Below are 194,843 nucleotides of genomic sequence, written 5' to 3'. Positions count from 1 at the left end.
CCATCGATACAGCATTTTGACGTCTATCCCATGCCGTCTGGCTACCTGGCTCGCGTTTCCTACTTCTTGGGCTTCTTGGATCAGCTGCTGTTTAAACTCGATTGAATAGCGTTTCCGTTGCATAAAAAATCCCCCTCTGTTCTTCTGATACCAGCTTAACAGGATAAGGGGGTATGACTCAAATCCAATTTTGGGGCTTAAGAGATTTTTCCCTTCCCTTTCTCCCTGTGGTATAATGAATAAAAAACAATGGGGTGTATTATTGAAGAGACAGTTTTTGATGATTGTAAGAGATATAACCAAACCACAAATGGATCTGGCCGCCGATGTAGTAAAAGATTTTAACGAATTCATTAACTTGATCCCAATTGAGTCTAAATCTGATGCAGGCTATAGCTTATACCTCGATATCCAACAAGGAGATGTTGCTATAACCGTCTTAGAAACACGTACGTTCCTAAAAAACTGGTTTAAGCCTTTCAAAATCGAATGTGATTCGAATCCAAGAGACTTTTATTAAGAGTCTTTTTTTATTACACATGTTGTTGCAACGCCGTATTCCTTGATCAGCGTTCCGTACGTATCAAAATACTTAGTACGCCACCAAGGATGCACATTCTCGGATTGCTTTTTTCCCATAAAAACAAAAAACCCTCCCTTCCGACCAAGGGAAGAAAAGGGAGGCTGGGTGGACTGGGCTCAAATCTCTAGTTCACCAAGTCGAACGAGTTCGACTACTGCTTGAGATCGACCTTTGACCCCTAATTTTTGCATGACATTACTTATGTGATTGCGCACAGTCTTTTCGCTTATGAAGAGTTGTCCGGCAATCTCCTTGGTTGTCTTATCCTGGACCAAGAGTTCAAACACTTCTCTTTCGCGATTCGTTAACAACGGCTTGGTTTGGTCGCTACCCTTCAATCGTGCCACCCCTCCTTGTGGGCTCTACAGGAACAAGGTTGAGGGATTACAGAGTCACCTTATCCTATGTTGGGGGGGGGTGATGGTGCCGGAATTTCAAGCATTTTAGGCTTTTGCCATACATCCTATTCCAAAAATGGGCAATGGGTTCCGCACGTTACTCCGCGAAACTCTCCTTTTTATAGACGATTTGTCCATTCACCATCGTCAAGCAGACCTGTGTCTCCAAAATTTCCTCGACAGGCACCGCAAAGAGGTTGCGATCCAGGACGCACCGCTCCCGTTCTCTGCAAGGTTTGAAGTGCAAATACGTAATGGTCGCGCTCCTTCCCGATCCGCGAGGTGTACACTCCCCTCTCCGACTGAGCGAGATGCTCCGGCTGCATGGACGCAATGACCCCCAGCTTGGCAAAGCGATGCACGTCATAGGGATGCAGAACCTCGATATGCTCGACGCAATGGCGTGAATCCCGCTTCCCATTGACCCGCTGCGCCTCCTCAAATGCATCCAGAGCAAGCCGAATCGCTCCGTCTCCGATGGCGTGAAAGCGAATCTGAAACCCTTCCCGATCTGCTTCCACGACCCATTCCTTGATCACCTCAGGAGGGTATGTCGTGCTGCCTTGTGTTGCCGGGTTATCTGAATAGGGCTCGAGCAGGTAAGCCGTATACCCGGTGATGACCCCGTCGATGAACTGTTTCAGACCCGTAAATTGTAAAAATGGCGACTGGTACTGTGCCCGCAGCTGTTTGGCCCGATCCAAATCTCCATCCAAAACTGGGAGCAGATGAATGCGAACCGACAGCTCTCCGCTCTCCTCGCACTCGCGAAACAGCTCGTAGTTGACGAGCTTTCGGTTCAACTCCAGCCCATACAAATCATTGACAGAGGTTACTCCCAGCTGCCCTGCCTGCTTCAAAAACGAGTGAAGCAGCTCCTTCTGCTTGTCGATGGAAAAATCGAACGCGAGCTCTCCGCAAGGCATGATGGCGCCCTCGTACAAGATGCCCGTCGGCTCCCCGTCTTCATCCTTTTCAATCATTCCGTATTCCGGATTCTCCGTATTGCGATCGATCTGCACCAGCTCCAGCGCCTTGCTGTTTACCCATGCGTAGTGGCCCTCTGCATGAAATAGCAGCACAGGCCGATCCGAAACTACTTCATCCAGGTCCCGTCGATTTGGCAAACGCTGCTCTGTCCAATAGCCAGAATCCCAGGCAAAGCCAAGTATCCATGGATCTTCCGGCCGCTCTTGCGCGAACGCTCTGACCTGTTCGACCGCATCCGCGCAAGAACGAGCTGCGACCAGATTGATGCTGTTCATGGCTACGCTACCCATCATGAGGTGAAGGTGAAAGTCGTGAAAGCCCGCCATCACCAGCTGATCCTGCACATCGATGATTTGTGTCGCATCGTTTTTCCAGACCTCGACCTCTTCCTTTGTCCCGACTGCTGCAATCCTGTTTTCACAAATGGCGATGGCTGCTTGCACGGGATGATCCTCCAAGCCTGTAAACACCGCATTACTGAAGATGATCGTATCTGCGAATCGTCTCGCTGAACACATCGTAACATCCACTCCTTAGCCCTTTAGTTGAATGATTCAGCTTCCTCAAAATGAAGGGAAGGCGGAGGCTGCCGGAACAGCTTCGTCAGGTAGAGCAAATACCCCAGCCCCACCAAAAACCAGCAGCCGCCGAGAATCAGGGCTGTAGCCCCGAGGTTCATCCAAAAAACACCTGTGAAGAGGGCACCTACTAACGGCAAAAGCAGGTACAGGATAATCCCTTTTCCCGAACGTTGTTGATGCCGAATATAAAAGTGGAAGATGACGGCGATATTGACAAAGACGAACGCCAGCAACGCGCCAAAGTTGATCAGAGCCGTCGCGGTCAGCATATCCAAAAAATTGGCCATCATGGCGACCACCGCGATCACGATGATATTCCATACTGGCGTGCGAAAACGTGGCGACAAGTATCCAAAAAAGCCTTTTGGCAGCACGCCTTCCCGTCCCATCGCATACAAGATACGCGCTCCACTAGCACCCGAAGCAACAGCAGAAGCCACCGCCGCCAAGACGACGACTGCGAGGAAGAACGCGGACAACAGATTTCCACCGATTTGCATGAATAGCTCCATCCCGGCAGAATCAGGACTGCTAAAAGCCTGGAAATTTGGCTGTACCAGCTGGGCGAAGTAGGTAACGATGACAAACAGCGTCCCCCCAAGTAGTGTGATCAGCATGACGGCTTTTGGCATGGTTTTCTCCGGCTCGATCGTCTCTTCCGCCAAAGTCGTCACTGCGTCAAAGCCAAGAAATGAAAAACAGAGAAGTGGCAAAATAGCTAGGAGTGATGGAAAGGAAACCTGTGGATCAAAAAACGGCTGCGAGGATAGAAGCGTCCCTGCTCCCTCACCATTCAACAGATCTCGCATGCTGATGGCAACGAAAAGCACGCAGACGAGTACTTGCAGTAACACGAGTACCATATTCAGATTTGCCGCTAAAGGAATAAGCACCACCAGCAGCCGGGTACACTTTTACCAGCTGCCCGTAGCTGTAGGCAGTGACCAACATAATGCACAGGGCAAATACATAGCCGGTAGGCACCATCCCATTGGTTTCAGAAAGCGCGATTCCATAGGTGGCAAAAACCGTGATCGGTGCCATGAAGGCCATTCCAAACAAAACCGTATGGCGAAGAGAGAGGCTTCGCTTTAAAGAAGGCAGTTGTGGTTGTCCCACATGAATCGTTCCCCTTTCCAACTAACGAATGTTCGTTAGGCAAATTATAAGCAAGCTCTCTCTTATGTGTCAAAGAAAATTTGGAATATTCTACTTTTTCATATTCCTTCACATCGCTCCGCCTGCAGTCCTCGCCAAAAATGCTCCCAAATGCTTGTGATTCTCGCTTCCATTTGCTTTGGTTCGTAGACGTGAATTTGCATCAGAATGCCATCCATCATGCAGTAATAGGCAGCAATCAGCTGCTCCACCGGTCTCTTGCAGACAACCCCTTCCTCGATTCCCTGTTCCAATACTTCCGTTAGCACAGCAGACAACGCATCCTCCGAATGAAAAAATCCGTCCATGATCGATTCCTGCAAAAAAGGCGGAGGAAGAATCAAGGTCTGCTTTAAAAACAAGGTTCTTGCCTCATTCTCCAAGTAGAACTGACAGCTTCTCAGAAAGATCTTGTGCAGCGTTTCCTTTACGGATGTCCCCCTTCGCTCTGCAGCCAAGCGTTTTACATGCTCGACGATCTGCCAGTTTACCTCATGAAAAATGGTCACAAACAGCTCTTCCTTGCCTTTAAAGTGGGAAAACAGTGATGGTGTCTTAATTCCGACCTGCTCGGCAATCTGAGCCAACGTTGTTCCCGAGTAGCCATGCTTGCTAAACAGCTCCAATGCGGCTTGCTTGATCTTCTCTTTTGTCATAGATTCACCGTATGTATCCCTTCCTGTTCTTCAATAGCTGTTTCTACAAGTAAGCGTAAACTCCTTCGTTCATGCGGTGAGTGATAGAAAAACCCTCCTCCGTCACCGAAGGAGGGGGCGCTTATCTTAGCTATTCCTTGAATTGGAAAGAGCTTTTGATGCTCTCAACATCTATAAACATCTCCAGATACTCCTGCTTGCTGGCTTCGTCATCCGGTATGTATTGCACATCTGTTGGTGTAGCCCACGAGAAGATAGTGTCATTCTTTTCACCAAGCTTGGTGAGATGTATGATTTGGCTTAACGCTTCGCCCCGGTCTATTCGCTCATGATCCTGGTTGCTGGTACATGCTGTTATGAACACCAGTGCCAAAATCATCAGCAAACCATAGCGGAGAACAGAATTCATGCAGATTTGCTCCTCTCTATTGCTAACCTGCATGATTGGACGGTAGAAATCAGGTAGTCGTTTCCAATTCCAGTGCACGGCTTTAGATGAATGGCGTACGGTTGTAGCTTTGCTCGAATTTATCACGCAGTCCCTTTGCGAGGAGCGTAAACGAACCAATTGCCAGAATAAAGGCAATGAGTGGTGACAGGAATATCCAGATGGAATTGCCGTAGACAAAGGATCGATAGGAACCAAGCAGTCCCGCCCACTCATTGGTAATGGACTTGTAAATTACCGGATCCAGCGTCATGTAAGTACCGCCAACAAAAAGATCAAACATGCCGAGCAGGCCCATCAGTGTCATGATCGCGATCATCTCCGTCACCAGTATGATGACCAGCTGCTCCTTTAGATGCGGAAGGATGTGACGAAAAATGATTTGTTCACGGCCAGCCCCAAGAGACACTGCTGCAAGCACATACTGCGTTTCCTTGATCTGCTCGGTTTTCTGGCGAATGGATGCTGCCACACTCGGTACACCCAGGATCGCGACGGTGAAGATAAACATCGTTACCAGACCAGACGTAGAGAGTTCAGAGTTGATATTCACCCCTACCAGCAGGAAATAGACGGGAATGAAGATCGGCATGTAGCTCCATGCGTTTTCAATGGACAGCCACCACGCTTGCGGCTTGTCTTGTATCCCGATATACAGACCCAGAATGGTACCGAGAACTAGACGAATGAAGGAAATCGCAATCGTTACGAACACCGTATAGGGTGCCCCGTACAACAACAAGGTGAGTAAGTCAGCGCCCCATTTGTCCGTCCCTAGCCAATGCGCTTCGGATGGCGGCAGTGGAGGATACGTGATGACCGTTTTTCCGTCGACGACCGTACTGCTCAGTCTTTCCTGAAAATCCACTTCATAAGGAGCGATATGTGGACCTACCAGACCCAGGATGATGAGCAGGGCTACCAGAATACTTCCTATCCACAATGACCAACTGAATCGTTTTTGCATACATGCCCCTCACTCTTGCCTATTTATAGACCACTACTCGTTCAAACAGGTACAGAATCACCCGAATTAACAGATATACCAGCAAGGAAAGAAAGATAATACCCATGAGACCCATGACTGCTGAATTGAACTGATAAGCGGAGCTTTTGCTGAAAATAAAGCGGGTTAGCCCGACCACATTCAGCAAATACTCGACAATAAACAGATTGGCTACGGTGATCGCGATGGTCTTTTTCAAATCTGCGAGCAAAAACGGCATGATATTTTTATACACGTGATGAATCAAGACATGCCAAATGCTCATTCCTTTGGCCAAAGCCGTTTTAATGTAATCCTCGCCGCCAATCTGGACGTACTTGAGACTGATCACCTTGAGCAGAAAGATCGTCGGTCCGATGGAGAGAAGCAAGATCGGAAACCACGAATTGGCTGCATCGCTGGTTGGTGACAGTGTAATAATTCGTATGTTGGTCAACTTGTAAAAACTGACGGCCGCTAAGATTGATAGAAAAATCAGAATAAAGTCAGGAATCGTAGAAACGAGGTCTAGCAGCCTTTGAAACTTGCGTACGAACCCAAAACGCTGCAAAAACAAGCCGAACATTAAACCAGCCAAAACGGCAATCAATACGCTTGTAAACAGCAATTCAAATGTGCTGATCGCGAAAGGCAGGATATCTGCTGCAATGCTTCGCTCGTAATCTCCTAAATAATAGGTGCCTAGTGATCCGCCTGCAATCTGTTGAATCAGATAGACGCTGTGAGACACTACTTTTTCCGGGGCAAAGACGACCTCTTCCTTGACCGTGGTCAACATGATCGGACCGCCACAAATGACGATGACGAGGAAGAATACCCCTAAAATCTGCTTCACATATGCCAACCCTTCATACCCCCTTGCTCATTCCAACAATACACTATATAAAAAAAATCATCCAGACAACAAAAAATATTTTATCTTTTTTTATTATTCTATTAAATGCTTACTGCCAGCTTCATGTACTCGGCTTTTTCCTTCCCTATTGAAAGAAAAAAGGGTGTCGCCGAAAGCAGTCTAGCTACCTTCAGGAACACCCTCCGCTTTATTCCACCACAACCAGTTGAATCTCCATTCTTCCCATGTCCTGCAAATCCAGAGGAGCAGTCAGGGCCGTTCCCGTCATTTGCTGCAGATCAGCCTGAAGCAGTAAATGAGGAGGCGTGATATCAATGACAATTCCTTGATTGGACAATATCGTACTGGCATTGCCCGAGATCATGTTTCCCAACTCCGAAATCGCACTTTTCCCCATATCGTCCATTTCCTGAATCGGATAACCCCCCATCATGGCAGAAACGATACGGAGCGCCAGATCATCCTGTATGCCAAAAAACACTTCGCCCTGCACATGTCCGGTCATCCCGATCCGAAGCCAGGTATGTCCTTCCCGAAACGTCCATTCCTGCATCTCCAGTTCTCCTCGGGCTATGCTCACTTGGCATACCTGCTGGATCACGAAGGAAGCAGATTCCAAAAAAGGATGTAAGTACTGCACTTTCATTAGGTCCTCTTCCTTTCCCGGGCAATTATGCCTTTGTACCTAATCATAAAGTCGATTTTTGCCTGAATCAATAGCTTCGCGAAAAATGGCAGGGACAGAAGTCCGTATGCACGGAATGCCCGGAAACCATTCCTCCACTTTCGACCCAGTTCGAAAGGTATAAATACACTTGCTCGTTCTCAAGTCCAAAACCTCTACCCCGATTTCGTGACGGCTGAGCTGCCACATGGGAGGTGTCAACGTTTCGAAGGCAAACACAGTATCCCCGAAAGCGTAGCATTCCTCCAAGCAACGCCGAGAGGAATACTCATCGTCGGCTTCGAGCAAGTGAATCGGTTCAATCCCAAACTGTTGAATCAAGTGAATGCGATCCAGCCTCTGCTCCTGCTTTTTTTTGCTGACTGTACGCCGCGGCGACAGGACCGGATATTCCCTCTTCACATATTCCCAATTAATGCCGTGAAAAAACATGTTTTTTCCTCCAATCGTCAAAAACTTGGCAACTACCGGGTATTCCTCGATGAGAAAGGACGCTTTTCACAGAAAAAAGCCCAGCCTTTGCGTCTTACCGCCGCTACACTGGGCATGAAATCAATTTTCACTTCTTTTTGCCAACGACGATCATCTCAGCGTGTGCTTCCCGTCCCAGCGCATCCGTTGCGATCACCGACAATTTCTGCTTGCCTTCCTCGACGTGATCCAGCAGTAAGCGGAATTCTCCACGATCGTTAATATCAGCCTGCATGCGGCGATCGTTGTACACCATTTGCAGTTGAATCGCTCCTGACCCTACGACTTTCCCTTCGATCGGAAGCGTCTCTCCTTCTACACCCTCGACCTGTTTTTGCGGCAGGCTTAGTGTGGGGGCTGGAATAGAGCGTGCCTGGTAAGTAAAGCGCTGTTCACCGTGATTGAGAACAACAGAACCCGTAGTGGCGTCCACATAGCCGTAAACGACCAGTTCACTCCGATTGCCAGCTCCATCCTTGCCTTCGATGAGGATTCTGTTTTCCCCCTGCTTCAAGGATAGGGTATGCGTCATGTATTTTTGTACCGGCTTTTCCAACTGATCCTCTTCGAAGCTGGAAATGATCTGTCCATTGACGCTCACCTGTCCCTTGTAGCTTTGATCGCGATACATGAACCGGATTGGAACCATCATGCGTTTGGTTCCGGGGTCAAAGGTCATATCCTCAGCACCATCATTTTGGAAATGCAAGAGGGGTGGCGTCATATCGACGACCACACGCTGCGTAAACTGCCGCTTGTTTCCGTACATATCCTGCGCCTGAAAAGCCACGTAGTGAATCCCTTCCGTCAGTCGCAGCACGGTCTGAAACGAACCGTCTACCTCGACTTTGACCGGATTCTTGTTGATCGACAGCCGTACTCTGTCCATCATGTCTTCACCCGTGACCTTGCCGCTGATGGCCAGATCAGGCTGGTTCGTGATCTTCAGGTAACTGAACAGGTCATCAGGAAATTCCACGAATGGCGGAGTCGTATCGCTTTGTCCATTTACATGCACGACGCTGATGTTTCCTGCGTAATCAGAGGCGACGACACTCATCTTTTTATCCGGTTGATTGACACTCGTGCTCGTCACCTCCGGAGAGTAAGGTCCCCCTACCTTTTTCCCGTTCACGTAAAGCAAATAGCTCTGGACATCCTTGTCCTTACTGCTCCACTGCACGCGATTACCCGTTACCGAGGCGGAGATAACAGGAGCTTTCGTATCGACACGGACAGGCATCGTCAACGTTTGCCAGTTGGCATTTCGCCCATCGATCTTTGCTTTGATCACAAACTGGTACATCCCGTCCGGAACCTTTTCGTAGACGCCCTTTTCCGGTGAAAAGCTCTTGCCGTCCCAGCTCCATTCTTCCCGTTCCGTAAAGTAATACGGCGTACCCAGCTTGGATTGATCGTACTTGCTTACTTTTTCGTCCCGTATCAGCGAACGGATGAGCTTTCCCTGTTGATCGGTGACTTCCACAGTAACCTGGCGAGCATTTCGCAAAAAAGTGATCGACGGCGCTGCTACATCGTAATGGCCGTCACCATTTGGTGAAAAGGCGATTTTATCCGGATCGATCTTTGGCAATCCGTCTTCTGATACACCCGATACCCCCAGATAATCCCGGTATTTCCACTTGTCATTTCCCTTGTCATGATGCCAAGTTGTCTTTACGCCGGTCCGTTTCTCCTGGCTACCTGCCTTCCACATCGGCTCATCCATGATACGAGGTGCGTCCCAATTGCCATAGAAGCCCATGTAAGGCACGCGCAAATCAGGCAGCTCCTTGTCTACGGATTCGAACAGGACAAACCCTTCGGCAAACTGATTGGCATCCGTTCCCTTTGGAATTTGCAGGGTCAGCTTTACCTCAGCACGTTGTCCAGGAACTACAGTTACTTGTTGCGCGGAAATCTGCAGCTTGGCCCCTGCAAGTGGTGCTGCCGTCAGCATATTGATCCCGTCTTTTTTCAGATCCGTTAATACGCCGAACTCATCCTTGAGCTGGTAGGAAACCGGTTTTTGACCAAATTTATTGTCCACAAACAAGGAAAAAGTCGTCGATTCCCCGATTTCTCCCAAGGAAACGCCAGCCTTCCCTTTCTGATCAACTACGATGACAGGGGTTTTAATCGCTTTAGCCACCTGCATCATCCCTGCTCCCTGTACGCGAGGCGTGTAAGGTTTCTTCTCTGCCTTTCCTCGATCAGAGGCGGGGGTGGCTTCCTGCGGTTCGAGAATCGGCATGGCTGTATTCATCGCCGCCGCCTTCAATGTTTCCACGAGTGGCCTTCCTTGCAGCTTGCGGCCCTGCTTTTGATAGGCCTGCTTCATCAATGCCATGCCTCCTGCGACGTGTGGAGTTGCCATCGACGTGCCGCTTTTAACCGCATAGTCCGCGTCCCGTACCGTGGATAGAATGCCACCGCCTGGCGCTGAAATCTCCGGTTTAAATTGTAGATCCGGCGTTGGCCCCCAGGATGAAAAAGCCGACAGGGTGCCACCGTCAGGATAAGGCATCGGGTTTTGCGCATACTCCCCGTCGAAGGTAAGGGTTACTTTCTTGCCCTTTTTCAAAGCCTGAGCCATCTGTTCACCCATCTGCTTGAGAATGGCGACCGCAGGAATGACCTTGAGATGGTCAGCGCTGATAATGATCGGGCCGGGCTCATTGTTGTAAATCACTGCCCCGACTGCACCTGCCTCTTTGGCAAGACGCAGCTTTTCATCAAAGGAGATGTCTCCTCGCTCTAGCAGTACGAGTTTCCCTTTCACCGAGACGTTGTAGTCTTCTTTCTTACCTTTGCCCATGTAGACCATCTGATAGGGCGTAGGTAAAGTCGTCACCGGGTTCAATGCGGCACCGTTCCCAGCCTGCCCGTGGAGATAGACGACTCTCTCAATCCCGGATACCCCTTGAATCCGAAAGCTGTGCCCCGCAAGTGTAGTCGCATTGACCGAGGCAACCGATAAAGCATCAGGAGCCAGCCCAGGTGAGCCAATCATGGCCACGTCAGGATTTTGTGCGCGTACCTTGTCACTCCCGAAATACGCGTCATTGCCTGCAGCGGCTACCACGATCACCCCGTTGTCCACCGCTTTTTTGATCGCATATTGCTCTGTATTCGTCTCGTCGACGTAGCCCGCAGACGACCCTAGACTTAGATTGATAACATCTGCTTTTTTGGCAATGGAATCGCTGATTGCAAATAAAATGGACTCGCTTAGACCAGGCACTTCACCCTGGTAGTTGGAAAAGACCTTCTGACTCATCAGTTGCGCTTCAGGTGCTACGCCTGTCACTTTGCCGTTGGCGGCGATGATGCCCGCTACATGTACGCCGTGCTGGGACTCCCCTACGTCTTCCGTAATTTGATTGCGATCCGCCCAGTTGTAGCCAGCTAATACTTTTTTTGTCGATCCAGACTTTTGCTGCGCCAAACGCTTGTCTTTGGGTGGAGGAAAATCCGGATGCTTCGGATTAATTCCAGTATCGATGACCGAAACCAGCATACCTTCCCCTTTTACACCCGCTTCCTCCCATGCTTTTGTCGCTTCGATCATATCCAGGGTCGTATTGGATGCTTGAGGCATCTGCTCCCCCAAGATGCGATTCTCCGTATGAATCCACTCGTCCGCCCGAAACGTGTGATGACCTTTTGTTGTTGCAGACGAGCTCGGAGCTGTATGTAAGGTGCTTTTTGCACCGTACAGATCTTGAATCACCTGCTCATATAAAGGGAACGATTCCCCTGATGTTTCTGCTACCGCCTGCCATGAGTCCACCGCTGATGTCGGAAGCAAAACGAACGCCAACCCGATGCTGATAATCTGTTTTTTCATTGTTTGCCCCCTTTAGGAAAAGGATTCCTCTCTTTCAGTTTTCACTGGGAGGCACTGTCGTATTCTCCTTTCCGCTATTTCGTGCGATTCTTGGACACCCTGCAAAAGCGCCTGAGCCGGCCACTGCTGGCGATCTCCGCGGGGAAAGAGTCATTTTTCAAAAAAAAGAACGGCTGAATTCTGGATTCAGCCGCAGATCTATATTTATCGGAGCAAAAAACCTTTCGCTAACGGATCGACAGGGTCCACGACAAATTGGTGCAGACCGGTTATGAAGGCCTTGCCCTCGATCACGGGAATCACGGCCTCGAAGTCTCCCACCTGCAGCGTCTCCTTTACGTGGCCGATGAATTGACTGCCCACAATTCCTTCATGGACAAATCTTTCTCCTTGCCCTAGCTGGCCTCTTGCAAACAAGACAGCAAGCCTCGCTGCCGTCCCTGTCCCGCATGGAGAGCGGTCCACCTGTTTGTCGGCGAAGATGGTCACATTGCGAAGATGGGAGCCGGGCATTCTCGGTTCGTCAGAAATGATCACGCCGTAAATGCCAGTCAGCTCGGCCTCCAACGGATGAACCACATGCATCTTCTCCTCGATCTGATGCTTGATCCTGCTCCCCCACGCTTGGAGCTTCGACAGCTGTTCGATTTCCACCCGTACCCCTAGATCCTTGGCTTGCACGACCGCGTAAAAGGCACCGCCATAGGCAATATCGACATCAAAAGTACGCCCCTCGCAGGTAATCGGCACATCCTGGGCAAAGACAAAGGATGGAACATTTTCAAAGGAGACGGACTTCACCTGCTCCCCTTCCACATTCGCGCGCACCATGATTCTACCCGCTGGACTGTCAATGACGATGCTTTGCTCCGCATTCTCCAGCTGTAGGATTCCTGTTTCGACAGCTGCCGTGACAACGGCGATGATCCCGTGACCGCACATGGTGCTGTAGCCCTCATTGTGCATGAACAAGACACCAAAGGCAGCATCCGGGCTTACGGGTGGGGTCATGACGCAGCCGTACATGCCGTGATGTCCTCTCGGCTCAAACATCAAAATGCGCCGGATGTCATCGAGATGCTCGCGAAAGTAGCTTCTTCTCTCCAGGATGGTCTCGCCCTGAAGCGGAGGTAACCCTCCCGTAATGATCCTAAGTGGCTCTCCCCCGGCATGGGCGTCGATCGTTGTGAACAAGCGGTTGATATTCATGGCTTCCTCCCTCCAGACCGTATCTTTACCATGCGTATTTGATCGCGCAGGTCTTGATCTCGCTATAGAACTGAAGGGCAGCCTGGCCCTGTTCCCGTGTATGCGAGCTGGACTGTTTCATTCCTCCAAATGGCGCCTGGTATTCGACTCCCGCCGTTTCCTGATTGACCCGGACCATGCCTGCTTGGGCCAGATCGAGGAAACGGTGTGCGCTGGAAAGATTTCGGGTGAACAAAGAGGCACTTAGTCCGTAGACGGTTTGATTGCACAAGGATATCGCCTCGTCAAAATCTTCTGCCTGAAGCAAGACGGTCAACGGACCGAACACCTCCTCTTGGACGAGGGGATGACTGGCTGCTACACCCTCCACGATCAATGGACGAATGTAATACCCTTGACTGGACAGCGGCGTGTCAGGACTACTGGCTATGATTTTCGCCTGCTCCTGTGCCAAGGAAACGTACCGATTGACCTTCTCGTACTGGTCAAATGACGCGACCGGTCCCAAATAGACATCCGGATCACTCGCTTCTCCTACCCGGCAATCCTCGATGGCGATTTGCAAACGCTCCACCAGCTCCTGGTAAATCGATTTTTCGACGATGATTCGGCTGGTAGCCGTGCATTTCTGACCCGCTGACCGAAACGCCCCGCTAAGCAAGATGGGAACGGTCCTGTCCAAGTCTGCATCTGCGAGGACCACCGCTGCATTTTTCCCGCCCATCTCCGTCTGGTATTTGCTATTGCGTCCCGCGCAGGCGATTGCAATCTGTCTGCCTGTGGCAGATGATCCCGTAAAGCTCACCGCGTCAACAGCAGCCTCTTCTACCAGGGCAGTGCCGATCTCTTTTCCTTTTCCAATCACGACGTTCAGGACTCCTGCAGGCAGCCTGGTCTCGGCAAACATCTGGGCCAGCCTTGTCGCTGTCAGCGAACTATTCTCTGCTGGCTTCCAGATGACCGCGTTGCCACAAATCAGCGCAGGAGCTATTTTCCAGATCGGAATAGCTACCGGGAAATTCCAGGGAGTGATCACGGCGACGACACCGAGCGGCACGCGCTTGCTGTATTGCAGAACATGTGAATCAGAAGCTGGAATCAGACTGCCATCGGATCGCATGCCTTCTCCTGCATAGTAGCGAAGCAAATTAACCCCCCGAGCCACTTCCCCCCGCATTTCTCCGATTTGCTTGCCCATCTCCTGACTCGCCAATCGGGCCAGCTCATCTGTACGAGCTTCGAGCACAGATGCCATCTGGAACAAAATCTCACCACGAGCAGCTCCGGTCTGCATCGCCCAAAACGGCTGCGCCAAACGGGCTGCCTGCTCAGCGGCAAAGATGTGGGAGGGATCGGAATATCGTACAACCCCCACCTCCTCCGAGAGACGCGACGGATTTTTGACTGCCACTTCTAATCCAGATGGAGTTATCCACTCGCCGCCTATCCAGTTTATGCTCTGCATGCTAGCCATTCCTCCTTATCGCCCACTCACGGTACCCATGCAATAGTCGAAAGCCTTTTTGATTCCCGCGTACTGTTCTTCTGGCAATGGCAGGCGTGGTGGGCGAGTCGGTCCAACAGGAAAGCCTGCCAGCTCCATCATGTACTTGATGGATTGTACGAGCTGCGGGTTGGCATCGTAATGGAACAAAGGTAGCTGCCGGCGGTAGAGGGCTTGAGCCTCCTGCAATTTCCCTTGGCGTGCCAGACGGAACAGCTCGACGCCTTCCTTGGGCAGCGCATTCGGGACACCCGCGATCCACCCTGTGGCTCCGATCAGCCCCCCTTCCATCACGAGATTGTCCACTCCTACCATCACTTCCAGATCGGTCGTCGCCAGTATTTCCTGTATGCGGCGAATGTCTCCGGAAAATTCCTTCACACCAACGATGTTGTCCAGCTTGGAAAGACGAGCCAAAATATCAGGCTTCAGATCAATTTTATAATCATGCGGGTTATTGTACGCGATGATGGGCAGACCCACCGTGTTCAGCGCTTCGTAATGGGCAAACACCTCATGCAACAGCGGCGTGTAATTGATCGGAGGCAACGCCATCACACCTGCCGCACCCGCATCCTTGGAAAACTGTACCCATTCGACAGCCTGACGGGTCGACGGGGCTGCTGAGCCGACGACTACGGGCACTCGGCCATTTGATGCAGCGATGACGTTCTGGATGACCTTTGCCCGCTCCTCTGCGGTCATAGTCGCATATTCTCCGAGCGAGCCTGAAGGGACGAGGCCGTCTACGCCTTCTTGAATCAGCCAGTCGCACAATTCTGCCAATCGCTTGTAATCCACCTCGTAATCGCTGGTAAACGGGGTGACAAGTGCTACATAGACGCCTTCAAAACGTGCCATGCTTTCATTCTCCTCTCAAATTGTTCTCGTTTTAATGATCCGTAGCAGGCGGAATAAGCAAAAAGCCTGTCGCCAGCTCGTCATCCGGATTGTAAAAGATCGTATGCTTGCCCATCAGCCATGCAGATCCGGTTATCTGGGTCACGACGGCAGGCAATCCACCCTCTTCTGTCACCGAAATCACCTTCCCCGTAAAAAGAGAGCCCACTATGCTTTCATGGACGAAGGACTCCCCAATGCCAATCTCCCCTTTGGCAAAAAGGGTAGCCAGCTTTGCCGATGTGCCGGTGCCGCACGGTGAGCGGTCAATGCCGCCAGGAGGGACGACGACCGTGTTCTTCACGTGTGCCTGTGGATGGGTGGGCGCGGAATAAAACTCCACATGTGTCAGTCCTCGGATAAATGGCTTTTCAGGATGAACGACCTCGATGGCTTGGTTGATAGCCTTGCGGATTTTGACAGCGGTTTCGACAATCGCGGATGCATGGGCTGGAATCAGCTCAAGCCCCAGCTTTTGCGCATCGGTAATCGCATAAAAGTTTCCTCCGTACGCAATATCACAGCTGACAGCACCCAGCCCCTCTACGAGTACAGTCACATCGGATCGGTATAAAAATGCGGGGATGTTCCGGAATGAAACCGACTTGGCACTGCCTCCTTCAACCTGGATCTCAACCTCGACCAACCCGGCTGGCGTATCGAGCTTGACGTACGTAATCGGCTCGTTCACAGGAATCATTCCTGTCTCTACCAGCGTGGTGCACAGACCGATCGTATCGTGGCCGCACATGGGCAAGTACCCGCCTGTCTCGATGTAGATGACTCCCACGTCCGCGTCCGGATGGCAGGGCTCTACCAGTAAAGCACCTGACATGACATCATGCCCCCGCGGCTCATACATGAGAAGCTGCCGAATCCAGTCATACTCTTTTTTCATGTGCAGCATCTTTTCTGCCATCGTCTGCCCTGTCAGCTTGGGCAGGCCGCTGATGACCGTGCGCGTAGGATTTCCGCCAGTATGTGTATCGACCGTCGAAAACACCCTTCTGGCCTTCATGGATGCAACACCCCTTTCTTCGCAAATCGATCGTGCCGCAACGGTTCTGTCGGAATGATCGTCTCGCTTTTACCCAGCAGCATTTCCGACACCAGCTTCCCTGTTACAGCCGCCAAGCTGATGCCGTCCCCTTCATGTCCAGCTGCGATAAAATAACCCGGCACCTCCTCAACATGCGAGATAATGGGCAGATGATCTTCTGTCCAAGGACGCAAACCGCAATATGTGCGGATGATGCCATAATCCGCAATTTTGGGGTAAAAACGCAATGCTCTTCGCGCCATGCACCGTACCACGTCCATATCTACTCGCGTATCAAAGCCTACGAACTGGCGGCTAGAGCCGATCAGGAAATTTTGACTTTCCGTCGGCTCAAACACCAGCGCTACCCCGTATTTCTCCGTCTCCTCATCCACCTGACGCTGTCCACCGAACTTGGAAATCAGGTAGCCGAATTCCATGACCTTGCGCAAACCTACAGGCATTTGACGAGAGGCGACGATCAAGTGACCTTTGCGAGGGAGAATAGGGATCGTCACGCCTACCATTTGACCGATGACAGGTGCCCACACACCTGCGGCATTGACGACTTGCTTCGCGGTCCATTGACCTTGGGTTGTCGTGATGTGGAACGCTCCCGAAGCCTGATCGCGCCGCAATGCTTTCACCTCAGTCCGGTGCAGTATCCGTGCACCATGCTTTTTCGCCCCATCAAACAACGCGAACGTGAGCATGTAGGGATTTACCGTCGAGTCCGTAGCGCACTCCAATCCACCTAGCAAATCGTCGGCAAAGTACGGAGATTCCTGGCGAATATCGGATCTGTCCAGCATGCGAAACGGCAGCCCTGCTTCCTTTTGTCGTCTCACCCACTCCTCAGCCGCTGCCATCTCCACATCCGATTCGCAGACAAGAATGCTTCCCGGCGCCCGGTACTCGAAGGGTTGCTCCAGTTCTCGACTCAGCTCAACCACGAGCATCTGGCTTTTCAAAGACATCTGGCTGTCGAATCCAGGGTCTTTGTCAATCGCCAAGATGTTGCCATCACAGCGGGATGAAGTCCCTGAAGCCAGCTCTCCTTTTTCTAGCACTACGACATCGAGTCCAGCGCGAGTGGCGTAATAGGCAATTGCAGCCCCGATGATTCCCCCTCCGATCACAGCGATCTCGGCATGGGTTTCTGTTTGTTTTGACATGTCTGCCTCTCCTCAAATCGCTTTGTATGAACCTCGCTCTACTACCGTTTGCAATCGCTATGCCAAATGAAAAACACGGATCTTGCAAACTGAGTTGTCTAAATTATTTTACAATTACACCAACATGTGTATAATATCTAAGAATCTGGTACCTTTTCTCGACACTCCTGATGAAAGGAATGGTTCGGTTGAGACACAAACTCCCCTCATTGACAGAGCTGATGAAGTCCAACCTTCGCTGCTGTCTTCACGATGATCCCTTCATCGAGCCCGAAGCCGATCTACTCGTCGCGATACGAGATGAGTCCGGCTGGTATTCCGCCCATTCGGCACAGCTTCCCGCAAATGCTCCCTGCGACTGTTCCTACCGCCGTGGGAGCCAACTCCGGTTTTAACACCTGAAGCTCCTCTGACTCAGGCTATCCCTCTTATGGACAAGCATGCTTACATCTTGATAGCGGGTGAAGGCAATAAACCTGTTGGCTTTCTCGATCGTGGTACACTTTTGCAAACCGTTTTTCAAACCTATGAAATCTTGGAAGCGTATTTTGATACGATGATTAAAACGATGGATGCCTCTATCTCCGTTATCGATGAACAGGCACGGGTCATGGTCTGGACAGAAGGGGCAGAACGCATTTTTTCCCTGAAAAACAAAGACATCGTCGGGCGTCCGATTACGGATTTTTTTCCTGTCGACATGCTGGAAACACTGAAATCTCTCAAGACTGGGCAGACTGTGTATCGCCATCAACATCAGCCTCGGGAGGATCGGGTCGTTCTGATCAATACCAATCCGATCTACCTGCACGATACCATCATCGGGGCCGTTGCTGCCGAGACGGACATCACCAGTCAGGTACGACTCAATCAGGAGCTGCTCAATGCCAACAAAAAAGTGAATCATCTCCAGCAGGAAATGGCCAAGTGGAGCCAGAGCCCCGATCCCTTTGCCCAGATCAAGGGAACGAGTACGGCGATTGACAAGATCAAGACGATGATCCAAAAGCTGAAAGAAACGCAGGTGACTGTTCTCATTCTGGGGGAGAGCGGTGTGGGAAAAGAGTTGTTCGCCAAAGCCGTGCATGATGTTCGGGAAGGCGTCCATTCCCCCTTCATCGCGATCAACTGTGGTGCGATCTCCCCAACCCTGTTTGAAAGCGAACTGTTCGGCTACGAAAAAGGGGCCTTTTCTGGTGCAGATCAAAAAGGGAAAAAAGGGATGATCGAGCTGGCCAGAGGAGGGACCTTGTTCCTCGATGAGATCGGAGAAATGCCGCTCGACATGCAGGTTAAGCTCCTTCGCGTGCTACAAGAGAAAAAGTACTATCCGGTGGGTGGCACCAAGCAGATCGAAGCCGACTTTCGCGTGGTTGCAGCGACCAATAAGAACCTCGAAGAACTAGTGAGGCAAGGAAAATTTCGCGAGGATTTGTACTACCGTCTCCATGTCGTGACACTGAAAATCCCTCCTCTGCGTGAACGGATTGAGGATACGATCGAGTTGGCCCACTTCTTTCTCTACGAATTTTCCTTGCGATACAACCGTCCTGTCCACGCTATCTCACAAAATGTCATGCAATGCCTGCTGCAATACAACTGGCCAGGCAACATCATCCGGGAGCTGCGAAACGCGATGGAGAGACTGATCGTGTTTGCAACAGACGGGAGCATCAAGGAAGAGGATCTTCCCTACTCCCTGCAAGGGCATGCGAGAAGTTCGCAGACCGAATTGCCTGCCGATCTGATCTCGCTGCAGCAGGAGCTGGAGGCCCATGAGCGACGAGTGATTCTACGAGCCATCGAGCTGGAAAACGGCAATAAGCAAGCTGCCGCCAAAAGACTTGGCATTTCCCGCGCGACGCTTTACAACAAGCTGAACAGATAGCAGCATTCCGATATGGAAAAAAAGCAACCTTTTCGATCAAGGTTGCTTTTTTCTTGGTTTGCGACAGAAAAACAAACGAAGGCGCCTGCAGGACCTCCTGCAAAGATGCTTGGATCTCGGGGGCAGAATCTCGGACAAAATGCGAATCATCTCCAGCGTCGATTCCTCCTTTATCCTTGATAGGACAGCTACCCTCCACTCTCTACAGCTACTTCGCTACTCGATGTAGGTCCATTTCCAATCGATCGCCCCCAAACCATCTTGAAAAACACCTTTCACCTTTTCATTTTTCACCCACGTATGTGTATAAAAGTAGATCGGCATGATCGGCATTTCATCCATCATGATCTGCTCGGCTTCCCGTAGTATTGCTTTTCGTTTTTCCGGATCACCTTCTGTCGCCGATTGATTCAACAGCTCCTTGAACTTTGGATTCTCCCAGCGTGTATCGTTGTTTCCGCCATTCTTCTCCTTGAACAGCTCCAGGAAGTTGATCGGGTCGTTGAAATCACCGGACCAGCCGAGTCGACCGACCTGATAATTCCCTTCGTGCATGGTTTCGAGGTAGACCTTCCACTCCTGATTTTCGAGCTTTACCTCGACACCGAGATTTTTTCGCCACTGGTCTTGAATGGCCTCGGCGATTTTTTTATGGCTCTCCGATGTATTGTAGGAAAGCGTGATCGGAGGGAGTGTCGTCAGACCGAGCTCTGTCATTCCTTCACTCATCAGCTTTTTCGCCGTTTCCAAATCATTGTCCTTGAAGTAACCATCTGGGTTTAGCGCCATCGTCGGAGGGACTGCTGACATGGCAGGCTGCTGGTTGGCTTGCAGGACGTTGTCAATCAAAGACTGGCGGTTGATGGCGTACGCAAACGCTTTACGGATTTTCACATGATTGAATGGCGGCTTTTCTGTATTGAATTTATACCAATAGGTTGCACCTACCGGCTTTACTTGCAGGGTTCCGCTCTCTTTCAAAGCAGGCATCGCATCTGTAGGCAAGGAGCTGAGCGGTGATCCCGCCCAATCAATTTCGCCGTTTTCAAACATGGAAAGCTCGGTGTTTTCGTCCTCCACCATGGAAAAGTTGATTTTATCCAGCTTGACGTTGTCGAGATCCCAATAATGCTCGTTTTTGATGAGCACCAGCTTATTCTTATGCTCCCATTCCTCCATTTTAAAAGGGCCGTTCCCGAGATGGGTATTCGCTTCTGCTGCCCAGTTGGGATTGGCTTCCACGACCTTTTTATTGACCGGGAAGTACGTCTGAAACGCTGTCAGCTCCAGAAAGAATGGGGTTGGGTTTTCCAGCTCGACCTGCAGAGTTTTGTCATCCAAGGCTTTCACACCGACATCCTCCAGCTTGCCTTCACCCTTGTTGGCCTTCTCCGCACCCTTGATGTAATAGAGCTGATACGCATAGTTGGATGCTGTCTTGGGATCGAGTGCGCGCTTCCAGGCGTATTCAAAGTCATGCGCGGTTACCAGCTCGCCATTGCTCCATTTCGATTCACGGAGTATAAAGGTGTATGTCTTCAAATCACTGGACACATCGATTTTCTCAGCGACAGCTTCTACCGGCTTGCCTTCCGGTCCGATCCTCGTCAGTCCGTCAAATAGCGCCTTGGCCACAGCCGCTGAGGTCGTATCCTCTGCAATTCCCGGATCGCCGGTCGGTGGTTCAGAGTGCAGATTAAAGCGCAGAACCTGTTCTACCACCGGCTTACTCGCCTCTGCCGGTTGGGAGCTGTTGCTCTGAGGCTGGGTTTGCCCTTGTGTTTGATCTGCCGGCTTCGATGCTTCCTGACCACCTGCACAGCCACCCAAAGCTGATCCCATAATGGTGAGACTGCTTAATAAAACAAAAGTGCTTTTTCTCATCCAATCAACCCCTCACTTTCACATGGAAATTATTCGTATTTTCTGAAAATGCAAGCTGTATGCCAGTGGCAATTCGAGGGGGAGACGGGCTGTACAGTAAGTTATGTACATCGTTTTATACACTCTACCCCATACAGTGTCTGATGAATTAGACAATCAATTTCTTCCTATCTGAAAAAGAAAAACCCTCAGCTGATCCATTCAGCCAAGAGTTTCAACTACTCTATAAAATGATCAATTCCCGGGGCGCATGGGTGAGAACCTGGTTGCCCTCCTGTGTGACCACGATATCATCCTCAATGCGAACACCGCCCAAATCCGGTATGTAGATACCAGGCTCTACGGTCAGAACCATGCCGGGCTGAATCGTGATTGCGCATTGTCTGGACATGAACGGCTCCTCGTGAATATCCAATCCGATACCATGCCCCATTCCGTGCCCAAAATTCTCTCCATAGCCTCTTTGCGTGATAGTATCGCGGGCAAACGCATCCGCTTCCTTTCCGGTGATGCCTGGACGAATACCCGCGACAGCGAGATTTCTCGCCTCAAGTACGATATCATAGATCGCTTTCAGCTTCTCGTCTGGCTCTCCGACAGCGACGGTTCGTGTGATATCGGATCGATATCCTTGGTACAGGGCGCCAAAATCCAGCGTCACCATGTCTCCCTGCGTGATCGTTTTCGTACCCGCCACGCCATGCGGCAATGCCGAGCGATGACCAGACGCTACAATGGTGTCGAACGCCGATCCGTTTGCCCCCTCTTTTCGCATGAACATTTCCAATTCATTAGACACATCCAGCTCCCGAATACCCGGACGCAATATCGTTGTAATATAGGCGAATGCTGCGTCAGCAATTTGGGCGGCTGTTTGGATTTTCGCAAGCTCATCTTTGCTTTTGATCATGCGCAGATGCTCTACCAATCCCGAAGTAGCAACCAAATCCGCGCTCGCCACCTCCACGTATTTGCGGTGCAGCGAATAGGTCACATTCTCCGCCTCAAAACCTAAAGCCGTAATCCCCATTGCCTTGGCATGGCGAGCTACCTCACTGAACACTGCATCCTTTTTCGGCAAATGAACGATCTCGAAGCCATCCGCTTGTTCTGTGGCTTGTACGGTATAACGAAAATCAGTCAACAGCTTCGCCTGATTTTTGGAGATCAATACGACTCCATACGTACCGGTAAACTGGGTCAAATAACGCCGATTTTGCCCGTTCGTGACGAGCAAACCGTCTATCCCGCTTGTATCGAACTTTTGCCGCAGTCTATCCAATTTCTCCATCTCAGTCATCCCTTCTATATGTGCCATTCCTCTTTCTAATTAGCTAATTAGCAATCCATATGCCAAACTCCTTTTCCCGATGCACGCCTCTACTGGCATGACATTTGCAAATTTCCAATTTCATCGAAGAAAAGGAGGACATCGTGATGGAATCGCATCGTGTCATCGTTTGCCGCTGTGAGGAAGTATCACTCGCCGACCTGATCGAGACGGCTTCCAGCTATTCTTGCACAGCCCGGGAACTGAAATTGCGGACGCGGGCAGGCATGGGCTGCTGCGGAGGTCGCACCTGCCGGAATATGCTCGACCAGGTCATCGAAGCCGTGACTGGTCAAAAGCCTGACCATGCCGTATCCCTAGGCTACCAGCCACCGGTCCGCCCTATGTCGTTTCAATTGCTCGGAGGTAGAAAATAAATGAATGCACGCATCATGAAGCATCCAATCCTTGGGGAACGCGATCCTGGTAAAACCATGCAATTTACGTTCAATGGATGTGCTTATTCAGCTCTGGAAGGCGAAACGGTCGCCGCCGCCCTATTGGCTTCCGGTATTCGGACACTGCGTGTGCACGAGGAAAAAGGAACTCCACGCGGTATGTATTGCAACATTGGCCACTGCTATGAATGTCGTGTGACGATCAACGGCATTCCTACCGTACGCGCATGCATGACGCTAGTGGAGGAATCCATGATCGTGGAAGCTGGTACTGTTTTGCCTACTCCCCTCCAGAAAGGAGGGCATCACGGATGCTTGATTCCTTGATCATCGGCGCAGGACCAGCCGGGTTGGCCGCAGCTGTCGCAAGTGCCCGACAAGGTCTTAGAGTCCGCGTAGTGGATGAATTTTATCAACCGGGCGGCAGGTTGCTCGGACAGCTGCATCAGGAACCAGATGGCACATGGTGGAATGGTTTGGCTGAAGCTGCTCGTTTACAGCAGGAAGCAGTTGAAGCTGGCGCTGAAATTCGCTGTGGCGTTTCCGTCTTTCATGTCACCCGCCAGGATACCAGCTGGATCGTCTCAACCTCTGAAGGAGTCATGGAGGCCTCGATGCTTTTAATCGCTACGGGTGCCTCTGAAACACCTGTCCCCATCCCTGGGTGGACACTGCCTGGCGTCATGTCGATCGGAGCAGCCCAGGTCATGACCAACGTGCAGCGAGTTCGCGTCGGAACGCGGGGAGTGATCATCGGCATCAACATTCTCTCTGTGGCCATTGCCAGAGAATTGCTGCTGGCAGAGGTCAAGGTCGATCGAATGATTCTCCCTGCCCACTCGGTCATTTCGGGTGATGCTAGTCATCCTGTAGCTGTGATGCAATCCATGCTGCGCATCGCTCATTTGGCCCCATCCCCTCTTATTCGCATGGGAAGCAAATGGATGAAAAGCACATGGATGCAGCGGCTTGGAACCGCTCTATATCCTTCCCGTGGGTTTTCGATGTGGGGTATCCCGATCCAGCTGCGAACGGCGGCACTTGCGATCATAGGGGTAAATCAAGTAGAGGGAGTCCGTATCGCCCACATCACACCCGACGGTCAGCCTGTTTCCGGGACGGAGCAGATCATCCCTGCTGATTTCGTCTGCATCGCTGGTGAACTGAGCCCGCTTGCTGAATTGGCTGCAGTCGCCGGATGTCCATTTGCCTATGTGCCTTCTTTGGGAGGGCACATCCCCATCCACAATGAACGGATGCAGACTCCTCTCGACGGACTCTACGTAGCGGGGAACATTACTGGAATCGAAAGTGCGAAAGTAGCGCTGGCACAAGGGACGGCTGCTGGAATGTCTATGGCATTTTCACATGGCTCCTTGCGAGATCCTCACGTGTTGTCGGATTCCATCAAGCAGATCGAAATCGTTCGGAATAACGCCACCCTTCAATTTCACCCTGGTATACGTGCTGGACGGATGCAGGTCGGGCTAATGGCTGCTGAACGATCACTATAAGCTTCTCTCTTTCAGGGAAAGCAAAAAGCGTGCATCTGCTTGAACAGATGCACGCTTTCTTCATGCCTACAGATCTTACGAGAAGAAGAACTTCTTCAGACCGTACTTGGTTGTTTCTTTATTCATGTGAGCGATAGAAGTCGTGAGTGGAATTCCTTTAGGACAAGCTTGTACGCAGTTTTGGGAGTTACCGCAATCTGCGATACCGCCATCATCCATCAGTGCTTCCAGACGCTCATGCTTGTTCATAGCACCAGTAGGATGCTGGTTGAACAGGCGAACCTGGGAGATTGCGAATGGACCGATGAACTCGGATTTGCTGTTCACATTCGGACAAGCTTCCAGGCAGACACCGCAAGTCATGCACTTGGAAAGTTCGTACGCCCATTGACGCTCAACTTCCGGCATGCGAGGTCCAGGACCCAGGTCATGCGTACCATCGATTGGCACCCACGCTTTTACGCGTTTCAGTGCATCGAACATACGGCTGCGGTCAATAGACAGGTCACGCTGTACAGGGAAAGTACTCATTGGTTCCAGACGAACTGGTTGTTCCAGCTTGTCGATCAAAGCAGAACACGCTTGACGTGGTTTTCCGTTAATCACCATCGAGCACGCACCGCAAACTTCTTCCAAGCAGTTGGATTCCCAGTTTACTGGTGCTGTTTTTTGTCCTTGGGCATTCACAGGATTGCGTTGAATCTCCATCAGCGCCCCGATCACGTTCATGTTCGGACGGTAAGGAATTTTGAATTCTTCCTTGTACGGAGTGCTGTCAGGGCTGTCCTGGCGAGTAATAATCAGGTGAATCAACTTTTCGGCCATGATCAGTTTCCTCCTCTCTTACTTCTTCTTGTCAGACGTATAGTCACGCTTACGTGGTTCAATCAGCGAAACGTCGATGTCTTCGTAGTAGATCTCTGGTGCGGTTGTCGCAGGGTCGTATTTCGCCATTGTCGTTTTCATGAAACGCTCGTCATCGCGTTCAGGGAAATCTGGTTTGTAGTGCGCACCACGGCTCTCGTCACGCTTCAGAGCACCAATGGTGATGGCACGTGCCAGAACCAGCATGTTCCACAGATGGCGTGTGAAGGAAGCACCGGAGTTGCTCCATTTGTTTGTATCGTTGATGTTGATGTTTTTGTAACGCTCCATCAATTCTACGATCTTGTCGTCTGTTTTTTGCAGACGATCGTTGTAACGAACAACGGTCACGTTATCCGTCATCCACTCACCCAGCTCCTTGTGGATCAGGTAAGCATTCTCGGTACCGTTCATTTTCAGGATGTTGTCGTACTTCTCTTGCTCTTTCTTGGTAAAGCCATCGTAGAGCGCAGAGGAGAGATCATCCGAAGATTGTTCCAGACCGTTCATGTACTCGATTGCTTTTGGACCTGCTACCATACCGCCGTAGATAGCGGAGAGCAAGGAGTTCGCCCCCAGACGGTTGGCACCGTGCTGCGAGTAATCGCACTCACCGGCAGCAAACAAGCCAGGGATATTGGTCATTTGGTTGTAGTCTACCCACATGCCGCCCATTGAGTAGTGAACAGCCGGGAAGATTTTCATTGGAACTTTACGTGGGTCATCCCCAACGAATTTTTCGTAAATCTCGATAATACCGCCCAATTTAACATCCAGCTCTTTTGGATCTTTGTGGGACAGGTCGAGATAGACCATGTTTTCCCCGTTGATACCCAGCTTCATGTCTACGCAGACGTGGAAAATCTCACGCGTTGCGATGTCGCGAGGTACGAGGTTTCCGTATGCCGGATATTTTTCTTCGAGGAAGTACCAAGGCTTACCATCTTTATAGGTCCAAATACGTCCACCTTCACCACGCGCAGACTCGGACATCAGACGAAGCTTGTCGTCACCCGGGATTGCAGTAGGGTGAATTTGGATCATTTCACCATTTGCATAAATAACACCTTGCTGGTAAGCGATCGAAGCAGCTGTACCGGTGTTGATAATGGAGTTGGTCGATTTACCGAAGATGATACCAGGGCCACCTGTTGCCAGGATGACTGCATCCGCACGGAAGGATTCAATTTCACCGGAACGCAGGTTTTGAGCAGTAATACCGCGACAGGTTCCAGAATCATCGAGTACCGCACCGAGGAAATCCCAATATTCATACTTGGTTACAAGACCTTCCGCTTCATAGCGGCGTACTTGTTCGTCCAAAGCGTAGAGCAATTGTTGTCCGGTCGTTGCACCAGCAAACGCCGTGCGGTGATGCTTGGTTCCCCCAAAACGACGGAAGTCCAAAAGACCTTCAGGTGTACGGTTGAACATAACGCCCATACGGTCCAGCATGTAGATGATTCCAGGTGCTGCGTCTGCCATTGCTTTTACAGGCGGTTGGTTAGCCAAGAAGTCGCCACCGTACACAGTATCATCAAAGTGTTCCCAGGTGGAGTCGCCTTCTCCTTTTGTATTAACCGCACCGTTGATACCGCCCTGTGCGCAAACGGAGTGAGAGCGCTTTACTGGAACCAGAGAGAACAGTTGGACGGGAACGCCTTTTTCTGCTGCTTTGATGGTAGCCATCAAGCCGGCCAGACCACCACCGACAATGATCAGTTTACCTTTTGCCATGACTTTGTCCTCCTATCCCTATGAAATAAACGCCGACATCGCGCGCAAGCCGATGAACGTTACGATTACGAATACTGCCATTGTAAAGTATGTTGCAATCCGTTGGGAACGAGGTCCAACGGTGATTCCCCAGTGTACGAGGAACGACCAGATTCCGTTCGAGAAGTGGAAGGTCGTGCTTACAATCCCGATCGCGTAGAACACGATCATAGCAGGATTGCTAAGTATGTCAGCCATCATGTCAAAATTCACTTCTGCTCCCAGCGCTTTTTGGATGCGCGTTTCCCACACGTGCCAAACGATGAAGATAAGCGTAATGATACCTGTCAACCGTTGCCACAGGAACAATTGGTTCCGGAGGTAGCCGAAGTTCCCTACATTTTGTTTCGCTTGGAAAGCAATGTAAAGACCGTAGACCGCATGGAACAGGATCGGGATGTAAATGAGAACAAATTCAAGAACCAGAAGAAACGGAACGTTTTCAATGAGGCCTACAGCCGTATTGAATTCTTCTGGTCCACGGGTTGCTTGATAGTTTGCCGTCAGGTGGAACAGCAAGAACAGCCCGATGGGAAACAAACCTAAGAGAGAGTGAAGCTTGTGACTGAGAAAGCTATGGCCTTTCGCCATACAATGGTCCCCCTTTCAATGTATCTAACGCTCTTTTACTAGATCCTTCTCTCATATCCTAACCCATTGCCTTATCCGTTAGACATGACGGGACGCCCGTCACACTCTTTGTCCTGAATTGACAAAATGTGTCGGAATACGAAAAAAAGAATGGCAAAACATTGACCAAAACAATTGTACTCCTGTCTGTTGGGAGCGTCAAGACAATGAATAGACTAAATCCATTGATAGAACAAACGATTTGAAATCCTGTCCTTTTTCTCTATGAATGTGTCATGAACCACGCATGACCCTCATAATCTAGTACAGACAGGAGGGAAGTAGAGTGAAAGAAACCGATCAACTGGCAGCCTTGTTTCCTGCTCCGTCCATCGCCCACGCGGAAAGGATGAACATGCCCTATCTTGGCTATCTTTTGCTGCGCGAAACTTTGACCCAAACCCTTCTTGGAGAAAGCGAAAGTCCGATTCTCTACTGGATGGGAAAGAACATGGGACGAAAGATTCCGATCCAATCGGCCAATGGAATCATCCTGCCCTTCATTAGACTGGGACTGGGGCAGCTCGACCTGCTGGAGGAATCTCCGCAATATATCAGCTACAGCCTCACCCACACGATCTACCCTCATCTGTCCACAGAACGTCTCAGCCGCTCCCTCTCATTGGAATGCGGAGTGATCGCCGGAGCAATCGAGCAATGGCTGGGCAAGGAGACAGTGGTACAAATGGAAGTCGAGGAGCAGGGGAGCAAAAGCTTGGTCATTCGCGCGTGCTTCTAGCTGCTTATGACTTGAAAAAACCCCCTCTTCCACAATAAAGAGGGGGGAGGTTTCTACAAGCCGTGTACGACAGCCGTTTGTTCGACATCCAGTCCGTATGCCGTATGTAAGCTGCGCACGGCCAGGTCAGTCAAATCTGCAGGTATGACACAAGATACCTTGATATCGGAAGTAGATACCATCTTGATCGTAATTTGCTGTTCGGCAAGCACGCGGAACATTTCTGCAGCAACGCCGGGATTGTTCACCATTCCAGCGCCTACGATCGATACTTTGGTCAAGCCTTCCTCGTGATCTATCTTATCAAAGCCAAGCATTTCCCGATTCTTAGCCAGCGTATCCAGCGCATGCTTCAAATCGCCGGACGCCACCGTAAAGGATATATTGGTCACATCCGCATCATAGGAGCTTTGGATAATGATGTCTACGTTAACCTGATGATCAGCCAGCGTATTGAAGAGGCGAGAGAGCGTTCCAACCTTCGCCGGCATGCCAACTACCGTGATCTTCGCCACCTCTTCATCATGCGCTACACCACTAACTACTCTTCCTGTTTCCATTTGGGGAGCCTCCTCTACGAACGTTCCTTCTTCCGATGTAAAGCTGGAGCGGACGACCAGTTTTACCTTGTACTTTTTGGCTGCCTCGACCGAACGAGGGTGGAGGACACCAGCCCCCAGATTCGCCAGCTCAAGCATCTCGTCATAGGAGATGCGATCCAGCTTGCGTGCAGCGGGAACTACACGCGGATCAGCCGTGTAGACCCCCGATACATCTGTAAAGATCTCGCATCTGTCAGCCTTTAGGCTTGCCGCCAAAGTCACGGCAGAGGTATCCGATCCGCCACGTCCCAGGGTGGTAATTTCGCCTTCGTCGCTGATACCTTGAAAACCTGCTACGATGACGACGCGACCACGGCTCAATTCCGCACGAATGCGCGTCGGGTCAATTTCCTTGATCCTAGCACGGCTGTGAATGGCTTCCGTCGTGATCCCGGCTTGCCAGCCAGTCAACGAAATAGCGTCGTAGCCTTTTTGGTGCAAGGCCATAGAGAGCAGGGCAATCGATACCTGTTCCCCTGTGCTCAGGAGCATATCCATTTCTCTTTCTGAGGGATAGGGCGTAATCTCCTTGGCCATATCGACCAGCACGTCCGTCGATTTGCCCATCGCGGACAATATGATCACCATGTCGTGACCTTCTTCTTTATTTGCGATAATCCGATCAGCAACTCGCAAAATTCGCTCAATGGTACCTACAGAAGTACCACCATATTTCTGTACGATCAATCCCACGGCACTTCTCTCCTTTTTCTCGTATCCATATCCATATCCATATCGTTCTCTATTTTTTATCTGTGTTTTCTATATAAAATGTACAAAAAAGACACCAACAAGGAATCTCACCTGTCGCTGTCTATGATTTCGACATACCGGCTCCTCCTTCCCAATACACGCGGACAGTAAAGGATGACCATCGGAATATATCCCGTCATCACTCACACTGACACACCGTGAGATAGCTCTCCATCCAGCAACCGGACATTGCCTGGATGACAGTCCTGCGTTTATTCAACACAAGCCCAGCATGAAAAGCAGCGGGTCGCTCTTCACACTTCGGCGAATTCCCCTTTCCCATACCCTTCACAGACACCCGATCTCAGGGAGGTACTCTTGGTTTTCGCGCCTCTACCTCACTCCTTTGGGGAAGTGAGGCCAACTATTCTGTTTGAATGGGATTATATCATGGAGCTTGTAGCAGTTCAATTCCTTTTTATTCTGGATTATGTTTCCAGCTTTCTCAGATGAGCAATGATCTCTCGTGCCAGCTTATCTCCGAACCCTAATTGGCGGAAGTCTTCGACGCTAGCCTCGCGCATTTTTTTTAACGAGCCAAAATGCGTAAATAACTGTTTGCGTCTCTTTTCGCCAATGCCCGGAATCTCGTCCAGCTGGGAGGACAGCATCGTCTTCGAACGCGATTGCCGGTGAAAGGTAATGGCAAACCGGTGCACCTCATCCTGGATTCGCTGCAGCAAGTAAAATTCATAGCTGTCCCGTCTAAGCTCCACCGTTTCAGGCGGATCACCATACATCAGCTCGGCTGTTCGGTGCTTGTCATCCTTCGCCAAGCCACAAACAGGAATGTACAGACCCAATTCGTTTTCCAGCACATCCATCGCTGCGCTAATTTGACCTTTTCCCCCATCGATCACGATCAGATCAGGCATTTCCTGGTTTTCCTTGAGCAGGCGCGTGTATCGGCGGCGGATCACTTCACGCATGGATCCGTAATCATCGGGGCCTTCGACGGTCTTGATCTTGAACTTGCGATATTCCTTCTTGTCCGGGCGGCCATTCGTAAACACAACCATCGCGGAAACAGGCTCTGTCCCTTGAATATTCGAGTTGTCAAACGCTTCGATCCGAAGTGGTGTGCCGATACCGAGAATATGCCCCAGATTGTGAACAGCTTGGACAGTGCGGGCATCGTCTTTGGACATCAACGCAAATTTTTCCTGTAGGGCTATACGTGCGTTTTCACTTGCCATCTGCACCAGCTCGCGTTTTTTACCGCGCTTGGGAGCATGGACTTTCACACCTAGCCACTCTGCCAGAAGATCGGGATCGCTGCTCTCGGGTAATAATATCTCCTTGGGCAGTACATTTTGCTTGTCATAGTAAAATTGGCTCACATAGGACATGAAATCTTCAGCCTCATCGCCATAGTAGGGGAACGAGGTCGTCTGACGCTCAATCATTTTCCCTTGCCTCATATAGAAGATCTGAATGCACATCCAGCCTTTATCCACTGCATAGCCGATAATATCGCGATCGACCGTATCAGCCATCGTAATCTTCTGTTTTTCCATCACGGCTTCGATGCTCTTGATCTGGTCGCGGTATTCCTTCGCCCGCTCAAAATCCATGTTCTCCGATGCGTGCAGCATTTTTTCCGTCAGCTGCTTTTTCATCTCTTCATGACCGCCGTCAAGAAAACGGCTGATCTCGTCGACCAGACGCTGATTTTCCTCTTGAGAAACGTCATTCACACAGGGCGCTAGACACTGCCCCAGATGATAATAGAGACATACCTGCTTCGGCATCGTTTTGCACTTGCGTAAAGGATACAGGCGATCCAGCAATTTTTTGACTTCCCCTGCATCCCCAGCGTTGGGATAGGGTCCAAAGTAACGCGCCTTGTCCTTTAATACCTTGCGCGTAATCTCCAAACGAGGTTGCTTTTCATTCGTGATCTTGATGTATGGGTACGTTTTATCGTCCTTAAGCATCACATTGTAACGAGGATTGTGCTGTTTGATCAGATTGCACTCCAGAATCAAGGCCTCAATCGCGGAGGAGACGACAATATATTCAAAATCTGTAATTTCACTCACTAAAAGCTGCGTCTTGCCATCATGGCTTCCTGTAAAATAGGAACGAACGCGGTTCTTCAGCACTTTGGCCTTCCCCACGTAGATGATTTCTCCCACAGCGTTTTTCATCAGGTAGCAGCCTGGCTTTTCAGGCAAGACCCCTAACTTGTCTTTCAAGGAGCTGTTCAAAGCTGCTCCCTCCTTCCAGATACGTTCCATGCATCATCGTATCATGTTTGCCAACTGATGAAAATCATTAGGCGTTCGGAATCACCCGGAAAAGAAAAGCAGCACTTGCACATCCATGCAAATGCTGCTTCTGCCTTCCGTTATTGCCCATTGGTCACCTTACAGGTGCTTGCCTACTGTCGCCATCAGTGCTTCTTTTGGTTGGAAGCCGATTACTTTATCGACAGGTTGACCATCCTTGAACACGATCAGTGTAGGAATAGACATAACGCCAAAACGACCTGCAGATTCTGGGTTGTCATCGACGTTTACCTTTACGATTTTGAGCTTGGAGCCCACTTCGCTGTCGATTTGCTCCAGCACCGGTGCAATCATTTTGCAAGGGCCGCACCAAGGTGCCCAAAAGTCAACAAGGACAGTTCCTTGCTCGATTTCTTGGGAAAAGTTTTGATCAGATGCATTTACGATAGCCATGAAAGTTACCTCCTTGATCTCTTCCTACGGAAAAAAGTACCTCACACATTTAGTATATCATCCCTGCATCAATATGACTACGGCGCCAGACACTTTCCGCACTCTTCCGTTAGTGTGTCCTGCCAAGCGTTATTCTAACGGTCCATCACCGATTCTTTCGTTCTTTACTGCCCCGTTTGCTTTAAACGATGGATGTCCCTCTCGTGATCATATGATTACCGTCACGACGTTCAATGCGATCAAAGCGGCGGTAGGAATCCGCGGACAAAAAAACGCCCCGAGCTTCGGGACGTTATGTTCCTTCTCTATTTGTTTAAACAAGAACCTTTTTGAACTCTGCTGTAAGCAATGGCACGACTTCAAACAGGTCGCCGACGATTCCATAATCTGCAATCTGGAAAATCGGCGCTTCCGGATCCTTGTTGATCGCCACAATAATTTTCGAGCTGGACATACCAGCCAAGTGTTGAATGGCGCCAGAAATACCGCAAGCGATGTACAAATCAGGTGTTACTACCTTTCCGGTCTGACCGATTTGCATGGAGTAATCGCAGTAATCCGCGTCGCATGCACCGCGAGACGCGCCGACTGCAGCACCCAGCACTTCAGCCAGTTCATACAACGGCTGGAAGCCTTCTGCGCTTTTCACTCCGCGACCGCCGGAGATGATAACCTTCGCTTCAGACAAATCGACTTTGCCGCTTGTTTTGCTCACAACTTCTTTTACAATCGTACGCAAATCCTTGATTTCCAAATCAACCGGAACAACCGAAGCCGTTTTCGAAGCGTCTGCCTCTCCCACTGCGATATTGTTCGGACGGATGGTGATGAACACCTTTCCATCATTGAACTTGCGTTTTTGGAAGGCTTTCCCTGCGTAAATCGGGCGAACAAAAACAGGTCCTGCCTCCACCCCTGTTACGTCAGAAACCAGTCCGAACCCGAGACGAGCTGCAACACGAGGAGCAACGTCACGTCCGATTGCTGTATGACCCAAGACAACAGCATCTGGAGACACGAATTCGATCAATTGTGTAACTGCTTGCGCATATGCATCAGGTGTGTACTGCGCCAATGCCTCGTGCTCAGCCGTGTAGACTGAAGCTGCTCCATGCTGGCCGAGAATCGCCGCGTGAGCTGCTGCACCTGCCCCAAAAACGCCTGCGACCACTTCGCCACCTTCTGCAATGATCTGTGCTGCAGCAAGGGCTTCCAGCGATACATTACGCAGCTGTCCGTCGCGAACCTCTGCCAATACAAGTACTTTTTTCATGGAAATCCTCTCCCTCTCTCTTAGATCACTTTCGCTTCGTTGCGCAACAGTTGCACCAATTCAGACGCCTGTGCAGCCAGATCACCGGACAAGATGCGCCCAGCCTGTTTTGTTGGCGGCAAAATTTGATCTACAATCTCAGTCTTCGCTTTTACCTCATCGGCAGACAGACCGAGATCATCAGCAGAGAGACGGTCCAGAGGCTTTTTCTTTGCTTTCATGATCCCTGGCAGGGAAGGGTAACGCGGCTCGTTCAAGCCTTGTTGAGCTGTGATCAATACAGGAAGGCTGGTTTCCACAACCTCCAGATCACCTTCCACATCCCGCTCGACACGTACGGAAGTGCCATCAATCTCCAGTTTTACTGCAGTTGAAACGTGGTTGATGCCCAGCTCCTCAGCAAGACGAGGTCCACCTTGTCCGGCACCTGTATCTACAGCCATTTGGCCGCCAAGAATGATGTCAAAGCCTTCTTTTTTTGCAACCGCTGCAAGAACCTTCGCTGTTGTGAACTCGTCACCAAACAGGGACTCGTCATCCACCAGAACTGCCTTGTCAGCTCCCATGGCCAGCGCGGTACGCAGTGCGCTTTCAGCACGATCCGGCCCGATGCTTACCACTGTCACCTCGCCACCATGCTCTTCCTTCAGCTTGATCGCTTCTTCAACAGCATACTCATCGTATGGATTAATGATAAATTCAACACCGTCTTCAGAAATGTTTCCACCTTGAATCACAATTTTCTCTTCTGTGTCAAATGTCTGTTTCAACACAACTAAAATGTTCATTCAAATAACCCCTCCTTAGTCGAGATGCTACCTTGAAATGGTTAATGAGGCAAGCCATTTCTCTTCTTCATATATATCGTTAACGATGGGATTTAACGATCGGAAAATTGCGGTTTCCGCTTTTCCAGAAAAGCGCCTACGCCTTCTTTGACGTCTTCTGTTGCAAAAGCCTTACCGAAGAGCTCCGCTTCCTTGTCCATCCCTTCTGTATGGGAGAGTGTGCTGGATGAGTGGATCGCCTCCAAGGCAAATCTCACTGTCACTGCACTTTTTTGCGAGATGGCTGCAGCAAGCTTTTTCGCTTCGGAAAGCAATTGCTCAGCTGGATAAACGCCTTCGACCAAGCCGATGCGTAGCGCTTCCTCGCCGCCGATCATCTCCGAGGTCAGAATCAGCTGCGTCGCCTTTCCACGGCCTACAAGGCGAGGGAGACGCTGTGTACCTCCGTAGCCTGGAATCAAGCCCAGATTTAGCTCAGGCAAGCCAAGCTTCGCCTCCACTGCAGCCAATCGGATGTGGCAAGCCATCGCCAATTCCAGTCCCCCTCCGAGACATGCGCCATTAATAGCGGCAATGATCGGTTTTGGGAACGTTTCCAGACGGCTGAACAATCCTTGTCCCAATTTGGCTGCTTGCTTAGCATCTGCCACATCCATCTGGGTAAATTCCTTGATATCAGCTCCAGCAATGAAAAACCGCCCTTCTCCTGTCAGCACAATTGCCTTGATAGAAGAATCAGCTTCCCATTGCCCCAGAAGCTCCTGCAGCTCTTCCAGGACAGACTTGCTTAGCGCATTGGCCGGCGGATTGCTGATGGTAACAACCGCAACACGATCCTCCAGCTGCACATTCCAATGTGCACTCATCTCTCACCCTCCACTCTATCAAAAATGAAGGAACAACCATCCTTTCCGAACGGTCGCTCAGTTTCGCACTTTCATTTTAACAAAGGAACGATTGTAACAAAAGCTTTTCTTTCACTACTTTCCCTTCAAACCATTTAGGAAGAGGTTATGAATGGGATCGACATGGGAGACAAGATCGTATTTGCACTGTTTCATGACCCATGATGTCGTCACTGCATCGAGCGTTCCAAAAATCATTTTTCTCGCCAGGCGCACTTCGATGTCGGGCCGGAAAATACCAGCATCCATTCCTTCCCGAATCACCTCGTCAATCAGGTCAAAATACTGCTTCATGACGTTGCCTATTCCTTCGCTGATCTCAGGATTGGACTGGCGTAGCTCGATCTGTGTCACCATCGCCAAATCCTGATCCCGAGAAAGCTGACTGAAATGCGTGTGAACGAGAGCATACAGCTTTTGTTCCGCCGACTTCGCTTCCAAGATGCGTTCCCTGCACGTTTCAATAAAATGACCCATCTTTTCGTTAAACAAGGAGATAAGAATATCATCTTTGTTTTCAAAGTAGAGATAGATCGTGCCGTCCGCTACTTTCGCCTCTTTGGCAATCTTGGATACCTGAGCATTGTGATAGCCCTGCCGAGCGATGACGCGAACTGCAGCATCAATAATGGCTTGATACTTTTCCCCCGTTTTCTTTGCCATATGTACCTCCACGTTTACTCACACAGATGAAAAATGAATGACTATTCATTCACAATCAGTGTATTATATCCCATCGTCTGCTGTCAATCCCGTACATCGTAGATACCCCTGCTTATTGGGAAAAGCCCGTCTCTACGAAGAGAAACGGGCTACCTTCAAACTTAGCTTGTTTTGATCTGCTCCTGTTCTTCCCTGCGCTTTTTATCTTCCTCCTGCAGCTGGCGTCTCAGCACCTTGCCTACCATGGTCTTGGGCAGTTCAGTACGGAACTCGTACTGTCGGGGAATTTTGTACGCAGCCAGCCTTTCACGGCAATGCTTCTCTAGCTCTTGCTCGTCGGCCTGCATGTTTTGTTTGAAAACCACGAATGCCTTGACCGTCTCGCCGCGATACGGGTCGGGAACACCAATGACGGCTGCTTCCTGCACCGCCGGATGCTCGAACAGTACCTCTTCAACTTCACGCGGATAGATGTTGAAGCCTCCTGCGATGATCATATCCTTTTTGCGATCTACGATATAGAAATACCCGTGTTCGTCCATATATCCCATATCGCCGGTCAGCAGCCAGCCGTCCTTGAGCACAGCGGCAGTATCCTCCGGGCGATTCCAGTAGCCAACCATCACTTGCGGCCCTTTTACGGCCAGTTCGCCAATCTCGCCAACAGGAACTTCCTCTCCTGTGCTGAGGTCCATGATACGACTATCCGTATCCGGCCAAGGCAAACCGATGCTGCCTGAGATGCGCTTGCCCCAGATCGGATTGGAATGGGTAACCGGTGAAGCTTCGGTCAAACCATACCCCTCGACCAGTTTGCCGCCTGTCAGCTCCTCGAACTTGTTCTGAACCTCGACTGGCAATGGTGCAGAGCCGCTCACGCAAGCCTCGATGGAGGAAAGATCGTATTTCTGCAAATCTGGATGATTGATCAGCCCGATATACATCGTTGGCGCACCTGGAAACAGGGTGGGCTTGGTCTTGTTGATCACATCCAAAATCAGCTTCACGTCGAATTTGGGTACCAAAATGATTTCGCCTGCAATGGAAATTCCTTTGTTCATAACCGTCGTCATTCCGTATACGTGAAAGAGCGGAAGTACACCGAGAATGCGCTCGCTTCCCATCTTCAGCTTATACATGACAGCCCGGCATTGGACGGCATTGGCGATCAAATTGGCATGTGTCAGCATGACGCCTTTCGCTACGCCTGTGGTGCCACCTGTATATTGCAGCAGGGCGATGTCGTGCTCGGGATCAATCTCAGCTTTCACCGGAATGATAGCGCTTTCTTTCACTACAGAAAGAAAAGGCTCAACATCGCTGCCATATGTGACTTGCGGATTGTGCCCGTCTTTTTTTTGTACCAGCGGATACAGCATTTTTTTGATAAAGGGCAGGTAGTCGCCGATACTGGTAATAATGAGTCTTTTCAATGGTGTGGATGATCGTACAGAAGTGACGCGTTTGTAAAGCAGGTCCAGTGTAATGATCGTCTCTGTCCCTGAGTCATTGAGCTGATGGATGATTTCCCGCTCTGTATAGAGGGGATTGGTCATGACGACAGTAGCGCCGGCAAAAAGAGCTCCGTAGTAGCTGATCACAGCTTGCGGAATATTCGGCAGCATGATCGCTACACGATCCCCTTTTTTCACGCCTCGCTTGATGAGTCCATTGGCAAACTGATAAGAAAAATGCAAAAGCTCCCGATACGTCATTCGCTTTCCCATAAAATAAATCGCGTAATGGTCTGGATACGTAGCTGCTGATTGTTCCAGAAAATGCGTCAGTGGAACACGGGGGTATTCCAATGAAGCTGCAGTTTCGGGTGGGTAATTGGCAATCCAAGGCTTGGCATTTGACATGGGTATTCCCTCCATCGCTTAATGGCCTTGCCGTCCCGTATGATCAGCATTCATAACCTCTTCCCTACTCTTATTCTATTCTAAAAATAGTTAATTTTCCAACAAAATGTTACAACATGAAGTTTTCTTTCCAAAAACAAAAGAAGACGCCATTCGAAGCGTCTTCTTTTTTACGATGACGAAGACAAAACCGCTTGAATCTGCTGGCGGATTCTTTGCCGCTCTGTACTAGGCACCAAATGATACCAGCCCAGCACGCCATCCTGCCAGATCCGCTCATCTCTTCCTGTCAAGGTATCCGTCTGGAACAGGTTGTGGTTGTCACCCGGATTGCCATACGCGAGCAGCAAAGCGGCAATCTCTCCTTCTGTCAGGTCCATCTTGACGTGTTGACCCATAATTTGCATCAAGGCATGTATTTTCGACAAAGTTTCGGGAGAGGCTGCTTTGACCGCAATGGCTTGCATGATTTCCTGCTGTCTTGCGATGCGCTGGTAGTCGCTATCTTCTTTGCCCAGATCGCTTTTGCGGTAGCGTGCGTAGTCGAGAGCTTGCTCTCCATTTAGGGTCTGCATACCCGGCTGCAGATCGATATAAGTATCGTCGCTCGGATCGCTGTACTTCATTCTTTTCTTTACATCAATCGGAATTCCGCCGAGTTCATCCACGATCTTCCGAAAGCCATCGAAATCAACGGAAACGTAGCGATCAATCTCGATGCCAAGAAACGATTCGAGAGATTGCTTCACGAGCTTGGGACCGCCAAATGCCATGGCATGATTGACCTTGTCATGTCCTTTGCCGGGAATGTCCAGGTAGCTGTCACGAGGAATGGAGATGAGATAGGCGGACTGCTTGCCAGGGTTGATCGCTGCCAGCATGATCGTGTCGGAACGTGCTCGCTCGCCGTCTCTGCTGTCTATTCCCAGGATCAAAGCGACAAAAGGCTTCATGGGCGGAGATACGGAGGTCAGATCAATCACAGGCTCAGGCTCAGAGGGCGCTTTGGCAGTCTGCTGGACTTGACCATCTATCGGTACGTACCACTGTCGAACGAGCTGTCTGTACTCAATCGCAGCATAGCCTACCACTACCAGCATTGAGATGATGCAAATAGATACGAGATGAAAGGCAATGCGTTTTCCATACCGCTTGGCAAAAGACAGGAACTTCATACTTAGACCTCCCCCGTATAAAGAAACCTCTATCGCGCAGACTGTTGAACACGCATTAGAGGCAGGCTATTCTTGCTATATCGGGATGCGTTTGTCTGTAAGCTCTTTCTTTTCCGATACAGGAAATGAAAGTCCCCGTCAGTCTGTGGACAATGACAGGGACTTGTTTCCATTTTTAACAGGAGAGGCCTTGTTTAAACCTGAGCGCCAAGCGATTTTGTATGCGTTATGTGCGTTCTACGATCAGTGCCATGCCCATGCCGCCGCCCACGCACAGCGTAGCCAGGCCACGCTTTAGCTGGCGTCGCTTCATCTCATGCAGCAAGGTTACGACAATCCGGCAGCCCGTCGATCCCACCGGATGTCCGAGAGCGATCCCACTGCCGTTCACATTTGTGATTTCACGTGGCAAACCAAGCAGCTTTTCCACCGCCAAATACTGCGCAGCAAATGCTTCATTTACTTCGATCAGATCGATGTCGGCAAGCGTAAGACCTGCTTTTGACAACGCCTTATGAACTGCCGGAACCGGACCGTAGCCCATCAGATCAGGCTCGACACCCGCCACTGCCCACGAGACAATCCTGCCCAAAGGCGCAATGCCCAGCTCCCGTGCTTTGCTTTCCTTCATCAACAATGCGGCAGAAGCGCCGTCATTCAAGCCAGAGGAATTTCCCGGTGTCACAGTGCCATTTTCCCGGAAGCCTGGTCTGAGCTTGGCGAGGCCCTCCAGAGTCACGGCGCGGCGCGGGTGCTCATCAGTGTTGACCCATGAGATCTCCCCTCTTTTTTTCACAGGAACAGGAATGATCTCTTCAGCAAAAGTGCCAGAGTCGATGGCCTTGATTGCGTTTTGCTGGCTGCGCAAGGCGATCTCGTCCTGCTCTTCGCGTGATATGCCATAGCGATCAACCAGACGCTCTGCTGTCTCACCCATAAGAATCTGGTGGTGTGGGTCCGTGAGCAACTCCCACATCGCATCTGTCATTTCCCCATGCGTGAGTCTTTTTCCCCAGCGCGCGTTTTTCAGGACATACGGGGCATTGCTCATGCTCTCCACGCCGCCAGCCATGACGATTTCGTTGTCACCCAGCAAGATTTGTGAAGCTGCACTCACGATCGCCTGCATGCCTGATGCGCATTGGCGCTGGACTGTATAACCCGTAACCTCTTGTCCCAGACCTGCATCGATCGCAACCACCCGTGCGATGTTGGGTTCATCTGTACGCTGAATACAATTGCCAAGGACGATTTCTTCAACCAACTTAGGTTCTACCCCAGCCTTATCCAACACGCCGTTGACAGCCGTCTGCGCCAGCTTGCGAGCGCTTACATCTTTTAGAACACCGCCGAACGTACCAATCGGTGTCCGTCCGGCAGCAGCAATGACCACATGCTCCATTCCGCTTCCCCTCCAAAATTGTTTTTTTCTATCGTACCATTCGCCAGTTACAACGATGATTACCTGCTCTATTTTTTGGTGACTCCACTTTCTTTCATCAGGAGTGTCACCCATTCCTCGCTCTGACGCTCCCCCAGTGTTTGGAAGCCTGCCTGCTCGTACGTCGAACGGACCATCTCCCGGTTCCATTCCACCATCCCGGATAGCAGGAGGTAGCCGTCCGGAGCGATTCGTTCTTTGACTATCGGCAGCATCGCCACGTCTTCGTCCCCACCGATGTTCAGCAAAATCAAATCTGCCTGTTGCGGTAATTCTCGACGAACCGTATCCTCCAATGCATCTCCGACGATGATTTTCAGCGCGTGAGCTGGAAGTTGGTTGTTGGCGGCGTTTACTTCCATCTGATATTCGCTCTGCGGATTGATATCGACTGCATAGACGGGCTGACTCGCTCCATTGATTGCGCAGTACAAGGAAAGAATGCCCGATCCAGCTCCAATGTCGAGGACAACCTTGTCTTTCACAGTGATTTCCTGCAAGAAAAGTAAAATATCCTGGGTTGTACCATGATAGCCAGTCCCAAAAGCTGCACCAGGATCCATCCAAAGGATGTGCTTGGCTTCCTTCAGTGCTTCCGGCTCCGTCCAGGTCGGAGCGATCCACCAATCACCTACTTGCACTTCGCGAAACTCGTCCTTCCAGGATTCATTCTCTTCTGCCACTTGCGCCACTTCCAGAATGGAAATCGCCCCTGGCCAGCGCTGTATGTACACTCGTAAAAGCTGCTGATGCTCTTCCTCCTGCTGCACCATCGGTTCGAACACATAGACCGTGACCGCATCTTCTGTATTTTGTGCGAAATCGTAGCCGTTATCAGTAGTCAGCACCTCAAAGGGGGGCTCTACCCAGCCCAATGTGTACGGACTATCCAGCAGCTCGGCAACAAAAATGTCCTCCGTGTCCTGTCTTACTTTCAGTGTGTATTTCAACCATTTTTGTTCCACTTCACTCTTCTCCTTTTTACCTTGTCTATATGGAATGACACATAACCCGCTTCCTCGTTCACAACTGCCAATAGCTAGATAGTAGGCTGCATGGTATGATACTAGAATGGATTATTTACCTGCAAGGAGGTTTATCATGTTTGACGAATTTTTTTATCGGCGTCGCAAAAACAAAGGAATGTACATCCTGATGATCATCTTCGCGATCTTGGGTATCGGGATGTTTGCGATGGGCGTTTTCTTTTTCCTGTAGGGTTGCTTTACTTCCCATTGTTTACTCGATTATACTTGAGAATGTGTTTTTCCTGTACGTTTGATATAGAAAGAAGGTTCACTCCATGTCGCGAATTCTCATCTCCGGGTACTATGGCTTCAACAATGCCGGAGACGATGTGGTCCTTTACGGCATCATCAGCTCGCTCAAGCGGGAACAACCGAATATTTCCCTAGCTGTTCTCTCCAATCAGCCTGAGCGCACCGCTGAGCTATTCGGCATTGAAGCCTATGACCGTTGGAGCCTGGGTACCATCGTCCGCGAGCTGAAGCGAAGCGACATGCTGGTGATGGGCGGGGGAACACTGATGCAGGACGTAACCAGTCCACGAAGTGTCCTCTACTATCTGGGTATTGTCCTGATAGCAAAGCTCCTGGGCAAGCCTGTCGTCTTCTACGCACAAGGGTTTGGACCGATCCTGAAGTCGCTTAGCCGCTCCATGATCAAACGCGTCGTCAATCGGGTGGATGTGATTACTGTGCGCGATCACGAATCAGGAGAAGACTTCAAGGCCTGCGGTGTAAAACGTGCACCGATCCACATCACGGCAGATCCCGCTTTGACCATTTCCGCTGATGATATAACGGACAAGCGTGGAAAAGAGTTGTTACAAGGCTTGTTTGCCGACTCGACCAAACCATTGGTCGCCATCTCTGTACGGGACTGGAAGCAGGAGCAGCAGTTTAAACAAAGCATGGCGCTGGCAGCTGACTGGTTTATCGACCAGGGCTGGAATGTCTTGTTTCTGCCGATGCACGTCCCCAGTGATCTGGCTCCGTCCAAGCAGATCATGGAGCAGATGAAACAGCAGGGAGCTCGTCTTCTCGATACTCCCGTTACGTTCCATGATATCATGTCCGTGCTGAAACAATGTGACTACGTCGTCGGTATGCGATTGCACTCGCTCATTCTTGCATGCATGCTGCGCATCCCATTTACCGGAATATCCTACGATCCTAAAATCGATCGTTTTGTCGAACGCGCCGGAATGCCCAATGCCGGCCATATAACCCAACTGGACTCAGCCTCGCTACTAACCCTTCTTTCCGAACGGCTAAACATGCTGGATCAGGAGAAAGAAGTGATTGCGCGTCAGGCACAGCTTCTCGAAAAAGAGGCTGCGAAAAGCAGTGAGCTGGTCCTGCAGGCCCTGAGCAAAAAAGGTTGAGGGTATCTGATGAAAATCTAGAAGAAAGGTGGGCCGGATCATGTCTCTTTCCTCTCAGATGTTAATTGGCTTGAATCGTTTGTTTCCTCTCCCCGTTCACCCATTTAACCTGGCGAACGACGGGCAGATGAGCTATACCGAGTGGCAGTTCCAGAAAGGGGACCAGACGATTCAATTTTTCCTCCCCTTTCATTCCCAGGAACAGATGTTCACGGGTAAAACCGTCCTCGACATTGGTTGTGGAGGCGGCGGCAAGACCTGCTACTACGCAACCTTCCGTCCTGAAAAAATGATCGGGATCGATATCGTCCCCCACTATGCTGAGGAAGGAAATGCGTTTGCCAAGGAAAAAGGACTTGCTGACGTCGTTTCCTTCATGACGGGGGATGCGGCAAACATGACCTTTGCCGACAACACCTTCGACACGATCATCATGAATGACGCGATGGAGCACGTCGGAGAGCCGGAAAAAACGCTCGAAGAATGCTTCCGTGTACTAAAGCCAGGTGGACATCTCTACATCAATTTTCCACCTTACTATCACCCGTACGGTGCGCATCTATCTGATGCCATCGGGATTCCTTGGGTGCATGCCCTCTTTTCAGACCAGGCCTTGATCCGTGCATACAAAGAATTGGTTCGGGATCTGCCGGATGGCGCTGACCGCATTTCGTTTCGCTTCAGCACACAGCCTGATGGACGAGAGACGATCTCTTACATCAATCAGATGACCATCAAGCGCTTCCGTAGGATCCAACAAGGCGTTACTCAGCCTGCCGTCTACCAGCAGGAAATTCCGTTGCGCAATCAGCTGAAGGTATTGGCCGAGATGCCCGGATTGCGGGAATTTTTCGTCAAGATGGTAGTCTGTGTGTACCGGAAGGATAAATAGACTTTCAAGTGCATGAAAAAGGATGCCCTAACAGCCATTCAGCTGTTTATGGGGCATCCTTTTTATTTGTCGTGATCCAGCATGTCTAGCTGTCGACAAGATTTAATTGCCAGGAAACGCCGTACCGATCCTGCACCCAAGCAAACTTTGAGCTGAAAGGATAGGCACCTAGAGGCATTAAGACGATGGATTTGCGTATTGGTATACACCCATTCATTTGACGGATGAAGAATTTCAGGAGCTCGTCCAATCTGTTAATCAGATTATTGAAAAAGCGATCCATAATGAGCCGACAACGGATCGTACCTCTCGAATCTTTGCAGGTATGTTTATTCCGCAAAAATCTTAATTGCATTTCAACAGCCTCATGAACCAGTTTCACGGATTTTAAACGAAGATATCCTTTCATTCACCTTTACTACACCGTTTTCGAATAGAGTGATTTACAAATAGGAGGCGATTATAGATGAGTGTTCAAGTTGTGCTGGGTGATCAAGATTTATTCTTGCATATTTCAGGCTGGACCGCAGTTGCCACTTTGAGAAGGAAGATAGCCATTCCCTACAGTACGGTCGAAGAAGTTCAAGTGGGAAATTTTCAGTTTCCCTGGACTGCTATAAAAAGAACGGGCATCACTTCGCTCGGCTATAAAGCTGGCCATTTCCTTATTGATGAAAAGAAATATTTCTTATCCTTTCATGATGACAATCGAGCAGTAATCCTGAGTTTGAAAGATAATGAATTTGACCATATTGTAATGGAAAGTGAAAATTCAGGAACCGGTATGCAATACTCTTGGGTGTTCATACTATCTGTTCCTGTTAATAAAGCCCAACTTCTCATTTGACTTACTGAGAAGTTGGGCTTCTGTTTTTTGCGTATTGGATATCCTTCTTTACTGTGACTTGGAGGACGCCTGTTTTTTCCGAATCATATTCATAAACGTTCGCAGCTTGTTGCCGCCGGGCAACCAATCCAGCTCCTTGTCATCGATAAGTGGTATCAACAACAGCAGTCCAAGATAGACAATCATTCCGACTGCAACGCCAGCTACGGTTTCCGCTGCCCCCAGCAGGCGCAGCTTGTCATTCCAGCCTAGCAAATATCCGACTCCTTCCGTCGTACCCCACGCCAATACCAGCATCAGATTGGCGACAAGGAGCGGGTAGAGCGTGTCAAAGCGCCAGTGAATGGGTACGTAGACAAGACGACTGATCGTGCGCATATTCAGGATGCAGACGAATGCCGTCGCACACAGCCAGGAGAGCGAAAGACCTTCCATCCCAAACCACGATGTGAACAGCAGCGTCGCAGCAATTTTGACGAGTACCCCGTACATCAGGTGGCGTGCCGGAATTTTTTCTTTGCCCACTCCTTGCAGGATTCCATTGGTCGCAAGCAATAGCGACAGCGGGATTGCAGTGACACCCAGAATCGCCATCGCTCGCGTGCCTTCTGCATCCCCATACAACGCCAGATTGGCACCCTCTGCTACCGCTGTCAGACCGAGGCCAGCTGGCAAGCCGATCAGCCAGGCAAAGCGGAGGGACAGCTTTGTCAGAGTCGTGACCCGCTCTTCATCCCCTTGCCTCTTTGCTTCTGCAATGGCTGGCACGATGGAAAGAGCAATCGAGGACCCGAAGAGGCTTGCCATCTGTAGTAAAGGGCCACCACGGCTGTAAATGCCAAACCAGGTATCCGCCGTCAGACCATCTACATGCCAGATGTAACGGAAGATGTTAATTGCTAGGAAAGAATCCGTCAAGCTGAAGATCGGAATCACCAGCGCGCTCAGGCATATCGGCCAAGCGATTCGCCACATCGTCGAAAAGAAGGCTCGATCATACCACCAGTCCAGACGATTCCACTGTCCGCCGGCAAAAACGGAGTTTTTCCGGTTGTGCAGCCACATGAGAAAAGCCAGGAAACCCAGACTTAAAAACGTGCTGATCATTGTACCGAAGTTGACGCCGGTAATCACCGTGTCCGTATCTTCTCCCAAACGGACCAGGTAAAGAGAGGCTATGAGGATAAAAGCTACCCGCAAAGTCTGTTCGACAATCTGGGACAGCCCGACATACATCATTTTCTGATGTCCGTAAAAGAAGCCTCGAATCACCGCAATGAGCGGCACAAACAATAAGGATAGGGATATAGCACGGATCGGTTCGATCAGATGCGGGTTTCCCATCAGCTTGGCAATCAGGGGTGAGCTGGCGTATAAAATCGCGAACAGGACAATCCCGATCCCGCCCATCATGACCATGCTTCGTGCCAGAATTTGTCCGACAGCGCCTTTCTTGCCCTCTGCCAAAGCTTCAGCAATCACTCTGGACAGCGCTACAGGCACTCCTGCCGTTGCCAGCACGAGGAAGGTCAGGTAGAGCGGATAGACTTCCTGATAGAGTCCAAGACCACTGTCACCGACTATCTCCTGCAGAGGAATCCGATAAAACATCCCGATAATTTTAGATAAAACTCCTGCTATAGCGAGTATCAACGCACCAGCGAGGAAATGGCTTTTTTTCAACATGGGTAACTCCTTTGTTCACGTCCCGGACTTGGGGGTCTCCCAACTGGCATGAATCCACTCTCTATCCTACTATCATTTTCCCGTTCCAGCAAACAGGTATAACGATGCAATTCGGCAGGAATACTGGTGAAAAACAGATTCCAACGACTTCTTTGAATCGTCTGCCTGACAAGGTGGAATGGTCGTGCCTGCAACCGGTTTTTGGATTCGCCGTATACAGTGGCCACTGATGGAAACATTCAAGGAGAACCGTACACGTCAATACATGTCTGAAATGCTGCTAGCACAAAGCTTGGAGAAGGAAGCGTTGCTTGAAAGTCAAAGAAAGAAGCTAGCGAGTTTGCTCGATCACGCCGTCCGCCACGTTCCGGCTTACACGGAATTCGCAGCGGAATGGGAAACGAATCGCGACCTGCCCGAGCGTTTTTTGCAGCGTCTCCCCATCCTGGACAAGACGCGCTTTCGGATGAATCCCGATCCTTACCTCTCTCGACATGCAAACCCGGCCAAGCTCATTGGCAACAGGACGGGCGGTTCTACCGGTGAGCCCACACGCTTTTATCTGGATCGCCCTGCTGTCGAGCGGTATGAAGCAGCTCGTTGGCTAGGGCTCTCTTGGCATGGAATCAACATCGGAGATCCATGCGTCATGATCTGGGGCTCACCTCTGGAATTGAATCAGCAGCAACAAAGCCGTCACCGCTGGAAGGAACGCTGGCTGAAGAATCGGCTGATTTTGTCTGCCTACGACATGGATGAGAAACAGCTGGACACATATAGGAAGCTGATACAACGCTTTCGGCCAACCTACTTGTACGGATACGCCTCGGCACTGTACACGCTTGCCAGTATGCTGAAACAGCGCGGTCTTGTTCTCGGTATCCCTTTAAAAGCCGTCGTCTCCACAGCCGAAAGCTTGTACGAACATCAACGCAAAACGATGGAGGAAGCGTTTTTAGCTCCTGTCATCAACGAATACGGTGCTCGTGACGGCGGGATGATCGCCTACCAGTGCCGCAAGGGTCATATGCATATCTTTAGCGAGAATTGCTATTTGGAGGTTGTAGATCCGACTACAGGACTGCCGCTCTATCCTGGTGAGGCAGGGGCAGTCCTCGTAACGGACCTGCACAACACGGTCATGCCTCGCCTGCGCTACCAGCTGGGAGATGTTGTAGCCCTTTCCACCCAAACCTGCGATTGCGGCATCAACTACCCCTTGCTGAAGCAGATAGACGGCAGAGAAGACGACATGTTCATTTCCCAACAGGGAGGGCTCGTGCACGGCCACTACTTTAACCACATCGTGCGAAACATGGACAGCTTTCGGACGTTTCAGATCGTGCAGCATGAGCCCAATCATCTGAGCCTGAAGCTGGTCAAGGAGCCCAGCTCCTATCAGCCTGCTGATGAGACTCGGCTTTTAGCCGGCATTCACGACGCTTTAGGTGATGTCAGCATACAGGTCGCTTACGTCGATCATATTCCGCCGAGTGCTTCAGGAAAAACGCGATACGCCATTCGGGAGTGCCCGCTTACGACTGCCCACGGGATGGAGTGACACGCTTCAAAACCTTTTGCAGCAATTCCGCTACGAGCGGTTCACGCATCAGGACCAGAGATGCACTGTATAGCAGCATTCCGATGCCGATGCCAAGGATCAGGTACAGCCAGAGTGCAAGCTGAGAAAGCATGGGATCTAGCAGCAGTATCCCTGCCGCCATAATCCCGCACGACAGAATGGTCCTTGCCATCGTCCATAAAAAACTGGACTTCACAGGGGTTCCAACAGCCCGCCAAAGCAATAGAAATAGCAGAAGCGCCTGACTGAAGGCGGATACGGCTTGTGCCAGTGCGATGCCTCCATGTTCAAGGGACGGGATCAACAGCCAGTTTGCAGCCACGTACACCCCGATCCCGACCACCCCGATGGTGACGGGTGTACGCGTGTTTTCCAGCGCATAGAAGGCACGGGTCAGCAAGTCTCTCGCAGCCAGCGCATAGAGTCCCAGTGCATAGAAGGGCAAGGCCCAAGCGGTCAAAGCTACGGATTGTTCGTCGAATGCTCCTCGCTCAAACGCAAGGCGAATGATGGGTTCTGCGTACAACGAAAGTCCGACTGTAACCGGAATTAATAGGATAAACAGATAGGCGAGGCCTTTTTGCAGAATGTGCTTCATCTCCCCCATCTCTCCCCTCTTCACGTGGGTAGCGAGCAAAGGAAAGAGCGGCAGGGTAAACGCACCTACAAAAATCGCCATCGGCATTTGAACGATCTGATTGGCGTTGGCTAATGCTGAGATCACCCCGGTACCGACGGATTCTGCGAAGCCGCGCTCCAAAAAGGTGGTTGCCTGTGCCACGACAGCACCGATCAAGATCGGTATCACTCTCTCCCCCATTCCAGCAAGTGCTTCATCTTTTTTATAGGAAAAAGAGAGGCGATGCTGATAGCCAAAACGGCGCAGTGTCGGGAGCATGGTGGTCATGGCTGCCAGATAGCCGAGCGATGTCGCAATCGCCAGACCCGTTGGACCGTAGAGCGGGACCAAAACATACATGCTGCCAATCACGATAGCGCCGTTGGCAACGGTTCCCAATGTCGGGGTAAAGAAATGCTGATGGGCATTGCACATACTGGACCACAAACCGGTCAAACCGATGAAGACTGCAGACGGCCACATCCACTGCAGCATCTCTGCGGTCAGGTCGAGCTTGGCCCCCGTCAAGCCGAACATCCCAGCTATTTCATGGGCAAACACTACCCCAAGTAGAGCGACCGTACCAAAAACACCCAAAATGATGCCCAGCATTTTGTGATATAGCACATCCGTGCGTTGTTCCTTTTCCATCAAACCGCGCATCGTCGGGATCAGGACCGCATTAATCGCTCCGGGAATGACGAGAAAGAGCGTCAAGGGAATGGTCGCCGCGATGTTGAAGGCGTCTGCCTCCATCCCTGTCCCATACAAATTGGACACGTATACGCTTCGAAAAAAACCTAGGAGTCTTCCAACCAGCGTCAGTACGACGATCATGGAAGCGGTTTTGAGCAAACTCATTTCACTAATCCCCTTAATTCGGTCTAGCTCTTTTTTCTTGAAAATACCTTGCTATCATATCTCATTTCTACGGGTCCTACCAAGCACTTTCCCTTCCAGCTTGCTTGGAGGTTGTAAAATTCATTATAATGGGTTGGTTAATCCCTGCGTAGGAGGACTACAAATCAAATGAGAGATACCGTGTTGAAGTGGGGAGGACAATCAAACACTTGGTTGTACTTGCTATTGGCCTACCCCCTTATCGATTACCTGTTGCGGAACATTCTACCAATTCCAGTCGTTTCGTCTTTTTGGGATGAGGTTTTACTGATTGTCTTGTCGTTGTTTACCTTCTTCGCCTATCTGGAAGGAAAGCGTGCCATGCCAGGGATCAAGCATGTACTGGCTGCGTTATTCGTACTCGGGGTGGCGCTGATGGTGACGGATATGGCCAACTGGAAAGCCAGTGTGGAAGGCTTCCGGTCTATCTATCAGTATCTCATTGCCTTCTTTATTGGATTTTATCTGCTCAAATCCATTGAGCAACTGGAAAATCTCTTAAAAGGACTCGTCATCGTCGGCTTTTTGACCGGCTTGTACGGGGTGATGCAGGTCGTGCTTGGCGTAGAAACACCTGGTTCTTGGGTACAGGAAGGCGAAGCCATTACCACACGCGCTTTCTCCTTCGTCACAAGTCCCAACGTGCTCGGCAGCTACATGGCATTGATTGCACCGATCGCTACCGGACTGTTCCTCAAAACCACGAGCCGTAAGGAAAAGCTGATCTGGGCTGTCGTTACGCTGGTTACTTTGCTCGCGTTGCTGCTGACTGCATCCCGCGGTGCCTGGTTCGCTCTCGCGTTTTCGCTGTTCATCTGTTTCTACCTATGGAAAAGGCGGATCGCTCTGTATCTCGTACTCGCAGGAATTATTGCTGTCATTGGACTCTACAATGTACCTGATTCCGTTCCCATGCTAGGATCACTGAAAAATCGTGTATTTGGAATTTTTACGCCGGAGTACCTGGCGTCGAGTATGCAAGCAGGACGCCTGGACCGTTGGGGCGATGCTTATGACAAAATGCGCATCGAGCCGCTTTTTGGTGTGGGACTGGGCCATCATGGCGGTGCGGTAGGATATCGCCATTTCGGAACCATCTACTCCGACAGTTATTTCTTTAAAAGCTTGGCCGAATTTGGTCTGATCGGAATTACCCTGCTGCTTATTTTTGTCACGATGATGCTGAGAAACGGAGTCAGAGCTGTAAAAGTGTGGCGCAACTCCCCCCACTTTTTCTTACTCTTAGGCTTGTTCGGAGGGCTATTCGCTGTCGCTTTGCACAATTTCGTAGAAAACATTTTCGAGGTGCCGTTCATGGCTCTCTACTTCTGGCTGTTTGGTGGTATTTTCAGTGCACTGCTTGCCGATCAAACACAATCAAAAAGGGGGTGAATCCATGCGCAGCAATCCAATCGTACAGAGCCTGGGGTGGGCCGTATACGCCATCGCCCTGTTTCTGATCTACCATCTGCTCGTCAAGCCGGCATTCCTTGATCTGACCTGGATCGCCTTGCTTGTCTTTCTACCATTGCTGGCTGGATTCTACTTCTTGATCCATCCTAGCGAACGTCGCCAGGTTCTGGTTTTCACCATCGGCTTTCTGCTGCTAGACCGTGCGCTAACACGCGTAGATGTCAAAACAACAGCTGCTATCCTGATCGGCGGAGCGATCGCCGTGATCGTGATTGGCCTGCTTGTCAAATGGTACGGACGCCTCAACTGGAAAGCAGTAGGTGCCTTGGTCATCATCGCCCTGCTTGCCAATGTCACGTTCAACCGCTATACCTTAACGGCCTTAAGCCACTTCACTGTGACAGAAGAGACGGATCGCCTTTACAACGGTGACTGGGTAGACTACTTCCCGATCACACTCTACGATGTCGATGGAGATGGCAAACAGGAGATTGTCACCTACGGCAATGCAATGGAACTGCCTTTACCGGAGACCGTGGAAAAACCGGAGACAGAAGAAGAAAAGAAAGCCTTGGCTGAAAAGCTGCTTCACCTTCAGCCTGAGCCTGTGTCCCTGTACGTCATGCGCTGGCAGGATGGCCAACTGGTTCGGATGGACAACAAGGAACTTTCGCCAGAAACCCTGGCACTCATCCGTGAGCAGATGCCGACGGACTATCCGGGCTTTCCTTACTATACGATGAAGGATGATCAGCTCGTTCCCAACGTCCAGCGTCAGAACTACGCAGAAGCCATGCTGCAAGTCGGTACAGCTCCATACCGCGCTTTCCTTTTGGATATGGAGAACATTGCCAACAAGCTGGCAGAGAACAAGGGTAGCATGGACTTGCGCCAGGAGCTAGGGCGCAACTACAAGGATTTGCACATCATCGATGGAGTCCTTACTGGAACCTATGATGGCAAGCCTTTTAGCGGCCCTACTGACGCTACCAAGCTACTGACGACCATGATGCTGCCCGACGGACGAGAAGGCCTGATGATCATGGGCCAACACATTAGCGTCATGACCGTGGAAGCGGACGGTTCACTTAAGGAAGCCTACGTCCTCACCCGTAAGGAAGCGGAGCTGGCCACTGCCGAATTTATCCCGGCCGATATCGATCATGACCAAGTGGATGAGCTGCTTTTGGCAGGCAAGCCTTCCTACATTTTAAAACCGACTCCTGAAGGAACGTGGGATATCCTCTGGAAAAGCGCGGACGGCGATGATAGCTTCCGTTTCTCCAATTACGCTGCTGTGGGAAATGGCAAGGCTGAAATTATCGCCAAAGCGAAAAGCTGGGTCAGTACGACAGACAGCCGTTATTTAAGTGGATTTGACTATACGCCGGCAGGCTTGAAGGAAAACTGGCGCATTTACCTGCCACTCATCAACGTGCAAATCGGCGACATCGATGGCGACCAGCAAAACGAGATTATCGGAACCATTTACAACACACACCGCATCCTGGTGTTCAAACAGCACGATATTCCTGTCATTCCAATCACGATTGCCATTTTTATCGGGTTGGTGGCCTATGGAATCGTAAGGAGGGTTCGCCATGCGTAAGCAATCAAAAATCTTTTCCTTGCTTGCTTCCGTCTGCATCGCTGCCCTGCTTGGCGGTTGCACCTACGAATCAGGTACGAAGACATTCGCGACCACCAATTTCAACAATACTCCCTCTCAAAATACAGAGGGGCTGAATGAATCAGGAGCAGAATGGCTGCAGTACGCGCTGGAAAAGGCGAAAACCGACCCCGACGCACAAAAGTACTGGTACAAGGGACATGTCAAAAACATGATTCTCTCCCGATCTGTCACCAGCATGTTTAACGGAGCGGTCGTCAATGACAAGGGCTACAACGTCGATGCGCGCATCGCGGCTCAGCCCTATCAATACTACCGGATCGATGACAAGCACTTCATTCGCGCCAAGGACTACTGGGTGACGGCGAGAGACGAGCCGCTCGCTTTTGATGTACTGGCAGGATTTGATGACTGGCTGCCATTTATGGACAAAGCGGTTCAACTTCCCGATGACAAGGTTTACGGGACATTGAGCGCTGTATTTCAATTGAAAATGACCGGTGCGGAATGGCTGGCGAAGAGTCAGAGTCCCTTGTTTGAACCTCTGAAAAAGCAGCTGGGAGACCGCCCTGATCTGAAGTACATCCTGAATGAATCCACGATCAAGACAACCTTCTGGATCGGCAAGGAAGATCGCTTGATCCACCAGTACCAGACTTGGATCATTCTCCCTCTGCCAGAAGCAGGCACAATGGACCAGGAAGTCTTCTTCCAGCTCTACAAGTACGATGATCCTGGCATTCACATCAAGGACCCTGCAGAAGTAGAAAAATACCTGCTGCACTAAAAAATATGCTTGCCTGCTACACATAAGCAGGCAAGCACGTTATTACGACCTGACACTCACAGTCAGGTCTTTTTTCTCTCTTCTTTGCAGCGTACTTGCCACACCCAGGAGTACCGTGAGAGCACCGGCAAGACCGAATACCCAGCCCAGACCGAGCCATTCCCCCAAGACAGCCCCGATAGAGGGCGCCGTCAGAATGGCGATGCCCTGCACCGCCATCGCTACAGCAGATACACGTCCGATCAGCTCGGGTGGCGTCTGCGTCTGAATGAGGTAAGCGTAAGGAACCGTCATGCCCACTCCTACAGCACCCGCAAAGGCAAAGTTGATCACCCAGAAAATGGTATTCCCATACCCAACACCATAGATCGCACCACCTGCTACGATAAGCAGTTGCAGACCAGACACGATTCTGCCAAAAGCCATAAACAGAATGGGATTCCTGCGCCACGCGGTGAATTGACCCACCAGCAAAGCTCCACACACAGAGCCGCAGCCAAGAGCAGCCGTAACCAATCCATAATCCATAACATCCAAACCCAGCAATTTGATTAAAGGGGGGAAAAAGCCGTCGTAGAGAAAGATGATGAACATCGACAGCCCTACGATCATCACTGCCGAACGCATCAGGCGGTTGCCAAATAAAAAACGGATGCCTTCGGTGACTTCCCTCGTAAAGCTTGGCTTGCCGTCCAGTTCACGATTGACTGCCGCAGCTGGGATAAAAGGCAAACGCAGCATGATCAAAAGTGCGATAACAAAAAGCACTCCTTCCACTGCGAAGACCGCTGTGGTGGAGGAATACGTCAGTAAAAGCCCCCCTAGAGCTGGACCGATCATTTTCATGCCATTGTTCACCATTTGCCCCAAAGAGCTTGCTTCTGCCATCTCCTCTTGGTCTACCAAATGGCGAAGCATGGACTGTCGGGCAGGTTCGATCACGGAGGCCAATGATGACTTCAAAAAGATTAAGGGAAGCAGCACATAGAGATTGGGGGCGAGCAGAAACCCTGCGATCACCAAAATACGCAATCCCGTACTAAGCAGTAAGACCGTTCGACAGGACAGCCGATCGACCCAGACTGAAGCCAAGGGTCCAACGAACAAAAATGGGGCTCCCATCGCAATCACCGCAGCGGAATTTGCTGCAAGTCCGAGGTTCCAGGTAAATGTAATCAGTGCCCCAATAGCCAGCAAGTCCAGCCAATTTCCCAGATCGGCAAATATTTGAGAGAGAAAAAAAGTGCGATACGAGCGATTCCTCAAAGGAGTAAATACGTTTCTTTTCATCATCCTGTCATCCTTCCTTGTTACTCCTCTTACCTTAACAAGGGAATGTCAGAGATGTATCAAATACTCCGCTTCTCCAGAAAGAGACTGTACAAAAAGGCGGCGAATGAAAAGAAGGCCATTGCCCAGTACAGATAGGAGCCTCCAAGCATCTGAAAAACCCAGCCGCCAGCTATCGACCCAACTATTCCGGAGAGGCCAAAAAACAAGACGGCCAGAACGGTCTGCCCCGTCGCCTTCCACTCTTCGGGAATAATGCGGTACAGATATTGAATGGATGCTGTATAGAAGATGACAAAGGTGATCCCCTGCGTGATTTGCAGGTAGACGACCCAATCCGCAGAAGGTGCGAGGGCACACAGGACGTAGCGTATCGTATACAATACTGCGGCTGTGGTAATCAGCCTGATCTCACTCCATCTCTGCAAAAGCCGCGCACTGATCGCAAAAAACACCACTTCACTGATCGCAGCCAAAAACCAAGCCTGCCCCACATCCCCCGTACTGCCGCCCAAGCTCTGTACGTACACTCCGAGGAAGCTGTCGTTGGTTCGATGCGGAGTAGAAGCCAGCAGGACAAGCAAGAAAAAGCGCAGGGTGCGTGGATAGAAAAAAAATTGCTTCAGCTCCTGAAAAGAGAGCTTATTCTTGCTGGCAGGAGCATCCGGCACAAACAGGCAAATGGCAAACGTCAGTGTACCAAAAGTCAGATAGAGCCACGCCAGGGAGTCCATCCCCCACACATCGACCATCCAGCCAATGACGAGCGAGGAGGAAGCAAAGCCAATTGCTCCGTAAGTACGAATCGAACCAAAGCTGATCTTGTTATCTTCGGCAATCCGGTAATTCAGACTCTCTGTCAGCGGATCTGTTGGCATCAGAAAAAAATACATAGCTGCAACCAGCAGGAACAAGATAGAAAACTGAGAGCTAGTAAACAACAAGAAACCGATCGCTACAGAAAAGCCGACGGTCAATAAAATAATCCGTTTGATCGTCTTAGCTCTGTCGCTCAGCATTCCCCAAAACGGCTGCGACAAAATTCCGATGAACGATCCCACTCCTACTAGAAGACCAAGCTCTGCTGGAGAAATGCCACGATGGGTGAGATAAATCGGCAAAAAAGAAATAAACATAGAAAGAATCGAAAAGTAAAAAAAATTGTAAGCTCGCAATCGTTGAACCGCCATGTTCACTTTCGTACCACACTCGTTTCTCATTCTCGTTTAAAATACCCCGCAACCAATCGTCGCAGGGTAATCGAAAAGCACGTACTATAATCGTTGGATACCGATGACGTCATTCATCAGCTGGGCCAGCTGTCTAGCCTGCTCACGCCGTTCGTACGGCTTCACACGTTCGGCGAAGTCAGCTCCACGCCCATCAGCGTCTGTAGTGGCTGCAGCTGCCTTCCACTCGCGATACAGCCGTAGATAGGCCTCCTTGATCGCAGCCTTGTCCTCGGGGTCTGCCACCTGACCGAGTTGGAACTGCTCGATGATGTCTGTAGCCTCTCCCGCTTTGTTGAGCGCGAGAATCGGCTTGCCTATTCCCATGTACTCATACAGCTTGCCAGGAATGTAGGCGCCAGCATCTGCTGATACATCTCCGATCAACAGCAGGGCGTCAGCACCCTTCATCAGGCCGAGTGCTTCTTTGTGGGGAAGATTGCCCATCAGACGGACGTTGTCCTGCAGTTTCAAGCGTTCTACGCAATCACGGTTCTCACTATAACCGGGGTAGTCGAATACGCCTGCAAAGCTAAGCAGCAGATCATGTGGATCGATTTCTCCAGCGTCGATCAGTTCTCTGATGGCTTCAAGGAGCAAGCGTGGATTGCGTTTTTGATACAGAATACCAGCGTAGACGGCGTGAAATTTCCCAGGAACGCCATGCAAAGGCTGTAATCCTTCAAAATCGGCTTGGTCAAATCCATTGTAGATCAGCTCCAGCCGCTTGATCCAGGCGCCGTGCTTCTTACGGAAATTATCCGCAAACGTGGCTGTTACCGTCGTGATCGCATCCGCTTCTGACATCACGCCTGTCTCCATTCTCTCCTCCAAACGTTCCCGCCAGGCGATGCCCGAGGTATGCATATTTTGCGTCCAGGGATCGCGAAAGTCAGCAATCCATCGACAGCCTGTTTCACGCGCCAGCTTTCGTGCTACCAGATGATTGGTGACGGGTCCCGAGGTAGAGAAAATCACATCTATCTTTTCCCGCCGCATGATCTCCCTGCCCAGCTTGACAGCATTCGGCATCCAGAGAATCTGGTCATCGGGGATCAGCAGATACGGTTTCATTTTCTTCAAAAATTGAATCACTTGTTTTTTCAAAACGGATTTTATGGAAGGTTGTGGCGGTGTTACGGCTGTTCCATCGCTAGAGGTCACCGCAGCACTGGCTGCCCCTCGATTGGGGATGAGCTGCATTTCCTTCGCCCGGTGAATCTTTACTTCTTTTGGCAATTGCGCCAGAAGACTGGGATCCAAAGTAGCATGATAGGCGGGTTCAACAGTCAGCACGTGGACATTCCAGCCATACTCTCCCAGATATTTCGCCATTTTTAACGGGCGCGGCACTCCACCGCCGCCGATGGGCGGAAATCCATAACATATGATTAACACATTGTGGCCATTCATTCTGGTAACCTTCCTTGTCCTTTTCGTCTCATCTTGCTTGCTATTTCACTCACTTACGATACCATAAGTGGCGTCTTATTGCGAATCTACCGGGCATCTGCTATAGTGAAAATGGCTTTGTCATTAAGATTCGGGTGAATTTACATGAGTAAACTACGAGTCCTCCACGTAATTGGCGGAGGAGAATTTGGCGGCGCGGAACAGCATATTCTCAATCTTGTCTCCACTTTTCCAGCTGAGGAAGTGGAGGTGGCAGTCGTGTGTTTTTACGACGCCCTTTTTGCAAGCGAGCTAAGAAAGGCAGGGATCCAGGTGCTGACACTGGATCAATTTGGTCGTTTTGACCTGCGCCTTTTACGAGCTTTGAGAAAGACGTTCCAAGACTTCCAACCAACCATTATCCATACACACGGCATCAAGGCCAATTTTTTTTCCAGACTGGCTTCCAGAGCCTTAGGCATACCGCTGGTCACTACCGTACACAGCTCCCTTCGCTACGATTACGCCGGTGCTCTTGCCTATGCCATCGTCAGCTTGATGGAACGGGGAACACGCCTATGGAATCGACACTACATCGCGATCAGTGAGGCGATAGCGGAGATTTTGCGAAGTCAGGGAGTTCCTGCCAAGCAAATCAGTGTCATTTACAACGGGACGGATTTGACGCCCTATCGTCAGACCCAGCTTCGGGAGTCGGATCGGGATCGGTTGCGCAAGGAATGGAACATCCCGGATGACGCTTTCCTGTTCGGGACAGTGGCTCGCTTTGTTCCGGTAAAAGGCTTGCCGTATTTGATTGATGCCTTTGCCCAGTTGCTCGCAGAGTCAGACGCGGATCTTTCGCATGCTCCTTACCTCGTCATGGTCGGAGACGGCTCCGATCGCCCCCTGCTGGAAGACAAGGTTCGGGAGCTGGGCTTGGAATCCCGTGTACGTTTTGCAGGCTTTAGGCAGGATATTCCCGCTTGCTTGCACGCCTGTGACGGCTTCGTCCACTCTTCTATTTACGAAGGCCTGGGCTATACCATCATTGAAGCGATGGCCTCTGAGGTTCCTGTCGTAGCCAGTCATGTAGGAGGCGTAAAAGAATTCGTCTTCCACGACCAGACCGGACTGATTGTCCAGCCAGGCGATGTACAGGGACTTACTCGCGAAATGAAGCGGCTCCTAGAATCGTCAGAGCTGCGAAACAAGCTGGCTGACAACGCTTTGGAGAATGTAGAGCGCACATTTACGATTGAGCAGATGACCAAACAAATTATTGCGCTATACAAGAAGCTGCTTACCTAAAAATCGCAAGCACGACCTGTCTTTTCCAATTACTAGACAGAGGTCGTGCTTTTCTCGTTGACGTATTTTGGGTTGCCTAAATATCCACAATTTGGTTTGATAGAGTGGAAATGATCATTTTATGAAGCGCCAAGAAAGGTTGGAGATCAGCATGAAACTTTTTCTTTCTGTCGACATGGAAGGAATCTCCGGGATTGTGGATGCGTCGTACATCAACCCTGATACTGGTGGGGTCAATTATCAACGCGGTCGTCAGTTCATGACACAGGATGCCAATGCCGTCATTGAAGCAGCCCTCGACTGGGGCGTAACTGAAATCCTGGTAGCCGACAGTCATAACACCATGAACAACATCCTCTGGGAATCGCTGCATCCTAAAGCTCGCCTGATTGCGGGTACACCGCGTGATTACTCGATGGTTCAAGGCCTGGACGAGAGCTTCGATGCCGCCATGTTTATCGGGTACCATACACGCCAGGGTGTACCGGGTGTACTCAGCCATACCATGTCCGGTGTCATTCGCAATCTGTACGTCAACGGTCGTGTCGTCGGCGAATTTGGCTTTAATGCGATTTATGCCGGACTGTACCAAGTGCCTGTCTGTATGGTATCAGGGGACAACCTGATTGCGCAGGAAGCGAGCGAGCTGATCCCTGGCATCAGCACAGCAGTCGTGAAGCATGCTGTCTCACGTACCGCTGCCTTGTGCCTCTCACGTGAGGAAGCTACTGCAGAATTGAAGCAAAAGACAAAAGCAGCTCTCTCCAACCTGAAGGATATCGCTCCATTCCAAACGGCTACGCCTTTAGAGGTAGCCATTGAATTCGCGCATGCCGGCCAAGCGGAATTGGCTTCTATCGTGCCCGGTGCACATTACGAGACTGAAAGCGACACCGTCTACTTCAAGGCAGCCGATCAGCAAGAAATGTACAAAACCATGCGGGCGTTGCTCAACCTCGCTGGTGGTGCCGAATTCTTCTAAGCTGCACATGCAAAAACCTCGCCCAACGCGGTTCTTAAGCCCGTTTGGCGAGGTTTTTTATTGGTTAGATGCGGACCACGGTAACGGTCTGATCCAGTTCACGCGGAATCCGATTTTTCGTATCGAACAAGACAGGGGATCCAGCCATATTCGAAACCAGGCTCGTCCAATCGATATCAGCAAATTCCTTTTGCACAGCAGTCAGCAGCAAAGCATCTGCTCCTTGAACAGCCTCCTGCAGTGTATTGGCCTTGTGCTCATAGCGAGTGGGCACGGCAGGATCATAGGAGACGACCTCTACCCCTCTCGACTGCAGATTGTTCACCAGATCATGCACAGGACTTACGCGATCATCGTTGGAGAAGTCTTTCATGGCAAGTCCCAAAACCGCTACTCGGCTTCCTGACAGCCTTTTCCCTTTATCCTTGAGCGCATTTTCCAGCATATCAATCAGCACATCCGGCACTCCGTCGTTGATGTGTCTGGCCTGCTGTAGAAGTGGCAGCGACACGCCCAGCTCACGTGCTTTTGGCTGGAGGTAGTACAGGGCATTCGGCAGACAGAAACCGCCAACACCCGGTCCAGGCGTCAACAGATTTACCCGTTTATGCGTGTTGGCTACCTTGATCAGTTCGAAGGTATCAATGCCAAAAGACTCCGCAAAGCGGGCAAACTCTTGAACCATCGCAATATTTACATCGCGTTGAATGTTTTCAATTACTTTCGCCGTCTCGACCACGCGGATATCCGAGATGGTGACATCCGTTTCACTGATCACGGAAAGCAATTCTTTTCCTTTGATCGCACTCTGCTCGTTGATTCCTCCGAGTACAAGCGGCATGTGAATGAACTCTTCGAATGCCCGTCCCTCAGCAATACGCTCCGAGCAATAGGTCAAATAAAAATCGGTACCCGCTACCAGGCCACTGACTTCTTCCAGAATGGGTGCGAGCACTTCTTCCGTTGTACCCGGTACTACTGTACTGCGGATCATGATGGTATCGCCTTTTTTCAGGACACTTCCCAACGTCTGGGCACAGCTCTTCAGAGGGCCCAGATCTGGGTCTCCATTGTGGACAGGGATGCCAGCTGTCACGATATAGTGGTTTACCTCTTTCGCTGCCTCTTCGTAAGAGGTTGTAGCACGGAATCTGCCGGCTGCAATCTGCTCTTTCAGAATCTCAGGCAGTGTTTTACCCTGATAGGACTCCATATGGTGGGAATGGCCCGCATTAATCTCATCGACGACGCGAGGCACAACATCAATCCCGACGACGTTTGCTCCTTTCATGGCGTAGGTTAGCGCCAACGGCAAACCGACAAATCCCAATCCGACAACAGCTACGCGCACAGGCTGAGTCATTGCGTATCTCCTCTTTCACGTTCTCTAGTATTGCGTGAGCATCGTACAATCGCTACGCTGAATTCTTTCGGCTTTCGCTTAGTTTACAACAGGTAGTAGACACCTGCCAGGACAAACAGTGCACATAATACAATGAGCACCTTGTACAAGGTTTCCAAGGACGCTCCTCCCCATAATTGACAGAATCAGAAAGGGTAAACGTACAAAGCCAAGCTTGCTTCCTGATCCTGCAAGAATAACCAACCTCTAATACGAAGTCGCCCATCCTTGAATTGGCTCGATAGAGGTTTTCGTAAAACATGTCTTCGCCAATGGCTAATTATACTCCCGATTTTGCTCGGGTTCAACCTGATGCCAGACTTACAGCCTATCGGATGAGACTGGCCCCGATGATGTAGGAAAATCCGATGGAAATCATCATGGCTATAAAGCCGATCGCCAGATTTCCTTTGGCAATTTCGTCGTCGATCTTATAGCCTGGCGTCATGAATTCGAACACGAAATAACTGATGAGCAGCAGCAGGAAACCGAATGTTCCCCAGATTAAGCCCTGCCCAATCGAGACGTGCTCGGAGATAGAGTACCGGAAAATATTGGCGGTGCCAAAAATCTTTCCACCGGTCGCCATAGCCACCGCCAAATTCCCTTTCTTTAACTCCTCCCAAACCTGGTACTTTGTCACCAGTTCAAACAAGGACAAGAACACGATCATCGCCAGTCCCGTTACAGCAAAATGTGCTCCCGTAGCAAAATACGGGTTGTGCAGAAGGCCCCCCATACATTCTCCTCCACGATTATTTCAATTCCGCAATCGTAGCACCTACGCCGCCTTCTCCCTGGCCGCCTAGACGGAATGACTTGACGTTGCGGTGTTGTCTCAGGTATTCATGTACGCCTTTACGCAAGACACCAGTACCATGACCGTGAATGATCGAAACAGAATGAAGTCCTGCCAAAAGGGCATCGTCCAAAAACTGATCGATCTCCCGGATACTGTCTTCCACATTGTAGCCGCGCAGATCCAGATCCATCTTGATGTTGTCGCTTCTGCGTTTTACCGATGTGTACGGTTGCGCCTGTTGCTGGGTATTCGCTGCTTTCAGGACGTTCATGTCTTCGCGCTTGACTTTCATTTTCATGATGCCGATCTGAACCAGGAACTCGTCATTGTTTATTTTTTCGAGCACGGAGCCTTTTTGTCCAAAGCTGGTGACCATGACCTCGTCCCCTACCTTGATCTGTGTAGCGCGTACAGCTTTTGCCGGCTTCTTCACTTTTTCCTTTTCCAGCTCCAAGACTGCATTGCCCAGACGTTTTTTGGCTTCGATCAGACGGTGTTCCTTGATATCCACACCGAGGTCACGCATATCGCGCAGCTCGCGAATGATCGTCTCTGCCTCTTCCTTGGCCAGCTGCACGGCGATTCTCGCCTCATCCTCGGCTTGCTCCATGCGTTTGTTCTTCTCTTCTGCGAATCTGGCTCTTTCTTCCTCCAGCTCACGACGCAAAGCTTCTGCTTCCCGGCGCAGCTTTTCTGCTTCCTGACGCTCTGCTTCGGCTGTCTTGCGATTTCTCTCCAGGGAAGCAATCATGCTCTCCACCTGGTTGTCTTCCTCGCTGATGGAGCCCCGTGCCACCTCAATGATGTGTTCGGGCAGGCCGAGACGACGCGCGATGGCAAAAGCATTGGATCGTCCTGGCACCCCGATCAGCAGTCGATAAGTAGGGCGCAGCGTTTCTACATCGAACTCTACGCTGGCGTTGATCACTTCCGGTCTGTCATAGGCGTATGCCTTCAGTTCACTGTAGTGCGTAGTCGCAATCAGCCTTGCCCCGGACGAAATCACATGGTCGATGATGGACATGGCCAGCGCGGCCCCTTCTGTCGGGTCTGTACCGGCCCCCAGCTCATCGAAGAGCACCAGACTTTTCTCATCCATCGTAGCCAGTATGTGAATGATATTGGTCATATGACTGGAAAATGTGGACAAGCTCTGCTCGATGGATTGCTCATCCCCGATGTCTGCAAATACGGAGGAAAAGACGGTCATTTCACTCTCTTCCTCAGCCGGGATATGCAAGCCCGACATCGCCATCAGAGAGAGCAAACCAATGGTCTTGAGGGAAACAGTCTTCCCTCCCGTATTGGGTCCTGTCACGACGATGGCCTGATACTCTCCCCCCAGCTCCACATCTACCGGAACCACAACCTCACGAGGGATCAGCGGATGGCGAGCCTTTTTCAAACGCAGATATCCCCGATCGTTCAGACGTGGACAGATCGCCTTCATGCTCCAGGCAAGCTGTGCTTTGGCAAACATGAAGTCAAGCTCTGTCAAGGCATCTACGTTCTCCAGCAGGGCTTCTACCGCAAAGGAAACCTGTTCCGTCAACAAATATAAGATCCGCTCTACTTCGCGTTCTTCGCGCAGACGAAGCTCCCTCAGCTTGTTGTTCATCTCGACGATGACTTCCGGCTCGATAAACAGCGTCGCCCCAGAAGCCGACTGGTCGTGTACGATTCCGCCAAAGACATGCCGGTACTCCTGTTTGACCGGGATGACGAAGCGATCCCCACGGATGGTGACGATGCTCTCCATGAGCATTTTTTGGTACGAAGAGGAACGCGTCATCTGATCCAGCTTTTCACGAATCCGTGACTCAAGCTGTCTGATTTCCTGGCCGACCTGGCGAAGCTCTGCGCTGGCGCTATCGAGCACCTCGCCATTTTCATCGATACAGCGGCGAATCTCCGTCTCCAGCTCGCGCAGTCCTTCGATCCGCTCTGACTGAAATTGCAGCAGGGGAAGCTCTACATTTTCACTCATGTCCAATAAGAAATTCTTCAAGCGGCGTCCTGATCCGATCGTACTGGCAATGTCCAAAAGCTCGCCTGGCGCCAGCATTGCATTGAGTCGGGCGCGCTGTACAGGTCCACGAATGTCCCTGATTCCACCGAGGGGGGCGCTTCCTTTTAAGCGTAAAACCGTTGCGGCTTCCGCTGTTCCTCTCTGGGCGACACTGACTTCTTCAAGCGTCAGGTGCGGAACGAGCGCTGCTGCTTTTTCTTTTCCATATGTGCATGATGCCTTGTCTACCAACATGGCGATCATTTTGTCGTATTCCAAGGTTTTTAACACCCGTTGTTCCACTGTGATCCTCCTTATATTCTCCATCAGCGGTGCTGCATTTCCATTGCCGATGGGAGTCAAGGTCTTCATCGGCGATTACCCACCATTATAACATGCCATGCTCGCCAAGGATAATTTTACACACCATGTTTATGGATAAGCTGACCTCAATAAAGCCAGAATGAAAATGATACAATACCCAAAGGAGGAGTCGATTTGACGTTCATGCGCCATGTCATTCGGTTCATTGTCGCCGCGGTTGTACTGATGTTTGTCGGTTTTCTCGTCCCCGGCTTTTCTGTAAGCAGCTTCTGGACTGCACTGTTAGCGGCTGTCGTTATCGCCGTCATCGGCTGGATTGTAGAATCCTTGTTCGGTGAACGAATCTCGCCCTACAACCGAGGTATTGTCGGATTTCTCGTCAGTGCCGTCGTCATCTATGTAACGCAGTTCATCGTCTCCGGCTTCCGTGTCACCATTTTGGGAGCACTGCTGGCTTCCCTGGTCATCGGGATCATTGACCTGTTCATTCCGATCAAGACCAACTTCAAAGACGGGGATCGCAACAGACAGGAAACGTAAGCTCATCATAACCAAATGAAAACGAGAAAAAGAGAGGCATATGCCTCTCTTTTTTCCTTATCTATGACTTTTCTTTTGCGTCTTCCTGAAGGATCTTGAGCAGTTCTTCGTACTCTTGGCGAAGGCGGTAGTACTCATCCGCAATATTGACTGCTGTAAGTACGGCAATTTTGGCCGTGTCCAAACGATGATTGCCGTTTGCGATTTCGTTCATCTTGTCGTCAACGAAACCGGCCACCGTACGTATGTGATTCACACTTGCCTTGCCACTTAGCCGGTATTGTTGGCCATAGATATCCACCGTCAAACGATTTTTTCCATCACCTTGCACGAGGGGTTCCTCCCTACTGCGACCTTTGCTCTATTGTATCCTTCTTAGGTTACTGAAAATGTCATATTTCGTCAAGCCGTCCTTTTTTTCAACAAATTACATTCGAAGCTCTGCACCAGCTGTATTCTTAAGCGCCTCCACAATCGCCGCTGTCACCTGCTGGACTTCTTCATCCTGCAAGGTGTGCTCGCTGTGGCGGAAGACGAGGGAGAAGGCCATGCTCTTCTTGTCCTGTGCGATGCGCTCGCCCATGTAAACGTCAAAGAGAGTAAGGGATTCAAGCAGATCGCCAGCCGCTTCGCGAATCGTGGCTTCCAGCGTTCCAGCGTGGACATCGCGGTTTACCACCAGCGCCAAGTCTCTGGTTACAGCCGGGAACTTTGGAAGCTGACTGTAATGCCCAACTTCTTTGGCTGCTTCACCCAATGCCGCAATATCCAGCTGGAATACATAGGTTTCCGACAGATCGTAAGCTTTTTCTGTACCTGGATGCACCTGACCCAGATACCCTAGGCGCTGATCCTTGACCCACACTTCCGCTGTACGTCCCGGATGCATGCCAGCCAGCTCCGATACTTGCTTGTACTGGACATCCTGGATTCCCAAGCCAGCCAACAGGGATTCGACCACACCTTTGACCTGATAGAAATCAACAGGCTGTTTTGCCCCCATCCAGTTTTGTGGCATCCACTGTCCAGTCAGAGCACCACCTACATACAATCTTTCTTCTGGAAGCTCTGTCAGTACCTCCTGACGACTGAGGAATACACGGCCCAATTCAAAGATCGCTACGTCGTGTTGTTGACGATTTTTGTTGTAAGCGACAGTCTCCAAGAGGCTGGGCAACAGGCTGGTACGCAGCACGCTGTGATCTTCACTCATCGGCATGAGCAAAGCAACAGGCTTGGTTTCGCCCTGATGCAGCCCCGCTACATCCTCAACACGATCAGGATGTACGAGTGCGTATGAAATGGCTTCGTTCAAACCAGCTCCGATCAAATGATGACGAATGGCACGGCGCAGCTTTTGTTCCGCTGTCAGTTGGCCCTGGGTCGTCTCGCCTGTTGGCAGGCTGGTCGGGATTTTGTCGTAGCCATACAGTCTCGCCACTTCCTCCACAAGATCCTCTGGCAGCGTAATGTCGCCACGTCTGGTAGGCACTGTAACCGTCCATTTTTCATTTGTTCCTTCATAAGGGAATTGCAGACGGTCAAAGATCGGAGAGACTTCATCCGCTGTCAGGGAGGTTCCCAAGTGCTGATTGATTTTTTCCAGCGTCACGCTGACCACAGCAGGTGTTCCTTCCTTGACAACTGCGCTCGCCACACCTTTCGAGACGGACGCTCCGGATAATTGCTGAATCAGGGCGGCAGCACGCTCACCTGCTTCTTTTACTCGAAGCTGATCCACGCCTTTTTCCCAACGAACGCAGCCCTCTGTGCGCATGCCGAGCTTGCGAGCTGTACTGCGAACTGTCTGCGGTGTAAACCAGGCAGCCTCGAGAATAATTTCCTTCGTCTCATCGGTAATCTCCGAGTTGGCTCCACCCATTACCCCCGCAATCGCCAAGCCCTTCTCAGGATCGGTGATGAGCAGCGTCTGTGTGTCCAGCTTGCGAGTCTGGTCATCCAGTGTAACCAGCTCTTCCCCTTCATGAGCCATTCGCACCACGATCTTGCGCTCTGCAACCTTGCCTGCATCGAATGCGTGCAGTGGCTGACCGTATTCCAGCAGGACGTAGTTGGTCACGTCCACGACGTTGTTGATCGGGCGCATGCCTGCTGCCATCAGACGGTTTTTCATCCATTGCGGAGAGCTGGTGATTTGGGCGTTGGTAAAATGACGGCCATGATACTGATAGCTTTCTTCCTGCGCGTCGATGCTTACCTGGATCGGATTTTGCTCGCCGTTTTCCACAACATCTGCTGCAGGCAGTATAACTTCCTTGCCAAAAATCGCGGCTACTTCATAAGCAACCCCCAGCATGGAAAGGCAATCAGAGCGGTTTGGTGTCAATCCCAGCTCCAGGACATAATCGTCCATTCCAAGGTAGGAGACCGCATCCATTCCCACTTCTGCATCCTCAGGCAATACCATGATGCCTTCCTGCTGGTCCTTCGCCAAAAGCTTGTCGTTGAGCCCCAATTCCTTAGCCGAGCAGATCATCCCTTGGGATTCCACGCCGCGCAGCTTGGAGCGCTTGATTTTGAGATCGCCTGGCAAGTGGGCACCTACCATCGCAACAACAACTTTTTGTCCCTGTGCAACGTTGGGAGCTCCACAGACAATCTGCAGATCTTCTTCCTGTCCGACATCTACGATACACACGTTCAAGCGATCCGCATCCGGGTGCTTGGAGCGTTCTTTCACATAGCCGATCACACAATTGGAAACTCCTGCATTACGCGATTCTACTGCGTCCACTTCGATCCCGCTGCGGGTCAGCTTTTCAGCCAGCTCATGCGGTGTGATGCCGCTCAGATCGACGTATTCCGCTAACCATTGATACGATACCTTCATCTTCGCTTCTCCTCTCTATCCTCGGTTGAATTGACGCAGGAAACGAACGTCATTGGTATAAAAATGGCGAATATCCTCTACGCCGTATTTCAACATCGCAATCCGTTCCACACCCATACCAAAAGCAAAGCCGCTTACTTCCTCTGGGTCGTAGCCGGCCATTTCCAGCACGCGCGGATGCACCATACCGGAGCCCAGGATCTCGATCCAGCCAGTCTGCTTGCAGACGCGGCAGCCCTCTCCACCACAGTTGAAGCATTGCAGATCTACCTCAGCACTCGGCTCTGTGAACGGGAAGAAGCTCGGACGCAGACGTACCTGTTGAGTAGGACCAAACATCTGCTTCGCGAAAGTCAACAGCGTTCCCTTCAGATCGCTCATGCCGATTCCTTTTGCCACAACCAGACCCTCGATCTGGGTGAACTGATGAGAGTGCGTCGCATCGTCGTCATCGCGACGGTATACTTTTCCCGGACAAATGATTTTTACGGGTGTTTTTCCTTCCTTCTTCAGCATAGTCCGCGCCTGTACGGGAGAGGTGTGGGTACGCAGCAAGATCTCATCTGTCATGTAGAACGAATCCTGCATGTCACGTGCCGGGTGATCCTTCGGCAGGTTTAGCATTTCGAAGTTGAAGTGATCCATCTCCACTTCCGGTCCTTCTGCGATCTCAAAGCCCAGACCGATAAAAATATCCTCGATCTCCTCGATAATTCGGGAGAGCGGGTGCATGGTCCCTGTCGGAACTGGTCTTCCAGGCAATGTCACGTCGATCGTTTGCGACGCCAGCTTGGCGTTGAGCACAGCCTCTTCCAAAGCGGTTTGCTTGGCGGAAAATGCAGCGTCCAGAGCCTCTCGCACTTCATTGACCAGCTGTCCCACCACTGGGCGCTCTTCAGGAGACAAGCTCCCCATTCCACGCAGAAGTTCTGTCAGCTCACCTTTCTTGCCCAGGTACTTGACGCGCAAATCCTGGAGTTGGGCAGATTCCGTCACCTGGCTGATTTGGCCAAGTGCGGATTCCTTCATCTCTTGCAACCGAGTTTGCACTGTGAATCGCTCCTTTTTTGAATTCATTTTTTCAGCTGGAAAAAAAGAAAAACCCGCCCCCAAAAAGGGACGAGTTACTTTTTTCTCGCGGTACCACCCTTGTTAGACAAAATGGCTGGATGCCTGGCTTTGTCTCACTTAGATCATTGCTAACGGGAATGACCCGGCTGCTCCTACTTGCGTCCATCGACGGTTCAGAGTGCGGCTATGGAGTGAATTCGGCAGCTATCGTGCTAAAGATGCTCGCAGTCTATGGCATCTTCTCCCTGGTAACGCGTAGTTCTCTGCGTACTAGTCTCCATCATGGCTTTCGGTTATAATGATTCCGTATCGAAATTATAGCGTAATCCACATTTACTTTCAATTGTTCATACCCTGCAAGTAGGAAGGGGACGTTAAAAATGATCGAAAAAATCTCTGCACTTTACGACAAATCCATCATCTGCCGACATTGTGAAACCCCCTTTTCCACCAAACGAATCCGTGGCGGTTCGCTTACGATGGAACACAGAGACGCTGATTTTTGCACGCGTTTCAAAGAAAAATCCATGAACCCGATCTTGTACTCTGTCAATGTGTGTCCACAATGCGGCTTTGCTTTTTCCGATCAGTTCAACGCAAAGCTGACTCCTGCACAGGCAAAGATCGTCCAGCAAAAAATCAGCTCGAAATGGACTCAGAAGGATTTCGGTTCGATTCGAAAAAATGAAGAAGCGATTGCCTGCTACAAGCTAGCCATCTACGCTGCTGAGCTAACCGACCAGCCCCATTCTGTCAAAGCTGGGCTGTACCTGCGTTTAGGCTGGTTGTACCGCTTTCTCGACAACACAGCGGAGGAGCTTCGCTTTATTGGCATGGCTGTTGATGAATACGAGCATTCGTACATACACTCTGACTACATGCGCGGCGATAAGGAAATGTCTGAGATTCGCCTGCTTTACCTCATCGGCGAGCTGCACCGGCGCCTTGGTGAATTCGACAGCGCGATCCGTTACTTTGGCAAGGCGCTGGAGTTTCGTAACAGCACAATCGAAAGCGGTATCATCCGCATGGCGCAGGATCAATGGCAATTGGCTCGCGAGGAGTACAAAGAAAAGCAGAAGTTTAAAGGAAACGAACACGAGATCGGCTAACTCTGCCGATCTCTTTTTCTACGCGCTTCGTACATAAACAAACCTGCCGCTACCGCCGCATTCAACGATTCGGCCTGACCATAAATCGGGATGTGAACCTGAAGATCAGCCAGTGCGACCATCTCCGGCGAAACACCACGCCCTTCGTTTCCGATCACGATGGCCGTTTTCCCGCTATAATCCACTTGGTCATACGAGCGGCTCCGCTCACTAAGGGAAGAGATCAGCACACGCCCTCCATAACTACGCCATTCCTCGGCAGTCTGCGGCAAGGAGCGGGTGAAGACCGGCAGACGAAACAAAGCTCCCATCGTCGCACGCACGACTTTTCCGTTGTAAAGGTCCACGCTTCCTTTTCCAAGAACAACTCCATTCACCCCAGCAGCTTCTGCTGTCCGTAAGATGGTGCCGAGGTTGCCTGGATCCTGAATCTCGTCCAAATACAAAAGCAGCAAGTCCTCGCAGCTCTGAATCTGTTGATCTAACCATTCTTCCCATTTAAGCCTGCTTTTTTTCACTACAGCCACAATCCCTTGCGGCGACTTCGTTTCCGACAGCTTGGCCAAGACCGCTCCTGTTGCTGCAATTACCTGCACGCTATGCGCACTGTTTTCCAACGCGCGGCGACAGGCTGCGTCCATTTCCCTCTCGCTATCGTAAAGAATGGTTGTGATTTCGGCACCGCTATGGAGCGCCTCCTCCACCAGATGAGCGCCTTCAATCAGAAAACTGCCCGACCCTTCTCTCCCTTTGCGGTCCAATAAAGCGTGCAGCCGTTTTACCAACGGATTTTGCACCGAAGTAATACGTTCGTGTACCATCTCTATGCCTGCTCCTCAAATGTTTGTAGGTCTTTGTTATTGCCTATCACAACCAGGACGTCGCCCACTCGAATCAGGTCGTCAGGATTGGGAGTGATGTTGAATTTATCACCGCTCTTGATCGCGATGACGTTCACTTCATACAGTGCGCGTAAGTCCAGCTGGCGCAGGCTTTTCCCGACCATCCGTGTTGATACGATCACCTCAGCCACGCTGTAATCCTCCGCCAATTCGATAAAGTCCAGTACATTGGCAGAAATCAGGTTGTGTGCCACTCGTACACCCATATCCCGCTCTGGGAAGACGACACGGTCTGCTCCAACCTTGTACAGAACCTGGCCATGACGCTCATTTTGTGCTTTTGCCACAATTTTTTTGACGCCTAGCTCCTTCAAGGTCAGCACTGTCAGGATACTGGCTTGAATATCGACGCCAATAGCAACGACCACAACATCAAAATTGCGTATCCCCAGCTCCTTCAGCGCCCGTTCATCCGTCGTGTCAGCCACTACTGCATGAGTAACATACTGGATGTTTTCATTGATCCGTTCCTCGTTTTCATCGATGCCCATCACTTCAAAATCCATTTCGTACAAGGTACGCGCCACGCTGGATCCAAACCGCCCCATGCCGATAATGGCAAACTGCTTCGTCGACATTCCTGCTCACCTTCTCCTTTTCCTAACCAGTCAATCCGATTCCCCGAGGGCTCTTTTTGATACCAAGCATTATATCACACCGCCCTCACTCGCTACAAAAGAGTATGAGGGTACTCTGTCGGACAAATACTATGCTTGAAGCCAATTCCTGAAGAGAGGGGGTTAGACCTCGCATGAACATCGCCTCCTTGAATTTGCGCCAAGCCATCATGTATAAAATGCAGGGCTCAGACGCGAATGCTGTAGAAGAAACGATCAGTGATGCCATTTCAAGTGGCCAGGAAAAAACGCTGCCCGGATTAGGTGTCCTGTTCGAAGTATTGTGGCAGAACAGCAATGAATCTTCACGTCAAAACATGGTGCAAACCATTGCCCAGCACATTCCTGAACAAACGGAAAAGCCGATGTAACCCATTTTTTGCAGAGTAAAAGGGAGGACAAGCCGCTTGTCCCCCCTTTTTTCATTTATTGCATTTCCATACCCAGACGGCGCAATTTGATCGTGTATTCCACACGAATTGGGAAGTTCCTGAAATCCTGAATCCAGTCATGCTTGATCCAGTAATCGCGATAATGATGCCCTCGCAGTTTCAGTCCCAGCTTGAAAATGTCGCTGTTGTACTGTTTCTGTACTTTCACAATCATTTGTTCAGCTCTTTCCTCCATTTCCTTCTTGATCAATGCCTCCATTTCTTTGATAAACTTCTCCGGCGCCCCTTTTCTATATCCTTGTTTGGTAAGCTCCACGATATCCCCTTGAATCTCGCAGTGGTAAATCGCTTCAAGTCCTTCTTCACGCCTAAGCAGAGGCTTCAATTCCAGGTTAGAATCGACAAAACGAGGACGAAATGTTACATAATCATCTTCGGTTTCAGGAAGCTTAACGACGACATCTCCTCCCCTTTTTTTATCCCTGATTTGTAAGAGAGACCAGGTATGATTGGGGTTCAAGGAGCCCACCATACGATGATTGCGAAAGATCGCGATCCCCTTCCACTTTACTTCGTTTCTGCTCGCTTCCACGTAGTTCAGTAAAGGCTGCATGGCTTTGTTGGAGGTTGCGTTAAAGAAATCTCCCAATGTCTTGTTCGGAATGATCCCCATCTTTTGTCCGTTTTCGATGAGATCCATGATGAAGACGACAGGAATTTGAGCCAATTCCGGCTTGATTTCCAGCAAAGAGGCCGCTTTTCCTTTCACGATGATCGGCCAGAGGAGGCGTCGGATTTGCGGTTCTCTGCGAAATCCGTCCATGATGTGTTCGATTCCCTCGCGCGCGATCTCTTCGCTTACAGCCAAGACACGCGTATGCCCCAGGAATAGGCGCTGATTTAGACGCAGCTGCAAATTGCTCGTAGCATCGGAAATCGTCCTTCCAGTGACACTCATGATCTTGACTGCGTCAGTATTGCTTCCTCCCCCCTGACCGCTACTCCCCGCGATTTTGAGGGGAATGGGGATTTGCACAGTCATTCGATAATTTTTTTCGTTTTCTTCGTCCACATCGACCGCAATTGCCAGAACGGAAGCTCGCTCCTCCAATTCTCTACGATCCCAGCATCCTGTCAGCATGCAAGATACGATCAGCATCATGCAAACAAGTAACCACCTTTTAGCCATCTGCCTTCCTCTCCTTTGACTCATCCCACCCTTTACCTCTCAGAAAAAGGACAAGCCAGTAAATGAGCGGGATGCCGATATTGAGGCACAGGCCACCCAGACCAATCAACGAACTCACTTTAAAAATCTCGACGATATTTTGTGGCCATAACGCGATGAAGAACAAGGGAATGAGCAAGAACAAGGCAGCAATCCGTTGAAACACGATCCCTTTCCCAAAAAATTGGCGCAACCCGTATATAAAGGTGTAATAGCTATTTGCAATCGTCGTAAATACAGCTGCAACCCAAACAGCTAGAAAAGCTGATTCCAGCCTTTCCAAAATCAGACCTGGCACCTGGGTGGTTTTCACCAGCTCCAGTGTCGGCCAGGTAACCCGCTGCAGCTCTTCATAACCAAAAACCGTAATCCCCGCCACCACGATTAGCGTATATACGACCGTGGTAATCAAAATCCCGAAAAAGCCTGCTTTTTCCTTGTTACTTGTCCGTTGAGCAAAAGCAAAGTAGATCATCATAATCTCGTAGCCAGAAAAAGAATACGTAGCTTCAAGCGCCCCTTCCAGCATCGATTTTCCAGGCACGCGAACCAACGGAAATAGGTGGTTCCACTCAGCTTTTTGAAAAGAGGCGAAAGCGATGAATAATACAGGGAACAGGTTTAAAGGAAACAGAATTTCGTTCACACGTGCTACGACTTCCACCTCGTGCAGACACAAAAAATAGGCGAGTAAAAACATCGTAATGATAATGACTTCCAGCGGCGTATTGAGCAAAACCGAAGTGACAACCACTTCCCCAAAAATACGAGAGCTGATTGCCGAGATCACATATAAAAACATCAGATAAATGAAAATCCAAGGCAGGCTTAAAATTTTGCCAAGCCGAGGATTCTCAGGCGAAGCCCACACAAGCGGACTGTATTCAATGATGGTCATGCCTGGGAAGCGTCGACTCAGCTTGGTTATCATCCAGAGGGCAAAATAAGCTCCGATGGATCCAAGTATCGGTACGATCCATCCAGCCTCCAGCAATCGGGAAGTGGCAGTTCGTGGCAAAGTCAACACCCCAACACCAATCAGCGTACTGGTGATCAGGCAGGTTTGCTGCCAGGAGGTGAAGGAAAAATGAGCATTGCCGCCGTTCTGTTTCTTCACGACTGGTCATCCTCCTCTTTCAAACGAATTTTGTCATGCACCCGAAACATGGTTGGCCTTTTGGTCATCAAATGATATGGCACCCGCAGGAAAAGATCCTTCATTCCTTGCAGATTGAGCGGACTTAGTGGCGACATATACGGCACACCAAAAGATTTGAGTGAAGACAGGTGGACCAGAATAAGGATGATGAACAACATGATCCCGTACAGCCCGAACATTCCTGCCAACAGCATGACAGGAAATCGCAGCATCCGGATGGCAATCGCGGCACTATAGCTGGGGGATGCAAACGAGCCAATCGTCGTAACAGCGACAATGATGACCATGATCGGACTGACCAGTCCAGCGGAAACAGCCGCCTCCCCTACCACCAGCGCTCCCACGATTCCAATGGTTGGCCCGATTGGACCTGGCAAGCGAACGCTGGCTTCACGTAGGATTTCAATGGCCATTTCCATGATTAGCGCTTCCACTAAAGAAGGAAATGGCACGGTAGATCGACCAGCTGCCATTGCGATAACAAGCCTCGAGGGAATCATTTCCGGATGAAAGGAACTGAAGGCGATATAAAGGGATGGAAGCAATAGCGCGATCGAGATGCTGATGATCCGGATGAAGCGAATGAGAGAAGCAATATAAAAGCGCTCGTAATAATCCTCTGGACTTTGATAAAACTGTGAAAAGACGGATGGCGCGATCAGTGCGAACGGAGTGCCATCTACGAGTATGCCTACCTTTCCTTCCAACAGATTCGCGACTACCTTGTCAGGACGCTCGGTGTTTTGAATTTGTGGGAAGGGCGAGTAGCGGTTGTCCTGGATCATTTGTTCGATATAACCGCTCTCCAGCACAGCATCCAGATTCAACTTTTCCAGTCGGCTGATAATCTCTTCCACGATGGGAGGATGGGCCAAGCCCTCGATATAGAGCACAAAAATGTCTGTCTGTGTACGTTGGCCAACAATCATGTGACGGACGCGCAGATTGGGATCCTTCAGTCGAAACCGAACCAAGGAGGCATTCACCATCAACGTCTCACAAAAGCCGTCACGAGGTCCGCGTACGACTGATTCCGTCTGAGGTTCTTCCACACCTCTTCTGGCCCAGCCGCGAGTATTGTTCAGATATGCTTCCGTTTCTCCTTCGATCATCAGAACCGTGTTGCCAGACAAGATGTTTCGAATGATCTGCCTCAAACCTGTTGTCGTTTCCAATTCATTTGTAGCCGATTTATCGTAAGTGATGCTGGAGGACGTCAAGTTTTGTATGATGTATTGACTGATCACATCGCAGTCCACCATGCCATCCAGAAAAACAAGTGCTGCATCTTGACCGGTCTTGACCTGAAATCTTCGTACAACCAAATCATCGCTTTTCCCCAGCTGATGCTCAATCAAGGCAATATTTTCATCCAGGTCGGTCGTAATGGTCACGTCATCGACACTTTCCATACTTTTACTGGCATGCTGCTGAAGCGACTGATCCCGGAGGCTTTCCTTCCTTTTTTTCCACGCATTCCAAAACTGGCTCAAGTAACCTCCCCCTCTCAAGTACGCGAAGAGTTCATTGGGATGTACGTTAGTGTACCCAACAATGGAAAAGAAATCCCTTTTCCTGCACGAATAACCCATGACACGGAAGATTTGGCATTAGAAAAATTCCGTATCTATGCGATACGGAACCTTGCCAATCCTATGAATATCATTTAAGCCAGGAAACAAGTGCGAAAAGTTGGACTGCTAGAAAAAAAGGAATCAGAACGGTAAAGCGAAGATGCTTCGTCTTGTGGCGGTGAAGCAGCATGCCGAGAAGAGCTCCTGCTGCCCCGCCCAATGCGGCGACAAGCAGCAGACTGGCCTCTGGAATCCGAAAGCTGTTTGCTTTTGCTCGATCCTTGTCACTTGCCATGAGAAACCATGCATACGCGTTTACCAGCACCACCCCGACCACCAGCAGCCATGGCGTTGAAAAAGAGAATAGGCCTGCGAGGTTCAGGAGCCACGCCACGATGAGCAGCAAATTCCGATTTCTGCGATGAAGCTTCAGCTGCTGTTTCATTCCCTACTCCCCCCTTTTGGCCTGTGAAGTGCCCCCACGCATTTTCCGCACGAGCAGCACTACGCCAAGGACGACCAGGAGAGCCATCAGCGTGTAGGCTCCATACGACCGAATCATTCCGATAATCGTCTCCACGTTGCGCCCAAATACGTAGCCGATCAAATAAAAGGCAACGGTCCAGACCAAGCCGATCGGATAGGACAGTAAGGCATAACGCCGATACGTCATCCCGCCCATCGCCACCAGATAGGGCACCAGATGCCTTACAACCGGAAACAGATAGCTGATGCATAGCGCTGTGGTTCCGTATTTCTCCAGCAACGCGGTAGAACGCTCGACCTTTGCCCTCATCTTTTCCTTTTTGGACAACCAGCCTAATATCGGCTTTCCAAAATATTTACCTAGCAAAAACCCGATTGTCAATCCAGATGCCACTCCGAGATAAGCGGTCAATAAAGAGTAGAACGGGTCTAAAATCCCGATTGAGACCAAAAAACCCCCAGTAGCCACTACCAGCTCATCAGGAATGGGCAAACCTACGATACCTAGCCACAGCAGAAAAAAAATGGCTACATAACCGTATTGCTCTATGATCGACATCAGAAGGTTAACTTCCATCCGGCAAAATCCCCTATCTTCGCCGCTTGTCTGCATCGGAATTGAATGTTATCAGCGGCTTGTATACGCAGCACATGCTTATTTTGCCATGCTCAGATCCTGCTCTACCACGACAAACGCATTTGTCTGCTCATCCTTGTACGGATAGTACACTACGAGAATAAACGAACCACAGATCAGCTCACCCGTTTGAATCCAGGTCTCGATATCAAAAGAAATCTTCGCAGTCAACGTATGCTTGAAGTACTCTTTCTCGGAAGCAGCATGCTCGCCAAAATCAGCACGCAATCGATCGCGTTGCTCATAAACAGTCGCAAAGATCTGCTGCATCTCCAGTTTTTCTAGTACATCATCCCACCAGAGTCTGCGCGGGCGGTGCTTCTGATTGCGCATATAGTCAAACTTCATGAGGCTGACCACGTGATCCATCCTCTCGATCCCTTTATACGCCAGGAATTCTTGAAGTCGCGTAAACAAATCCTCCAGCTGGTGTCCGATACGGCTCCAGCCTTTATTTTCCCAATAGTCACCAAAGCTCTGAAAGAACTCGAATGGCGATTCGAACACATGGGCAAGCAGCCATTCCAGCGTATAATCCATTCGATGGTCATTCCAGTATTTTTCCAGCACATCCTCAACACGCTTGATCTTTTGCATATCCGCAAACGAAAGGACGTTGTTTCCAAGAATTTCGTAAGGCGCTTCGTCCATGAAAATATAGCCGTGATCGGTGGCACGTGCACGTACACCCGTTCCGCGCAGCATTTTCAGGAATCCAAGCTGCAGCTCTTCCGGTCGCAGGGCAAAGACGTCATTGAACGTTTTGCTGAAGGATTGATAATCCTCTTCCGGTAGACCCGCGATCAAATCGAGATGCTGATCGATTTTTCCGGATTCCTTAATCTGCGTGACAGTGCGCGACAGTCTATCAAAGCGCTGAATCCGTTGGACGAGGCGGTTGGTTTCATCGTTGGTGGACTGGACGCCGATCTCGAAGCGGAAAATGCCGGGAGGAGCATTCTCTGTCAAAAAGTCAAGAACGTCCGCTCTCAGGATGTCCGCAGTAATTTCGAATTGAAAAACCGTACCATTATGGTTATCGATCAAAAACTGAAAGATTTCCAGTGCGTATTTTTTATTGATGTTAAAGGTCCTGTCTACAAACTTGATCGTCTTGACACCGTGGTTGATCAGGCGAAGCAGGTCGGACTTCACCCGCTCCAGACTGAAATAACGCACGCCATCCTCGATCGAGGACAAGCAGTACTGGCATTTGAACGGACAACCGCGTGACGCTTCGAAATAGACGACACGGTTGTTCAGCTCGTCCAGATGGTCCTCAAACGGGGATGGAATCGTATCGAGATCCTCAATCTGCGCTCGCGGCATGGAAAAACGGACGATCCCCTCCTCATCACGATAGGCGATCCCGTTGACTTCACGCAGAAGCGCGGGCTGTTGGGTTTCTTTTGCTTTCTGGTAGGTTTGCAGCAGCTCCAGGATGGTCTGCTCTCCTTCACCGATCACAATCACGTCGATCTCCGGATGCTTCTTCAACCAGTGATCTGCGTCATAGGTCACTTCCGGCCCACCCAGGATGACAGGCAAATCGGGACGCACTTTTTTCAGATTGCGAACGACATCGAGCGTCTCCCTGATGTTCCAGATGTAGCAGGAAAAAGCGACGACGTCGGGCTCACGCTTGTAGAGGTCTGCCACGATATTCATGGTCACGTCGTTAATCGTATATTCAACCAGATCAATCTGTGGAAAGGTTGGCTTGGCGTAGCTGCGCAAATAGCGTAAAGCAAGTGATGAATGAATAAACTTCGCGTTTAAGGTTGTCAGTACAATCTTCATGTTTTCGGTCTTCTCTCCTTGCACCTTCCGGCATTTCAGGAAGAAAGGGCTGTGCCGGTCAATTCCCTGTCGTTACAGTACCACAACGGGCTAGCAGGAGCAATTCCAGCTTGCCAGCTGCCCTTCTCTATCGGTTCAGTTCGCGGACTACATGGCCCAATTCCGGCACGATCAGCTTGGTCATCGCCAATCGTACGGCACCTGTGGAGCCCGGTGTTGAAAAGATCATCTTTCCTTGTCGGGTGCCTGCCACAGCACGGCTCAGCATCGCTGCAGACCCGATATCCTCTGTATAGCTGAGCATTCGAAACAACTCGCCAAATCCAGGCACTTCCTTGTCCAGCATACCGGATACGGCTTCAAAGGTATTGTCGCGTGGGGATATTCCCGTCCCGCCATTCAACAGGATCACCTGCACCTGCGAATCGGCGATACCCGCTTCGATAGCAGCAATCACCTCTGACGGCTCATCCTTGACGATTTGATACAGTTGGGTCATATGACCCGCCTCATCCAGCAGCTGTTTCATCAATTGACCGCTCTTGTCCGTCTCTTCCGTCCTCGTATCGGACACGGTTATGACCATACAGGCGACCTGTTTGGGCGCTGCGGCTTTATGTTCTCGTGTACTCATCAGCTTCATCTCCTCATCCCATATCGACTTCAACTATCATACCATTTTCCACAAACCGGTGCTTCTGTCGGGCCGCTCGAAGAATTTCGCCTTCTCCCCTATCCCTTCCCTCTCGCTTTCCGCTATAATGCTGATGACTGCTATTTTTCGACAGCGAAGGAGGCGTAGCCCTATGGCAGACCGCCCTTTTTTCTCGTTTCATTTCCATAAACAATCTCATACGCCTATATACGTACAACTCGCCGAACAGTTACAGACCGCAATCTTGCGAGGAGCCTTTCTGGTAGACGGGCAGCAGCTGATTTCCTTGCGAGAGATGAAGACGGCTAGCGGATGCTCCCTGGAGACCGTCAAAAAAGCATACGATTACCTGGCAGCAGAAGGCTGGTTGGAAGCCGTACACGGAAAAGGATACTATCTCACCGTGCATGCAAAGGAAGCACGCATGGATAATCGCCTGCCATTGACAGATATCCCGATCGCCTCCTTGTCAGACTCCTCCCCGCGTCCTGGCGAGGAGCTGGTCAAGCGCCTGCGCAGCGCATTTTACGAAAGCCTGACCGTGCTGGATGAACCTTCTGCGCAGAAGAAAATTCGCCGTGCAAAAGCAGACAAGGTATTTGCCGATCATTTGACCAGGCGGGGTCTTCCACACGCCCCTGAACGCGTCATGCTGTTCAATCGCAGCACGAGTGGATTTGCTTTTCTGGCCCAGAGGGTAATGACCCCTCGTGATGTGGTCTATGTAGAAGAATATTCTTATCCGGTGTTCCTGCGGCTGCTCAGTCAATGCGGTGTGACCGTGCGCCCGATCCGAGTGGATGAGGAAGGCATCTCGATAGAAGCCTTGGAGGCAGAGCAGGAGAACTATCCTGCGAACTGGATTTTGGCTAATCCGCACTACCACTTTCCAACAGGGATCAGCTACTCACGCAAACGAAAAGAAGAGCTGCTCGACTGGGCAGTTCGTCACAACGTACGGATTGTAGAAAATGATCATTACGGCGATCTGTGGTTCCAGCGTCCAAGCCTCACCCTCTATCAATTGGCCTTGCAGGAAAACCGCCCCGTGCAAATCTACTACCTGCATTCCTTGTCCAAAACGCTTGCCCGCGACCTGCAGCTCGGCGTGTTGATGCTTCCATCCGATCTGGGTGCGGATGAGCTGGAGCGCAATCGTCAGCTTGTTGCCATGACTGGGGCTGAACCCTCGCTTTTGGTCGTCGATGCAGCCGTCCGGCTATTGGACGATTCCTGGTTCTCCGATGTCTACCTGGCAGACAGACGAACCTTGTTCCAGTCCCGCTTCCAGCTTCTCTGGAATGAAAAGCATCACGCCTTGCCCGCTCATGCTCGGATGTATCCGATCATCGGGGGATTGAATACGTGGATCGAATGGGGAAATCCTACCGCCAATGCGAATGCACAGGAAGACCGCATCCTAGCCATCCTGCGCGAAGAAGGTCTGGAGCTGACACCGGGCCAAGCCTTCCGTGTTCCTGACGAACCAGCCCATACGGAACGCCGCCCTGCTGTCCGCTTCCCTTTGGCACCGATGGACGAGCGCGAGCTGAAGCACTGGCTGTATCGCCTTGGAGCCGCCTTGATCAGATAGATTCCACCTCCCTACATGGACAAAACTCGGCAGATCGCCTGTCAACCTGATTTCGAGGCTGGCAGGCTCTCGCCGAGTTTTTTGATGGAATTCGTAATCTTGATTGTACGATCCCATTAATCCGATGCGTGGGGCTGTTCCACGTAGATTCTGAATAAGTACACATATAGCGCAATACTAATGAAGGCAAACACCAGGATGATACTGAAAATTCCCATCGGCATTACCCAGCTGGACAAGAAAACCGTCACAGGCGCCAGAAATTTTCCAATCGTGGGCTGCAAGCTGTCGGCACCCAAATACTGTCCTCTCGCATGTTCAGGCGCATAACGGCTGATAAAGCTCTGGGTCACCGGAGAACGTACTATCTCGCCAAAAGTGAAGATGATCGTAATAAAAAACAAATACCAGATGTTGCTGTTCAGTCCAAGCGCGAACGTACCTACCCCAGCCAAGAGCGAAGACAGAATGAAGACATCGCGCTCCTTCCAGCTGTTGAACCATTTCGTAACAGGGAGGATAAACAAGACAAACAGCAATCCGTTAAAGCCTAGCAGCCATCCATAAATCTCCGTACTGGACAGCATCAGAGAGTCTCCATTCCAGGTGAAAAGCGCTTGGGCAGGGACATGATTGATCACGTATACCGGTAGATAGAGATCCAACTGCATAATTGGAACCAGAGCAAAGATGCCAGCAAGTGTGTAAATGAGAAATACTTTATCTCGAAAAATGATGCCATATCCTTTGCACTGCTCTTTGAATACACGGGTAAGGGAAGTCGTACCCCCCTGACTTTTCACCGTAGTCGGCAATGTTTCATGGACCACGTAATAGATGGCGATCAAATACAACAGTGTGACCAGTGCACAGGTCCACAACAGCTCTTCCCGATAGTGGAAAAAGAAGATGGCACCAAGTGCAGGACCCAGCACTGCACCAAGGTTGTTCGCCGTTGTGAAGGTAGCAAATATTTGTCTACGATTCTCTGGGGGAACCAGATCCGCAACCATCGCTGTACTTGCCGGCCGATAAATGGCTCCTCCCAACCCGATGCCAATAAATGCGATGTAATCTACCCAATGGGATGATGACATGGCGAATAGGGCAAACATAGCCATTTGAAGTGATGCACCTAAGAGCATCACCGGCCGCCTTCCTATTCGGTCTGCCAAAGCTCCTCCAAGCAGGCTCCCTACAAGGCCGAAGATCGGCGGGACGGTCATCAAAATTCCCGCGATATGATTGCCCAATGCTGCACCAAAATAAACGGTTATGAATGGAAAATACATCCAAAACAGCATGTTAAATAGTGCTTCTCCGACTAATCGGACTTTCAAGTTGTTATCCCATAACCGTATCTGCATTCCTATCCTCCTCACAAGCTTTGCAAAACATGATTTTTTCCGGCCGGTATACAAACTTTAGAGCATCTTTGATCAAAAATATAGACTTAACATTGCGAATGATTTATACTCATAATATGAAGGTCGAAAATACACTCATTTTATTGAAATGTTTCAAAAAACGAACATATGTTCCGGAAATGTAAAGACGCTCCCATGGGAAGCGTCTTTTTTGGTGCAAGATTATGTGTCACCAGTCGGTCGAGCACTCTTTACCTGGATTCTTCATGCTGATTCTGTGAGCTTTTTTTCATGACCCACCAGCCCAGCACTAGAGCAAGCAAGCTCCATGCGCTGCTCACTACCAACGGGTCGATACCCGTCAGTGGCAGAAGCACCCAAGTCCAGACCAGCGCGAAAAGTGGCGCACCCCACACGGCAAGAATAGACCACCTCTCGCTAATTGGTTTTACATGGAAGAGATAGAACAGGATTGGGAAAAAGATCGTGACACCCCGCAGCGTCATCGCCAGAAATGCCCAATGCAAAATGAGTGCCTGATCGTCCCAGCAGACCATCACGTAAGCAATTCCAATCACGACAAGAATCAAGGCACGTGAAACCAGCAGGCTTTGTTGTTCACCGCGAAAACGCTGCGTATATCGTTGGATCACATCCCGATTCAAGATCGTCGAAATACTCAAGGTGAGAGCAGCTCCGGTCATCACAATCGACAACAGAATTACAGCACAGGCAGCACCCGCAACCCAGCCAGGCGCTTCCATCAAAAAGAACTGCGGTATGGCTTCTCGCGGAGATGACAGATTTGGATACGCATCACTCATGTACATGCCGATCCATGCGCTCACCAAACCGATCAGAATAATCAATACTCCGGCCGTTATCGCTCCCGTACGCGCATCGCGAACGCTCCTGCTGGCAAAGATCGGCTGAAGATAAGCCTGTGTAGAGACAATTCCGACCAGCATCGCAATCCCCTGCGTCCAGCCAAGGCCTGCCTCATGATTGACGAGCGTGATCTTTCCTGCTTGCCACCAGTGTACATACGTACCCCAATCACTCCCCCACCACAGCCATGCCCCTGTCCCAAACAAGAGTACAGTCAGCATCATCGTCTTCATCGTCCCGACCACACTGGCCCCCATGAATCCTCCTGCCCATACATAAGCGATGATCAAGAAAGCCGGAACGAGTGCCAGCGACGAAAGCTGACCCTGCCAAAAAACAGAGACAAATGGCAGCGCTGCAAGGATTTGAGCAGCAAGACCCCCAAACACAGTTATGATTAGAATAGATGCAAAACTCAGCATAAATGGGAATGCGTGCACTTGTCTTCTCCCTCCACGTGATGACAGAAAAGAGTTAAACCCTGCCATTTCATCCCATCATGGGAGGTGGCAGGGTTTATCTTCTTGCGATTCGTTAGTTCAAGATTTTGTTCAACTCGTCGCGAACGAGCTGACCCATTTCGAGTGTGCCGATGGCTTTGCTGCGGTCTGCAGCGATATCGCCTGTGCGGTGACCCGCTTCCAGTACAGCCCAGACTGCTTTTTCCACTGCATCTGCTGCTTCATCCATTTCCAGTGAGAGACGGAGCATCATCGCAACGGAAAGGATCGTCGCCAATGGGTTGGCAATGCCTTTGCCAGCAATGTCAGGAGCAGAGCCATGTACCGGCTCGAACAGGCCAAAGCTGCCTGCCGCGAGACTAGCCGAGGAAAGCATTCCGATCGATCCAGTCAGCATCGCTGCTTGGTCGCTCAGGATGTCTCCGAACATGTTCTCTGTCACGATGACGTCAAACTGCTTCGGATCACGTACTAGCTGCATCGCGCAGGAGTCAACCAGTTGATGGGTCAATTCCACATCCGGATAGTCAGCTGCCACACGCTCTGCCACTTTGCGCCAGAGGCGGGAGCTTTCCAGTACGTTTGCTTTATCGACGGAAACGACACGTTTTTGACGCTTGCGAGCAATGTCAAAGGAAACCCGGATAATGCGCTCGATTTCCTGTTCATTGTAGATGCACTGATCTTCCGCTACTTCTCCATTTGGACCATCGTAGCGCTTTTTCTCACCGAAGTAGATCCCTCCGGTCAGTTCACGCACAACGATCAAATCTACGCCGGAAACGACTTCTGGCTTGAGCGTAGACGCGTCTACCAGCGAGCTGTGCATGTTTGCAGGTCGGATGTTCGCAAACAGACCGAGCCCTTTGCGGATTCCCAAAAGTCCTGTTTCAGGGCGCAGATGTCCAGGATTTTGATCCCATTTTGGACCTCCGACGGCTCCCAGCAGAACGGCATCTGATTCCTTTGCCAGCTTCAAGGTTTCTTCCGGCAGTGGCGTTCCATCGGTATCAATCGCGATACCGCCGATACGCGCTTCTTCACATGTAAAGGTAACGCCTGTCTTTTCACCTACAAGAGTGAGGACCTTTACGGCTTCTTGCATAATCTCCGGTCCAATACCGTCCCCAGGAAGAACGGCGATGCGATAGTTTTTCTTCATCTTTATCCCGCTTTTCTTCAGTAATGGTTTTTTCGTTCTCTGGTGGTTTCTTTATTTCCTATCCGGCTTCAGATGTGTCTGCTCTAGTTGACAGCTACCGGCATCGACTCACTGCGCCGTTCCAAAATCTTGTTGACGGCACGAATATATGCAATCGCACTCGCTTCCAGCACGTCGGTGCTAACACCGCGGCCAGTCACGCTCAGTTCACCTTGTTGCAAACGAACGTACACTTCACCCAGCGCATCCTTGCCGTGTGTGACCGAAAGGATTTTGTAATCGGTCAGGGTCACTTCTTCGCCAGTCGCGCGATCAATCGCCTTGTAGATGGAATCGACAGAGCCGTTTCCACATGCCGCTTCTTCACAGATCGAACCATCGGCACGCAGCAAGCGCACACTAGCAGTAGGCACGGAAATGTTTCCGTAGGCCAGTTGCACAGATTCCAGTTGGAACGCTTCTGGTCCGCGCTCCATCTTGGCGTCGACAAGGGCGAGAATGTCGTCGTCCGAAATCTCTTTTTTCTTGTCGCACAGGACTTTGAATGCGGCAAATGCGGCATTCACTTCTTCTTGCTCCAGGTGGTAGCCCAGTTCGATCAGCTTTTCCTTGAACGCATGGCGTCCGGAGTGCTTGCCAAGAACCAGCTTGTTGGATTTGAAGCCCACAGATTCAGGGCGAATGATCTCGTAAGTGGTTACGTTTTTCAGCACGCCATCCTGATGAATACCTGATTCATGGGCAAAGGCATTCGCCCCTACAATCGCTTTGTTGCCCGGCACAATCATACCGGTCAAACGGCTGACCAGCTGGCTGGTACGCGCGATTTCCTTCAGGTTCATTTTGGTCGTAGCTTGATAGTAATCCTTGCGAGTCTCCAGCGCCAATGCAACTTCCTCCAAAGCTGCGTTACCTGCACGCTCGCCGATACCGTTGATGGTACCTTCGACTTGTGTTGCTCCGCCTTCGATCGCCGCCAAGCTGTTCGCTACAGCCATGCCCAAATCATCGTGACAATGGCAGCTCAGACGAATCATGTCGGCACCAGGTACTTGTTTCAGCTCCCGGAAGATATTTCCGTACTCAATCGGAGTCATGTAGCCGACGGTATCTGGAATATTCACGGTCGTCGCTCCCGCCTTGATGACTGCCTCTACTACCTGTTTCAAGAAGTCGATCTCTGTGCGAGCCGCATCTTCAGCCGAGAATTGCACTTCTTTGAAGTACTTTTTCGCATAAGTGACAGCTTCCACGGCACGCTGGAGCACTTGCTCCTTGCTCATGTTCAGCTTGAATTCGCGGTGAATCGGAGACGTTGCAAGAAAGACGTGGAGGGATGCGTTTTCCGCGTTGCGCAGCGCTTCATATGCCTTATCCATGTCGTCTTTTACGGCACGAGCCAGACTGACAATGGTCGCATTTTTCACGCGCTTCGCTACTTCGGCCACAGACTTTTGGTCACCGGGAGAGGCAGCAGCAAAGCCAGCCTCGATTCTCGTAACGCCCAGTTTCTCCAGTTGAAGGGCGATCTCCACCTTTTCGTTCGTGCTGATGTTGACGCCCGGAGACTGTTCCCCGTCACGCAATGTTGTATCAAAAATCTCAATGGTCCGCATGAACTATTCACCTCCACATTTTTCCCAACGCTTATTTCGTCGATAGGAATGTATATGTCTACCCGATCGACTACGTACAATGTAGGCCCCGCCAACGCTTGGCGGAGCCAAGTTTTTGATCTTTTATCGAGAAAGCTTATTACTTACCTGCTTTTACTTCTTCTTTTTTCTCGGATTTATCGATCCAGGACATCATGCCGCGCAGTTGCTCACCCACAACTTCGATGCCATGTTCTGCTTCCAGACGACGACGGGAAGTGAAACCTGGGCGGTTTGCTTGGTTTTCCAAGATCCAATTGCGAGCAAACGTACCATCTTGGATTTCGGACAGAACTTTTTTCATTTCTTTGCGAGTTTCGTCTGTGATGATGCGGCGACCTACGCTGTAGTCTCCGTATTCAGCTGTGTCACTGATGGAATAGCGCATACGAGCCAATCCGCCTTCGTACATCAGGTCAACGATCAGTTTCAGCTCATGCAAGCACTCGAAGTACGCGATCTCTGGAGCGTAGCCTGCTTCTACCAGCGTATCGAAACCTGCTTTTACCAGCTCGCTTGCGCCACCGCAAAGTACGGCTTGCTCACCAAACAGGTCGGTTTCAGTCTCTTCACGGAATGTTGTTTCGATAACGCCAGCTTTGGTGCAACCGATACCGCTGGAGTATGCCAGCGCGATGTCTTTTGCGTTGCCAGTCGCGTCTTGATAGATCGCGATCAGACCAGGTACGCCAAAGCCTTCTTGGTATACGCGGCGAACCAGGTGACCAGGGCTTTTTGGAGCAGACATGATCACGTCTACGTCAGCTGGCGGCACGATTTGTGCGTAGTGAATGTTGAAACCGTGAGAGAAGCAAAGTGCAGCACCGGATTTCAGGTTTGGAGCTACTTCATCGCGGTATACTTGTGCTTGACGCTCATCCGGCATCAGGATTTGTACGACGTCTGCACGTTTGGTTGCTTCTGCTACTGTCAGTACTTCAAAGCCGTCTTTTACTGCTACGTCCCAAGATTTTCCTGGACGAAGACCTACCACTACTTTAAAGCCGCTGTCACGCAGGTTTTGTGCTTGTGCATGCCCTTGGCTACCATAACCGATAATTGCGATTGTTTTGCCACGCAGTACCTCTTTGTTCACGTCTGCTTCGTAGTACATTTTAACCATTTGTATAGCCTCCTTGAAATGTTGTTTAGTTTGAATTTTAATTCAGAATTTTTTGTACTATACAGTTGCTGCTGCTTCTGCTGGTACAATACTGCGTGCCATCGCCACTGACCCGGTACGAGTCAATTCGAGTACACCATAGCTTTGCAAAAGAATGAGCAAAGCATCGATTTTCTCCGTATCCCCTGTTACCTGAACGATCAATGATTCTGGGCCTACATCGACAATCGCTGCGCGGAAGGGTTCAACAATTCCGTTTAGCTCTGCCAATTGGCTTGGAGTGGCACTTACCTTTATCAGAGCAAGCTCCCGCGAAACAAAGGGATTGGCGCTCAGATTTGTGACAGAAATCACATCGATGAGTTTGTACAGCTGCTTCATCAACTGATTGATCTGCTGATCATCCCCGCCTGTGCTGATCACCATGCGGGACAAGCCTGCTTCCTCTGACCCACCAACCGTAATGCTGTCGATGTTAAAGCCTCTCTGACCGAACAGGGTCGCGACACGGGTCAATACGCCGGGTTGATCATTTACAAGTACGGCAATCGTATGTCGCTGCATCTACTCTTCCCCCAATTCCATCTGATCTAAGGTGTTGCCTGACGCAACCATCGGATAGACGTTTTCTCCCGGTGCTACACGGAAGTCGATGACTACTGGCCCGTTGTGCTCAAGGGCTTCTGCCCATACACGCTCTGCTTCTTCTTGCGTGCTTGCGCGCAAACCTTTTACACCGTAGGCTTCAGCCAGTTTGACGAAATCTGGACTGCAGGTCAAATCGATCTGGCTGTAACGGTTGTCGTAAAAGAGCTCTTGCCACTGACGAACCATCCCTAAGCATTGGTTGTTCAGAATGACTACCTTGACCGGAATGTTGTACTGGGAGACAATCGCCAGCTCCTGATTCGTCATCTGGAAGCCGCCATCCCCAACTACTGCAATGACTGTCCGGTCTGGATGCGCGATTTGGGCTCCGACCGCAGACGGGAATCCAAAGCCCATCGTACCGAGACCGCCGGAAGAAATGAAGGAACGGGAGTGCTTGAATTTGTAGTACTGCGCGGTCCACATCTGATGCTGTCCCACGTCAGTCGTGACGATCGCATTTCCCTCTGTCGTGTTGTACAGAAGTTCAATCACCGCTTGCGGTTTCAAGACGCCGTCTTCCTTCTTATACTTGTACGGCTGTTGCTGCTGCCACTCTTTCAACTGGTTGATCCAAGCCTGCGAGTCACATGCCGATACCAGCGGCAAGGCCTTTTGCAGCGTGCTTTTCACATCTCCAGCTACGGTGACTGCTGTCGCTACGTTTTTCCCCAGCTCAGCCGGGTCAATATCCACGTGAACGATGCGTGCATTCGGAGCGAATTCTTTGGTGCGTCCCATCGTAATGCGGTCATCAAATCGAGCGCCAAGTCCAATTACACAGTCAGCTTGAAGTAATGCTTGGTTGGCTGTGTAGCTTCCATGCATGCCTGGCATTCCAAGCGACAGTTCATGCACGCCGGGGAAGCCGCCCAATCCCATAAATGTGTTGATCACAGGGATGCGGGTCTTTTCGGCAAATGCCAGCAGTTCTTTGTCGGCACCGGCTGCAATGATACCGCCGCCAGCGAGAATCACCGGTTTTTTTGCGGAACGGATCGCCTCGACAAATGTGTTTACCTCTTCATCACTCGGTACCAGCGAAGCACGGTAAGCGCGGATGTTCACGTCTTCCGGATAGTAGAAAGGCGCCTTCGCATTGGCTACGTCTTTAGGAATGTCGATCAACACGGGGCCGGGACGGCCAGTCGTGGCGATATGGAACGCTTCCTTGATGATTCTCGGCAGATCGCGTACGTCTCGCACGAAGTAGCTGTGCTTGGTAATCGGGATCGTGATGCCGGTAATATTCGCCTCCTGGAAAGCGTCCGTTCCGATCAGGTTCTGTGCAACGTTCCCGGTAATGCAGACCAGCGGCACAGAGTCCATCTGTGCAGTGGCGATCCCTGTCACCAGGTTGGTAGCACCCGGACCGGAAGTAGCGATGCAAACACCAGGCTTTCCTGTTGCGCGAGCGTATCCGTCAGCTGCGTGGATCGCGCCTTGCTCGTGGCGGGTCAAAATGTGCTTAAAGTAGCTCCCGTACAACGAGTCGTAAATGGGCAATACAGCACCGCCTGGATAACCAAAAATGTGCTCTACTTGCTCGAGGATCAGACAGCGCAGCAGCGTTTCAGCCCCTGACACTTCTTCACCGAACTGAATTGGCGGCATGCTTTTTTTACTGTTCAATTCAGCGATTTCAACACTCATTTTCTCTCCCCCTCCCACTTCTCAACAGGTATTGTTTTTAACTATAACCACATAGAAAAACCCTTTCGCCCCGACACGGTTCTTTTTCCATGTCTTTTGGGGCGAAAGGGTTCGCGGTACCACCCAACTTTATCGGCGCCTCACGGTCGGCCGATCTCAGCCAGTCACTTGTTATTGGACTGTAACACACTAACGGGTGTTAATCGGTTCTACCTACTGTCTGGCTGCTTGTGCACAGATTTCAGTAAAACAGCTCGGAGGTGAGCAATGCGTCGTACTCTTTACCCGGCTTTCAGCACCCCGGGCTCTCTGGAAAAGAAGTGTCGCGCACCATCCTCGTCATAGCTTGCTATTATAATAATTTTTTTAATTTTGTAGTTGTCAGAAAATAAAGTGTTACGTCTGATTATAGCTAGGCACCTAGGGGGTGTCAACGAAATACTCAAGAATTTAGTGGACTTTCGTCCGAACGAATGCTCAGCAGTCATGCGCTATTTCGTGCCACATATGCGTGAAAGCGCATACAAATTTAGCTCGTCCTCATCAAAAAAAGGCGCAAGGGACGGGTAAGCCTTCCCCTAAACTACGCTCGCTTATCGCATTAAGGAATTTCCCTCTTCCTGCTGCTGCATGCCTTCGATCAATATTTTCGCTACTTCCGGCCGGCTGTATTCAGGAGGCGGCGTCTGTCCATTCCTCAGCATTGCTCGCACCTTCGTCCCAGACAAGGCCATGTGATGACTTGCATCATGCGGACACGTCTTGGTAGTAGCCATCCCCTGGCAGGATCTGCAGTAAAAGCTGTGTTCAAAAAACAGCAGCTGAATGCCCAGCTCATCTGGCTCAAATTCTGAAAAAATGTACTGGGCGTCATAGGTGCCATAGTAATCACCGACTCCAGCATGATCGCGCCCGACAATAAAATGCGTGCAGCCGTAGTTTTTTCGGACGATTGCATGAAAGACCGCTTCACGCGGCCCGGCATAGCGCATCGCTGCTGGAAATGCAGCAAGGAGGACACGATTTGGCGGATAGTAGTTTTCCAAGAGGGCGAGATAGCTCTTCATCCTCACCGTCGCCGGCACGTCATCTGACTTCGTTTCGCCCATCAATGGATTGAGAAACAAGCCGTCCACAATCTCCATTGCAGCCTTCTGAATGTACTCATGTGCGCGATGAACGGGATTGCGAGTCTGGAAACCGACAACGCTCTTCCAGCCCTTTGACGCAAAGATAGACCGCGTCTGCGCTGGGGTCAGATAGTAGTCGCCAAACTGCTCCGCTTTGGGACGCTGCCAGACCTCCACTGGACCTCCCAGATAGAGGTCGGGCTTCTCATACAGTTTTTTCACTCCTGGATGCGCTTCGTCTGTCGTCCGAAACACCTGGAGCGCTTCAATGCGTTTATCCGGTATATACCGGCTTTCCACATGTAGAATCCCGTAATCCTCCCCGTCCTCACCGCGCAGCAACAGGCGATCTCCTGGCTGAACCTCGCCATACTTGGAGGAGTCGACTGCCAGCGTGACGGGTAAAGGCCATACGGTTCCGTCTGACAATCTCATGGATGAGACTACGGCACGATAATCTGCTTCGCCCATAAAACCGGTAAGGGGAGAAAAGGCGCCAATGGCCAAACAATCCAGATCAGACAGCGTCCATTTGTCTACCATAACGACCTTTTCAGGTAGATCGTGCAGGCTATCTCCGGACCTTGGCTGTAACCTTTCGATCAATACTCCCCCATGCGGTACATTCTTAGACATGACGTGATCCCCTTTCCTTGCGTTCATTTGTGCAAGCCACATTCCGTCTTGGTAAAACCAGCCCAGCGACCCGCTCGCGGATCTTCACCCGGCATTACCTGACGGGTGCAAACACTGCAGCCGATACTCGGATAGTGGTTGTCGTGCAACGGATTGTAAGGGACATCATGATCATGTATATATTCCCAGACCTGTGACTGTGTCCAGTCTGCCAGTGGATTAAATTTGACCAGGTTGAATTTTTCATCCCATTCGACTTTTTTGGCATGGGCACGCGTAGGAGATTGTTCTCTGCGAATCCCTGTTACCCAAGCCTGGTAGTTGGCGAGAATGCGCTTCAATGGCTCGACCTTGCGAATCTGACAGCACAGATTGGGGTCACGCTGCCATAGCTCGTCGCCGTGTCGGGATGCCTGCTCTTCCAGAGTCAATTTCGGCAGCACCTGGATAAAAGCAGCTCCATACCGCTCCTGCAAACGGTCGCGTGTCTCGTAAGTCTCGGTGAAATGCTTGTTCGTGTCTAGATAAAAAACAGGCACTGTTGGCGCCAGCCTTTGCAGCATATCAATGAGCACCACATCCTCGGCCCCGAAGCTGGAGGCGAGAACCAGACTGGAACCGTAGTGCTCCATCGCCCAGACCAGCACATCTTGCGCGGGCTTTGCTTCCAGCCTGTAGGCCGCGATCTGCAATTCTTCGTCTTTCATCGAGTGGCGAATACTCATCTGCGAATCTCCTCTCTTGCTAGGTTTTCCCCCCATCATCATATGTGGGCGACCTGCAAGTGGCGCGTCGTCCGCCGAAAAGAAAAACCCCGCCCTGCTTGGGACGAGGTGAAGAATCCTATCGTTCGATGATCAGCGCGATTCCTTGACCTCCGCCAATACATGCCGTCACCAGACCTCTTTTGGCACCGCGGCGCTTTAGCTCATAGGCGAGCTTGGTCACCAGCATGGAACCGGTAGCCGCGATAGGATGCCCGTGTGCGATCGCTCCGCCTGTGACATTGAGTCGTTCCGGATCCAAGTGAAGCTCTCGATCGCAGGCGATGACCTGCGCAGCAAACGCTTCATTCACTTCGACCAGATCGATGTCTGACAGCTTGAGGTCCAGCTTTTTCAAGAGCTTCTGGGTCGCAGGCACCGGGCCGATGCCCATGATGTTGGGGTCCACACCCGCTACAGCCCAACCGATTACTCTTGCCAAAGGCTCCAATCCCCGCTTTTCCGCTTCTCTTCCCTCCATCAGCACCAATGCCGCCGCACCATCATTGACGCCAGAGGAGTTCCCGGCAGTAACAGTGCCGCCTTCTTTGAATACAGGAGGCAATGCTGCCAACCCCGCCAGGTTCGTCTCCGGTCTCGGATGCTCATCCAGTGCAAACAGCGTCGTCGTACCCTTTTTCCCTGGGATCGTAATTGGAAGGATTTGCTCGCCAAAGATGCCTGCTTCCATCGCAGCCTTCATTTTCTGCTGGCTATAAAAGGCGAACTCATCCTGCTCCTCTCGGCTGATGCTGTATCGCTCCACGAGATTTTCTGCTGTGATGCCCATTGGCGGATTGCCAATATGCTTGGGTGCCAGCTCCCTGCGGACGAATTTCGGTGGTGAACGGTCGTATGCCTGACTGGATGGCTCCATCAAAAACGGCATCCGCGTCATGCTCTCTGCGCCACCAGCAAGCATGATGCTGGCACCCCCGGCGAGTATCGCCTCTGCCGCTAGTACTACACTGTTGATCCCAGATCCACACTGGCGATCGATGGTCAAGCCGGGCGTCGTGACAGGCATTCCTGCTTTCAATGCCGCCAATCTGGCAATGTTCCCGCCACCAGATAGACAGTTGCCAAAGATCACATCGTCCACTTCTTCTCCCTCTACCCTGGCCCTTTTCAAAGCCTCTTGAATGACCATCGCGCCATAATCAGAGGGCTCCATATCCTTCAAAGCACCTTTTGCCCTCGCGATCGGTGTCCGCACAGCAGATACCAAGACTGCTTCTCTCATCCTGCTTCCCCTCCCTGAGCCAGCCTGCGCTGCTGATCTTCCTCCATCAAGGTGCGGCGCAGAATTTTACCCACAGTCGTCTTGGGCAGCTCTGTCCGAAACTCGATGATTTTCGGAACCTTGTAGCGAGCCAACCTCTCCGAGCACCAGGCGATGATTTCCTCTTCCGTCACCGATTCATGGAGCCTCGGCACGATAGCGGCCTTTACTGTCTCACCGCGATAGGAATCCGGTACGCCATAGACGACAGCCTCTGCGACAGCCGGATGCTGGTAGATCACCTCTTCCACTTCAATCGGGTAAACGTTGAAGCCGCTGGAAATGATCAGTTCTTTTATACGACCCACGATGTAAAAGTACCCCTCTTCATCCATCGTCGCCATGTCTCCTGTGTAAAACCAGCCGTCTCTCATAACGGCAGCCGTTTCCTCCGGTTTTTTCCAATAGCCCTTCATCACCTGCGGTCCCTTGATGATCAGCTCACCCGGCTCCCCTGGCGGCAGCTCTCGAAGTCCCGTCTCCATGTCGACGATCTTGCTGTCTGTATTGGGCAAAGGAATACCGATGCTGCCCGGCTTTCGCCTAGCCGATGGATTGACGTGGGTGGCAGGAGAGGTTTCAGACAAGCCATACCCCTCGATGATCGGAACGCCTGTCTTCTTCTCGAAGGATTGCATCACTTCTGCGGGAAGCGGCGCCGATCCGCTGCCACAAGCAACGATGCAATCCAGATCGCCCGGTTTCAGATCAGGATGGTTCAACAACGAGATATAGACAGTCGGGACAGCAGGAAAACCGGTCGGACGGTGCTTGCGAATCAGCTGCAGGATTGTATTCACGTCATAGCGCGGCAGGCAGATATAAGCCTGTGCATTGAACATGGTGCCGTTCATCCGGCTCATCCCGTAGACATGGTAGAGAGGCGGCATCCCCAAGATTCGCTCCTCCACCTTGCGAACCCCGCCTCCGAATGTAAAGCCCTGATAGACAGTTCCGACCAGATTGGCATGTGTCAGCATGACTCCCTTGGCGCGGCCCGTCGTTCCCCCCGTGTATTGCAGGACTGCCAGATCCTCCTGCGGCTGAATCTCCAATGGCGGCAATTGCAGCCTTTTCTCCTTGATCATTCCGTACAGACTATTTTCACTTTCGTCGCCCGGGTCTGCCCAGATGATGCCGAGATCCTGTTTCAAATCGATTTTCTCCAGCTTTTGCGCCTGCTCTCGATTCCCCACAAACCACGAGGCTTCCGAATCCTTCAAAAGATAGTCCAATTCATGCGTCTGATACATCGGATTCACCTGAACCACAATCCCGCCCAAACGATGGACGGCGTAATAGGTCAGGATATACTCTGCGCTGTTCGGAAAGGCAATCGCTACCCGCTCTCCTTTTCGTATGCCACGGCTGTACATGGCTGCTGCCAGAAAATCCACGTCTGCACGGAGCTCCGCGTAACTCCATTCTCGATCACCATCGATGACTGCCGGGCGATTGGGATAATCCTGTGCCGAGCGTTCGAGTAGCTGGTACAGCGAAATAGACGGAATCTCTACTTCTGCTAAGACGCCTTCCAAATACCATTGGTGCCAAGGTCTTTTCATTTCCTCTCCCCCTTGCTCGGTCGATTCAACTCACCTACTCCAGATGGTGTCGCAGCAGAAGGTGTATGCACGTAATCCACAAATTCTCCATGCATCCCATGTGCAGTCAAATAGGACTCGTAGTAATCCTGAATCGGTTCGCCGTGCTTGATCAGTCTCCTCAAGTGTTTGGCAATGCCCATTTTTTCAAAAACCAATAGTCTGGGCGTCTGCTGCACATTTTTTTGCAGGTAAAAGACTTCCTGATGGATGAGCTGTTCGGGTGGCATTCCTTGTCGCACCGCCCGGTTTACCTTCTCCTCCCGCCTGTCAATGATCCCCATGTACGTCTCCAACAGCCGCTGGTAATCCGCACGGGACACAACGCCTTTTTGATGGGAGGTGACGTAGAGCTCCGCATCCACCAGCAGCGTTTGCTTGGCAGACAGCACCATGTCGTCAATATCGCTGTCCGCATTGTTGTACCAGGGACCAAAGGCAGTCAAATCAAAATCGCCCACGTGCAGGATGCCGTAATCCGGAAAATACGGACAGCAGAATCCTTCACAATGACCCGGGGCATGAAGCATGACGACTCTGGTACCCGCCAATTCGATTTCCCGATCATAAGGATAGATAGCTTTCCTTGCCCCTATGACGCTGGACCAGGAGTAGTGACCCCGTTTCCGAGCGCCAGCCTCCTCTCGCAAGCCTCGAACCCACTCTTTCCCTTCCTCTTCCCCGTAAATGGCGAAGTATCCGTTTGCTTTGGCAATTTCGTCAAGATCCGAAAACTTTGGCAGATCTCGCTCATTGATCCAGACAAGACTTTCGGGAAATTCGGCCAGCCCCCAGATGTGATCCAGATGGTAGTGCGTGACATAGATGTCTTGGACATTGTGTTCTCGTTTTACATAGTCAAATACAGCCTCCCCAGCTCCACAATCAATGAACGCGTCACTCTCCTTGCCTTTGATCAGCAGAGAGGTGGAAAAAGGGGTACGGCTCTGATTTTCTCCGATCAGTATTTCGATTGGACCGATGTGCAAATCGCTCATATCTTTTTGGTTTCTCCCTTCTCAAGCAATCATTGCACCACTGCCTCACTCGGTTTCTTGGAAAACCATTTTCCTTTGGTCATGAACAGCAGCGGAACATAGACGACCACACCTACCAAGGAAGCGATCGCAACCCATGTTTCCCACCCGTAGCCGGTTACGACCGATGGCAGGACCAGGTTCATGATTACGGGCACGATCCGAATAATGGCGCCGTGCAAGCCCCACGCAGTAGACTGAAGCGAAGGGTTCACATCTTCTGCATTTTCCGAAAACAAGGCATTCCAAGGTGCATACGTGATGGCCATAAATGTACCCAGCATCGAAACGCTTACGATCATCGCGCCTTCTGATACCTTCGTTCCGAACAAGCTCACAAAATAGATCATGTAAAGTCCAAAACTTACGGCTCCGATCAGCGAAATGATTTTTCTCAACTGGAGACGATCTGAGATCCAGCCGACGACGAGGAGTACCCCCAGGTTGAACATCCAGAAGTACTTGGCAATGCTAGCAGCCTGATGGGCTTCAAAACCGAAGGAATCGACCAGAATCTTGGGACCGAATCCCGCCATCGTAAAATAGATGAGCAGGTAGACGGAGATCCCAATACTAGACAGCCACAAATGTGGAACCCGCAAAATCTGCTTCATTCTCGATTCATTTTCATGATGTGGTTGGACAGGGGCAGCTTTTTCATTCGCTTCTGGCAATTGATCGGTGCTGTGGACAATTTGGTCACGCAAGCGGGGAGAAAGATCACGGATCGCAAATAAAATGACCACCGAGGATAGGAGAGCGATGGTTCCAGCGATGTAGAACTGGGATTGCCAGGAGCCGTAAATGGGAAGGGTCCACCCTGCCATAGCGCTGGCGAAGAAGTTGGAGCCGACCGGACCAAACGTCCAGAAGCTGTAGGCAAGAGCACGCCCCATTCGGGGTGAAAAATCCCGCACGAGCCCTGCCGTCATCCCGAATGCCACTCCGTCGACAAACGAGAGCAGCACACGCAGGACAAAGAGCTGCGAGATTGTCTCTACAAAAGCCATTCCGAACACACAAATCGTCGTCAAAAACAGGCTCGGGACGAGAAATATGACACGGCCATACTTGTCAGCGAGTGGACCGAATAGGAGTGAGGACAAGGCCGCAGCGAGGATGGAAACAGCAGACAAAATGCCGTACAGCTGCAGATCCATGTTGAGGTCATTCAGCAACAGCGGAAGCACGGGAGCTATCTGTGATTCATAGGAGGCAATAAAGTTGGCCAAAATGGCGATAGACAACAGCCAAACGCGGTATCCGCCCGCGGGATAGGTATCCAGCTCGCGGGACAGAAATGTGGCTTTTAACATGTTCCTTCCTCCTTCACATTTCCGTTACTCTCCTTAGTCCTCACTCCATCGATCTCTTTCTCCATCCTGCTTACATAGATCAAGGCTACCGTCATCAGCAGCATCAGCAATCCAGCTACAAAGTACGGGAGCCGTTCCTGATAGGCAAACAACCAGCCTGCAATCAAAGGACCGATCGCCCTCCCCAGACTGTTGCAGGTCAGCTGCGCTCCAAAGCTGCTCCCCTGCGCGTCCATACTCGTCCGCAGCGAGATCGCAGAGGTCATCGCTGGAAAAGCAAAGCCTCGGCAAAATGCCAGTAACGTCATCGCGACGAACACCCAGACGACCTGTGTGGCAAATCCCAAAGCCAGAAAACCAATTAATCCGAAGGTAAAGCCCGTCACCATCGTCCCCATCTCTCCCCACCTCCGGTACCAAAACGAGAAGAGAGACATTTGAATCAAGGCCCCCACTCCGCCATTCACCATAAAAGCCCAGCCTGCCATACCCTGTGTCGAGTGCAGGACATCAGTCAAAAAATAGGCGAGCGTCGACGTAATAGCCGCATCGCTAAACGTAAACGAGAAGGTCCCCCCGAAGAAGGGAGCAAGCTTGCGGTCAAACAGCGCCATAACGGACTCTTTCAATCGAATGAGAAGACTTACTCGCTCCCCGTTGTAGACTTGCTCCTGCTTCATCCGCGGTTCGACGGGCAGTAGCCAAAAAGCGAGAATTCCGCTTCCGACGGATAGCAAACCCACCGAGAAAAAGGGAATCTGCAAACCAAATCCGCTCAAAAATGCCCCCAGAGGTGGACCGACAATAAATCCGATTCCATTCATCGAGCCCATGTACGCCATCACTCGCGGCCGATCATCCGGTGTAGTGGAGGTGGTCGCCAGGCTGAGTGCTGCAGGAAAAACAGCGGCTGCCAAGGCCCCTGAGACAAATCGCAGCAGGAGCAGAATCGTGACGTTCGGTGCAAGTCCAACCAGTGAAGAAGTAATTCCATAGCCGACAATACCCAGGATGAGGATCGGGCGCTTGCCTGCCCGATCGGACATCCTGCCCCAAAACGAACTGAACAGCAATTGCGAGATGGCAAATGCGGAGAGTGCCATCCCCATCTCAAATGTCGTGGCACCAACAGACCTGGCCATGAATGGCAAGGTAGGCAAAATGACACCGAACCCGATATTGGCGATGAACATCGTGGACATGAGAAACCATATCGTCGACGACATTTTTGTTTCCTCCTACTCTTGCTGCGCATCTGATGCAGAAATTAGGGTCGCAAGGTCAAGGTCGCCTCACCACTTGTCAATGCCTTGCCAGGCTCTCTCTCCACAAACAGCTCCAAATCGATCTGATTGCTCTCTTTTTTGGTCACTTTTGCACGACACGTCAAGACATCCCCCGGGAAAACCATGCCGGCAAAACGAACCTGAAGTCTGCTGACAAAGCCTTGCGTTCCTGCCAGCTGACTGGCGTATTGCCCCAGGAATCCCATGCTGAGCATGCCGTGAGCAATCGTCCCCGGCAGCCCTACCTGACGCGCTGTCTCGACATCGGTGTGGATCAGGTTGAAGTCGCCTGATGCACCTGCGTACTTGAGCAGCTGCACTTTGGTGATGGCTGGCTTGACGAGGGGCTCAAGCTCGCACCCAACCTCGACCTCCGACCAATCTATGGTTTGTTGCATGATGCTCCCTCCTTTCAGCGCAGAATGATGGTGCTGGTGCTCGTAAAAACAAGCTGACCGTCCAAATCCTCGCCCTTCACCCGGGTCACGAGGAAAGTCATTTTCCCACCCTGTTTGCCTTCGCGTTCATAAACATCGAGAACCTGATTCACACATCGCAGCACATCCCCGGCGACGATCGGCCGGGTGTAGCTGTACTCCTGTCCTCCATGCAGGACCCGACTCAGCTCAAATTTCACCTGTGGAATCGGTACCCGAAACGTCGTGGGAAATGTAGGCGGAGCGACCAGGCTGCTGTATCCGTGCTCGCGAGCGTATGCTTCATCTGTAAAAAGCGGATTCTCGTCGCCAATGGCATGGGCAAATGCACGTATCGCCCCTTTCTCAACCTCCATGAGTACCGCTTCACTAGTACTGCCTATTACAGCAGGATCGATCTGCATGCTTCTCCCTCCCTCTTAAAAGGTACAAATCGTCAAGCCAGCAGCTCTCCCACTTTTACATTTCCTTTCAGCAGGTTGCGGGAGATGATGTAACGCTGGATTTCATCGGTTCCCTCAAAAATGCGCCACAGGCGGATTTCGCGATACCAGCGCTCAATCGGCAGCTCCTTGGTGTAGCCCATTCCTCCGTGAATTTGCAGGACGCGGTCCACGACACGGTCTGCCATATTGGAGCCGTACAGTTTAGCCATCGAGGACTGATGGCGCGCATCCTGGCCATTTTCCGCCATCCAGGCAGCGCGCAAGACAATCCAACGGGTGGCTTCGATCTCGACTGCGGAATCTGCAATCATCCACTGGATCGCCTGCCGCTCCGCTATCGGTTTGCCAAAGGTATGACGGGTGTTCGCGTAATCGATGCCCATTTGCAGCAGACGCTCCGCTGTACCTACTGCACGAGCCGGAATAACCCATCTACCTTGCCCGATCCACTGCATGCCTAGCTCGAATCCACGGCCCAGCTCTCCCAGGATGTTTTCTTCCGGAACACGCACATTTTCGAAAATCAAGGATGCGGGTCCCCACTCGCCCATCGTATGGATCGGCTCCGAGCGCCAGCCCATATCGCGGTCGACGAGGAAGCAGGTAACACCACCGCGAGCACCTTTTTCCTTGTCTGTCACCGCGAATACCATCGCGAAATCTGCCTCATTCCCGTTGGTGATGAATACCTTTTCTCCATTCAGCACCCACTCGTCGCCGTCCTTGACCGCAGACATTTTGATATTGGCAGCATCCGAGCCGGCCCCTGGCTCTGTCAGCGCGAAGCAGGAACGGCGCTCCCCTTCGATGGTCGGGATCAAATACCGTTTTTTCTGCTCTTCATTGCAGTAGTACAAGATGTTGTCGGCCGAACCGCCAAAGCTGAACGGCACGTAGGTACGTCCCAGCTCCATCATGATCAACGCCGTCATGACGGGCCCAAGGTTGGCTCCACCGTACTCTTCCGGCGTATTGATGCCCCAGAAGCCTGCCTGCTTTGCTTTCATCCGAATCTTCTGAATTTCTTCCTTGGACACGCCATCGCGCCCTTCCCGCTCATTGCGCAGTACCTGCTGCTCCAAAGGCATCAGTTCCTTCTGCACAAATTCCCGCACCGTCTTCTGAATCATTTTTTGCTCGTCGGTCAAAGTAAAATCCATTTCGCATCCCCCTTATATGGTCCTTACATAGTGGCTGCCTTGCGATGTTTGGCCTGACTAGCGGTTGCCTCCGTTGACGTAGATGACTTGCCCGGACACGTAGCTGGCCTCGTCACTGACAAGAAAAGCGATCACGTTGGCGACATCCTCGGGCTGTCCAACCCGGCGAAGCGGTATACGCTCTGATGCCAAGCGCTTGTTTTCCTCAAAATCGATGCCGACCCTCTCTGCTGTTGCTTTGGTCATATCGGTTGCAATAAAGCCCGGGGCTACCGCATTGACATTGATATTAAAGGGACCGAGCTCGATAGCCAGCGTCTTGGTAAAGCCCTGAAGACCTGCCTTTGCAGCCGAGTAGTTGGCTTGACCGCGATTGCCCAGCGCCGATGTGGAGCTCGTGTTGACTATCTTTCCGTACTTTTGGTTGACCATGTGCTTTTGAGCTGCCCGACTCGCTAAAAAGCTGCCCTTCAGGTGGACGTTCATCACCGTGTCCCAATCGTCCTCGGACATTTTGAACAGTAGATTATCCCGTAGCACCCCAGCGTTGTTCACCAAAATATCGAGTCTTCCAAACTGGCTGACAACCGTGTTGATGGCCTCTTCAACCTGCTGGCCATCCGCCACATTGCAGCCTACGGCAACCGCTTCGCCTCCAGACTCACGAATTCGCTGAACCACCTCCTGGCAAGCTTCTTCATTCAAATCTAACACGCCCACTTTTGCCCCATCCTGAGCCAAGCGCATCGCCGTTGCTGCCCCAATCCCTCTGGCAGCACCGGTCACAACCGCCACCCTGTCCTGTAGTCGACTCATCACGATTCTCCTCTCTACCTTTCTTGAACTGCCTGATACCAGGCGACCGAATCACGGCGCTCCACCTGTACCCGACTGCGCTCCAAAAGCAAATCGAGATGCCCCTGCACTTCGGAAAGTCCTAAAAACATGCCATTCTCCTGCAGCCAGGGAAACAGCTCACGCGTCAGCTCATAGACCGTGCGGGGACCTTGTGCCAGCAGTAATACAATTTTGTCGCAGCGATCCTCCTGCTCTTGAAGACGCTGATCGATGAGAGCACGAAAATCGGTGAATGGGTCACCATGACCGGGATAAATCGTGCTCAAGGGAAGCTCGTAGACGTGGCGAAACGATTCTCTCATCTGCATCAGCGGTCTGGGACGACGTTCTTCTCGCTTATCAGGCGGGGTGATGAAGGCATTCGAGGAAATCTCCTGCAAAAGAAAATCGCCTACAATCGTATCTCCCGAATCCACATCCCAAAGGCAAATATCTGACTGACTGTGCCCGGGTGTGTAGAGCACCTTCCACTCTCGTCCTCCTGCCGTCAGCACGTCTCCTTCTTCCAAATAGCGAACCTCTTTCCAGTGCAGCGGGTAGAACTTGCGCTGCCGCTTGAGCAGCTCAGCGGCTCCGCATTCCTCGATAAACCTCCGCATGAATTCCTCGTCCCGCTCAAATCCTTCTTTTCCATGCTCCAGCATCCCCATCGCCTGTCTGTGCACATAGACGACTGCATCGGTTTCCTGCAAGATGGCCGAAACCCCTCCATAATGGTCCGTATGCATGTGTGTGACGACGATTTGCTCCACATCCTGAAAGGTAAAGCCCACCTCAGCCATTCCCTCCCGAAGCTGCTGAATCGACCCAGGCAAATGCGTCCCGGCATCTACCAGCGTTACAGGGGAACCGGGCAAAATGAAGGCGTTTACATTTCCTTTCGCAAACGTGGTAGACATTTTGATTGGAAGAATATGCGTATCGCTCACCTCCATGTGCAAGTCGATTCCTTTCTACACCTTTTAGCTATTTGCAATGGCCGTGCCATACGATCAGACTGCGAAACAATAAAGACTATCGCATGAATATCGCATACCGAGTCACAATGGACTCGCTTCACGCCAAAAACCCGAGTCATTTTGGGTTCGACGAGTCAAACTTGGGTCGGTCTTGCTCCCTTTTTGCCCTGACAGTAGCCTAAACCGATTCGGCATGATCAAGGAAATGGTCAGTGGACAATTTGTATTTTTTCAGCTTTCGTACGATCGTCGTCTGACTGGTCCCCAGCTCTTCTGCCAGCTTGTACGTGCTGTGAAATTGTTGAACAGCCAGCGCCAGCATCTCCCTCTCCGCCATTTCCGCTGCTTCCTTCAACGGCATGAGTCTGGCACAAGTGATGACACGATCATCCTGCTCCTGGTATTCAGGCGGCAGATCCTTCACCGTGATTTCCTTGGCCGGAACCGTAAGAATCAACCGCTCCACCAGATTAGCCAGCTCGCGCACGTTTCCCGACCAGTGATGGCGATAGAAAAACTCTCGCATGCAGGAGCTAAACGTCTTGGAGAGCTTGTATTTTCCGTTTAAATGGCTGAGGAAGTATTGGACCATTGGCAAAATATCCTCTTTGCGCTCGCGCAGTGCCGGAATCAGAATCGGGATGACATTCAAGCGATAGTACAAATCCTCGCGAAATGTGCCCAGTCTGACCATCTGCTTCAGGTCGCGGTTGGTCGCAGCGATCAGTCGGACATCCACCTGCTTCGACTTTGTTGCGCCGATTCGTTGTATCTGCTTTTCCTGCAGGACACGCAAGAGCTTTACCTGCAAGGACATCGGAAGCTCTCCCACCTCATCGAGAAACAGCACACCCTGGTCTGCCTGCTCAAAGATCCCCTGCTTTCCCGATCTGCTGGCACCGGTAAACGAACCCGGCTCATAGCCGAACAGCTCCGACTCCAGCAAGTCATGTGGGATTGCCCCACAGTTGATCTTCACGAATTCCCCCTTGTCCTTACGCTGGCTCGCCTGATAGATGCTGCGAGCCAATACGTCTTTGCCCACACCTGTCTCGCCCAGTATGAGGACTGTGGCATCTACATCGGCGATCCGCTCCGCCATTTCGTAAATATCCGCCATTTTTTTGCTTTCCACGATCACGCCGTAGTCCGGCCTCGCTTTTGTTTTCAGCTCTTTCAGCTCTTTTTTGTACACGTCGTTCTCCTCCAGGGCGCGAATCAATTCCTGGTACAGCTGATTCTGCTTGGACAAGTCCCTGACATAGGTCACGACTTTTTCGATTTGCCCTGCATCATTAAACACCGGGATCGCGGTTTTCAACGTATTTTGTTTGGCATCCATGCTTTGCGGAGCAGTACGGACGGCCTTGCCTTCCGCCAACACGCGAAATGTCAGCGTTTCTTGCAGAATGCCCTGCTCCATCAGTTCCTTCACGTTTTTTCCGATAAAAGCCTCCTCGGGCATCCCCGTGAACCGTCTGATTGCGCGATTGGTCCGTAGGGTCATGCCATCCGGGTTGGTGATGTAAATAATATCCTCAGAGCTGTCCATGATCGCGTCCAGCTCGCGCTCCAATTCCTTTTCCCGCTGCAGAAGCGAATAAATATGCCCTCCGTCCGTGCAAACCCAGACGGTCATGCCATTTTGGACATCCGTGCTGCTTCGCGTTAGCAAAAACGACCGATCCTTGTACCTGCCATATCGCTGAGTCTCGTTCCACGCTTCCCAGCCCTCGAACAACTCTCCCAATCGAAGTCCGTTGATCCGTTCTCTTTCTTTCACTGGCAATAGCTCCTGAAAAGGCAGATTGCCATTCAAAATCTCCTCATCTGGCCCTGTGACTACGACTGGAAACGGGATAACCTCCATCCAACCATGATCATGCATGTTGAAGACCCCCTTTTGCACACTCTTTGCCCTCCATGCGCGCTCGTCACGACAGAACGGGAAAAGGAGCCTTGTTTCAGGCTCCGAAAAAAGAAGCAACTTTCTCGGACAGTTCGGTTAATGACTATGCATCAACCGCTGCTGGTGATTGTTTGTACAGCTCTTCCATCGTTTTTCCTCTGGCTCGGGACAGTACCTCCATGCGTACGGCAAGCTGCTTCTTCAGGAACTGCTGCACGTCTGTCAAGCGAACACCCAATGCACTTGTTTCCAGCGCTGGATCGAGCCCTTGATACAGCTGACCAGCCATCGGCGCAAGCTCTGCCATTTTTTTGACGATTACGTCGTACACGTGCGGATGCTCACAGATCAAGCGCTGGAGAAGGAAGGTCCCGTACCCGATATGGCGCGCCTCGTCTGTCTTGATATAGCCGACTCCCTCCATCAATCCCGGCATGATGCCTGTCTTGTTCAATCCTTCGTAAAATCCGAAGTATCCCGTCTCGGCAAGCACTCCCTCCACGAACATGTTGTAGACCGTCGAAGCCTCTGCTATGGCCTCAGGCGATTTGTCTGTCCGCAATCTGTTCATTGCTTCCGGCAACATCTCATGAAAGATCTGTTTGTAGACATCTCCATGAAAATGGGACAGGTCTTCCTTGATGCCGAGATTGTCCAGTACGAGTCGGAAAAACTCGGTATGCTTCGCTTCTTCAAACAGGAAGGTAGTGAGGAACATTTCTTCCTCAAGCCTGCCTTCTTCAGCGATCACCATGATCAAGGGGAGAAGGTCCAGCGTTACTGCCTCCTCGCCCCCGAGAAAACCGGAGATCCGACGAAGCGTCTCTTCTTTTTGCTGATCATTCATGTTGGCGAAATCCTCTTTATCCTGAGCAAAGCTGATATCCTGCGGGTTCCAGATTCCGAAACGCTTCGCTTTTTGATACAGCTGGTACGGCAACAGCTCCGTATTGATTCCACGCGCGCTGGTCGAGATAAAATGGTCTCTCACATGAATCCCTCCTGTTTTCAATAAGTGGTGTTGCTAACAGGTACTAGCCTTCAGAATACTGGTAGTAAAACGACGAATCGAATCCAAGACTGCAGCCGGCTGCTCCAGAGTCACCAAATGCCCGGCTCCATCTATCAGATCGAGTCTTGATCCTGCAATTCGTTGATGGAAATCCGTAGCGTAGGATGGAGGAATAAATCGATCCTGAACACCCCAGATCAAGAGCGTGGGAGCCTTGATTCGATGTATGCGGAACTTCAGTCCCTTATCCGGGATCTGCCACCATGTGATGAATGAGTTCATCCGTCGTACGTCTCCACACTGCCTCCGGAGAGAATCGATCCCATCAAATTGGGAGACGGCATCAGTCCGTAGGCATTGCTGTGGTGTTCGTTCACCCCTACAGCGTCGTAGCCGAGATCAACGGCAAATTCCAGCTCATCCAGATAGTCATGATACATCCGGTGCCCTTTTCGGGGATCATACAGCTCTTTAGGCGGCGTCACCCAGACGCTCGGGTAGCTTTGCTCGAAGTCTGCAGGCAATTCCCGATAAGGCATCAGGTGAAATGCGACGAACTTCATCCCCAGTTCCCCCTTTCACTGCTTGGCTTTTCATCAGAGCCGCTGGAAAACAGATCGCAAGCTGCTCGACACCTGCGATACAGCCTGAGCGCCTTTGTCCATCATTCCCGCCATCCAGAAGAAGCCGTGGATCATGCCTTCGTAGCAGGTGTATTCGACTGGGACCCCCGCCTGTCTGAGCTTGTCTGCGTACATCGCTCCTTCATCACGCAGCGGGTCGTATTCGGCCGTGATCACCAATGCAGGCGGCAAGCCAGCGAGATCTTCGTTCAGCAAGGGTGAGGCGAGCACGCTCTTCCTTTCTTCCTCATCGTTCAAATACTGTCGGAAAAACCACTGCATACTGTCGGCAGTGAGAAAATACCCCTCGCCGTTCTCCCGATACGATTCTGTCTCACCACCAAGCTGAGTGGCGGGATAGATCAGTGCTTGGAACGAGATGGGCGGGCCACCCCGTTGTTTTGCCTGCTGCGCAACCACTGCAGCCAGATTTCCGCCGGCGCTGTCCCCTCCGATTGCAAGCTTTGTCCCATCGCCATTCAGAGAAGAGGCATGCTGTGCAGCCCACTCTACAGCGGCGTAACAGTCCTCTACTGGAACAGGAAACTTGTGCTCCGGTGCGAGCCTGTAATCGACAGAGATGACCAGACATTCCGACTCATGGGCTATATTTCGGCAAAGGGTATCGACCGTCTCCAGATTGCCGATCACCCAGCCTCCCCCGTGAAAATAGACGAACACAGGAAAGGGACCAAGCCCATTCGGCGTATAGAGCCGGACACCGATTTCCCCGCCATCGACAGGGATCATCCGATTTTCAATCTTCGCAATCTCTTTTGGGATACCCGCCAATTTTCCCAAATCTGCTGTACGCTCTCTGTTTTCCTCGGGTGTCATGGAACTGGTAGGTGGTGCACCCGCCGCTTCATTCATATCCAGAAATGCTTTTGCTTGGGGATCTAATGGCATCGAAGCATCCTCCTTTTCTCCCTTTTGCTGATTACGTATCGTTAGCGAATAGCTTCTTCCTCCTGTGGCAGCCCAGCCACTTCGGTGGTTACCTTCGTAATGACCGGAGCCGGGATGCGGAACATCATCGCGGTCGGATCGCTTTGCACGAGCGGTACAATGTGTGCCAGACTGGCCGGGTCCAGTTGGTACTCAGCAAATGTTGAAGGCAGCCCAACCTGATCACGCAGCTCGCGAATGTAGGAGACTACCTGTTCCAGACACTCTTCCGGCGACTGGATTCCAGGCACCAACCCCAGCACCTCCGCAAAGCTGCGAACTTTTTGCAGGTAGAGTCCAGGCAAGGATTCCATCATATTCGGCAGCAGGACAGCGTTCGCCAAACCGTGCGGAATGCCAAATTTGCCGCCGAAAGCGTGCGCCATGTTGTGCACCGGGATGGCAGATACTGTAAGTCCAAAGGAGGTAATGGCCATCATGCTCGCCATCAGCATGTTCGATCGGGCCTGTAGGTCTGTACCCTTGTGAACGGCCGTTGGCAGGCTTTCGGCGATCATCCGAGCGGACTGCAAAGCAAATGAATCGCTCATCGGATTGGCACGAGGGGAGAAGTACCCTTCCACTGCGTGTGTCAAAGCATCGAAGCCCGTAAATGCCGTGATTTTTGGAGGCAATCCCACGGTAAGATCAGGGTCAAGTATGGCAATATCCGCTGCGATGAAGGGATTCATCAGGTTTGTCTTGATGTTCAGACGCTCATTGTACACGACAGCCATGGGGGAAACCTCAGCACCCGTTCCTGCAGTAGTCGGCAAAGCAATGTGGGGAATGCGGATCGGCTGAGCCTGTGGCCACAGCTCTCGGGTCGTTCCGTTCAGCAAATCGCGCACATCATGGTGCTGTTTATGCAAAAGCCACTTGGTCGCTTTGCATGCATCAAGCACGCTGCCGCCCCCGACGGAAACCAGAGAGTCTGCATTGCACTCCTTTACAAAGCGTGCGGCCTGGTTTACGTTTTCACCCTTGGCATCCTGCTCGATCTCATCATAAACGCCAACTAGCTGGATGGGTCCAGGCATCAGTCGGAACAGCTCGGTGATTTTTTCCGTAAGCCCTGCCCGATTCAATCCCTGATCGGTAAACAACACTACCCTTTTTGCTCCGAGGCCCTGCAGGAGTTCGGGCAAAAGCGTCCGTGACCCCGCCCCGCTGTAGACCTCTGTTCGCAGCCCAAATCTCGATAAAGTCGTCATACTGCCATTCCTCCCATCTCTCATCCGCGTATTTTAAAAGAGCGAGCTAGCCCAAGGTCGCTGGCGAAGTTCAGGTGTCAAGGAAACATGGACATGCTTGACCTGGCTGTATTCATCCAGTGATTGACGTCCCAGCTCACGGCCAAATCCGCTCTGCTTGTATCCGCCAAACGGAGCATCGGGGCGAATCGCATGCCAGTCATTGATCCAGACCGTCCCTGCTTTTAATTCGCGGCTGATCTTCAAGGCCTGGTTCACATCGCAGCTCCAGACACCCGCCGCCAGACCGTAGATCGTATCATTGGCGATCTCTATCGCTTCCTCCACGCTGGAATAGCGAATCACGGATGCTACAGGACCAAAAATCTCTTCTTGGGCGATCTTCATGTCATTGCGAACATCGGCAAAGATCGTCGGCTCCACGTAATGCCCTTTATCAAGCCCGCTGTCGGTTATTCGTTTGCCTCCGTATACCAGTCTGGCTCCTTCGTCCAGGCCGGATTGGATATAGCCTAGCACCGTATCGAGCTGCTGGTTGGAGACGAGCGGCCCCATGCCGGTAGAGGGATCGAGTGTGTTGCCGATTTTTATTTTCGCAGCCATCTGGCTCATGCCTTCCAACACTTGATCGTACATCGAATCGTGCACGAGGATTCGCGTTCCTGATTGACATACTTGACCTGTGTGAAGGCAGAAGCCGTAGAGCAATCCGGGTATCGTCAACTCCAGATCGGCATCAGGCAGCACGATAGCCGGAGATTTTCCTCCCAGCTCTAAAGTGACCCGCTTGACCGTACCTGACGCAAGCTCCATGATTCGCTGCCCCACTTCCGTGGAGCCCGTAAAGGCAACTTTGTCTACACGCGGATCTTTTACCAGCGCCTCGCCAATACTGGCGCCCGGTCCTGCCACCACATTGAAAACGCCAGGCGGAATCCCTGCCTCTGTCGCGAGCTGCGCCAGCTTTAATGTCGACAATGGCGTGTACGTAGCTGGCTTCACGACAACCGAGTTGCCCATAGCCAAGGCGGGTGCCAGCTTCCACATCGCGAGAATCATCGGAAAGTTCCAAGGCGTAATCGCGGCCACCACGCCAAGCGGTTCCCGCCATACCTGGTTGTTGCTTGGAGCCCCTATTCCCGGTCCCAGATGGTTGACATAGCAGTACTCCAGCGCAAAGCCTGCGCTCTGCTGCATGACAAACGCACTGCCCATGATGTCCATGCTGCTGACACGGCGAATCGTCGCTCCTGAGCTGATCACCTCCAAATATCCCAGCTCTTGCGCATTCTCCACTATCTTGCGAGCAAACTGGTTCAATACGGCTGCTCGCTCCTGTGGCGTCCTGCGCGACCAAACACCCGAATCAAAGGTCTGCCTTGCAGCAGCGATAGCGGCGTCCACATCACTGCTCCCTGCTTTGGCCACTCTTGCTACCCGTTCTCCATTTGCCGGATTGAACACATCGAAGGTCTCCCCACTTCTTGCGGGGGTCCATTCACCGTTTATGTACAGTTGAAAATCCAATGCTTGCTGTGTGTTTGCTGCCATACAATCCTTCCTCCCTCCCTATTGTCGAATTATTCCGAATTCAATTCCTTTACGTCTGGATAAGCCGTTTGATAAAATGAAAGCGCTACAAATATGATTATATGGAAGAAACAGACGCGGATATATCCCCTAAAATACAGGTGTAGAACGACCCCTAATATGGAGGGAGGCAGGTACTCCATGGTCAGTCCAGCTGTGAAAGCATATATCCAAAAAATTGAATCGACGCCCTATCATGAAGAAAAACTGGTTCTTACTGTGCGCGGTTTTCTTGATGTGTTTCCCTTTATGGGGGCTGTCCTCTACAACTATTCGATGCTCAGTCATGTAGGTGAAGGCATCTTTTGGGCCAATCAAGAGGGATTGACTTCCATTCGTGAGCTGCGGGAGGATATACGCAACATTCCGCCTATTCACGCTGCCATTCGCGAGAAAAAAACCCTCCTTCTCAAAACCGAACAAATTCGGCAAATACCTGCCAAGCACGTGCATGGTGCCTCCTATGCCATCGTCGTCCCGATCTACAATGGCAACAACGTTCTTGGATGGGCGGGAACCTCCGGCCATCCGGAGGGCTGCGATGGGATCAATAGCCATCTTGTAGCCGATATCGCGTATTATGGTCAGCAGGTGGCAAAAGCTTTAACCCATGATCATTCAACGCCAAAAAACCCCAAGCTGAGCAAACGGGAAATCGAAGTCCTACAGCGACTGTCCTGGGGAGAGAGCATCAAAGAAATGGCTGATAAAATGGGCATCAGAGAATTTACCGTTCAGGACTATATCAAATCTGCGCTGAAAAAACTTCAGGTAAATAATCGAACACAAGGCGTGGCCGAAGCACTTCGGCAGCGAATTATCCTTTGAGCTATAGACAAAAAGGAACAACCAGATCCCCGGCAGCACAGGGGCTGATCGTTCCTTTTTTCATTCCTTACTCTCTGATTTCCACGATATTACGTGGTGCTCTACGGCTAGACTGAATATCGCGTATTTCCGCATCTGTCAAATTTCGACCGATGAAAATCAGCGACGAGGTGCGATTGTTGAAGTCAAAATTTCCGAGATTGGCGATATCACGGTCTCCGCGAAATACGCGGAATGTACCTTGATACGATGTCTGTGAGAACAGAACCAAAGTTACATTCGCACTATCGCCTCTTCGGGACCGGAAACTCGATAGATCGTTGTTAAAACGAATCGCATTCATGTTTCGGATGGCAACGCCACGTCTGCGAAACTGAATACGTCTGTCATCAAAGTTTCTATCTGCAAATAATGTTAATCTTGGCATACTCGCTCACTCCTTCCTTCTTTCTTGCTTGCAGCATATGAAAGTCAGAAGGGACCCGTGTGGACAGGTGTTGCATGATAGAGAACTATTTTATGAGAATCGCTATTTTTCTACGTAAAAAAACCGATCTTTCCCTAAAGGGAAGATCGGTTTCTTGTTTCCTTACGCGTTCAGTTTGCCTTTAGCGACAGTTGCCAGCTCGTTGAAAGCAGCTTTGTCGTTAACAGCCAGGTCAGCCAGCATTTTGCGGTTTACTTCGATGCCAGCGACTTTCAAACCGTGCATGAGGCGGCTGTAGGACAGGCCATTCATGCGAGCTTGCGCGTTGATACGTGTAATCCACAGTTTGCGGAAGTCACGTTTCTTTTGACGACGGTCGCGGTATGCATACATCAGGGATTTCATTACCTGAGCATTCGCGGATTTAAACAGGCGATGTTTGGAACCGAAGTAACCTTTCGCCAGCTTCAAGATTTTCTTATGACGACGGCGTGTAACAATGCCACCTTTTACTCTTGGCATACTAACTCCTCCTGGTCTTTCCAGCATGGCGGCCGACTTCTAGGCGCTTAGGGAGCTCATGCTGTGTGATGGTGTGTAATCGTATGAAACTTACAGGTATGTGAGCATTTGCTCAATACGTTTTTGATCGCCTTTGGAAACGAGTGCAGCTTTGCGCAGGTGGCGCTTTTGCTTAGTCGTTTTGTTGGCGAACATGTGGTTACCAAATGCGCGGTCGCGCTTCAATTGGCCGCTTCCAGTCTTTTTGAAACGCTTTGCTGCGCCTTTATGAGTTTTCATTTTAGGCATCTGAAAAATCCTCCTGTCTAAACTACTAGCTTACTTTTCCGCTTTCGGAGCCAAAATCATGATCATGCTGCGTCCCTCGATCTTCGGTTTGCGCTCTGGCGCTGCGAGATCTTCACATTGGGCCGCTACACGCTCCATTACACCAAGCCCGATCTCGGAGTGGGTGATTTCGCGTCCGCGGAAACGGATCGAACACTTCACCTTGTGATGATCCTCCAAGAACTTGCGGACGTTGCGAAGCTTCGTTTGAAAATCGTGTTCCTCGATGTTGGAAGAAAAACGCACTTCTTTGAGCTCGATAATCTTCTGGTTTTTGCGTGCTTCCTTTTCCTTCTTCGCCTGCTCGTATTTGAACTTTCCGTAGTCCATGATACGGCATACAGGCGGTTTGGCTGTAGGAGCAACATTTACCAGATCCAATTCGGCTTCTTGGGCAATGCGCAACGCTTCCCTAAAGGGTACGACTCCCAATTGACTCCCGTCGGCTCCGATCAAACGAACCTCACGGGCACGGATCGCTTCGTTAACTAACATTTGATCCTTGCTAATACTTGCCACCCCCGTCAATTTCGAGAAAGGAACAAAAATGTGCGAACGCATTTTGCGCCCGCACATATCTCACCTTGCAAATAAACAGATCCAAAGATCTTTGCATAAGAGTTACCTGTCAACAGTCGTTATAGACGTCGACCCAGGTGAGAAGCTGGGCGCCTCTGCTTGTTCTCGAAGTATGAAGTGTTAATTATACGACCTTTATAATACAGGTTGAAATTTACTTTGTCAAGGCTTGCTCTTTGCTATCCGCCGATGTGAGACATCTCTACCTTGTCGCGTGGCTCAAGGCCAGGCGTTTGCAGAAGTCGCACCTCGGAATAGCGGTCGTCACGCTGCCCCCAGTAGGCATGAATCAACTGACGGATCTGCTCGTCGCTTTGGCCCTCGCGCAATGGTTCGCGCAGGTCAAAACCAGTCGAGGCGAACAGGCAATTGTACATCTTGCCTTCCGCAGAGAGGCGCGCCCGTGTACAGGTGGAGCAGAATGCCTGCGTGACGGACGAAATCAATCCGATCTCGCCATCCCCGTCGACGTAGCGATAGCGCGAGGCGACTTCTCCATAGTAGTTGGGATTGATCGGTTCAAGCGGCATCTCTTGGCTGATCATGTCTACAATTTCTTGCGACGGCACCACCTGATCGAGCTTCCAGCCATTCGTGTTGCCCACATCCATAAACTCGATGAAGCGCAGAATATGTCCTTGTTCACGGAAGAAACGTGCCATCGGAAGGATATCATCCACGTTGACGTCACGCTGGACGACCATGTTGATTTTGATGCCAAGCCCGGCCTGCTCGGCTGCCTCAATGCCATTCAGCACATCGGCTACCTTATAGCCACGGCCATTGATTTTACCAAATCGCTCATCGTCCAGGCTGTCCAGACTGACCGTCACCCGATCCAAGCCAGCAGCCTTTAATGCTTCGGCGTGCTTCGCCAAGAGCGACCCGTTCGTCGTCATCGCGATATCCTGTACCCCATCCACCTGGCGAAGCATGCGGATCAACTCAGGCAAATCGCGTCGCATCAACGGTTCCCCGCCCGTAATCCGAATCTTCCCTACTCCGAGCGCGGTAAAAATGCCCGTCAGTCTGGTAATCTCCTCAAAGGTCAGCAGCTTGTTTTGGGGTAAAAAGGGGTAATCAGGTCCAAATATTTCAGCAGGCATGCAGTACTGACAGCGAAAATTACATTTATCTGTGACAGATATGCGGATATCTCGGAGAGGACGTTTGTGTAAATCAAGCATTTGTTCTGACATCGATGACCACTCTCCTTTTCCTATGATCATTATGATAAAGAGGAATAGAGGATTTTTCCGGAATCACGGCAGCTGTAACCGCCCAATGCCTCCACTTCCTGAGCAAACGCCTCCGAGCGAATGCAGGCGAGCAATTCCTCTCCCTCTACACTGCGGTAAAAAGAGCCACTAAGCAACAAGTCGTATCGCTCTTCTGCGACAGGGATAAAATCAAGTTCCATCGCGGATGCTGCCGAATAGATTCCCAGACCGGTATCTGCTGTTCCTCCGGCCACTGCAGCAGCAACGCTCAAATGAGAGACCGCCTCGCGAGAATAGCCGTAGATTTGATCTCTGTCAAGCCCTTCTTGTCCGAGCAGGTAGTCGAACAGCAGTCTTGTACCTGCTCCTCTCTGACGATTCATATAGGTAATCCCCGGCTGAAGCAGATCGTGTACGGAATGGATTCCCCGCGGATTTCCTGGCTTTACCATCCATCCTTGCTGGCGATAGACCAGCTGGATGAGCACGACATCCTGATCGCGGAGGTACTTTTCAATATAGGGCAAATTGTATGTCCCAGTAGCCTCGTCAAACAGATGGACCCCTGCTGCGTGCGCCTCTCCTTTTTGAATGGCTAGGATCCCGCCCATGCTCCCGACATGAGAAGAGACGAGAAAGCGATCCGGATTGGTCTTTCGCAACAAGGAGTGCAGCACGTCCATCGACAGGTCGTGGCTGCCTGTTGCTACAATCGTATTTTCAATCTGCTCCAATGGACGGTACAGCTCGATGTCCACACTCTCTCCCTGTTCGTAGCCCAGATGTCCAGGGGGGATTCGCAGCAGGCCGTCTGCTCTTACCATCGACATGGTGACACCAGCTGAGCGGGTCAAGGGGTTCGCAATAAATTGACCGTCGATACAGCCTATCGTCACGCGGATAAAATCTTCAGCGCCCATCACGGACACGATGCGGCGTCCCATCGTTGCCTTGACGCGCGGACGCTCAGGCTCCAGCAGTCCGTAATAGTGATGGACCAGCGTGCGAGCAAACCACTCCAGATTCAGATAAGCCGATACAGGATAGCCCGGCAGCCCGATGATCGGCTTGCCTTCCACCATTCCAACCACCACTGGTTTGCCTGGTCGGGTGGCTACACCATGCGTCAACACTTCCCCCAGCTCTTCCACCACATGAACCGTGAAATCCTCGCGTCCGGCTGACGAGCCTGCATTCAAAAGTACCATATCTGCATCCTGCACCGCTGCTTTTACAGCATCTCGAATGAGCGCGTAGTCGTCCTTGACGATCCCGTGGTAGATCGGCTCAGCGCCCCATTCCTGCAAATAAGCGGAGAAAACCGTACCGTTAAATTCGATGATCTCTCCTTCCGCTACCTGATCAGAAGGTTCGATCAGCTCCGTTCCGGTCGGGATAATCACCACGCGCGGTTTGCGCAGTACAGGTACCGTAACATTGCCGCCTGCCAAAAGCGCACCCAGATCAACTGGTCGCAGCTTGTGCCGATCCGCAATGATCACCTCGCCTACGACAACATCCTCTCCGATGGGGCGAATGTGCTGCCAAGGAGCGACGGATTCCAAAATCTCAATCGTGTCATCATCGATTTGATGGATGTGTTCGATCATGATCACCGCATCATAGCCTTCCGGAATCGGATCTCCGGTATCGACCTCGACATACGCTTCTCCCCGTTTGAGACAGACAGGGTGCTGCTCATCAGCACCATAGGTCATCTCCGCCTTGACGGCTACACCGTCCATCGCGGCGGCGTGAAAATTGGGCATCGATACCTTCGCGTAGATCGGTTCGGCTGTCACCCTTCCCAATGCTTCCCGGGTCGGGATGATCTCCACTTGCGGCGAGAAGCGAACACTTTCTACGATTCTCTGCTGCGCTTCCTGCAGTGGCGTGTCTTCCAAGTAGATTTTGCGCATCGTTCTCCTCCTGCTTACACTTCTACATTCCAATGTACCAGACTAGTGAAATAGATGTACACGGACAAATTCGCCTTCCATGATTCCTTCCTTGTTCGCAGCTATCTCTACCATACCGTCGCTCTTTACCAAAGTCGAGATCAAGCCTGATTTGCCAAAAACGGGTTGTGCCCACCACTCCTCGCCCCGTTTTTCCAGCTTGACGCGCACGTAATCAGAGCGCCCTACTGCTGAAGGGATATTGCGAGAAATTCGAGCCATAATTCGCTTGTCCAAATGACTGGGGAGAACTCCCTCCAGCTGGGCAATCAACGGAGCAGTAAACAGGTGGAAAATGATCAAAGCAGATGCCGGATGCCCTGGCAGACCCATGATCGGCTTCTCCCCTGCCTTGGCCAATATCGTCGGCTTGCCAGGCTTGATCGAAACACCGTGCACCAGCACTCCAGGATCGCCCAAAGACTGCATCACCCGTTCCGTATAATCGCGTGTACCTACTGAGCTGCCTCCAGACAATAGCAGCAGATCTGCCTGCTGGAACAGCTCCTGTGCTCTCGAAAAAAAGGCGTCGAAATCATCCTGGACGATGCCTCCTTCTATCACCTCTGCTCCACACGCACGTGCCGCTGCTCCTATCGTCATGCTGTTGATATCGCGGATCTCGCCAGGAGCCAGCTCTTGCTTGTCGGAAGGCACAATCTCATCTCCCGTAGACAAGATGGCGACGATTGGGCGGGGATACACGGACACGCTTGTTTTCCCGATCGCTGCCAGCACTCCCAGATCCTGCGGACGAAGACGCTGACCCGCAGCCATAACCAGCTCCCCTGTCTGTACATCGTCTCCTGCCCGAATCATATTTTCACCTGGTGAAACCTGCCGAAAGACATTGAGCAAATCGCCAACTTCCTCGACATGCTCGATCATCACTACGCTATCCGCCCCATCCGGGATCATGCCGCCGGTCGGTATGGCTTGAGCCTGTCCTTCACGCAGAAGAAGCCCAGCTATCTTTCCCATCTCAATTTTCCCTTGTATATCCAAAAAAGCAGGCAACGAATCAGAAGCTCCGTACGTGTCTTTCGCCCGTACTGCGTAACCATCCACCGTTGAACGCGAAAAGTGCGGAACCTGCTCGGCAGAAATCACGTCTTCTGCCAGGACCAAGCCAAGCGCTTCTCCCAGTGGAAGAGTGACCGGCTGACGTACTGGTGCGAATTGCCTGGCAATCACTTCCAACGTCTCGGCGACTGTTTTTACATTGAAGAATTTCATCATCGTCCTCCATTATCTGCAAGCGTGTGCGCGTATGCTTAAAGCTCTAACTTTTTCAACATTCTGATAGTATAATAAAAAGAAAAAGGAGATTTTTCCAATATGAAAGTAAAAGTTTTTGCCAACTTTCGAGAGATCTGTCAGGGAAAATCGGTGGAAGTCCCCTTGGATAACGGTGATCGCGTCATCGACATCATGGAGACTCTGATCCAGATGTATCCTGCACTGGAAGATGAGGTCTTCACACCGGAGCGAACATTCAAACCTTTTGTACATGTATTTATCAACGGTCAAAATATCATCCACGCCCATGGCCTGGAGACTCGTGTCAAGGAAGACGATCAGTTTGCGCTGTTCCCGCCGGTAGCAGGAGGCTGATATGGTCGAACATACGATGGAGCTGCGCGGGATTCGAATCGCTCACCTGATGACGTATCTCATCGAATGCGGAGGTCACGTCGTCGGACAAGTAGGAGATGCTCCTGACAAGGATGCTCTCCCCCTGCTGGTCAGATCAGATCAATGGAGTGCGCAAATCATGCGGGAGGAAACGGTCACCATCACCTCCCGCTTTCACGTCAACGCTGTCTTTATCCATTTTACTTCTGAGGAAGAAGCCGTGCTGTCACGGCTCTTGGAGCGCTTCCGACTCAAGGTAATCCGCGTAGGAGGGTGATATAGTAAGGAAAAAGGTGGAGAATAACTTCCACCTTTTTCCATTTTTGATTATACGATGTTCAATTCCTTCAGCTTGCCTTCTGGAACAACGCCGTCTACCCAGCCGCGCACCTGGTAGTACTCATTCAGCATGAGATCCAGCTGGCTCACATGGCCTGCACTGTTACCAGTAGCTGGCTCTTCCGTAAAGCGCTTCGGCAAATGGTCATCCTCGCGCTTGTTGAAGCCTGCCAGATTGTTGTAGTGGCGCTCCAGGTTGTAGATGCGCTCGCCGATCTTCATGACATCGTCAGCAGTGACCGGAACCCCTGTCATCGCCGAATACTGTTCAGCGTAGTTCTCTGCGTTTTCCGAGAAGGAAGAGAACTTGCAGATGTTCATGGAGTCAGAGAAGGCCAGCATATCCTGGAAGATCATCAAAAGCTCGCCTTTTCCTTCTGGCTTCAGACGATCTGTCGGCATCGGAATGCCTGCGATCTCGCTTGCAACCGTATAACCGCGCAGGTGGCAAGCACCGCGGTTGCTCGTCGCATAGCCTAGACCGATGCCTTGGATTCCGCGTGGATCGTAGGCCGGAATCGCCTGGCCTTTGACGCACATCGCCAGATTCTGATCGCCGAAGTGCTTCGCCGCACGTACGGTACCTTCGGCCAGTACGTCTCCGATGCCTTTGCGGAAGACCATCATCTCAGTCAGCTCGATCATGCGGTCAGCGTCGCCCCAGTCGACTTTTTCCTCTGTCAACCCACGCTCATAAGCCTCCATCATGCAGGAGAGGGTGTTGCCGAGCTCGATCGTATCCATGCCGTGCTCATTGCAGAGGTTGATCAGGTAGGAGATCGGTGCAGCATCGCTGACTCCGCAGTTGGCGCCAAGTGCCCAGCCAGACTCGTACTCGAAGCTCTCCACCCGCGTCTTGTATTTGCCTTCCTTAACCTCTACTTCTTTTTTGCAGGCGACCGGACAGGCGTGGCAGGTGTTGTCCGCGACCAAGAGTGTTGCATTCACGGTCTCCCCGCTGTGTCCCTCTGCACCTTCCCAATGCGTGAACTTGGAGTTCATCGACGGCAGGGCTCCAACTTCATTGATGATATTCGTCAAAACGTTGGTTCCGTATACAGACAGGCCGCCTTTTTTGGGAGCGGTCAAACCGCCTTCCATGATCGCCTTGAGCGCCTTCTGGTTGGCTTTTTTGTACTCCTCGTCCTGTGCTGGCTGCGGCATGTTTCCTTTCTGTGCCGCCTTGATCACGATCGCCTTCAGCTTTTTGTAGCCCGCTACTGCTCCCGTACCGCCACGGCCGGCAGAACGGTCATGCTCGTTCATAAAGCCCGCATAACGCACCAGGTTTTCTCCCGCTTGTCCGATACAGATCACACTCAGGTCTTCTTTGCCATAGCGGTCTTGCATCGCTTTGACGGTCCCTCTCGTTCCCAGACCCCACACGTCACTGGCATCACGCAGCTCTCCCTGGCCATTCTCGATGTACAGATAGACAGGCTTGTCGCTTGCGCCCCTGAAGATGACGTTGTCAATTCCAGCCCATTTGAGGCGTGCGGCAGACCATCCGCCCATGTGGGAATCCGTCACGGTACCCGTCAACGGCGATTTGGTCACCATGCAGAGTCGTCCGCTCATCGACGAGCGCGAACCTGTGACCGGCCCTGTCATCAGACAGAGCATGTTGTCCTCTGAGAACGGTTCGACTTGCGGTCCGTTGTCGTAGACGTATTTGACACCCAGCCCTCTCCCACCGATAAACTTGCGCGCCAGCTCTTCGTTGATCTCCCGATAATCCACAGCGCCTTTAGACAAATCAACCAGTATTTCGCGGTTCTTGAAACCACCCATTTTCACGGCTAGATTCCTCCATTTCTTCATCTACATTGAAAACGCTGACAATGCTTACCAAGTTCGACTTTTTTCTGGGTTTTCCTTCCTATATATCCTGAAAAAACGTGAATATACCTAATTTTACGATAATTTTGTTGCGTCTTGACAAATGGTAAAGTATGTTAATATTAAGCCCAAATCACGTTAAACCAACTTAACCAAACTAGACCGAATTCAACCAAACTATAAAATGGGGAGGTGGCTTTTTGGAAGATGAGTACTTAACACCAGACGAGGTGGCTGTCGAGCTCAAGCTGACTCGCTATACAGTCTATGAAATGATCAAGCGAGGAGAGCTGCCCGCCTCCAAGATAGGACGAGCCTTGCGTATTTTGCGAAGTGACTTGGGCGTGTTCATGCATCGCAACAAATCAAGAGATGAGCTGTATCTTCCTGCTCAGCCTGAGCTTGTCCGGCCCGCCGAGCAGACCTACGAGATCCTTTTTGCTGGGAGTCACGATCTGACGATTGATCTGCTCACCCGTATGCTGGCGAGGCGCGGAACAACCCTGTTGCCGGCATTCTCAGGCAGTCTGGACGGGCTGATCGAGCTGTACAAGGGACGCGTCGAGATGGCTGGCTGTCACTTGCTCGATACCGCCACAGGCGAATACAACCTGCCCCATGTTCGGTGTCTGCTGTCTTTTGACCAGGTGAAGGTCATCAATCTCGTCAACCGCTGGCAGGGCTTGATGGTTCCGAAGGGGAATCCGCGGATGATCACCAGCTGGGAGGAATTGCTGAGCGGGCACCATCGCATCGCAAACAGACAGCGTGGCTCGGGTACTCGGCTGTTATTGGACTACAAAATGCGTCAAATGGAGATCACTCCAGATCGACTGCCTGGCTATGAACAGGAATGCACGACCCATTACGCGACAGCATCCCAGGTCTTGCAGGGAAAAGCTGACGTCGCATTGGGGATTGAAAGCGTTGCCAGAGGACTTGGTCTTGATTTTTTCCCGATTCAGGAGGAGCGTTACGATTTGGTCATTCCGACTCGACTGTTGAGGCAGGAACGCTTTCAAAGCCTCCTGGCCGTATTGCGAGATCCGTCATTCAGACAAGCCGTCGTCGCACAAGGCGGGTACAACGTTTCGCTGACCGGCAAAGAGCTTGCCAGCATTCCTTAGATATTTCGATCTTATTTTGGGAGATGAGAAGATGAAAGTTGCACGCACCGTTTCTTCCTTTTTCTTATTGTCACTAGTCCTGTTGCTCGCTGCCTGTAGCTCCACGCCATCGCTTTCGACCGCCACCCAGCAGGTACCCGCGCCTGAAGCAAGTCCCCCAGCGTCACAGCCGGCTCCCGCTCCTGCACCATCGGCTGAAAACAAAGAAATTGTTCTTGCTACCACGACCAGTACTCAGGATTCAGGATTGCTCGACGCCCTCTTGCCGGAATTTCAAAAACAGTCGGGCATTACCGTCAAAGTCATTGCTGTCGGGACGGGACAAGCTATCAAGCTAGGAGAAGAAGGCAACTCAGATGTCCTCCTCGTTCATTCTCGAAAGGCCGAGGAGGAATTCGTGACCAAGGGCTTCGGCATCAACGCCTACGATGTCATGTACAACCAGTTCTATATCGTGGGTCCAGCTGATGACCCCGCCGGAATCAAAGACGTGCAAAGCGCCAAGGACGCCATGAGCAGGATCGCAGAAAAACAGGCATCTTTTGTCTCGCGCGGCGATGACTCCGGCACAGATAAAAAAGAGAAGAGCATCTGGAGCGAAGCACAGATCAAACCAGAGGGAAGCTGGTACATCTCCTCCGGTCAAGGCATGGGCGAAACCCTGCAGATGGCGGATGAAAAGCGAGCCTATACCTTAACAGACGAAGCCACCTTCCTCTCCCGGAAGCTAAACCTCGAGGTACTGGTTCAAGGAGACAAATCACTCTTGAATCCGTACGGGATCATCCAGGTAAAGTCGTCCACCAAGCCAGAAGAAGGCATGCAGCTAATACAATTTTTCACGGGTGAAATCGGACAGAAGCTGATCGGCGAATTTGGCAAAGAAACGTATGGCAAAGGACTTTTCGTTCCTGATGCCAAGAAACGCTAGGAGCCTTTTCTCATGATGACCCAGGATGTCTGGGAGGTCATTTGGCTCTCCCTGCAAGTCACGACTGTATCGGTTCTGATCGGGATGCTGCTCGGCATTCCGACCGGCACCTTTCTAGGACTATACACGTTTCGCGGCAAGAGACTGGTCGTCGCCCTTATCTATACCTGCATGGGACTGCCTCCCGTTCTGGTCGGTGTCGTCGTCTATATGCTCCTCTCCCGCTACGGACCGCTTGGCGCCTTGGGACTGCTGTTCACTCCGGAAGCGATGATCATCGCACAAATCGTACTGGTGACACCGATTCTCGCGGGGCTGACCATGTCCGCTGTGCAAGCGAAGGAACGCGCCTATTGGGAGACGGCGAAAAGTCTCGGAGCCAGTCCTGTTCAAATGATGCTGACCATCGTCAAGGAGGCTCGGGGAGGAATCTGGTCGGGTGTGGCTGCGGCTTACGGCAGAGCAATCTCGGAAGTCGGAGCGGTGATGCTGGTCGGTGGCAATATCGAACATCATACCCGGGTCATGACGACGGCGATTATTCTGGAGACGCGCACCGGCAACTTTACCGCTGGTCTGCAATTGGGACTCGTGCTCCTGGCCATCAGCTTCCTCTTTAACAGCTTTCTGATGGCCGGTGTTTTGAACCAGATGAGAAACGGGAGGAGGTAAGGGAATGAACCGTGTAGAAGTGCGCAATCTGCAGGTCAGCTACGGAAATAAAACAGTATTGGCTGTGGAGCATGCTTCGTTTGAGCGAGGGAGATTTTACGGAATCGTCGGCCCTAGCGGTGCTGGAAAAAGCACGCTGCTTCGCGTCATCAATCTGTTGGAAAAGCCCGCCTCTGGCTCTCTTCAGCTGTTTGGCGATGAGACAGATTTGACTTCCCTCTCCTACTCGAAAGGTTTGCCTCTCCAGCGGAAAATGGGGTTTGTGGCGCAAAAGCCGTCAATGTTTCACGCTTCTGTCTACGAGAATGTCTCACTAGGGCTGCGCTATCGCAAACGTGAAAAAGCGGAAATTCAAATGCTGGTACAAGAAGCCCTCGATCTGGTCGAGCTGTCACACCTCGCCGACCAACGCGCAAATACGCTGTCTGGCGGCGAGGCCCAACGGATTGCTCTCGCCCGTGCTCTCGTCATCAAGCCCAAGCTGCTCTTGCTCGATGAACCAACAGCCAGTCTCGACCCGTACAATATCTCCATCTTTGAGCGAGTGATCCAGACGTTTCACCGGCAGACGAACACGACGGTACTCATGATTACGCACAATCTGCCTCAAGCCAGACGGCTGGCGCAGACCTGTCTGTTTGTAAATAAAGGACGAATCGTAGAGTGGGCCGATACGGATGCGTTTTTTAACCGCCCCGCTTGCATCGAGCTGCAGGATTTTGTCTCGGGACGCATGATCTGCTGATCTGAGGAAGGAATAGACGATGGATACGGCTGGTATTCCACTCAAATCCTAAGTCGGTGGACATCCTGGGAAACCCAGTGAATCGTAGACTCTTCAACGTGCAAAACCCGTCTCTTCAAAAGGGACGGGTCTGTTATTTCTAGGATAACGCAGGCCATCGTATAGTCATGTCCATTATGCTATGATCTAATCAGGAATTGAAAAAAGGCTGAAAAGGTGGAGGGTTATAATAGAAATAGATAATCACTTAAGTCAACTGAGAGTTGCGAACAAATCAACTACAAAGCAAAAAGTCTTTTCTATCGTCTATGCAATGATTACCGGAGTTATTTTAGGTCTAGCAGCAAAACTTGTGGATAGTCCGGATGTGAAATATATGGATATTCGTTGCCACCCTTGATTTATTTTGATGTTTTGGGTCGGATATTTGGTGGAATGAACGGTGTGTTGTAGGGCCAGATTATTCTGCTGACCTGAGGAAAGGAGTAGACGATGGATACAACTGCACGGTATTCACGCCAGATCCTGTTCTCCCCTATCGGAGCAAAGGGACAAGAGCAGCTGAAGCAAAAGAAGGTGGTAATTGTCGGGATGGGCGCACTCGGAACCGTTCTCGCCAACCACATGGTACGGACAGGAGTGGGTCAGGTCCGATTTATTGACCGTGATTTTGTCGAAGCCAGCAATCTGCAACGTCAAATGCTCTACGACGAGCAGGATGCCAAGGAGCATCTGCCAAAAGCAATTGCTGCTGAGGCCAAGCTGCGAGCGATCAATTCCGGCGTCAGCATTAACGGAATTATTGCGGACCTGCATGCCGGCAATGCTGAAACGCTGCTTCAGGATGCCGATGTAATCCTCGACGGGACGGACAATTTTCAGGTGCGTTACTTGATCAACGATGTAGCGGTCAAGCACCGGATCCCCTGGGTGTACGGCGGTGCTGTCAGCTCTCGCGGGATGTTCGCAGTGATTCGCCCCGGGATCACCCCTTGCTTTCGCTGTCTGTTTCCACACGCTCCTGTCGGCAGAGGTGAAACCTGCGATACCGTGGGCGTGATTGGTCCGATCATCCATATTATCGCCTCCTATCAGGCGACGGAAGCCTTAAAGATATTGATCGAAGCACCCAGTACAATCAACTCCACTCTGGAGCAGTTTGATCTATGGGACAACGACAGGATGGCGATGGACATTTCTCAGGGTAAAAATCCTTCATGTCCAGCCTGCGCACAGCGAAGGTTTGACTATTTGGAGCTGCATGGAGCGGGAGGAGAAACAGAGGAATTCGTCTCCCTGTGCGGCAGAGACATGATCCAGATCAGTCCCCTTCACCACCGCGCTGTCGATTTTGGCGTGCTTGCCGAGCGCTTCGCCCCGCTCGGAAGCGTAGAGCAGAATCGCTTCTTGCTGCGCTTTCACGTCGACAATCACACCTTGGTTTTCTTCGCGGACGGTCGTGTCCTCGTGCAAGGGACTTCGGAAATAGCAGTCGCGAGGTCGCTGTACGCGAAATATGTAGGGCATTGAGGGAGACTTCATGACAGGCAAACAGAAAAAGAGGCTGATCCTTTCGTCCGAAGACGTAGGAATCAGCCTATTCTTTTCCCTTTTACTGTCCTGCTATTACAGAAGGAAGCGAGTCATGCTTCTCCTGTTCTGCCTGTTGTCGCTTCTCCCACATGCGTTGACCCTGATGGAAGAATGGGAAGGCAATGAAGGTGAGCAGCATGAGGATGCCAAAAATAAGCGGTCCTTGTCCAAAGCCTAATGTACCGAGCAGGATTCCTCCGAGCCAAGCGCACAAGCTCTGCCCGATAAATGCAAATCCCCCTGCACCGTAATAAGCTCCTCTCAAATGATCGGGAGCAATTTCCCCAATCAGCACATCGCCAATGACGAAGCACAGAATTTCTCCTATTGTAAACAGCACCATGGACAAGGCAAGCAGGTATAAGCTCTCAAAGATGCCAAAGCCAAAAAGACCGATCCCAAACAAGAGGCAGCCCGCTTTTAAAGATGTCAACGCAGAAAAACGCTTCATCAGCTTTCCTAATGGATACTGGAACACCAGCACAGACAAGGTATTGACTACGAACAGAAACGAATACGCCTCCACCCGGTCGTGACCAATGTATTGGGACAGTGTAGTATCCAAGTGGGAATAGGCCCCTGCCACGAAAACATTGCCCAGCAGAAAATACAGAAATACTTTATCCGTAAAAACGATTTGCACCATTTGCTTCATTGGAACATTCGTCGTTTTTTCCGGAATACCGTGCGTAAAGATGAGCATGAAAATGATCAATAGCACGGTATACAAAACGAAAATGCTCGCACTCACCATAAACGGCAAAAACGATGACGATCCGCCAACACCAAGCTTTAGCCCTACGAGCGGTCCTATGGCTCCGCCGATGTTAATCGCGAAGTAGCGTGCGTTAAAAGCGTCTGAACGCCGTTCAGCCGGTGTGACATCTGCAAGCAATGCACGTGACGTCGGTTCGAATACGCTTCGGCAAAGACCGTTGCAAGCACTGAGCACGAAGAACATCCAGGTAGCGTCCGCTATCGCAAAACCTGCAAAAACGAGACTCCAAACCCCCATCGAAACGATCATCACCGGGTATCTGCCGAAGCGATCTGACAGTGCCCCCCCGAAAAAGCTGCTGATTGTTCCTGCCAGCAGGCTCACCGCTAAAATGGCGCCGATCGTGGCAGGGTCTATTCCCTTTACCTTCCCCAAGTAAATACCCAAAAACGGGATGGTCATGAAAAAGCCTGTGCGGGATAAAAAGGTACCCACGATGATTCCCCAGGCAACCGGATGGAAGGAGCCGCGCTTCCCTGTTATTTTTCGATCCGTTCGCATTTGTGTCATCCTCTTCTTTCTCTCCACATCCCATGTGCAGGTTTGGTCTTGATGCTTTCATTATCCTCTATCCATAAAGGGACAAAAAGTGTATGATTCCACCAAAACCGTTCACCTTTTACGAAGAAATGGGGAATTGACGTGCAAATTGTGCTGCATTATTTGGAGCTTTCTCTTTTCTTCCGGGACCAATCTTCTTCTGTTCAGACTCCCCTCCCCGTAACGGTCGAGAAGCTGTCAGGCGTGTGGCATTGCACGCCGCGCTACGTCAAACTGATCGTCCGCAAGCTCTGTGATCTGAATTGGATTGACTGGCAAGCCGGAAAAGGGCGTGGGCACTCATCCGTTTTGACGATGCGAAAGGATGCAGATGAACTGCTCCAGGAAGTGGCCAGAAGCAGAGTCGAGCAAGGGGAAGTAAGGGAAGCGATGAATTTGATGAGCCGTTTTGGCACGGCTGTGGTCAAAAAGCGATTTATGGAATGGTTGTCCCAAGGAATGGGCTTTTCTACAAAAACGGTGTCTGATCGACTTCAGGATACGCTACGATTGCCTGTTTACCGGGCCATCTATACACTTGACCCCGCAAACGTATATTACGCTTTCGATTGTCACATGACGAGCCAGATATTCAACACACTTGTGGAATACGATCATGCGAGCAAAACGATCGTCCCATGCATGGCTCATTCCTGGGAAGTCAGTCAGGATGCCCGCGAATGGATCTTTCACTTGAAAAAAGGGATTTTGTTTCACCATGAGCGAGAGTTGACGGCTCATGACGTCGTATACTCGCTCAATCGGTTTCGATTGAATCCAAAGCGCTATCCAGCCAGCTGGATGTTTCAGGATGTCGAGCAACTAGAAGCCATCGACCCTAAAACTGTCCGCATTCATTTGCAAAAGCCGAATTATTTCTTTTTGCGTTTTTTGTGTGCGGTCTATGCCAGTATCGTTCCTGAAGAAATTGCGCAGAAGGAAGGAACGGATTTTTCCAAGCAACCGATTGGAACAGGGTCCTTTCGCTTGGTGCAACGCGATGACGGGATCTGTATTCTCGAGGCCTTCTCCTCCCATTTCCGCGGCAGACCGCTTCTGGACCGGGTCGAAGTGTTGATCCTGCCAGAAATGGATGAGGGCTGCCTGAAGGAACCAGACTGGACCTCCGTCAGAACATCACATGGCGATACTTCCATCCATTCCGCGGAACTTGCAGACGATTGGTGCGGAAGTGAAACCGTCGAATCGTGCTCCACTTTGCTCGTCTTCAACCAGTGGAAATCCGGGCCGCAGAACCATCGTGGTTTCCGGGAAGCTCTTCATCACATTCTGGATCGCAGACAAATGATTGAAGATTTGCAAGACAACCTGATGCTGCCATATCCAGCGAAGGGCTCTCGCACCCCGCTTTCGGAATCCGAACCCGTGACGGAAGACGGTTTACCCGATATCGATGCCCTCCTTGCTTCCAGCGGGTACCAAGGAGAGCCCTTTCACTTGACGACAAACACCCAATGCCAGCCAGAGGCTGAGTGGATCCAGCAACGCTGTCAGTCGTTTGGGATCCATGTGGTCATTCAAGTCGATAACGCCATTCACGCCCCGATCCATTCCGCCTATGACGCTCGATTGTTTGGATTTGTCAGCAATATGGATGACGAGAGCCTGCTGGAGGCGTATCAGCAAGAAAACTACTTGCTGCCTGCCTTTGATGAGGAGATGAAGACAACCGTGAACGAGCTGGTGCAGTCCATCATGCGCGATCCGAATGAAAGGGAGCAAAAACGAAAGCTTGCTGATTTGGAAGAACACATCAGAGAAACGCATTCCATCCTGTTTCTGGTCTGCAAGAAAAGCAGCGCTTCTTATCATAAATCCGTTCGTGGTGTAACGATCAACTCCTATGGCTGGATCGACTTCCACAAGATTTGGTTTCAGCCGCAAGCATTGCGCAGCACCTAGTACAAATAGGGCCATCCCTTCTTACGAAGGAATAGCCCTGTTTTCTATACGTCGAGATTTACTTCATTTCGTTGATTTCTGTACGGATTTTTTCGATAAAGGCTTCAACTGACATCGCGCCTTCATCACCTACACCGCGACGGCGTACAGACAATGTGCCTTCCGCCATTTCTTTTTCCCCGATTACCAAGCTGTACGGGATTTTTTGCACCTGTGCTTCACGGATTTTGTAGCCGATTTTTTCGCTGCGTGCATCCAGCTCAACGCGGATACCAGCTTGCAGCATTTTTTCCTTCGCTTGTTCTGCGTACGACACATGAACTTCGTTGATGGTCATGATGCGAGCTTGAATCGGTGTCAGCCAGGTTGGGAATGCGCCTGCATAGTGCTCGATCAGGATACCGATAAAGCGCTCCATCGATCCGTACATGGCACGGTGCAGAACGACTGGGCGATGCTTTTCGTTGTCCTGGCCAATGTAGGACAGATCGAATTTCTCAGGCATCTGGAAGTCGAGCTGGATGGTACCGCATTGATGGCGGCGTTTGAGCGCATCCGTAATCTGGAAGTCAATCTTCGGACCGTAGAATGCTCCGTCGCCTTCTTTCACTTCATACGGCATGCCGGCATCTTCCAGCACTTTTTTCAGGGAGCTTTCTGCTGCTTCCCACAGCTCGTCGGAGCCCATCGAATCCTCTGGACGAGTGGAGAGGGCTACGCTGTATTCGAAACCGAACACTTTGTATATAGAATCGATCAGCTTGATCATGCTTTTGATTTCGCTTTCGATCTGGTCAGGCCGCACGAATACGTGGGCGTCATCCTGGCAGAAGGTGCGAACCCGCAGCATTCCGTTCAATGCACCAGAAAACTCGTGGCGGTGAACCTGACCGAACTCGGAGTAGCGAATTGGCAGATCGCGGTAGGAATGCATGGTGTTTTTATAGATCATCATATGACCTGGGCAGTTCATTGGCTTGAGCGCGTAGGTCGTATCATCTACCTCAGAGAAGTACATGTTCTCATGGTAGTGATCCCAGTGACCGGAATTCTGCCAGAGGCGTTGGTTCATGATGAACGGCGTGCGTACCTCTGTGTATTGTGCCAGCTGCTGCAGACGGCGGGAGAATTGCTCCAGCTCATTGCGTACAGTAAAGCCGTTTGGCAGGTAGAAAGGCATGCCTGGCGCTTCCTCGGAGAACATGAACAGCTCCAGCTCTTTCCCCAGCTTGCGGTGGTCGCGTTTTTTCGCTTCCTCGATGAAATGGAGGTACTCATCCAGCTCTGCTTTTTTCGGCCAAGCTGTTCCATATACGCGCTGGAGTACCTGGTTATCCGAATTTCCGCGCCAGTAAGCACCTGCTACGCTCATCAGCTTGAACGCTTTGATAAAGCCAGTGGATGGCAAGTGAGGACCACGACAAAGGTCGAAGAATTCACCTTGCTCATACAGGGTAATGGTCGAGTCTTCCGGCAGATCACGGATCAGCTCCAGCTTCAGGTGATCATTCAGTCCTTGGAAGATTTCAGTCGCTTCGTCACGGCTTACTACCTTGCGACGGATCGGCAGGTCTTCCTTCACGATTTTCTCCATCTCTGCTTCGATCTTGCTCAGATCTTCTGGAGAGAGGGAAACCGGGATGTCCATATCGTAGTAAAAACCATCCTCGATCACCGGACCGATACCGAATTTCACTTCTTTGCCGTAAATGCGTTTGACAGCTTGAGCCAACAAGTGAGCTGTACTGTGACGATATACTTCCAGTCCGTCTGCAGAATCAAGAGTGACGATCTCGATAGCCGCATCTTCATCCAGAGCGGTATACAGGTCTACTACTTTGCCGTCTTTTTTTCCGGCTACTGCTTTCTTTTTCAGGCTTGCACTGATGGAGCCTGCGATTTCTTCGATTGTAATTCCAGCGTCATACTGACGGACTGCACCGTCTGGAAAAGTAACATTGATCTGAGCCACGATTCATTCTTCCTTCCTCATTGAAAATAAAAAAACACCCATCCCAAAAAGGGACGAGTGTTGACTCGCGGTACCACCCTACTTCGAGCTTGTTCGAGATATGGCAAACAAACTCCTTCGTTCCAATAACGGCTTTTCACCGGCTTGCCGTTAATAGAAGACCAAGCTTCGTTCCCGGCAGCTACTTGAAGGGGGTAGATCAATACGCGTTCGCAGCGAGCTTCCAGCCAATGTCTCGCCTCTCTAGAGCGCCCTGCATACCGTCCATGTCCTTCTCATCGTATTTGCATTCATGTGAACTTATAGTTGTTATTATAGTTTAGACGGATTATGCACGTCAAGTACGCGTCTCCCCGCCAGACAAAGCTGACACGAGTGACAGGTGCTCAGGCGGTTATCAAAAATGCTGCGAATGGTCTGGGTCAGCCCAGGTTTGTCCGACGCCATATGAAGGACGATCCGCTGCGGAGCCAGTGTAACGAGCGCACTCACCAGATAATCCTCATCGCGGCAATTTTGTTCCTCCATGTTGAGCACCGAATCCAGTTGATCCATCCATAGTCGATTTCCTTTTTCGTCATAAAGATGGAAGGGTTTGTCCACACTAGGAACGATGTGTACCACTTCCTGCTTGATATCCTGTACGGCAATAAAATAGCGCAGCAGTTCTACGAATTCCTCGTACTGCTTTTCTTCAAGGTATTCATCAATTCCCGTCTCGACCAGTTCAAACAGTTCATTCCAGTGATCTTGAAGACGGAAGCGGACAAATCCGAGCATATTTATCGATCTCTCCGTTTCCAGATAGTCAAACGCCTTCCGATACACTTTGGCTTTTCGCGTCGTCGGGGTAAACCAATTGCCGTCATCCTTGTCCGACTCCTGGCAAAGGCGCATGATATAGGGAAGCATCTCATCCCAAGCCATTTCCAGCTGTTCAGCTTGCAAGAGATCTGTCGCCATTTCTTCGATGACTTCCGGTTCTTTAATCTGCATGACCCACTCCGCCATCGTCAATGCGACAAAGGCTCTGGCCCAGTCGATGGTTTGCGCGTCGTATTCCTGCTCGCACCAGCTCTGGAAGTGGAACAGATGTAGACCATCCTGTTCCTGCTCCTTGTATGTGATGCGCACAGGTGCAGTATTTACCCGTTCGGTCATCTCTTTGACAATATCCCGATACGTGTCACTAATCGCAGGGATATTTTCCAGCCATACACGGAATGTCTGCATAACCATCCCCCCAACCGCAATTGTAGTTACAGTATATGTCCCGTGAGGAGCGATATACTTTTAAACGGTTGGAAACAGGTTCAAGGTTGCAGTATGGTCTGCCATATTAGGGATGCAATTTATGGAAGGGATACAAACACTGCGCTTGGGAAGAACGCAAAAGCTCAAGCTTTGTGCTCCAGCTTGCCCGGCTAGTGACTGATGGCCAGATCCACCTAAACGGGTAGCAAAAATGAAAAGCCTCTGCAGGATACCGGGAGCTTCCGGTTCTTTGCAAAGGCTTTTATCATGAATCCTGCTCAATTTGCTAGTTCTGCATGACGAAATCTTTCTCCGCCATTTCCCCATCCTTGAATACGCGCAAAATGTCGTATTGCGTGTTGCGCTGAGCCGGAATTTTACCTGCCCCGCGGATCAAGTCCAGGATTTGGTTGGTGTTGACCTTGTAGGTACAAGCAGCGGCGGATACGACGTTTTCTTCCATCATGGTCTGTCCGAAATCATTGGCTCCATAAGACAAGGACAGTTGGCCATATTCAGGTCCCATCGTCACCCAGGAGGCTTGCAGATTCTCTACATTATCCAGCATCAATCGGGCAATCGCCAGCGATTTCAGATACTCCTCAGGCGTGTTGTTGACCGCCTTCATGTTGGTGTTGTCCGGTTGGAAGGTCCAGACGATGAAGGCTTTGAAACCGCCTGTCTCATCCTGTGCATCACGAATGCGCATCAAGGAAAGGACGCGCTCCTCCATCTCTTCTCCAAAGCCGATCACCATTGTTGCTGTACCAGGCAGACCTGCGCGATGCGCTGCTTTTTGCGTGTCGATCCATTCTGTCCAGGAACCTTTCAATCTGGAAATCTTGCGGCGTGTGCGGTCGTCCAAAATCTCACCGCCAGCACCTGGCAAGGAGTCGAGACCCGCTGCTTTCAGCTCTCTGAGCACATCCTCCACAGTCATCTTGGAGACTTCCGCGATTTTCAGAACCTCCGCTACAGACAGCGAGTGCATGGTAATTTGCGGAAAGCGCTTTTTGATGTCTCGCAGCAGATCTGTGTAGTAGTCCAGCTTCAGATCTGGGTTGGTACCGCCTTGCATCAGGATTTCAGTACCGCCTACATCAACGGTCTCCTGAATTTTTTGGAAAATGGTTTCTTTCGGAAGAACATAACCTTCAGCTGAGCCTGGCGCACGATAAAATGCACAAAAACGGCAATACGTGTCACAGACGTTGGTATAGTTGACGTTGCGGCTGATGACAAAAGTAGCGATAGGATCTGGATGCCATTTTTGCATGATCAGGTTGGCATAATGGCCCATTTTTTCGATCTGATCGCTCTCAAACAAAGCCAATCCATCTTCAAGACCCAGGCGTTCCCCTGCGAGGGCCCGTTCCAATATGTTGTCGATCATCAGGATCACTCCTTGATTACTACGTTCATTGTCCACAGCACATCATATCATATCTCATGGTACCCGGCTATAGCTGAGGGGTAGTCGGAAACACCTGCAAACAAAAACAACCCTGCCACAGGCAAGGTTGTGCGATGTATCCACGCAATCTCTTATTCAAATCCGATCTGTTCATACACTTCAGCATCCCAATAAATAACAGACTGTGCGAGTGGCAAATTGGTTTCGCGCGCTCCATTAGGTTGACCGTTGAAATAAATAATCTCAGTCACGGAAACACGTTCTCCCCGAACGTCAATTTCCCCGGACAGTTGCAGACTTTTTCCATCTGGCGAATAGAAGATCACTTTCCCCGATCCTAGTGTTTTCATGGTTCCTCCCAAGAACGTTTGTCTTTCTCTTTATAGTAGTGGATATTCTTTCCTAACGTCAATGGGATACACGTGACTTATTAACCAAGATCCAGATCAGGCGATACAGATTTCTTACGACCCCGAGGCTGTTTCGTCTCTGCTTGATGGGTCAAAGTTCCCAACGGATCCGTGCCTTCTGTATGTAACCCATCTGCGATCATACTCGTATTTTCAAGTGAAGGATTTAATTGCTCGCGATAGGCTGGAGAAGAAAAGAGATGACTAGCATTCACAGGCGTTGGCTCTGAGACGGGTTGCTGAGCCGGATAATTCTGTGTTCCTCTCGCCAATTGCTCGGAAATACTGCCTGTCTCCATCGGACGAGATGGTGCTGGTGCGGATGGTGGAACGGAGTCAGGGACAGTCGGAGTTAAGGGTTGGTAGGCTCGCATCAGCTGCGCATTGGTACTCTCAGAAAGAACAGCAAGCGGATAATACCCCTTGCGCTCCATGTACTTCCATACTTCATAAGCCTGGTGCGAACAATTTACTGCTCCTTGCAGCAGCATGTCGCGAATCTGAGGATGGCTCGCCTCCAAGGCTGCACTCATTTTTGCTTTGGCGCTTGCTTTATGAATCCCGAGCAAAGCTGCTGCTACATCCGAGTCGTCTACTTGAGCGCTGTGTGCATGGGAGTGCTGGAGAGTAGAGGTATGCGGTTGATGCATGCCATGGATGGCGGCTTGAGTGGCCTGACGACGAGGACGGTACGGCAAGCTTTCACCTGCACCCAGTCCTTGCACGGTATGAACCATGCTGTTGTACGCTTGCTGCATGAAGCTCATCTGATGGTTAAGGAGCTGCCTCAGCTCATCGTCGGCTACGTGGGCAGCGTATAGCTGCATGGTATGGATCGCGTTCAAAGCTCCGTTCAATACCTCGTGAAGTTCGATGATCTCATGGGCACCGTAAGGATGTGTGTACTTCACCTGTATTTCCTCCTTCATTCCTGGCTCTCGCCTATATCGCGCTGGGATCTAACCTGCGAGCGAATGGCGGGGATGGACATGCTGATGGACAATCTCTATCAGTATGTCCGAAAGCTTTCTGTCCTAGAAGTAAGACGAAAGGTGAAATCAGTACCTTGACTGTGCTATCATTAGTAGAGATATTTGGACGGTCTTTGTTAGGGACGTAAATCATAGTACTATAACAGAGGAACCCCCTTAAGGAGATGCCCATGTTTGAACAGTTGACACAATTTTTTATGGATTATGGAATTTGGGGATTATTTATTGTCTCCTTCTTAGACTCGTTCATTCTCCCGATCCCGCCTTTCTTCATTCAGATCGGCTTGAGCCTGATTGAACCGGAATCAGCCCTGCGTATTGCCACACTTGCATTCATTGGCTCTGTGCTGGGTGCGCCAGTTGGATACATATTGGGAAAATGGCTGGGAAAGCCGATCCTCCAAAAAATCCTGCCGGAAAAATGGACGGCCTTGGCGACCGAGCAATTTGCCAAAAACGGGGATGCCGCTGTACTCATCGGTTCATTTACCCCTATCCCCTTCAAAATGTTTACCGTGCTTAGCGGCGTATTCAACTACTCCATCGTCAAGCTGATGCTGTTTGCCATTTTAGGCCGAGGATTGAAGTTTTATCTGATCGGTACCTTGTTCTACCTCTATGGGCGCCATGCAAAAGTCCTCCTCGACGAATACCTGGAGATCACCCTTCTTGGCATCGCTGTCGTGGTCGCGATCATCTGGTTTATCTGGAATAGACGAAGAAAAAAACGCAACCAAAAATAGAGTACTTTTAGCGTCCGCTGGCCTATGGCTTTCGGACGCTTCATTTTTCCAAATAGAAAATTTATCAGGAGCAATCACCTATCCGGCAATGGCCCATATATTGGTATTGTGATTTTTTATGGGGAGGTGAAGCAATGGCTGTAATTAAAGCGAACAGTAGTGACACCGATTTGCTGGCACGTTTGATGCGCGCGGAGGCTGAAGGAGAAGGGGAGCTGGGCATGCTCATGGTAGGAAACGTGGGCGTGAACCGGATTATATCCAATTGTCTGGACTTTAAAAACATCCGAACCGTTCGAGACATGGTGTATCAATCTCCAGGTGGATTTGAAGCCCCTCAGAAGTCGTATTTTTATCAGCGTACTCGTGAGAAGGATAGACGGCTAGCAAAGCGCAGCATCAATGGCGAACGACAGCATCCAGCTTCCAATGCACTGTGGTTTTACCGCCCGGAAGGAAACTGTCCGCCAACCTGGTGGAATCAGACGAATTCTGGTCGTTACAAGGCGCACTGCTTCTTCATACCCACACGAGAAGATTGTCCGAGAGTGTACTAGAGAATAGACATAAAGGAGCGAGTTCATCATGAGTCAACAAATGCCGTACAATCCTTATTCCTCCTACGGCTTCGACATGTATCCCTCTGCCCAGTATCCATACGGCTTTCAGCAGCAACCACAACAGCAGCAGCCGCAAATGGTTCCCATGCAGCCTAGCGGAACCATGATCCCCGGTATTCCCTTCGCACCAGGTCAACAATTTGTTGAGGAATCCTATATTGAAAATATCTTGCGCCTGAATCGCGGCAAAGTACTGACGGTGTACCAAACGTTTGAAAACAACAGCCAATGGAATGCAAAAATTTTCCGCGGTGTACTGGAAAACGCAGGCCGCGACCATATCATTCTGAGTGATCCACAAACAGGCAAGCGTTATCTGCTGCTCATGGTCAACACAGATTACATTACCGCGGATGAAGAGTTGAACTACATTCCCCCACAACTCCCCGGTGGCATTCGCTAGCTATACAAGATAGAGGCTCCCCCATCGTCTGATTGACAAACGCAAAGGGCGCCTCTTCCTTATTACTTCCTCTTTTTCTCCTGATTGTATCCGCGCTCTCCATATGGTTGCACTTGTTCCAGCCATTTGTTTTCCAATTTCTCCAATGCATCAGCCAAATCAAAGTACGGCTCGTCTTTTGGCTCCAACACCTCCAGCACTTCAAAGCGGAAGGCATCCACGCCGTATTCCTTCAGCTCTTTTTGCAGCAGAGGATTCGGGTGGTTTCCTTGCTGCATCATGAATTTCTTCCCGTTCATCGTCTTCAAGTTTCGGGTGCTTTCAACCAGCACTTTTCCGTTTTGGACGTTCTTGACCTGGTAGACACCAGCTTGCGTCTTCGTTTCCTTGTATAGCATTTTCAATTCTTGTTTACGATTCATGAGAGTATCCTCCTTTCCTTGTGGCTGTGGTTTTGCCAGCCAGTAACGGCTTCCATCTGCCTCCCGCTCCAAGAGCGAAAAGTCGATCAAATATCGACGCAGTGTCACATGGTCTTCATAGACGTCTTTCAGTACTTCATTCACTTCTTTTTCGGTGTAAAAACGATTGGGCTCAAAGCGCTTTACGATTTCCTGCAGCACGATCCGCTTATGAGATTGCTTACGCGGAAGCTTTTCCAGTCTCCCCTGCACACTCCCTTGTGGAAAGTGCTTCACGATGATCTGTTCAGCCTCGTCCACCTTAAGAGGGGACTGTTCGTTCACCCGAGCGCGAGCAGGTGAAGCCGTACGAGCCCCTAGTCGCTGATCCTTTTCTTTTAGCAAATCCATCATGACCAGAAAAACTCTCGCCTGCCGTTCTTTTTCCTTCAGGACAAAACGGTGGTTGCGAATGGTCGAGGTACTGCCAATGCCGGTCTCTCGCTGCACCTGTGCATCGCTCAACCCCTGATAAAACAGGCGAAGCAATGCAACCTGGTGATCGGATAAGCCCGTCAGTTTTTTGTCCAGATGACTGAGGTAATCAAACACAGAGCCGTGCTCCTGCTCAATATGAAAACGCATATAGCGCTTCGCATCGTAGAACAAATCCTCCACCGGGTAAATAAGCCCTTGCTCGACCTCTTGGCCGCAGAGTAGGCATTGAAGCTGATCTTCGTGTTCGACAAATCCTTGCTTTTGTTCTTCCGTAGATGCATTCCAAAACTCTTCCATTACCATTTACAAACACAACCTTTATTTGTTTGTTTTTGTATAGATAATGTATCATTTCGTTTATTTTTATTCAAGCACAAAAAAACCTGCGCTTGTAAAAAACGCAGGGTAGTCCATTTCCGAGGTCTCTTATTCAGTCTGGGCTGCAGCCAATTCCATGAGAAATTGTCGGCGATCCCCTTTCCAAAAACGTCCTTCGCTAGAGACTCTCTTGTTACGATATCGAAGCGCCAGTTGATTGACTAAGCGATTGATTTCCAAATGTTGTGACTCCTCCATGGTAAAGCGAACAGCATATTCGAAGAAATCCTCTTCCCACGGAACGGTGCGAACCACATGACCGTACATTTTCAGGGGTTGTGAACAAATCTCTGTTTCGAATTGAAGGACGAGTTGATCACTGGCAGGCATTTTCAAATGGGAAAGAAAACGCAAGCCACCGGCACCCAGGTCTTCAATCAGTACCTTGGTGCTGCCTATCTCCATCATCTTCCCTTTGATCAGGACAATGGTCATATCTGCACAGAGCGGATGCTCCAGCACGAGTCGGAAATATTCCCGCTGATGTCCTACCTTCACGCCATTCACATGGATCACCTCACTTCAACAGAACAAAGCGCCCTTTAATTAGGCGCGTCTCTATTACTTCTTCTTGGGGTAATGCATATCCTTTTTGTTTTTCTTGAAATTTTCCCACAAATATTGGGAATCAAATTCATACGTATCCTTCTCTTGTAAACGGAAGAGGAGCTTGACCAAAAACCAGACCAGCAGCAAAAATCCAAAAAAGATCACTAAGGTTAGATAGATCATAAAGAACCTTCCCCCTTTTTACTATCGTATGGGGGAAGGTTATGAAAGATACATAAAAGCGCTATCATTGTGTCAATTTTGTGAACATTGATTAAAATGCTGTTGTGCAACGAGGCTTTTGACGGACTTGAAACAGACTCTCCAGCATTGTCAGTGAATCTTCGTGATCGATTTCGGCCAATCCGTACATATACAGCTTTTGAAAGCTGACTGCTCCCATCATAAGGGAAGAGAATTCCGAGATGTCCATCGATACCTCTACCTCAGCTTGTCCCTCGTCCACCACCTGTGGCAGCCCCTCTGTAAATCGAATTAGCCAAGAGCCATCCTGCTCGGGAAGAAAAGTGTCGCGAATCGTCATGCGCACCAGTGCATTCTCGCGTCCAAAGCGGTGCTGGGACAGCTGCTTGAAGAACAGTGGTACGTCTATAATTCGATGCATCAACCCGACTCCCGCTACGCTGCTCTCATGATACACGCTCGGCAGCAGGTTGGCCGTGCCATTACTAGGATCGGACAGCAGAAAGTGAAAATCGTCGTCCTGGATCGTCAGTATGATGCGATGAACCTGATCCCCCTGACTGTTCAAAAAGGAAGTGAGCTGGGCGAGTGCTTCCCTCGTTTCATAATGGAATTCCTTGACGATCAGATTATTGTGCATCCGATTGTTTACGTGAACATTTTGGAACGAAAAAGCAAGATAGCCGTTAATGCGACCATTATTCCTGCAGCCCACCACAATCTGCTCCGGCTGTCCCAGGAAAGCCGTCATCTCCCGGTCCGTCTTCGTGATCATCCCGTGTGTCTGTCTGACGATTCTGTGGTAGCAAGCCAGAATCTCTTCCTTGTCCTCCATGCCCAGATAGTCGATTTGCTCCTTGCCGGTAAAGCGCAGACTGGAAGGCTTGATCGAATACTGATTCATTTTGGTGCTCGTGCCAAAGCCCATTTGCTTGTAAAAATCGACTCGGAACGGATACAAGGACACCAGGCTGATTCCCCGATCACGATAGGTATTCAGAAAGTGCAGAAGCATTTCCTTGGCTACCTTCTCTTTTTTGTGCAGCAGATCGACCGCAACCAAACCGATTCCACCTGTCAACAACTTCGTTCCATGTACATTCATATAGTAATCGTGCCATCTCATGATCCCGACCAGCTTTTCATCCCGAAAGCATCCATGAAAGCTCACATAAGGATCGTTCTGAAGCGTATCCTTCACTCGTTCGGCAAAGCGCTGCCTGCTCTCTGGAGCCAGAAAATTGCTGCCTGGATATGCCATCGCAGCAATTCTGACTACCTCATCGAGCTCTTCCAACGTTACCGGTCGAATTCCTTCATTCATCATGACACTCCTGCCCCCTGGTAAAAGATGTATGATCGATTCACAAAAAATGGTAGCGGATACGAGGGCGATTCGGCAAGCACAATTCTTTATTTTTTGGCACGGACACTTTTTTTCTCAGCCTGATTCAATACGATGGAAAGACACAGGCTGCACAGCGCAAGGGCCACAGCTCCTGTGAAGACGACATGAACACCAGAAGCCAGAATCTCCCGTACCTGTACCAACTGGTCCGAGGAGACCAATCCGGATTCAAAGGACGAGCCCAGATTGCTATGCCCACTCGATACCGTAACCAGATTAAACATCATGCCAAACACGGCTGCTCCAAACGTCTGACTAAAGGTTCCCGTAAACGTGTTCAGCGCAACGGCTGTGCCTCGTTGATCGACGGGTACAGCAGCCTGGATTTTTACCATGACCAGTGGCGTAATCAGACCCATCCCCAGCCCGATCAGTCCAACCGACACGTAGATCAGATACCCAGGTGAATCTGGTGCCAAAAGCATGAGCAAAAATGAAGCGATCGTCAAAATCGATGTTCCCGCAATAATCAATTGCTCTGCCCGAAGTCGACCGAGCAAATTGCCTGAAAGAACCGCTCCGAGCGTCCAGCTTACCGACATGGGGGTCAAGACAAAGCCGGCTACCGTCGCACTTTCTCCCAGCACGCCTTGGGTCCAGATCGGCAAATACACGACAAGACCAATCACAATGCCATTGATCAGAAGCGTCAACAAATTGATCATCGAGACACTCCGATTGGTGAACAGCGTGAGCGGAATCATAGGCTCTGGCGACCTTTTTTCCACGAAGTAAAACACCAGGAACGATAACAAGCTAAAGGCAATCAAGGAAATAATGGTCGGATTCAGCCAGCTTTGCTCCTGGCTTCCCGTCAGCAGCGCATACAAGAGAGCAATCGTACTGACCGAAAAAATCAGCGCTCCAGCGTAATCAATATGACGCTTGGTTGCCGCCTTGCTTTGTTCTTTGTAAAACAACACCAGCATGAAGAAAGAAATCAATCCAAACGGCAGGTTAAGGAAAAAAATATAACGCCAGGACAAGGTATCGACCAGGAAACCGCCCACCAAAGGACCAGCCACTCCGGAAAGCCCCCAGACTGCACTGATCCAGCCTTGTGACTTGGCTCGTGCCGACTGGTCTGTATACAAATCCCCGATAATGGTCATCGTGATCGGCATGACAGCCCCCGCACCCAGTCCCTGGATGGCCCGGTAGATGATGAGCTGCGTCATGGACATGGCCACACCGCAAAGCGTAGAGCCGATCAGAAAAATCCCGATTCCGATCAGAAAAATCTTTTTTCGTCCAAAAAGGTCTGCCAGCTTTCCATAGATCGGCGCGGACACGGCTGTCACCAGCATGTAGATGGCATAAACCCAGCTCACCTGCTCAAAGCCGGACAAATCACTCGTAATCCGGGGGACTGCCGTACTTACAATGGTCCCTTCCATCGCGGCAAGAAAAGTGGCCAGCATCAATGCCATCATGATTTTTGCACTCATAAAAATCTCCTCTCGTTTCAGGCAAAAACGGCATTCCCATCAAACAAAAAAATCTCCTCTGTCAGGGACAGGTGAGATTTTCATCAGTTAGACGTGTCGTTTTAACGCATCAAACACCTGTTGATAATAATGGGCTTCATGTGGGACAAAATCTGCTTCGCGCAGTTGAAGCTCGCAATCTCTCGCACCTTCGCCCGCTTTCAGCAAAAATCCGCTCGCACTCACGTGAGGGATTTCTTTTTTAAACAGCTTCCCCACCTCGTCGAGCTTTACCCAGAGCAGGCCGACGACCTCTTCCTCTTGAAGAGTATAAGCAGATAGAGGCTGATCACACTCGAACAGAAACACATGGCAAATCTCTTTGTCCATGATCCCCGGAGCGGATGTTACATCCCTGATGGTGCCTAGCGAGGTGAGTGCCGAAAAAGCGACAGAAAGTCCGAGCTCCTCCTCCAGTTCACGCACCCCATCCTCCGGAGTCTCTCCAGCCAACAGATGCCCTGCTGAAGTAATGTCCAGCAGATTGGGACATGTATCCTTCTGCGGATGGCGCTTTTGAAACAGCAGATCGATCTGTTCGCCGTCTTTGCGATAGATCCAGCAATGAAATGTTTGGTGCCACAACCCCAAGCGATGAACCTCGCTTCTCGCTTCACTCCCGAGGTGAACTCCCGCTTCGTCGTAAATATCCAGCCGTTCTTCCGCCATATTTCTCCCTCTTGTCGCTCGTTTCTTTGTCTACTACGTTAACAGTCGAGCGCAAAAAAAGCTACTCCTGTCCGGTGAAAAAAATCGTTTTAGGCCGTGAACGGAAGGTTATATAGCGAACCGGCAGACTTCGTTCATGAATGAGGGAACAACAACACTTCCCTTAATGGCAAACAAGAATCTAAAGGACTTCATCCAAGTTCAAATGGGCTTCGCCTTTCGTATCCAAACCCAGGGGAAAAACCGGTCGTTACGGATGGCCCTTTTACGGAAACGAAGGAATTGATTGCCGGGTTCATTCTGATTGATGTGAAGTCGAGGGAAGAAGCCATCGAGTGGGCCATGCGGATGCCGGACCCGCAAGGCTATGGGGAAGGCCAGATTGAATTTCGTCAAGTATATGAGCCGGAGCTGACCAAGGTACGAAAAAGTAAAACACAGCCCCTTTTTCTCAAAAAGGAGGCTGTGTCTTTGTCAAACGTACTGGTTTATTCCGTGACCTTGACGGACCATCCCAGCTTGTCTTCCAATACACCGTATTGAATTCCGGTCATGGTATCGTACAGCTTTTGAGTCATTTCACCTGTCTGTGACTGATTGATCACCATTTTGTGGCCATTCCAGCTCATCTCGCCTACAGGAGAAATAACGGCTGCTGTTCCGGTACCAAACGCTTCTTCCAGTACGCCGTCGTTGTACGCCTGGAACAAATCTTCCATCGCAATGCGTTTTTCCACGACAGGAATGCCCCAGCTTTTCAGCAGCTGAATGGTCGAATCGCGTGTGATCCCCTCGAGAATGCTTCCGTTCAAGACAGGTGTCCACACTTCACCATTCACTTTGAAAAACACGTTCATGCTGCCTACTTCTTCAATATATTTCGTTTCAATCGCGTCGAGCCACAGTACCTGCTCGTACCCTTTTTCATGCGCTTCGGTCTGTGCTTTCAAGCTGCCCGCATAGTTTCCCGCTACCTTGGCGTTTCCGGTACCGCCGCGCACGGCACGAACGTAGCTGTTTTCCACATAGATTTTGACCGGCTTCATCCCGGCTGCATAGTAAGCTCCTACAGGGGAGAGCAGAATCAGCAGCTTGTACGTATGTGAAGCACGTACACCAAAGCATGGCTCTGTCGCGATCACGAATGGACGAATGTACAAAGAGGTTCCTTCCTCAGTCGGGATCCACTCTTTTTCCACACTGACCAGTTTTTTCAGCGCTTCAATCATAAACGCTTCGTCGACTGCCGGCATATCCAGGCGAGCCAGCGAGCGATTGAGGCGCTTGAAGTTTTGATCAGGTCTGAACAGACGTACTTCACCGGCTTTGTTGCGATAAGCCTTCAAACCCTCGAACACAGCCTGTCCGTAGTGAAAAACCATTGCAGCCGGATCAATCGTAAGAGGAGAGTACGGTACAATTTGCGGATCGTGCCAGCCTTTTCCTTCTGTGTAGTCCATCACAAACATATGGTCTGTAAAATGCACGCCAAACCCGAGCTTGTCGCTAGCAGGCTTCTCTTTTTTCTGTTCTGTCAGAGCAATTGTTAACTGACACTCCATCTTCCACATCTCCCTTATCCTTTATGATCCTATTTTTCAAATTCGATGTATGGTTACTAAGATATCAACTATTTTGAAAGATTGCTAGCCCATACGAGCAGATATCCATGTTACCAGTTTCTCCTGAAGCTGCGGCATATGCCGTGAGAAGCTGTGGTCGGCTCCGTCCAGGATATGGAGTTCCTTGGGGCCCTGGTAGGCTTCAAAATAAGCCTGTGAATCTTTTGCAGGCACTGCCGTATCCGCAGAACCGTGAACCAGAAGCACGGCGTCCCTATAGTTTTCACTGGCAAGCAATGGAGCGTGCTGGCGTGCCTGTATGTCTCTGACAAAATCAGGCTGCAAGGCAAATCCCTTTCCGTAGAAATGGGAAATGGTCTGTCCTGACGCAGCTGCTGCCCACAGCACAGGTCCCAGTATGAGTTCTCGGAAATTGCTTTCCGGAAAAATAACAGGAGCGAGTGCAATCCGCCCGGCGATTGGCAAATGACCATCGTCATGCAAAAGGACGATGCAGCCACCCAGACTGTGCCCCAGCAAAAACAGTGGCGACTTCCTGAAGGCTGGCTGTTCCTTTGTCCATCGAATCACTTGGCACAGATCTGACTGCCAGCTGGTTATCGTCGTATCGATTTCGAACGAGCCCTCGCTCTCTCCAGAGCCAGTGAAATCAAACCGAACCACTGCATAGCCCCCAGTCTCGAGTGCGTTAGCAATATGCAGCAGTAATTGATTGCCTCCCACCTTTTCACCCGTAAAACCATGACACAAAATGATCACTGGCGGATTCTCGATGCCTGCTGGTGTATGCAGCATAGCTGACAGGCGCTTCCCCCGGCTTTCAATCCAGTAATGTTCTTTCAAACTACCCTCTCCTCTTCTCACATTGGTTTTTCCCTATTCACTCCATTATACTGGATGATAATAGTACGAACAGATTGATTGAAGGAGGATTCCAAGCATGTCCAATGCCAGCGTAAAGCTCTCCCAGCGCGAAGCCATGCTGCTCGAAGCGGCACGCGCACACGGATTTGTCGATGAAGAGATCATTCACAAGCTTCGAAAAGGAAATCCGGAGCCTTTTTTGGAGATCGAAGAAGAGAAATACGACTTCACGCCATTGTTCTCCCTCTATGAAGAAGACTTTGAACGACTGGAAGAAGCGATTCGTGAAGGCTATACGATTAAATATACGACATTTAACGGGATCAAATTTTTGCTGAACAAGCGATATGGACTTGAGACGCCGCGCGATTACGAGAGTGGAGAGGATTACCTCGATTCTCTGAAACTGACGGATCAAATGCTGGAATGGCTGCGTGCCACGATCTCCAGCAACTGGCGTATCGTAGAGCTGGAGCGAAAGGCCAAGTCAGAGGAAGCTGTGATTCGAATCGAATGGAACGGCTAATACAATCGGGTCTGGAGGTTCGGAAATGGCAACGGAACAGGACTATGTACAGCGGATTAGAGAGGTATACCCACAGCTCACCATCACGTCTGCGGTCATAAACCAAACAGGTCAGAACAATGACGTCTTAATCGTCAATGACGAATGGGTCTTCCGGTTTCCCAAATATACAGATGGCATCCATCAGCTGGAAAGGGAAACAGCCCTTCTACATGCGATCAAGCCGCATTTGTCGCTGCCAATTCCTGAACCGCGATTCCAGCAGTTTCAGAACAAGAAAGTAGGGCATGTGTTTAGCGGTTATCCGCTGCTTGCAGGCGAGCCTTTCACACGGGAGATTTTTCACGATGTACGAAGGGATCACGATGTGCGGAATCTTTCCGAACAGCTCGGTACATTTCTCTGGCAGCTGCATCACATCCCGGTCTCTGATTTCCTTCAAGGACAATTTCTCGAGGCCCCGGATATGCACGCCATCATTTCCCAGCTGTATCAGGACGTCCAAGTAAAGCTGTTCGTCTATATGCGAAGAGAGGCGAGACAGAAGGTAAGCCATTGCTTTGAAGCTTATCTGTCTGACGCCTCTCATTTTCAGTTCCAGGCTTGTCTCGTCCACGGTGATTTTGGAACGACCAATATCCTCTATGACAAGAATCTCTACAAGATTGCGGCAGTCATTGATTTTGGAAATTCCAGGCTGGGAGATCCCGCCTACGATTTTGCCGGACTGATTTCTTCCTATGGCGAAGATTTCCTCGAACACTTTTCACCTGTTTATCCGGATTGTGAGCAGGTAATGGAACGATCGCGCTTTTATTGCAGTACGTTCGCCTTGCAGGAAGCGCTGTTTGGATTGCAGCACGCGGATAGGCAGGCGTTTTCTGCTGGAATCGCACCTTATCGCTGATTCATCGGCAGATCGATTTCCCTCAGCTCTGAGCTGGAAACTCCAGGGCGTGAATCGTGTTTCCTTTTCGCCCAGTAGTGGTCACAGCCTGAGATAGCGAATTGTAGATAGCCTCTTCCGTAGCCTCTGCACAGGCCGCAAACAGCTCGTTCATCACAGGATGATCCTCGCGCAGCTGCGTCCGAGTCTCGGTCAATCCGGTGGATTGATGAGAAATCTTGTGCGCTGTAGAAAAGGCGATCACGATATCGCCGCTGCCATGGCCGAAATGGCTTCCTGTCCGCCCCAGACCGATTCCCGTCCGCTTGGCCAGTCGCAGGAGCTGCCGATCACTTACAGGAGCATCGGTAGCCAGAACGATGATGATAGAACCATCAGCAGGCTCCTGCAGCGCTTGGGCCCCGCTTTTCAAATAGTCGATGCGCAGGTCTTCCTTTCGGCCGAAATTACTCAAGACGATAACGCCGACGGTATAGCTTTTGTCCTCCTCCACTTGGACCACACGGGAGGAGGAGCCAATGCCACCCTTGTAGCCAAAGGCGACCATTCCCTTGCCTGCACCTACTGCTCCTTCCTCCACTTGCTCGTCCGACGCTTTGCGAATCGCTTCGATCGCATCTTCTGGCGTGACTACACACTGTCGGATGGAGTTCAGATGACTGTCATTGCACTCTCCCACCACGATGTTGATCGTTCCTGTCGTATCGCCGATCTCTTCATGCCCAGCCAGCATATACTGCAGAGTGCCTTGCGTGACTGCCGGAACCGAAAAGGTGTTGGTCAGCATGATCGGGGATTCCAGTACCCCAAGCTCGTTTACCTGGACCAGTCCTGTAGTCTTGCCAAAGCCGTTCAGGACATAGCTGGCCGCTGTCACCTTTTCACGAAACAGACTGCCACCATGAGGCAGAATCGCCGTTACACCCGTACAAGCATACTCCCCTTGACCACTATCAAGTGGGCGGTCAATCGTGACATGCCCTACGCGCACACCTGCCACGTCCGTGATGTCGTTTTTAGAGCCTGTAGGCAGCTTCCCCACGGCCAAGCCATAAGCTCGAATCTTCCGATTATTCAAATCAGCCATTGCAGCAGCTTCCTCTCTTTCTCCGTTGCCGAACTTGTCGCTTTATACAGGGCGATTACGCAGGAAGTTCTCTCCGGCAAACCCGCGTACTTGTTCTTCCGAGTAATGCTTCAGCAGTTCATTGATCAGATTGTACGTCACGCCTGCATGCTCCAGTCCCTCTACCTTGGTGGTGATGCCGTCGAAGTCAGAACCGAGTCCGAGATGACGAACACCGCCCAATGAACAGAAATGATCCACGTGTCTGATCAAGTCAGGAATACCTACCTGGCCTTGTTCGTTAATGAACATCGTGACATAGGTTACGTGCAGAGTGCCGCCTTTTTCAAATAGAGCCTTGGCCTGTTCGTCCCGCAGATTGCGCTGGTGATCACACAAAGCTCTTGCATTGGAATGGCTCGCAAACGGATATTTTGCGTATTCCATCACATCCCAGAAGCTGCCTTCGCACAAGTGGGAAACATCCGTCAAAATCTTATGTTCGTTATGAAAATTCACGATCTCTTTGCCGAACAAGGTAAGACCGCCGTTTCTCGTCTCGTCAGCGCCATCTGCAGCCAGATTGGCATAATTCCAGGTAAGGCCTACTGCACGTACGCCCAATTGATAAAAAAGATGGAGCTTTTTCAAATCATTGCCGATCGGCTCTACGCCTTCCAGCGTCAGTATGGCACCGATTTCTCCATCCTTCAGGCTGTCAATATCGATCCATTCCTTGATTTGCTTCATCTCTGGATTTTTTGCCAGCACTTCTGTCTGGAAATAATAGATTTGATCGAGCGCGCAATGGAAGCGCTGCTCTGAACTCAGGTTGGTCGGCGTGTAGATCGCGAAGCCCTGTACTTTTACACCACCCTGCAACAGGCGCAGTTTGTTGGTATCCAGCTCTTCATCGTTCTCGTAGGACTTCTTTCCGTCTGCATACCAAAGCTTCAAGAGTGCATCGCAATGTAAGTCAATAATTTTCATATGGCGCCATCCTTATGATCAGATTTTTTGGATACATTGCTACTTATTAAGTTGTAAGGTAATGTATTTTTATATAGAAAGCAAATAAAAGATTACCATATCCATAATTAAAAATTCACATAATGGAGTTTTTCATATGAACATGGAACAAATCGAAGCTTTTATCTTTGTCTCGCTGACCAGAAGCTTCAGCAAAACAGCAGAGTTGCTATACTTGTCCCAGCCTACGGTGAGCATGCGGATCAAGGCTCTGGAGAGCTCTTTGGACTGCAAGCTGTTCCAGCGCTCCGGCCATATGATCTGCCTGACCAAGGAAGGCGAGATTTTTCTGCCTTACGCCAAAAGCATCCTGCACTCGTTGCAAGAGGGGCAGCAAGCCATCCAGCGCTCCTATGGCGATATCGAAGGGGAGCTGACCATCGCGACCGTGTTCGTCGCAGCCTTCTACATCCTTCCTGACCTCGTGGAGCAGTTTCAACAGTTGTATCCCAAGGTCAAGCTGACGATTCTGACGGGCCATTCCCATCAGGTGCTCGACATGGTGCTGAACCATGAGGTATCCTTTGGCATCGCCAGGGCAGTCACGCATCCACAAATCAATCAGATTCAACTCATGTCGGATCAAATGGTGCTGGCGATTTACCCGGAGCATCCTTTTTCCTCACGCCAGCAGGTCTCTATCGAAGAAGTAGCAAGGGAGAGGTTGATTTTGTTCAATCGCGGCTCTCTCGACTGGAAGCTGATCGACAGCGCCTTTACGCATTACCAGCTGAAGAACAGAGTCGTGATGGAGGTAGACAATATCGAGGTTGTGAAACGGATGGTCAGACAGAAGCTGGGCATTGCCTTCGTCCCTCGCTTTTCTATTCAGAAGGATTTGGCGAATGGCGAGCTGCATGAAGTGGAGGTTCTCAACCTTCCCCAGATCAACCGGAATTTTGAGTTGATTTATCTGAAGGATACGCCATTCCACGGAATTATGCGCACATTTGTAGACTTTTTGATGCAAAGCAAATTGTTGCAGTAGCTGTTGCAGATAAATAGGACCAATCGTAAGGATAGCACGACACCTGCCCGCTCCCATCGGGTGGCTCGCTGCTATATTTTTTTTTGCGCAAAAAAGAGAGTGTCTGCACACTCTCCCCCCCGATTACTCCTTGCCTAGCAAATCTTCCAACACCTTTTGCACTTTCACACCGGTCTCAAAGGTAACCAATCGCGCTTCTTCACCGCTGATTGCCTTTGCCATTTCATCGAGTAGCTGAATCAGACGCTCTTGCAGCTGGAGCGTGACTGGCTCCAGTGCTTCTCCTTCAAGTCCAGCATACAGATTGGTCCAGTTTACGAGGCTCAGCGTGCCTTTCGTGCCGTAAATGCGATAATCCAGATGCTCCTGATGCGCAATGCCTGCCAGACCATTGACCGTGACCGGAGTGCCGTCTGCAAGCTCCAGGTACGCGGCGACACCGACTTCGCAAGCCTGCGGATCATCCGGGTAATCCACATGGGAGCGAACAACCTGCAGGTCACCAAACAACGAATACGTTAAATGGACGAAATGAGGCAGAACCTCTCGGATGAATCCACCTTGTTCACGACCGGCAAGCCACGGTGTTTGCTGCCAAGGGCGCGGCCACTGGTGGAAGTGTGTCAGGATATCGATGCGGCGTAGGTCTCCCACCGTCTCCAACCGCGTGATCATCTCAGGAAGGACGCTTTGGTAGTACATCGGGAAATGCATGGCATGAACAACACCCGCCTCTTCGGCTGCTTCGAGCATCTCTTCCGCTTCCTTCAAGGAATTGGCCAAAGGCTTCTCGCAAAGCAAGTGCTTTTTACGAGCCAAAACTTCCAGAGCTATCGAATGATGGAATTTCGGTGGCACAGCCAGATAGATCAGATCCACGTCCTCTTGATCCAATAATTCCTGGTAATTCGTGTACCAGGCAGCATTTCCAGACCGTGCTGCCGCTTCCTGCGCACGCTTCTCCGATACGTCGCTGATTGCGATGATCTGATAATCCGGATGCTTCAGCACGGCGTCGATCATACGCTCCCCCATCACACCAGCGCCAATCATCCCTACTCTATAACGCTTCTCACTCATCCCGTTTTCCTCCGCTTTCTGTTCTCAAAATCAATGATCCTTTCCCACCTACTAGCAAGTCTGTATACCATCTTCCTCAATTTCGGGATGAACCGGCACTTTCCTTCTTCGCATCTGCTCGCAAGCATGCTAAGCCCGTCGCCCATTCCCCAAATGTACTGACATAGTGCCTACTGTTTTCCATTTCATGAAGTGTTTGTTGCAAAATTGAAAGGTTAGTGCAATAATAATTTCATAAACAAGGAGGTAGTGAAATGAAAATTTCATCACTGCAACATACCTTTCAAGAGAATCGTCCAAACTCAGCTTCATTCTTTGAACAGGCCAAACATTCCATGACTGGTGGCGTGAACGGGAATTTGAGATACTTCGCACCGTTTCCGATCATTTTTGAAAAAGCCAAAAACGCTACCTTGATTGATGTAGATGGCCATCCCTATGTCGATTATCTGCTGTCCTACGGTGCATTGATGCTCGGTCATGCGCATCCAGATATTCTCAAAGCCGTTGAGCGCGTCTGGAGCGAGCAAGGAACCAGCAGCTTCGGAGCTACTCATCCCCTGGAGCTGGAAATGGCGGAAGAATTGATCACGTTATTCCCAAGCTTTGATCAGATCCGCTTTACCAATTCGGGCTTGGAAGCCACCTTGTTCTCCCTGCGACTGGCGATGGCAGCTACGGGCAGAACCCATGTAGCCAAGTTCGAAGGTCATTACCACGGTGCCCATGATCACGTCCTGCAAAGCGTCAATCCGGAGGCACATGCAGCTGGAGCCTCGGAAGAACCGATGGCGGTGCCTGATTCGCTTGGGAGTCCGGACTACTATCGTCAGCACAGCGTGATCCTGCCTTTTAATGACTGGAACGCTTGTGAACGCATCTTGACTGATCGGGCTCAGGAGATTGCTGCTGTCATTATGGAGCCAATGCTCTCCGGCTATATTGCAGCCGACCCGCAATTTATGAAAAACCTGCGCGAGTTGACCACGCAATTGGGAATCATTCTGATCTTTGATGAAGTAAAAACAGGATTCCGCATTGAAGTGGGAGGAGCGCAAACCTATTATGGCGTGGAGCCAGATCTGACTGCGCTAGGAAAAGTAGTGGGCGGCGGATTCCCGATCGGCATCGTCGGTGGAAAGCAGTCCGTCATGGAGCTGGCTTCCCCGCTTCGCTCGAACAAGAAAACAGAAGTTGTCTTTCACAGCGGCACGTTTAATGGCAATCCTTTGTCCATCGCTGCTGGGCTGGCAACGATTCGCTACCTGAAGCAGCCAGGGCGCTTTGACCAAATCGTTCAGCATACCCATGAGCTGCGCAGCGGCATTGACGCATTGGCTAAACAGTACGAATTGCCTCTGCAAACCATTGGCATTGGAACAATCTTCAACGTCCTCACGACTGAGAAGACCGTGCAGCACTATCGCGATCTTGGCGCCAACCACAATCAACTGCGCTTGGCCCTCGATTACCTGTTGATGGAAAACGGCGTCTATTCCAAGCCGTTAAATCGTTTCTCGCTGTCGGCCGCGCACGGACCTGATGAAATCAAGGCGACGCTCGACGCCTTTGAAAAGAGCATGGCAGCACTCAAAAAGGACCCGCTGGTATAGGCGAGATCATTGTCACCTCACGCTTTCCTGTCGTATACTTAACGCAACATGGGTGCTGGAATGTAATATGAGGTGATCACGTTTGAGTCAAGGCCCTACCGTCCTGCAAAAAATATCCCAGCTCTATCCACAGATGAGCCCTTCACAGCAAGCGATTGCGGATCTCATCCTGCGCGACCCGGAGTCTGCGGCCTTTTACAATGTAGCGAAAATGGCAAAAGAAGCGGCAGTGAGCGAATCTACGATCACTCGCTTCGCCACGTTCGTCGGCTATTCCGGCTTTCCGGGGCTTTCCCGGGAGCTTCAGGAACTGGTTCGTTCGCGTCTGACCACAGGAGAGCGGTTCCAGCTGTCGCGCAGTACGACAAAAGCGGAACAGCACACCGTTTTGCAGCATGTCGAAGAGGATGTTCACAACCTGACACTGATGATGGAACGGATCGATTTGCATGCTGTGGAGCGTGTCGTCCAGATGCTGCTGTCGACCCAACGCATCGGAATTGTCAGCTCGCGCGGCTCGCTTTCTCTCGGAATGTTTTTTGATTTTTACCTGAATCTCTTGAACAAAGAAACGTATCTGTTCAGCGGAGAGCCGCGAACTGTAGACCGCATCCATCGGCTGCAGCCTGATGACGTCATGGTGGGAATCGGCTTTGCTCGCTATACCCGTTTTAGTGTAGATTGCCTGGCTGCCGGCAAACAAAGAGGAGCAAAGATCGTCGTGATAACCGACTACCCCTCCTCCCCTTTATGTCAGTTCGCTGACGAAGTGTTGTTTACGCCTACTGGGATTGCTTCTCACCTGGATTCTTTCGTGGCGCCCTTCTCTCTGCTTACGGCCATCCTGCGCTCGATGTCGCTGCAGGATGCTGGCAAGGCTACCCGCTTGTTGGATGAGATGGAGGATTCCTGGAAGGGGCTTGGAATTTACTACGATCCGAAGAAATGAATGGTTCCCATTGCTAAAAGGATGTCCTTTACGTAGTCAAAACTACTTGAGGGGCATCCTTTTTCTGGATGTTTGAAAGAAAGGTGGCAAACGAAAAAAGCGCACCTGAACGATCGTACGTTCAGATGCGCCTCAGACTTGTCCGACTTATCTTTGCTGAAAAACAAGAGGATTACGCTGCTTTTGAAGAAATCTCTCCCAAGTACTTTTTCGCTTTTTCGGAATCAAATTGACCTTCCCAGCGAGAAATAACTACTGCTGCCAAAGAGTTCCCTACTACGTTCACTACGGTACGCGCCATGTCCATCAAACGGTCTACACCGGCGATGAAGGCAAGGCCATCAAGTGGAATTCCTACTGAACCGAGAGTTGCCAGCAGGACGACGAACGACACGCCAGGAACCCCGGCAATCCCTTTGGAAGTCACCATCAGGACCAGCATGAGGGTAATCTGCGCACTGATCGGCATGTCAATGCCATACATTTGCGCAATAAACAGGGCTGCCAGTGCTTGATAGAGAGTGGAGCCATCCAGATTAAAGGAGTACCCAGTCGGGATGACGAACGAAGCAATCGCTTTGGGACATCCCAGTCGTTCCATTTTTTCCATGATTCTCGGCAATACAGTCTCTGAGCTCGATGTGGAATATGCCAACAGCAGCTCGTCCTTCAAAATGCGAAGGAGCTGGGTGATTCGAATACCGCTCATACGTGCGATAATCCCCAGAACCACGAAAATGAAGAAAATCATCGCAACGTGGACCAAGATAACCAGCTTGCCAAGTGGTACCAAGGATTCAAGACCAAATTTGGAAACCGTCACACCAATCAGCGCAAAGACACCGAATGGAGCGAATTTCATGATGGTGTTCACTACCCAGAACATGGCATCTGCTACGCCCTGGAAGAAGTTTAACACCGGTCTTCCTCTCTCTCCTACCGCCGCTACACCAAGACCAAACAAGACAGAGAAAAAGATAATCGCCAGCATGTCACCACGAACAATCGCATCAAACACGTTTTTAGGTACGATGTTCACGAAGGTTTCCACAAATCCGTGGCTTTGTGTGGTCTCAGCAGTCTCCACGTAAGAATGGATATCCGTCTTTTGCAGATTCGTCATGTCTACGCCTACCCCGGGCTGGAACAGGTTTGCCGCAAGCAAGCCGACCACAATAGCAATAGTGGTAACGATTTCAAAGTAAAGGATGGTCTTTCCACCAATTTTCCCCAACTTCTTAAAATCACCGACGCCCGCCACACCTACAATCAGCGTAGAAATTACAATCGGCACCACAATCATTTTGATAAGGCGAAGGAAAATATCGCCAATTGGTTGCAAGTAGGTAGACACGGCTGGGTTGCCATAGAACAGAGCACCCACGAGAATACCCAGAATGAGACCGATTAAAATTTGAATCGCTAGTCCAAAACGTTTCATCCTGACACCCCACTATACATGATGTAATGAACCCACATAAGCTTGTTGGCTATAGTGACGAATAATAGAGATTTTTATAATAGCATGATTTTTTCTCAAGCTTTATTTTTTCTATTTTTCTATAAAAATGTACTTTATTTAATTTAATTAAAATTTTTAAAAATTTTCTCAAAGAAAAGCGAAGGATTTTTTCCAAATATGTGCAATAGGTTCCATAGATATCCCAAAAATGGATGACATGCACGAACAAGGAGGTACACATGTACAAGGAATTGTCTCCTTCTCTTCGCACGATCATGACACCTGGCCCCGTCGAAGCTGAACCTCGTGTATTGCGAGCGATGAGCATCAGGAGAGCTGCCGCTAAAACAAAAACAGCCCTGATCGGGACCGTATGATTCGGTCGATCAGGGCTGTTTAAAATCCGTGCATTACTTGCTGCTCATCTCAGATTGGTTGGAGACACGCGCCAGCAAATCGACCAGATGGACCGCTTCCATCCGGTCTTCCAAACCAGCACGCTTGATGCCTGCTTTCATTTGCAGCAAACATCCCGGGTTGGACGTCACCAAGATGTCTGCCTGGGTCGCTTTGACATGCTCCATCTTTTCATTCAGCAGATTGCCAGACATCTCAGGCTGCACCAGGTTGTAGATGCCCGCTGAACCACAACAGCGGTCTCCTTCTCTCAGAGCCACATAGGTTGCTCCAGGTATGGATTGCAACAAGCTCACAGGCTCTTTCGTCACCTTCATTCCGTTGCGCAGGTGGCAAGAGCTCTGATAGGTGACACGCTGTGGAAGTTCATCCCAAGCTTCCGGTTCCACGGACGGCGCCAGCACCTCGCTCACATCCTTGACACGCGAGGCAAACCACTTGGCTTGCTCGTGCCAATCCGGGTCATCATGCAGCAGATGATCGTACTCCTGCAGTAAAGCACCGCAGCCGCCCGCATTAGAGATGATGAGATCCACCTTTGCCTGCTGGAATGCCTCGATGTTTTTGCGCGCCAGACTTCGCGCAGCCTCCCGCTCTCCACTGTGGGCATGGAGGGCACCGCAGCAAACCTGACCGGGAGCAATTACCACTTCGTAGCCCGCTTCTGCCAAGAGACGAACCGTATTGACGTTGGTCTCTTGAAACAGGACATCCATAATGCAGCCGTGAAACATGCCGACACGCTGCTTGCTCTCGCCTACTGCCGGAATGACCGTCGCACCCATCCGTTCAGAGAGTCCTTTCGACGAGGCATCCGGCATGATCGCTTCCATTTCTTTCAGCTGCTTGGGCAATATGTTCAGCACACCTAGCTTGCGCACCGCAGTCTGCAGTCCGGAACGCTGATAGAAGCCAAGCAAGCCCCCCAGTCGATTGAGCCGTCGTTGATGGGGAAAAAGATGGGTAAAGGCTGTTTTCCGTGCCATGCGAATGTACCAGGGGTGATCCTGCTCCTGTTCAATGGCCTCTCTCGTTTGCTCGATCAATTGACCATAGGGAACACCAGCCGGGCAGACGGGCTCACATGCACGACAGCCCAGACAGAGATTCATCTGGTCGACAAAGTCCTTGTCGGGTTCCATGACGCCATCTGCCACAGCTTTCATCAAAGCAATCCGCCCGCGTGGGGATGCTGCTTCATAGCCGGTCTCCCGAAACGTCGGGCAAGCAGGCTGACAAAAACCGCAGCGCATGCAGTTGGCAAGTTCTTCGTAATCCAGTTTTTGTTGCAGCGCTTCCTTAAGCACGGTTGACCACCACTCTGTTCCGGGATTCCTTGGCAAACATCTTGCCTGGATTGAGCAGGTTATGCGGATCAAAAGCATGTTTGATCCCTTTCATCACTTCAATCCCGGCAGCGCCCACCTTCCACTCCAGATACGGCGCCTTGACGATGCCGACACCGTGTTCTCCTGTAATCGTACCACCCAGATCGATGGCTGCAGCAAAAATTTCTTCGAATGCATGCTCCACCCGCTCGATCTCTTCATGGTTGCGGGCATCCGTCATACAGGTTGGATGCAGGTTGCCATCACCCGCGTGACCAAAGGTACAGATGTTGAGTCCAAAACGATTCGTGATCTCCTGAATCGCGGCTACCATCGGTGCAATTTGCGCACGTGGCACCGTAGCATCCTCCAGAATCGTCGTCGGACGCATCCGCGACAGTGCAGCCAGGGCACTTCTTCTCGCTGTCATCACTTCTTCCGCTTCCTCCGGGGTGGTCGCGACCTTGATCTGAACCGCCTGATTCTTTTGGCAGATCGCAGCAATGCGCTCCATGTCCCGATCCACGAGCTCCGCTTCTCCATCCTGGCCGATGAGCAGGATCGCGGCTACGTCAGTAGGCAAACCAATCTGCTTGAAATCCTCTACGACGCGAATCGTTCCCTGATCCAAAAACTCCAAGGTGCCTGGGATAATTCGATTGGCGATGATGTCGGACACCGAGCGAGCTGCTTGCTCCATGTCAGCGTACATAGCCAGCATAACGCGCTGTGTCGTCGGTTTGGGAATGAGCTTCAGAATCGCTTCGGTAATGATCGCAAGGGTTCCTTCGCTTCCCACCAGCAGCTTGGTCAGATCGTACCCCGCTACGTCCTTCATCAGCTTTCCGCCCGTGCGAATCACTTCACCATTGGGCAGTACAGCTTCTAGGCCCAGTACATAATCCTTGGTCGTCCCGTACTTCAACCCGCGCAAACCACCCGAATTGAGCGCGATATTTCCGCCAATCGTGGAAATGACCATACTCCCTGGGTCTGGCGGATAAAACAGACCACGCGCTTCCACGGCCTGATGAATATCGACTGTGCGCACACCTGGCTGTACTGTAATCGTCAGGTTTTGCTCGTCAATCTCGACGATCTGGTTCATCCTGTGCAAGGTCAGGACGATCCCTCCCCCGACTGGAACAGTCCCCCCGCATAGGTTGGAGCCTGCTCCGCGTGTCACGATGGGAATCTGGTGTCTGGCGGCTACCTGAACCACCTTTTGTACTTCCTGTGTCGTTTGCGGCATGACTACAACGTCAGGCAATGCCTGCTGCATCGGTGTCGCATCATACGAATAGGCAACCAATGCTTCCTGTCGATCCAGACAATTCTTTTCGCCTACGATGGCGCGAAGCTCGGACCTGATGGCGTCTGACAACATAGGAATCTACCTCCTGCCTGCTAAATAGTGTCTGACTCCTGTGCAGCAATACCACGTTTACCCGTACTGTTGGATCGCTTCACGGATTCTTCCCTTCGTTAGTTTCAACAGACGGTTTGCTTCTTCCCTGCTTGTGCCTGTCAATCTCATCAAAATCGCGGTTTTGGCATCCCCATCTGCCAGCACAGAAAGCTTTTCTGCTTCGTCATAGCTGACGCCGGTAACTTCCATAATGATCCGCTTGACCCGTTCCTTTAGCTTGTGGTTCGTCGCCTGAACGTTGACCATGAGATTGCCGTAGACTTTGCCCATCCGGATCATGGTTGCTGTAGTCAGCATGTTCAATACCAGCTTTTGTGCAGTTCCTGCTTTCAAGCGGGTGGAGCCCGTCAATACCTCAGGCCCGACCACGACGTTGATCGCTACGTCTACGCCTTCATTGATGGTTGCCTTCTCATTGCACGAAACGGCAATCGTCCTGGCTCCGATCAGTTGGGCCTCCTTCAGGACACCCATGACGTATGGTGTCCGTCCACTCGCCGCGATGCCCACCACCACATCCTGACTGGTAATTCCGTGAAGGCGCACATCCTCTCGTCCCAGCTCCATCGAGTCTTCTGCTCCCTCGACAGCGCGAACCATCGCAGATGGCCCTCCCGCGATCACACCCTGAACCAATTCAGGATCTGTTCCGAAGGTCGGCGGGCACTCAGAGGCATCCAGTATCCCCAACCTACCGCTCGTTCCCGCTCCAAAGTAGAAGAGACGTCCTTCGTTTTCCAAAGCTGCAACGATGATTTCCACCGACTCAGACACTTGATCCAATACGCGCTCCACAGCGTAAGGCACCTTCTTGTCCTCATCGTTCATCATTTGTACGATGGCCCTGACGCTCAATCGATCAAGGTCCCGAGAGTTTTCGTTCTTCTTTTCTGTCATTAATGCATGTAAATGTTCCTGCATGATGCACTCTCAACCTCCTCTGTTCTCGTTCTCGCGGCTAGACTCTCGCTACTCCAGATGACAAGAGACCCAGTGGCCGGCTGACTGTTCTTTTACTGGAGGAGCTGTTGTTTTGCAAATGTCCATACAATGACGGCAACGTGGATGAAATGTACAGCCAGTTGGCGGATTGGCCGGACTTGGCATGTCTCCCTCCAGAATAATGCGCTGTGCGGTATGATGTGGATTGGGCACCGGAACCGCAGATAACAGGGCCTGCGTATACGGATGTGTCGGATTTTCATACAAAGACTTCTTGTCTGCCACTTCCACCACTTTTCCTAGATACATCACCGCTACCCTGTCAGAGATATGGCGAACCACACTCAAATCGTGGGAGATGAATAAGTAAGTGAGTTTGAATTCCTTTTGCAGGTCTTGCATCAAATTCAGGATTTGCGCCTGAATCGACACATCCAGTGCGGAAACGGGCTCATCGGCAATGATCAGCTTGGGTCTGAGAATCAATGCTCAGGCAATTCCGATCCGCTGCCGCTGCCCGCCTGAAAATTCATGTGGAAAACGATTCAAATGCTGTTTGGTCAAGCCGACGATCTCGATGATTTCTTCGACCTGCTTGCGCCGTTCAGCTGCTGTCCCGATTCCGTGCACGATCAATGGGTCCTCCAGGATCTGACCCACCGACTTGCGCGGATTGAGCGAAGCAAACGGATCCTGAAACACAAGCTGCATATTGCGCCGCGCTTTTCGCAATTCCGTTTCGTTAAAATCCCGTATATTTTTACCGTCAAACCAAATCTCGCCGTCAGTCGGCTCGATCAGCCTCAGGATACATCTCCCCGTAGTCGATTTACCGCAGCCTGATTCACCTACGATGCTGACGGTTTCACCAGGGTAAACGGTCAGGTTGACGCCATCCACAGCGCGCACCACTTTTTCCTTGCTGAATAGTCCCGGCTTGCTCGTAAAATGCTTGGTCAACGATTTTACTTCTAAAAGCGGTTGCGTCATTGTGTTCCCCCCTCACCGTACAGCCAGCAGCGGCATTTTTGAGTCTCCGAAATGCTCTTGAGCTCCGGATTCTTCTCGCGGCATACGTCCATGACCTGCGAGCAACGGGGCGCAAAACGGCATCCTTTCGGCATTTCCGTAAGCATAGGAACAGCTCCCGGAATCGCATCGAGGCGTTCCTGATTGTTGTTCAGACTTGGCATGGAATTGAGCAAGCCGCGTGTATAAGGGTGCTTCGGTTCGTCAAACAGCTGCTTGACGTCAGCTTCTTCCACGATCTGGCCCGCGTACATGACGATCACGCGGTGGCACATCTCGGCTACGACACCCAGGTCGTGCGTGATGAGCAAAATGGAAGTGCCGTGCTCATTCCGCACTTTTTTCATCAGCTCCAGAATCTGCGCCTGAATGGTCACGTCCAGGGCAGTCGTCGGCTCGTCAGCGATCAACAGCTTGGGCGTACATGCCATCGCCATCGCAATCATCACACGCTGTCTCATCCCTCCAGACAGCTGGTGGGGGTAGTCGGAAATGATATCTTCCGCACGCGGGATTCCGACCTCCTTGAGAAGCTGGATGGTGCGTTCCTTGGCTTGCTGCTTGTTCAGCCCCAAGTGGCGGCGAAGCGGCTCGCTGATCTGCTTGCCAATGGTGTGAAGCGGATTCAAGGACGTCATCGGCTCCTGGAAGATCATCGCGATCTGATTGCCTCGGATCGATTCCATCTGTTTATCTGTCAAAGTGAGCAATTCCTTTTCCTGAAAACGAATGCTCCCCTCTAGCTGTACATTGCGTCCCAAAAGCTGCATGACGGACAGGCTGGTGACACTTTTGCCGCATCCCGACTCGCCCACGACGCCGACTGTTTCTCCCGGCGCTACGGACAGGCTGACACCTTCGATGACGGTAAGCTTCTCTCCCGATTGCAGAAAAGAAGTGCGCAAATCGCTTATTTGTAGCATGGCTGTCATGGGTACTCCCCCTCTTCTCAGGATGTGCCGACAGGCTGGATTGTGCCAAATACCACGTTGTGGTGGGAACGGCGCCACGCGTTCATGTTCGTATTGACCACGGGATGCACCCGGTTTGTCAGTGTGATGAGCGTTGCTCCCCGGACTGGATCAGACCAGATCGAGGTACCCGTAAACCCAGAATGTCCGAATGCTTGCTCGGACAAGAGATCTCCCCCGGTACAGCCATGTGCGATCTGAGCCAGCTCACCGCCTGGAGCGGACGCTTCCCAGCCTACGGCTCTTCTCGGTACGGATTGCCCCGTCTGTGCCCGGATCGCAAAAGCTCGCAGGATCGGGTCCATGCGTACAGGCGCATCGGCTGACGTCCAGATTCGCATGTAGAGGGACAAATCTTCCAGGGAGGAAAAGAGTCCAGCATGACCACTCACGCCTCCCATACCGTGATAGGCATTGCAGTCGTGAACATGGCCTCGAATAACCCCTTTTCGCCAGCTAAAAGCATCCAGGGCTGCTCGCCACTCTTCTGCTCGAGGATCTTGAACGGCATCCAGCTGCATCAAAAACTGCTTTGCCATATTCCACTCAAACGGACTTCCCTCTTCTGCAGGAGCAATCACGCATTCTTTTAGCGAAGCTTGCTCAAGTGGCAAATAAGTCGTTCGTGTCATGCCACTCGGTCTAAAAATCAGACGCTTTGCCAGAGCATCCAGCTCTTCTCCCCAAATTTCCTCCAGTACAAAGCCCAGAAGCATAAATCCCAAGTCGCTGTACACGACGTTTTCGCCAGGCTTGTAGATCAAGGACTCATCCGCGATATAGCGCAAATACTCGCGTTTACCATGACCTTTTATAAAGAACGGACGCCAAGCCGGCAGACCGGAGGAGTGTGTGAGCAAATGGATGATCTTGATCTGCTCCTTCTCGCTCTTGCCCGGACCTTCCCCAAATTCAGGCAGGTGCGTCACAACGCTATCCGTCAAAGACAGCTTTCCGTGCTGGACACTGAGCAGAATCAGCGGCAGGGTCACCACCACTTTTGTCAAGGAAGCCAAGTCATACAGCGTATCGGACGTGATCGGCTCGTCGTCTGTCGCATAGCCGGTCCTTCCCCTGTACACCGTTATATCCGACATTCCTTTTCGCTGTAAAAGGACAGCACCACCAGGAAAAATCTTCTGATCGATTCCGCGATCCAGACTCTTTTCGATTTGCAGGGTGATCGCATTCTTGTCCATTCGGTTTCCTCCTGCTTATTTGCCGCGATGACGCGGATCCAGAATATCGCGAACAGCATCCCCGAACATATTGCAGGAAAGAATGGTGATCGTCATCGCCACACACGGCCAGATGATCATTCCGGGTGCCAGTTCCATATAGCGACGTGCCTCTGAAATCATTCCTCCCCAGGACGGATCCGGCGGCTGAATACCCAAGCCAAGGAAGCTGAGTGCAGACTCTGTGAGAATCGCACCGGAGATCGCCAGTGAAGATTGCACGAGCAGCGGCGCTGTGACATTCGGAAAAATTTCCTTGAATAAAATGCGCGGGGTACTAGCTCCGATGGCGCGGGCGCTCTCCACGAATTCAAGGTTTTTGATCGAGAGGACCGCCCCCCTCACCGTTCTCGTAAAGATCGGAATATTGACGATTCCGATCGCCATAATCGTGTTGAAAGTACCGGGTCCCAATGCAGCTACAATCGCCAGCGCGAGCAAAATCTCTGGAAATGCAAACAGCACATCCATGACGCGCATGATAAAACCGTCAATCCAGCGTCCAAAGTAACCCGCGATCAAACCAAACAAAGTCCCGAAGAAAACACTCACCATGACGGCAGAAATCCCGACTAACAGAGACACGCGCGCACCATAGATGACACGGCTCAGCAAATCGCGACCGAATTGGTCTGTCCCTAGGAGAAACTCGCTGGAACTGCCTTCCATTCGGTTGTTTTGAAAGATTTCAGTAGGATCATGGGGAGCCAGGATCGGGGCAAAAATCGCTACCAAACAGAGCATTAGAAGCAATATGGAACATACAACGGCCGTTTTGTTGGCCCAAAATCGTTTACGAAAAGTGCTCATGTCTTCATCCCCCCCGTGTCAGTACTTGATTCTTGGATCAATCCAGGTATAGATCAGGTCGATAAGCAGATTGACCAGAACAAAGACTAGGGCGACAAAGAGAACGCCTCCCTGCACGACCGGATAGTCACGTTGATAAATGGCCTCCAGTACGTATTGGCCCAGGCCAGGAATGGAAAATAGCTGTTCTACAATGACGGAGCCACCAAGCAAATAGCCGATCTGCATACCCGCGATCGTCACAATCGGGATCGAGGAGTTGCGGAACGCATGTCCCACGACTACTGTCCATTTGTTGTTTCCTTTGGCACGAGCTGTCCGGATAAAATCCTTGTCCATCGTTTCCAAAAAGGCAGAACGCGTCATTCGCATGACACCGGCAGCTACGACAATTCCCATCGTGGTTGCTGGCAGTACAAACACCTTGAACGCTTCGACCGGGTTCTCCCAGAAGCTGACGACATCAATCGGGGGAAACCAGTTGAAGTACAGGGACGACGCCAGCAGCAGCAGCGTTCCGATCGCGAAGTTCGGAACAGAAATCCCCAGCAAGGTCATGACGCGAACCGTGATGTCCGTCTTCGAATGGGCGCGAATGGCGGATAGAATCCCAAAAGGAATCGCAACCAGCCAGCCAATCAGGACAGCAAATACTGTCAATTGCAGCGTAATTCCAAAACGCTTTAGAATTTGCGGTAAAATTTCTTCGCCTGAGTGAACGGATACACCAAAATTGCCCTGGAAGAGTCCACCTATCCAAGTCAGGTATTGCGTTACTAATGGTTCATCCAGTCCCATGCTTTTTCGCAGGGCAGCAATCGACTCTTCGGTTGCATTGGTTCCCAGCATGATGGAGGCAGGGTCACCTGGCACCAGATGCAAGATGGTAAAGACCAACACGGAGATACCGAACAGGATCGGAATCAGGCTGATAACACGTTTGATCAGATAAGCTCCCACTAAGGCCCCTCCCTCTTTCCAACCTCTAAATCTTTCTTCTTTTACGTAATATAAACCTCTATCGAAGCCTATACGTTAAAAACATGGCTCCGCCTTTGATCCGGCGGAGCCACCATTCACTATTCTTACTTGATTGAGGCTCTTACCAGCGCGAAGCTCTCTCCCGCTGCAGATGGCGAAAACTCGATGTTGTCACGAACCGCATAGAAGTTCTTTGGAGAAGCCAGGAACAGGTTTGGAACATCTTCATTAACCAGCATCATTTGTGCTTGATCGTACATTTTCTTGCGTTCATCTGGATTCACTGTCATCAATGCTTTTTCTACCAGCTCGTCATAAGCAGGGCTGGAGTAGTTCCATACGTTGGCGGAACCGGCGCTATGGAAGAAGAAGCGCATGGAACGGTCAGCGTCAACACCGGAAGTATTGCGTCCAACCATCAGATTGCCATCTTTGGACTTCCACACATCGATGTAGTTGCCCCACTCCAGCTGATTGATTTTCGCGTTGATGCCAATCGCTTTCAGCTGTTGTTGCAGAATGATAGCAGTCTCGACCATGTCAGGGTACGTAGCAGCCGTGTCGATCACGGTTTCAAAGCCATTTGCATATCCTGCTTCAGCCAAAAGTGCCTTCGCCTTATCGATGTTGTGGTTGTAGGTATCATAGCTGCTCGTATCCAATGCGAAGCCTTTTACAGCTGGCGCGATTGGACCGGTCAGAGCTGCTTCGCCCTTCCAGACCGTTTGGACAATGGTATTACGATCTACCGCATAGCTGATCGCTTGGCGTACCTTCGGATCATCAAACGGTTTTTTGTTTACGTTGATACCCAGGTAGCTGTATTCGAGCGATTGGTAGCCTTTTACTTCTACACCTTCTTTACCTTGCAAAAGGGTAGCAGAATCGGCAGATACCATCGAAACGTCAATTTTACCAGCGCGGATTGCAGCCAGACGTTCTGCTTCATCCTTCATGATCTGGAACTTGATTGTTTCCATTTTTGCCAGTTCAGGTTTGAAGTAAGTTGGATTCTTTTTCAAAAGAACGTATTGGCCAGACTCGTACTTTTCCAACATATACGGTCCGCTGCCCGCTGTATCCTTGGTCAAATCGCCAGCGCCAACTGGTACGATCGCAGTGGATGCGCTGCTCGTATTTGCCATGAAAGCAGCATCCGCGTTTTTCAAGTGAAATACGACTGTAGTCGGGTCTTTCACTTCGATCGACTCCAGGCTGGAGAAATAAGACTTGGAGATCGAACCGGTATCCGGATTCAGAATGCGCTCAAAAGTGAATTTTACATCTTCGGCTGTCAAATCTTTGCCATCATGGAACTTGACGCCTTGTGCCAGCGTTACCGTGATGGTCTTGCCATCCTCGGATGTCTCCCATTTTTCAGCAAGGTGCGGGATGAGTTCCAGGTTTTCATCCAGCTTGGTCAAGCTGTCGTAAATCAGACCGTAAATTCTCGCACTGGAAGCGGCTGGAACCTTGTGAGGGTCAAACCCAACTGGTTCCTGTTCTGCTGCTACAATCAGTTCTGTCTTAGCTGGCGTTTGCGGCTGTTCCTGCGCCGGCTGCTCTTGCGGCTGTGACTGGTTGGATGGAGCGGTACCTCCACCTGAACAAGCCGACAGAACCAGGGTCATAGATAGGAAAAATCCTGCCAACACGCGTTTCTTCACGATGTTACCCCCTACGTTATCTTTCGTTAAAAGCATATATTTCCTAACGGCACAGCCCTCTTCGCACCTGTAACAGATGGAACATTCGATGGCCTGCCCATTAGTGTCTCATGACCTAAAATGGCGAATGCAACTGCTTCCTTCGCGTCATCCGGCATGCCGAATTGCTGCGTCGTCATCACAGCCATTTCTTCCGGCAATTGCGCTCGAAGCATGCGCAACAGCGTTTGGTTATGTGCCCCACCCCCGGAGACAATCACTTCCTTTATAGGCGTCTTCGGCAAGACATGCTGCTTGTACGCCTGTGCGATGGTAGTGGCTGTCAGCGATGTCACGGTAGCGAGGAGATCTTCATGACTCAACCCCATGAAATGCGCCATGGAGATAAGCTCCTGAGCAAAGGCTTTACCGTATACTTCGCGTCCTGTACTCTTAGGTGGCTGGAGCTGGTAGTACGGATCCTGCAGAAGCTTTGTCAGCATTTCCTCTGACACGCTTCCCGTAGAAGCCATCAGGCCGCCTTCATCGTAGCGCATCTTGCCATTTGTGATGACATGGATGATCTGGTCGATGATCATGTTACCTGGCCCTGTATCAAAAGCTACTACTTTTTCAATGCCTTCCCCTGCCGGCAGTATCGTCACATTGGCGATGCCCCCGATATTTTGCAGGAGTCTGCCTTTTGCAGGATCTCGGAAGAGTATGTAGTCCGCATAGGGTACGAGCGGAGCTCCCTCGCCGTCTGCAGCCAGATCTCTTGCTCGAAAATTCCCGACAACCGGGATGCCCGTACGTTCTGCCAAAAGGGAAAGGTCTCCGATCTGCAAGGAAGCCCGAACCTCCGTCATCCCGCTTGGTCCTGGAAACGGAGTGCGTCCAGCAATATGCCAGACTGTTTGCCCATGCGTGCAAACAGCGTCAACTTCCGCTGCTGTGATCCCCGCTTTTTCAATCAAACTCTGTACGGAATAAGCATACCACTCGGATAAACCGTAGTGTGCCGTGGTCAACAAATCAAGTCTGGCTGTCTGAAGACTGCACAAATTCATGACCCACTCCCGCACCTCATCCGAATACGGGAGGTACGTGAATTCCTTCAAGGACACCTGTTCAATTTCGCCGCTCTCATCCGTCCGAATGGCAACGAGCGCGGCATCAATCCCATCCAGTGAAGTACCTGACATCAAACCGATGAGCATATGATCCTGCTTGTCACGGTAGTCGAGCAAACTCGCAGGTTGATTCATCCTACTCCCCCCTGTACGGGATATTTTGAATGCTTACATAATTCTATCTTGATTACGTTTTCATTATATGAAATAAAATTACACCAGTCAATCGGATGTTGGTAAACAATATTTCAGATTGAGAAGAAATTTTTGGATTCTTACAGGATTGTAAGGTAGGCGTAAGCTAGATCGATATTTTTGAGAGAAGTGATCCTGTATCTTCTCTATATAAATGGAAATAAGGAGGAAACTTCTCTTTGAATCTCATGGAAATCAATATCTCGGCTTTTCGTGCCATCAATGACTTAGGCAAGCAATTCGCCTTTCTCGATCCTGTATTTTTCTTTTTTGCCGAATATACGGTGTATCTCTTGGCACTCGCTGTAGTCATCTACTGGTTTACGAGGAAAAACGAAAACAGAATCATGATCATCAGCGCTGCCCTCTCCCTTCTCATTGCAGAGATTCTGGCGAAACTGGCAGGGTTCGTCCATGCCAACAACCAACCCTTTGCAGAGCTTTCAGCCGTTCACCAGCTGGTGGATAAAGCGATTGATAATTCCTTCCCCAGCGACCACACCATTCTCTTCTTCACGTTTTGCCTGACGTTTTGGTTGTTCGGGAAAAAACATCGCCTGATCTGGATGATCCTCGCAGTCTGTGTCGCTCTATCCAGGATCGGAGTTGGTGTGCATTATCCCGCTGACGTGCTGGTTGGTGCGATTTTTGGTACGCTTTCTGCTCTCCTCTCTTACGCAATCGTACCCAAGGCTCCGCTGATCCAAAGGCTTTTGGCTCTGTATGAAAGGATTGAGCTGGCTGTGCTTCCACGAAAAGATAAAGAAAGAAGCTTGTAATACACCGCTACTGTAGACGAAGCATGGATGCCCCCCTGTTCGACCCTCCTTTGAAAGAAAAAAGGATAGACCTGAGCTGAAGGTATAAGCTCTGGTCTATCCTTTCCCATTTTCAATGTCTGTTTCAATTAAGCAGGCTCATGTTCCCCGGCTTGCAGAATAGAGGTGCAATTCGGGCAACGCGTCGCTTTGATCGGAATCTGAGTAATGCAATGTGGGCATTCCTTGGTTGAAGCTGGCGGCTTTGCTTCCTCTTGTTTTTTCTTGAAGCGATTCAGCTGCTTGATGACCAAGAAAATCGAGAACGCGATGATCAAGAAATCGATGACCGTATTCAGGAACAGGCCGTAATTGATAGTAGCCGCTCCTGCTGCTTTGGCGTCTGCCAACGTTTTGTAGGGAACGTCAGACAAGTTAATGAAAAGATTGGAGAAATCCACCTTTCCGAGCAGCAAGCCAATCGTCGGCGTAATCAAATCGTTTACCAGCGATGAAACAATCTTTCCAAAGGCCGTCCCGATGACGACCCCGACTGCAAGGTCCATTACATTTCCTTTTAGCGCAAACTCCTTAAACTCTTTAAGCAACTTCTCTTCCTCCTCTTTCCTTAGAACGCACGCTTTCAATCATTCTTAATGATGCTTCTCTCCTATTGCATCATTTTCCTATCTATTCTACACTAATTTTAAATTCGACAAAATTCGTCTTCCTTTTTTCTTCAAAGAATCTCCTTCGATACAACTGACATGTCTCACAAAGGAGTCAGATTATGTGATGTTTTCCCTAGTACAACCGAACCAATTGATCGAGCTGGCCAAAAAACAGCTCATTCATGCACTGGTACAGCATCAGCAAAAGCCTTACCTGCCTGTTTGGGGAGAATTGTTTACTGCTCTGCGGGATATCGCCAAATATGGGCAGCAAACACAGGAAAACACGATAATCTACACGATACAGCCCTCAGGCAGCCTCTGGTATCTTTACAAAGAGCAGCGCTTTATGGTGGACGTGCCGGAACCCGGCATCACGATTTCTTTGACACAGGAGCAATTAATCGACGCTTTGCTGCAAGGCAGCTTTGCACCCTCCAAATCGTAATAACGACGCCCCCTCTTCCTTTTCTCACTATGTACGCCAGCCAAGCCGAGCTATGCTTATGCAGAAAAAAGCCCAGGTTTTTAACCTGGGAGAGAATAGTACGGAAGTATTCACGTGAACAACTCTATCATATAATCTTATCGAACTAGTTTCCAGCTGTATATTTAGGTACTAATGCCTGCATTAACCTTTTCAAGAAGATAACCTTGAGCGAGGCTTATTCAAGGAGGAACGACCGCGCTTTAGCGGAAAGTTTTACCGAAGCAATGCCAGGCGCGGACCCTGAGGCACCTTGTCATGCGCTTCAGAATTCATAAGCTTGAAGCTTATAAATTCCTATAAATAAAAAAAGAGGCGGCTCCACTGCGTAGATTCGAGCCGCCATCCCGAACTTCCCCAAGTTCGTTCATAATGAAATTGTACTATGAAACTCTCCTATCGAAAAGTGTCAGCTTTTGTTTTTTAACGAAATATTTAAAATATAGCTAGATTATACTCTATTTCCTCGCATTTTCACTTACTAGTCCCCCCTGCTTTTGTCCCAAACAGGATGTGCAGATACACATACTGACTGATACTTACCTTTGGAAAGACAAAAAGGATGTTAGATTTCCCCTGTATTTGCTGAATAGAATACTGGATATTGCTCGATTTCATTTTTCGTCGGATATATGCTGCTTCCCGCCATGATGCGAAAAATTCAACATTCTGCTCCATATCCCTCTACCACCTCATGGAGCTAGTATGTCCGATCCTTTTCCAAATCAATCCACTTGAGAATGTGTTAGTGAATTGCATGATCCACAGGTGTTGGCAAAACAAGCATTTCCGTCAGATAATCTGATCTGCACAAACGATAGAAAAACCCAGTTGCACCGTCCACATTTGGCTGAATTTCCTACCTCATGTGAGCTCGCAACTGGGTTCTTTTCTTTTCTATTCGTAACGCAGAGCGTCAATCGGCTTGAGCTGTGCTGCTTTTCTCGCTGGATAGACGCCAAACACAACGCCCACAATCGTGGAGGTCAGGAAAGCGTAGAGAATCGGTGAAATGGTGATCGCTGTTGCCATTCCGCCCAGCTTGCTGACCCCAAGAGCCGCTCCTATTCCCAGCAGAATGCCGACGACACCTCCGATCAGACTCAGCGTGACTGCCTCGATCAGAAACTGGCGCATGATATCTCGTTTTTTCGCTCCGATCGCTTTGCGGATACCGATCTCACGCGTACGCTCTGTTACCGAGACGAGCATGATATTCATGACGCCGATTCCTCCGACGATCAACGATATGGCTGCGATCCCTGAGAGCAATGTCGTCATCGAGCTAGAGACCTCTTGAGCCGTACTCAGGATGTCGGATTGCGAAGTAATGCGAAAATCATCTGCTTCGTTCGGTCTTAGGCTGTGCTGGGAACGCAAGGCATTTCTCGTATCCTGCTGGGCTTTTTCCATATCGTTTGCCGATGCTGCCGATACGTATATCGTGCCTACATTCTTGCCACCTGTCAAACGGCTCATCGCCGTTGTCACCGGTATGAGTATCCGGTCATCATTGTTGGTCATCCCGGAGCTTCCCTGGCTTTTCAAGACCCCAATGATCGAGAAGGGGATCCGGTTGATCTGAATCGTCTGTCCAATTGGACTGCTTCCCGTAAACAGGTTATTGACAACCTCAGTACCTACAACCGCCACATTCATCTGCTTTCTCACTTCAAAATTGGAGAAAAAGCGTCCATCTGCTACCTGAACATTGCGCACGTCAGGAAAAGATTCCGTCGTGCCCTCCAGCATGGTCGAATAGTTGTTGCTCCCAAAGACGATCTGCGCTCTGCCATTGACACTCGGGGCAACACCAGACACTGCTTCACTTTCCGCTATTTTCTCCGCATCTGCGAGAGTCAAGGTGTTCAATGACCCTGCCCCCAGACTGACGCGACCTTGTGTAGCCTGTCCAGGAGAGACGATCAGCAGATTGCTTCCCAAGCCATTGATCTGATTAGCTACACTGGCAGACGTTCCTTCACCGATTGCGACCATCGCAATGACGGCCGCAACGCCGATGATTATCCCCAGCATGGTCAATACGGAACGAAGCCCGTTCGCCTTGATACTGCGAAAGGAAACGCGCAAGCTCTCTAGAAAACTCATGTGATCACTTCCTCTAGCAACACTCTTCTGCGCTCCTCCACGATTTCATTGGAGACGATCTGCCCATCGCGAAAACGGACAATTCGCTTGGCGTATTCAGCAATGTCGGGTTCATGTGTGACGAGAATAACGGTTTTTCCGGCATTATTCAGCTGCTGGAAAATCCCCATGATCTCCACGCTCGTCTTCGTATCGAGTGCCCCTGTCGGCTCGTCAGCCAGCAGAATGACCGGATCATTCACCAATGCGCGTGCAATCGAAACACGCTGCTGCTGTCCGCCAGACAATTCATTCGGCTTGTTGTTCAGTCGCTCGCCCAGTCCCACGTCTAACAATGCCTGAATGGCGCGCTCCCGTCTTTCCTTTGCTGGCGTACCTGCGTACAGCAAGGGCAGCTCCACATTTTCCACAGCGGTAGTGCGGGGCAGCAGGTTGAAGTTTTGAAAAACGAATCCGATCTTCTGATTGCGAATCTCGGCCAATTCGTCATCATGCGCTTGCGATACCGGGTATCCATCGAGGTAAAACTCACCTGAGGTCGGCTTGTCGAGGCAGCCGATCACGTTCATCATCGATGACTTGCCTGAACCAGATGGGCCCATGATGGCTACGAAATCACCCGTTTCGATCGAGAGACTGACGCCGCGCAGCGCCTGGATCTCCTGATCGCCGATCTGATACCGTTTCTTCAAATCTTCCATCTGAATGACTGGTCTCATCTGCTCATCGCCCTCTCATGACGCCACCGCCACCGGGGAATCCGCCCATGCCAGGCATTCCGCCCATCCGCATGCCATTTTGATTGGCTGAACCTGTTGAGCCCGCGGTCGGCAGGATCACGATCTGATCTCCCTCTGACAGTCCCTCGGTAATTTCCACGCGGTCAGAAGCAAAGTAGCCGATTTTTACAGGCTGGAAGCGATAAGGCAAATTGCTTCGCTGCTCGGCTGTTCCTTCTCTTCGAGCCTCTTGCCGCTGCTGAGGCTGTTGCTGCTGATCGGTTGGCTGTCCCTGCTGGGCTTGTCTTGGCTGTTCATTCCCTGATGGTGCAGCTGTGCCGTTATTCATCAAAAGGACCCCATCTCGGCCATTGCGGCTCTGCAAGGCTGACGCAGGAATGACCAATACATCCGTATGGGTACCGATCTCGATAGTGACATTCATAGTCATGCCGATTTTCAACAAGCCTTCCTGGTTATCGACCGAAAGCAGTACATCGTAGGTCGTCACACCCGAATTGGTCACAGCCTCCGGGTAGATCAGCTTTACCTTGCCCTCAAATTCTTGATCCGGGTAGGAGTTGGTCGTAAAGGTAACCTTCAGATCCTCTTTTACCTTTCCGATATCACTCTCGCTGATCTGCGCCAATACTTCCAGATCGCCTGAGTTGGAGTTGTCCATGATAATAAAATTGTTGGACGGGACCTCGCCTACGTTGCCATTCAGCTGAACGATGACACCGTCCATTGGTGCTTTTAGCGTCACTGCATTAAGTGCAGTCTGATTTTGCTGCAATTGGGCTTTTGCCTGCTCGACGGCAGCCTTGGCTGAGAGAATGGTCGCCGAGTCAGGTCCTTTTTGCGCTTCTTCCAGGTTTTCCACGGCTATTTGATAGGCTGCCTGGGCTTGCTCCACCTTGTTCTTCGCTTGCCCGCCTGTCTGCTCCAGGGACAAGACTGCTGTCTGGTAATCTCGTTTGGCCTGCTCCAAATCGATTTCGGCTGTTTCATACTCGGTACGAGAAATCGCTTCTGCCTCAAAAAGCATTTTTTGCGAAACGTAGTTCTTTTCGGCTTTCTCCAGATTTGCTTTCGCCTTTAATTCATCATTGCGCGCTTTTTCCAGATCCACCGACTTGCCCGCCATCTCCAGCTCTGATTTTGTCTGGTTGACACTTGCCTGCAGGGTACTCATTTCTCCTGTACTCTTGCTCTTTTGCGCTTCTTCCAGCTTGGCCTGGGCAGACAACAGATTGGCCTGTGCATTGATCAGCTGCATTTTGGCAACAGAATCATCCATCGTGGCCAGAACCTGTCCAGCCTTCACATGATCCCCCACCTGTACGAGAATGGAGGAGATCACATCTTTGGCATCCTCCGCGTCTGCAAAGGATAAGGACGTTCGCTTGGAGGCTTGGACGGTTCCAGAGGCCAGTACCGTCTCCGTCACATCTCCCTTGCCTACATGTATCACCTGATAGGCAGCCTCTGCTTGAGCAGGCGCCATAAACGTCTGATAACCGACTACACCTGCTCCACCCAAAAGAAGAACGGCGAGACTCGTGATCACGATCCGCTTTTTATTTTTCCCTTTTTTGGAGAAGGCTTCTTTTTTCTTGCTTGTCTCATCCACTGGATGACTCCCCCCGCACTGTTTAATCTTTCGAGCAATTTCCTGCTTTTGCCTCAATATAAGGGAGAAATACGTCAGCATCATGTCAGAGAAAAGGGAAAGACGACTTGCTTCCCGCAAAGTCGTCTTCTTGGCATTCGCTATATTGTTTTTCGCAAGACCAGCATGAAGGTGCTTCCTGCATCAGAGCTTTCTTTCAAAGACAGTTGGCCGCCCAGTGCCTGCGCGATCATCCGGCTGAAGGACAGCCCCAGCCCCAGGCCTCTTTGCGTCTGCTTCTTCTCTTCTCCACGGAAGAATCGCTCAAAAATCAAAGACTGCTCATCCAGCGGAATCCCGCATCCATTGTCCTTCACTTCGATCCGAATCTCTTCTTCCGTGTCCACCAAGCTCACCACAATGTTTCCACCAGATGCGATCGCTTGAGCCGCATTATTCAACAGGTTGTACAAGATCTGCTGTACGCGAAGCGGATCTGTCGAGGCCATGAGAGGGTGCTCGGGCTTTTCAATCAGCACGGTCAGCTCCTCGATCTCGTGGGCAATCCGCCATTGATGGGTGATTTCGACGATCAGCTCGTTCATATTCTGATCCTCTTTGCGAATCCGGATATCGCCTACTGCGAACGAATTGAAATCAAGCAGATCCTCCACCATTTTTTGCAGGCGAGTCGTCTCTTTCGAGCAGATCTCCAAAAACTCCTTGGCTTCATCACCGCTCACGATATCATCCTTGACAGCCTGAATCAGTCCGCTGATCGAGGTCACCGGTGTTTTCAGCTCATGGGTCACCCCCGCCAGCAGCTCTGTCCGCATCATTTCCAGCTGACGCAAGCGATCCGCCATCTCTTTAAACGAGTGGTTCAGCTCGTAGATTTCCTGCTCTGGCCGCTCCTTATCCAGTTGAATGTCGTAATCCCCCGTGACGATCTGGTTGGCGGCTACCGCGACATCCTTGATCGGCTGTGAGAGCTTTTTGGTCAAAAGGTAAATAACCCCCCATCCCAAAAGCCCCAAGCTGAACAGCATGATAAACAACAGCTGGTATTGCGTATTGCTGCCCGCTTCCTTGTCTGGTGTAAACAAGAGCACCCAGCCGATTTCCTGCTGATTGAACTGGATCGGGTGTTTAACGAAAAGCATCTGGTCTCCATGAGAAAGTGTGATCTTCGTCACTTCTTGACCCTCTTTGAGCAGTTGTGGCGCCATGCGGCCGAGCTCGGAGGAAAAAGGACCAGGTCCGTCAAACAATGCTTTTTTCCGCGAATCGACGATCAGCATCAAAGGCTTGTAATCCAAGCGAAGAGACTGCTGCCTGTTGTCCAAAATACGGAATAAAAAAGGAGCCATTCTGATCTGTCCGTTGGGGTCGACGACACGCTCTGCGATTTCAGCAGCCATCAGCCTCATGATATCGAGTCGCTGCTGTGTCTCGCTGTACTTGATCCAGAGACTGGAGGCAATGCCAATCACGAGCAGACCGACACACAACGTCAAGAGATACCGGTTCGTCCAATAACGAAAAAGCGAGACTCTTTTTTCTTTATTCATAGACGCATAGCTTGTACCCTAATCCGCGATAGGTACGAATCTCCCCTTCTGCATCCGGCCAATGCTCCAATGCTCTTCTGATCCGTTTGATGGCCAAGTCCACTGCGCGATCGCTTCCCTCGTAGTCCATTCCCCATACCTGTTCGATCAGCTGCTCGCGGGTAAATGCCTGATTTTTATACTGGGCGAGAAATAAAAAAAGCGTCAAGTCCTTTGGCGTAAAGGTCAGCTCGATCCCATGAAGCATCACCGTGCGTGCCTTGAAGTCCACCTTCAGACTGCCAAACTGCTTGATATGATCTCCTTCGATGATTTGCGTCGAGCGGCGCAGAACAGCTTGTACACGCGCGACGACCTCATCGGCAATAAAAGGCTTTGTTATGTAATCATCCGCTCCCTGGTGCAGTCCAGCCAGCTTGTTGTCAATCTGCCCAAGAGCTGTCAGCATGATGACGGGACATGAGCTTTTTGCTCGTATATACTCAAGGATGCTCCAGCCGCTGCGACCAGGCAGCATGACATCCAATAATACGAGCGCAGGATTGATCAAATCGAATTTTCGCTGTGCCTCGTCTCCTGTAAATGCCTGTTCGACCTGAAAGTGATGCTTTTCCAGATAGACCTTCAACACTCGAGAGATAGGCAACTCGTCTTCCACAACCAGGATGTTCTTCATCTCTGCTCATCCCCCTTCTGATCGAATCGACTATCTAATCTAGCGTATGAGAAAATTATGTCAAACAGATGTCTAAGTGGAAAGCTTGGACTCTGACATATCCTTTCCGATCCTGTAAAAAAAGGGCTGCCTCAACTCCGGCAGCCGACATCTAGGGGGGTAGTACATGAAGAAGATACCCTACAGACGCTTGAAAGGTTGGCCAAGGTTTCAGTCTGTATCCTACTCGCGAACTTGGAACTAGCAAAATAGGCATGATCACCTATCTGGCTCGCATCGCATTCGACCCATCCAGACCTAAGACTTGGAAGCTCTTTACCGAATCGAATGGTACCATGCTGCAAACGCTTTACCGTGCGATACAATACGTTCACTTCATTCCTCGATATCCAAGAATCTACTTCTTTCTGAAATGGCCATTCACCTTTATATGGTCATGGCCTTGCTTTTTGTTCACTCATTTCGTGCGAATTTTCTGAGTGGATGTATAATAGAAAAAAATGGATGGCCCGGGAGGTATTTATGCTGCGAACTTCAATCCATGAAGATGTAGTCTGTGTCGAAATCGTATTGAATCGCCAAGGTAGGGAGTCATCCGTCTATGTCTATCTGACAGATGGCATGCTGGTCGATACCGGTCCACAGAATGTCCTGTCGGAAATGATTTCCTTTTATGAACAGAACACGTTTGAATCTGTCGTCCTCACACACAGCCATGAGGACCATGTCGGCACAGCCTCCTGGATCGAGCAAAATCTAGAAGTGTCTGTCTATATCCATCCCTATGGCATGACAATCTGCTCTGAACAAGCCGCTTATCCGCTGTACCGCCAAGTCGCTTGGGGTGTTCGCGAACCATTTAACGCCAAGCCATTAACCGATACCTTCCACTCCCGCTCCACTAGCTGGAAGGTGATCTATACACCCGGCCACGCCGATGACCATGTCGTCCTTCTGCACGAAGAAACAGGTCGCTTGCTTTGTGGGGATTTGTACCTGACTGCCAAGCCTAAAGTGCTGCTTTCTTTTGAATCCATCCCGCAACAAATGAATTCGCTTCGATTGGTACTGGACTATTCGTTCGAGTCGATCTATTGCGGACATGCCGGATATATCGCCAGCGGAAAAAACATGCTGCGACAAAAGCTGGACTATTTGGAAAATCTCTCAGGAGAAATCATTCATTTACACCAGAGAGGATGGTCTGCCGCAGAAATCAATGATCGACTCTTTGAGCCCAACCATCTACTCACGAAAGTATCTGATGGAGAGTTCGATACCATGCACATCGTCACATCGGTACTGCGTGGACTTGCACCGAAGGAGGGCTGAAGACGGAGCTTCTGAGCTCGAATTTGTCGTTCCCTTCCCTAATCAGTGAGTGATGGAAACAAAAAAAGGGTGCCTATCTGCTAAGAAGGCACCCTCTGTTGTTATTGTTTGTCTACATCGATAAATGGCATCGCGCCACCGGTTACGTTTGGCATTTTGCCGTCCCATTTGCGAATCGCTTCCAGCTGCGCTTCGATTTGTCTGAGCTGGATCAATTCAGGTGTTACTTCCTGCTTCTGCAAGCGGAGGGCTTCCGCCTGAGCCTGTGCTTTCGTAATCTCCTGCTCTTTCTCAATCTTGATCCGCTCCAGATCAAGCTTCGATTTGAGTGCTTGCTGCTCGGCGATCTGCTTGGACTCGATCGCGCGGTTGAACTCTTCGCTAAACGTAAATTCCCGTATGTTGATTTCATCCAGAACGATGTAGTACGTGGAGAGCTTCTGAGTCAGCAGCTCTTTCACTTTTCCACTCACTTCAGAGCGTTTGGAAATCAGTTCTTCTGCTGTATATTGAGCCGTTACCGATTTAAATGCTTCGGCAATAGCAGGGTCTACGATCCGAGAATTATAATCCAGACCAACCTGTTGATACAATTTGTTGACATTGTTTGGCTCCAGGTGGAAGTTCACAGCTATTGTCGTCGATACGTTTTGCAAATCACGTGAAGCAGAGGTTTGACTCATCTCTGATTTTTGGACCCTGACTTCGATTGGAATCACGGTTTGTACAAACGGAATCTTAAAATGTAGTCCTTCCTGCATGACATTTGGTTGTACTGCTCCTAGCTGCAGCACAACGCCGCTATGACCGGCCGAGATAATGGTAAAAGATTGCGTACCCAACAGTGCAATGACAGCGATTACAAGTATGGTGACGAGCAGCTTTCCTCCCTGTTTAAAGGAATTCATGTTTACTACGTTATCGTCGTTCATATTCCGCCTCCCCTTATCTTTTTCTGTATCCCTAGTCTATACGGCAAGAGGGGCAAAAAGTTTCATTTTTCTTTAGAATCTTCATTCCGGTAAATAAAGGCCAAGTATTCACTGGCTACTTGTTCCGATCCCTTCCCGATCCAAATCAAATGACCCCATGTGTCCAAGATGCATAGCTGAGCGTGAGGGATATGTGCATTTGCGCGATGAGCATGCTTCAAGGGCACGGTCTGATCATGTTTACTGTGCATAATCAGTGTCGGACACTTGATGCTCTTCATGTCCTCCACTAGGTCCCGCCTGGATTGTACCAGATCGATCATGAAGCCATACCCAGATCTCTGGCGATTGTTCATGGCGCAAAACGCTTCTACATCTTCCTCCTTCAGATAGGTCATCACTTCACTCCAAGACAAGGTCGAAAAGGAGGGAGCCATATGTTTCAGGATAAAGGTAGGAAATCGTTTGGACATGGAACCCATCAGCTTCCAGGTGAATCTTTCCACACCAGGGCGAAACAAGTTAACGGCCATTCGTTGGGTCTTGTCTGTTGGCGAAATCCATTCATCCGTCACTGCAGATTGCAGCGTGAGGGTTCGCACGCGTTCTGGGTAATATGCAGCGAAATAGATGCCACTCGGGCCTCCCGCTGAGATGGCAAGGACATGGACCTGCTCTAGTCCTAGTTCATCGAGTAACATCACATAGGCGTTACAAGCTTTCGCAAAACTTTCTCCAAGCTCGCGTGATGTATCACCATAGCCTGGCCGGGACGGTGTAATCAGAGAGCAGCCGCTTTCAAGTAATTCCCGATAGCCGAATTCTTCGAAACAATTGGAGTGTCCACCGTGGAAAACAAGGATTGGAATCCCTGTTCCACGAATAGTATATTGAACCTCCGTCCCATCTGGCAGAAAAATATGTTCACTTTTGAGCATGGAGCACCCTTTCCCAGGAAAAACGTCCCGTTGATCTTCCTCTATGGTTATTTGCTACTCATCATACCCTTATATTCGAAAATGCGAAAGGAGTTTGTCTATGATACAGAATATACATACCCTGATCGAAAAGCTCGGTTTAGATACGATGAAAGAAACCATTCTTGCCCACCTACACGAATGCATGTACCTTTACCCTCAAAAAGAGGATACACCCACCTTGGCTACAAGTCGTTTGGGAGGTTATCCAGACTTTCCACCCGGATGGACGTATCCCGAGTATCAGGGTGAGCCACTGTCCTTTATTGGACAGCTGAATCTCGAAGAAGTACAACGAATCGGTGTTGCCAACGAATTGCCTGAGCGTGGCCTGCTCTACTTTTTTTATGATGCGGCAGAGCAGTCAGTATACGGCGGAGAGCTGCCAAACAGAGATGGCTGGAGGGTTCTGTATTACGATGGCGATCTTTCGCACCTCCAAACGCTTCCGTACCCGGGGACACACAAATACGGGGTTCTTCCAGCCAACAATCTGCAAATGATCAAGGGCCTGTCTTTGCACAGCGAAGCGATCACCGTGCCAGATGAACATTGGGATGTGTATTGGGATCAGTTCCTTCCTGCCTTTGCCGAAATAAACGGCTCTCCTACTTGGCACCACCAGGCTTTGGGCCATCCTCACAACATCCAAAATGACGTCTTTGATGAAATTGATTATTTTCGCAAGCTAGAGGGCAACGATCGTTATACGCTGCTTCTACAGGTCGATACGGATGAAGAAAACCTGAATATCATGTGGGGGGATGTAGGAACGATCTATTTTGTCATTGCACAGGATGACTTGCGAGAGAGGAATTTTGCGAACTGCTATTTTTCCTATCAGTGCTGCTAGTGAAGGGCCGAAAAAAGGAATATTAAAAAGGCGGTACAGGAATAATGACCTGCACCGCCTTTTTTCAACCTGCATGGATGTGATAGATTCTAACCCCTATGATTTCCTTTATCGTTTATCATGACCGCTACTGGTTTTACCCCCTTCGACAAGTTCACAGCCAACAGGAGAGCCAATAATAGAAATGCGGCGACCAATCCTACTACGCCTTCCCACCCACGCGCTGGCAATGGAATGACTGCCGAAAAATCCAAAGACCAGAACGGGCAATCCGATCATTTTCACCCATAGATGAGTTTCCAGGGTAATACACACCCCTACCAATGTGAGCGTCAAAGCCAGAATCATCATATTTTGGCGCCCGTATTTGTCCGCCCATTTCGCCATCCATACGGAGCTGACTGTGCCCACCAGATAAACGATGAAGATCCAGCCTACCAGGGTTTGACTGAGTCGATAGGGCGGAGCAGTCAGTACATACCCCATATAGTTGAACAAAGCGACGTTGCTGCCTAGGATGAGAAAGCCAATCCCGTACAAGCAAAGCATCCCCCGATCCTTCAGGTGATGCCCAAAGGAGAGCAGCAGCTTTTGCGGTTCAGGTGAACGAGGCTGGAAATTTTGTGAGCGCGGCAGATTCAGCCAAAAGATCAGGCAAGCGAAATGGTCGTCAACGACAGGGATAGACTGGCCATCGTCGGAGAAATCCCAAAATCTTCGGTAAACTCTGGCATGAGTGGCTGCGTGCTGTACAAAATGGCAAATGTATTAAAGCCGGCAGCAAAAAAAGCGAGATTTGCTTTACGAAAGGCAGAAGTCCCTTTCTGGATGTGTCCCACGTTGAAGCTACCTCCCCGAAAACGCTCTTCATGCTGCTATCGTATCACCCTCTATTCATAATGTATAATTTATAATAATTATGGTTTTGATGCATGTGGGTAATGATAACGATGGGGGTATAGACATATGGAGTGGCAACAACTCGAATATTTTCAAACGCTGGCACGCATGCAGCATGTGACTCGCGCTGCGGAGTCTCTTTCCCTTTCTCAGCCTGCACTGAGTCGTTCGATCGCTCGATTGGAGGATGAATTGGGTGTCCCGCTTTTTTCACGAGAAGGAAGGAAAATCGCCTTGAATCGTTACGGTCAGCTGTTTTTATCACGCGTCAATCGCATTCTGGGCGAATATGAGAGCGCCAAGCAAGAGCTGCAACATCTCGTACACCCCGAAAGCGGAGAGATCGCTCTAGGTTTTCTCCATACGCTAGGGACCAGCCTGATTCCCGATCTGATCGGTGCCTATCGCGTGCATTCACCAAGCGTCAGCTTTCAATTGATACAGAACCATAGCTACTCACTACTGGAGCATTTGGATGCAGGGGAACTGGACATTTGTATTCTCGCTGAACCGACGGAAACCAAGCTGTCGATTCAGTGGACACCACTCTGGGTCGAGGAGATTTATGCGATCGTCCCTCTCGATCATCCGTTGTCAGGTTCAGATAGTATTGAGTTGGAAGAGCTGGCGAACGACTCCTTCATCTTTTTGAAAAAAGGTTACGCTCTGCGCAATACGACAGATCAATTGTTCCAACAGCTGGGGATTACCCCCAATGTTACGTTTGAGAGCGAAGAGGCAGCAACGGTTGCGGGTCTTGTCGCTGCCGGACTCGGGGTTTCCCTGTTGCCCAACCTGCGCGGCATGGACAAGAACAAGATCGTCCAGATTCACATCCGTGAACCAAAGTGTCGAAGAGTCATTGGCATGGCGCATGTCGAAGGCCGATATATGTCCCCTGCCGCCGCTCGTTTCAAGGATTTTGTCATACGCCACTTTGAGCATCTGGATGCGGCAAATCAGTGATTCTCAGATTTTACGGCATTTGATAATCATTGTAGTCGGTATCCGGGCTGCCTTTTCGTAGGAGTACCAACGATTGGTCTGATTTTTCAGCATCTCATCCGTAAGAGACACATCCTCTACCACTCGCTCGATCGAGAACCCTTGCTGGATGCAGACATTGAGGTAGGTACTCAGGCGAAATTGCTGCATGATCGCGGTCTCTTGCCATGCTTCGTGATCAAATGAACCTTCCTCGTGATAGGATTTCGCTACCACAAACGTCCCGTCCTGTGATGCGATTCGGCTAAACAGCGGATGCTCCCAGCTAAAGACGAACACCCCGCCCTGCTTCAGATAGCGATGAACATTTGCCAGCGTCCTGTCCAGATCAACCGTCCACCCGATGGCAAATACGGAATAGGCGAGATCAAAATAATGCTGCGGTAATCCAGGGTCTTCCTCCATCGGGGATTCAAATAACTGTACGGGCGCTCGGCTGTTCTTCAGCAAGTCTCTGGCACTTTCGATCTGTTTGGTAGACAAGTCGAGCCCCCACAGCTCACCTGCATGTTTCTGATCCATATACTGCAAGGAATGACCACTTCCGCAGCCAATCTCCAGTACTTTCAGACCCGTGACGTCCCCTATTAATTGAAGCTCGTCTTCCGTAGGAGCCAGTGGACCGTATTCCGGCAGCGGATTTCTTCCGTAAAAGCGAGGAGCGGCTTCGTTCCAGCTTTTTTTGTTTGCGATCAATGCATCCACGTTCATGTGTCATTACCTCCAAACTTTATCTACAACCACAAGAACATACATTCCCCGCGCAACCACCCTTTTCCTGCTAGAAAGTCACAACGTAGCTAGCTATCAACAACCTGTGATTTCTTAGAAATGTGGTAATCCAATGTTAAAAATTTCATCCCGAACAGCCACATGTCATGCCTGGCTTCGATTTTCCCTTTGGGAGAATCCGGGTCTTTCCATACCGTTATCGTTTCATTAATAGGAAGACGGATGGCTTTCTGATTTAGTACCAGGTACACACCTTGATCTCCGGATTTCCCTTCAGATGGCCATGAGGTTAATACCAATGTTTCGTCCGAGCCATTGCGCAGATTCAGGATGCTTGTCATTTGCGAGTACGGGAGTGGAAAAGCAATATTCATATAGCGCGTACGTCCTGTCACATGCGTGGAGTACAACGCTGCATAAATGGTCTTTTGGGTTTGATTGTAGGTTCGTACCCAGGCTCGGATATTTTGCCTGCCGTCCTTACTGTCCTGAATGGGGAGTATGACGCTTTTCACTTGTTGTTCAATAGATTCCGCTTCTAACGGGAAGTTCATTTGCTCGAGCCATTGACTGCCACATTTATAGACTTTAGCCGGGTAAGTAAAAGCTTTGCTCCAATAGGGTGTCACATACAGCTCAAAGTCGTCTGTTTTCTCATAGAAATCGATGATATCTTGGTCAAAGCGTTCGAGATCCAATGATTGGCTCTGGTAATCTTGCATATCATCGATCAAGCCCGTCGGCTTCTCCTCAGGCTCTCGATCGAGAACTTCCAACTTGGTAAAAACGTCGGCACCGATTCTCCCTGTACCTTGAATACGACTAAACGGAATTCCCGCTGTTGCTTGATCCATCAGGGTTGCATGCCATGCCAGCACCCCAATAAAGCAAAAGAGAACCGCATTCCCCCAGCCGTGGAAGACGATCATCGTCGAAATGGAAATGGTAGATTGTCCAGTCCACTCCCCAAATCCATATAGAACGGCCAAGGCCATCGTCAACCAGATCACTCCACTGGACAGGAGATGAAATCCCTTTGTCCATCTTGTTGCTTTTGGGATCACGCAAGTAAAAACAAGGACGCTGTACAGGATCAGGGACAAGGCAAAAGTGACGACAGACAGCCACTCCAGAATCGGCGAGTATGTCATACCAAGTGCAATGAGGATGGGGGTAATCCCGCCAAGCACAACCGTCAACCCCGAAAAGGATTTTCTTTCCAGGCTATCATGCAAAAAACCAAATAATACAGGCACAACGAAGCCCGCATAGTGAAAATGATTGACTGTAAGCAACATAATCAGCCCCTCAAAGCCTAGCAAGGACGAGCCGAATTGATAGGCCGCTAACCAAATGCCACCTACACTGATGTACATAAAACCAATCGCCCTGGACACATCACCGAAATGAGGGAAGTTCTTGACGAGAAGACCAACGCCCATGGCCGCAATCACAAAGGTTACAAGGCTCCAAGGAATTGCCAGCGCACCAGCGATAGGTCCTGGGGATAGGGCGAAGGATACAGCCAGTGATATCGCACCTATTGGGATCAGGGAGATGAGGATTTTCAAAAAGAGAACGGGCGTATTCTTCAAAGACTCAAATACGCGATACAGGGTTAATGGCACTACAACAAAAGCAGCGAATAAAATGATTCGCTCTGCTTGGTCATAATAGGGCAGGAACCAAAAACCTAACCATAGCAACAATCCGGTTGGCACGTAGGAATGGATGATTTGATTTAGTCGATTTGGCAAGTTTCATGACCTCCGAATAGGAATTGCACCTCTATTACCTTTTAAGAAAGCTAGATCACTAGATTTGTCTTAATAGTATCAAGAAAGCAGATTGGGTACCATAAAAAGGGAAATATGAACTGGATCCTTGCAACGGAAATTGGCTGCCTCTTTCGTCCAGTATCAACGAAAAGACAGCCAATCCGCTATTGTGCAGCTTCGATATTTTTAAACTGATTGGAAAACAACTGGTAGTACGTTCCTTTCTTCGCCAGCAGCTCCTCATGGCTCCCCTGCTCAGCGATCTTCCCACCATCTACGACCATGATCGTATCTGCATCCCGAACGGTATTGAGCCTGTGGGCAATGACAAAGCTGGTACGCCCCTGCATCAGCTTGAGCAGTGCCTCCTGGATATGAATCTCGGTGCGCGTATCGATGCTGCTCGTCGCTTCATCAAGGATCAGTAAGGCAGGCTTTGCCAAAATCACCCGGGCGATCGCGAGCAGCTGCCGCTGTCCTTGGCTGAGGTTGCCGCCGTTTTCGCTCAGTACGGTATCGTAGCGCTTCGGCAGCCGATTGATGAATACATCGGCATTGGCCATTTTTGCCGCCTCGCGCACCTCTTCATCCGTCGCATCCGGCTTCCCGTACTTGATATTCTCCTTGATCGTTCCCGAAAACAAATACGTATCCTGCAGTACAAAGCCGAAGCTGCTGCGCAGGCTGTCTCGCGTATATTCCCGGATGTCTTTGCCATCCAGATAGATCGCCCCGCCAGTCACATCGTAGAAGCGGGTCAGCAGATTGACGATGGTCGTCTTTCCTGCCCCGGTCGGACCGATCAACGCCGTAATGCTCCCGGCTTTCGACTCAAAGCTGACATCTTTCAGGATGAGCTGATCGGGTCGGTAGCCAAAGCTGACGTTTTCGAACACGACATGGCCTTTTGGCTGGGTTAGCTGCACTGCTTGGACGACGTCAGCCGGTTCATCCTTCTCGTCCAGCACTTCAAATACCCGCTCCGCTCCCGCTACACCGGACTGTAATACGTTGAAGATGTTCGCCAGATCGTTGAGCGGTCGTACAAATTGGCGCGAATAGCTGAGAAAGCTGGCAATCACACCGACCGTAATCATCTCCTCAATCGCCAGTACACCACCAACGATTGCTACCAAGGCAAAGCCAAGGTTGTTGATGACGTTCATGATCGGCATGAGAAAGCCCGACAGGATTTGAGCCCGCAAGCCTACTTTTCGCAGCTCATCGTTGATCTCATCGAATTCGGCAATCGCCTTTTGCTCGTGATTAAAGGCTTTGACGACTTGAATCCCGGAGATGGTTTCTTCAATATGACCATTCAGCTTGCCGAGCTGCATCTGCTGATTTTTGAATAAAACGCTGGTTCTGCGTGCAATGGTCCGGGTCAGCAGGTAAACCAACGGCACTGTAACGAGACAGGTCAAGGTCAGCAGCGGGCTCAGCACCAGCATCATGACTAATGATCCGACAATCATCAGCGCACCTGACATCAGCTGTGTCGTAGACTGCGAGATCGAATTGCTCACGTTGTCAATATCGTTGGTCAAGCGGCTCATCAATTCTCCATGCGTACGCGAGTCAAAAAACGAAACGGGCAGCTTCTGCAGCTTTTCGAACAGCGCGCTCCGCAGATTTTTTACAATCCGCTGTGAGATTCCCGCCATGATCCAGCCTTGAAGAAAGGTGAGGATGCCGTCTGCTACGTACGAGATGAGCAGGACGAGGATCATGATCCCGAGGAGGCCCATCATCTCTTCGCCTCGGGTCATCGCATCAATCGATTCCCCAATCAGATAGGGTGCCGCCAGCATCAACAGGGCATCGATGAAAACAATAACAAACACGATCGGCAGGATTCGTTTTTCCTTGCCAAAGGCATGCCACAGCCGTTTAATCGTCGCCTTAAAGTTCTTGGGTTTGCTTTGTGCAGCTCTCGCAGCCATCCCGAAGCGGTTTCCATGCTTTGGCCCTATGGAAGGCACGGGCTGTTCTCTTTGTTGGGACATGCTAGTTCACCTCCCGACCGATTTGGGAGTGGTAGATTTCCTGATAGACTCTGCAATTTGCAAGCAGCTCGTCATGTGTTCCTAATCCTACCATTTCACCATGATCCAAAACGACAATCTTATCGGCATCCATCACAGAGGTAATGCGCTGGGCGATCAGAATGCAGGTCAAACCATCGGCGTACTTGCGCAGAGATTCCTTGATCCTGCCCTCCGTCGCGACGTCCACTGCGCTGGTGCTGTCATCCAGAATAAGAATCTCCGGCTTGCGCACCAACGCCCGCGCGATGGACAGCCGTTGCTTTTGCCCGCCCGAGAAGTTGACACCCCCCTGGCCAACACGTGATTCATATCCATCCTTGGTAGCCATCACGAAATCATGCGCTTCGGCCATCTTCGCTGCCTGTTCCACTTCTTCTAGCGTTGCGTCTTCTTTCCCCCAACGGATATTTTCCATGACCGTCCCCGTGAATAAGACTGTTTTTTGCGGAACAATCGCGATGCGTTCCCTCAGCTTCTTCGGATCGATATGACGAACGTCCTCTCCATCGATGCGCAATGATCCGGATGTAGCATCGTAAAATCGTGGAATCAAGGCAACTAAACTGCTTTTTCCAGATCCTGTCGAGCCGATAATCCCCACTGTTTCACCTGGCAGGCAAGTAAAGCTGATCTCTTTTAATACAAGCTCGCCGCCCTCTCCATCATAGGAGAAGCTTACCTTTTCAAAATCGATTCTGCCTGTCTCAGCTTTAGACTCATAACCGGTCTCCTTCCAGGTTATCCGGTTTTCCTCAGCAAACACTTCCCCGATCCGAAGTGCAGAGGCTTTGGCCCGCACGAACAGATTGAACACCATCGAGATCATCATCAGTGCGAACAAGATCTGGGTCATGTAGTTGGTAAAGGCGATGATATGCCCAACCTCGATCTCGCTCTGTTCGACGCCAAGTCCACCGATCCACAATACAGCGACTATCCCGAGATTGACCACGAGCATGATCGCTGGGCCAAACACAGACATGATCCGTGTAGCGGAAATCGACTTTGCTTGGAGCTCTTCATTGGCAAGATTGAATTTTTCACTTTCAAACGCGTAGCGATGAAAAGCCTTGACCACCCGCACGCCGGACAGGTATTCGCGCATGGCACCGTTTACCCGGTCCAGGGCGTACTGTACCTTGCCGAAGAAAGGAAAGCCGATTTTGATATTGAGGATGATGAACAAACCGACAATCGGCACCACGATAGCCAGAACCACGGATAGCTGCAAATTCAACTGCGCTGCCATAATCAGTCCGCCTATGCAGAGGAGCGGTGCTTTGACGAAAATCCGCATCATCCCGTTCACAAACACTTGTACTTGGTTGACGTCATTGGTCAGCCGCGTGACCAGTGACGCCCGATCAAGCTTGTCTACATTTTCAAAAGAAAGCGACTGAATTTTTCGAAACAGGTCGGAACGCAACAGCGCGCCAAAATTCTGGGAGACGTAGCTGGACAGCAGATTTCGCATCGAAGCAGCGACTGCTCCCAGTGCTGTAATGAGCAGCATCAAGCCACCCATTCGCAGGACGTAGTCCATGTCCCGCTCCGCTACCCCTTTATCGATGATCATCGCCATGATCGTCGGCTGCAGCAGATCACTCACCGCTTCCATGGCGAGAAAAAAGAAGGAAATCGCAATAGCCACGCCGTATTTTTTCAAATACTTCAGATAGAAACGCATTCATTCACCCCATCCAGGCCTTCTCTCTCAATAGCTTCTCTCTCCCCGATCCCGTATGAGATGCAAGCAGACATCATGATGGATAAAATTTTATCCTTTCAGATTGAAAAAGGAAAGATGCACGCGCAGCCTTGGCACCAAAGTCGTGGTGAAATGGATAGACAATCAATGGAAGGTGACACAAGCGGATATCACGTGGATCAGTTGAACAACAGGAAAAAGCACAGCCCTCTCAACATCAGGCTGTGCTTTGACTTTTTTGGATTGTTCACCTCGATTGTTGGAGGGTCAGTTCGATGATCTCTTTATGCTCCTTGCCATTCCCGTCCTTCCAGGTAATGGTTAGAACCGGATTGCTGGTGAAAAACGGCTGAATGTCCACATCGTACTACCCATCTTTGAAGTCCTGCTGGTCTTGATCCGAGTTGGGGAAGGTCGAAAAAATTTGGACGGGAACGTTTTCTTTATGCGGAACGACCCTGTCAGTTGCACCGCCCAAAACAACAGTTCGCGGAATGGCTTAGAGGACGGCGGAGAGAAGTCCGAGTGCTCCTTTTAAGTTTGCTCCCTACTTGAGTACCAGTCTGATGGTTATATATAGCCAAAACGTTTCCGTAAATCGGAATTTACACGATGAAAAAAGGAAAAAGCGAAGCAGCCGTTTCGATTTCTTCTGATTGGCTGTATTGGAAACATTAGCCGTCGCTCATGTCGCGGAAGGAACACTGACACTCGGTTATAGGGTGTCCTCGATTGCTGTATTACGGTTACGGTTACATCCTGTATCCGCTAAAGAATACCTTCATCAAGCGCCTTGCTCGTGGCTTCTTTCCGATCCCTTACTTCCATTTTGGAGTAAATATTAGATATGTAATTTTTCACAGTGCCGTGCGATAAAAATAATTTTTGGCTAATTTCTTTATTGTTTAAACCTTTGGATGCCAAAGTCAGAATCTCGAGTTCTCGATCTGAAAGATTATAGGCGTTGCCAGCCTTTTCTGTTTGCTTTCGGAGGTCCGTGATCTCCCGTAAGATATCCCTCGCTACATGCTGAGGAATCAACGTGCCTCCTTGAAGGACAAGCCGTATTCCTCCGCTTAAATTTTCCGGACTGATTGCTTTCAATAAATAGCCCTCTGCTCCATGACCCAGTGCAGCCAAGACATACTCGACATCCTGATGGTTCGTTAACATGATTACTTTTATTTGAGGCCATCTATTCTTGATCAGTTTGGTCGCTTCCACTCCATCCATGACCGGCATGTGTACATCCATAAGAATGATATCTGGCAATATACGTTCGCAGAATGCTAAAGCATCGGCCCCATTTTCCGACGTTCCCACAACCTCAATGTCTTCCTCCATGTTCAAGAGAATGGCCAAGCTCTCCCGTACAATCTTTTCATTCTCTACGATTAAACATTTAATTGCGTTCATCACTTTTCAACTCCTTGCGGGGAACTTGAAAGACTATATCAAACCCTTTATCCACCGTTGTTTGATATTCCATTGTACCTCCAAGATCCTCTACTCTTTTTTTCATGCCAGTCAGCCCAAAACCTGGTTTTATGTTTTGTCCACCGATTCCATTGTCGTAAATCTTCATTTCGAAACAAGTATCCGTGTAACGAATCTGAACCTTTATTTCAGATGCTTTTCCATGCTTTATTGCATTGGTGTACGATTCCTGAAAACAACGAATCATCCCTTCTTTCATTCGGTTGTCCATGTTTACTTCGTTGCCGAAAACGGTCAATGCCATTTTGGTTTCGGTACATGCAGACAGTTCCTGAATGAGTTGCTTCATTCGCTCCAAAAAGGAGAGCTGATCTTCTGAAGAAAGATGATGAATACTTCGTCTGATTTCATCCAGTCCGTTTTTCGTTACCGTTCGAAGCTCAGCCAGTCTTTTCTTGGTTCCCGCAGGGTCCTTTTCCACCGTCTTGATGGCGACATCTAAAGCCGTTGCAACCGAAACCAATGTATGTCCCAAGAAATCGTGCAAATCTCTTGCCACCCGGTTACGTTCTTTTAACAAGGTAATCTGTTCAACCTCATTCGCATAGTCGCTTAATTTTCTGTTCTTTACTTCAATTTCATTCAGCAATTTTTTCGTTTTTTCATTTGTTTGTATAATCCGATTAAAACAGAAGCCTAAACCATACAACAAAGTCGCATACACCATCCCATCGAAGCTTTCTTGTAAAGAGTACGCGTTAAACATGACCGGGATCAATTCAAGAAAAACAGAAACGGGTGCAGTGAGGAGCATGAGTTTAGGAGTAGAAATAAACCCTAAAACCAATGTAGAAAAACAAAAGGAATTATCATACGCCTGCAAATTCATCATTGTGTAAACATGATAGGAGCCTCCGAAAATCAATTCTGTAAAACAAAACCCGATTGGGCTCATATTCCTAGGTGTCCAAAACAATTGCGGAATTAGAAATACGGCAACCATCATGAGGATTTGGGTCAGAGAGATACTGCCGTTATTAGAGTTTACAATCGTGAAATAAAAAATTAAGACCCACCAAAAAGTGCGCCCTCCGAAAATAGCCGTATCGGCCCAAAACCAGTCCCTGCTATTTACATATGGCTGCATTGCTTTCTATCACCATTCTCTTCATTTTCCGGATGCTTGTGATCGTAATTCCCTAATTATTATCGTAACATACAAAAAATACATATAGCACCTACTAAAAAAAATCCGTGGACGAGTCCACGGATTGAGTCAGGGCAAAAGGCGCCAATAAGAGAGGAACACAAAAAAACAGACCTGTAATGTAATGCTAAAAAAATAGTACCCGCTTTTTTTTCTAGTTTTTAACCACAACAAACTTGTGATCACGGACAGACTAAGGGCGATCAGTGGGATCGTTAAGATAGAGGTTATTGGCTTTGGAATTCCAAATTCATACTCAAATGATGGTATGGAAGCGATACTACCAACTAGCCCCGCGATGAAAACGAGATGTAACACATTGGCGATCCAGATGAAAAGATCAAACGGCTGACGCGGTTTTCGTTTGATAAATTTTGCTATTCCCCACAGCGTTAAAATAAGAAATAGACATGAGAAGACCGCAAACAGGAACAGATGGAAAGTCGCACTCTCAAACCATGTTATTTTGTTCACGATAATGGAACCCGTCAAGTGGCTGTATAGCTGCAAAGAGCGGATTTCTCCATTGTTTTCCCTTTTTACAGCCACGTAATTTCCTTCATCACTCTTCAGCAATGACGAATCTATTTGCCTGAAGCGTTGATCCGGAAACAGGTTGACGTTGTACTCTCCTTGATCGATCATATTCACTTTTATTTCTTTAGGCGAGAGCAGCAAGTTCAGCTTTTCAAAAGTATGCTCCGTATACCGGTTGTATCGGTAAGTCCCGGATAGGTCAGGCAGCGCATCTCCTTGAAACAAAGAAGCCGGTTTACTCAGGTCCTTTTCTTCCGAGTAAAACGTTGTGATAAATGCGTTCATCAGCTCATTTCGCAATTCGGCTCCAGAATCACCATTTATGGCAACAAACAATCCTGCATGTTTGTCTGGAAGAAGCCACATTGCCGACCGAAAGCCTGGAAGATCGCCATTGTGACCAATTGCGTCTACCCCGTTCCATCTATTTTGCCAAAATCCGTATCCAACACCGGGTACTCTGTGGTCATAAGAATATTGCTGCCTGTGCATCAGCTCGTACGTCTCTTTTTTTAGAATTTCAGGCGTTTGCTCCAAATGACTGAGCATAAACCTGGCGATGTCAGCGCCCGTAGTCAATAAACCGCCCTGTGGAGCGTCTTGGCTTTTCAAGACATATGTAGGATAGGGCTTGTAAATCCCATTCGATCCTTGATAGCCTGTTGCGATTTTCGTTAAAAGATCCGGTGTCGCTCGAAACGTACTGGTCCTCATGTTTAGCGGCTTGAAAACATGATTTGTCATGTAATCATTGAAAGGCATTTTTGCCACCGACTCGACCACATACCCCAAAAATTGCATACCGGAATTGTCGTACATCATTTCTTGACCGGGTGGCCGAATGGGAGCTACATGCTGCTTGATGTCTTCCCGAAGCGGCAGCTGGTCACGTAGTTCTCTTACCGCTGCTCCTAAATTCCGATCACCAAATCCTCCTGTATGTGTTAACAGATGATGAACTGTCAGAGGTTGATTGAGCATTGCCTTGATATCAGCGTCCTGCACATATTGATTTACATCACCCTCAAGACCAACAAGTCCTTTGTCATAGAGTTGCATGGCAGCGGTAGCCGTAAACAATTTTGAAATGGAACCAACAGGAAACCATGTTTTTTCCGGATCCATTCTCCTGTTTTTTTCAACATCGGCGAATCCATACCCCTTCTTTAAAGCGATATGTCCATCCTCCACTACAACGACAATGGCTCCGGGAATCTGTTTTTGGAGCCTGTCTCGGAAAAAAGCATCCGCGAAGCCTTCGATATTTTGTGCAGGGAGATTACTTTTAGACATTTCGCTCGCATTTGCGGCACAAGGGAAAAGGGCTAATAGAAAACACGTCCATACATGCGCGATCCAGATTAACAACTTGTTCTGTTTGGACATGATGATCACTCCATCCTTATTTTAATCGGACATTTGTTCATCATAAGTAACCAACAGTCAAGTCGGATAGTATCTACAGTCACTTTCTAATGGTGACTGTTCCCCCCACTCTTTCCGGCATTATTTGCACAGGTAACTCATAGGCAAACATCCAGCCATCTGGACCATATCCTACATACGATATCGTAATCCGCCTCTCTGCTCTCTCCCACGTGCGTGTGGAACAATCTTGCAGATACATGTCTTTCGTCAGGAGGATTCAATGACCCCTTTCAACCCGCAAAAATTGTCCGTCAAGCTCATACCTCCCGCAACCTCTGCCCAGCCCGTCGAGCATCGAACCTATACGCTCACCCATTCCGATACGACGGGTGATCTGTTTTTGTCGATTGGGTATACCTATGACGATTCGTCTATCAACTGGAAGATGCGGGATGAAGTCATTGCGGAATGGCGCATCGATGTACACGGTCGGTTCGTGTTGCTCGGCAAAGCTTACGTAGATGGCGGTGAATTTACAAGTGAGGTCGCACAGCGTCGATTCGGGATCTTCCAGAAAGAGATGGGGTTGGCGCTGCAAGCAATCGTCTACGGAGACCTGCCTTTTTATGCGCACTATCCGACGCTGCTTGACGCCCCCATCATGCTGAAGTTCACATCGACGTATCCGGCATTTAACCAAATCGGCTATTACGGCACACCTCGTCAATACGCAAATCCCATCCAGTACGCTACCCCATAACGTCCTCTGAACCTCGTATGATCTGGGGCAAGGGGTTGTCTACCAATCATTCCCTCCCAATTGTTCACTAAATTCCCTATTATTTCGACATAACTCGACATATTCATAGTATGATAGAGGTACTAGGTTGCTTTCTACTTTTATGGGGGAGGACATGTTTTTGAAGAAAAAAATAGCCTGGGTTACTGACAGCACTGCTTTCATACCCGACCCAATTCTGGAAGAGCACGACATCTACATCGTTCCACTGGAGATCATTTTTGAAGAGGAAACATACGAAGACGGGGTCGATCTAACTCCCGAACAGCTCTACCAAAAAATTACCCAGGCCGATTATGCCCCCAAAACTTCACAGCCATCCATCGGCAAATTTGTTACTCTGTTTGAACAATTGAAGGAAGAGTATGACTGTGCGATCGCTGTCCACCTTTCCTCCAACCTGAGCGGCACGTACAACGCTAGTGTAAACGCTGCCAAGATGGTCGACTTCCCTGTAGAGCATGTAGATTCCAAGCTGATGTCCTATCCGATCACGGCGATGATCTTAAAGGGAATCGAGCTACACCGACAAGGAAAAGACTATCGGGAAATCGCTATGACGCTGCGCGAGGAATACAAAATGGTGGAGAACTACATCATGGTGGGAAGTCTCGACCAATTTTATAAGGGTGGCCGCATGAGCGGTATGCAATATTTCATTGGCAATCTGCTGCAAATAAAACCGATCATCCAAATCAAGGATGGGCACTTTTAGATCTATGAAAAGGTCCGTACTCAGGGCAAAGCGATAAAGTCTATGCTGAAGCAGCTAGAAAGGGCAAGACAAAGCCATTCTGTGACGCATGTGCAGATTTTGCATGGCCATGTTCTAGAAAAAGCGCTTGAGTTAAAAGAGATGATCACAACCAAGTATTCCGATGTGGAAGTGTTGATCGTACCCATTAGCTCCACGATTGGGGCACATGCAGGAATGGGTACGCTGGCTCTTACTTGGCGAAATACGTAGATAACAAATAGCCCTTCCCCCATTGAATCATCACGCTTTCGGGAGAAGGGCTTCCTATATACAGCCTTCTATACGATTTTCACCAAGCTGTAATTTTTCTTGCCCTTGCGAATAATGATGAATCGGCCGCCAATCGCCAGGTCAGCGGTCACTTCAAGTCCGAGATCACTGACTCGTTCGCCATTCATGGAAATCGCACCATTGGTGATGTCCTCGCGCGCTTGACGCTTGGATGGCTCAATGCCCAGATCTACCAGCCAGTCGACGATGTTTTTCGATTCCTTCGTTGCTTCAAACGTCGGCATCTCTTTAAAGCCTTGCTCGATCTCGTCTGCCGTCAGAGATTTGATATCTCCTGTGAACAAAGCAGCGGTAATGCGCTTGGCCTGATCCAGTAATTCCTCTCCGTGCACAAATCGCGTCATTTCCTCTGCCAGCATCTTTTGCGCTTCGCGTTTATGCGGCTCAGTCTGGACCTTTTCAGCCAGTTCGTCAATTTGCTCTTTGGACAAGAACGTAAAGTATTTCAGGTATTTCACCACATCGCGGTCATCGGTATTTGCCCAGAACTGGTAGAACTCGAATGGCGTTGTCTTGTTCGGATCCAGCCATACTGCTCCTCCCGCTGTTTTCCCGAATTTGGTGCCATCTGCTTTCAACATGAGCGGAATGGTAAGACCGAACGCCTTTGCCTCAGGACCTTCTTTTTTACGGATCAAATCGAGACCGCTGGTAATGTTGCCCCATTGGTCGGAACCGCCGATTTGCAGCTGAACGTCTTCGTGTTTGTACAGATGCAAGTAGTCGAGCGACTGCAGGATTTGGTAGGAGAACTCTGTAAAGGAAATCCCGCTATCGAGTCTGCTCGCCACGACATCCTTGGCAAGCATCGCATTGATGCTGAAGTTTTTCCCGTAATCGCGCAAAAATTCGATAACGTTGATTTTATGTGTCCAGTCGTAATTGTTGACCAGTCGGATTTGGTTGTCGCCTTCTGTCACGAACAGCTTTTTCATTTGCTCAGTCAGGGCATCTACGTTGTCCTGGACTTGTTCCAGCGTTTGCAGGGAACGCTCGGACTGACGACCGCTTGGATCTCCGATGGTTCCGGTTGCACCACCGATCAAAATGACGGGACGGTGGCCAGCGAGCTGGAAGCGTTTCAGCACGATGAACGGGATCAAGTGGCCAATGTGCATGCTGTCACCCGTCGGGTCCACACCACAGTAAAGCGAGATCGATTTTTGTTCGGTCAATTCACGAAGCCCTTCAGCATCCGTCTGTTGATTGATGGCATCGCGCCATTGAAGCTCGTCGATAATGTTCACAGCCATACACTCCCTCATTTTTGCGCGTTGAAATAGAAAATCGTCCCTTGTCTATTGTAGACACAGGGACGATTGAATAACCGTGTTACCACCCAGCTTGCACCAATGGACTTCGCGCAGTTGCTTGCCATTCGTGCCACTCTTTGGCGAAGTATCGTTCGCCATTCCGCTCGGCATTACCCGAGATACTCCAGAGTGTAATTCGCTCGCTTGATGTGTACCGGGTTCCATCACCCCCGGCTTTCTAGAACAGGGATCAAGCTGCTACTGGGCTCTTTCAACGTATGTCGCATATCAAATTAAAGTCAGTATAGTGAATTGCGTTGGCGGTGTCAACAATTAGCGTTTTCGATTTTACATCATAATTTTGAGACAATCATTCCATACTAGCTTCCTTTTTCTTCTGGTTTTACTTAAGTGAATCAATTTCATAAATTAGAGCCCTACGGGCTCAAGGTTTTTTGAGCATAGAAAAAGGAGTACCTCCCCAAATCTCTAATAAGTTAAGTACGACCAAAACTTATGAGAACTGGAGGTGACTCCCAATGTCCATTATAAGACAAGGAAGCCTGTTTGATATACAAGAATTATTCGATTTAGAACCTCCCAAACGATTTGGAGCGATTTTTTCCACCCTTGACATCGATCCGATTCTTTGTGTTATCTCCAAAAAGTCGATCTATGGAGCTCCTACTGAGTTGAATTATGCTGCTATGCTGTATTCTTTGGTCGCTCGAATCGTAGAACGGATTCCAACCGTGAAAGATTTACGGAAACGGCTTAAACATGACTTT

General features: G+C 50.4%; 174 protein-coding genes, 7 pseudogenes, 1 riboswitch and 1 other annotated feature. Of the genes and pseudogenes, 47 read left to right on the top strand and 134 right to left on the bottom strand.

Annotated elements, in window-relative coordinates; translation table 11 throughout:
* On the bottom strand, window positions 1-123 hold a 123-nt coding region (locus EDM52_RS25705; RefSeq protein ID WP_148038763.1), incomplete at its 3' end, for a transposase.
* 112 nt (window positions 124-235) lie between these two features.
* Here EDM52_RS25705 and EDM52_RS15595 point away from each other — a divergent pair.
* A complete protein-coding gene (locus tag EDM52_RS15595; RefSeq protein ID WP_183185132.1) occupies window positions 236-520 on the top strand; it encodes a hypothetical protein in 285 nt (94 codons plus the stop codon).
* Between the two features lie 179 nt (window positions 521-699).
* Here EDM52_RS15595 and EDM52_RS15590 read toward each other — a convergent pair whose 3' ends face one another.
* The 16 genes from EDM52_RS15590 to EDM52_RS15520 all read right to left on the bottom strand — a co-directional run bounded on the left by EDM52_RS15590 (window position 700) and on the right by EDM52_RS15520 (window position 17,509).
* On the bottom strand, window positions 700-921 hold the full coding sequence (locus EDM52_RS15590) for a helix-turn-helix domain-containing protein (protein ID WP_003387736.1): 222 nt from the start codon (window positions 919-921) through the stop codon (window positions 700-702).
* A gap of 179 nt (window positions 922-1,100) precedes the next feature.
* Window positions 1,101-2,489, bottom strand: coding sequence for an amidohydrolase (locus EDM52_RS15585; RefSeq protein ID WP_122909894.1), 1,389 nt, complete (start codon window positions 2,487-2,489; stop codon window positions 1,101-1,103).
* Between the two features lie 23 nt (window positions 2,490-2,512).
* Window positions 2,513-3,415 carry an APC family permease gene (locus tag EDM52_RS15580; RefSeq protein ID WP_245996989.1) on the bottom strand — a complete coding sequence of 301 codons (903 nt, stop codon included), beginning with the start codon at window positions 3,413-3,415 and terminating at the stop codon, window positions 2,513-2,515.
* Window positions 3,339-3,671, bottom strand: coding sequence for a hypothetical protein (locus EDM52_RS25200; protein ID WP_245996985.1), 333 nt, complete (start codon window positions 3,669-3,671; stop codon window positions 3,339-3,341). Before EDM52_RS25200 ends, EDM52_RS15580 begins: the two co-directional genes overlap by 77 nt.
* Window positions 3,672-3,769: 98 nt before the next feature.
* Window positions 3,770-4,366, bottom strand: a complete 597-nt coding sequence (locus EDM52_RS15575) for a TetR/AcrR family transcriptional regulator (protein ID WP_122909893.1) — start codon at window positions 4,364-4,366, stop codon at window positions 3,770-3,772.
* A gap of 130 nt (window positions 4,367-4,496) precedes the next feature.
* Window positions 4,497-4,775, bottom strand: a complete 279-nt coding sequence (locus EDM52_RS15570; protein WP_122909892.1) for a hypothetical protein — start codon at window positions 4,773-4,775, stop codon at window positions 4,497-4,499.
* A gap of 82 nt (window positions 4,776-4,857) precedes the next feature.
* Entirely contained in the window at window positions 4,858-5,781 is a 924-nt protein-coding gene (locus EDM52_RS15565) for an ABC transporter permease (RefSeq protein ID WP_122909891.1), read from the bottom strand.
* Window positions 5,782-5,800: 19 nt separating this feature from the next.
* Window positions 5,801-6,655, bottom strand: coding sequence for an ABC transporter permease subunit (locus EDM52_RS15560; RefSeq protein WP_122909903.1), 855 nt, complete (start codon window positions 6,653-6,655; stop codon window positions 5,801-5,803).
* Between the two features lie 208 nt (window positions 6,656-6,863).
* Complete coding sequence (locus EDM52_RS15555; protein WP_122909890.1) at window positions 6,864-7,322, bottom strand: chemotaxis protein CheX; 459 nt, start codon at window positions 7,320-7,322, stop codon at window positions 6,864-6,866.
* Window positions 7,323-7,361: 39 nt separating this feature from the next.
* Complete coding sequence (locus EDM52_RS15550) at window positions 7,362-7,793, bottom strand: hypothetical protein (protein ID WP_122909889.1); 432 nt, start codon at window positions 7,791-7,793, stop codon at window positions 7,362-7,364.
* A gap of 127 nt (window positions 7,794-7,920) precedes the next feature.
* Window positions 7,921-11,682: a S8 family serine peptidase gene (locus tag EDM52_RS15545; RefSeq protein WP_122909888.1), complete on the bottom strand. Its 3,762-nt coding sequence runs from the start codon at window positions 11,680-11,682 to the stop codon at window positions 7,921-7,923.
* Between the two features lie 204 nt (window positions 11,683-11,886).
* A complete protein-coding gene (locus EDM52_RS15540) occupies window positions 11,887-12,891 on the bottom strand; it encodes a proline racemase family protein (protein WP_122909887.1) in 1,005 nt (334 codons plus the stop codon).
* Window positions 12,892-12,916: 25 nt separating this feature from the next.
* A complete protein-coding gene (locus EDM52_RS15535) occupies window positions 12,917-14,356 on the bottom strand; it encodes an aldehyde dehydrogenase family protein (protein ID WP_122909886.1) in 1,440 nt (479 codons plus the stop codon).
* A 15-nt stretch (window positions 14,357-14,371) separates the two neighbouring features.
* The gene (locus tag EDM52_RS15530) at window positions 14,372-15,256 is read right to left on the bottom strand and encodes a dihydrodipicolinate synthase family protein (protein WP_122909885.1); all 885 of its coding nucleotides are present in this window, start codon (window positions 15,254-15,256) and stop codon (window positions 14,372-14,374) included.
* Between the two features lie 31 nt (window positions 15,257-15,287).
* Entirely contained in the window at window positions 15,288-16,313 is a 1,026-nt protein-coding gene (locus EDM52_RS15525) for a 4-hydroxyproline epimerase (protein ID WP_122909884.1), read from the bottom strand.
* The gene (locus EDM52_RS15520; protein WP_122909883.1) at window positions 16,310-17,509 is read right to left on the bottom strand and encodes an NAD(P)/FAD-dependent oxidoreductase; all 1,200 of its coding nucleotides are present in this window, start codon (window positions 17,507-17,509) and stop codon (window positions 16,310-16,312) included. The genes EDM52_RS15525 and EDM52_RS15520 overlap by 4 nt, the downstream gene beginning before the upstream one ends.
* Window positions 17,510-17,761: 252 nt before the next feature.
* On the opposite strand from EDM52_RS15520, the gene EDM52_RS25195 reads away from it, so the two are divergent.
* Entirely contained in the window at window positions 17,762-17,911 is a 150-nt protein-coding gene (locus EDM52_RS25195) for a hypothetical protein (protein WP_245996982.1), read from the top strand.
* Window positions 17,912-17,939: 28 nt separating this feature from the next.
* Window positions 17,940-19,397: a sigma-54 interaction domain-containing protein gene (locus tag EDM52_RS15515; RefSeq protein WP_245996979.1), complete on the top strand. Its 1,458-nt coding sequence runs from the start codon at window positions 17,940-17,942 to the stop codon at window positions 19,395-19,397.
* Window positions 19,398-19,613: 216 nt separating this feature from the next.
* Here the strand turns inward: EDM52_RS15515 and EDM52_RS15510 are convergent, their stop codons facing one another.
* Both EDM52_RS15510 and EDM52_RS15505 read right to left on the bottom strand, forming a co-directional pair.
* Window positions 19,614-21,281 (bottom strand): peptide ABC transporter substrate-binding protein, encoded by a 1,668-nt coding sequence (locus tag EDM52_RS15510; protein ID WP_122909882.1) that lies wholly within the window; start codon window positions 21,279-21,281, stop codon window positions 19,614-19,616.
* 223 nt (window positions 21,282-21,504) lie between these two features.
* The gene (locus EDM52_RS15505; protein ID WP_122909881.1) at window positions 21,505-22,572 is read right to left on the bottom strand and encodes a M24 family metallopeptidase; all 1,068 of its coding nucleotides are present in this window, start codon (window positions 22,570-22,572) and stop codon (window positions 21,505-21,507) included.
* A 146-nt stretch (window positions 22,573-22,718) separates the two neighbouring features.
* On the opposite strand from EDM52_RS15505, the gene EDM52_RS15500 reads away from it, so the two are divergent.
* From EDM52_RS15500 to EDM52_RS15490, 3 genes are read left to right on the top strand one after another with little or no spacing between them, the layout of a single operon-like run.
* Complete coding sequence (locus EDM52_RS15500; RefSeq protein ID WP_122909880.1) at window positions 22,719-22,988, top strand: (2Fe-2S)-binding protein; 270 nt, start codon at window positions 22,719-22,721, stop codon at window positions 22,986-22,988.
* Entirely contained in the window at window positions 22,989-23,336 is a 348-nt protein-coding gene (locus tag EDM52_RS15495) for a (2Fe-2S)-binding protein (protein WP_122909879.1), read from the top strand.
* Entirely contained in the window at window positions 23,321-24,523 is a 1,203-nt protein-coding gene (locus EDM52_RS15490; protein WP_122909878.1) for an NAD(P)/FAD-dependent oxidoreductase, read from the top strand. The genes EDM52_RS15495 and EDM52_RS15490 overlap by 16 nt, the downstream gene beginning before the upstream one ends.
* 75 nt (window positions 24,524-24,598) lie before the next feature.
* On the opposite strand, the gene sdhB is transcribed toward EDM52_RS15490, so the two are convergent.
* Genes sdhB through EDM52_RS15475 form a run of 3 tightly spaced genes read right to left on the bottom strand, consistent with a single transcriptional unit; the run spans window position 24,599 to window position 27,754 of the window.
* Complete coding sequence (gene sdhB / locus EDM52_RS15485; protein ID WP_183185136.1) at window positions 24,599-25,351, bottom strand: succinate dehydrogenase iron-sulfur subunit; 753 nt, start codon at window positions 25,349-25,351, stop codon at window positions 24,599-24,601.
* Window positions 25,352-25,366: 15 nt separating this feature from the next.
* Window positions 25,367-27,124 (bottom strand): succinate dehydrogenase flavoprotein subunit, encoded by a 1,758-nt coding sequence (gene sdhA, locus EDM52_RS15480; RefSeq protein ID WP_122909876.1) that lies wholly within the window; start codon window positions 27,122-27,124, stop codon window positions 25,367-25,369.
* An 18-nt stretch (window positions 27,125-27,142) separates the two neighbouring features.
* Window positions 27,143-27,754: a succinate dehydrogenase cytochrome b558 subunit gene (locus EDM52_RS15475; RefSeq protein WP_122909875.1), complete on the bottom strand. Its 612-nt coding sequence runs from the start codon at window positions 27,752-27,754 to the stop codon at window positions 27,143-27,145.
* A 325-nt stretch (window positions 27,755-28,079) separates the two neighbouring features.
* Between EDM52_RS15475 and EDM52_RS15470 the strand changes: the two genes are divergently transcribed.
* Window positions 28,080-28,532 carry a DUF2507 domain-containing protein gene (locus tag EDM52_RS15470; protein ID WP_122909874.1) on the top strand — a complete coding sequence of 151 codons (453 nt, stop codon included), beginning with the start codon at window positions 28,080-28,082 and terminating at the stop codon, window positions 28,530-28,532.
* Between the two features lie 53 nt (window positions 28,533-28,585).
* Here the strand turns inward: EDM52_RS15470 and EDM52_RS15465 are convergent, their stop codons facing one another.
* From EDM52_RS15465 to EDM52_RS15415, 11 genes are all read right to left on the bottom strand, one after another.
* Entirely contained in the window at window positions 28,586-29,827 is a 1,242-nt protein-coding gene (locus EDM52_RS15465) for an aspartate kinase (protein WP_122909873.1), read from the bottom strand.
* 216 nt (window positions 29,828-30,043) lie between these two features.
* Window positions 30,044-30,231, bottom strand: a riboswitch (Lysine riboswitch).
* A gap of 84 nt (window positions 30,232-30,315) precedes the next feature.
* On the bottom strand, window positions 30,316-32,097 hold the full coding sequence (uvrC, locus tag EDM52_RS15460; protein ID WP_122909872.1) for an excinuclease ABC subunit UvrC: 1,782 nt from the start codon (window positions 32,095-32,097) through the stop codon (window positions 30,316-30,318).
* Between the two features lie 159 nt (window positions 32,098-32,256).
* Window positions 32,257-32,571 (bottom strand): thioredoxin, encoded by a 315-nt coding sequence (trxA, locus tag EDM52_RS15455; RefSeq protein ID WP_122909871.1) that lies wholly within the window; start codon window positions 32,569-32,571, stop codon window positions 32,257-32,259.
* A 313-nt stretch (window positions 32,572-32,884) separates the two neighbouring features.
* Window positions 32,885-33,844 carry an electron transfer flavoprotein subunit alpha/FixB family protein gene (locus EDM52_RS15450; protein WP_122909870.1) on the bottom strand — a complete coding sequence of 320 codons (960 nt, stop codon included), beginning with the start codon at window positions 33,842-33,844 and terminating at the stop codon, window positions 32,885-32,887.
* A 20-nt stretch (window positions 33,845-33,864) separates the two neighbouring features.
* On the bottom strand, window positions 33,865-34,632 hold the full coding sequence (locus EDM52_RS15445) for an electron transfer flavoprotein subunit beta/FixA family protein (protein WP_122909869.1): 768 nt from the start codon (window positions 34,630-34,632) through the stop codon (window positions 33,865-33,867).
* A 92-nt stretch (window positions 34,633-34,724) separates the two neighbouring features.
* Window positions 34,725-35,498 (bottom strand): enoyl-CoA hydratase, encoded by a 774-nt coding sequence (locus tag EDM52_RS15440; RefSeq protein WP_122909868.1) that lies wholly within the window; start codon window positions 35,496-35,498, stop codon window positions 34,725-34,727.
* A gap of 114 nt (window positions 35,499-35,612) precedes the next feature.
* Complete coding sequence (locus EDM52_RS15435) at window positions 35,613-36,200, bottom strand: TetR/AcrR family transcriptional regulator (RefSeq protein ID WP_122909867.1); 588 nt, start codon at window positions 36,198-36,200, stop codon at window positions 35,613-35,615.
* A 161-nt stretch (window positions 36,201-36,361) separates the two neighbouring features.
* Complete coding sequence (locus EDM52_RS15430) at window positions 36,362-38,062, bottom strand: long-chain-fatty-acid--CoA ligase (protein ID WP_122909866.1); 1,701 nt, start codon at window positions 38,060-38,062, stop codon at window positions 36,362-36,364.
* Window positions 38,063-38,232: 170 nt separating this feature from the next.
* Window positions 38,233-39,237, bottom strand: coding sequence for an LCP family protein (locus EDM52_RS15425; RefSeq protein ID WP_122909865.1), 1,005 nt, complete (start codon window positions 39,235-39,237; stop codon window positions 38,233-38,235).
* Between the two features lie 226 nt (window positions 39,238-39,463).
* The gene (locus EDM52_RS15420) at window positions 39,464-40,639 is read right to left on the bottom strand and encodes a thiolase family protein (protein ID WP_122909864.1); all 1,176 of its coding nucleotides are present in this window, start codon (window positions 40,637-40,639) and stop codon (window positions 39,464-39,466) included.
* Window positions 40,640-40,707: 68 nt separating this feature from the next.
* Window positions 40,708-41,643, bottom strand: a complete 936-nt coding sequence (locus EDM52_RS15415; protein ID WP_122909863.1) for a 50S ribosomal protein L11 methyltransferase — start codon at window positions 41,641-41,643, stop codon at window positions 40,708-40,710.
* Between the two features lie 338 nt (window positions 41,644-41,981).
* Here EDM52_RS15415 and csaB point away from each other — a divergent pair, with 338 nt between their 5' ends.
* Both csaB and EDM52_RS15405 read left to right on the top strand, forming a co-directional pair.
* Entirely contained in the window at window positions 41,982-43,085 is a 1,104-nt protein-coding gene (gene csaB, locus EDM52_RS15410) for a polysaccharide pyruvyl transferase CsaB (RefSeq protein WP_122909862.1), read from the top strand.
* A gap of 40 nt (window positions 43,086-43,125) precedes the next feature.
* Complete coding sequence (locus EDM52_RS15405; RefSeq protein WP_122909861.1) at window positions 43,126-43,977, top strand: class I SAM-dependent methyltransferase; 852 nt, start codon at window positions 43,126-43,128, stop codon at window positions 43,975-43,977.
* Between the two features lie 85 nt (window positions 43,978-44,062).
* On the opposite strand, the pseudogene EDM52_RS15400 reads toward EDM52_RS15405, so the two are convergent.
* Window positions 44,063-44,161: pseudogene (locus tag EDM52_RS15400) on the bottom strand (VOC family protein); the annotation flags it as partial.
* Window positions 44,162-44,443: 282 nt separating this feature from the next.
* Here EDM52_RS15400 and EDM52_RS15395 point away from each other — a divergent pair.
* Window positions 44,444-44,824, top strand: coding sequence for a hypothetical protein (locus tag EDM52_RS15395; protein WP_122909860.1), 381 nt, complete (start codon window positions 44,444-44,446; stop codon window positions 44,822-44,824).
* 48 nt (window positions 44,825-44,872) lie between these two features.
* On the opposite strand, the gene EDM52_RS15390 is transcribed toward EDM52_RS15395, so the two are convergent.
* A complete protein-coding gene (locus EDM52_RS15390; RefSeq protein WP_122909859.1) occupies window positions 44,873-46,510 on the bottom strand; it encodes a putative polysaccharide biosynthesis protein in 1,638 nt (545 codons plus the stop codon).
* Between the two features lie 184 nt (window positions 46,511-46,694).
* Here EDM52_RS15390 and EDM52_RS15385 point away from each other — a divergent pair, with 184 nt between their 5' ends.
* Window positions 46,695-48,071, top strand: a complete 1,377-nt coding sequence (locus tag EDM52_RS15385; RefSeq protein ID WP_122909858.1) for a phenylacetate--CoA ligase family protein — start codon at window positions 46,695-46,697, stop codon at window positions 48,069-48,071.
* On the opposite strand, the gene murJ is transcribed toward EDM52_RS15385, so the two are convergent.
* The gene (murJ, locus tag EDM52_RS15380; protein ID WP_122909857.1) at window positions 48,046-49,572 is read right to left on the bottom strand and encodes a murein biosynthesis integral membrane protein MurJ; all 1,527 of its coding nucleotides are present in this window, start codon (window positions 49,570-49,572) and stop codon (window positions 48,046-48,048) included. The genes EDM52_RS15385 and murJ overlap by 26 nt on opposite strands.
* Before the next feature lie 168 nt (window positions 49,573-49,740).
* Here murJ and EDM52_RS15375 point away from each other — a divergent pair, with 168 nt between their 5' ends.
* From EDM52_RS15375 to EDM52_RS15365, 3 genes are read left to right on the top strand one after another with little or no spacing between them, the layout of a single operon-like run.
* Window positions 49,741-51,003: an O-antigen ligase family protein gene (locus EDM52_RS15375; RefSeq protein WP_122909856.1), complete on the top strand. Its 1,263-nt coding sequence runs from the start codon at window positions 49,741-49,743 to the stop codon at window positions 51,001-51,003.
* A 4-nt stretch (window positions 51,004-51,007) separates the two neighbouring features.
* On the top strand, window positions 51,008-52,633 hold the full coding sequence (locus EDM52_RS15370; protein WP_122909855.1) for a hypothetical protein: 1,626 nt from the start codon (window positions 51,008-51,010) through the stop codon (window positions 52,631-52,633).
* Window positions 52,626-53,441, top strand: coding sequence for a hypothetical protein (locus EDM52_RS15365; protein ID WP_122909854.1), 816 nt, complete (start codon window positions 52,626-52,628; stop codon window positions 53,439-53,441). Before EDM52_RS15370 ends, EDM52_RS15365 begins: the two co-directional genes overlap by 8 nt.
* A gap of 42 nt (window positions 53,442-53,483) precedes the next feature.
* Here EDM52_RS15365 and EDM52_RS15360 read toward each other — a convergent pair whose 3' ends face one another.
* From EDM52_RS15360 to EDM52_RS15350, 3 genes are all read right to left on the bottom strand, one after another.
* Window positions 53,484-54,731 (bottom strand): MFS transporter, encoded by a 1,248-nt coding sequence (locus EDM52_RS15360; RefSeq protein WP_183185128.1) that lies wholly within the window; start codon window positions 54,729-54,731, stop codon window positions 53,484-53,486.
* 59 nt (window positions 54,732-54,790) lie between these two features.
* Window positions 54,791-55,921, bottom strand: a complete 1,131-nt coding sequence (locus tag EDM52_RS15355) for an MFS transporter (RefSeq protein ID WP_251243072.1) — start codon at window positions 55,919-55,921, stop codon at window positions 54,791-54,793.
* Window positions 55,922-56,005: 84 nt separating this feature from the next.
* Window positions 56,006-57,373 (bottom strand): glycosyltransferase family 4 protein, encoded by a 1,368-nt coding sequence (locus EDM52_RS15350; protein WP_122909851.1) that lies wholly within the window; start codon window positions 57,371-57,373, stop codon window positions 56,006-56,008.
* A gap of 144 nt (window positions 57,374-57,517) precedes the next feature.
* On the opposite strand from EDM52_RS15350, the gene EDM52_RS15345 reads away from it, so the two are divergent.
* Window positions 57,518-58,663, top strand: coding sequence for a glycosyltransferase (locus tag EDM52_RS15345; RefSeq protein WP_122909850.1), 1,146 nt, complete (start codon window positions 57,518-57,520; stop codon window positions 58,661-58,663).
* A 151-nt stretch (window positions 58,664-58,814) separates the two neighbouring features.
* Window positions 58,815-59,645: a M55 family metallopeptidase gene (locus EDM52_RS15340; RefSeq protein WP_122909902.1), complete on the top strand. Its 831-nt coding sequence runs from the start codon at window positions 58,815-58,817 to the stop codon at window positions 59,643-59,645.
* Between the two features lie 64 nt (window positions 59,646-59,709).
* Here the strand turns inward: EDM52_RS15340 and EDM52_RS15335 are convergent, their stop codons facing one another.
* The 3 genes from EDM52_RS15335 to EDM52_RS15325 all read right to left on the bottom strand — a co-directional run bounded on the left by EDM52_RS15335 (window position 59,710) and on the right by EDM52_RS15325 (window position 64,160).
* Entirely contained in the window at window positions 59,710-61,008 is a 1,299-nt protein-coding gene (locus EDM52_RS15335; RefSeq protein ID WP_122909849.1) for a nucleotide sugar dehydrogenase, read from the bottom strand.
* Window positions 61,009-61,375: 367 nt separating this feature from the next.
* The gene (locus EDM52_RS15330) at window positions 61,376-61,786 is read right to left on the bottom strand and encodes a DUF350 domain-containing protein (protein WP_122909848.1); all 411 of its coding nucleotides are present in this window, start codon (window positions 61,784-61,786) and stop codon (window positions 61,376-61,378) included.
* A gap of 16 nt (window positions 61,787-61,802) precedes the next feature.
* Window positions 61,803-64,160: an endonuclease MutS2 gene (locus tag EDM52_RS15325; RefSeq protein WP_122909901.1), complete on the bottom strand. Its 2,358-nt coding sequence runs from the start codon at window positions 64,158-64,160 to the stop codon at window positions 61,803-61,805.
* 195 nt (window positions 64,161-64,355) lie between these two features.
* Here EDM52_RS15325 and EDM52_RS15320 point away from each other — a divergent pair, with 195 nt between their 5' ends.
* The gene (locus EDM52_RS15320) at window positions 64,356-64,721 is read left to right on the top strand and encodes a phage holin family protein (RefSeq protein WP_122909847.1); all 366 of its coding nucleotides are present in this window, start codon (window positions 64,356-64,358) and stop codon (window positions 64,719-64,721) included.
* A gap of 61 nt (window positions 64,722-64,782) precedes the next feature.
* On the opposite strand, the gene zapA is transcribed toward EDM52_RS15320, so the two are convergent.
* The 3 genes from zapA to pheS form a co-directional block, all read right to left on the bottom strand.
* Window positions 64,783-65,052, bottom strand: a complete 270-nt coding sequence (gene zapA / locus EDM52_RS15315) for a cell division protein ZapA (protein ID WP_122909846.1) — start codon at window positions 65,050-65,052, stop codon at window positions 64,783-64,785.
* Window positions 65,053-65,148: 96 nt separating this feature from the next.
* On the bottom strand, window positions 65,149-67,572 hold the full coding sequence (gene pheT, locus EDM52_RS15310) for a phenylalanine--tRNA ligase subunit beta (protein ID WP_122909845.1): 2,424 nt from the start codon (window positions 67,570-67,572) through the stop codon (window positions 65,149-65,151).
* 15 nt (window positions 67,573-67,587) lie between these two features.
* The gene (gene pheS, locus EDM52_RS15305; RefSeq protein ID WP_122909900.1) at window positions 67,588-68,622 is read right to left on the bottom strand and encodes a phenylalanine--tRNA ligase subunit alpha; all 1,035 of its coding nucleotides are present in this window, start codon (window positions 68,620-68,622) and stop codon (window positions 67,588-67,590) included.
* A gap of 62 nt (window positions 68,623-68,684) precedes the next feature.
* Window positions 68,685-68,936, bottom strand: a binding site (T-box leader).
* Between the two features lie 87 nt (window positions 68,937-69,023).
* Between pheS and EDM52_RS15300 the strand changes: the two genes are divergently transcribed.
* Entirely contained in the window at window positions 69,024-69,755 is a 732-nt protein-coding gene (locus tag EDM52_RS15300) for a DUF2225 domain-containing protein (protein ID WP_122909844.1), read from the top strand.
* Here EDM52_RS15300 and EDM52_RS15295 read toward each other — a convergent pair.
* Together EDM52_RS15295 and EDM52_RS15290 are read right to left on the bottom strand one after the other, a co-directional pair.
* A complete protein-coding gene (locus EDM52_RS15295; protein ID WP_122909843.1) occupies window positions 69,752-70,576 on the bottom strand; it encodes a TrmH family RNA methyltransferase in 825 nt (274 codons plus the stop codon). The two genes, EDM52_RS15300 and EDM52_RS15295, sit on opposite strands and share 4 nt — an antisense overlap.
* A 2-nt stretch (window positions 70,577-70,578) precedes the next feature.
* Window positions 70,579-71,235, bottom strand: a complete 657-nt coding sequence (locus EDM52_RS15290; protein WP_122909842.1) for a potassium channel family protein — start codon at window positions 71,233-71,235, stop codon at window positions 70,579-70,581.
* A gap of 173 nt (window positions 71,236-71,408) precedes the next feature.
* Here EDM52_RS15290 and sspI point away from each other — a divergent pair, with 173 nt between their 5' ends.
* A complete protein-coding gene (gene sspI, locus EDM52_RS15285) occupies window positions 71,409-71,645 on the top strand; it encodes a small acid-soluble spore protein SspI (protein ID WP_122909841.1) in 237 nt (78 codons plus the stop codon).
* Between the two features lie 55 nt (window positions 71,646-71,700).
* Here sspI and EDM52_RS15280 read toward each other — a convergent pair whose 3' ends face one another.
* The 7 genes from EDM52_RS15280 to EDM52_RS15250 form a co-directional block, all read right to left on the bottom strand.
* Window positions 71,701-72,855: a Ger(x)C family spore germination protein gene (locus EDM52_RS15280; protein WP_122909840.1), complete on the bottom strand. Its 1,155-nt coding sequence runs from the start codon at window positions 72,853-72,855 to the stop codon at window positions 71,701-71,703.
* Window positions 72,848-74,011 carry a GerAB/ArcD/ProY family transporter gene (locus EDM52_RS15275; protein WP_122909839.1) on the bottom strand — a complete coding sequence of 388 codons (1,164 nt, stop codon included), beginning with the start codon at window positions 74,009-74,011 and terminating at the stop codon, window positions 72,848-72,850. Before EDM52_RS15275 ends, EDM52_RS15280 begins: the two co-directional genes overlap by 8 nt.
* Window positions 74,008-75,546, bottom strand: coding sequence for a spore germination protein (locus EDM52_RS15270; protein ID WP_122909838.1), 1,539 nt, complete (start codon window positions 75,544-75,546; stop codon window positions 74,008-74,010). Before EDM52_RS15270 ends, EDM52_RS15275 begins: the two co-directional genes overlap by 4 nt.
* 169 nt (window positions 75,547-75,715) lie before the next feature.
* Window positions 75,716-76,072 carry a DUF1294 domain-containing protein gene (locus tag EDM52_RS15265; RefSeq protein WP_122909837.1) on the bottom strand — a complete coding sequence of 119 codons (357 nt, stop codon included), beginning with the start codon at window positions 76,070-76,072 and terminating at the stop codon, window positions 75,716-75,718.
* A gap of 3 nt (window positions 76,073-76,075) precedes the next feature.
* Entirely contained in the window at window positions 76,076-76,690 is a 615-nt protein-coding gene (locus EDM52_RS15260; RefSeq protein ID WP_122909836.1) for a DedA family protein, read from the bottom strand.
* Between the two features lie 78 nt (window positions 76,691-76,768).
* Window positions 76,769-78,550 carry a B12-binding domain-containing radical SAM protein gene (locus EDM52_RS15255; protein ID WP_122909835.1) on the bottom strand — a complete coding sequence of 594 codons (1,782 nt, stop codon included), beginning with the start codon at window positions 78,548-78,550 and terminating at the stop codon, window positions 76,769-76,771.
* A 127-nt stretch (window positions 78,551-78,677) separates the two neighbouring features.
* The gene (locus tag EDM52_RS15250) at window positions 78,678-79,184 is read right to left on the bottom strand and encodes a MogA/MoaB family molybdenum cofactor biosynthesis protein (protein WP_122909834.1); all 507 of its coding nucleotides are present in this window, start codon (window positions 79,182-79,184) and stop codon (window positions 78,678-78,680) included.
* Between the two features lie 172 nt (window positions 79,185-79,356).
* On the opposite strand from EDM52_RS15250, the gene EDM52_RS15245 reads away from it, so the two are divergent.
* Entirely contained in the window at window positions 79,357-80,799 is a 1,443-nt protein-coding gene (locus EDM52_RS15245) for an aminotransferase-like domain-containing protein (RefSeq protein WP_122909833.1), read from the top strand.
* 116 nt (window positions 80,800-80,915) lie between these two features.
* Here the strand turns inward: EDM52_RS15245 and EDM52_RS15240 are convergent, their stop codons facing one another.
* The 26 genes from EDM52_RS15240 to EDM52_RS15115 form a co-directional block, all read right to left on the bottom strand.
* A complete protein-coding gene (locus EDM52_RS15240; RefSeq protein ID WP_122909832.1) occupies window positions 80,916-82,166 on the bottom strand; it encodes an MDR family MFS transporter in 1,251 nt (416 codons plus the stop codon).
* Window positions 82,167-82,417: 251 nt separating this feature from the next.
* Complete coding sequence (locus EDM52_RS15235) at window positions 82,418-83,476, bottom strand: sodium:solute symporter family transporter (RefSeq protein WP_183185126.1); 1,059 nt, start codon at window positions 83,474-83,476, stop codon at window positions 82,418-82,420.
* 112 nt (window positions 83,477-83,588) lie between these two features.
* The gene (leuB, locus tag EDM52_RS15230; protein ID WP_122909830.1) at window positions 83,589-84,677 is read right to left on the bottom strand and encodes a 3-isopropylmalate dehydrogenase; all 1,089 of its coding nucleotides are present in this window, start codon (window positions 84,675-84,677) and stop codon (window positions 83,589-83,591) included.
* 83 nt (window positions 84,678-84,760) lie between these two features.
* Entirely contained in the window at window positions 84,761-86,293 is a 1,533-nt protein-coding gene (locus EDM52_RS15225; RefSeq protein WP_122909829.1) for a 2-isopropylmalate synthase, read from the bottom strand.
* Between the two features lie 139 nt (window positions 86,294-86,432).
* Entirely contained in the window at window positions 86,433-87,455 is a 1,023-nt protein-coding gene (ilvC, locus tag EDM52_RS15220; protein WP_122909828.1) for a ketol-acid reductoisomerase, read from the bottom strand.
* Between the two features lie 57 nt (window positions 87,456-87,512).
* Window positions 87,513-88,019 carry an acetolactate synthase small subunit gene (gene ilvN, locus EDM52_RS15215; protein WP_122909827.1) on the bottom strand — a complete coding sequence of 169 codons (507 nt, stop codon included), beginning with the start codon at window positions 88,017-88,019 and terminating at the stop codon, window positions 87,513-87,515.
* A complete protein-coding gene (gene ilvB, locus EDM52_RS15210) occupies window positions 88,020-89,756 on the bottom strand; it encodes a biosynthetic-type acetolactate synthase large subunit (protein WP_122909826.1) in 1,737 nt (578 codons plus the stop codon).
* A 593-nt stretch (window positions 89,757-90,349) separates the two neighbouring features.
* Window positions 90,350-91,564 carry a sulfate adenylyltransferase gene (sat, locus tag EDM52_RS15205; RefSeq protein WP_415783059.1) on the bottom strand — a complete coding sequence of 405 codons (1,215 nt, stop codon included), beginning with the start codon at window positions 91,562-91,564 and terminating at the stop codon, window positions 90,350-90,352.
* Window positions 91,546-92,247, bottom strand: coding sequence for a phosphoadenylyl-sulfate reductase (locus EDM52_RS15200; protein ID WP_122909824.1), 702 nt, complete (start codon window positions 92,245-92,247; stop codon window positions 91,546-91,548). Before EDM52_RS15200 ends, sat begins: the two co-directional genes overlap by 19 nt.
* 118 nt (window positions 92,248-92,365) lie before the next feature.
* Window positions 92,366-93,529: a thiolase family protein gene (locus EDM52_RS15195; RefSeq protein WP_122909823.1), complete on the bottom strand. Its 1,164-nt coding sequence runs from the start codon at window positions 93,527-93,529 to the stop codon at window positions 92,366-92,368.
* Window positions 93,526-95,133, bottom strand: coding sequence for a long-chain-fatty-acid--CoA ligase (locus EDM52_RS15190; RefSeq protein ID WP_122909822.1), 1,608 nt, complete (start codon window positions 95,131-95,133; stop codon window positions 93,526-93,528). The genes EDM52_RS15195 and EDM52_RS15190 overlap by 4 nt, the downstream gene beginning before the upstream one ends.
* Window positions 95,130-96,170 carry an MBL fold metallo-hydrolase gene (locus tag EDM52_RS15185; protein ID WP_122909821.1) on the bottom strand — a complete coding sequence of 347 codons (1,041 nt, stop codon included), beginning with the start codon at window positions 96,168-96,170 and terminating at the stop codon, window positions 95,130-95,132. Before EDM52_RS15185 ends, EDM52_RS15190 begins: the two co-directional genes overlap by 4 nt.
* Window positions 96,171-96,199: 29 nt before the next feature.
* Complete coding sequence (locus EDM52_RS15180) at window positions 96,200-97,525, bottom strand: MFS transporter (RefSeq protein ID WP_122909820.1); 1,326 nt, start codon at window positions 97,523-97,525, stop codon at window positions 96,200-96,202.
* Complete coding sequence (locus EDM52_RS15175) at window positions 97,519-98,751, bottom strand: MFS transporter (RefSeq protein ID WP_122909819.1); 1,233 nt, start codon at window positions 98,749-98,751, stop codon at window positions 97,519-97,521. The genes EDM52_RS15180 and EDM52_RS15175 overlap by 7 nt, the downstream gene beginning before the upstream one ends.
* 41 nt (window positions 98,752-98,792) lie before the next feature.
* The gene (locus tag EDM52_RS15170; RefSeq protein ID WP_122909818.1) at window positions 98,793-99,209 is read right to left on the bottom strand and encodes a MaoC/PaaZ C-terminal domain-containing protein; all 417 of its coding nucleotides are present in this window, start codon (window positions 99,207-99,209) and stop codon (window positions 98,793-98,795) included.
* Window positions 99,210-99,223: 14 nt separating this feature from the next.
* Window positions 99,224-99,652 (bottom strand): MaoC family dehydratase N-terminal domain-containing protein, encoded by a 429-nt coding sequence (locus EDM52_RS15165; protein ID WP_122909817.1) that lies wholly within the window; start codon window positions 99,650-99,652, stop codon window positions 99,224-99,226.
* A gap of 32 nt (window positions 99,653-99,684) precedes the next feature.
* Window positions 99,685-100,854 (bottom strand): acyl-CoA dehydrogenase family protein, encoded by a 1,170-nt coding sequence (locus tag EDM52_RS15160; RefSeq protein ID WP_122909816.1) that lies wholly within the window; start codon window positions 100,852-100,854, stop codon window positions 99,685-99,687.
* A 57-nt stretch (window positions 100,855-100,911) separates the two neighbouring features.
* Window positions 100,912-101,673 carry an SDR family NAD(P)-dependent oxidoreductase gene (locus EDM52_RS15155; RefSeq protein WP_462935887.1) on the bottom strand — a complete coding sequence of 254 codons (762 nt, stop codon included), beginning with the start codon at window positions 101,671-101,673 and terminating at the stop codon, window positions 100,912-100,914.
* Between the two features lie 11 nt (window positions 101,674-101,684).
* A complete protein-coding gene (locus tag EDM52_RS15150; RefSeq protein WP_183185124.1) occupies window positions 101,685-102,611 on the bottom strand; it encodes an MBL fold metallo-hydrolase in 927 nt (308 codons plus the stop codon).
* A 238-nt stretch (window positions 102,612-102,849) separates the two neighbouring features.
* Window positions 102,850-104,559, bottom strand: coding sequence for a sigma-54 interaction domain-containing protein (locus tag EDM52_RS15145; protein ID WP_245996951.1), 1,710 nt, complete (start codon window positions 104,557-104,559; stop codon window positions 102,850-102,852).
* Window positions 104,560-104,683: 124 nt separating this feature from the next.
* Window positions 104,684-105,571, bottom strand: coding sequence for a R2-like ligand-binding oxidase (locus tag EDM52_RS15140; RefSeq protein ID WP_122909813.1), 888 nt, complete (start codon window positions 105,569-105,571; stop codon window positions 104,684-104,686).
* 33 nt (window positions 105,572-105,604) lie between these two features.
* Window positions 105,605-105,874, bottom strand: a complete 270-nt coding sequence (locus tag EDM52_RS15135) for an alpha/beta fold hydrolase (RefSeq protein ID WP_122909812.1) — start codon at window positions 105,872-105,874, stop codon at window positions 105,605-105,607.
* Window positions 105,871-106,155, bottom strand: a complete 285-nt coding sequence (locus EDM52_RS15130; RefSeq protein WP_122909811.1) for a hypothetical protein — start codon at window positions 106,153-106,155, stop codon at window positions 105,871-105,873. Before EDM52_RS15130 ends, EDM52_RS15135 begins: the two co-directional genes overlap by 4 nt.
* A gap of 33 nt (window positions 106,156-106,188) precedes the next feature.
* A complete protein-coding gene (locus EDM52_RS15125; protein WP_122909810.1) occupies window positions 106,189-107,124 on the bottom strand; it encodes an alpha/beta hydrolase in 936 nt (311 codons plus the stop codon).
* A gap of 41 nt (window positions 107,125-107,165) precedes the next feature.
* Window positions 107,166-108,377, bottom strand: coding sequence for an iron-containing alcohol dehydrogenase (locus EDM52_RS15120; RefSeq protein WP_122909809.1), 1,212 nt, complete (start codon window positions 108,375-108,377; stop codon window positions 107,166-107,168).
* A 33-nt stretch (window positions 108,378-108,410) separates the two neighbouring features.
* Window positions 108,411-109,928 (bottom strand): aldehyde dehydrogenase family protein, encoded by a 1,518-nt coding sequence (locus tag EDM52_RS15115; protein WP_122909808.1) that lies wholly within the window; start codon window positions 109,926-109,928, stop codon window positions 108,411-108,413.
* Between the two features lie 180 nt (window positions 109,929-110,108).
* Here EDM52_RS15115 and EDM52_RS15110 point away from each other — a divergent pair, with 180 nt between their 5' ends.
* A complete protein-coding gene (locus EDM52_RS15110) occupies window positions 110,109-110,795 on the top strand; it encodes a response regulator transcription factor (protein WP_122909807.1) in 687 nt (228 codons plus the stop codon).
* Window positions 110,796-110,862: 67 nt separating this feature from the next.
* Here EDM52_RS15110 and EDM52_RS15105 read toward each other — a convergent pair whose 3' ends face one another.
* From EDM52_RS15105 to EDM52_RS15075, 7 genes are all read right to left on the bottom strand, one after another.
* Window positions 110,863-111,222, bottom strand: a complete 360-nt coding sequence (locus EDM52_RS15105; protein WP_122909806.1) for a hypothetical protein — start codon at window positions 111,220-111,222, stop codon at window positions 110,863-110,865.
* A 162-nt stretch (window positions 111,223-111,384) separates the two neighbouring features.
* Entirely contained in the window at window positions 111,385-111,744 is a 360-nt protein-coding gene (gene rplT, locus EDM52_RS15100) for a 50S ribosomal protein L20 (RefSeq protein ID WP_049737672.1), read from the bottom strand.
* Between the two features lie 90 nt (window positions 111,745-111,834).
* On the bottom strand, window positions 111,835-112,032 hold the full coding sequence (rpmI, locus tag EDM52_RS15095) for a 50S ribosomal protein L35 (RefSeq protein WP_122909805.1): 198 nt from the start codon (window positions 112,030-112,032) through the stop codon (window positions 111,835-111,837).
* Window positions 112,033-112,062: 30 nt separating this feature from the next.
* Window positions 112,063-112,566 (bottom strand): translation initiation factor IF-3, encoded by a 504-nt coding sequence (gene infC / locus EDM52_RS15090; protein ID WP_122909898.1) that lies wholly within the window; start codon window positions 112,564-112,566, stop codon window positions 112,063-112,065.
* Between the two features lie 263 nt (window positions 112,567-112,829).
* Window positions 112,830-113,849 carry a GTP 3',8-cyclase MoaA gene (gene moaA, locus EDM52_RS15085; protein ID WP_122909804.1) on the bottom strand — a complete coding sequence of 340 codons (1,020 nt, stop codon included), beginning with the start codon at window positions 113,847-113,849 and terminating at the stop codon, window positions 112,830-112,832.
* Between the two features lie 29 nt (window positions 113,850-113,878).
* A complete protein-coding gene (locus EDM52_RS15080; RefSeq protein ID WP_122909803.1) occupies window positions 113,879-115,789 on the bottom strand; it encodes a molybdopterin biosynthesis protein in 1,911 nt (636 codons plus the stop codon).
* 42 nt (window positions 115,790-115,831) lie between these two features.
* Window positions 115,832-117,064, bottom strand: a complete 1,233-nt coding sequence (locus EDM52_RS15075; RefSeq protein WP_122909802.1) for a molybdopterin molybdotransferase MoeA — start codon at window positions 117,062-117,064, stop codon at window positions 115,832-115,834.
* 102 nt (window positions 117,065-117,166) lie between these two features.
* Between EDM52_RS15075 and EDM52_RS15070 the strand changes: the two genes are divergently transcribed.
* Window positions 117,167-117,442, top strand: a complete 276-nt coding sequence (locus EDM52_RS15070; RefSeq protein ID WP_122909801.1) for a ubiquitin-like small modifier protein 1 — start codon at window positions 117,167-117,169, stop codon at window positions 117,440-117,442.
* Between the two features lies 1 nt (window position 117,443).
* A complete protein-coding gene (locus tag EDM52_RS15065) occupies window positions 117,444-117,740 on the top strand; it encodes a MoaD-like domain-containing protein (RefSeq protein ID WP_122909800.1) in 297 nt (98 codons plus the stop codon).
* Between the two features lie 50 nt (window positions 117,741-117,790).
* On the opposite strand, the gene EDM52_RS15060 is transcribed toward EDM52_RS15065, so the two are convergent.
* Window positions 117,791-119,599 carry an aldehyde ferredoxin oxidoreductase family protein gene (locus EDM52_RS15060; protein WP_122909799.1) on the bottom strand — a complete coding sequence of 603 codons (1,809 nt, stop codon included), beginning with the start codon at window positions 119,597-119,599 and terminating at the stop codon, window positions 117,791-117,793.
* 242 nt (window positions 119,600-119,841) lie between these two features.
* On the opposite strand from EDM52_RS15060, the gene EDM52_RS15055 reads away from it, so the two are divergent.
* The 5 genes from EDM52_RS15055 to EDM52_RS15035 all read left to right on the top strand — a co-directional run bounded on the left by EDM52_RS15055 (window position 119,842) and on the right by EDM52_RS15035 (window position 124,646).
* Complete coding sequence (locus tag EDM52_RS15055) at window positions 119,842-120,768, top strand: helix-turn-helix transcriptional regulator (protein WP_122909798.1); 927 nt, start codon at window positions 119,842-119,844, stop codon at window positions 120,766-120,768.
* 31 nt (window positions 120,769-120,799) lie between these two features.
* Complete coding sequence (locus tag EDM52_RS15050; RefSeq protein ID WP_122909797.1) at window positions 120,800-121,699, top strand: ABC transporter substrate-binding protein; 900 nt, start codon at window positions 120,800-120,802, stop codon at window positions 121,697-121,699.
* 12 nt (window positions 121,700-121,711) lie between these two features.
* Entirely contained in the window at window positions 121,712-122,371 is a 660-nt protein-coding gene (locus EDM52_RS15045; protein ID WP_122909796.1) for an ABC transporter permease, read from the top strand.
* Between the two features lie 4 nt (window positions 122,372-122,375).
* Window positions 122,376-123,116 carry an ABC transporter ATP-binding protein gene (locus tag EDM52_RS15040; RefSeq protein WP_122909795.1) on the top strand — a complete coding sequence of 247 codons (741 nt, stop codon included), beginning with the start codon at window positions 122,376-122,378 and terminating at the stop codon, window positions 123,114-123,116.
* Between the two features lie 492 nt (window positions 123,117-123,608).
* Window positions 123,609-124,646 (top strand): ThiF family adenylyltransferase, encoded by a 1,038-nt coding sequence (locus tag EDM52_RS15035; protein ID WP_122909794.1) that lies wholly within the window; start codon window positions 123,609-123,611, stop codon window positions 124,644-124,646.
* Between the two features lie 82 nt (window positions 124,647-124,728).
* Here EDM52_RS15035 and EDM52_RS15030 read toward each other — a convergent pair whose 3' ends face one another.
* Complete coding sequence (locus EDM52_RS15030) at window positions 124,729-125,997, bottom strand: MDR family MFS transporter (protein ID WP_245996948.1); 1,269 nt, start codon at window positions 125,995-125,997, stop codon at window positions 124,729-124,731.
* Between the two features lie 132 nt (window positions 125,998-126,129).
* Between EDM52_RS15030 and EDM52_RS15025 the strand changes: the two genes are divergently transcribed.
* Window positions 126,130-127,950 carry an ABC transporter substrate-binding protein gene (locus EDM52_RS15025; protein ID WP_122909792.1) on the top strand — a complete coding sequence of 607 codons (1,821 nt, stop codon included), beginning with the start codon at window positions 126,130-126,132 and terminating at the stop codon, window positions 127,948-127,950.
* A gap of 58 nt (window positions 127,951-128,008) precedes the next feature.
* Here EDM52_RS15025 and thrS read toward each other — a convergent pair whose 3' ends face one another.
* The 5 genes from thrS to EDM52_RS15000 form a co-directional block, all read right to left on the bottom strand.
* Window positions 128,009-129,922, bottom strand: coding sequence for a threonine--tRNA ligase (gene thrS, locus EDM52_RS15020; RefSeq protein WP_122909791.1), 1,914 nt, complete (start codon window positions 129,920-129,922; stop codon window positions 128,009-128,011).
* A 312-nt stretch (window positions 129,923-130,234) separates the two neighbouring features.
* Entirely contained in the window at window positions 130,235-131,155 is a 921-nt protein-coding gene (gene ytxC, locus EDM52_RS15015; RefSeq protein WP_122909790.1) for a putative sporulation protein YtxC, read from the bottom strand.
* Window positions 131,156-131,462: 307 nt separating this feature from the next.
* Window positions 131,463-132,569: a cyclic dehypoxanthinyl futalosine synthase gene (gene mqnC / locus EDM52_RS15010; protein WP_122909789.1), complete on the bottom strand. Its 1,107-nt coding sequence runs from the start codon at window positions 132,567-132,569 to the stop codon at window positions 131,463-131,465.
* 152 nt (window positions 132,570-132,721) lie between these two features.
* A complete protein-coding gene (locus EDM52_RS15005) occupies window positions 132,722-132,940 on the bottom strand; it encodes a hypothetical protein (RefSeq protein WP_122909788.1) in 219 nt (72 codons plus the stop codon).
* Window positions 132,941-133,020: 80 nt separating this feature from the next.
* Complete coding sequence (locus EDM52_RS15000; RefSeq protein ID WP_183185122.1) at window positions 133,021-133,911, bottom strand: spore coat protein; 891 nt, start codon at window positions 133,909-133,911, stop codon at window positions 133,021-133,023.
* A gap of 251 nt (window positions 133,912-134,162) precedes the next feature.
* Here EDM52_RS15000 and EDM52_RS14995 point away from each other — a divergent pair, with 251 nt between their 5' ends.
* The 3 genes from EDM52_RS14995 to gerQ all read left to right on the top strand — a co-directional run bounded on the left by EDM52_RS14995 (window position 134,163) and on the right by gerQ (window position 135,758).
* Window positions 134,163-134,735: a YqaA family protein gene (locus EDM52_RS14995; protein WP_122909786.1), complete on the top strand. Its 573-nt coding sequence runs from the start codon at window positions 134,163-134,165 to the stop codon at window positions 134,733-134,735.
* 134 nt (window positions 134,736-134,869) lie between these two features.
* Entirely contained in the window at window positions 134,870-135,292 is a 423-nt protein-coding gene (locus tag EDM52_RS14990) for a cell wall hydrolase (RefSeq protein WP_122909785.1), read from the top strand.
* A gap of 28 nt (window positions 135,293-135,320) precedes the next feature.
* Window positions 135,321-135,758, top strand: a complete 438-nt coding sequence (gerQ, locus tag EDM52_RS14985; protein ID WP_122909784.1) for a spore coat protein GerQ — start codon at window positions 135,321-135,323, stop codon at window positions 135,756-135,758.
* A gap of 62 nt (window positions 135,759-135,820) precedes the next feature.
* Here gerQ and EDM52_RS14980 read toward each other — a convergent pair whose 3' ends face one another.
* The 6 genes from EDM52_RS14980 to EDM52_RS14960 form a co-directional block, all read right to left on the bottom strand.
* Complete coding sequence (locus tag EDM52_RS14980; protein ID WP_122909783.1) at window positions 135,821-136,960, bottom strand: DUF2087 domain-containing protein; 1,140 nt, start codon at window positions 136,958-136,960, stop codon at window positions 135,821-135,823.
* Window positions 136,961-137,083: 123 nt separating this feature from the next.
* Entirely contained in the window at window positions 137,084-137,542 is a 459-nt protein-coding gene (locus EDM52_RS14975; protein WP_122909782.1) for a PilZ domain-containing protein, read from the bottom strand.
* Between the two features lie 54 nt (window positions 137,543-137,596).
* Window positions 137,597-137,767, bottom strand: a complete 171-nt coding sequence (locus EDM52_RS24735) for a hypothetical protein (RefSeq protein ID WP_183185121.1) — start codon at window positions 137,765-137,767, stop codon at window positions 137,597-137,599.
* A gap of 91 nt (window positions 137,768-137,858) precedes the next feature.
* Window positions 137,859-139,115, bottom strand: coding sequence for a GNAT family N-acetyltransferase (locus EDM52_RS14970; protein WP_245996947.1), 1,257 nt, complete (start codon window positions 139,113-139,115; stop codon window positions 137,859-137,861).
* An 86-nt stretch (window positions 139,116-139,201) separates the two neighbouring features.
* Window positions 139,202-140,644, bottom strand: coding sequence for an MDR family MFS transporter (locus tag EDM52_RS14965; RefSeq protein ID WP_122909781.1), 1,443 nt, complete (start codon window positions 140,642-140,644; stop codon window positions 139,202-139,204).
* 87 nt (window positions 140,645-140,731) lie between these two features.
* Window positions 140,732-141,352, bottom strand: coding sequence for an NUDIX hydrolase (locus EDM52_RS14960; protein ID WP_122909780.1), 621 nt, complete (start codon window positions 141,350-141,352; stop codon window positions 140,732-140,734).
* 186 nt (window positions 141,353-141,538) lie between these two features.
* On the opposite strand from EDM52_RS14960, the pseudogene EDM52_RS14955 reads away from it, so the two are divergent.
* Window positions 141,539-141,895: pseudogene (locus EDM52_RS14955) on the top strand (YciI family protein); the annotation flags it as partial.
* On the opposite strand, the gene EDM52_RS14950 reads toward EDM52_RS14955, so the two are convergent.
* The gene (locus EDM52_RS14950) at window positions 141,841-142,914 is read right to left on the bottom strand and encodes a branched-chain amino acid aminotransferase (RefSeq protein WP_122909779.1); all 1,074 of its coding nucleotides are present in this window, start codon (window positions 142,912-142,914) and stop codon (window positions 141,841-141,843) included. The pseudogene EDM52_RS14955 and the gene EDM52_RS14950 overlap by 55 nt on opposite strands.
* A gap of 84 nt (window positions 142,915-142,998) precedes the next feature.
* Window positions 142,999-143,778 (bottom strand): alpha/beta hydrolase, encoded by a 780-nt coding sequence (locus tag EDM52_RS14945; protein ID WP_122909778.1) that lies wholly within the window; start codon window positions 143,776-143,778, stop codon window positions 142,999-143,001.
* Window positions 143,779-143,875: 97 nt separating this feature from the next.
* Here EDM52_RS14945 and EDM52_RS14940 point away from each other — a divergent pair, with 97 nt between their 5' ends.
* Complete coding sequence (locus EDM52_RS14940; RefSeq protein WP_122909777.1) at window positions 143,876-144,325, top strand: hypothetical protein; 450 nt, start codon at window positions 143,876-143,878, stop codon at window positions 144,323-144,325.
* 25 nt (window positions 144,326-144,350) lie between these two features.
* A complete protein-coding gene (locus tag EDM52_RS14935) occupies window positions 144,351-145,232 on the top strand; it encodes a phosphotransferase family protein (RefSeq protein ID WP_122909776.1) in 882 nt (293 codons plus the stop codon).
* A gap of 22 nt (window positions 145,233-145,254) precedes the next feature.
* Here the strand turns inward: EDM52_RS14935 and EDM52_RS14930 are convergent, their stop codons facing one another.
* A complete protein-coding gene (locus EDM52_RS14930; RefSeq protein WP_122909775.1) occupies window positions 145,255-146,319 on the bottom strand; it encodes a DmpA family aminopeptidase in 1,065 nt (354 codons plus the stop codon).
* 42 nt (window positions 146,320-146,361) lie between these two features.
* Window positions 146,362-147,288 (bottom strand): dipeptidase, encoded by a 927-nt coding sequence (locus EDM52_RS14925; protein WP_122909774.1) that lies wholly within the window; start codon window positions 147,286-147,288, stop codon window positions 146,362-146,364.
* A gap of 136 nt (window positions 147,289-147,424) precedes the next feature.
* On the opposite strand from EDM52_RS14925, the gene EDM52_RS14920 reads away from it, so the two are divergent.
* Window positions 147,425-148,315 carry a LysR family transcriptional regulator gene (locus EDM52_RS14920; RefSeq protein ID WP_122909773.1) on the top strand — a complete coding sequence of 297 codons (891 nt, stop codon included), beginning with the start codon at window positions 147,425-147,427 and terminating at the stop codon, window positions 148,313-148,315.
* 123 nt (window positions 148,316-148,438) lie between these two features.
* Here EDM52_RS14920 and EDM52_RS14915 read toward each other — a convergent pair whose 3' ends face one another.
* Entirely contained in the window at window positions 148,439-149,395 is a 957-nt protein-coding gene (locus EDM52_RS14915) for a Gfo/Idh/MocA family protein (protein ID WP_122909772.1), read from the bottom strand.
* A 254-nt stretch (window positions 149,396-149,649) separates the two neighbouring features.
* On the opposite strand from EDM52_RS14915, the gene EDM52_RS14910 reads away from it, so the two are divergent.
* Together EDM52_RS14910 and EDM52_RS14905 are read left to right on the top strand one after the other, a co-directional pair.
* Entirely contained in the window at window positions 149,650-151,008 is a 1,359-nt protein-coding gene (locus EDM52_RS14910) for an aspartate aminotransferase family protein (RefSeq protein ID WP_122909771.1), read from the top strand.
* An 82-nt stretch (window positions 151,009-151,090) separates the two neighbouring features.
* Window positions 151,091-151,957 (top strand): MurR/RpiR family transcriptional regulator, encoded by an 867-nt coding sequence (locus tag EDM52_RS14905; RefSeq protein WP_122909770.1) that lies wholly within the window; start codon window positions 151,091-151,093, stop codon window positions 151,955-151,957.
* A gap of 172 nt (window positions 151,958-152,129) precedes the next feature.
* Here EDM52_RS14905 and EDM52_RS14900 read toward each other — a convergent pair whose 3' ends face one another.
* The gene (locus EDM52_RS14900) at window positions 152,130-153,398 is read right to left on the bottom strand and encodes a cation:dicarboxylate symporter family transporter (protein WP_122909769.1); all 1,269 of its coding nucleotides are present in this window, start codon (window positions 153,396-153,398) and stop codon (window positions 152,130-152,132) included.
* A 260-nt stretch (window positions 153,399-153,658) separates the two neighbouring features.
* Between EDM52_RS14900 and EDM52_RS25700 the strand changes: the two are divergent.
* A pseudogene (locus tag EDM52_RS25700) lies at window positions 153,659-153,745 on the top strand (pyridoxal-phosphate-dependent aminotransferase family protein); the annotation flags it as partial.
* A gap of 84 nt (window positions 153,746-153,829) precedes the next feature.
* Here the strand turns inward: EDM52_RS25700 and EDM52_RS14895 are convergent.
* From EDM52_RS14895 to EDM52_RS14850, 10 genes and pseudogenes are all read right to left on the bottom strand, one after another.
* Window positions 153,830-155,143 (bottom strand): (Fe-S)-binding protein, encoded by a 1,314-nt coding sequence (locus tag EDM52_RS14895; RefSeq protein ID WP_245996944.1) that lies wholly within the window; start codon window positions 155,141-155,143, stop codon window positions 153,830-153,832.
* On the bottom strand, window positions 155,136-156,551 hold the full coding sequence (locus EDM52_RS14890) for an FAD-binding oxidoreductase (RefSeq protein ID WP_122909767.1): 1,416 nt from the start codon (window positions 156,549-156,551) through the stop codon (window positions 155,136-155,138). Before EDM52_RS14890 ends, EDM52_RS14895 begins: the two co-directional genes overlap by 8 nt.
* Before the next feature lie 57 nt (window positions 156,552-156,608).
* Entirely contained in the window at window positions 156,609-157,514 is a 906-nt protein-coding gene (gene murQ / locus EDM52_RS14885; protein WP_122909766.1) for an N-acetylmuramic acid 6-phosphate etherase, read from the bottom strand.
* 48 nt (window positions 157,515-157,562) lie between these two features.
* Window positions 157,563-158,525, bottom strand: a pseudogene (locus tag EDM52_RS14880) (ABC transporter ATP-binding protein).
* The gene (locus EDM52_RS14875) at window positions 158,522-159,496 is read right to left on the bottom strand and encodes an ABC transporter ATP-binding protein (RefSeq protein ID WP_122909765.1); all 975 of its coding nucleotides are present in this window, start codon (window positions 159,494-159,496) and stop codon (window positions 158,522-158,524) included. The pseudogene EDM52_RS14880 and the gene EDM52_RS14875 overlap by 4 nt, the downstream one beginning before the upstream one ends.
* A 17-nt stretch (window positions 159,497-159,513) precedes the next feature.
* Window positions 159,514-160,734 carry a serine hydrolase domain-containing protein gene (locus EDM52_RS14870; RefSeq protein WP_122909764.1) on the bottom strand — a complete coding sequence of 407 codons (1,221 nt, stop codon included), beginning with the start codon at window positions 160,732-160,734 and terminating at the stop codon, window positions 159,514-159,516.
* A gap of 15 nt (window positions 160,735-160,749) precedes the next feature.
* Entirely contained in the window at window positions 160,750-161,583 is an 834-nt protein-coding gene (locus EDM52_RS14865) for an ABC transporter permease (RefSeq protein ID WP_122909763.1), read from the bottom strand.
* Between the two features lie 18 nt (window positions 161,584-161,601).
* Window positions 161,602-162,543, bottom strand: coding sequence for an ABC transporter permease (locus EDM52_RS14860; protein WP_122909762.1), 942 nt, complete (start codon window positions 162,541-162,543; stop codon window positions 161,602-161,604).
* Between the two features lie 125 nt (window positions 162,544-162,668).
* On the bottom strand, window positions 162,669-164,231 hold the full coding sequence (locus EDM52_RS14855) for an ABC transporter substrate-binding protein (protein ID WP_122909761.1): 1,563 nt from the start codon (window positions 164,229-164,231) through the stop codon (window positions 162,669-162,671).
* Window positions 164,232-164,257: 26 nt separating this feature from the next.
* The gene (locus EDM52_RS14850) at window positions 164,258-165,478 is read right to left on the bottom strand and encodes an anhydro-N-acetylmuramic acid kinase (RefSeq protein ID WP_122909760.1); all 1,221 of its coding nucleotides are present in this window, start codon (window positions 165,476-165,478) and stop codon (window positions 164,258-164,260) included.
* A gap of 239 nt (window positions 165,479-165,717) precedes the next feature.
* Between EDM52_RS14850 and EDM52_RS14845 the strand changes: the two genes are divergently transcribed.
* Window positions 165,718-166,317, top strand: a complete 600-nt coding sequence (locus EDM52_RS14845; RefSeq protein ID WP_122909759.1) for an undecaprenyl-diphosphatase — start codon at window positions 165,718-165,720, stop codon at window positions 166,315-166,317.
* A gap of 128 nt (window positions 166,318-166,445) precedes the next feature.
* Here the strand turns inward: EDM52_RS14845 and mscL are convergent, their stop codons facing one another.
* Complete coding sequence (gene mscL, locus EDM52_RS14840) at window positions 166,446-166,904, bottom strand: large conductance mechanosensitive channel protein MscL (RefSeq protein ID WP_122909758.1); 459 nt, start codon at window positions 166,902-166,904, stop codon at window positions 166,446-166,448.
* Window positions 166,905-167,091: 187 nt separating this feature from the next.
* Here mscL and EDM52_RS14835 point away from each other — a divergent pair, with 187 nt between their 5' ends.
* Window positions 167,092-167,415, top strand: coding sequence for a hypothetical protein (locus tag EDM52_RS14835; RefSeq protein ID WP_122909757.1), 324 nt, complete (start codon window positions 167,092-167,094; stop codon window positions 167,413-167,415).
* 936 nt (window positions 167,416-168,351) lie between these two features.
* Here EDM52_RS14835 and EDM52_RS14825 read toward each other — a convergent pair.
* The 5 genes from EDM52_RS14825 to EDM52_RS14805 form a co-directional block, all read right to left on the bottom strand.
* The gene (locus tag EDM52_RS14825) at window positions 168,352-169,563 is read right to left on the bottom strand and encodes an ABC transporter permease (RefSeq protein WP_122909755.1); all 1,212 of its coding nucleotides are present in this window, start codon (window positions 169,561-169,563) and stop codon (window positions 168,352-168,354) included.
* On the bottom strand, window positions 169,560-170,282 hold the full coding sequence (locus tag EDM52_RS14820; RefSeq protein ID WP_122909754.1) for an ABC transporter ATP-binding protein: 723 nt from the start codon (window positions 170,280-170,282) through the stop codon (window positions 169,560-169,562). Before EDM52_RS14820 ends, EDM52_RS14825 begins: the two co-directional genes overlap by 4 nt.
* Window positions 170,283-170,286: 4 nt before the next feature.
* Window positions 170,287-171,915: an efflux RND transporter periplasmic adaptor subunit gene (locus tag EDM52_RS14815; protein WP_122909753.1), complete on the bottom strand. Its 1,629-nt coding sequence runs from the start codon at window positions 171,913-171,915 to the stop codon at window positions 170,287-170,289.
* A 140-nt stretch (window positions 171,916-172,055) separates the two neighbouring features.
* On the bottom strand, window positions 172,056-173,465 hold the full coding sequence (locus tag EDM52_RS14810; protein WP_122909752.1) for a HAMP domain-containing sensor histidine kinase: 1,410 nt from the start codon (window positions 173,463-173,465) through the stop codon (window positions 172,056-172,058).
* A complete protein-coding gene (locus tag EDM52_RS14805; protein WP_122909751.1) occupies window positions 173,458-174,141 on the bottom strand; it encodes a response regulator transcription factor in 684 nt (227 codons plus the stop codon). The genes EDM52_RS14810 and EDM52_RS14805 overlap by 8 nt, the downstream gene beginning before the upstream one ends.
* 522 nt (window positions 174,142-174,663) lie before the next feature.
* Here EDM52_RS14805 and EDM52_RS14800 point away from each other — a divergent pair.
* The gene (locus EDM52_RS14800) at window positions 174,664-175,473 is read left to right on the top strand and encodes an MBL fold metallo-hydrolase (protein ID WP_122909750.1); all 810 of its coding nucleotides are present in this window, start codon (window positions 174,664-174,666) and stop codon (window positions 175,471-175,473) included.
* Window positions 175,474-175,574: 101 nt separating this feature from the next.
* Here the strand turns inward: EDM52_RS14800 and EDM52_RS14795 are convergent, their stop codons facing one another.
* Window positions 175,575-176,405, bottom strand: a complete 831-nt coding sequence (locus EDM52_RS14795) for a prohibitin family protein (protein WP_122909749.1) — start codon at window positions 176,403-176,405, stop codon at window positions 175,575-175,577.
* Window positions 176,406-176,467: 62 nt separating this feature from the next.
* Window positions 176,468-177,343, bottom strand: a complete 876-nt coding sequence (locus EDM52_RS14790; protein ID WP_122909748.1) for an alpha/beta fold hydrolase — start codon at window positions 177,341-177,343, stop codon at window positions 176,468-176,470.
* A 100-nt stretch (window positions 177,344-177,443) separates the two neighbouring features.
* Here EDM52_RS14790 and EDM52_RS14785 point away from each other — a divergent pair, with 100 nt between their 5' ends.
* Window positions 177,444-178,235, top strand: coding sequence for a YwqG family protein (locus EDM52_RS14785; RefSeq protein ID WP_183185118.1), 792 nt, complete (start codon window positions 177,444-177,446; stop codon window positions 178,233-178,235).
* Between the two features lie 201 nt (window positions 178,236-178,436).
* Here the strand turns inward: EDM52_RS14785 and EDM52_RS25695 are convergent.
* Window positions 178,437-179,074: pseudogene (locus EDM52_RS25695) on the bottom strand (MFS transporter); the annotation flags it as partial.
* A 127-nt stretch (window positions 179,075-179,201) separates the two neighbouring features.
* Between EDM52_RS25695 and EDM52_RS14775 the strand changes: the two are divergent.
* Window positions 179,202-180,101 carry a LysR family transcriptional regulator gene (locus tag EDM52_RS14775; RefSeq protein ID WP_122909746.1) on the top strand — a complete coding sequence of 300 codons (900 nt, stop codon included), beginning with the start codon at window positions 179,202-179,204 and terminating at the stop codon, window positions 180,099-180,101.
* A gap of 3 nt (window positions 180,102-180,104) precedes the next feature.
* Here the strand turns inward: EDM52_RS14775 and EDM52_RS14770 are convergent, their stop codons facing one another.
* The 7 genes from EDM52_RS14770 to EDM52_RS14735 form a co-directional block, all read right to left on the bottom strand.
* Complete coding sequence (locus EDM52_RS14770; RefSeq protein ID WP_122909745.1) at window positions 180,105-180,851, bottom strand: class I SAM-dependent methyltransferase; 747 nt, start codon at window positions 180,849-180,851, stop codon at window positions 180,105-180,107.
* A gap of 89 nt (window positions 180,852-180,940) precedes the next feature.
* Window positions 180,941-182,629, bottom strand: coding sequence for a YndJ family protein (locus EDM52_RS14765; protein WP_122909744.1), 1,689 nt, complete (start codon window positions 182,627-182,629; stop codon window positions 180,941-180,943).
* 185 nt (window positions 182,630-182,814) lie between these two features.
* Window positions 182,815-184,656, bottom strand: coding sequence for an ABC transporter ATP-binding protein (locus EDM52_RS14760; RefSeq protein ID WP_122909743.1), 1,842 nt, complete (start codon window positions 184,654-184,656; stop codon window positions 182,815-182,817).
* Window position 184,657: 1 nt separating this feature from the next.
* Complete coding sequence (locus EDM52_RS14755) at window positions 184,658-186,385, bottom strand: ABC transporter ATP-binding protein (RefSeq protein ID WP_122909742.1); 1,728 nt, start codon at window positions 186,383-186,385, stop codon at window positions 184,658-184,660.
* A gap of 789 nt (window positions 186,386-187,174) precedes the next feature.
* Window positions 187,175-187,822 carry a response regulator transcription factor gene (locus tag EDM52_RS14745; RefSeq protein WP_122909740.1) on the bottom strand — a complete coding sequence of 216 codons (648 nt, stop codon included), beginning with the start codon at window positions 187,820-187,822 and terminating at the stop codon, window positions 187,175-187,177.
* Window positions 187,809-188,990, bottom strand: a complete 1,182-nt coding sequence (locus EDM52_RS14740) for a sensor histidine kinase (protein WP_122909739.1) — start codon at window positions 188,988-188,990, stop codon at window positions 187,809-187,811. Before EDM52_RS14740 ends, EDM52_RS14745 begins: the two co-directional genes overlap by 14 nt.
* A gap of 129 nt (window positions 188,991-189,119) precedes the next feature.
* Window positions 189,120-190,880: a serine hydrolase domain-containing protein gene (locus EDM52_RS14735; RefSeq protein ID WP_183185117.1), complete on the bottom strand. Its 1,761-nt coding sequence runs from the start codon at window positions 190,878-190,880 to the stop codon at window positions 189,120-189,122.
* Between the two features lie 355 nt (window positions 190,881-191,235).
* Between EDM52_RS14735 and EDM52_RS14730 the strand changes: the two genes are divergently transcribed.
* Together EDM52_RS14730 and EDM52_RS14725 are read left to right on the top strand one after the other, a co-directional pair.
* Window positions 191,236-191,715 (top strand): staygreen family protein, encoded by a 480-nt coding sequence (locus EDM52_RS14730; protein WP_122909737.1) that lies wholly within the window; start codon window positions 191,236-191,238, stop codon window positions 191,713-191,715.
* A 160-nt stretch (window positions 191,716-191,875) separates the two neighbouring features.
* A pseudogene (locus EDM52_RS14725) lies at window positions 191,876-192,721 on the top strand (DegV family protein).
* A 68-nt stretch (window positions 192,722-192,789) separates the two neighbouring features.
* Here the strand turns inward: EDM52_RS14725 and tyrS are convergent.
* Together tyrS and EDM52_RS25465 are read right to left on the bottom strand one after the other, a co-directional pair.
* On the bottom strand, window positions 192,790-194,055 hold the full coding sequence (gene tyrS, locus EDM52_RS14720) for a tyrosine--tRNA ligase (RefSeq protein ID WP_462935888.1): 1,266 nt from the start codon (window positions 194,053-194,055) through the stop codon (window positions 192,790-192,792).
* Window positions 194,056-194,100: 45 nt separating this feature from the next.
* Window positions 194,101-194,226 (bottom strand): hypothetical protein, encoded by a 126-nt coding sequence (locus EDM52_RS25465; protein ID WP_276330123.1) that lies wholly within the window; start codon window positions 194,224-194,226, stop codon window positions 194,101-194,103.
* A gap of 368 nt (window positions 194,227-194,594) precedes the next feature.
* On the opposite strand from EDM52_RS25465, the pseudogene EDM52_RS24940 reads away from it, so the two are divergent.
* A pseudogene (locus tag EDM52_RS24940) lies at window positions 194,595-194,843 on the top strand (IS5/IS1182 family transposase); the annotation flags it as partial.

Source organism: Brevibacillus invocatus (assembly GCF_003710915.1).
GTDB lineage: Bacteria > Bacillota > Bacilli > Brevibacillales > Brevibacillaceae > Brevibacillus > Brevibacillus invocatus.
This window is presented reverse-complemented; position numbering and strand designations above follow the sequence as displayed.

Excerpts from the sequence above, each read along its gene's own strand:
- EDM52_RS15595 (WP_183185132.1), top strand. The coding sequence starts at position 236 with ATGAATAAAAAACAATGGGGTGTATTATTGAAGAGACAGTTTTTGATG.
- EDM52_RS15585 (WP_122909894.1), bottom strand. The coding sequence starts at position 2,489 with ATGTGTTCAGCGAGACGATTCGCAGATACGATCATCTTCAGTAATGCG.
- EDM52_RS15580 (WP_245996989.1), bottom strand. The coding sequence starts at position 3,415 with ATGGTACTCGTGTTACTGCAAGTACTCGTCTGCGTGCTTTTCGTTGCC.
- EDM52_RS15575 (WP_122909893.1), bottom strand. The coding sequence starts at position 4,366 with ATGACAAAAGAGAAGATCAAGCAAGCCGCATTGGAGCTGTTTAGCAAG.
- EDM52_RS15570 (WP_122909892.1), bottom strand. The coding sequence starts at position 4,775 with ATGAATTCTGTTCTCCGCTATGGTTTGCTGATGATTTTGGCACTGGTG.
- EDM52_RS15565 (WP_122909891.1), bottom strand. The coding sequence starts at position 5,781 with ATGCAAAAACGATTCAGTTGGTCATTGTGGATAGGAAGTATTCTGGTA.
- EDM52_RS15555 (WP_122909890.1), bottom strand. The coding sequence starts at position 7,322 with ATGAAAGTGCAGTACTTACATCCTTTTTTGGAATCTGCTTCCTTCGTG.
- EDM52_RS15550 (WP_122909889.1), bottom strand. The coding sequence starts at position 7,793 with ATGTTTTTTCACGGCATTAATTGGGAATATGTGAAGAGGGAATATCCG.
- EDM52_RS15545 (WP_122909888.1), bottom strand. The coding sequence starts at position 11,682 with ATGAAAAAACAGATTATCAGCATCGGGTTGGCGTTCGTTTTGCTTCCG.
- EDM52_RS15540 (WP_122909887.1), bottom strand. The coding sequence starts at position 12,891 with ATGAATATCAACCGCTTGTTCACAACGATCGACGCCCATGCCGGGGGA.
- EDM52_RS15535 (WP_122909886.1), bottom strand. The coding sequence starts at position 14,356 with ATGCAGAGCATAAACTGGATAGGCGGCGAGTGGATAACTCCATCTGGA.
- EDM52_RS15530 (WP_122909885.1), bottom strand. The coding sequence starts at position 15,256 with ATGGCACGTTTTGAAGGCGTCTATGTAGCACTTGTCACCCCGTTTACC.
- EDM52_RS15525 (WP_122909884.1), bottom strand. The coding sequence starts at position 16,313 with ATGAAGGCCAGAAGGGTGTTTTCGACGGTCGATACACATACTGGCGGA.
- EDM52_RS15520 (WP_122909883.1), bottom strand. The coding sequence starts at position 17,509 with ATGTCAAAACAAACAGAAACCCATGCCGAGATCGCTGTGATCGGAGGG.
- EDM52_RS25195 (WP_245996982.1), top strand. The coding sequence starts at position 17,762 with ATGATCCCTTCATCGAGCCCGAAGCCGATCTACTCGTCGCGATACGAG.
- EDM52_RS15515 (WP_245996979.1), top strand. The coding sequence starts at position 17,940 with ATGGACAAGCATGCTTACATCTTGATAGCGGGTGAAGGCAATAAACCT.
- EDM52_RS15510 (WP_122909882.1), bottom strand. The coding sequence starts at position 21,281 with ATGAGAAAAAGCACTTTTGTTTTATTAAGCAGTCTCACCATTATGGGA.
- EDM52_RS15505 (WP_122909881.1), bottom strand. The coding sequence starts at position 22,572 with ATGGAGAAATTGGATAGACTGCGGCAAAAGTTCGATACAAGCGGGATA.
- EDM52_RS15500 (WP_122909880.1), top strand. The coding sequence starts at position 22,719 with ATGGAATCGCATCGTGTCATCGTTTGCCGCTGTGAGGAAGTATCACTC.
- EDM52_RS15495 (WP_122909879.1), top strand. The coding sequence starts at position 22,989 with ATGAATGCACGCATCATGAAGCATCCAATCCTTGGGGAACGCGATCCT.
- EDM52_RS15490 (WP_122909878.1), top strand. The coding sequence starts at position 23,321 with ATGCTTGATTCCTTGATCATCGGCGCAGGACCAGCCGGGTTGGCCGCA.
- sdhA (WP_122909876.1), bottom strand. The coding sequence starts at position 27,124 with ATGGCAAAAGGTAAACTGATCATTGTCGGTGGTGGTCTGGCCGGCTTG.
- EDM52_RS15475 (WP_122909875.1), bottom strand. The coding sequence starts at position 27,754 with ATGGCGAAAGGCCATAGCTTTCTCAGTCACAAGCTTCACTCTCTCTTA.
- trxA (WP_122909871.1), bottom strand. The coding sequence starts at position 32,571 with ATGGCTATCGTAAATGCATCTGATCAAAACTTTTCCCAAGAAATCGAG.
- EDM52_RS15450 (WP_122909870.1), bottom strand. The coding sequence starts at position 33,844 with ATGAAAAAAGTACTTGTATTGGCAGAGGTTCGCGACGGACAGCTGCGT.
- EDM52_RS15445 (WP_122909869.1), bottom strand. The coding sequence starts at position 34,632 with ATGAACATTTTAGTTGTGTTGAAACAGACATTTGACACAGAAGAGAAA.
- EDM52_RS15440 (WP_122909868.1), bottom strand. The coding sequence starts at position 35,498 with ATGAGTGCACATTGGAATGTGCAGCTGGAGGATCGTGTTGCGGTTGTT.
- EDM52_RS15435 (WP_122909867.1), bottom strand. The coding sequence starts at position 36,200 with ATGGCAAAGAAAACGGGGGAAAAGTATCAAGCCATTATTGATGCTGCA.
- EDM52_RS15430 (WP_122909866.1), bottom strand. The coding sequence starts at position 38,062 with ATGTCAAATGCCAAGCCTTGGATTGCCAATTACCCACCCGAAACTGCA.
- EDM52_RS15425 (WP_122909865.1), bottom strand. The coding sequence starts at position 39,237 with ATGAAGTTCCTGTCTTTTGCCAAGCGGTATGGAAAACGCATTGCCTTT.
- EDM52_RS15420 (WP_122909864.1), bottom strand. The coding sequence starts at position 40,639 with ATGGAGCATGTGGTCATTGCTGCTGCCGGACGGACACCGATTGGTACG.
- csaB (WP_122909862.1), top strand. The coding sequence starts at position 41,982 with ATGTCGCGAATTCTCATCTCCGGGTACTATGGCTTCAACAATGCCGGA.
- EDM52_RS15405 (WP_122909861.1), top strand. The coding sequence starts at position 43,126 with ATGTCTCTTTCCTCTCAGATGTTAATTGGCTTGAATCGTTTGTTTCCT.
- EDM52_RS15395 (WP_122909860.1), top strand. The coding sequence starts at position 44,444 with ATGAGTGTTCAAGTTGTGCTGGGTGATCAAGATTTATTCTTGCATATT.
- EDM52_RS15390 (WP_122909859.1), bottom strand. The coding sequence starts at position 46,510 with ATGTTGAAAAAAAGCCATTTCCTCGCTGGTGCGTTGATACTCGCTATA.
- murJ (WP_122909857.1), bottom strand. The coding sequence starts at position 49,572 with ATGAGTTTGCTCAAAACCGCTTCCATGATCGTCGTACTGACGCTGGTT.
- EDM52_RS15375 (WP_122909856.1), top strand. The coding sequence starts at position 49,741 with ATGAGAGATACCGTGTTGAAGTGGGGAGGACAATCAAACACTTGGTTG.
- EDM52_RS15370 (WP_122909855.1), top strand. The coding sequence starts at position 51,008 with ATGCGCAGCAATCCAATCGTACAGAGCCTGGGGTGGGCCGTATACGCC.
- EDM52_RS15365 (WP_122909854.1), top strand. The coding sequence starts at position 52,626 with ATGCGTAAGCAATCAAAAATCTTTTCCTTGCTTGCTTCCGTCTGCATC.
- EDM52_RS15360 (WP_183185128.1), bottom strand. The coding sequence starts at position 54,731 with ATGAAAAGAAACGTATTTACTCCTTTGAGGAATCGCTCGTATCGCACT.
- EDM52_RS15355 (WP_251243072.1), bottom strand. The coding sequence starts at position 55,921 with ATGGCGGTTCAACGATTGCGAGCTTACAATTTTTTTTACTTTTCGATT.
- EDM52_RS15350 (WP_122909851.1), bottom strand. The coding sequence starts at position 57,373 with ATGAATGGCCACAATGTGTTAATCATATGTTATGGATTTCCGCCCATC.
- EDM52_RS15345 (WP_122909850.1), top strand. The coding sequence starts at position 57,518 with ATGAGTAAACTACGAGTCCTCCACGTAATTGGCGGAGGAGAATTTGGC.
- EDM52_RS15340 (WP_122909902.1), top strand. The coding sequence starts at position 58,815 with ATGAAACTTTTTCTTTCTGTCGACATGGAAGGAATCTCCGGGATTGTG.
- EDM52_RS15335 (WP_122909849.1), bottom strand. The coding sequence starts at position 61,008 with ATGACTCAGCCTGTGCGCGTAGCTGTTGTCGGATTGGGATTTGTCGGT.
- EDM52_RS15330 (WP_122909848.1), bottom strand. The coding sequence starts at position 61,786 with ATGGGGGGCCTTCTGCACAACCCGTATTTTGCTACGGGAGCACATTTT.
- pheT (WP_122909845.1), bottom strand. The coding sequence starts at position 67,572 with ATGAAGGTATCGTATCAATGGTTAGCGGAATACGTCGATCTGAGCGGC.
- EDM52_RS15300 (WP_122909844.1), top strand. The coding sequence starts at position 69,024 with ATGATCGAAAAAATCTCTGCACTTTACGACAAATCCATCATCTGCCGA.
- EDM52_RS15295 (WP_122909843.1), bottom strand. The coding sequence starts at position 70,576 with ATGGTACACGAACGTATTACTTCGGTGCAAAATCCGTTGGTAAAACGG.
- EDM52_RS15290 (WP_122909842.1), bottom strand. The coding sequence starts at position 71,235 with ATGTCGACGAAGCAGTTTGCCATTATCGGCATGGGGCGGTTTGGATCC.
- sspI (WP_122909841.1), top strand. The coding sequence starts at position 71,409 with ATGAACATCGCCTCCTTGAATTTGCGCCAAGCCATCATGTATAAAATG.
- EDM52_RS15280 (WP_122909840.1), bottom strand. The coding sequence starts at position 72,855 with ATGGCTAAAAGGTGGTTACTTGTTTGCATGATGCTGATCGTATCTTGC.
- EDM52_RS15265 (WP_122909837.1), bottom strand. The coding sequence starts at position 76,072 with ATGAAACAGCAGCTGAAGCTTCATCGCAGAAATCGGAATTTGCTGCTC.
- EDM52_RS15260 (WP_122909836.1), bottom strand. The coding sequence starts at position 76,690 with ATGGAAGTTAACCTTCTGATGTCGATCATAGAGCAATACGGTTATGTA.
- EDM52_RS15255 (WP_122909835.1), bottom strand. The coding sequence starts at position 78,550 with ATGAAGATTGTACTGACAACCTTAAACGCGAAGTTTATTCATTCATCA.
- EDM52_RS15250 (WP_122909834.1), bottom strand. The coding sequence starts at position 79,184 with ATGAGTACACGAGAACATAAAGCCGCAGCGCCCAAACAGGTCGCCTGT.
- EDM52_RS15245 (WP_122909833.1), top strand. The coding sequence starts at position 79,357 with ATGGCAGACCGCCCTTTTTTCTCGTTTCATTTCCATAAACAATCTCAT.
- EDM52_RS15240 (WP_122909832.1), bottom strand. The coding sequence starts at position 82,166 with ATGCAGATACGGTTATGGGATAACAACTTGAAAGTCCGATTAGTCGGA.
- EDM52_RS15235 (WP_183185126.1), bottom strand. The coding sequence starts at position 83,476 with ATGCTGAGTTTTGCATCTATTCTAATCATAACTGTGTTTGGGGGTCTT.
- leuB (WP_122909830.1), bottom strand. The coding sequence starts at position 84,677 with ATGAAGAAAAACTATCGCATCGCCGTTCTTCCTGGGGACGGTATTGGA.
- EDM52_RS15225 (WP_122909829.1), bottom strand. The coding sequence starts at position 86,293 with ATGCGGACCATTGAGATTTTTGATACAACATTGCGTGACGGGGAACAG.
- ilvC (WP_122909828.1), bottom strand. The coding sequence starts at position 87,455 with ATGGTTAAAATGTACTACGAAGCAGACGTGAACAAAGAGGTACTGCGT.
- ilvN (WP_122909827.1), bottom strand. The coding sequence starts at position 88,019 with ATGCAGCGACATACGATTGCCGTACTTGTAAATGATCAACCCGGCGTA.
- ilvB (WP_122909826.1), bottom strand. The coding sequence starts at position 89,756 with ATGAGTGTTGAAATCGCTGAATTGAACAGTAAAAAAAGCATGCCGCCA.
- sat (WP_415783059.1), bottom strand. The coding sequence starts at position 91,564 with ATGTGGCTTGCACAAATGAACGCAAGGAAAGGGGATCACGTCATGTCT.
- EDM52_RS15200 (WP_122909824.1), bottom strand. The coding sequence starts at position 92,247 with ATGAGTATTCGCCACTCGATGAAAGACGAAGAATTGCAGATCGCGGCC.
- EDM52_RS15195 (WP_122909823.1), bottom strand. The coding sequence starts at position 93,529 with ATGAGAGAAGCAGTCTTGGTATCTGCTGTGCGGACACCGATCGCGAGG.
- EDM52_RS15190 (WP_122909822.1), bottom strand. The coding sequence starts at position 95,133 with ATGAAAAGACCTTGGCACCAATGGTATTTGGAAGGCGTCTTAGCAGAA.
- EDM52_RS15185 (WP_122909821.1), bottom strand. The coding sequence starts at position 96,170 with ATGAGCGATTTGCACATCGGTCCAATCGAAATACTGATCGGAGAAAAT.
- EDM52_RS15180 (WP_122909820.1), bottom strand. The coding sequence starts at position 97,525 with ATGTTAAAAGCCACATTTCTGTCCCGCGAGCTGGATACCTATCCCGCG.
- EDM52_RS15175 (WP_122909819.1), bottom strand. The coding sequence starts at position 98,751 with ATGTCGTCGACGATATGGTTTCTCATGTCCACGATGTTCATCGCCAAT.
- EDM52_RS15170 (WP_122909818.1), bottom strand. The coding sequence starts at position 99,209 with ATGCAACAAACCATAGATTGGTCGGAGGTCGAGGTTGGGTGCGAGCTT.
- EDM52_RS15165 (WP_122909817.1), bottom strand. The coding sequence starts at position 99,652 with ATGCAGATCGATCCTGCTGTAATAGGCAGTACTAGTGAAGCGGTACTC.
- EDM52_RS15160 (WP_122909816.1), bottom strand. The coding sequence starts at position 100,854 with ATGGATTTTACTTTGACCGACGAGCAAAAAATGATTCAGAAGACGGTG.
- EDM52_RS15150 (WP_183185124.1), bottom strand. The coding sequence starts at position 102,611 with ATGTCTACCACGTTTGCGAAAGGAAATGTAAACGCCTTCATTTTGCCC.
- EDM52_RS15145 (WP_245996951.1), bottom strand. The coding sequence starts at position 104,559 with ATGCATGATCATGGTTGGATGGAGGTTATCCCGTTTCCAGTCGTAGTC.
- EDM52_RS15135 (WP_122909812.1), bottom strand. The coding sequence starts at position 105,874 with ATGAACTCATTCATCACATGGTGGCAGATCCCGGATAAGGGACTGAAG.
- EDM52_RS15130 (WP_122909811.1), bottom strand. The coding sequence starts at position 106,155 with ATGAAGTTCGTCGCATTTCACCTGATGCCTTATCGGGAATTGCCTGCA.
- EDM52_RS15125 (WP_122909810.1), bottom strand. The coding sequence starts at position 107,124 with ATGCCATTAGATCCCCAAGCAAAAGCATTTCTGGATATGAATGAAGCG.
- EDM52_RS15120 (WP_122909809.1), bottom strand. The coding sequence starts at position 108,377 with ATGACGACTTTATCGAGATTTGGGCTGCGAACAGAGGTCTACAGCGGG.
- EDM52_RS15115 (WP_122909808.1), bottom strand. The coding sequence starts at position 109,928 with ATGGCAGCAAACACACAGCAAGCATTGGATTTTCAACTGTACATAAAC.
- EDM52_RS15110 (WP_122909807.1), top strand. The coding sequence starts at position 110,109 with ATGGTCAGTCCAGCTGTGAAAGCATATATCCAAAAAATTGAATCGACG.
- EDM52_RS15105 (WP_122909806.1), bottom strand. The coding sequence starts at position 111,222 with ATGCCAAGATTAACATTATTTGCAGATAGAAACTTTGATGACAGACGT.
- rplT (WP_049737672.1), bottom strand. The coding sequence starts at position 111,744 with ATGCCAAGAGTAAAAGGTGGCATTGTTACACGCCGTCGTCATAAGAAA.
- rpmI (WP_122909805.1), bottom strand. The coding sequence starts at position 112,032 with ATGCCTAAAATGAAAACTCATAAAGGCGCAGCAAAGCGTTTCAAAAAG.
- infC (WP_122909898.1), bottom strand. The coding sequence starts at position 112,566 with ATGTTAGTTAACGAAGCGATCCGTGCCCGTGAGGTTCGTTTGATCGGA.
- moaA (WP_122909804.1), bottom strand. The coding sequence starts at position 113,849 with ATGTCAGAACAAATGCTTGATTTACACAAACGTCCTCTCCGAGATATC.
- EDM52_RS15080 (WP_122909803.1), bottom strand. The coding sequence starts at position 115,789 with ATGCGCAAAATCTACTTGGAAGACACGCCACTGCAGGAAGCGCAGCAG.
- EDM52_RS15075 (WP_122909802.1), bottom strand. The coding sequence starts at position 117,064 with ATGAAATTCTTCAATGTAAAAACAGTCGCCGAGACGTTGGAAGTGATT.
- EDM52_RS15070 (WP_122909801.1), top strand. The coding sequence starts at position 117,167 with ATGAAAGTAAAAGTTTTTGCCAACTTTCGAGAGATCTGTCAGGGAAAA.
- EDM52_RS15065 (WP_122909800.1), top strand. The coding sequence starts at position 117,444 with ATGGTCGAACATACGATGGAGCTGCGCGGGATTCGAATCGCTCACCTG.
- EDM52_RS15050 (WP_122909797.1), top strand. The coding sequence starts at position 120,800 with ATGAAAGTTGCACGCACCGTTTCTTCCTTTTTCTTATTGTCACTAGTC.
- EDM52_RS15045 (WP_122909796.1), top strand. The coding sequence starts at position 121,712 with ATGATGACCCAGGATGTCTGGGAGGTCATTTGGCTCTCCCTGCAAGTC.
- EDM52_RS15040 (WP_122909795.1), top strand. The coding sequence starts at position 122,376 with ATGAACCGTGTAGAAGTGCGCAATCTGCAGGTCAGCTACGGAAATAAA.
- EDM52_RS15035 (WP_122909794.1), top strand. The coding sequence starts at position 123,609 with ATGGATACAACTGCACGGTATTCACGCCAGATCCTGTTCTCCCCTATC.
- EDM52_RS15030 (WP_245996948.1), bottom strand. The coding sequence starts at position 125,997 with ATGACACAAATGCGAACGGATCGAAAAATAACAGGGAAGCGCGGCTCC.
- ytxC (WP_122909790.1), bottom strand. The coding sequence starts at position 131,155 with ATGCAGACATTCCGTGTATGGCTGGAAAATATCCCTGCGATTAGTGAC.
- mqnC (WP_122909789.1), bottom strand. The coding sequence starts at position 132,569 with ATGATCGACAACATATTGGAACGGGCCCTCGCAGGGGAACGCCTGGGT.
- EDM52_RS15005 (WP_122909788.1), bottom strand. The coding sequence starts at position 132,940 with ATGAAAACACTAGGATCGGGGAAAGTGATCTTCTATTCGCCAGATGGA.
- EDM52_RS14995 (WP_122909786.1), top strand. The coding sequence starts at position 134,163 with ATGTTTGAACAGTTGACACAATTTTTTATGGATTATGGAATTTGGGGA.
- EDM52_RS14990 (WP_122909785.1), top strand. The coding sequence starts at position 134,870 with ATGGCTGTAATTAAAGCGAACAGTAGTGACACCGATTTGCTGGCACGT.
- gerQ (WP_122909784.1), top strand. The coding sequence starts at position 135,321 with ATGAGTCAACAAATGCCGTACAATCCTTATTCCTCCTACGGCTTCGAC.
- EDM52_RS14980 (WP_122909783.1), bottom strand. The coding sequence starts at position 136,960 with ATGGTAATGGAAGAGTTTTGGAATGCATCTACGGAAGAACAAAAGCAA.
- EDM52_RS24735 (WP_183185121.1), bottom strand. The coding sequence starts at position 137,767 with ATGATCTATCTAACCTTAGTGATCTTTTTTGGATTTTTGCTGCTGGTC.
- EDM52_RS14970 (WP_245996947.1), bottom strand. The coding sequence starts at position 139,115 with ATGATGAATGAAGGAATTCGACCGGTAACGTTGGAAGAGCTCGATGAG.
- EDM52_RS14965 (WP_122909781.1), bottom strand. The coding sequence starts at position 140,644 with ATGAGTGCAAAAATCATGATGGCATTGATGCTGGCCACTTTTCTTGCC.
- EDM52_RS14960 (WP_122909780.1), bottom strand. The coding sequence starts at position 141,352 with ATGGCGGAAGAACGGCTGGATATTTACGACGAAGCGGGAGTTCACCTC.
- EDM52_RS14950 (WP_122909779.1), bottom strand. The coding sequence starts at position 142,914 with ATGGAGTGTCAGTTAACAATTGCTCTGACAGAACAGAAAAAAGAGAAG.
- EDM52_RS14940 (WP_122909777.1), top strand. The coding sequence starts at position 143,876 with ATGTCCAATGCCAGCGTAAAGCTCTCCCAGCGCGAAGCCATGCTGCTC.
- EDM52_RS14935 (WP_122909776.1), top strand. The coding sequence starts at position 144,351 with ATGGCAACGGAACAGGACTATGTACAGCGGATTAGAGAGGTATACCCA.
- EDM52_RS14930 (WP_122909775.1), bottom strand. The coding sequence starts at position 146,319 with ATGGCTGATTTGAATAATCGGAAGATTCGAGCTTATGGCTTGGCCGTG.
- EDM52_RS14925 (WP_122909774.1), bottom strand. The coding sequence starts at position 147,288 with ATGAAAATTATTGACTTACATTGCGATGCACTCTTGAAGCTTTGGTAT.
- EDM52_RS14920 (WP_122909773.1), top strand. The coding sequence starts at position 147,425 with ATGAACATGGAACAAATCGAAGCTTTTATCTTTGTCTCGCTGACCAGA.
- EDM52_RS14915 (WP_122909772.1), bottom strand. The coding sequence starts at position 149,395 with ATGAGTGAGAAGCGTTATAGAGTAGGGATGATTGGCGCTGGTGTGATG.
- EDM52_RS14910 (WP_122909771.1), top strand. The coding sequence starts at position 149,650 with ATGAAAATTTCATCACTGCAACATACCTTTCAAGAGAATCGTCCAAAC.
- EDM52_RS14900 (WP_122909769.1), bottom strand. The coding sequence starts at position 153,398 with ATGAAACGTTTTGGACTAGCGATTCAAATTTTAATCGGTCTCATTCTG.
- EDM52_RS14890 (WP_122909767.1), bottom strand. The coding sequence starts at position 156,551 with ATGTTGTCAGACGCCATCAGGTCCGAGCTTCGCGCCATCGTAGGCGAA.
- murQ (WP_122909766.1), bottom strand. The coding sequence starts at position 157,514 with ATGCAGGAACATTTACATGCATTAATGACAGAAAAGAAGAACGAAAAC.
- EDM52_RS14875 (WP_122909765.1), bottom strand. The coding sequence starts at position 159,496 with ATGACAGCCATGCTACAAATAAGCGATTTGCGCACTTCTTTTCTGCAA.
- EDM52_RS14870 (WP_122909764.1), bottom strand. The coding sequence starts at position 160,734 with ATGGACAAGAATGCGATCACCCTGCAAATCGAAAAGAGTCTGGATCGC.
- EDM52_RS14865 (WP_122909763.1), bottom strand. The coding sequence starts at position 161,583 with ATGAGCACTTTTCGTAAACGATTTTGGGCCAACAAAACGGCCGTTGTA.
- EDM52_RS14850 (WP_122909760.1), bottom strand. The coding sequence starts at position 165,478 with ATGAATCAACCTGCGAGTTTGCTCGACTACCGTGACAAGCAGGATCAT.
- EDM52_RS14835 (WP_122909757.1), top strand. The coding sequence starts at position 167,092 with ATGTTTTCCCTAGTACAACCGAACCAATTGATCGAGCTGGCCAAAAAA.
- EDM52_RS14825 (WP_122909755.1), bottom strand. The coding sequence starts at position 169,563 with ATGAGTTTTCTAGAGAGCTTGCGCGTTTCCTTTCGCAGTATCAAGGCG.
- EDM52_RS14820 (WP_122909754.1), bottom strand. The coding sequence starts at position 170,282 with ATGAGACCAGTCATTCAGATGGAAGATTTGAAGAAACGGTATCAGATC.
- EDM52_RS14810 (WP_122909752.1), bottom strand. The coding sequence starts at position 173,465 with ATGAATAAAGAAAAAAGAGTCTCGCTTTTTCGTTATTGGACGAACCGG.
- EDM52_RS14805 (WP_122909751.1), bottom strand. The coding sequence starts at position 174,141 with ATGAAGAACATCCTGGTTGTGGAAGACGAGTTGCCTATCTCTCGAGTG.
- EDM52_RS14800 (WP_122909750.1), top strand. The coding sequence starts at position 174,664 with ATGCTGCGAACTTCAATCCATGAAGATGTAGTCTGTGTCGAAATCGTA.
- EDM52_RS14795 (WP_122909749.1), bottom strand. The coding sequence starts at position 176,405 with ATGAACGACGATAACGTAGTAAACATGAATTCCTTTAAACAGGGAGGA.
- EDM52_RS14790 (WP_122909748.1), bottom strand. The coding sequence starts at position 177,343 with ATGCTCAAAAGTGAACATATTTTTCTGCCAGATGGGACGGAGGTTCAA.
- EDM52_RS14785 (WP_183185118.1), top strand. The coding sequence starts at position 177,444 with ATGATACAGAATATACATACCCTGATCGAAAAGCTCGGTTTAGATACG.
- EDM52_RS14775 (WP_122909746.1), top strand. The coding sequence starts at position 179,202 with ATGGAGTGGCAACAACTCGAATATTTTCAAACGCTGGCACGCATGCAG.
- EDM52_RS14770 (WP_122909745.1), bottom strand. The coding sequence starts at position 180,851 with ATGAACGTGGATGCATTGATCGCAAACAAAAAAAGCTGGAACGAAGCC.
- EDM52_RS14760 (WP_122909743.1), bottom strand. The coding sequence starts at position 184,656 with ATGTCCCAACAAAGAGAACAGCCCGTGCCTTCCATAGGGCCAAAGCAT.
- EDM52_RS14755 (WP_122909742.1), bottom strand. The coding sequence starts at position 186,385 with ATGCGTTTCTATCTGAAGTATTTGAAAAAATACGGCGTGGCTATTGCG.
- EDM52_RS14745 (WP_122909740.1), bottom strand. The coding sequence starts at position 187,822 with ATGAACGCAATTAAATGTTTAATCGTAGAGAATGAAAAGATTGTACGG.
- EDM52_RS14740 (WP_122909739.1), bottom strand. The coding sequence starts at position 188,990 with ATGCAGCCATATGTAAATAGCAGGGACTGGTTTTGGGCCGATACGGCT.
- EDM52_RS14735 (WP_183185117.1), bottom strand. The coding sequence starts at position 190,880 with ATGTCTAAAAGTAATCTCCCTGCACAAAATATCGAAGGCTTCGCGGAT.
- EDM52_RS14730 (WP_122909737.1), top strand. The coding sequence starts at position 191,236 with ATGACCCCTTTCAACCCGCAAAAATTGTCCGTCAAGCTCATACCTCCC.
- tyrS (WP_462935888.1), bottom strand. The coding sequence starts at position 194,055 with ATGGCTGTGAACATTATCGACGAGCTTCAATGGCGCGATGCCATCAAT.
- EDM52_RS25465 (WP_276330123.1), bottom strand. The coding sequence starts at position 194,226 with ATGCCGAGCGGAATGGCGAACGATACTTCGCCAAAGAGTGGCACGAAT.